This is a genomic window from Paenarthrobacter sp. NPDC091669, assembly GCF_044756725.1.
GTDB lineage: Bacteria > Actinomycetota > Actinomycetes > Actinomycetales > Micrococcaceae > Arthrobacter > Arthrobacter bambusae_C.
This window is the reverse complement of the sequence record NZ_JBIVTK010000006.1, coordinates 57,672-288,357: the sequence shown is the minus strand read 5'-3', so window position 1 is coordinate 288,357 and position 230,686 is coordinate 57,672. Positions and strand designations below refer to the sequence as shown.

The window sequence follows — 230,686 nt, the reverse complement described above, 5'->3', positions numbered from 1 at the left end:
ACGAGCGTGACGAAGCAGGGCATTACCGTCTCCGTGCCGAAGGGCGCCATCACGGTACCCGCGGAGTTCCGTGAGACGCGCAGGGTCACCCGCCAGCCCTGATGCTGCGACGGCGCCAGGTCCGGATCAGCGCTGCACCCGATACCGCACGTGGGTGACGAGTCCGGTCCCGCGCGCTTCGATCGGTTCAAGCGTCACGTCCCCCACGCCGTCGAGCAGCCGTTCGCCACCACCCAGGATCACGGGCGAGATATGAAGCCGCAATTCGTCCATGAGGCCGGCGGACAGATACTGACGGGCGGTTTGTGCTCCCCCGGCAATGGCCACATCCCTGTCCCCGGCGGCTTCCCGGGCCTGGGCCAGGGCCGATTCGATGCCGTCAGTGACGAAATGAAAAGTGGTGCCACCTTCCATCGCCAGCGGCTCGCGCTGGTGATGGGTCAGGACAAAAACAGGTGCATGATACGGCGGTTCCTCACCCCACCAGCCGCGCCATCCCTGATCCCATGGACCCGGTCCAGGCCCGGCGAACATGTTCCGGCCCATAATGTAGGCACCAGCTTCGAGGATGCCCGCGATCTCAGCGGCGCTGGCCTCCCTCTGCTCGAACTGCCAGCGGTGCAGGCTCTCGCCGCGCTCCCCCAGCGGTTCGTCCAGGGACTGGTTGGGTCCGGCAACATATCCGTCAAGGGAAACAGTCAGATCACAGGTGACTCGGCTCATGCGCCCATCCTGCCACTGCACGCCCGGTCCACCCGCATCGTTTAGCGCACCTTAAACCCAAATACTCCACCTCATTTACAGATCCCCTGCCCGGTGGGAACATAAGCCCCATAGTCCGCGGAGGCATCGCCCGGCCACACCCGGCGCCGTCAGCTGCAGCTATGTAGTCAGCTCTCCTCTGAGAGGAACGGCCATGGGTCGTCTGGGGACCGGGAACAGCGGGGATGCGGGGTCTGAGCCCGCTTCTGATCCGCCACGCCACAGTGGCAGTGGCAGTGGCATCGAGAAAGTCGACGCAGTGGTGGTGGGCTCCGGCTTTGGAGGTTCCGTTGCGGCGCTTCGACTGGCCGAAGCCGGACAGTCCGTGGTGCTCATGGAACGCGGCAAACCGTACCCGCCGGGCAGCTTCGCGCGCTCGCCGTCGGAGATGGGCCGGAACTTCTGGGATCCGGACCGCGGCTTGTACGGGCTCTTTGATGCCTGGACGTTCCGCGGCACGGAGGGACTGGTGTCCAGCGGGTTGGGCGGCGGCTCACTCATCTATGCCAATGTCCTTCTGCGCAAGGACGAAAAGTGGTTCGTCAACGAGTCCCCCATCCCCGGCGGTGGTTACGAGAACTGGCCGTTCACCCGGGCTGACCTTGATCCTTACTACGATGCCGCCGAAGCCATGCTGCAGCCTGTCCCGTACCCCTACAAGGACACCGCGAAGACCCTGGCCATGGAGACGACCGCGGCGAATCTGGGACTGTCCATCACCAGGCCTCCCATTGCGGTCACGTTCTCGGCAGCGCCTGGCACGGAGCCGCGGACCAATCACGCCTTGCCGCTGCCCGGCTACGGCAGCATCCATGGTCCCGCCACTGTGCGGACCACCTGCACGCTCAGCGGTGAATGCGACATCGGGTGCAATGCCGGCGCCAAGAACACGCTGGACCACAATTACCTCTCAGCAGCCGCCTTCAAGGGTGCCGATGTCAGAACGTTCCACGATGTCCGCGGTATCCGGCCCTTGGACTCTGGAACGCAGGGCGGGGGCTATGAAGTCCGGTATGTGGTGCATCATCCTGATCGCCAAGGCGAACTTCTCACAGAGCGCATCATCCATTGCCGCCGGCTCATCCTGGGTGCCGGCACGTTCGGCACCAACTTCCTCCTGCTCCGCAACCGTGCGTCCCTCCCTGCGCTCAGCGACGCCCTGGGCACCCGTTTCAGCGGCAACGGCGACCTTTTAACATTCATCATGGGCGCCAAGACTCCCTCGGCCAACGGCTCACGCCCGGGTGTCCGCACGTTGACCGGCAGCCGCGGCCCCGTGATCACCACAGCCATTAGGGTCCCGGATTCGAACGACGACGACGGCGATGGTCGCGGCTACTACGTGGAGGATGCCGGGTATCCGGCCTTCATGAACTGGCTCATGGAAACAGCCCAGCTGCGCACCACCATGAAGCGGACGGTCAAAGTGGCGGGGCAACTGCTCAAGGACAGGCTGTTCGACGCCGGCCGCTCCAACGTATCCGCCGACCTCGCCGCAGCATTGGGCGACGGCCGATTGTCCTCCAGTTCGGTGCCTCTGCTGGGGATGGGCAGGGACATTCCCGACGGTGTCATGACCCTTCGCGACGGGAGGCTGGCCATCGCCTGGACCATGGCAACATCCAAGGAGTACTTCGGCCGCGTCCGCGAAACCATGGAGTCGATTTCCAGGGACCTGGACGGAGACTTCATTGACAACCCCCTGTGGTGGGCCAAGCGCGTCATAACGGTTCACCCCATTGGAGGAGCCCCCTCAGGCCGTCATCCGGGGGAAGCAGTCTGCGATTCGTATGGCGAGGTGTTCGGCTACCCGGGATTATTCGTCGTTGATGGAGCCGCGATGCCCGGTCCGGTGGGCGCCAATCCATCATTGACCATCGCGGCGTTCGCAGAGCGTACCTGCGCCCACATCCTCGGGAACGCGGACAAGGCGCGTCACCGGGGCATCCGTCCGGACGATGCGGAGGACTCCGGCGGGCCCAGCGAAAAGGTGGCCGCTGAGCGGGAGGCAGCGGGCGCCGTCGTCGACGTCGGTGCATCCGCTCCGCGCGCGTTGGCGCCGGACGCTACCAAGGGCAAAGCCGCACCAGAGGAACAGCCTGCGAGCGCAGTGTCTGAGGTGCCTCAGGTGCGCAGCCGTGGACTCGGCAGGCCTGGCGCTCCGGACGCTCCTGATCAGGAGACCACCTCCGTGCGCTTCACCGAGCAGATGCACGGTTGGTTCAGTCCCGGCACCACCGATCCGGAAAAGGGGCGGAGCCTGGGGCGGGACCGCAGCCGGAAGATTATGTTCGAGCTGACCATTACCGCCGAGGACATGGAAGCTTTCGCGACCGATCCGAACCACCCGGCCAAAGCGGTGGGTTACGTGCTGGCGGACTACTTTGGTGGCCGGATGCCGGTAGAGCGGGGTTGGTTCAATCTGTTTGTCCAGGATGCGTCCGACGACGGCGCACCAGCCAGGCGCATGCTCTACCGGTTGTGGCTGCGGGACCCGGGCGGCACGCCGTTTACGTTCACCGGGCACAAACTGATCCATAACGAGGCAGGTTTAGACCTCTGGGCGGACACCACCACCCTGTACGCCACCATCCTCCGTGGCCATGTGCCCCCCGACGCAGGGACGCCGGACGTTGCGCGGCCGGACGCCGAACGCCCTGCTGCAAGCGGCACTGCCCCGGCCGGCGTCGTTGGCGCCGGCATCCTCTACATCCGGCCTCTCGACTTCGCCAGGCAACTCACCACGTTCCGGGCCGAAGGACCGGCGCCGGCCGCAGGCTTGGTGACCTTCGGGAAGCTGTTCGCCGGCGAACTCTGGCAGGTTTACGGGCGGGGCCTCAGACGCGTCCCGTTCCCGTTCACGTCGAAGCAATGAAAAGCCGGGAGCTCGCCAAACACCACGCCGTACTGGGCTTCACACCTCAGGCTGCGGTTCGTTGGCTCTCGCCCATGTCTTTGGCCAGAACTGCGTTGAAGGTCGCTGCGGCCACAGTCTTTGCCGATTTTGGAGATAAGCGCGAGCTTGAGGGCAGCTTTCCCTCAGACCCCCTGCGCTTGGAAAAACTTCCCGTCCCGGGCCAACCGGCGCAACCCGTTGTCAGCAGCCGTGGGCTTCCCTCGCCTGCCGATCTCCAAGATGAGCCCGCAGTGGCTCCGGCGGCGACAGAGATGTGGCTCGACTTCGCGGCCGACCTCGGCGATGGCTTTGATGCCACATACACGGTGGCGTCCTTGCTGGCCCAGGACACGCTGACGGTGGACGGGCATGAGCTTCCCCGCGGCAGGGTGCTGGTCCTGGGCGGGGACGAAGTATACCCGGTGGCGTCGCCGGCGGCATACGAGAACCGGATGGCTGGCCCCTACCGGACGGCCTTCCCACCTGCGGTGAGAGGCCCGCTCAGCGCCCCAAAAAGCGCCGACGACGCGCACAGCGGGCCCCACAATGCGCCTCCGGTCATGCTCGCGCTTCCCGGCAACCACGATTGGTACGACGGCCTCACCTCGTTCATCCGGGTGTTCACCAGGCAGCGGAGCATCGGGGGCTGGCGGACCATCCAGAACCGGAGCTACTTTGCCGTGCGGCTGACCGGAACTCCTCCCGGACCGGGGCGGAACGGCGCCCCCGGCTGGTGGTTGCTGGGCCTGGACAGCCAACTGGGGCAGTACATCGACGAGCCGCAACTGGACTATTTCTACCGGAACGTCACTCTGCAGCTGCAGCCCGGCGATGCGATCATCCTCTGCGTCGCCGCACCGTTCTGGGTTGACGCCACGCAGCCCGGGTGGGGTGAATTCCGGCAGGTGAACTTCTTCGAGCAGGACTATCTGTGCCGCCGCTTCAACCCCGAAACGGGACTGTTCGACGCCACAGGTGCCAGCGTCAGGCTCTGGCTCACCGGAGACCTCCACCACTACTCCCGCTACGAGGACTCCCCTTCCCAAAATCACTCCCGCAACCAGCACCAGACCACGGATCCAGGCAGGACCCAGATGATCACCTGCGGGCTGGGCGGCGCCTACCTCTCGGATACCCACGGACTGCCGGAACAGCTCACCCTGCCTGCCGCGTCGGCCACTCCCGGTGAATCGTCCAGTGCGCGGCACACACGGCAGTCGGGTACACAACAAAGAGGCCCACAACAGACAGGCACCGGCCGCATCTTCACCCGCACGCCCACCACATTCCCCGGCCAAGGAGACTCCCGCCTGCTCGGCCCACAACTGGCCAACCCCTTCTCGCAGTTCTGGCTCCCCATCCGCAACCCCGGCTTCGGGCTATCGCTGGGCATCATGCATGTGGTGGCCGCGCTGACGCTGTGGACGGTCTTCAGCGCCTTCCGCGGGGAGGCTTTCGTGGACAGCCTGCGCAGCCTGACCCGCGGAGACACCCCTGTACTTGTCCTTGTCCTGATCCTTGCAGTGCCGCTTCTCCTGGCGGTGGCCTCGTTGCCCGCGCGTTCGTGGGGCTTGGCCCAGGCAGGCGTCGTCGTTTTCGCCCGTGGTGTGTTGTACCAACTGTCTGCGCTCGCGGTGAGTACCGCCGTCGTGATCCTGGTTCCTTGGCCGGAGAGCTGGCCGGACGTCGTGATCCTGCTCCTGGTGCTTGCCTTGATACATCTGGGCGGGTGGGCGCTGGGCAGCGAGGCCTTCGCCCTGTACATCCTGGCGACGCCCGGCGGCGAGGTGGCCTCGTGGAAGATGTCCGGCCAGGCGATCGAGGACCACAAAGGCTTCCTCCGCATCCACCTCTCGTCCGACGCCAACCTCACCGTCTACCCATTGATGGTGGACACCGTCTGCCGCGATTGGCACCTGGCAACGAACGACGACGGCGCGCGGCTGGTACCGCTGACCGGTTTGCCAGCCGTGCGGCTGCTTGAAGAACCCATCACCATCGCACGGAAGGGAAACACCCCATGATCATCACCCGTGCCGAGCACCGGACCGAGGTCATTCCGATCCGTGCCCGGGACAACACACCTTTGAGCCTGGTCCACGTCACTTCACCCCTCGAAGCGGTCAAAGGGCCGGTGATCCTGGTTCACGGTTCCGGAGTGCGGGCCGAGCTGTTCAGGCCGCCGGTCCGCACCACCATCGTCGATGTCCTCATCGACGACGGCTGGGATGTTTGGATGCTGAACTGGCGGGCATCGATCGACCTTGATCCCCTGTCCTGGACGCTTGCCGACGCCGCAGTGTACGACCATCCGGCCGCCGTCGAGCATGTGCTGAACGCTACCGGTGCGGAGACCATGAAAGCCGTGATCCATTGCCAGGGCTCCACGTCCTTCACGATGTCGGCCGTGGCGGGGCTGCTGCCGCAGGTGGACACCATCGTGTCCAACGCGGTATCCCTGCACCCCGTAGTGCCGGCGTTCTCCCGGCTGAAAATCAACTACCTCACGCCCGTCGTCAAAGCCTTCACGCCGTACCTGTCTCCGGCGTGGGGGTACAAGTCCCAGGGCTACTTCACCCGGGCCATCCGGGGCTTGGTCAAAGCCACCCACCATGAATGCGACAACACCGTCTGCAAGATGGTCAGCTTCACTTACGGCAGCGGCCGCCCCGCCCTCTGGTCCCATGAGAACCTCGACGACGCCACCCACCAATGGCTCATCGGCGAGTTCGCCGAGGTGCCTGTGACGTTCTTCGAGGAAATGGGCCGCAGCATCAAAGCCGGGCATATGGTGGCCGCCGGCGACCATCCGGAATTGCCGGACAACCTGGTGGCCGAAGCCCCGCAGACCGATGCGAGGTTCGCCTTCATCACGGGACTGGACAACCTGTGTTTCCTGCCCGAAAGCCAGCAACGCACCTACGAGTTCTTTCAAAAGCACCGCCCCGGGAAGGATTCACTCCACCTCATCCCCGGCTACGGCCACCTGGACGTCTTCTTCGGCGACCACGCCTGGCAGGACACCTTTCCCATCATCGTCGACGAACTGAACCGAACCCCGGAGTCGAAGCCATGAAAAACCTCACCGAACTGGCCGTACCCTTGCTCAAGCTCCTCCCCTCGCCTGTTCCGCGGAGGCAGGAACGGCTTCGCGGGCAGCATGCGTTCGCGGACGGGATCAAATACGTCATGCCGGTCAATTCCGATGACTCGCCGGTGCTGATGGCCGCCTTCCCCATCAACAAGCGGGCAGCCGCCGCCGCACTCCCCGGCTCGGAAATGCGGCCGTTCACCCTCGGCGGCAAAGGGCTGCTGGTGGTGACCGTGGTCAACTACAAGTCCACGGACATCGGAAAGTACATCGAGTACTCCCTGGCCATCGCCATCACCCACGGCAGCAGGCCTGCCCCGCCCATCCTCCCGTTGCTTTTCCAAAAGACGTTCAAGCTCGGCCAGTTCGTGGTGGACCTGCCCGTCAGTTCCGAAGTCTCCGTCAAAGGGGGAAAAGGAATCTGGGGCATGCCCAAGCACCAAGCCAACCTGGACTTCGTGGTCACGGACTCCACCGTGTCAGCCCAATACGACAAGGACGGCCAGTTGGGCTGCTACATCGAAATCGAACGGCCGGCATCACCGGGCGCCGCCCAGCTTCCCCTCAAACTTGCCGCGTCCAACTACTGCGTCTTCCGGAACATGCTCTGGAAATCGGACATCTACTTCGAAGCCACCGGAGACATCGCCCTCGGCGCCCAAGCCAAGGCGCGGCTCATCCTCGGTGACGCGCCCGGCGTCGAGCCTTTAAAGGACCTGCAGGTAGAGAGCAAACCGGTGTTCACCGCCTGGCTGCCCCAAGCCCATGGGGTCCTGGATGACCACTACGAAGCCTGGTTCCTCACTGCTCCCACCCAGCTGGAGGCCGTGGCCCTTCGCGGCGGGGACATGATGGACAGCGTGATGGAGCTGGGCCAAGGGCAGGAATGGCTGGCACCACCGGACCGGAGCCGGGTCCCGGGCGCTGCCGTACCAAGTGCCGACCCCCGTGGTGGTGCCCAGTGAACTGGCTGCTCCTGCTCAACGCCCTCTACTTCCTCTTCGGAGCCACCATGTATGTAGGCACCATGTGGGTCCTCAAGTTCTTCCTCTACCCCACCTGGGAATCGTTGGCCCGGGACAACGTGGACATGCACTTCGGCATCCCCACCCGGGCTGCCACCAAGTTCTTCACCATCGTGGTGCCCATCATGTTTATCTCCGGCGGCATCCTTGTCTGGTCTGAATGGGGAACCGTCCGGGTCATCCCCGCCGTCATTTGCCTGCTGGGAATCATCGTCCTGACCTGGGTGGGCCAAGGCATCATCATCCCCATCAACGTCCGGATCCGTGGCGGCGACTTCGCGGACGATGCCGAACTCAGGTCGCTGCTCAAACGCTGGATGATGCTCAACGACATCCGCTTCTACGTCTCCACCCTGACCTGGGCCGCCATGGTCTGGCTGTTGGTGGACCGCGGCCGGCTGCTGGAGTCCTACGCGTGACCGCGCACCAGCCGGCACACTCCGGGCGGCACCCCCGAAAAACACACCCGCCCGGCACCGTTGCCTGGGCAGTGGCCGATCCCCTCCGCGCCGTGCTCGCGGTCATCGCCGTCATCACCGTCCTGACCGGGGCCGTGCAGGTCCCGTTCGGCGGGCAAGTCCTGCAACTGATCGGCGCTGACTCCACACCTGAAACCCGCCAACTCTTCGGCACCGTGGGGATGTTCATGGTGGTGGTCGGCGGACTGCTCCTCCACACCCTGCTCAACGCTGTTCCCTCGCCCGAGGTGGTGCTGTGGTCCGGGCTCCAGAAAACCGGCGCGTTCGGGGCCGTGGGCATCGGCGTCCTCAACGGCGTCTTCGCGCCCGTTGCCCTGTTGGTGGCCTTCTTCGACCTCGCAACCGGGATTCTCCTCTTCGTTTATTGGCGCCGTCTCAGCGCCGCACCTGCAACCACCGGGCTGGCAGGATGAAACACACGGCAAAGCGCTCCCTGGTCCTCGCCGGTGGCGGCATGCGGGTGGCTTGGCAGGCCGGAGTGGTGAAGGCGCTCACCGAGGAAGGCCTGGAATTCCAGCACGTCGACGGCACCTCCGGCGGGATCCTCACGGCCGGCATGATTCTCTCCGGCGTCTCGCCGGATGAGATGTGTGCCCGGTGGTCGGGCGTCGACGTCAAGGACTTCGGCTCAGCACTGCCCGCGGGCGACTACCTCAAGGGTCCATGGTCGTTGCCCGCCGTAGGCGACGCCGACGGCATCCTCAGCAAGGTCTTCCCCACCTTGGGCATCAACGACGCCACCATCCGGGCCCGCGCAGCGGAACAGGACGCCGTCGAGGGTTCCTTCAACGTGGTGGAGTTCACCGAAAAGCGCTGCCACGCAATAGACGCCACGGACATCGACGCCGGGCTCATGGCTGCCGGCATGTCGCTTCCCATCTTCCTGACGCCCCTGCGCCGGGACGGAAAAGTCTGGACCGACGCCGTCTGGATCAGGGACGCCAACGTGGCCGAAGCACTGCGGCGTGGGGCCCACGAAGTGTGGCTGGTCTGGTGCATCGGAAATACGCCCTACTGGGGCGACGGGCCGCTGGAACAGTACGTGCACATGATCGAGATGAGTGCCATGGGCGCCCTCCTGGCTGATTTCGATGCTGCCGAGGCTGCCGGACGCGAATTTGTGCTGCACGTAGTCCGTCCCCGGCACCCCCTTCCTCTGGACCCAGAGTTCTACCTGGGCAGGATCGATGCCGATACGCTGATCGGCATGGGCTACAGGGACGCCCGCGCCTACCTCGACTCGATGACTGACACCGGATTGGCCAAGGATGCCAACTGCACGGCGATGACAGAGCCTGCGCCGAGCGTCCGCTTCAACGACACCCTTCGGGGCGACCTGGAGGGATCGCCCGTGACGTTCAAAGCCACGGTGGTTCTTCCCTCGGATCCCGGGGACGAAGCGCCGCAGCTCAGCGGCTATCTGGAACACTCCCGGTTCGGGCGGGCATTTCTGGTGGGCGGGCGCGTAGAGACCCATGGCGACGACGTCACCTACCGTGCCCGCGTAAGGGTGGACGGCGGGTGGCAAAGTCTGGTGGTGACCCGCACGTTGCACGACGACCCGGGGCCGGATGCCTGGGCGGATTCGCGGCGTGCCCGGCTGGAAGTGGGCGGACTGGCTACCGATCTGGCCATGAGCCTGGCCGATGCTGCCGGCCTTCTGGCCTCCGTTGAACCAGTGGGCGCCCACGGATTCGTGGACCGTGCGGGCGCGGTAGCAGGCTTCGCGGGGAACGGATTCCGCGAGTTCTTGCGCCGGTACTGAGGCCGGCGGCAGACCCAGTGTGACGCACGTTATTACCGGCCGGTAAACACCACGCTTCAGATGCGCCACAGATGGCAACAGCGGGGAAACACCCGTGAAAAACCGGCCGCCTACGCTGATGATCAACAGCAGGTCATCTGAGCGAAAGGGCCAAACATGTCCTCCACCCCGTCCGCACCCTCCCTCCACATCGTCATCGCAGGCGCAGGCCCCGCGGCCCAGGCCTTGGTGCGGCGGCTTGCGGGAAGGTCAGACTCCCGGCAACGCGCTTTCGACGGAACCATCACCGTCCTCAGTAACCGCGATGAGTGCCCGGAGGCTTTGCTGGAACTCGCCGGGCTCCCCCAGGTTTCGGTCCGCTTCGGGCAGCCGGCCAGCTTCATCGACTCCGACGCCAAAATGGTCACCACCGTGGACGGCCTGGAATTCTCCTACGACCAGCTGGTCATTGCCACTGGTTCTGCCCCTTCCCTCCCGCCTGTAGCCGGAGCCGAATCCGGCCTCAGCTACTCCACCATCGACGACGCCGCCGCCATCGGTGAAGCCGTCAAGGAGGTCACAAGAATAGTGGGCCGCCGTCCCCTCGGAATCCTGGTGGGCAGTGGGCCCGCCGCGGGCCAGGCAGAGGCCGTCCTCCGTGCCCGTGGAGTCCGTCCCGTCCGGACCACCCTTCGCCCTGCCGCGGTGATTGCCGATCCCACCCCTGTTGCTTCCACTGTTCCCGTTGTTTCCACTGCCGCAGGCACACCGGAGTCCACCCTGCCGGCCACTGGGATCCTGTTCGAGGACGGCAGCAGCATGAAGGGCGACCTCGTGGTCATTGCCGAGGAACGCACGGCCCGTAACGACCTCGCCGAGAGCGCCGGCTTGGCGGTGGCGTCCGACGGCGGCATTTCCGTGGGGCGCGACCTCGCCACTTCCGTCCCCGGCATCTGGGCGATCGGCGATGCCGCTTCGTGCGACGGCCTCCGCCTTGGTTTGCTTCTCTCCGCTGAGTCTTCTGCGATGTTGTGCGCTTCCGGCATGCTGTTGGGCACACGGGGCAGCTCTGACCAGCAGCAGGTCCCCATGGCGGCTTAGCCCGCCCTGGGTGACCGTCTTCCACGGCACCCAAGCCCTCCCTGCAGCAGGCAACCCATGTGGCAAGATGGTCCTTTGACGGGCAGTGACAACCCTGCGGCCACCGGGCCGGCCACGCCCTGCACGGAAGGATCCCATGAGCAACCAAGCCGTCGCCCCGGCGAACATCGCCTCCTACATCGACCACACATTGTTGAAGCCGGAGGCCAGTGAAGCAGACGTCCTCAAGGTCTGTGCCGAGGCCATCGAATACCGGTTCAAGTCCGTCTGCGTGAACCCGGTCTGGGTCAAAACCGTCACCAAGGCCCTCAAGGGTTCCGGCGTGCTGACGTGTTCGGTCATCGGGTTCCCGCTGGGCGCCACGCCCAGCGACGTCAAGTCCTTTGAGGCCCGCGGAGCAGTGCTCGATGGTGCGGACGAGATCGACATGGTGATCAACATGGCCTCTGCCCGGGCCAATGACAAGGGTGCACTGGTGGACGACATCAAGGCTGTAGCCGAGACGGTCCACGCCGGTGAGGCCATCCTGAAGGTCATCATCGAGACGTCCATGTTGACCGACGAGCAGAAAGTCATCGCCTGCGAAGCGGCCGTGGAAGCAGGTGCGGACTTCGTGAAGACCTCCACCGGCTTCAACGGCGGAGGTGCAACTGCTGAGGACGTCGCCTTGATGCGCAAGACCGTTGGACCGGACCTCGGGGTCAAAGCGTCCGGTGGAGTGCGGTCCCTGGCCGATGCACAGGCTATGATTGCTGCTGGTGCAACACGTATCGGAGCAAGTTCCGGAATTGCCATCGTCAAGGGTGAACAAGGTTCATCCGCCTACTGAGGCTTCCGCAACTGCCAGAGAATTTTTGAGCCCCGCGGGGCCGAGGAGGAACGAATGTCCAAGAACGCAACAAGCGCCCCCATTGAACGTGAGAACAACCTGGGCACAAGCATTGTGCTGTTCGTGGTCATGATCGTGCTCTTCCTGGGCTCCATCTACTCGCTGTCCTTCCTGAGCTTGGACAACCCGTGGCCGATGGCCGTTTGCCTGGGCCTGTTCGCGCTGGCTTTCTGGATCCCGCAGACCATTCTTGGCCGTTCTGATTCCGCAGGCGAAAGCTAAACCCCTGAGATACAGCGAAGCGGCCCAGGCTGATGCCTGGGCCGCTTTCTTTTAAGCCACTTGGACGCCTGCTGGTGAGGCAGCCAGGGCGATACAGCCAGGGGCGATCCCGTCAGTCCGTCACGGTAACTTCACCACACCACCCAATGCCGCCAAAACGCCGGGCCAGTGCTGTTGCGCCAATGTCCATGCCGCGGCTCCCATGCCCACCATGGCATAGCCGCTGACCGGAATCAGGACCAGCCACTCACGTCGGGAACCAGCCCGCCCCAGCAGCGGGATGGAGAAGGCACCGTTGGAGCGCCAGATTCCGCTGATCAACGATTTTCGCAGGAATTTAGGCGGCTTGATGACAATGGGCCATAACAGCGGCACGCCCCCAACAGTGATCATGTCCCCCACAATGTGCACCACTACGCCGGTGAGCATGGACAGCGGCAACCAACCCCACTGATCCGGCGCAAACCAGGTCACCAGGCCGGCCATGACCAACGCAAACAGCCAGTTGGTAATCCAGCCTGACTTCGGAAACAGGTTCAACGCCTTGGCCGCCAGGTTGATCATGAACATGCACAGCAGCCCCGCGCCCACAGACAGCTTTCCCATGGGCGTCACCATCTGGAACTGTGCGGCCATTGCTGCCAGCACAACAAAGGCCGAGGCCCCCAACAGGGAATGCGTCCCTTGGCGGTGCCCGCCGCTGGCCTTCTCAATTCCCACCGCAATCATGTTGGACAACGGCGGCAGGGAGTTCGCGATGGTGCTGTGGCGGTGGTCCCAGTCGACCACCAAAGCAGTTCCCGCCGTCGCCATGGCGCCGATCAGGATTCCGGTGGAATCCAACGGGTACCAGCCCAGGGCATACGGGCCGGTTGAGGCAATAGCTATCCACGCCGCGGCTCCCGACGCGGCGTGATGTCCTCCCATCATTCAGTTAGCCAGCCTTCACGGGTACGTCGGCGAAAATCGCTTCAATGACGGTGTTGGCCCACTGCAGGATTTCGGCGTCCTGGAGGTCGCGTCCGCCGATCCTGGCCGTCTTGGGCTTGGGAATCAGCACGGAGTCCAGCGCAGGCTTCACTTGTGAGCCCGGGTACATGCGGTTCAGGCGCATGGTTTTGGATTCGGGCAGTTGCGCCGGCGAGAAGCGGATGAAGTTGCCTTGGAGCGCGACGTCGGACAGGCCGGCTTCGCGGGCTCCCACCCTGAAGCGCGCCACGGCAATGAGGTTCTGCGCAGGCAGCGGTGGCTCCCCGTAGCGGTCCACCAGTTCGGCCAGGACTTCGTCGATCGCGTCGTACGTGATGGCCGCGGCCAGCTTACGGTAGGCCTCCAGGCGCAACCTTTCCCCTGGCACGTAGTCGTGCGGAAGGTGGGCGTTGACGGGCAGTTCGATCTTCATTTCCGCCGCCTTTTCCTCGGCCTCGCCGCGGTACTCGGCCACAGCCTCGCCCACCAGGCGAATGTAGAGGTCAAAGCCGACGCCTTGGATGTGACCCGACTGCTCACCGCCCAAGAGGTTTCCCGCGCCACGGATTTCAAGGTCCTTCATGGCCAGCTGCATCCCGGCACCGAGTTCGTTGTGGGCTGCCACGGCTTTGAGGCGTTCCAGCGCAACCTCGCCCAATGGCTTCTCGGAGGGATACAGGAAGTAGGCGTAAGCACGTTCACGGCCACGGCCAACACGTCCACGGAGCTGGTGGAGTTGCGAAAGGCCGTACTTGTCCGCGCCATCGACAATCAGGGTGTTGGCGTTGGAAATATCCAGGCCCGTCTCAATGATGGTGGTGCAGACCAGGACGTCGAACCGCTTCTCCCAGAAGTCCACGATGATCTTCTCGAGGCGGCTTTCGGACATCTGGCCGTGGGCAACTTCGACGCGGGCTTCCGGAACCAGTTCGCGGATTTGTGCTGCGATGCGCTCGATCGAGGAAACCCGGTTGTGGACGAAGAACACTTGTCCCTCGCGCATGAGTTCGCGGCGGATCGCTGCGGAGGTCTGCTTGTTCGTGTACGGCCCCACGTAGGTCAGTACGGGGTGGCGTTCCTCAGGCGGCGTGGCCAGGGTGGATGTTTCCCGGATACCGGTGAGGGACATTTCAAGGGTTCGGGGAATCGGCGTTGCGCTCATTGCCAGCACATCAACGTTGGTGCGCATCTTCTTGAGCGCTTCCTTGTGCTCCACCCCGAAGCGCTGTTCTTCGTCCACGATCACCAAGCCCAGGTCCTTGAACTCGAAGTCCTTGGACAGCAGCCGGTGCGTACCGATCACGACGTCCACGGCGCCGCTCTTGACGCCCTCGGCCGTTTCCTTGGCTTCCTTGGTGCTCTGGAAACGGGACAGCGGCTTCACGCGCAACGGGAACCCGGAGAAGCGCTCCGTGAAGGTTTCGTAGTGTTGCTGCGCCAACAGTGTGGTGGGCACCAGCACAGCAACTTGCTTGCCGTCCTGGACGGCCTTGAACGCTGCACGGACCGCAATTTCAGTCTTGCCGTAGCCCACGTCACCGGACACCAGCCGGTCCATGGGAATCTCCCGTTCCATGTCCGCTTTGACCTCGTTGATGGTGGTCAATTGGTCCGGCGTCTCCACATAAGGGAAAGCTTCCTCGAGTTCCCGCTGCCATGGGGTATCGGGGGCGAAGGCGTGTCCTCGGGATGCCATGCGGGCGGAGTACAGCCGGATCAGTTCACCGGCGATTTCCTTGACGGCCTTGCGGGCCTTGGACTTGGTGCTGGCCCAGTCGGCGCCACCCATTTTGCTCAACGCGGGGGTGTCTCCGCCGACGTAGCGGGTCACCTGGTCCAGCTGGTCGGTGGGCACAAAGAGGCGGTCCCCCGGGGCGCCGCGTTTGGAGGGCGCATACTCCAGCACGAGGTACTCGCGCAGCCCGGCATCGGACGACGACGTGCCGGCCACTTTGCGCTGGATGAGCTCCACGAACCGGCCGATGCCGTGCTGCTCGTGCACCACAAAATCGCCGGCGTGCAGCTGCAACGGATCCACGGCGTTGCGGCGCTTGGACGGCATACGGCGCATGTCCTTGGTGGAGCTGGCCGTCGCGCGACCCAACAGGTCGGCTTCGGTCAACAGGCCCAGTTTCAGGCCGTCCAGGACAAAACCACGTCCGACGGCGGCGGTGGTCACCTCGATGATGCCTGGCTGCGGTTCCTTCTCCAGCGACTCAACGCGGGAACACGGAATGTCGGCATCGTGGAACAGCTCTGCCAGGCGTTGGGCAGGCCCGGGACCATCGGTCACCACCACCACCCGCCATTGCTCGCGGACGCGGGAGCCGATGAATTCAAGCATTTCCGCCACTTCGCCTTGGTAGCCACGAGGTTCACGGGCACGCATGTTCAGGACGTCGATGTCCAGGACCAGGTCCTCGTCCGTGGCCAGTGAGGTGATGGACCACCAGGATACGTCGTGTGCCAGGGCAGCCGATCGGGTATCGGTGAGGGACTGGAAACTGGCGGCATGCAGGTCCGTGGAGGCCTGGGACGACAGGTCAAGGGGCGCCGCACCGCCGTCGGACGCTGTTGACCAGGCGGCTTCCAGGAATTCCTCGTTGGTGGCCGCGAGATCGTGCGCGCGGGTGCGCACCTTCTCGGGTTCGATGACGACGGACAGCGATCCGGCCGGAAGCTGGTCCACGAACGGGACCATGGCGTCCACCAGCACGGGCGCCAGCGATTCCATGCCTTCAACGGCGATGCCGCCGGCGATCTTTTCCAGCATGTCCGCAGCTGCCGGCATGTCCGCCTTCAGCTTCGACGCACGGGACATCACGGAGGGCGTGATCAGGATTTCGCGGCACGGCGGGGCGTGCAGTTCCGTGGGGTGGTGGATGCCGGGGGCGGACAGCGAGCGCTGGTCGGCCACGGCGAACCAGCGCATCTGGTCCACTTCATCGCCGAAGAACTCCACGCGGATGGGGTGGTCCTCGGTGGGTGGGAAAACGTCAAGGATGCCGCCACGGACGGCGAATTCGCCGCGGTGCGTCACCATGTCCACGCGGGCATACGCGGCATCGGACAGTGCACGGACTACCTCAGTGAAGGAGCGTTCTTGTCCCACCTGCAGGGTCACCGGAGCCAGGTCCCCCAGCCCTGCCACAAGGGGTTGGACCACGGCGCGGACAGGAGCCACCACTACCCGCAAGGGGGCCGCCGTCGAGGTTTCCGGGTGGGTCAGGCGGCGCAGGACGGATAGCCGGCGGCCCACGGTGTCCGAGCGCGGTGACAGCCGCTCGTGCGGGAGGGTTTCCCAGCTGGGAAAGGCTGCCACGGACTCGGCTGGGAGATAGGAGGCCAGAGCGGCAGTGAGGTCTTCGGCCTCGCGGCCGGTAGCCGTGACGGCGAGGACCACGGGAGTGCCGGCGCCATCGGTAGCCTGGTCGGCACCGGCATCAGCAAGCGCGTCGGCCATTTCGGCGAGCAGCACAGCCCGCATGCCCGTGGGCGCGCTGATCTGGTAGTCAGTGTTGCGGTCGCTGAAAGGCCGCTGAGCTTCCGTTCGGACGCGCGCGAAAGTCTTGTCCTCCGCCAATGCGCGGCGCAGACCGTTGAGGCTCATGACAGAAACTCCTAGGGTGGGTCCAAGGGCAGGCAACACAAATGCCCGGAAATTCAGATGAACGCCGGGTCATTCCAGCCTACCTCTACCCCCAGCCCCAGGAGTTCCTTTGCAGCCTTCGGAAGCCACCCATTCCAACACCCCGCAGGACACCAGGACCGTACTGGTGACAGGCGCCACCGGATACATCGGCGGCCGCCTGGTCCCCCGGCTCCTCGAGGCCGGCCATAGGGTCAAGGTCCTGGTCCGCACGCCACAGAAAATCGCCGATGTTCCATGGCATGACCGCGTGGAGATCATCGAGAACAGCCTGTCCGACGCCGACGGCCTCACCGAAGCCCTGGCCGGCGTGGACGTCCTGTATTACCTGGTCCATTCCATGGCGTCCGGCAGCGGATTCGAGGCCAAGGAGGAAGCCATGGCCCGGCTCGTGGCAGAAGCCGCGGCCAAGGCCGGCGTAGACAGGATCGTCTACCTTGGCGGGCTGCACCCGGATAACGAGGAACTTTCCGTCCACATGCGTTCCCGCGAGACCGTGGGGAAGGTGTTCCTCGATTCGCCGGTGGACGCGATCGTGTTCCAGGCCGGTGTGGTGATTGGTTCCGGGTCGGCGTCGTTCGAGATGATCCGGCACCTCGCCGAAACCCTTCCCGTGATGCCCGCGCCAAGTTGGGTCGGCAACCGGGTTGAGGCCATCGCGGTCCGTGACGTCCTGCATTACCTCGTAGCTGCAGCTGCGCTCCCGGAGAAGGTGAACCGGTCTTTCGATATCGGCTCCCGGGACGTCCTGAAGTACAAGGAGATGATGAACGAGTACGCCGTGGAGCGTGGGCTCCCCCGGCGGCTGGTCATTGCGCTGCCCGTGCCTGCACCGAAGCTCGCCGGTTTGTGGGTTGCCCTGGTGACCCCCATTCCTTTGTCCATGTCCCTGCCGTTGGTGCAGTCGCTGCAGCATGACGCGGTCTCGCGGGAGCACGACGTCGACCGTTACTTCCCGCAGCCCGACGGCGGCCTGACACCTTACCGCCGCGCCGTTGCCTTGGCGCTCGGCAAGGAACGGGACGGGCAGGTGGAGACCACCTGGGCCAACGCCGGCATCGACGCCGACCCGCTTCCCAGCGACCCCGACTGGGCCGGTTACAAAGTGTTCCTGGACGAACGGACCTTCCACAGCGAAGCGAAGCCAGAGCACGTCTGGACCATCATTGAGGGCATCGGCGGCAAGAACGGCTGGTACTCGCTCCCTTTGGCCTGGCGGGTCCGTGGGTGGCTGGACAAGCTCCAAGGCGGCGCTGGATTGCTGCGGGGACGCCGGCATCCCAAGACGCTGAACGCCGGCGAGGTAGTGGATTGGTGGCGGGTGGAGGCTATTGACCGCGGACACCTGTTGCGCCTGCGGGCCGAGATGCGGGCACCGGGAGGGGCTTGGCTGGAGCTGGCTGTTGAACCCGAAGGGAGCGGCAGCCTGTACAAACAGCGTGCCATTTTCTTCCCGCGCGGACTGGCCGGGCGGCTCTACTGGCTGGGCGTCTACCCGTTCCACGGCTTGATCTTCCCGTCCATGGCCCGCAACATCTCCGCAGCGGCCATCACCCTCCAGGAAAGCCCGCCCGAGACCGCCGGTTCAGGGGTGGCCAGCGAGACCCCGTAGGATGTTGGGAGCTAAAAAGCTTCATTACCACCATTCACGGAGGACCCATGGCCCTGAGCGCATCCACCACCCTGCCGCACAGCGTTGACCGCGTTGCTGCCGTATTCGTCAACGAAGATTTCCTGCGTCACACGAGCGAACTGGTGGGCGGCTCCCTGGAATCGTTCACGATCGACGGCGACCCGGCCGGTGCCTTCAGCACCACCACCGTCCGCACCCTGCCTACCACCCGCCTGCCGGACATTGCCCGCAAGTTCGTTGGCGAAACCCTGAAGGTCACCCAGACCGAGCAGTGGGAAGCTCCCGCCGCCGATGGTTCGCGCGCCAGCAACATCGCGCTCAAGATCTCGGGTGCTCCCCTGGACGTCACGGCCGTTCAGCGCCTCGTGGCTGATGGCGGCAACACCCGGATCGAGCTCGAAGGCAACGTGTCTTCTTCGGTGCCGTTCCTCGGTGGCAAGATCGCCGACGCCGCTGAGCCGATGGTGGGCAAGGCCCTGAACATCCAGTCGCAGCAGGCCCAGGCCTGGCTCGAAAGCCACTAGCGTGGAGATCCCCGCTGTCCTCGCGGTTGTCCTGATCGTTGCCGGGGTCTGGTCCCTGGTGGTGTGGCCGCAGTTCCTCAAGCGCGTCATGAAGGATCCCCGCGCCCGCGATGCCGCAGGCAAGGCCACCAAGTTCCTCACGGTCCACGTTGTGCTGGTCACCATCTCCATGGTGCTGGGACTTGCGACGGCGGCCATTGGGATTGCGGGCCTCGTCGCCTGAGTTTCACCCAACTGACTGGCAGTAGCGGCTGATCTGAGCCCTCAGAGCAGCCACTACTGCCAGTTACTTGGGTAAGATGGTTATTGGTGTGCCGGGAAGTCTGGTCGGCGGAGTCTTTGTGCTCCCCTTAGACCGATTGATCCCCGCAAGTAAGGAGCCCCCGTGGCCCGGAAGCCCCCTGCAGCCCCTCAGCAACCCGGCAGCTCAAACGCAGTTTTCTCGCGCTCCAGTTATCCCGAGTACCGCAGGATCCTCGCGATCCTTCGCACGGAAACAGTGGGCGGCGCCCTCCTCCTTGCCGCCACCGTAGTTGCCCTCATCTGGGCCAACTCACCCGCTGCGGACGGCTACTTCGCATTCCGCGACGTCAAGATCGGCTTCGAGCCCTGGCATCTTGACTTGAGCCTTGGCCATTGGGCCTCGGACGGCCTCCTGGCGGTGTTCTTCTTCCTCGCAGGCCTTGAGCTCAAACGCGAGTTCGTGGCGGGCGAACTCCGCAAGCCCGCCAAGGCAGTTGTTCCCGTGGCCGCGGCGATCGGCGGCGTCGTAGTTCCGGCCGTCATCTTTGTCCTGTTCAACCTCGGGTCCCCTGAGACGCTCAAGGGCTGGGCCATTCCCACCGCGACGGACATCGCCTTCGCCCTGGCCGTGCTGGCCGTCATCAACACCCACCTGCCCTCCGCGCTCAGGACGTTCCTGCTGACCCTCGCCGTAGTGGACGACCTCATCGCCATCGGCATCATCGCCTTCTTCTATTCCACGGGACTCCAGCCGCTCATGCTGCTGGCCGCCTTGGTGCCGCTGGCCCTCTTCACGTTCCTGGTCCAAAAGCGGATCCGCAGCTGGTACCTGCTCGTCCCCCTTGCCATGGCCACGTGGGGCTTCGTCCATGCTTCCGGGATCCACGCCACAGTGGCCGGAGTGCTGCTGGGCTTTGCCGTGCCCGTCCTGGCCAGCGGCAAGAAGGGAGAGCCGGCCGAAGGACTGGCGGAGCACTTCGAGCACCGGCTGCGCCCGTTCTCGGCAGGCTTCGCGGTGCCCGTCTTCGCGTTCTTCTCCGCCGGCGTGGCCTTGGGCGGATTCGATGGCATGGGGGCAGCGCTCACGGATCCCGTGGCCGTTGGCATTGTGGCAGCGTTGGTAGTGGGCAAGGCAGTGGGCGTTTTCGGCACCACGTACCTGGTCACCAAGACCACCCGCGCAAGCCTCGATTCCAGCATCGCCTGGATCGACCTCTTCGGGCTGGCCCTTCTGGCCGGCATCGGCTTCACGGTCTCGCTGCTCATCGGCGAGCTGAGCTTCGGCACCGGCTCAGCCCACAATGACCACGCCAAGGTGGCCATCCTGGCAGGTTCCCTGATCTCGGCGCTGCTGGCCGCCGTCGTACTCAGGGCCCGTAACCGGCGGTACCGCCAGGTACAGGCGGATGAAGAACGGGACGACGACGGCGATGGCGTGCCTGACATCTTTGCCCGCGCCTGACGCACGGGTACCGGGCTGCTGCGGTATTGGGCTGCTGGAAGGTTAGGCGGTGGCCTGGTTGAGCGCGTCCTCGGCGGCAACCCAGGAGATCATGGCGCATTTCACGCGGGCCGCGTAACGGGCGACGCCCTCGAAAGCGGCAGCATCGCCCAGGATCTCCGGGTCCGCCTGGACTTTCCCACGCGACCGCAGGACCTCACGGAAGTTCTCGATCACAGAGTGCAATTCCTCCACGGACATGCCCTCGCCCAGTTCACTGAGCACCGACGCCGAGGCCATGGAAATGGAGCAGCCTGCACCGTCCCAACTGATCTGCTGGACGGTTCCGTCCGAAACGGCGAGCCGCAGCGTCACTTCATCCCCGCACACCGGGTTCAGCTGGTGTGATTGTCCGGTGGACGCCCCTTCGGGGGCTGCCGTTTCAGCCAGTCCGCTGCCATGCCGCTGCTTGGAGTGGTCCAGGATGATCTGCTGGTACAGCTGGTCAAGACTCATGGTGGTTGTTGCCTGTTCTGCGAAAAATCGTTGGTGTGAGGCTGCCTGGCTTTCAGGGCTGCCGAAGGTCAGGCCTGGAAGTACGCCCGGACCCCGGAAACAGCGTCGAGGAAAGCATCGACGTCGTCCGTGGTGTTGTAAAGGTAGGTACTGGCCCGGGTGGTGGCCGTCAGGCCCAGACGGCGGTGCAAGGGCTGGGCGCAGTGGTGACCGACTCGAACGGCGATGCCGCGATCATCAAGGAACTGCCCGACGTCGTGGGCGTGGACACCGGCGACGTCGAACGCTGCCAGGCCGATCCGCCCGGAACCGGAGGCGGGACCCACCACACGGATGCCCTCGATGCTCTCGAGCCCTTTGACGAGGCGCTGTCCAAGAGTCGTTTCCCATGCGTGGATGCGGTCGATGCCGGTCTCGGTGAGGTAGTTTACGGCGGCAGCAAGCGCCACGGCCTGGGAGATCCGCTGGGTACCGGCCTCGAACCGCTGCGGGGCCGGCAAGTACTCGGCCCGCTCCATGGTGACCGTGGTGATCATGGAACCGCCGGTGAGGAAGGGCGGCAAGACATCAAGGAGTTCCTGCTTGCCGTACAGCACGCCGACACCTGTGGGCGCCAGCATTTTGTGCCCGGAGAATACGGCGAAGTCTACGTCCAACTCTTTGACGTCCACGGCCATGTGCGGCACGGACTGGCAAGCATCCAGGACCACCAAGGCTCCGACCCTGCGGGCGAGCGCCACGAGTTCGGCCACCGGGTTGATGGTACCCAGGACGTTGGAAGCGTGGGTGAAGGCCAGGAGCCTGGTCCGTTCCCCCACGATCCCGGCTGCGGCGTCAAGCATCAACGTTCCGTCATCGGTGACGGGGATGTACTTGAGGGTGGCCCCCGTCCGGAACGCCAGTTCCTGCCACGGGATGAGGTTGGCGTGGTGCTCCATTTCGGTGACCACGATCTCGTCGCCCGGACCAATGGCCAGGTCCTTCAAGCGTGAATCGCCACGGCCCTGCGCCGCCCACAACCCGGCGTTGGACAGTGCGTAGCTGATGAGGTTCAGTCCCTCGGTGGCGTTGGAGGTCCACACCGTTTCCTCGTACTGCGCGCCGATGAAGTCCGCCACGGTCTGGCGCGCGTCCTCAAAAACCTCCGTGGCTTCCACGGCAAGGTGGTGGGCTCCACGGTGGACGGCCGCATTGCGTTGTTCGTAGTACTCCTGCTCGGCCTCGATGACGCTGAGCGGGTTCTGCGACGTGGCGCCGGAATCCAGGTAGATCAAGGGTTTCCCGTTGACCAGCTGGTCCAGCACCGGGAAGTCATTCCGGATCCGCAACACCTCCGCATTGTCCATGGCATGCACGGACCGCAGCAGTGAGGCGGGGGTTGATACGGCAGTCAAGGGGCGCTCCTTGGAAATCCTTCAGGGACTCCCTATTATCCCACGGTGGCCCCTGCCGTGCGGTGCCGCAGGTGTGCCGTACAGCACGTTCAGCCGCCGGCCCTCCCTGGCACCCAGCCCAGCGGCGGAACAGCGCCGCTGTCGAACGCATTGCGCAGCCGTTCAACGAGGACCAATGCGCGCCGGCTTGCTCCACTTCGGGTTCGGGCTTCATAGCCACTGGCCGCACGCGAATAACACACGGAAGCATGGGCAAACAGCCTGTCCGCAGACAAGCTTCTTCCCGCCGATTCCAACGTCCTGGGGTCGTTGTCCAACAGTGCCGAGGCAAACGTTCCCAGGGCGGCTCCTCCGGCTCCGTGAATTTCCGCCGCAAGTCCTGACAGCCGCCGCTGGAGCACAAGGTCGTCGACAGCGGCACTGCTTGCGTTGAGCGTCAGGAGGGAGACTGCCTCGGCTTCCAACAACGCGTTGCCCTGGTGGTGGAGTTGTTCTGCCAGTGCCAACAGATGCTCCGGGTTACCGGCCATCTGGTCCTGCGCCGCCGCCAGATAGAGGGAGCTGAGCTGGGGAAGGAAGCCTGCGGGATCCTCGCTTTCCTGCAAAGCAGCGAGGCTTTGCCCACTACGCTCCATCGCCTGCACGGGGTTTCCGCACAGCGCTTCGGAGTAGGCCAGCAGGGCTGCAGCAAACGCCAGCACCGGCGGAAGGCCGGCGTCGGACAGTTCCGCAAGGACCGGCTCCAAGGTTCCCCGAGCGGCCCGGGGAAGCCCTTGGCTGAGTTCGGCGTACCCCCGGGCAACGTCCAAGCACACGGCAAGGTAGGTGGGGAGGACAAACGCGGCAGGACACTCCAGGAGTGAGTCCACCTGGCCCCAGGCCAGATTGCTGCGAAGGCACACTACATGCCGGAGCAGGGCGCCCGGCCTGAACATCTCCAGGGCGGGGTCCGCGTCAATGGCCGCCATTGCCGCAGTTGACCGTTCCAACGCTTCCGGGGCAGATCCTGCGAGTAAGAGCCGTTCAGCTTCCCGGACGTTCCACACCACATGGCCGGAAACTTCCTGCAGGGTCTGCGGCCCTCCGTCGCCGGGCGCATTCTCCCCTGAACTGGTGTCCTCCGGAACGCCCGGCACGGCCTCACCCGGGACAGCGCCCAGGAGTCCCAATGCCAAGAGGCGGCTGCCGGCGTCGGCCTTCACCTCCGGCGATCCACCACCTGCTGCCAGCTCCCGCAGCTCCGGGGCCGCCTCGCCCAGCAGGCCTTCAGCAACCAGCGCCCGCGCCCGGAGGAGCCTGGCCTCGTCCTTCCGGCCCGGCCCGGCAACTGCTGCGGCGGCCCGCATGACGAGTTCTGCTGTTGACGGCCTGTCAGCGGCCGGGGCGGTGGCCAGGAGAAGTTCATCGGAAAGGGTCAGGCCACAGTCCAGGGTCCATGTCATCCACCGCAGCAGGGTGGGGGCTGATTCGCGCGTGAGCGCGGGTTCCTCAACGCCAAGGCGGAGGGCCAGGCTTCGGGGTCGTGGCACGGCCAGCCGGGTACCCTCGCCCCGCAACCAGGAACTCGTCCTGACCAGCGGCGGCCTCCCCGCCAGCAGCCGGATATGGTGGTTGGCCAGAAGGTGTTCAACGGCGCTCCGGCCAAAATGGTGTTCCACAACGTCCAGGGCCACAGGTTCAGCAAGCGCTATGAGTTCCAGCGCGTGGCGTTCCTCCGGGGGCCGGGCGGCGTTTTCGGCCTGTACTTGTGCCACCACACCTGGCCAGTCACAGTGGGCCCGGACATCAATGGTCCAGAAGCCGTCCTTTTGCACCAGCAGGCCGGCACTTCGTGCATCGTTGATGGCGATCCCCAGCAGCCCCGCATTGAAGCCGCTCATGGCCGCTAAAAGGCTGCTGGCACGGCGTTGGACACTTCCACCCAGGACGGATTCGGACAAGGCGTGTGCCTCGGTGAAGGTAAAGGGCGGAAGAAAGTACTGTTCCAGGAAGCCGTCTTCCCAGAGTTGATAGAGGTCCGGAGGAAGTGGCCGGCGGCTGTCGGCAGTTGCAACCAAGGTTGCCCCGAAACCGGGTATCAGTTGCAGCAGGACAGCCAAGGAAGGCGGATCTACGTAGTGGATGTCGTCCACCAACAGCACCAACGGCGGCCTTGCCGTTTGAGCCCGGCGTTTGTTCCGGCGTCGGCCCATCTGTGGTGTGTACAAATATTCAGCGGCACCCAAGGTGCTGGCCAGGGCCCGGAGGATGTGAAGCCCGGGTGGCAGTGTGTCTTGACCGCCGGATTCAGGTGCCGCACCCAAGGCGCCGTAACTGGTGGTCTTCAGCTCTGGTTTTCCGGCGAAGCTTCTGACGTCCATGGTTTCGGTGAGGCCCTCTTTGACGGAGAGCAACAGGTGGGTCTTTCCGGATCCTCGGTCCCCCACCACCACGATGCCACTGGTGGAGGGCGACGGTACTGCGGAAAGGATGATGTCCAGGAGCCTCGTCCGGTCCGGGAAGGGTGATGGCCTCAGCCCGACTGTGACGGTGTCTTCGTCCAGCCAGGGATCCGGCAGCATGCGCACTCCAATAGCAGCAGTCCCATGGTCCGGGAGGGGTGGTTTCCGCGAAGTGCGGGCTACCTGGCCTAGAAGCCGGCGGCGGCTGGGGGGAGAGTCTCGGTCTCAGAAGACTCTGTCGCCGCCGGCTTCGTCCAGGGCCGGAACACCTTTCGGCGTCCGGTGCATCGGCTCAAAGAGACCACCGATGCGGATGATGCGACATTCGGAATCCCGGTGATGCTTGGGGCTGAACCGTTCTTCCAAGATCAATACTGCCGGGGTGGCGGACGGGGTACACCAGTAGTTGGTACTCGATTAGTCCGGGGCTTTTTCCGGGCCTATACCTTGTTGTACTCAGTCCCTCAGAGGGGCACTACTTGGTTTGGGAACAACACTCCCATGGGTTACTCCACTGATTGGCCAAAATCCGCGCGGTGGCGGGGGCAAGTGGAGTGGTGGGTGGTTGGTGAGTACTCAAGGAGCACTGAGGTCAATGACGGACAGCAGCCCCGAGATCTTCGCGACGGCGGATCCCCAACTTGGCGTAACTGCGGTAGAGGTGGCCCTCTACGGTCCGTACGGACACCATGAGCTTCTCCGCGATCTGGCGGTCGGTCAGTCCTGAGACTGCCAACGCCACGATGTCCTGCTCACGGCGGGTCAACGGCACCGAGCGGTCCGCTTCGGTGCTGGGGTCATGAACCAGGGCATCGCCAAGGCTGGCTTCGCTGACATCGCGCAGCACCGCTGCCTGCCGGGCCTCAGGTCGCTTTCCTTCGGCGTCGAAGGACAATGCTGCTTTGTCGAAGGCAACGGCGGCCGGTCCGGGCATGCCTGCCGCGGCCAGAAGGTTGCCGGCGTTGACGAAGCCTTGGCCGTCAGCGCCCAGATGTGCTTCCGCCAGGGACAGCCATCCGGCGGCCCAGGCGCCGGACATCGATGGTGTGATCCCCTTGATGGACTCCATGGCTTGTACGTCGCCGAGCTCGGCACGGAGCACCAGGTTTTGCAGCAGGACACCAGGCTCCTGATGCAGCCGCACAGATTCCGGTAACTTCCTGAGCTTGTCCAGCCCTGAGCCTTTGGTCATCAACTCCTGGCCGGCCAAGGTAAAAAGTTCCGCGAGGGCCTCCACGTAAGCTCCTCCGGCCTGCCGGCCCGCCTGACCAGCCCGTTCGCCGGCCAGGCGCTCAGCGAGCACGGTGTCGCCGGACCTGGCCGCAGCGTAAAACGCCAGTGCATTGCCCAGGTTCTTCAGCTGTTGGGGGTCCCTGACCCGGAGTGCTTCGACGGCGGGAGTCACCAGCTCCGCGGCCTGCTCCAGACGGCCTTGACGCAGCAGCGACAACCCCTTGAGGGTCTGGATGTCCCCACCAAAGACAATGAGTCCCATGGCCGATCTCGCGGAGTAACGCTCAAGGGCGGTCCCGGCGGCGCCCCAGTCCCCCGCGCCCAGGGCTGCGAGAGTGTAGCGCGCCAGCACAAAGTCGCTGAAGTACAGGAGATCGTCAGCCTGCTCATCCAGCAGCACCAACGCTTCACGGCCGGCGTCGAGCGCCTCCACGCTCTGGCCCTCAACCGTCAGGAGTTCGCACTGCATGGCCAGGAGGAACACCCGGTTCATGACAAAATCCGCTTGGTCCGGGCTGAGCGCTGCCCCGAACCGCTCCAGGCCTTCACGGAGTTCTGCGTAGTGGCCATCGTGGGCGAGCGCCGCCAACTTCAGTGCCCTGGCATGCCGTTCCACAAGCCCCACCATGGGGTCTGATTCCTTAAGGCCGTTGACGAGGGATGCCGCCGCGGTCCGGGCATCGGCCACAATTTCCGCCGATGAGTCACCCGCGGCCGCCCGCGCAGCGGCCCACAACAACCCTGCCCCCAGGGGCCCCGAGGGATCGGCGTCCAAGTACCCCAGGCCCTCCTCCAACAGCCGCACGGCATTGCGGAAGTCGCCGTCGTTGTAGCTGACCATGGCCATGACCGCACGGGCGCGCGGGCGCAACGCCTCGGAGCGGACCTTGCCGGCTGCTGCCATCGCCAGTGGGTTCTGGAGCAGTTTGGCCGCCAGGAAGGCTGCCTCCAGCAGCTGTTCATCATCGACGTCGGCACCACAGTCCAGCGCCCAGCTCACCAAGCGGAGCAGTCCCTCGGCCGTGGGCGGCTCCGCGAGCAGGTGTTGGACCATGCGCTGGCGGATCTGGAGGCTGCGGGCCGGCGAAACTATCTGGCGCAGCGCCTCGCTGTACATGGGGTGCCACATTTTGAGGGGGCTTCCGGGCCCGTTGGTGGACAGCACCAACCTGCTGTCCATCAGCGCCCGCACGGTTTCCCTGCCAACCTGGGTGTCCAGCACGGCGGCCGGGACGGGTTCGGAGAGCGCGATGACATACATTGCTTCCCTCTCGGCCTCGCTGGTCCGCAGTACACGGTTCCGCACTACCTCGGCCAGGCCTTCTCCGCTGCCCGAGAGGGCTCGTGTCAGGAACCAGACACCGTTCCGTCGCACCAGGTTTCCGTCCGCCCTGGAGTCATCCAGGAGACAGCGAAGGAGTAACGGATTCCCCTCGGACACGGAGTGCAGCACGTCGGCGGCACTGGCCATGATGGTTCCGTCCAGAGTCTTCTCCGCCAGCTCAGTGACGCCCTCATGGTCCAGGGGATGGAGCTCCAGCCGTTCGGCAAGGCCGTCGTACCACAGCTGAAGCAGCGCGGCGGGCAGACCCGGGCGAGGCCTGCCGGTGGCCACGAGCCTGGCCCAACCTGCCGTCACCAATTCAGCCAGGATCTGGGTGCTGCCTTCGTCGAGGTCGTGGGCATCGTCCACAACAAGCAAGAGCCGCGCGCCTTGGCCGCCACGGCGTTTCTCGAACTGGGCCCAGAACTCCCGCAGGATCGCCACCGGCGAGGTGGCTTGTTCCACAGGCAGGTCCAGCAAATAGGGCGCCAGGACACCGTAGGGCACAGCAGACAACGCGGGGCTTCCGTGGACCCGCATCACCACCATTTCCCCTGCCAGGCGGGTCGCAATTTCGGCGGCCAAGGCCGTCTTTCCGATGCCGGGGTCCGCTACCAGGAGCACAGCCCCTGCGCCTTCCTGGCGCAAGATCTTCATGGCCAGATCCAGCTCGGCGTCCCGGCCTACAAGGTGCTCAGCCCGCATGGGCGCTCCGCACTTCTACGGCACTGCCTGCCTCATAGGAGCCCATTGAGCTCGCCTCGAGACGAAACACCCAACTTTGTGAACACCTGGTACAAGTGGCCTTCGACAGTTCGCACAGACACCCCAATATCCATCGCGATTTCACGGTTGCTGACACCCTTCCCGGCGAGTTTAGCAATTTGGCGTTCCCGCTCCGTCAATACCGGCGCGTCGCTGCGCGGTTGTATCGGCAACGCGGACACCGAATGCTCCAGCCGTTCCAGCCTCAGCTGTGCCGTGCGGGCAGCGGTTGTCTCACCCGCGTCCCGGGCAAAGTCCAGTGCCATGGCCACGCACCTGGCCTCGACCACCAGCAGGTCCAGCGCTGCTGCGGCGTCAGCTGCCTCCAGCAGGGCCCGGGAACTCCTGTTCAAAGCACCGCGGGCGAGGTTGCCGGAAATCCTGGCCAGTGGCCCCTGCCGGCGCCCCGCAATATCTTCGAGCAGCCGGTACTCTTCGTCCGTGCCTTCAACCGTGGCGCCGAAGAGGCAGATGCCGGCAGTGGTCACCCGCTGTTTTTCGACGTCGTCGTGGACCCGGGCCAGGAGCCGCTGCTTGACGTCGGGATCCCCCATCCATCGCCCTGCCATCTCAGCGCAGAAATCGGCCACTGATTCGGAGAAAAAGGTTCCCTCTCCGCGGCATGTCCTGTACAGGTCCAGGTAACGGCCCGCTTCCACGGAATTGCCCACCTGTGCGTAAGCAAAAGCAGTGGCAGCGTAGGCTACCTTGTTCATATTCATGGCCGGGCGGAGTTCCAGCTGGGCAACCGCGGACCTGAGGGGTTCAATGGCACTGGCAGGTTTGCCGGCGTAGGCGTAGGCCAGGCCGATGCCCAGTTCAGTCAAGGCACCCCGGTACTGAAGCCGTGAGGACCGGGAAGGTGATCGACGCATGAGTTCGATGCATTGCCGCCACTGCCCGGACAGCAACAGGACCAGGAAAGCGTGCTTGGCGAAGGCCTCTTCAAGCTGGGCAGGCCGGTCAGTATCGCCCAAATGCCGTGAAACGGTCCGCGCAAGATCCTGCGCCTCAAGCTCGCGGCCAAGAATGCAGCGGGCCTCAACCAGGAAGAACGCTGACCTCAACCAGTGCTCCCTGTCCACGTCGGGGTCCTTGGCGAGTTCCTCTTCCAAATGATCGATGATGGAGGCGTACTCACCCATGTAGGTGTTGTACTCGTAACTGCACAAGTGGAGGCGGTTATAGGCCTTGGCCACTGTCTCTGCCGGGTAGTTGCCCGCCATGGCCCCGAGAGTTTCAAGTCCATCTGAAATGACCCCCGGCACCATGCCCGCCCGACCATCAATCCACGTCATTGCCTGGCATTTCGCGGCGGTTACTTCCGCGAACTCCACCGGGTCCAGCGCGGCAAGGCGGGATTCGGACACCTCATCCAGGGCCTGGGCGGCGTGCAACGGCAAGTCCAGCATGAGGTACGCCGCAGCTTTCAGCCGTTGTCCGGGGACCCACTCTTCGTCTTTGGGATCCAGGGACAACGTGCACTGGATGGCAAAGTTGGGATCGTAGTTGTCCAGTGCTGCGCGCCCGGCTGCCAATGCGTGGGCCGGCGAGGGCATCGGCTCGTCCTCGCAAGAATGCATCCATGCGGCATAGCTCAGGAGATCCTGCGCGGCGAGGCCCTGCAGTTCAGGCTCTTTGGGGCCATGAAGCATCAGCCGCAGTTCGCGTCTGCGGCGGGTGCTCAGCCAGCTGTGGACCACCTCGCCAACATAAGGATCCCGGAGGGATACCCAGTGGTCATCGCCCCGTTCAACGGTGAGCAGCCCGGAGTCTTCCATCTCCACCAGAACTTCGGTGCCGAAGATGGCTGCCAGGTCCACCAGGGTTGCGCGCTGCGCACAGGCCAGGATTTCAACGACGGTCCTGCTGGCCTGCGTTTCGCGCGCCAGTTTGGAGCGGACGAAGTCCTCCACCACCGTTGCGCCCTCCAGTTTGATCCGGTCACGCAGCGTCCAGACGGAGTCGTTGAGTACCAAGTTGCCGGTTTGGCGCTGTTCTTCCAGGAGGGCATGCAGCAGCATCGGGTTTCCGCCCACTGCCGAGTGCAATGAGCCAACCAGCGTTGATGATACGTAGTGTCCAAGGACCGATCCCAACACCTGCTTGGTCTGTTCTTCGCTCAGGGTGTTGAGATGGACCTCGCCCAGCTCGCCTTCGAGGACCAGCCGGTGGAAGTCGGCAGGGAGGTCGCTGGCACGCTGCACTGTGGCAACTACCTTGGCGGTGCCGGTGGCCATGAGGTTCAGCAGCACACCTGTGCTCATGGGGTCCATGCCGCCGGCGTTATCCACAATGAGAACGGTGTTCCGGCCGGCCGCTTCCTGCCTGATCAGGCTTGTCACTGCATGCAGGATGCCGGTCGGAGAACTAACGGCTTCGGAGGGGAGCCGGGCCAGCAGGAAACCCAGGCATCCGTACGGTGTTTGGCCGTTGGCAACAGTGTTCCGCAGTTGAAGGCTGTGGACCTTGGGGCCCAGCGAGGAGACAACGGCGCGGGCCAGGCCGGATTTGCCGATTCCCCGTTGGCCGGTGAGGACCACCCCATACGAATCGGGTGATTCGAGGAATTTTCCCGCCTTCGACAGATCGTGGCTGCGGGCCAGCAGTGACCACGTTTGCCTGTCGGTTGGTCCGCCCACAAGATCGGGAGCCGCAGCCTTTGCTGCGCCTCCCCCGCCCTTGTTTAGCAACTCCGCCGACATTCGCATCCTTCGCTACACATCCGCGACAGTCCCCCACCGCTTACCTGCGTATCATGCACACTACCGCCGGGCGCCGACAGTTTGTAGACCTTAGGGTCCTCGGGACCGTCAGGCTTTCCTCAGGCTTACCTCAAGATTCGCTCAAGCTTTGGCGGGGTGGTGTTTCTGCTGCGCAGACAACAAGCCCTGGTCCATCAATAACTGCACGGCGTCGGCGGCCTCGTCCAGCAGGAAGGGCAGTTCCTTCTTTTCGGCGGTGGCGAAATCCCGGAGGACGTAATCGGCGGTCTCCATCCGGCCGGGAGGCCGCCCTACTCCTACGCGGACGCGCAAATAGTCCTTGGTGGCGAGGGCTTTGGAAATGTCCCGCAGGCCGTTGTGCCCGCCCTCGCCGCCGCCCAGTTTTAGCTTGACTGTGTTAAAAGGAATGTCGATTTCGTCGTGGACCGCTATGACATGGTCCGGGGCGATGTCGAAAAAGTTGCACAGGCCCGCAACAGGCCCCCCGGACGTGTTCATGTACGTCATGGGCTTGGCCAACACCACACGGGGGCCACCGATGCCCAGCCGGCCCTCAACTACCTGGGCGCGGGCCTTATGGACCTTGAACTTTCCGCCCATCCGGGAAGCAAGTTCATCCAGCACCATCTGGCCCACATTGTGCCGGTTGTTGCTGTACTCACTGCCGGGGTTGCCGAGGCCGACAATCAGCCAAGTGTCACTCATGGTCTCATCCTAGGGAACGTTTCGTTGTATCAGCGGGAACGTGATGTGCCGGCGGGACTGTTCTTAGACAGGGCAAGGACAAAGGAAAGTGGCCGGGACCCGAAGGTACCCGGCCACTCAACGGCTTGCGCCTCAAGCAGTCACAAGACTACTCAGCGGCCGGTGCTTCTTCTTCAGCCTCGGAAGCGGTCTCAGCGATGCGGACCACCAGGGTGTCGCCTTCGGTGAGGAGGGTGGAACCCTTCGGCAGGACGAGGTCCGAAGCGTGGATGCTTTCGCCGGCCTTGAGGCCTTCGATGCTGACCTCGACGGCGGTGGGAACGTGGGTTGCCTCAGCTTCGAGGGAAACCGTGGTGGCTTCGAGGCTGGCAACAGCACCCGGAGCAACTTCACCGGAAACGTGGATCGCGATGTCGACGGTAACCTTCTCGCCGGCCTTCACGGTCTGCAGGTCAACGTGCTCGATGATCTGCTTTACGGGATCGCGCTGGATGTCCTTGACGAGCGTCAGGTGCTGCTCGCCGTCGACGTCGATCGCCAGGAGGGCGTTGGAAACGCGCACTGCCAGCGTGGTGGCGCGGCCCGGCAGGTTGATGTGGATCGGCTCTGCGCCGTGGCCGTAGATGACAGCCGGGATCTGGCCGGCCATGCGTGCACGGCGGGCGAAACCCTTGCCGAATTCGGTGCGCAGTTCTGCGGTGAGCTTCTGCTCAGACATGTGTACTCCTTGATTACTGTGGCGCCCGGAAAAAATCCGGGCTTGTCTATCAGCAAGGGCGGAGGTCTGGAGACCTTCTACGCCCGGCTGAGGTCGGCCGCTGAGCAGCCGTTCCGCCTGTGTTGAAGGAGATGCAGACCCAGTCGATAACGGAGACCCGCAACCCTGGTCCACGCAATGTGGACCGGATGTGCTCTCCCTCGCCAAGGTATCCCCACGAGTTTAGCAGCGGAACGCGTCCAACATGAAAACGGGCAACAAAACGGGCCACCCGCAAGCCCGGAGGCTGCGGATGGCCCGTTCTGGTACGGAGATTCTTATGCCTTGCCGTCGAACAGGCTGGTGACCGAACCGTCGTCGAACACTTCACGGATGGCGCGTGCAATCAGCGGAGCGATCGACAACACAGTCAACGACGGGAAGCGCTTCTCGGCCGGAATGGGCAGGGTGTTGGTGACCACCACTTCGCGGGCACCGGAATCGGCCAGGCGCTGTGCTGCGGGGTCGGAGAAGACCGCGTGGGTGCAGGCGATGATGACGTCCTTGGCACCGGCGTTCTTCAGGACCTGGACGGCACCGGAGATGGTTCCGCCGGTGTCGATCATGTCATCGATCAGGACGCAGGTGCGGCCTTCCACCTGGCCAACAACGGTCTTGGAGACTGCCTGGTTGGGAACAGTGAGGTCGCGGCTCTTGTGCACGAACGCCAGCGGGGCGCCGCCCAGTCGCTCGGCCCACTGCTCGGCAACGCGGACGCGGCCGGTGTCGGGGGAAACAACGGTGATGTTGTCAGCCTCAACCTTGGTGCGGATGTAGTCAGCCAGCAGCGGGATGGCCATGAGGTGGTCAACGGGACCATCGAAGAAGCCCTGGATCTGCGAGGTGTGCAGGTCCACGGACATGATGCGGTCCGCGCCGGCGGTCTTGTACAGGTCGGCGACCAGGCGGGCAGAGATGGGCTCGCGGCCGCGGCCCTTCTTGTCCTGGCGGGAGTACGGGTAGAACGGCGAAACAACCGTGATCCTCTTGGCAGAGGCGCGCTTGAGGGAGTCGATCATGATCAACTGCTCCATCAGCCAGTTGTTCAGGGGCGCCGGGTGGGCCTGGATGACGAAGGCATCGGTGCCTCGCACGCTCTCGGCCGAACGGACGTAGATTTCCCCATTGGCGAAGTCGTAGGCGTCGATGGGCAGGAGCTCAGTCTCCAGCTCCTTCGCGATTTCCTGCGCCAGCTCCGGATGCGCCCTTCCGGCGGCGAGAATTAATTTCTTCTCTCCGTGTGCGGTAATTTCGCTCATGCCTGTTTGCCTTCTTCTATGGTTGCCGGGGATTGTGAGGATGTGGAGGCGGACGCCGGTTCCTGGGCGGCTTCGGCCAAAGTGGCCGAAGCCGTACCGGGACGGTTGGCAATGACCCAACCTTCGGCGTTCCGCTGTGCGGCCAGGCTGAGGGCAAGGGCGCCTGCGGGAACATCCTTGCGGATGACGGCCCCGGCGCCACTGTAGGCACCGTCGCCTACCGTCACGGGAGCCACGAAGACCGTGTTGGAACCGGTGCGGACGCCCGAGCCGATCACCGTGCGGTGCTTCTTCTCGCCGTCGTAGTTGGCCGTGATGTTGCCGCAGCCGATGTTGGTGTCCTCACCGATTTCCGCGTCACCGGCGTAGCCCAGGTGGGACAGCTTCGAACCGCGGCCGATGGTCACGTTCTTGGTTTCGTAGAACGCGCCGATCTTGCCGGTCTCCCCCAGCACCGTGCCCGGGCGGAGGTACGTGAACGGTCCAACGCTCGCTTTGGCACCAATGGTGGAACCGGAGCCATGCGTGCGGATCACCTTCGCGCCCTCGCCCACGTTCACATCGGTCAAGGTGGTGTCAGGACCCACGACGGCGTCGCGCGCCACAGTGGTGGAACCATGCAGTTGGGTGTTGGGCAGCAGACGGACGTCTTCATCGAGTGTCACCGTCGAGTCGATCCAGGTGGTGGTGGGGTCAACCACGGTCACGCCGGCACGCATCCAGGACTCGATGATGCGGCGGTTGTGCTCGGCGCCAAGCGCCGAAAGCTGGATGCGGTCGTTGGCGCCCTCAACCTGCCAGCGGTCTTCGGTCACGACGGCGGCAACCCGGCCACCGGCGTCGCGCGCCAACCCCAGAACGTCAGTCAGGTACATCTCGCCTTGTGCGTTGTCCGTGGTCACCTTCGCCAGCGCGGTGCGCAGCACGGCGGCATCGAAGGCGTAGATACCGGAGTTGACCTCGCGGATGCTGCGCTCGGCCTCGCTGGCATCTTTGTGTTCACGGATGCCGGTGACGGTTCCGTCTTCGGCGCGGAGGATCCGGCCATAGCCAGTGGCGTCGTCCAGGACCGCGGTGAGTACCGTGACAGCGTTACCCTCGGCCTCGTGGGTGGTCACGAGTTCCCCGAGCAGTTCGCCCGTCAGGAGCGGAACATCGCCGTACGTCACTACTACGGTGCCGGTAAGTTCGGCTTCGGCGTCGAGGGCCTTGAGGGCCACCTCCACTGCGCGACCCGTACCGGGGACATCGTCCTGGTCAACAATCAGTGCTTCGGGATCCAGCCCGGTGACGTGCCCGGCCACGCGGTCGCGCTCGTGCCGGACAACAAGCGCCAGCTTCAGCGGAGTGATGGAACGGGCGGCCAGGAGAGCGTGGCCCACCATGGAGCGTCCGCCAATTTCGTGGAGAATCTTGGGGGTCCGGGACTTCATGCGCGTTCCAGCGCCTGCGGCCAAAACTATGACCGCTGCGGGACCGGTGGATTCGGGGCTCACGTACTGGCTCTCCTTGCTCGGTATGTCCCGGGTAACCCGGCTTCGGAATGCTGCCATCCCAATGGACCCAGGCACCGTTCGAGCCGTTCCAGGTACAGAGAGGAGCGCATTTTCCGACCGTTCCGCCCATAGGATTCGAACCTATACTCCACGGCTCCAAAGGCCGGGGTGCTGCCATTACACCAGAGCGGACCGTGCATGATTCACACCATCAAGCAGCAGGGCCTGACGGTTTCCCGGGCTACCGGGATGCACACACAAGAATCTAGTTTGCCATGACCATTGCATGCTTCGCGACTTGACCGCCCGCTGCCCCTGCCCCGGCGCACCCCGGGATGCCTCCCGCACCCCTTTCCGACCCGCCGCGCCGGGCCTGCAGCCGGCCCGTAAGGCATGATGGTCACGTGAGCAAGCGCACTGAACTCCCCCGTCCCGAGGACACCGCTGGGCCCTTGGAGCACGTTTCCACCGGCCCTGCAGTCCGCATCAGGATGACCGGCCAGCAGCGCAAATCCCAGCTCATCGGTATTGGCCGCGCGCTCTTCGCTGTCCGCGGCCTGGACGGCACCACGATCGAGGAAATCGCTGCCAGCGCGGGAGTTTCCAAGCCCGTCATCTACGAGCACTTCGGCTCCAAGGAAGGCTTGTACCGGCAGGTCGTGGAGACCGAATTCAGGATCCTGCTGGACTCCATCACCGAGGCCCTCAGCACCGAAGCCAAACCCCGGGTACTGGTGGAACGCGCGGCCCTGGCCCTTCTCGGTTATATCGAGGACCGCACCGACGGATTCCGGATCCTCATGCGGGACGCCCCGCCATCGCAGCCCGAAGGCGCCTTCTCCACCCTGCTGTCACATGTCACGGCCCGGGTGGAGCACCTGTTGTCCGACGAATTCGCCCGCCGCGGTTTCAGCGCAGCCGACGGCGCGATGTACGCGCAGATGCTGGTGGGGATGGTGGCGATGACCGGCCAGTGGTGGCTCGACAGCCGCACACCGGACAAGCGCGCCGTCGCCGCCCACCTGGTGAACCTGGCATGGAACGGCCTCACCGGGTTGCAAAAGGAGCCCGGACTACGTTCCGAGGCGTAGGTCCCTCCCCTGGTCACCAGGCACCCTCTCTCACCTCCCACGTGCTAAAGCCCAACCCTCTCTCACCTCCCACGGTGGCCAGTTTGTAGGATGTGCTCATGACGGCACCCCAGCTCTATATCAATTTTCCCGGAACAGCCCGCGAGGCACTTGGTTACTACGCGAAGATCTTCGGCGGAGAGCTTTCCTTGCACAGCTTGGAGGAGTTCAACCGCACTGACGGCCCTTCGGATGCCATCGCCCATGGGGTACTGAGTGGTGCGGTCTCTTTGTTCGGATCTGATGCTGTCGGCGGTGAACCGACAGTCAAAATCCAAGGTGCCATGCTCTCGTTGCTGGGAGCTGCCGATCCGGAAGTTCTTCACGAATGGTTCAACAAACTCGCGGACGGCGGCCGGATTTTGGACCCACTGGCGCCGAAGCCGTGGGGTGCATCAGACGGCCAAGTAGTGGACCGCCACGGCCTCCACTGGCTCATTGGCTACGAAGGGACGCAACAGCAACCGCCCCAAACCCTAGGGACGTGAGAGAGCGCTCGTCCCAAACCCTAGGGACGTGAGAGAGCGTCGGTCCCAAACCCTAGGGACGTGAGAGAGCGCTCGTCCCAAACCCTAGGGACGTGAGAGAGCATCGGTCCCAAACCCTAGGGACGTGAGAGAGCGCTCGTCCCAAACCCTAGGGACGTGAGAGAGCATCGGTCCCAAACCCGAAGGATGTGAGAGAGCATCGGTCAGCGGGACGGCGGCAGGCATCCGGAGGCGTGCCGCTGCGCCTCATCGCGAGGAACGAGCCAGCACGCGGAGGATGCGTTGCGGCCGGCTCACCATTTACTCGCCGAGGATTTCAGCAGCCTCCAACCACTCCAGCTCCAGCCCTTCCTTTTCCTCGAGCAACTCCTGCAGCTTGGCATTGAGCTCCCCCAGGGCGTCGAAGTCGCCGGATTCGGACTTCGCTGCCATTTGGGTGTGGAGCTTCTCTTCCTGCTGCGAGATCTTGCCGAGTTGGCGGTCGATCCTGTTGAGGTCCTTGCGGGCCTCCCGTTTTTCGGCTTCGCTGGCACCGGACGGAGCAGCAGCGGAAGAAGAGCTGGCAGAGGTCGGCGCGCCGGAGCCCCCACCAATGGCGCCGGACGCAAGGGCGGCTTCACGCAGCTCGAGGTACTGGTCTACGCCGCCGGGCAGGCCGCGGAGTTTGCCGTCGCCGAGCAACGCCATCTGGTTGTCGGTGACGCGTTCCAGCAGGTAACGGTCGTGGCTGACCACAACCAGTGTCCCGGGCCAGCCGTCCAGGACGTCTTCGACGGCGGCCAGGGTGTCGGTGTCGAGGTCGTTGGTGGGTTCGTCGAGCATGAGGACGTTGGGCTCCCCTACCAGGAGACGCAGGAGTTGGAGCCTGCGGCGCTCACCACCTGAGAGGTCGCTGACGGGTGTCCATTGCTTCTCCTTGGTGAACCCCAGTTGTTCCACCAGCTGGCCGGCGGTGAACTCCTTGCCGCCCACGCTGAAGGACCGCTTTTCGCGTTCGATGACCTCAATGACGCGAAGGTCGGAGACGTCATCGAGCTCTTTGACGTCCTGGGTAAGCACGGCAGTGACCACGGTCTTGCCGCGCTTCACCTTGCCGGAGGTCGGCTGGATCTCTCCGTTGAGCAGTTTCAGCAGGGTGGACTTTCCTGCACCGTTGACACCCACCAGGCCGAGTCGTTCGCCCGGGGCGAGCCGCAGCGTGATGTTGTCAAAGAGCTTCTGACCGCTTTCGCCGCCCAAAAAGTCCAGTGTGACGTTTTCGAGGTCCAGCACGTCTTTACCGAGACGGGCAGTGGCCATTTTGCTGAGGGCCACCGAGTCGCGGGGATCGGGCACGTCGGCAATGAGGTCGTTGGCGGCTTCGATGCGGAATTTCGGCTTGGCGGTCCGGGCGGGGGCGCCGCGCCTCAGCCACGCGAGTTCCTTTTTGACGAGCTGCTGACGTTTACCTTCGACGACGGAGGCCATGCGGTCACGCTCGGCGCGGGCCAGAACGTAGGCGGCGTATCCGCCGTCGAACATGTCCACCATGGCGTCGTGGACTTCCCAGGTGTAGTTGCAGACTTCGTCGAGGAACCAGCGGTCGTGGGTGACCACCAGGAACGCGCCCTGGTTGGCGCGCCAGCGCGTCTTCAGGTGCCTGGCCAGCCAGGCGACGCCTTCGACGTCGAGGTGGTTGGTGGGTTCGTCCAGCATGATGACGTCGTGGTCTTCGATGAGGAGCTTGGCCAGCGCAACGCGGCGCTTTTGGCCACCGGACAGGGCGTGGACGTTGGCGTGCCAGTCGACGTCTCCCACCAGTCCGCCCATGACTTCGCGGATCTTGGCATTGGCGGCCCATTCGTGGTCCGCGCGGTCGCCGACGATCGCGGCGCCTACTGTCAGGTCGCCGTCGAGCACGTCGCCTTGGTCCAGGTAGCCGACGTTGACATCGCCCCGTTTGGTGACCCGACCGGAGTCAGGCGTCGAGCGCAGGGCGAGCAGGCGCATGAGGGTCGATTTGCCGTCGCCGTTACGGCCCACCATGCCGATGCGGTCGCCATCCTCCAAACCGAGGGTGACGCCGTCGAGGACAGTGCGGGTCGCGAACGAAACGGTGAGGTTTTCGCCGCCAAGCAGGTGGGCCAATGGGTACTACTTTCTACTGCTGGAATGCGGAGGTACTAAAGGAGGGTATCGGAGATGATCCGGGCGCCGGGCACCGGGCCGTGGACCGCCAAGGCAGTGTGGCCGCGGTGGGTCAACTCTTCGGCGAGGACACTGGCTGAAACAGAGTCGCGGGCAAGCAGCGCGATAGTGGGGCCGGAGCCAGAGACCATTCCGGCCAGGGCGCCGCGCGCTTCGCCCAGTCCGATGGTGTCGCGAAGTTGCGGCGCCAACGTGATCGAAGCCCTCTGGAGGTCGTTGATCAACACTCGGCTGAGGGTCTCAGGGTCTCCATTGCGGAGCGCTTGGAGGATGGTGGGGTCCACGGCCATTGGTTCTGGAATGTCCATGCCCTCGGAGTCCCGTAGCCCGTCAAGGGTCCGGAACACGTCAGGTGTCGAGAGCCCGTAATCTGCAAAGACCAGCACCCAGTCCATCTGGGCTTTCGCCAAGGCCGGGGAGAGTTTATCGCCCACGCCAAGCCCGACGGCGGTGCCTCCCAGGAGCGAGAACGGTACGTCTGCGCCCAACTCCGCCGCCAGATGTGCGAGTTCCTCGCGGGACAGTCCGCTGTTCCACAGGGCATCGCAGGCCAGCAGGGTTGCCGCGGCATCCGCTGAACCGCCGCCCATGCCACCGGCTACTGGCACCCGCTTGGTGATGTCAAGATGCACGCCGGTGGGTTTCTCGGACATTTCGGCCATGATGGCCGCGGCCTTGTAGGCAAGGTTCCGCTCATCCAGCGGAATGTCTACACCATCGAGGTCAAGCGTGCTGTCGGGGCTGATGCTGACAGTGATTCCCGGGGCCTCGGTGCTGGTTGCCGCCACTTCCTCATAGAGGGAAACGGCAAGGTAGACGCTGGCCACCGAATGGTAGCCATCAGGCCGCAGCGGTCCAACGCTCAGGGAGACGTTGACCTTCCCGGGCGCTTTGACGCGGACTGTCCGGGCATGGAAGCGGTCCCCCGCGAACGGGAGGCTGCTGGGTTTGCGGGTGCCCGGGTTCATGCGTCCACGGGGTGGCGGGCTTCGGCGATCTTGACGTAGGCGGAGATGTCCAGGACTTCGCCGCGCGCGGTGGGGTCCACGCCGGCGGCAACCAGGCAACGTTCGGCTTCAGCGGCGCTGCCGGCCCAGCCGGCCAGCGCCGCGCGGAGGGTCTTGCGGCGTTGGGCGAACGCAGCATCGATGACGGCAAAGACCTGCTCGCGGGTGGCATGCGTTTGGGGTGGATCGTGGCGTGTGAAAGCCACGAGCCCCGAATGGATCTTCGGTGCAGGCCAGAACACGTTCATGCCGATGACACCGGCCTTGCGCATGTGCCCGTACCAAGCGGCCTTCACCGATGGAACACCGTAGATCTTGGACCCGGGAGTCGCTGCAAGCCTGTCAGCTACCTCGTCCTGCACCATGACCAGGCCGTGCTGCAGGCTCGGGAAATGCTGCAGGAGGTGAAGCACCACGGGGACAGCAACGTTGTATGGCAGGTTCGCCACCAGTGCCGTGGGAGGCACGGGCAGTTCGGTGACCTTCATGGCGTCGGAAAGCACCAAGTGGAAGTTATCTTCCGCTCCGGGGCGCCAGGCGCGCACAGTCGCCGGCAGTTTTTCCGCCAACACGGGGTCGATCTCCACCGCCACAACAGTCTTGGCTGCGTCCAGCAAGCCGAGGGTCAGCGAGCCAAGTCCCGGGCCGACTTCCAGCACGGTTTCATCGGAGTCGATGTTGGCGGCGGCCACAATCCTGCGGATGGTGTTGCCGTCAATCACAAAGTTCTGCCCCAGGGTCTTCGTAGGGCGTACACCGATTTCCTCGGCAAGCCGTCGGATGTCTGTGGCGCCCAGCAAAGGCGCGACGGCGGCGGGTTCGGAATTCGGTTCAGTCACCTAGGTATCGTATCGCCTGTGAAGGGTCAGGCTGCGTGCGCGCAGCCCCAGTCGCGGAGGCCGTTCTTGGCGTAGAGGCGGTTGGCGATATCAATCTGCTGTGCCTTGGTGGCCAGGCTGGCGTTGGGAGCATAGGCTCCACCACCATTGGCGAGCCACGTCGGGCTGGAGAACTGAAGGCCACCGTAGTAGCCGTTGCCGGTGTTGATGGACCAGTTTCCACCGGACTCACACTGGGCAATCCGGTCCCACATGCCTTCGTTCGGGGCGCCCGTGGGGCCGCTGGACGTTGCTGCTGCCTTGGCCGGAGTAGCTACGGGGCGTGCTTTGGTGCCGACGCTGACCTTTTCGGTGACCGGCTTGGTGGTGACATCGCTTGAGACGAGGGCGCGTGATGCTTCGCGTCCGTCAACCAGGACCAGCTTGAACTTCTTGACCAGTGAACCGGCTACGCCTTCCTGGGTGACCTTCTCTTCGCCCTTGAACAGCTCAGCGGTTTCGGTCTTCACGCTTTCGAAGGGCACTTCCTCCGTGGCTTCGGCGGTCTTGCTCGTGTCCACGCGGGAGACCTTGATCACCATGTCCTGAACGATGGGCGCGTTGCCAGGCTGGGAGATGCGGTCGTTGGCGCCAACGGTGACGCCGGTGTCCTTGAGTACGGTGGCGACGTCGGCCGCCGTCGTGGTGGTGCTGGTGTCCTTGCCGTCGGCAACAACGCTGATGGTCTTGGGAGTTGAGATCGAGACGAAGGAGCCGGTGACTTCCAGCGACGCTTCCTTCGGCTGGGAGATCTCGGAGGAGCTTGCCACCCCAAGTTCGCTGACCAGTGCGGCGACGTCGGGGGCGTTCGTGTTCACGGTCTTGCGCGCGCCGTCCAATTCAATGGACACGGCCTTCGCGAGGTTGATGTTGACCACGGAGCCGTTCTCCACACGGGCGTCGAGGGCGGGTGAAACCCTGTCAGCGTCCTTCAGCTCGACCTTGGCCGCCTTGACCACCTGGTCAACTGTGCCGCCAAAGGTCTGGATGGAACTCACCTTGCCGTCCACGTTGAGGGTGACGGTCTTGTTGTTGCCCACAAAGGCGACAACTCCGACTACCAGCGCTGCAACCACCAGCAACTGGGCACCGACTTTGAGGAAGCTGAACTTGCCATCCGTTGTGAAGAACTTGATCACGTTTGCCCATAACTCTCAGACCATCCGGGCACGGGGAAAAGCACAGAAATAATGCCAGCGGCAAAACGGAGGGGCCAGGCGCAAAGCCTGGTCCCGCTCTTGCTGCCGGCATCTGCGCCGCCAATTACATTCAACTGATGAAGGCCGGAATCAACCGGCCCAGCTGTCCGAAGGCCTTCCCCGACCCCGGCTACTTGTTTAACACAGTAACCGATCTGTTATAAACCAGCCAAGACTTCTGCATACCGGGTATTCACGCCGGGTACGTCAAGGGCCTCCCGAAAGAGCGCCCTAGGCCCACGAGCCGTAGGCCTGGAGCGTGTTTTCCGCCAAACGCGAACAGAGCTCGGAGAGGTCATCTCCTGTCACTTCCGCCATGGACCGGACCGTGTAGGGAACCATGTAGCTCGCGTTCGGCCGGCCACGGTACGGGTGGGGCGTCAGGAACGGCGAATCGGTTTCCACCAGGATCCGTTGTGGCTCGGCGATGGCCAGCGCTGCGCGAAGGTTTCCCGCATTCTTGAACGTCATGGTGCCCGCAAACGACATGTACCACCCGTTCTGGTTGCAGATCCGCGCCAATTCTTCGTCCCCCGAGAAACAGTGGAACACCACCCGCTCCGGGGCGCCTTCCTCCATCAACACCTGCACCACGTCGTCGTGGGCGTCGCGGTCGTGGATCTGCAAAGTCAGCCCCAGCCGTTTCGCGATGTCGATGTGGCGCCGGAAGGAGTACCGCTGGGCCACCAGCCCTTCCCCGTGGGTCCGGAAAAAATCCAGTCCAGTTTCACCGATAGCGCGGATCCGCGGGTGGGCTGCCAGCTCTTCGATCTCGGCGAGCGCTGACTCCAGTTCCCCGCGCCCGGCATACACCGGGGCATCATTGGGGTGGATCGCAACGGCACCGAGCAGGCGCGGATCCGCGTCCACTGCCTGCACGGTGAAGCGGGACGACTCCAGGTCGCAGCCCACCTGCACAGCGCCGTGTACACCGACGGCCTCAGCCGAGTCCATCGCGTCCCGAACCGAGACCTCGATCAGTCCGTGCCGGAAATCCAGATGCGTGTGGTTGTCCATGACAGGAACGGGGAGGGGTTCCGGTGCCGGCGGGTACTCCTTGCGCGAATCTGTATCCTCGGATGACGCACGGTACGCAGCAGGGGCGAGCGAATTACACATGTTCCCACCTTAATCGGACCACGGTCCCCCTGCGGCAGCGGCCGGGTGGGCAGAGATAAATTCCACTCGGCACATAAATTCCTGAGCACTATGTCAGCGGCGGCCAATGTCTGGGTAGTCTGGAACGGACAGACGGTCAACAACAGCAACACATCATCAAGATTGCTGACGCAGTGGCCACGGCTGAAGGGCAATCCATGGAGTCCAAGCGACAAGTATCCGTTGAACCTACCCCGCTCCAGGGCGAGGCTTACAGTACGCTGCCGCGGGATGGTGCAGCACTCAATGGACACAGGCCGCAGGTCATGGACGCGGAGCGGTTCCACGATGCCAGCGAACGCATCCTGGGATCCATCAACAAGGTCATTGATGGCAAGGCCGACGCCGCGAAGCTCGCGTTGACGGTACTGCTGGCCCAAGGCCACCTCCTGCTGGAAGATGTTCCCGGCGTCGGCAAGACCCTGCTGGCCAAGACACTGGCGCGGACCGTGGACTGTACCGTCTCCCGCATCCAGTTCACGCCGGATCTCCTGCCGTCCGATGTCACCGGCGTCTCCATCTACAACCAGTCGTCCCGGCAATTTGAGTTCCGGCCGGGTGCAGTGTTCGCGAACATTGTGATCGGCGACGAAATCAACCGGGCTTCGGCCAAGACCCAGTCCGCGCTTCTTGAGTGCATGGAAGAGCACCAAGTCACCGTTGATGGGCATTCCTATCAGCTGGGACTGCCTTTCATGGTGGTCGCCACCCAGAACCCCATTGAGATGGAGGGCACCTACCCGTTGCCCGAAGCCCAGCGTGACCGTTTCATGGCGAGGATTTCCATGGGCTATCCGGACAAGGAAGCCGAGATCGAAATGTTGGAGACGCATCAGGCTTCCTCTCCCCTGGCCAAAGTAACCCCCGTGGTCACTGCCGCCGACGTCGCGGCCATGATCGCTGCCGTCCAGCAGGTGTATGTGTCAACTGCCATCAAGGAGTACACGGTGGCCATCGGGCGGGCTACCCGTGACAGCGCACGTCTCCGCCTCGGAGCCAGCCCGCGGTCCTTGTTGCAGCTGTTGCGTGCAGCCAAGGCAACCGCCGCGCTGGACGGGCGGGACTTTGTTCTGCCGGACGACGTCGTGGACGTGGCCGAATCGGTACTCGCCCACCGGATCATCCTGGACCGCAAGGCGGCAAGCTCAGGTGATACGCCGCAGAGCATCCTTCGGGGCATCCTGGCCGCCCTGCCGGTTGCCCAGGAACCGCCCAACGCGTGGCGCAGGGACAGGAACACCGCCTAGGAGGCAGGAATGGCGCTCGTGGATCGGCTCCCCAAGCATTTGTTTACCAACCGCGGCTGGGGATTGCTGGCGGCCGGAGCCGTCGCGCTGGGGTGCGCCTGGGTAATGGGCAGGCGGGATCTCCTGACGCTCGCGGTCTTGTTACTTCTCCTGCCGTTGGTGGCCCTCGCCGGGGTCCGGGTTCTGAAGCCCAAATTCCAGGTGTACCGGGAGTTCAACCCCTCCACCGTGGAAACTGCCAGCACCACCACCGTTCGTTTGGCTGTAGCACGGTCCTCGTATTCCACAGGGCACGTGATCATGGAGGAGCAGTTGCCTCCCCGTTTCGGCGAGCCGCCGGCGTTCCGCTTCCCGGCCCGCTCGGCCTCCGGAGGCACCAGCCGTTACGAGTACCATCTTCGCTCCGGCAAGCGCGGGCAATTCCGCATCGGCCCTGTCACGGCAGAGTTCAGCGACCCGTTCGGCTTGTCGCTGCGGCGGCATGCCATCGACGACGGCGACGTCCTCACCGTGACGCCGGCCGCCGTCGAACTTCCCGTCACCGGACTTGCAGGCGCGCGCGGCAACGATGGCGTAACCGCCACGCGCATCAGGGCCAACCCCAGCGACGACGACATCATGACCCGTGAGTACCGGCACGGCGATCCCATGCGCCGCGTGCATTGGGCGGCTACGGCACGCCACGGGCAACTGATGGTCCGCCAGGAGGAATCGGTCACTACCCCGGAAGCCACCCTCATCCTGGACCAGCGCTTCACTGCTTTTGCCGCGGGAGCAGGATCCATGTTCGGAGCCCATGACGAGGACTCGGACCTGGTTACCAGTCCCGGTTTTGAATGGGTGGTGACTGCAGCGATGTCCGTTGCAGCCCATCTGGCGGAATGGAATTACTCGTTGCGGGTGCTGGATGTTTTCGGGAGCCCGGCTTTCATCCGTTCGCGCTCGGCGCCGGAGCCGGATTCCGAAGAGTTCTCGGGCATCGGAGGGTTGCAGGCCATCGCTGAAGGACTGGCCGCCATAGAACTCAGCGGTCCCCGGCATGTCCGGGCGGAGCACCACAGGGCAGACGCTGCAACGGGCCCGGCCACCGCGGATACCGCCGATGCTGCTTTCGATGACCGGCTCATGGATAAGCTCTCTGCCCACCGTCTTCGCGGCCCTCTTCTTGCGCTGCTGGGCACGCTGACTCCGGCCGAGGCCAAGTCCCTTGCTCCCGCGGCAGCCTACGGAGCCAACGCTTTCGCCTTGATGGTCACTGACGCCACCCGGAACAATGACGACGTCCTGGAGATCCTGCGCCTGGCTGGTTGGCGCGTGGCTGTGGTGACGTCCAGGACCCCGCTGGCGGCCGCTTGGTCCTCCTTTGACGAAGGGGGAATCGTGGCTGCGGCAGGATCAGCCATGGACGTCCGTCGTGGAGCGGCGGTGCCGCGATGACTGCTACCTCCCACCGAGGCTCCCCCGCCCCGGTCCAACCCGGCGGAACGTCCGGCCCGCAGCGGCCCGGGTCCTCGCGGCCGCAAACTCCGGGGCCCGGGCCTTACCCCTGGGCGATGGCGGGGTCGATCGTTGTTGCCGTTCTGGGCGCTGCCTTGTCCTTGAACGGTGTCCTCCGGGGCTGGGCGTGGTTCATGCCCTTGATCACCACGGTGCTGGTTGTCGCGCTGACCCTGGCTCTTCTTCGGGCGCTTCGGGCGCAGCCCTTGTTGGCCACCCTTGGTTCCTTTGCCTCGCTCGCGGGAATTCTCAGCTTCACGTTCTTCCGGCAGGAAAGCCTGGCGGGTTTCATCCCCACGGCCGGGACCTTCACCGCCGTCGGACGCCTGATCAAACGTGCTGCCGAGACGGTGGTCTCCGAAAGCGCCCCCGTGGCGCCCAACGCCGGGATCGTGTTCGTCATGTGCGCGTGCCTGGGGCTCCTGGTCATTCTGATCGACGCGTTGGCAGTTCCCTTGGCGATGCCCGCGGCCAGCGGCATCGGGCTCCTCGCGGTCATGGTGGTGCCAGCCACCATCAAACCCCAGAGCGTGGGGGTTGCAGGCTTCGTCGGCGCTGCCGTGGGATATCTGCTGATTCTCGGGTGCAGCCACTGGTTCGCCCCTGACGCCAGGCTACAGTCCGGTTCCGGGCGGGGCGCCGGCCAGTTCAGGCGTTCACTGGTGACGGGCGGCCTGGCGCTGGCCCTGACCATGGTGGTTCCGCTGGCCATCCCGGGATTCGAGACAGGGACCTTCCCCCAAGGATCCCGGCTGAGCCCGTGGGGCACCTCCAACGGGCTCAATCCCATGATCACCCTGGGCAACAGCCTCAGGAGCCCCACGGGATCGGGCCGCATCACCTACGCCACGAGTGCCAGCGGACCGCTCTACCTGAGGTCCGTCACCGTTGACCACTTCGACGGCGAAACCTGGGCCCCGGACGACCGCGCTGCCCAGCGCCGCGCGGGCGCCGACAGGATTGAAACCGGATACTCCGTCCAGGCCGAAGTGGTCAACACGGTGACGTCCGTGAATGCGGGCCTTTTCACCAGCCCTTACCTCCCTGCCCCGTTTGCACCTGCTTCAGTGAACGGCCTCAACGGACGCTGGACCTGGGATCCTGCCACGTTGAGCATCATGAGCACCGAGACCACCACGCGCGCGCAGCGCTACGTGGTGTTTTCCGGAGCACCCAAGGTCACTGCAGAATCCCTGTCCCAGGCCACAGCAACTCCCCGGGGCATTTCGGAGGACTTCCTCCGGATTCCGGGCAACCTTCCTGACATCGTGAGGCAAACGGCGGATTCCGTCACGGCGTCCGCGGGGAGCAACTACGGCAAGGCTTTGGCTATCCAGAAGTACCTGCGCTCCGGTGAATTTTCGTACTCCCTGCAGGCACCGGTGCAGAACGGCTATGACGGCAACGGGCTTTCTGTCCTGGCCGATTTCCTGGCCGTCAAGAGCGGCTACTGCGTCCATTTCTCCTCGGCGATGGCCGTCATGGCCCGGGCTGAAGGCATTCCGAGCCGCATCGCCGTGGGCTACGCACCAGGCCGGCTCACGGGCGAGTCCGTGGCGTTGGTCGGCCAAGGATCCTTCCCTGAGTACGAGGTAGACGCCCGCGACGCGCATGCGTGGCCCGAGTTGTACTTCGAAGGACTCGGCTGGGTCCCGTTTGAGCCGACTCCTTCGCGCGGCGTTGTTCCGGAATACGCCACGGAAACCTCTGTTCCCAGCAATCTCAGCACCAATGCGGACGAGAAAGAAGTCCTCACCACACCGGCCCCGGCCACACCGGCCCCTGTTCCACTTCCTGGCGTGGAAACCCCGGCGACGGGTTCCCCCAGTGTGAACCCGCTGCCGGTCATCGGCGGGGCCGCCGCAGCCGTGGCGTTGTTGCTTGCCTTCCTGTGGTCTCCGCGGCTGAGCAGGACCATCCTGCGGCGGCGTCGACTGAACCAGAAACCCCCGGATGAGGCCGACGCGTCGCAGCCCGGATACAAGGATCCGGCCCCGGAACTGGCGTGGGCGGAACTGCAGGATCTGGCGACGGACTACGGTTTACCCTCCACGCCCAGCGAGACGCCGAGGCACTTCTCCACCAGGCTTCGTTCCAGTGCCGCCCTCGGAGACGCGGGTGGAATGGACGACGCCGCGCACGTGGCGGTTGCCTCGCTCACCTCGGACTTCGAACGGCAGCGTTATGGCCGCCAGCTTGGGCCCTCGGCGACACCAGCGGCGGCGACGCGGATCGCCGTCGTGCGTGAAACGTTGCGGAACAACGCCCGCTGGCTGGTGCGCTTGCGCGCCGACTGGCTGCCGCCGTCGATGATGCGGCGGTGGGTCCACGCGCTGGGAGCGCCGTTCCGGGCCGTGGGATCGCTCGCTACGGCTGGTGGGCGCGGGCTCGCGCGGTGGTGGCGGACGCTGCGCGGCGTGCTTCCCCAACGGCGCTAGCGCGACAGCAAAGGGCCCGGCTCCTGGAACTTGTGGTTCCAGGAGCCGGGCCCTTGCGTGTCTCAGCCGTTCTTGTTGCGAGAGCGGCGGACGGGATCCAATACGACCTAGTCGGCGTACGGGTCCGCGATACCTACGTACTGGGTGTACAGGTACTCTTCGATGCCTTCAGAACCGCCTTCGCGGCCCAGGCCGGACTGCTTGACGCCACCGAACGGTGCGGCTGCGTTGGAGATGACGCCGGCGTTGAGGCCGAGCATGCCGGTCTCGATCCGTTCGCTGATGCGCAGGCCACGGTTGAGGTCCTTGGTGAAAACGTAGGCAACCAGGCCGTATTCGGTGTTGTTGGCCAGGCGGACGGCGTCATCTTCGGTGGAGAAGGTGATGATCGGCGCTACCGGTCCGAAGATTTCTTCCTGCAGGATGCGGGCGTCGGCTGCGACGTTCTTCAGCACGGTGGGCTGGTAGAAGTAGCCGGGACCGTCGACGGCGGCGCCACCGGTGACGGCTGTGGCACCTCCTGCTACGGCTTCGGACACCAGGGCGTGAACGCCGTCGCGGGCCTTGCCGTCGATGAGCGGGCCCACCTTGGACTCGGGCTCAGTGCCGCGGGCGGTGGTGAGTGAGCCGATCTTGGCGGCGAACTTCTCAGCGAAGGAATCAGCGATGGACTCGTGCACAATGAAGCGGTTCGCTGCGGTGCAGGCCTCACCCATGTTGCGCATCTTGGCTGCGATGGCGCCTTCAACGGCCTTGTCCAGGTCGGCGTCTTCGAAGACCACGAACGGTGCGTTGCCGCCCAGTTCCATGGAGGTGCGCAGGACCTTGTCAGCGGCTTCGCGGATCAGTGCCTGACCCACCGGGGTGGAGCCGGTGAAGGAGATCTTGCGGAGACGGTCATCCTTGATCAGCGGGCCGGTGACAGCACCTGCGGTGGAGGTCTGGATGACGTTCAGGACACCTGCGGGGAGGCCGGCCTCCTGCATGACCTGCGCGAACAGCAAGCTGGTCAGCGGGGTCAGGTTGGCGGGCTTGAGCACCATGGTGCAGCCTGCAGCGACGGCGGGGGCTACCTTGCGGGTGGCCATGGCCAGCGGGAAGTTCCACGGCGTGATCAGCAGGCAGGGGCCTACCGGCTTCTTCTGCACGAGGAGGCGGTTCTTGCCGTCAGGTGCTGCGGAGTAGCGGCCGGAGACGCGGACCGCTTCCTCGGAGAACCAGCGCAGGAACTCTGCGCCGTAGGTGACTTCACCACGGGCTTCGGCCAGGGGCTTGCCCATTTCCAGGGTCATCAGCAGCGCGAAGTCTTCGGCGCGTTCGGTGACCAGTTCAAAGGCCCTGCGCAGGATCTCGCCTCGTTCGCGCGGTGCGGTGCGTGCCCAATCGGCCTGGGCGGCAGCAGCGGCGTCGAGGGCCGCGGCGCCGTCTTCAGCGCCGGCGTCGGAGATGCTGAGCAGCACCTTGCCGGTGGCCGGGTCCTCAACATCAAAGGTCTTTCCGGATCCGGCCGGGCGCCACTGACCGTTGATCAGCAGGCCGGTGGGGACGGAAGCCAGCAGTTCGCTTTCGCGTTCAACCGTGACAGTCATGGCGACTCCTTCGTCTTGGGTGCTTTGGAGAATTGCACCACGGGGGTTCGTTGCCGGAAGTGGCGTGAATTACTGCCACGGTACTGCCCCGCGAGAAGGAGTGTCTACGCCTTCACGCACTGCCATGCGGGCGCCAATTTGTGCAGCTGCACAGCGCTCGTCAGCGGGCCGCGAGTACCGCCGAGTACAGCTCCCGCTTACTGACGCGGGCATCGTCAGCCACTGCTGCCACGGCCTCCTTCAGGCGAATGCCTTGGGACATGAGTTGGTTCACGGCTGCCACGTGGTCCTCGGGTTTGCCGGGCTCCTGTTCAGGCGCACCACCGACCACCACCGCGATTTCGCCGCGGACTTCGTTGTTCTCTGCCCACTCCAGCACTTCGCGCAGCGTTCCGCGAATGACTTCCTCGTAGGTCTTGGTCAACTCACGGCATACAGCTACGCGGCGCTCAGCTCCAAACCGCTCGTGCAGTGCCCGGAGCATCACTTCGAGCCGGTGCGGGGCCTCGAAGAAGACCATGGTGCGGCGCTCGTCTGCGAGGTCGGCGAGGCGTGAGTTCCGCTCCCCCGCTTTACGTGGCAGGAATCCTTCAAAGCAGAAACGGTCGGTGGGAAGCCCGGAGAGTGCCAGGGCTGTCAGCACGGCAGACGGGCCCGGCACGGCAGTGACGGTCAGGCCCGCAGCAACAGCGCCCTCCACCAAACGGAACCCGGGGTCCGAGACGGCGGGCATTCCAGCGTCGCTGACCATGAGGATGGTCTTTCCGGCCCGAACGTGGTCCAGCAGTTCACCGGTCTTGGCAACCTCGTTGTGCTCGTGGTAGCTGATGACCCGCCCGGAGACCTCCACGCCCAGGGCCGTCACCAGCCGGTGCAGGCGCCGGGTGTCCTCTGCGGCAACGATGTCCGCGGTGGCCAGGAGTTCAATCAGCCGGGACGATGCGTCGCCCACGTTTCCAATCGGGGTGGCCGCCAGCACGATCCTGCCTGCGCCCGGAGTTGCGCCGGCGCCGGCAGCAGGAACTGCCTCGTCCAGGTCGTCGCTGAAGGGAGCCTCATCCGGGGTGCTGCGCTGTTCGTCCACCTGTCAAGCCTAATGCCGCGGTGCCTCCAACACCGCACCTCAACGTTGTGGCAAGGATGGAAAGGTAGCATGGGCGGGTGAACCAGTCGCCCGTTCCTGCCACCACCTCCGGAACTCCTGTGGCGTCCCCTGCAACCGGTGGATCCGATGCCCCCGCTCCCGCAGACAGCAACGAGCAGCCATCTGCCCGGCCCACCGGGGACCTGACGCGATCACGGCGGACCGCGGCCTTGGAGAACACCGCGGCTACGCTCCTTCCTGGCCGAGGGCTGGAACGCCACCGGTGGATCGCCCGGCCAACGGAGGCTTACACAGCACAGGCCCTCAGGGAGCGCCTGATCGGCGGTATCCAGAGCTGGCGTGACTACCCGGCGTCGTTGCGTCTGTGGTTCTGGCTGATCCCCACCATCACTGCCGTGCTGGGCGGCATTCTCCGGTTCTTCCGGTTGGATGCCCCGCACAGCCTGGTGTTCGATGAGACGTACTACGTCAAGGACGCATACTCCTATCTGGTGAGCGGCTACGAGCGCAGCTGGCCCGCCAACGCCAATGACTCCTTCAACGCCGGCAACCCGAACGTCCTGCTCAACACCCCGGAGTATGTTGTCCATCCGCCGGTGGGCAAGTGGATGATCACCTTTGGCATGTGGCTGTTCGGCGGGGACAATCCTTTCGGGTGGCGTTTCGGTGCAGCGCTGACGGGGACCCTGACCGTTTTCCTCGTCTCCCTTATCGCCTTGAAGCTCTTCCGTTCGCACACACTAGGTGCCGTTGCCGGGCTCCTGCTCGCCATTGACGGCCACCACTTGGTGCTTTCCCGGACGGCTTTGCTGGACGTCTTCCTGGCATTCTGGATACTCGCCGCCTTCGGCGCCCTGCTGTTGGACCGCGACGACGGCCGCCGTCGTCTGGCTTCCCGCCTCGCCGCGCAAGCGGCTGCTTCGACGCGGGGCCGCCCATCCCCCACTCAACTGGTGGCCGGCCCGTGGCTTGGAATGCGATGGTGGCGCCTGGTTGCAGGGATCTGCCTTGGCTTGGCTGTGGGAACCAAGTGGTCAGCGTTGTTCTTCGTGGCCGCTTTCGGCCTGATGACGGTCCTGTGGGACCTGAGCGCCCGGCGCATTGCCGGCATCCGCAGCTGGTTCAGCGCCGGCATCCTCAAGGACGGCCTCCTGGCCTTCGTCACCATCATTCCGGTGGCCGCCTTGACCTATGCGGCAACGTGGACGGGGTGGTTCCTGTCCAAGGACGCCTACTACCGCCAATGGGCGGCCACCAACCCCGCAGCGGGTTGGGATTGGCTGCCCAACTCCGTTCGGTCCCTGGCGCACTACCACCTTGAGGCGTACAAATTCCATCAAGGCCTCAGCTCGGACCACCCGTATGAGTCCAGCCCGTGGACCTGGCTCCTCATGGGACGGCCTACCTCGTTCTACTACCAGACGCCCAAGCAGGGCACCCCTGGCTGCGTGGTGGAGACCTGCTCCTCGGCCATCCTGCCGGTGGGTAATCCGGTGGTGTGGTGGGGCGGAACCATCGCACTGGTCATCCTGTTGTTCTGGTGGGCCGGCAGGAGGGATTGGCGCGCAGGTGCCATCCTCGCCGGAGTCGCCGCCGGATACCTTCCGTGGTTCATGTATCCGGAACGCACCATGTTCATCTTCTATGCTGTGTCCTTCGAACCGTTTCTGGTGCTTGGACTGACCTATGTCCTGGGCTTGGTGCTTGGCCGAAGCAGTGATCCTCCCTGGCGGCGTCGGTCCGGGCTTTATGTAGTGGGCCTGGTCCTGGTATTGGCGGTCCTGGCAACGGCGTTCTTCTATCCGGTCCTGACCGCGGAGGTCATCAGCTACCAGGAGTGGCGGATGAGAATGTGGATGCCATCGTGGATCTAGGAGGCGAGCAGTGAGGGAAGCCAGCACGGAGCTTCTGGTCGAGGCCCACCCTGACACCAATGTGACGGACCTCCTCCTTGAACGCTGCGCCAAGGATCCGTTCGGCATCCTGTACGCCCACAAGACGGCGAACGGTTGGCTGAATGTTTCCGCGGCCAGATTCCTTGCCGATGTCACTGCCCTCGCCAAGGGCCTGATCGCTGGAGGCCTCAACCCCGGCGACCCCGTAGCGGTCCTCTCCCGGTCCAGTTTCGAGTGGACGTTGGTGGACTTCGCCATTTGGATGGCCGGCGGCGTGACCGTGCCCATTTACGAGACGTCGTCCCCGAGCCAGATCGAGTGGATCCTGGCCGATTCAGGGGCCCGGCGCATCTTCGTGGAAGACACGGCCAAGGCCGACCTGGTCCACGCGTTGGTGAACCGGTCCACGGCGCTCGGGGACGATCCCGTAGTAATCATGCGGATGGAGCACGACGGCGACGCCCCCAACCTGACCAGCGTCTCCGCCGTCGGGGTCGGCATCATGGACGCCGAGCTGGAGCGCCAGCGCAGCGCAGCGAATCTCTCCGACATCGCCTCGATCGTCTACACCTCCGGAACCACCGGCAAGCCCAAGGGCTGCGAGATCACGCACGGCAACTTTGTCCTGGTGGCTCGGAACGTCATCCCGTTCCTCCCCGAGCTGCTGATGCAGCAGGGGGCCCGGACGCTGATGTTCCTGCCGTTGGCACACGTCCTTGCCAGGGCCGTCCAGGTGGTATGCCTCACCGCGGGGATCACGCTCGGTCACAGTTCTGGTGCCAGTGGGCTGATGGCAGACCTCAGTACTTTCAAGCCCACCTTCCTGCTCGCCGTGCCGCGCATTTTTGAGAAGGTCTACGCCGGTGCCGGCCACAAAGCCGCCATGAGCGGAAAGTCGGCGCTCTTCTCCGCAGCGTCCGCAACTGTTGTGGAATATTCGACGGCGGTGGACCTCGCCGCGCGTGGACAGGGATCCGGTCCAGGGTGGCTTTTGGGCATGAAGCACGCCGCGTTCAACAAGCTTCTCTATCCCAAGGTGCGCGAGGTTTTCGGCGGGAACGTAGGCTACACGGTCTCCGGCGCCAGTCCCTTGAGCCTCCGTGACAACCATTTCTTCCATGGTGCCGGCGTTCCCGTGCTGGAGGGGTACGGGCTGACGGAGACCACCGCGCCTTGCACCGTCAACACTCCCAGCATGACCCGAATCGGTACCGTCGGGATCCCCCTTCCCGGCACCACCATCCGTGTGGCCCAGGACGGTGAGGTGCTGGTTAAGGGCATTGGTGTTTTCAAGGGGTACCACGCCAATGAAGAGGCCACCGAGGCTGCGTTTGTTGATGGCTTCTTCCGGACCGGCGACCTCGGCGAACTCGACGCCGATGGCTTCCTCACCATCACGGGCAGGAAGAAGGACCTCCTGGTCACTGCCGGTGGCAAGAACGTGGCGCCCGCACCATTGGAGGAGAAGCTCCGCGAGCATCCTCTGGTGGGCCAGGCCGTGGTGGTGGGCGACGGCCGTCCCTTCGTCGCTGCGCTGGTGAGCCTGGACCCCGAGGGGCTTGCCGACTGGTGCGCCGAGAACAAGGTTGCTGCTTTGTCACCTGCCGAAGCGGCCGGTGATGACCGTGTGAAGGCGGCTGTTCAATCCGCCGTGGATGAGGCCAATAAACTGGTCTCCGCGGCCGAATCGATCCGTAAATTCGCGTTCATCACCGCGGAACTCAGTGTCGAGTCGGGGCATCTGACGCCCTCCCTGAAACTGAAGCGGGCTTCCGTGGTGAACGACTTCCCGGCTGTTGTGGAGAAGCTCTACGAAAAGTAGCGGCACCACTTCGGCCGGCTCGAATCACCACCTAGTTCACGCTTCTCACCACCTAATTTCGCCAGAATCGCCACCTAATTCACTGTTCCCTCATCTGAGGGTCCTTGTTTGGGCCGTAGCGTTGCCCTCACGAACCACACGTTCAGGGGGACCTCATGGCAGCAAGTTCAGCAGGGCCGGCACAGGCGCTTTACTATTCCCGCGCCAGGGCCAGCATGGTTCCACGAATCCTGGGGCTGGCATTCATAGCCTTCGGCACACTTTTCATCATTCTGTCGATAGTCCAACAGCGAATCGATTTCCTGCTGGTACCGCTAATTACTTTCCCGGTGGGATCGCTGGTGGCGTTCATGAGCGTCGCCGTCAAGGTGGACGAACACCGCGTCGTGATCGTCTTCTGCGACGTTTTCAAACGGACACTGTCCAGGGCTGATATTGCCGCGGTCACCACCGACAACACTGCCGGGGCCAGCGGATATGGATATCGCATCATGGGTCCCGGAATGGTCGGGTACCTCGTCGGCGGCCCCGAGATCGATATCGAGATGAAAAGCGGCAAGACCGTCATAGCCAGCACAGACCGCCCTGAGCAGATCGTTCACATTCTGGCGCCCCAGGGCACGCCGCGGAGCCTGCCCTGCTAGCGCCTGGCGTCGGCTGATTCTCTGCTGAGGTTGTCCGCATCGTCTGTGGCCGCGTCATCGTCCAAGACCTCGGCTTGGTCAGCCGTTGTGGCAGCACCCCGGCGCCGCTTGGTGGGCCACGTGAAGATGAACGTCACCGTCGCCACGAGGAACACCAACGCGCCGATGACGATGCCCGCATCTATCCAGAACTGCCCCGGGAAGAGCCGGATGAGGGTGTCTTCCAGCGAGAACGTCCAGGTTCCGTTGGCGAAGAAGATCCGGTGGAACTCGGTAAAGAACTGCTGCCAGCTCAGTGCTGCCAGGACAGCGAGGCCAATGATGATGACCAACGTGACGATGGATCCGGCAAACAGTCCTCGACGGATTCCGCCGTTGCTGCGCTTACGCAAGTACAGGATGGCGATGATGCTCAGGATGATGAGCAGCAACCCTGCTCCGAAGGACGACAGGATGACAAGCTTGACGTCAGCCATGTGCGCCACTTCGCTGTCCGTGAAGAGCTTGGCACCGTCCTGGTGGACCAAGCCACCGAGGTAGCGGGGACCTGCCCAGTTGCTGAGGTAGTCCACGGCGTACGAGCCGTAGGTCATACGGTCATCAGTGCTGAACCCATAGCCGTCGCCCGGGAAACCCGGCCGGTTGTACTCCACCCACAGGAACAGGGGGCTGGTGACCGCCCGGACGGCGAGCACCAGGAGGATCACCGGGTAGAAGATGGCCAACAGAACCTGGAAAACCCGTGGTCCGATTGGCTTCACCTTGGCGGCTTGCTCGCGTTCCGCGTTGCGTCGCGCCACTTCGTCCTCCGGCGGTCGGACCTGAAGGGCCGACGTCGGCAAAGGTTCCGAATAGTGCGACTCCTGCTTCTCAGCGGAGTTGCCCGCAAGAGTGTCAGCGAACAGCGGGGGTTCCGGCTCGACGTCGGCCGCTTCTGCAGCTTTCCGGTGGGCGCGGCTTTCAGGCTGGCCGCCGGCAGGCGTCGCGGCAGTGGGCGCAGCCCCGGCAGTGGGCGCAGAGCCGGTGGTGGGCGCAGCCCCGGTGGCGGAAGGCGCCGTCGCACCTGCGGGCCCCGCTCTACCCTGCGTGGGCGCGGGCGTGGCCGTCGTGGCGGGAGCAGCCGCAGAGGCACCACCGGAGGTCTTCGGCTTCATCCAGTCGAAGGCCGGTTCGTTGGGGTCCTCGTGGACGTCCGTGTCCGGTTCTTGTGGTTTTGGGCTCTTGTCGCTCACAGCGGTTTCACTTCCGTAGGCATCCACCGGCGAATGCGTACTGCCGGCTCTCTTGTCTGCATTCGAGCCTACCGCCCGGCCTTCCGACGACACGCTGTGCCACCCCGGCTGCGCCCAGATCGAAACGTAACTGTAAGGTCTACGCAGCGATGCTGCGATATCCTGCGTCGTTCGCGTCAAGGTCCCCGGTAACACCGGTCCGGGCGGCCCTGCCACCGAGCACCAACGTGTAGACCCAATACCCGGCCAGAACCAGGGCGCCGATGGTGATCTTCGCCCACACGGGCAGCGGACTGGGGGTCACGAATCCCTCCACCATTCCGGAAACGAGCAGGACAAGCACCAACCCCAGCGCAATCGTGATCAGGGAACGCCCCTCGTCAGCCACAGCCTGCAGCCGAGTGCGGGGCCCCGGCCGCACCATGGCCCAAAAGATTTTGAGGCCCGCTGCGCAGGCGATGAACACTGCCGTCAACTCCATCAGTCCGTGCGGAAGGATGTAGCTGAAGAAGACATCCATTTTCCCCGTCGCCAGGAAAAGTCCCGCGGCGATGCCCAGGCCTTGGGCATTCATGAACAGGATGTACGGCACCCAGAATCCAGTGACTCCGAACGCCACGGCCTGGGCAGAAATCCAGGCGTTGTTGGTCCACACGGCGCCGGCAAACGAGGCAGCCGGGTTCTCCGAGTAGTAGTCAATGAAATCTTCGTCCACGTACTGCTGGATCCTGGCATCACTGCCCACCGCCCTCAGCGCCTCCGCCGACGTTCCAATCCACAGGGCGTACGCCCCTGCCACCACCACGAAAGCCAGTCCGCACCACAGGGTCAACCAGCGGATCCGGTAGAACGCCGCGGGCAAGGAGATAACGAAGAACCCGGCCAGGTCCTCCATGAAATTCGAGCGCGCCCCCGTGAACCTGGTCCGGGCCTGTGCGAGCCCTGCGGACAGCGTGGCGGACAACGCTGTCTCCGGAGCCACCGAGCGGATCAGGGACAAATGCCCCGATACCGTCTGATACAGCCGCAACAACTCATCGGCCTCGGCTCCAGTGAGACGGCGCTTATGCGCAAGAAAATGAAGCCTGGACCATTTGTCCCCATGTACGGCCGAGAAGGCGTCGATGTCCACGGCACCACCCTAGCGCCTCAGTCCACGCGCGGGGTGGGTCCCGCCGCTAGACTCGGTGATGCGGGCACGCCAAGCGCCCGCAGCGTTTGCGAGGCATGGGGGCTGGGCATGAGTTCAATCATCACAGGCGAGGCAGTGGTCCTCGAGCTGCGACCGGCATCCTTTGCTGCCCGCGCCTTGGGACTCATCCTCGACATCATCTCCCAGGTAGCCCTCGCGATACTCCTCATCATCCTCATCAGCATTGCATCAGAGGACCTCGACGACGCCGCGATCCGCGCACTGATCCTTAGCAGCGTTGTGTTCTCCATCGTCATTGTTCCCGTCGCCGTGGAAACCCTCACCCGCGGACGATCCCTGGGAAAGCTCGCAACAGGACTTCGCATAGTGCGCGACGACGGCGGTTCCATCCGCTTCCGGCACGCCGTCATCCGGGGGCTGCTTGGCGTCCTTGAGATCTATCTGACCTTCGGCGGCCTGGCGATCGGCGTGGCACTGTTCAACGACAAATCCAAGCGCCTCGGCGACATCGTGGCCGGCACCTACTCGCTCCGCCAACGGGTACCCTCAAAACCGCGCATCATGCCCGTAGCACCGCACTACCTCCAGGCCTGGGCCGCCATGGCGGACATCGGCAGGGTTCCGGACGCCACTGCACGAAGGGCCGGTACCTTCGTGCAGCAGGCCTACCTCATGGCCCCGGCATCCCGGGTCAACATGGCCACGGCCATCGCCTCCGAACTGGCCAAATACGTGGCCCCCCTCCCGCCCTCCGGGACCATCGCCGAGGACTACATCGGGGCCGTCCTCGGGGAACGACGCAACCGCGAACTCGTGCGACTGCGCCACGCGGAGAAGCGGAACGCGACCGTAGGTGAGCGACTACAAAAGCTGCCGTTCACTGACGGTTAGTGCCCGCCACCGGCTGACGCCGGGCGGCCGCCGTCCTCTGCGTGCTCGCTCGTTCCTCGCTTGGACGCACGCTGCCGGACGCCGGCCGCCCGGCTTGTCCCGGTTGCAGGCATTAGTTCCAGTGATCCGGTTTTGTGAGTCTTTGTGGCAGGAGGGTGGCGGGGTCGCCTTCGGCGGCGGTGATTTGGGGTTGGGTCAGATACAGGGCCCTGGAGAGGTCTGCGCCGTGGAGGTGGGCTCCTCGGAGATCGGCTCCCAGGAGGTCTGCTGCCGTGAGGTCGCTGTTCCTGAGGTTTGCTCCTATCAGGTAGGCACTGCGGAAGTTGGATCCGCAGAGGCGTTGATTCGCCAGGTCCGCGCCCATCAGGTCGGCGCCGCTGTGTTCACCGTTCCGGTGAGTACCGTCGTCGTGCGTTTGCGTGTCCTCGGCTCCGTAGGATGCCCGTAGTTCTTCGCTGACCTCCATCAGGAGGGCCCGCACTTCCATATGCAGGGTTTCGACGTCGGTGTCCAGGATCGCTGTTGCGTCGCCTTGGGCGGTGGTTGCTATACGCCCGGACAGGTGGCCGGCCGCTGACGCGAGGTCGGGATCGAAGGTCCGTTGCTGAGCTTCGGCCAGGTACCAGAGCATTTCGTGGAGTTGCTTCACCACCTTGAACACGGCGAACATCGAGGACGTGGACGAGGGATTGTCCCTCCAGCTGGTACCGCCAAAGGTGCGCTGGGAGACCACTTGGCCTGCACCGAAGCAATCGAAAACGGTGCAGCCACGGAATCCGCGCGGCCGGAGGCGTTGATGGATGGCGCAGGAAAAGTCAGCGGACATGTTCGGGCATGGCGTCGCCGCTGGTTTGTCGATGGCAAAGTCAGCCGAGCGGGCAAATCCGAGTGCTGTACAGCAAAGGGCGAAACAGGTGCCGCAGTCCGGGCGAAGGGTTGGTTGAAGAGTCATGTGTGCTCCAGGTGATCAAAAAGGGTCCGGTGGAAAGAGCCGGGGAACCCGTTGACGGGTTCCCCGCAGGGAAACCCGGAATCACCGAGGAGGGCAGCACAAAATGAAGGGCCAACACGTGGTCAGCACAGTAAAGGTGGGTCAAAGAGCGCAGGAAATAATCACTGCCATCATGATAACCGCCGGGCTAGCGCTGGGCGTAGCTCGCCCAAGGGATATTCCAGTCACCGAAGCCCTCCAGGGGCTCTACTGCGGGAGCTCCTGTGTTGAGGATCTGTACGACGTCGCCGGTCTTCATGTTGTTGAAGAACCAGGCAGCATCTGCGGGCAGCAGTCCCACGCACCCGTGCGAAACGTTGGCAACCCCGATGGAGCTCCAGGCCGCTTCAAGGGCCTGATGGACATACACGCCGGACCAGGTCAGCCGGTTGGCGTACTCCACCACCAGCGGCGGGTAGTAGCCCTTGTCACCCGGCTTCAGGCCAATGGTCCCCGCGTTGAAGTTGGAGTGGCGTTCCTGCTCCATGATCACGGCGTAGCCGGTGGGAGACAGCCAGTCTTCGCCGCCGAGCGACACAGGCGCAGTGTGCACCAGCTGCCCGTCCGAGTAAACGTTCATGGTCTTGGTGTTGTCATCCACCACGGCCACACGCTGGGGACCGGTAGTGAACGTGGACACCACGTCCGCGTTGCCGATCATCTTGTTGCCAAAGTCGACGCCCAGGAGCTTCATGTCCACCGTGACAGTGGTTCCTGACGCCCAGAAAGCTTCGGGGCGGATCCGGACCTTCGTGTCCGAATACCAGTGCCAAGCCACCGGCTGGCCGGAGGACACCGTGATGGCCACCCGCTTCTCCATGGCTGCTTTGTCCACCACGGGCTCGCTGAAGTTGATCTCGATGGGCTGGCCTGAACCTGCCGTGGTTCCGTTGCGGGGGTAGATGGAAGCATCGGCCTCGTACGCCGCGGAAACGGTGGTGAAGGTTTGGGTCTTCTTGGTTTCCTTCCCGGCGGTATCAACCACGGTGAAGGAATAGGTGTACTGGGTTTTAAACTTCAGTACTTCCGAGGTAGTCCACGTGCTTCCATCCGGGCTCGTCTTGCCCTGGACAGGTGTGCCCCCGGCTACCGGAGCCAGGACGACGTCTTTGACCTTGCCGTTGACTGCTTTGATCTGTGGGCCCACCACGGGATTCCATTCGATGGCACCGTCCAGCGGGGTGATGCCCAACTCCACGGGCTTTGCGTCCACAGTGGGCGTGGGAGACGCCGCAGCACCGCCGTCCTGCGAAGAGCCAGCCAGCAGTCCGGGCACGGTAGCAACGCCGATTCCGCCCACGGCAATAGCGGCGCAGATCCCTGCGATGGCAAGGATCTTGCCCGTCTTCCGTTTGGCGACTTCCGTCATGTTTTCCGTCTTCCTGTCCCCCGGCAAGCAATACTGAACACCCAATTCTAGCCGAAAGGCCGGCCACGCTGCTCGCGTGTCCGGCCTTTCGCCATCGATTTGGGTAGTGCCAGCCCGCTTTAGTAGCGGTAGTGCTCCGGCTTGTACGGTCCGGCAATGTCCAGGTCCAGGTAATCGGCCTGGTCCTTGCTGAGTTCGGTGAGTTCTACCCCCAAGGCGTCCAGGTGAAGCCTCGCTACCTTCTCGTCCAGGATCTTCGGAAGCACGTAAACCTGCTTCCCGTACTCGCGTTCGCCGGCGGGCTGGTCCTTCTTGGTCCACAGCTCAATCTGCGCGATGGTCTGGTTGGCGAAGGAGTTGCTCATCACGAAGGACGGGTGTCCCGTGGCGTTGCCCAGGTTGAGGAGGCGGCCCTCGGACAGCACGATGATGGACCGCTCGGATTCCGAACCCTCTTCAAACACCCATTCGTGGACCTGGGGCTTGATCTCCACTTTCTTGACACCCGGGATCTTCGCCAGCCCGGCGATGTCGATCTCATTGTCAAAGTGGCCGATGTTGCCAACGATCGCCTTGTTCTTCATGCCCAGCATGTGCTCGGCCATGATGACGTCCTTGTTGCCAGTGGTGGTGATGAAGATGTCACCTTGGGCCAGAACCGTCTCCAGCTTGGCAACCTGGTAGCCGTCCATGGCGGCCTGCAAGGCGCAAATGGGATCGATTTCGGTGACGATGACGCGGGAACCCTGGCCACGCAGGGCCTCTGCAGCGCCCTTGCCGACGTCGCCATAACCACAGACAACGGCCACCTTGCCACCCATGAGGACGTCGGTGGCACGGTTGATGCCATCGGGAAGGGAGTGGCGGATGCCGTACTTGTTGTCGAACTTGCTCTTGGTGACAGAGTCATTGACGTTGATGGCCGGGAACAACAGCTTTCCCTGCTCGGCGAGCTGGTACAGGCGGTGGACGCCGGTGGTGGTTTCTTCCGTGACACCCTCGATGCGGGCAGCCAGGCGGGTCCACTTCTGCGGATCAGCTGCCAGGGTCCTGCGGAGGAGGTCCAGGATGAGGACGTATTCTTCCGGGTCCTCCTCAGTGGCGGTAGGAACGGCGCCGGCAGCCTCGAAGTCCACGCCCTTGTGCAGCAGCAGTGTGGCGTCGCCGCCGTCGTCGAGAATCATGTTGGGGCCCAGTTCCGGGTTGGTGTCGGCACCGGGCCAGGTGAGGATCTGCTCCGCAGTCCACCAGTACTCCTCCAGGGTCTCGCCCTTCCAGGCGAAGACCGGAACACCCTGCGGATCTTCCGGGGTACCCTTACCGACCACGACGGCGGCAGCGGCTTCGTCCTGGGTGGAGAAGATGTTGCAGGAAGCCCACCGAACCTCAGCGCCCAGGGCCGTGAGGGTCTCGATGAGGACCGCCGTCTGGACGGTCATGTGCAGGGAACCGGCAATCCGGGCGCCCTTGAGCGGCTGCGAAGCACCGAATTCGGCGCGGAGGGACATCAGCCCCGGCATCTCGTGCTCGGCAAGGCGGATCTGGTGGCGGCCAGCCTCCGCAAGGGTGATGTCAGCCACTTTGAAGTCGAAAGTCATGGAAGTCCTTAGGGGTACCGTGCGGATTGCGGGAAGAAGTGTGGGTTAGGCCTTGGAATCGTGCTGGCCGGAGGTGGCTGCATGGGCCGCGGCGAGGAGCTCCGGCGGCAAGAGCAGCGGGATGCCGTCCTCGATTGCGTAGCGGAGCTTTTCCCCGGTGGAGTCTCCAGCGGTGGAGACCAGCTCCTCGCCCTCCTGGACCAGCGGTGAACCCGACACGGGGCAGCGCAGGATGGACAACAGTTCAGGACTGACCTTTGGCATGAATGATGCTCCCTGGGTGGCGCCGTCATGGCGCGGGTGGCGGATGTTATCTGCAGATTCCAGACTACCGCGCAGGATCAGCCTGTTTGGAGCAGGGCGACGAATTGCGTCCGAAGCAGAAACAGGACACTACAGCGAACGCGTCAGGACGGTTCGCGGAGGATGCGCAGGTGGCCGCGTCGGGTTACCTCGACCGCTGCAGGCGGCTCCATCTGCCCGTGGCTGTGCCGGGCAGGAGTTTCGGGAGCCGCTGACGCTGCCTCACGGACGGCGTTGGCAAGGGCCAGGAGGTCGTCGGGCCCAGGTTCAGGCGGCGTGGCCGGCATCGCCAGGCGCAGGACTTCCCAGCCACGCGGGACCGTCAGGCTTTCTGCATGCTGTGAGCAAAGATCGTAGGCGTGCGGTTCGGCATACGTGGCCAAGGGACCAAGGACGGCGGTCGACTCGGCGTACACGTACGTCAAAGTGGCCACCGCCGACTGGCGGCAGGCTGATCTTGAACATTGACGAATAGCACCCACAACATCCCAGATTAGCGCCAACTGGCGACAGAGTTGCGCATTGGTGGCCCGTGGCTCCCCTGAACCCGCCGGCACATCAGCAACTCCGGCGCGCTGCAGGCCATGATGTCGCGCTGGCGGTTCCTCGGGACTAAAGTCGATATATGCAGTCACAGCCACATGTTCCCGGATTCACCATCCGGTGGACTGACGCCGATGGCGATCAGGCAGGGCAACACGCCGGTTCGGGTGTGCGCGGTTTCCGGCGGCGCCGGCGCAACCGGCATGGGCGGGGACTGCGCGGAGAGCTGATGCTCCCCAGCCTTCCCGGCTTCCGCACCCGCGCAGAGCGCTTCGATGACATGGTGCTGGACTCCGCAGAGCGGCTCCAGGACATGTGGGGCAAGCAGCTTGACGGCGTCCTTTTTGCCGTCGACGAGATCCCTCCCAACCTGGAACAACTTGTTGCCATGGGAAGCACCGCCCCCCTGGGCTCGTATACACCCGGTGGTCGCGGCGAAGCCCCCATGATCACGGTGTACCGCAGGGTGGTGGAGCAAGGCTGCACCACCCGCGAGGAACTCCAGGACCTGGTGCATGACGTCGTAGTGGAGTACACCGCTGAAATGCTGGGCGTACCCCCGGAGACGCTGGATCCCGTATATCGCCGCCGGTATCAGTAACGCCCCGCTAGTAGCCCACGGAGACCGGGACCTTCTCGAGTCCCGCGGCCGCGTCCTGGATTGCCACTACCGAGATGTCCGGACGGCCCTGCGTGCCAAGGACCAGTGCGCCATAGATGGGGTCGCCGGAGGCTGACACTACATACCCCGCTACCACCGAATCGCCGGACTTTGAGGGAAGTTCAATCAACGATGTGGTGCCGCCGGACATGTCAACGTCTACGGATTTGCCCACTGCGCCGTCTGCGGTGACAGGGGCATAGGTGACTGTGCCCCGCCCCTCGGGGACGCCGAAACTCAGGTACCGCTGCCCGTTGCGGGGAACGGCCACGAGGTGCTGGCTGCCGAGACGGGCCGAGGAGGGAGACCACGCGAAGTCAGTGGCGTCCTCGGCCTTGGCTCCCCGTGTAACCCGGGCCGAGGCCACGAAGGCAACATCTGAGCTGGCCTTGACGGTGTAAGTGCCGGCAGGGATGCCTTCCAGGTTCACGGTAGCCACGGATCCGCCTTTGACAGTGACCACTCCGCCGCTGGGAATCTTGCGTTCGCCATTGGCCCCGTACAGACTGACCTGCACTACGGCATCGGTGGAGCCGGGAACGGCGATCTGCAGGGCAGGTGCTGCGTCGGCGAAACCGGGCTTCGTGGCGAGTGCCTTTGTGGCCGCCGGATCCTGGATATCGACGCCGGACATGACCTGCAGGCTCGAGGCCCCTGAGCCCGGCGAAAGGTATTCGACGCCGCCGGGAGCGAGGCCGCGCAATACGCTTTGCTGAATGGTCGCAACCACCGGGCCACCCGTGCTGCGAACGTGGACAGCCAGTTCGCTTTCGCTGGGGGCCAGGCCGGCGAGGTTCACCGAGCGGGTGGTTCCGGGAGCTACCAGGAGTCCGCGGGCTCCCGGCGCCTGGATCTGGCCCTTCTCCCCAAAGATGTCCAGGTTAACCGTGGCCGGAGTCTCCGAAGCGTTGCTCAGGTTCAGGACTGCCGTACGGCCCACCGCCGTGTTGGCGCCCAACAGCCAGGCGTCGTTTCCCGGCGATTGGCATTGGGCTGACGCCAGGCCGCGGAGGTCTCCATCGGTGGCGGCGTAGCTGAGATTGGCAGCAAGGGAGGCCTGCTCATTCCCCAGGGGATCCGCTCCCACCACGGCCGGAGCCGTGACCGGGGAAATCGAGGCCACACCGGCAGACAACACCGGAGGTCCGGCCGTAGGCGTGGGAGTGCTGGCCGGCGCTTTGGCGATCTCAGCAACTGCGTCACCTTCCAGCGACGTCACCTTGCTTCCAGGAACCGTACCGGCCGGATTACTGAGCACCACTGCGTTGAGGGCGCTGGCGGCGGTAGTGGAGACAGGGCTGAAATCTGCATCCGTTCCCACCACCGTTCCATTGACCAGCCTCGCGGGTTCCGGGCACACACCCAGTGCACGGCCGGCCGGAACATCGGCCTGCCGGAAGTCCATGGTGATCCCGCCGGAGGGTTCGGGCATCATCGACGTCGCCGCAACAGCACCACCACCGGCGGCCAGGATGACCGCTGCGGAGAGGACACCAGTGACGACGCCCCGGTTGGAACTTCGCGAGCCCTTGCTGGAACTGCGCGACGGTTTTTCGTCGACGGGCTGCTTCTGGTCCTCAGACACTGCTGTACTCCTTACGGAGGGAGACTTCATCCCTCGACATACCGGTTCGGGTGCGGCGCGCGGGCATCGGTATGGCCAACAGGAGCGTCAGCCCGATCACCACGGCCTGCATGATGCCGAACCACAATGCCCAGGGGTTGGTGTAACGGATTTCCAGCTCGCCGCCGTTGGCCGGGAGTTCAAAGGCCTGCGACCAGCCGGACGTGGCAGGCTTAAGTTGCTTCCCATCCATCGAGGCCGTCCAGCCGGGATCGGACCGTTCGGCAAGAACAAGCTTGCGGCCCTCGCCACCCGCCGGGACGGTAGCGTCCACGGACACTTCCTCAGCCGGCAGATTGGCCATCGTCTTGCCCTCGGCATCAATGATCCTGACGCGGTGCGCGGTTTCAGCAGCTGTAGCGGCAGGCTGGTTCCGTGGCGAGACACGCCACAGCCATCCGGCGTCGGTCTGCCCAACGGCAACAAGGCCCGGGACGGCGTCGATTCTGCTTGCCGTCAACTGGGCTGCGTTATCCGCAGCTTTCAGGACCACGAAGCCGGCCCCCAGCTGTTCCAGGTCAGCGCGCGGGTCCACTCCACTGCTGGCCACAATGGTGGCCACTGCCCGCCGAAGCGAGGCTGTGGCGACGTCGTCGTCCACAATTTCTTCGCGACCCGGGGCACCGATGATGGTGCGGGCCGACGCGATGGTGGACAAACTGTCCAGGGTGGTGCCGGCGCCGCGCATCAACGAGGACGTAAACGCGCCCTGCTCGCCGCTGGTAATTACCAGCGTGCGGGTACGTTCGGGGCCCTCTCCGCGATCGACGGCGGTGGCCGGCAAAGTGCCGGAGTCCACCGGCCATACTTGGCGTTCAGCCCCAAGGGACGACGGTGGTTGGGCCGCGCCGGGTGAGGTCGGCGCCCCGGACGCGGGCGAAGGCTGGAGGACGTTCTGACCTGCCCAGGCGCCCATGCCCGCAAGGGGCCCAGCCACGAGGAGCGTCAGGACCAGCCCGGAAGCCACGCGCCGCAGGGGCACCTTTGGGCCACTGGAATCGGTCATACGTCGCGGCGCGGAGAAGAGCTTGTCCGCGCCAATGACCGCAGCACCAAGCAGCAACATGCCGGCTGCCGACACGGCGGGACCGGTGAAAGGTCCAACGATGACGTTGTTGTTAACGCCCGTGGCGACATGCCCCACCAACCAGCCACTCGCCAAGGTGGCCAGGGCGGCCACCCAGAACACCCTTGCCAGGGCCGTCCGCTTGCCGGGCAGGAACAGTGCCGTCATTGCCAGAATCAGGATCGGCGCACTGACCAACAGCGCCAGCAGCAAAGCCCAGGGTATGGCGCCCGGACCGAAGAAGGCCAAGCCGGTCAGGCCGCCGTCGAGGTCGAATGCCAACGGCTGCCCGAGCAATTGCTGCCAGAGCGGCGCGGCTTCGAAGGTCAACGGCAGTCCGGGATCAGCCAGCAGGGCACGGGGCCTGTCCAGCACGGAAATTCCGTAAGGCAAGAACAAAGCAACTGTGGGCAGGAGTGACCACCACAGCGTCTTTCCGCGCTGGCCCAGGATGACGGCGGCCAGGATCACCGCAACAACAATCGGCCCCAAAAGCGATGGTGCCGATGCAGTCACAATGGCCATGACCAGCCCTCCGGCCGCGGCAGCGGTCCAGGACGGTGTTCCGTTGATGCCCGGCTTTCCGAGAATCGGAGCGGGCCGCCTGCTCAGTGAAGAGACGGGGTGTGAATGCACGTGGCCAATCGCAGATCCGGAGGCGCGCAACAGTGCCAGCAGCAACAGCGGCATCATCACATGGGCAATCAAGGCGCCCGCGCGGCCCTCATTGATCGCGACCAGCAGAGCGGGGGCGGCAGACCACGCCAAGGCAGCGACAGTCCGGAAACGACGCTTGGTGGTCAAAGCGCCCGCTGCGAACCATGCGCCAACAGCGGACAGCGGCATGGCAAGGATCAGCAGCCAAGCCATGGCCGGGTTGCCGTCTCCCCCGCCAAACAGGGACAGCAGCCACAGCACGTATCCGAAGGGATCCCCGTGCCCCGGCAATCCTGCGCCGAGGGAAATCCACCACGTGGAGGCATTGGCCCAGATGTCTCCCGGCGTTGCAGAGAGCGGGATGAGGCCGCCACCGGCCACGACGCCGGAGCGGAGCAGCCCAAGCAGTCCAACAAACGCAGCGGCAAGGGCCAGCACGGCCGCCGCGACGGCGCCTGTTCCTACCCAACCGCGTTCGTTGGTTGCCAACGATGCGAAGTCATCCGCGGCATCGCCGCTGGGTTCGGGAGCCAGCAGGTCCGAAACTGCGGACGAGTCGTCACTGGGGCGGATTGCCTCCAGTAAGGACCGCCTGTTGGAACGGACTTCACGGGTTGATGTTTGCAGGCCGCGGACCACGGAACGGTGGACACGGCGTGTCTTTGCGGCAACGCGGCGGCCCCGGGCAATGGCGACCGGCCGGACCAAGGCGGCAACGGTTGCTGTGAACTGCGAGAAGCCGTATCCCGGCTCCTTGACCAAAATGCTCAGCATGAGTCGAACGATGGCGCCGAACAGGGCTCCCACAGCCTGGAACGGGACCTTCCACCAGGGAGCGTGCTTGAGCCGCAGATGGATCTGGGCCTTGCGCGCGGCTGAGGAGGTGCCCAACCCATGGGGCCGGTGCTCCACGTGGAACATCCTGGCGCTGGGAACCACCACCACGCGATTGCCGGCCAGCCAGTTCCGCCAGCAGAAGTCCACGTCATCACCGCTGCCGGGCAGCGCAGGATCAAATCCCTGCAGCAGCTCCCAGACATCGCGGCGGATCAACATCCCGGCAGAATTCACGGCGAAGGTGTCCGTGCGGGCGTCGTATTGCCCCTGGTCTACTTCGTCGGCGTCGATCAGGGTCAGGCGCTCGGCCCAGCGGCTCGTGGAGAGTCCTACGTCCACCAAGTGCCGCTCATTGTCCCAACCGAGCTGCTTGCAACCGGCCACTGTTACCGACGGGGCCCGTTCCACGGCGTGCAGAAGTTCCGCCAAGGCGTCGGGTGCCGGAGCGGCGTCGTCGTGAAGGAGCCAGATCCAGTGAACAGAGCCGGCGTGTTTTCCGTGGTCATCACCGGTGGCGTCCTCGTCCTGCGCCAGCTCATGGAGGCCTGCCTGGACTGCTGCACCGAAACCGGATTTCGCTTGCTGGAAAGTGGTGACATTGCCCTGGCCGAAAGCTTCGCGAAGCATGTCCAGCGAATTGTCCGTGGAACCTGTATCAATGCCAATGGCGGCATCTGCCGGACGTGTTTGGTCCGACAGTGCCGCCAGTGTCCTGGGGAGATAGTTGCCGCCGTTGTGGGAGACCACAACGGCGGTAACGTGAACTTCCTTGAGAATTAGACCGCTCGCTTCCTTAGCCGACGACGCTCCCGCTCGGAGAGTCCGCCCCAAATACCGAACCGCTCATCATTGGCGAGGGCATATTCCAAGCACTGCGAACGGACGTTGCACGCCCCGCAGACTTTCTTGGCGTCCCTGGTGGAACCACCCTTTTCCGGGAAGAATGCTTCCGGATCGGTTTGAGCACACAGTGCATCAGTCTGCCAACCAAGTTCACCTTCGTCATCGAAGTCGCCTTGGCCCGGAAGGCCGATCCATACGGGCTGCCCCGGTGTTTCCAGCGGACGACGCACCTCCATGGGAGGGTCGTCCAAGTCTTCTTCGGGCCCTGCAGGCAGATCGCCGATCAGCGCCTCATGTGCAGCCAGGAGGGCAGTTGCCTGATCCTCCAAAGAGTCCTGCACATTCTGGTTGTAGCGGTCTGCCGCTTCCGGATCCGCTGGGTCGACGTACCAATCCCCCGGCACTTCCCGCGAACGGTATTTCACCGACGCATGTTCTGCGACGACTGCATCTTCCTGGATACGCAACGCTTGCCCCATGGCGTCCCTCCTGATTTTGCAGCTGCTGCGTGGATGTGTTTCCGATTCCCGGCGACGTTCCGGATATCTGTGCAGCGGCGTTTGATTACTAATTACACGCGTGTAACTACCCGCCAGTCAAGCTGCGCCGGGATAATAATCAAGAATCCGGAGAAACGTGGGATGCGCCACGCCCAAGATTTTGCCCGCGCCGCCGCGTGTCTCCGCGGAAAACGGGAGGCCCGGATCGATTTACGTGAACTTTCATTGAATTTCCGCGGAAAATTAAGCCTTGCGACGCGAGGCACCCACCGACTGGAGTAAATCACATGTGTCGCAATTCACAATCCCGGCGATAATCCCCCGGTCGGCGCGGGGCCACCGTGGCAAGATTGACGCATGAGCATCCCGGCAGCGAACCTGATGACCGCCCTGCGATCCGGCCATTCAACGTCACCACGGCTCACGTGGTACGGGCCTGACTCCGAACGGGTGGAGCTTTCGGGCCGTGTCCTGGACAACTGGGTGGCCAAAACCAGCAATCTCCTGCAGGACGAGCTGGACGCGGAACCCGGCATGACCATCCGGTTGGACCTCCCCGCGCACTGGAAGTCATTCGTGTGGGCTTTGGCGGCCTGGCAGCTGGGCATGGAGGTGGTCTTTGACCGCACCTCCGCGGATCTGCTGGTCACCGACAGTCCCGACGACGGCAACGGGTCCGGCTTCGACGCGGTGGTGGCCGTACCGCTCGCGGCGCTTGCGATGCGTTGGCCCGGTGAGCTGCCATCCGGCGTCGTGGACTACGCGGCGGAAGTCCGCTCCCATGGCGACGTCTTTATGGCGCACCACGAGCCTGCCGCGGATTTGCCCGCAGTGCGGGGTGCTGCCGAACTCACCCACGGAGCCCTTATCGAGGAATTTGCCGCCGGCCATGAACCCGGCGTCCGTTTGCTGGTTCGCGCAACAGACGGCCTGGAGAAATGCCTGGCATCGTCACTGGGCGCGTGGCATGGCGACGGCTCGGTAGTGCTGGTGCACCCTGACCTTGAGGTGACTGAGCACCTGCTGGAGAACGAGCGGGTCAGCCGTTCTTAACGGACGGCAACTCGCCGGTGCCGGGGTTGGCAGCTCCGGCGTCGCTCTTGGCTTTGTGGTGGAGTTCGATGATCTCGTGGTCATGCGAGAACTCGGGCTCGGCATCCAGTTCTTCGTTGAATACCCAAAAGCGGTAGGCAAAGAAGCGGAAGATGGTGCCCAGGACGAGGCCTACCACGCTGCCTGCGATGAACAGCGAGGGCTTGTCGTTCAGGTCCAGGATGTACTTGGCGAACCACACACAACCGGACGCAATCAGGAGCCCCACCAGGTTCATGACGGCGAACAACATGGCCTCACGGACCACATTCGCCTGTTTGCGGTGGCGGAAGGTCCAAAAACGGTTTGCGACCCACGAGAAAACACTTGCAACGATGGTTGCTATGGCCTTGGCCCACACTTCGCTGCCGTGCATCGGTCCGGAAAACAACCAGATGAAAACGGCCGAGTCAATGACAAAAGCAACACCGCCGACGGCGCCGAACTTCGCTACTTCACGCCAAAAAAGCGAGGCGAGTCCGCGGATGCGATCTGCAAGTGTGGTGATCATGACCCTCCATGGCCGTTGAAAAGGTGGGCCGATGGGCCAAGTCCATTTTAGCGCCCATTTCCCCGCACTGCCTTTGAGGTGACTGTGAGAACGCCAATACTGGCGTCCTCATGCCGCCGGAAGCTGTGGAAAAGCAGCCGCAAGGGCGGCAGAATCAGTGATCCCGCCGCCGGTTCGGTAGGCTGAACCTTGTGACTTTTCCAGTAATTGGCGTTGTTGGCGGCGGCCAGCTCGCACGAATGATGGCTCCGCCCGCTACCGCCCTGGGCTTCGAACTCCGTGTTTTGGCTGAGGGTGAGGACGTTTCGGCTGTTGCCGCGGTGGCCACAGCCCCGATCGGCGACTACAAGGACCTGAACGCTCTCCTTGAGTTCTCCAAGGGCCTGGACGTGCTGACGTTCGACCACGAGCATGTCCCCACTGAGCATTTGCAGGCCCTTCTGGATGCCGGCGTCAATGTCCAGCCGGGTCCCGACGCGCTGGTCAACGCCCAGGACAAGCTGGTGATGCGGGCTGCGATCGACCGGCTCGGCCTCCCCAATCCGGAGTGGTCCGCGGTCAACAGCGTTCCAGAACTGGTGGCTTTTGGGGACCGCATCGGCTGGCCCGTTGTCCTGAAGACGCCACGCGGCGGTTACGACGGCAAGGGTGTCCGGATTGTCCACTCACCAGAGGACGCCGTAGACACCGCGGATTGGTTCCAGGCCATGAGTCCTTTGCTGGCAGAGGCCAAGGTGGACTTCAGCCGCGAGCTCTCTGCACTGGTCGCCCGCACCCCCAGCGGCGAATCGCGGGCCTGGCCCGTGGTCCACACCATTCAGGTGGACGGTGTCTGCGACGAAGTCATCGCACCGGCCCAGAACATCCCCGTTGAGGTGGCCGCTGCCGCCGAGGAAGCTGCGTTGCGCATCGCCAACGAGCTTGGCGTCACCGGCGTCATGGCTGCAGAACTGTTTGAAACGCCGGGTGTCGGAGCAGGCTTCCTCATCAACGAACTTGCCATGCGCCCGCACAACACGGGGCACTGGACGCAGGACGGATCCATCACCAGCCAGTTCGAACAGCACCTTCGGGCTGTGCTGGACCTGCCCCTCGGCGCTACCGACGCGCTGGCGCCCGTAGTGGTCATGAAGAATTTCCTCGGCGGCGAGAACCAGGACCTGTTCAAGGCCTTCCCCATGGCCTTGGCCTACGAACCCGCGGCCAAGGTCCACTCCTATGGCAAGTCCGTTCGGCCCGGCCGCAAGATCGGCCACGTGAACCTCGTAGGCAGTTCGGTCTCCGACGTCGACTCTGTCCGCCAGCGCGCCACGGTCGTGGCCAACATCATCCGCGACGGCCGCAAGCCCGAGCAGACCACCCTTGAGGAGACCGCATGACGTCAGAAGCAACAGCCCCGCTGGTAGGGCTCGTGATGGGCTCGGATTCAGACTGGCCTGTCATGGAAGCTGCAGCGGATGCCCTGGCAGAATTCGGCATTCCCTTTGAGGCGGACGTCGTTTCTGCGCACCGCATGCCCACCGAAATGATCCGCTACGGCCAGACTGCCCACGAGCGTGGACTGCGCGTCATCATCGCCGGTGCAGGCGGTGCCGCCCACCTTCCCGGCATGCTGGCCTCGGTGACACCGCTCCCTGTGATCGGCGTCCCCGTTCCTCTTAAGACCCTGGATGGCATGGACTCCCTGCTGTCCATCGTCCAGATGCCTGCCGGTGTCCCCGTCGCCACGGTTTCCATTGCCGGGGCCCGCAACGCCGGACTCCTTGCTGTCCGGATGCTGGCCTCGGGAACGGACGAACTCGCCGCGAAGCTCCGCTCGGATCTGCTCGATTTTGCCCAGGAGCTCAATGACGTCGCCAGCAAGAAGGGCGAAAACCTGCGCCGCAAAGTAGAGGAAGTCTTCTCCCCTGCCAATGCTTCAGACCGGAGCTCCCGCTAGGAAGGCAGCGGTTGACTACCATGCACAAGACTTCGAATCAGCCCGGTTCCGCCCTGACTGATCCCGTCCGCTATCCGTCCGGGGCCAGCGCCCCGGTGCGGACCAAACGCGCCTTCGTGCTGGTGCTCCTCACGCTCTTCATCCCCGGCAGCGCCCAGATTGTTGCCGGGGACCGAAAACTTGGCCGGCTGGCGCTGCGCGTCACGCTCACCGTGTGGGCTCTTGCCCTGGTTACCCTGTTCATCGCGCTGGTGAACCGCACCGTGTTGCTCAGTATTTTTACCCATCCGGTTGGTTCGCTCTTCATCATCGTGGTCCTCGTGGCCTTGGCTCTGGGATGGGCCTATCTGTTCCTCAACACCTTGCGGATCATCAGGCCTGCCCTGCTGGCTCCGGGGATGCGGCCCATCATTGCCGTAGTCCTGGCAGCCTCCACGGTGCTTGCCAGCGGCTCGCTGGGTTACATCGCCTACGTCCTGAACGTCAGCCGGAACGCCATCGGCAGTATCTTCAACGCCGGCCCGGCGATCGATCCCGTGGACGGGCGTTATAACTTCCTCATGATGGGTGGCGACGCCGGGGATGACAGGACGGGCCGCCGCCCGGACAGCCTCTCCGTCATCAGTGTGGACGCCAAGACCGGCGAGAGCGCCATCATCTCCGTCCCCCGCAACCTTCAGAACGCCCAGTTCAGCGAGGGCTCACCCATGCGTGAGATCTACCCTGAGGGCTACAACTGCGGCGACGAATGCCTCATCAATGCCGTCAATACCGAGGTCACCAACAACTACCAGAACCTCTACCCCGGCGTTGCCGATCCCGGCGCCCAGGCCACCTTGGAGGCGGTTTCCGGCACGCTCGGAATCACTGTCCAGGCCTACGTCCTGGTGGACATGGATGGCTTCGCCAAACTCATCGACGCCATGGGCGGCATCCGCATCAAGGCCGGCGGCTGGGTTCCCATCAGTGGTCCCGTCACCGATGAAGCCAACGGGATCCACGGCATGCCGGACGGCTGGATCCCGGCCGGTGACCAGCACCTGGATGGCTTCCATGCCCTCTGGTACGGCCGCTCCCGCGAATTCGTGGACGACTACGCCCGCATCGCCCGCCAGCAATGCGTCCAGCAGGCCATGCTCAAGCAGTTGGATCCGGCCACCCTCCTGACCAAGTTCGAGGACATCGCCAACGCCGGGACCAAAGTTGTTGATTCCAATATTTCTTCCAACCAGCTGGGCAGCTTCGTGGACCTCGCCCTGAAGTCCAAGAACCAGCCCGTCAAGCGGCTCACCATCGGCCCTCCGGACTTCGACGCGTCCTTCTCCACCGTGCCCGACTTCGACCTCATCCACTCCAAGGTCCAGGAAGTCCTGGCGTCGTCCAACGCCCCTAAGGCCGATGACGCCGTCGTGTCGCACAACGGCGCTGCTGCCGGCACCATCGTGGCGACCGGACCAGTTGCAGGGCGCCTCCCCGCCAGCCAGCTTCCCTCGCCGTCGGCTGATTTCACCCCGGTGACCACCACACCGGACGGTACCCCGATCACCATCGAACTGCTGAACGGCCTCAAGGCCCAGGGCGATGAGCAAGGCATCCGGGATCTCGTCGCCACCAACGGACAGTGCGCACCGCTGTAAGCGTGCAGATCCCCTCCACCCCACGTCCAGCGCAACGATAAGGACTTTCTTTCGTGTACCAGATTGAGAATGTTTTGCGACCCTACGCGTGGGGTTCGACGACGGCGATCGCAGACTTGCTGGGGCGGCCTGCATCAGGTGGCCCCGAAGCCGAACTGTGGATCGGCGCCCACCCGGACTCCCCCTCCACAGCCCTTCACCCCAACGGCGTGACCCAGCCTCTGGACGCACTGATCGCATCGGACCCCCAACGGTTCCTGGGTTCGGAGAGCCTGGCCGAATTCGGACCGCGGCTGCCGTTCCTCACCAAGTTGCTGGCAGCGGAACAGCCGTTGTCCTTGCAGGTGCACCCCAGCCTTGAACAGGCCCGGGAAGGCTTTGCCCGGGAGAACGCAGCCGGGATTCCTGCCGATGCGGCGGATCGCAACTACCGCGACAACAACCACAAACCGGAGATGATCTTTCCCCTCACTCCGTTCAGGGCCTTGTGTGGTTTCCGCGCTCCTGCTGATTCGCAGAGCATCTTTGAGCACCTGGCACAGGTCCTCGATTCAGCGGCGGTGGAGATCCCGTCCGTCATCCAGGACGTCATCGCCGATCTCGCCCAGGCCGAAGAACCCACTGCCCTCAAGGCAGCTTTCAGCCGGCTTATCCAAGGTGGCGGCGACATCTCCGACGCCATCAACGAGGTAGTGGCAGTCCTGTCCGCCGGAGCTCCCTTGGAGCCGCACCGGGAAGCCCTGACGGCAATGCTGGATATCAACGAGGCCTTCCCCGGCGATCCCGGCGTCCTCATCTCGCTTCTCCTCAACCACCTCACCCTGGAGCCCGGCGAGGTGGTTTACCTGCCTGCAGGAAACATTCACGCCTACCTTCATGGGCTGGGCGTGGAAGTCATGGCTTCTTCGGACAACGTGCTTCGCGGCGGGCTCACCCCCAAGCATGTGGACGTTCCGGAATTGCTGAAGACGGTCCGGTTTGAAGCCCTCGGGGTGCCGCGCGTCCAAGCCAGTGGCACCGAATTCGGGCAGGAACTGTACCGCCCGCCTTTCAAGGAATTCCAGCTGCAGCGCATTGAACTTGGCCCTGGGGCCGAACCGGTTCCCCTGGCGCAAACCGGACCGGCCGTCGTCGTGGTGGTTTCCGGTTCGGTGCTGCTTGACTCGCCCAAGAGCGACCTCCGCCTCCAGCGCGGCGCAGCCGCCTTCATTCCGGATCTCGAGGCACCCGTGAACGTCCATCCTGTCCAGGGAGCCACGGAAACCAGCATCGCGTTTGCCGTCACCACAGGGCTGGGGAACTGATCCATGGAGTTTTTCCTGCAAACCCCCGCGTGGGCTGCTGTCCAGCGTTCCCTGGGCCGCCGCGTCCACGAACAGTCCGGCCCGGGCTGGAGCTTCCTCGCCATTGAGGAGAAGAACCCCGCTGGGAAGGTCATCTACGCCCCCTACGGCCCAGTGGCAGAGTCCGTTGAAGCGTTCGACGCCGCCACGGCTGCCTTGGTAACCCTGGCCAAGGACGAGCACGCGGTCTTCGTCCGGATGGAACCTGCAGCGGCCGGTTTTACAGCGTCCGACGCCGGCACCCTCCTCCGCGCGCGTGGCTTGCGTCCCGCTCCGGTCAACCAGCAGCCTGAGCTCAGCTGGATTGTGGACCTCGACGGCGACTTCAAGGACGTCCTGGCCGGCATGAAGCCGACCAACCGGAACCTGTACCGGAACATCCACAAAAAGGGCGTGACCTTCCGCGCGTCCCAGGACCCTGCAGACATTAAGATTCTCCTGCACTTCCTCCACCTGACAGCTGCCCGGAACGGCTTCAAGCCCCAAAGCGACGAGTACCTCACCCAAGTAGCGGCTTCGCTGCTGCCCAACGGCGCCGGAACACTGTTCATTGCGGAGTTGGAGGGCGAACCCATCGCTGCTGCCTTCGCTTACGACTCCGCTGACACCCGCGTCTACGCCCACGCTGCCCTGGACGATACCCACCGCAAGCTCAGCGCCGGCATCCCCCTCCTGGTGACACTCATGGCTGACGCCAAGGAGAAGGGCTTGAAGCACGTGGACCTCTGGGGCGTGGCGCCCGAGGACCAGCCGGACCACAAGTGGGCCGGGTTTACGGCGTTCAAGAAGTCCTTCGGCGGCCGCGAAGTCTCCTACCCCGGCACCTGGGACCTCCCGGTCAACAAACTCCGCTATGGCGCCTACCAACTGGCCAGAAAGCTCCGCGACAAACTCCGCTAAGCCCGGACCTTCCCCCGTCACCGGCGATGACGGTCGCCGTCGATCAGGCGTACCGCCACCACCCACTGTGAGCCCGCCCTGACCCCGACACACCCTGCTTCCCGGCGCGCCCCGAGGACTGCGCAATCAAAGTAGGTGGCGAAGGAACACCCCACCCCAAACCGCGGGCAACCGTAAGCCGCCCGGACACAGAGAAGGACGGCGAGTATCGCGAAAGCGGCATCAAATCGACGAGGTACGAGGAGATAGCCGCCGAGCGATGCTCGCCGTCCTTCTGTTGACTGCGTAGGGAGTTACGGCTTGCGCGCGTACGTCTCCCACTTGGATGCGTGGTGCTCGGCCTCAACAAAGCGGACCGTCCCGGACTTGGAGCGCATCACGATGGACTGCGTCATGACGCGGTCCTTCTGGTAGCGCACGCCGTGGAGGAGGTCGCCGTCGGTGATGCCGGTGGCTGCGAAGTAGCAGTTGTCCGAGGTGACGAGGTCGTTGGTGGACAAGACGCGGTCGAGGTCGTGTCCGGCGTCGATGGCCTTCTGCTTTTCTTCGTCCGACGTCGGCCACAAACGGCCCTGGATGACGCCACCGAGCGACTTGATGGCACACGCTGCAACGATGCCTTCCGGGGTGCCACCGATACCCATGAGGGCGTCAACACCGGTGCCGGAGCGGGCTGCGGCGATGGCCCCGGCGACGTCGCCGTCCATGATGAACTTGGTGCGGGCACCGGCTTCGCGGATTTCTTCCACGAGGGGGCGGTGGCGGTCGCGGTCCAGGATCATGACGTTGAGCTGGTTGACCTTGACGCCCTTGGCCTTGGCGATGAGGTGCAGGTTCTGCTTGACGGGCAGGCGAAGGTCCACCATGTCCGCAGCTTCGGGGCCGGTAACGAGCTTCTCCATGTAGAACACGGCGGAGGGGTCAAACATGGATCCGCGCTCAGCAACTGCCAGCACTGCGAGGGCGTTGTTGATGCCGAGGGCGGTCAGGCGGGTTCCGTCGATGGGGTCGACGGCGACGTCGCACTCGGGGCCGGTGCCGTCACCAACCTGTTCGCCGTTGAACAGCATGGGGGCTTCATCTTTTTCGCCTTCACCGATGACCACAACGCCGTTGAAGTGGACAGTGTGAAGGAACGAACGCATGGCGTCGACGGCGGCGCCGTCTGCCTTATTCTTGTCACCGAATCCCACCCAGTGGCCACCGGCAATTGCCGCGGCCTCGGTGACTCGGACGAGTTCAAGCGCAAGGTTGCGGTCGGGTTCGTCGAGGCCGACGGCGAGCGACGGCGAAATCGTGGAATACTGCTGGGTCATTGGTGCAGGAGACACTTGAACCTCTTCTTCGAGTGACGATTCACGGGACCGGACATGGTTGCGCGGGGCAACCCGGGGTTCCTCTATCAACGATCATAGTCGCCACGTGGTCCCGGAGTCGTTGGATGACCACGGCCCGCAATACCGGTGGTGAGGTTCCCGGATGTGTGTTCCCTGCCGGGATAAGGGATCATGGACACGTGAGTGAAACGCAGGACAAGCCCGCAGCCGAGAACCATTCCGACGCTGCAGCGGCCAGCCAAAACGATGCCCAGGCCATCCCGGATGCCCCCTACAAACCCGTCATTGCGGCGAAAGCTGCCAAGCGGGCCAACGCGTCGGTCATTGGCATGGTCATTGCCCTGCTTGTCTGCGTGCTGGCTTTCCTCCCCATCGTTTTGATGAACCCGGCTCCGAAGGGCGAGGGCTTCCGGCCCGATGTGGACGTGGCAGCCATCGCCCGCAATGCCACAGGTGTGGCAGGATTCACACCGGTGACCCCGGATACGGGCGACACATTCAAACCCAACTACGCCCGGTGGGAATCGGGCACGGGAAGCGGCGTCCCCACTTGGGAGATTGGTTTCCTGACCCCCAAGGAGGCCTTCATCGGCCTCACCCAGACCACCCAGGCCAACCCCACCTGGGTCTTGCAGCAGACGGAGAACCTCCCAGTCACCGGCACGCGCAACGCCGGCGGCCAGGATTGGGAATTGCGGGACTCCGGCAAGGAGAAGCGCAGCATGGTCCTGGAGTACCGGGGTACCACCATCATCTTGAGCGGCACCGCGAGCCTGGATGAGTTCGCAACGCTCGCTGCCGCCGTCGTGAAGTCCGCAGAGCAGGCGCCGTCGGCAAGCGCGCCCGCCTCAGCCCCGGCGTCGACGCAACCGACGCAACCGTCCGCTTAACCCGCGCAACAGTTTCACGGACTGCCCTGTCGGCATCGTAAAGTAAGGCTCGTGCCTACTTACCTGACTCCAGCCCTGGCGTGGCGCCGTCTCCGCGAGGGCAACGAACGTTTTGTTTCCGGCGAATCCCTGCACCCCAACCAGGATGCTTCGCGACGATCCTCACTCATCGAGAACCAGAATCCCTTCGCTGTCATTTTCGGCTGCTCGGATTCACGGCTCGCCGCCGAGATCATCTTTGACCTGGGCCTCGGCGACGCCTTCGTTGTGCGCACCGCCGGCCAGGTCATTGACGACGCGGTGCTTGGCTCCCTGGAGTACAGCATCAGCGAACTCCGGGTTCCGTTGATTGTGATTCTGGGCCATGACAGCTGTGGCGCAGTGAAGGCCACCAAGGCCGCCGTGGAAACGGGCGAGATGCCCCCCGGCTTCATCCGTGACCTCGTTGAGCGCATCACGCCGTCGGTCCTCACGGCCAAGCGCAACAGCCAGGAAGACGTCAACGACATGGTGGTGGAGCACGTCAAGCAGACCGCCGCCCGCCTGGCTGACAGCTCGCGTGTGATTTCCGACGCCATCGACGACGGCCGGGTGGCTGTCATTGGCCTGTCCTACAAGCTCGATGAGGGCCGCGCGGCCCTCGTTTCCGGGATCGGCAAGCTCTAGGAGCACGTGCTCCGGCCCTGGCGCCGGAGCACGTAGCACTCCCCTCCGGGTTTTCTGTGCGGCGACCAATCGCCCTAAGCTAGCCCCATGACTTCCACCACTGAGTTCCGTATTGAACATGACACGATGGGCGAAGTTCGCGTCCCCGTGAACGCCCTGTACCGCGCCCAGACGCAGCGTGCTGTGGAGAACTTCCCGATCTCCGGCAAGACGCTTGAGCGCACCCACATCGAGGCCCTGGCCCGAGTCAAGAAGGCCGCTGCACTGGCGAACGCCGAACTGGGGGTGCTCGATGGTGAGCTCGCCGAGGCTATCGCCGCCGCCGCCGATGAGGTTGCCGCCGGCAAGTACGACGGCGACTTCCCCATCGACGTCTTCCAGACCGGTTCGGGCACTTCCTCCAACATGAACACCAACGAGGTCATCGCCGAGCTCGCATCGCGCGCCCTCGCAGCCGCCGGGAGCGACAAAGTTGTCCACCCGAACGATCATGTGAACGCGTCGCAGTCCTCCAACGACGTCTTCCCGACGTCCGTGCACGTCGCCGCTACGTCGGCCTTGATCAACGACCTGATCCCGGCCCTTGAGTACCTGGCAGCTTCCCTCGACCGCAAGGCCGTGGAGTTCAAGGACGTCGTCAAGTCCGGCCGTACCCACCTCATGGATGCAACGCCCGTCATGCTGGGCCAGGAGTTCGGCGGCTACGCTGCGCAGGTACGCTACGGCATCGAGCGCATCAACGCAGCACTCCCCCGTGTTGCCGAAGTTCCCCTGGGCGGCACGGCCGTGGGCACCGGCATCAACACCCCTGCCGGCTTCCCGGAGCGCGTCATCGAACTGCTCGCAGCCGACACCGGCCTGCCGCTGACCGAGGCCCGCGACCACTTCGAAGCACAGGCCAACCGCGACGGCCTCATCGAGGGCTCCAGCCAGCTCCGCAACATTGCGATCTCCTTCATGAAGATCAACAACGACCTCCGCTGGATGGGCTCTGGCCCCAACACCGGTCTCGGCGAAATCGCCATTCCGGACCTTCAGCCGGGCTCCTCGATCATGCCTGGCAAGGTCAACCCGGTGATCTGCGAAGCGTCCATCATGGTCTGCGCCCAGGTCATCGGCAACGACACCGCCATCGCCTGGTCCGGCACCAACGGCGCCTTCGAGCTCAACGTCGGCATCCCCGTCATGGCCGCCAACCTCCTGGAGTCCATCCGCTTGCTGGCCAACACCAGCCGCGTCATGGCTGACAAGATGATCGACGGCATCACCGCCAACGTGGAGCGTGCACGCTTCCTGGCCGAAGCCTCCCCGTCCATCGTCACCCCGCTGAACAAGTTCATCGGGTACGAAAACGCTGCCAAGATCGCCAAGATCGCCGTCAAGGAGGGCCTGACCATCCGCCAGGCCACCGAGAAGCTCGGCTTCGTCGGCGAGGGCGAAGGCAAGGTCACTGAGGCCGAGCTCGACAAGGCCCTGGACGTCACCACCATGACGGCACCGGCCCACAAGGCCTGACTCCTGGTCTAAAAACTCAACAGCACGACGACGGCCGGTACCTTTTGCGGAAAAGGTACCGGCCGTCGTCGTACCCGGAGTTTTTGTACAGCAGACGCCCCTAAGACCCTCCCTCAAGGGCATCTGCTGTACAAAAACTTCTGACTCTTTTTGCACTTTTTCTTCGAAAGTGCAAAACTTTACTTTGTGAGCAATAGTGCAAATATCGACGGCGGCCTCCGCGAGCGCAAGCGGGCTGCCACGCGGACGGCGATCACCGCTGTCGCGCGTTCCCTGACCGCTGAGCATGGCCTCAGCGGTTTCACTGTTGAGGAAGTCTGCGAAGCGGCGGGGATTTCGCGCCGAACCTTCTTCAACTACTTCCATTCCAAAGAAGACGCCGTGATCGGCTCCTTCTCGGATGAGTTGCCCGCAGACGCCTTGGAATCGTTCAACCAGAACCCTTCGCGCACACCGGACAGCATCTCCGGGACGCTTCTGGCAGCTCTGCATGTGCTCACCGTGACCCTGATGGAGCGTTCATCCATCAGCCGTACCGAGGTCCAGCAGTTCATCGCTGCCATCACGGCCGAACCACAACTGCTGGCACGCCTGACCCTGGAAGGGGAGGCCCGGGAACGACAATTCGCTGCTCTGGTGGCCGCCCGAGAAGGGCTGGATCCTGGGCATCCCGAAGTCATGACTGCGACGGCGTTGTTCGGGGCGGTCTCCAAGAAGACAGCCCAGCAGTTCTTCTCGGAGGAAAACACCCGCCCGTACCGCGGGATCCTCGAACAGAACCTCAACGCCGCACGGAAACTCTTTGCCCAGCCGCTGGCCACTAACCAGCAATTGGGCCCCGACCCCCTTGAAACCTCGAAGGACCCCGCATGAGTACACTCTCGAAGGCAGCAGAACCGCTGTTGCTGACCCAGAAACGCATCTGGATCATCTTCTCGGCGCTGATCGCAGGCATGCTCCTGTCCAGCCTCGACCAGACCATCGTCTCCACCGCCATGCCCACCATCGTGGGCAAGCTCGGCGGGGTGGAGCACCAGGCCTGGATCACCACCGCCTACCTCCTTGCCACCACCATCGTGATGCCCATCTACGGCAAGTTTGGTGACATCCTGGGGCGTCGCAACCTGTTCCTCATTGCCATCGCCCTGTTCACCCTCGCGTCCGTGGGTTGCGCCTTCGCCACCGATTTCTGGGGCTTCGTCATCTTCCGCGCCCTTCAGGGCCTGGGCGGTGGTGGCCTCATGATCCTCTCGCAGGCGATCATCGCTGACATCGTTCCTGCCAAGGAACGCGGCAAGTACATGGGCCCGCTGGGCGCCATCTTCGGTCTCTCCGCTGTGGCCGGACCCCTGCTGGGCGGGTTCTTCGTGGACCACCTCACGTGGGAGTGGGCTTTCTACATCAACATCCCCATCGGCATCGCGGCGTTCATCACCGCCTGGTTCACCCTGACCCTGCCCAACAAGAAGGCCGAAAAGAAGATCGACATCCTGGGTGTCGTCTTCCTCTCCGCAGCCACCACGTGCCTCATCTTCTTCACCGACTTCGGTGGCAAGAAGGACGAAGGCTGGGACTCCCCCCTTACCTGGGCGTTTGGGGCCGGCATGGTCCTGGCCGCCTTCGCGTTCGTCATGGTAGAACGCCGCGCCGAGGATCCCATCATTCCGCTGAGCCTGTTCAAGAACCCCATCTTCATCAATGCAACGGCTATCGGCTTCACCTTGGGCCTTGGCATGTTCGCTGCCATCGCCTTTGTCCCGACGTTCCTGCAGATGTCCTCGGGTACCTCGGCGGCCGAGTCGGGCCTGCTGATGCTCCCCATGATGGTTGGCCTCATGGGGACGTCCATCTACTCGGGTATCCGCATTTCCAAGACCGGCAAGTACAAGATGTACCCCATCCTCGGGGCGGCCCTGACCATCGCGGCCATGCTGTGGCTTACCACTCTCGCAGCGTCGACGCCCATCTGGGTGATCTGTGTCCAGCTCTTCATCTTCGGCGCAGGCCTGGGCCTGATCATGCAGGTCATCGTCCTGGTGGTGCAGAACTCCGTTCCGGCCGACCAGATCGGCACGGCCACCAGCACCAACAACTACTTCCGTGAAGTAGGTGCATCTCTGGGTGTCGCCGTCTTCGGTGCGATCTTCACCAACCGCTTGTCCGAATCGTTGACCGAGGCATTCACCGGCGCCGGCGCTTCGGCCGAGCAGGCTTCGCAGTCCACCAGCACGTTGGATCCGCAGGCGTTGTCACAGCTCCCTGAGCAGCTGCGGGACGCGATCGTCAATGCTTACGCCAATTCTCTGGCGCCGGTGTTCTGGTACTTGGTGCCGTTTATTGCCATCGCCCTGATCCTGGCCATCACACTCAAGCAGATCCCCCTCTCCGACACTGCAGGAATGGTGGCACGCGGTGAGGCTGTGGGTGGTGCGGAAGCTGACCGCCTGGAGGCCGAACGTCTGGAGACGGCGCGACTGGAAGCGGAGTTTGAAGCTTCGGAAGACGTTGACAAGGATCGTCCCACAGCTGATGCGGGACGTCGGTAACGCTAGCCCTCCACTTGGTACGCCACGGGGCCTTCGGGCTCCGTGGCAAGCCTGATGGCTTCAAGGTTTCCGGCGCTCATCTCCGGAAGGTCGTCCAGCTCGAACCATCCCACGGCGAGTGATTCGTCGTCATTGACCTGGGCTTCTCCGGATACGTATCGGCACCGGAAGGTAATGTCCAGAAAGTCGCAGACGTCCCCGTTGGGGAAGGTCACTGGCCCCACAACCCCGACGCCGATGATCCGTTCAGTTTCAGCCACCATCGCTGTTTCTTCGAAGATTTCCCGTACGAGCCCTGGCGCAGGGTGCTCTCCCGGCTCCAACATTCCGGTGATCAGAGACCAGTGACCGTTGTCGGCACGCTGGCCCAGCAACACCCTGCCTTCGTCGTCCAAGACCACTCCCCGCACGGCCGGCAGCCAGAGGGGATCGTTGCCGATCTTTTCCCGCAATTTCAGCACGAACTCCGGTGCACCCATGGCGTCAGCTTTCCTTCAATTCGATGGTGGCATGCGAGTATCCAGCAAGGGCGTCAAGCTGATCCGTCCCACAGCGCCCTCCTGCTGCCTTCAAGCACATCCAAACACTCGCTGGGCTAAGCATGCCGCAGCACGGTGAACGCGAAAATACGGGGACGGTTGCAGTTCGGCCGCACTTGGCACGGTGGGATGCGTCATGCGGGTATCAGCACCATGGCAGCGGCTGCCCCCGCCAGCATGAACGGACCAAAAGGAATGGCCGAACGCAGGGTACCGCGGCGTGACACCAGGATGGCCAGGCTCCACAGACCGCCCAGAATGAAAGCGGCGAACGTCCCCGCAAACACGTGGCTCCACCCCAGATATCCCAAGTAGAGGCCCAGCACACCCGCCAACTTGACGTCACCAAAACCCATGCCTGGCGGGTGGATGAGCCTCAACACGAAGTAGAAGAGCCACAGCACAGCGCCTCCCGCGAGGACCCGGAGTCCGGGCACAGCGAACAGGTCCGCAGAAAGGTGGCGGTCCGGACCGGCATCGGCGAAAAATGTCAGGATCGATGCCGCCAGCAACAACACCCCTGCCACTGCGTACGACGGAAACACAATGCGGTTGGGCAACAGGTGGCTCCGCACATCTATCACCGTGAGCCGAACCGCAATCACCATGAAGTACAGGCACGCGGCCATCACCAGCCAGAAGCCCAGCGGGCTGGCGTCCCAGAGGTCGGAGAGTCGTCGGATCACTCTCGGATGCTATCCCGCTTTGGCCGCAGGGCCCGCTTGAACGCCTAGGTAAACTGTGGATATGGGGAGCTACAGCGCAGGAGGACAGGGTTTCGACCTGTCCTCCACATTCCGGAATCTTTGCCGTTCTTCGCCGTGGAAATGGACGAGCCTCCGCTTCGAATACCTGGAACGGCCCGGCACGGGCGCCACCATGGTCCGCGCATGGCTGAGGCGGCCGGGCGCTCTTCGTCTGGAAACACCGGACGGCCAATTGCTGCACAGCACCACGGGCATCAACGACTCCCGGGATGATCTGTATGTGTCCTCAACACGCCGTTCATGGTTGCTTCCGGCCCATCTGGTGACGCCCGTTTACGACGACGCCGGACTGGTCAGGCGTCGCCCGGAGGCCGCCTACGGTGAGCCCTCCTTCGGCAACGGCCGCCTTGCTGCCGCCCTCGATCCCGTGGAACTGGCAGGGAACGCACCGGTTCCCCTTGAATTCCCGGACACAAACCCCGTCTTCTTGGAGGAACCCCGGGAAGTGGACCATGAGGGCCGCCTCGCGTTGGAAACCATCGTGACCCGCAGCCGGACCTATGTTCCCTCGGATCCTGCCGAGCCTTTGGCCCACACCGGACGAACGTTGATCAGGATCGACGCCGGCACAGGGGTTTGCGTTGCCAGCCAAAGCCTGGATGGGGACTCTTCCGGAAAGGGACATTGGCTGAAGATCCTGGCCGTGGACGAGTACATGCTGGATGACCTGTTCCTGGCTGAGTCCATGAACCTCACGGACGTACGCCGCCACATCCCGTGGGACATCGGCCCGGCCGCCTGAACAGCGCCCGCCGCCGAGGAGTGAGCTCCCGGCAGTATCGGGAGTGCCAAGCTCCGAGATCCAGCCCCTCGGCGAGCTTCCTTCGATGTGACTCGCGCGGCTCCCGCCGCCGGGCTAAGCTACGGCGATGACATCGCTGGCAGACATCTGGCCCCCGTTCGGACTCACCCTCACCACCCCGAGGTTGAGCATCCGTCCAGTTTTCGACGACGACATCCCGGCCGCCGTCGCCGCGGCGCGGTCCGGTGTCCACGAACCCGGCAAGAGCCCGTTCAGCACCCCGTGGACCGACCTTCCGGACCACGAACTCGCTCCCAATATGGCCCAGTGGTACTGGCGCTGCCGTGCCAACTTCACCAAGAAATCCTGGACCCTCCTCCTGGCGGTATGGAATGACAACGAGTTCCTCGGCGTCCAGGACGTCGGCGCCAAGAACTTCAACACTTTGAAAACAGTAGGCACTGGCTCCTGGCTCAAGCAGTCCGCCCAAGGGCAGGGGTTCGGCAAGGAGATGCGTGCCGCCGTCGTCAGCTATGCCTTTGATTACCTGGGTGCCGAAGTAGCCGAGTCAGAGGCCGCCTCATGGAACCAGCAGTCGCTGGGCGTCTCCACCAGCCTCGGTTACGAGCCCAACGGCATCTTCCGCGAGGGCTGGGGAGACACCGTCGAGGAAGTCCAAAAAGTCCGCCTCACCCCAACCACCTTCAAACGCCCGGACTGGACCCTCAAAGTCCAAGGCCACGAAGCCTTCTCCTCCTACCTCGGAATCGGACAACTTCCGGCGGGTGACTGAAAGGCGAAGGCCAGGCATCCGGCAGCGTGCGTCAAAAGCGAGGAACGAGCTAGCACGCAGAGGATGTCTGGCCTTCGCCCTAGGCGGGCACGGCGTCGATGGGGTTAGATTTCAGCCCCTTCGAGCAATTCCGTCACCAGCGCTGCAATCGGCGACCGCTCAGAACGGGTCAGCGTGATGTGCCCGAACAGCGGGTGTCCCTTGAGTGTCTCGACGACGGCCGCAACGCCGTCGTGCCGCCCTACCCGGAGGTTGTCGCGCTGCGCGACGTCGTGGGTGAGGACGATCTTGGAGTTCTGCCCGATACGGCTCATAACGGTCAGGAGGACGTTCTTCTCGAGGGACTGTGCTTCGTCCACGATCACGAAGGCGTCGTGCAGGGAACGTCCACGGATGTGGGTCAGTGGCAGGACTTCGAGCATGCCCCGGTCCATGACTTCCTCAACAACTTCCTGGCTCACCAAGGCGCCCAAGGTGTCGAACACCGCCTGGGCCCAGGGGTTCATTTTTTCGGACTCAGAGCCGGGGAGGTAGCCGAGCTCCTGGCCGCCTACGGCGTACAGGGGGCGGAAGACCACCACTTTACGGTGCTCACGGCGTTCCAGGACGGCTTCCAGGCCCGCACAGAGGGCCAGCGCGGACTTGCCGGTACCCGCACGCCCACCGATGGAGACGATTCCTACGGCGGGGTCCATGAGCATGTCAATGGCAAGCCGTTGCTCGGCCGATCGTCCGTGGAGCCCGAAGACGTCGCGGTCACCCTTGACAAGGCGGACTTGTTTGTCCGCCCCTACCCTGCCCAGCGCGGATCCTCGGTTGGAGAGAAGGACCAGTCCGGTGTTGACGGGGAGTTCAGCGGCAGCGGGGATGAAGACCGGTTCGTGGCCGTATAGGGTGGTGATTTCGTCGTCGTTGGCTTCGACCTCGGCCATCCCGGTCCAGCCGGAGTCCTTGACGAGTTCGTTGCGGTACTCGTCGGCTTGAAGTCCCATGGCGGATGCTTTGACGCGCATGGGGAGGTCTTTGGAGACCACGGTGACGTTGTGGCCTTCGTTGGCCAGGTTCTTGGCTACAGCCAGGATGCGGCTGTCGTTGTCGCCTCCGCGGAATCCTGCCGGCAGCACCTCGGGGGAAATATGGTTCATTTCCACCCGCAGCATTCCGCCGTCCTTCCCGATGGGAATGGACTGGTCGAGGCCGCCGTGTTCGATCCTCAGATCGTCCAGGAGCCGCAGTGCTTTGCGGGCGAAGTATCCGAGTTCGGGATCGTGGCGTTTTCCTTCCAGTTCGCTGATGACCACGATGGGGACGATGACTTCGTGTTCAGCGAATCGCAGCAATGCGTGGGGGTCGGACAGCAGGACGGAGGTGTCGATCACGTAGCTCCGGCCTGTGACGGACTTTTTGGTCCGCGCTGTTTGTGGGACCCGCTTGGCGCGAGAGGTAGCTGCACTTTCCCCGTCGGAAACCATTGCGGGCAGTTGCTCAGAAATAGCCACATCGACTCCAGCCCCGGGCAGTTCGCCCGGCCTAATGGTGAAGCGGCTCGGCCGGAAGGCCGGGCGTGGCCTCCCATGTAACTGGTGCGATGATCCGCTCCATGTACTGGCCTCCCCGATCAGCGGGCGGTTTTGCCTGCTGATGTGATTAACGTAATCCCGGACACATTCATTTCCGCAACCCGAGCCCGGCAAGTCGCATGTCCGGTTCGTTAATTTTTGATGAACCGGACCGCCTAGGCTCCGTAGCGGCGCTGGCGCCCGGCATAATCCCTGAGGGCCCGCAGGAAATCGACCTTACGGAACGCAGGCCAGAGTGCCTCGCAGAAGTAGAACTCGCTGTAAGCGCTTTGCCACATCAGGAAACCGGAGAGCCGTTGCTCGCCTGACGTGCGGATGACCAGGTCAGGATCAGGCTGGCCACGGGTGTAAAGGAACCGGGAGATGTCGTCCACCGAAAGTTCATCTGCGACGTCGGTCATCTTCCGGCCGTTGGCGGCAGCATCGTGCAGGAGTTCCCGGACGGCGTCGACTATTTCGCGGCGGCCGCCGTAGCCCACGGCGACATTGACATGGATCTTTTCGTGGACCGGAGTGCGGGCTGTCAGTTTGTTGAGGCGTTCGGCCAGGTAGTCCGGCAGGAGCTCGGGAGCGCCCATGGCGTGGACGGAGACGTCCTCGTCTTCATCAAGGCGGTCCATGGTGTTGGCGATGATGCCCATGAGGAGGTCCAACTCTTCACCGGAACGGTTCATGTTGTCCGTGGAAAGCATGTAGAGCGTCACTACTTTGACGCCCAGTTCCTGGCACCAGCCGAGGAACTCGTGGATTTTGTCTGCACCGGCCTGATGTCCCTGGCTGGTGGGTGCGTTGAACTGGCGCGCCCACCGACGGTTGCCGTCCACCATGACACCGATATGCCGTGGGATCTGGTCCTGCTTGAGGGAGCGCAGGAGTTTGCGCTCATAGAAGCCATAGAGGAAACCGGGCAGCTCCACCGGACTCTCACCTGACTTCCTTGCTTGTACGACGACGACGCACATCCTAGGCTACCTTCCCCAGCTGGCGAGCCGGTGCAGTCAGGGGTGAAAAATACCTCGGCCCATTGTTACCCTGCGGTAACTTACCGAAACGTAAGTTATGGTTTAACCATGGCTGAGCTCCTCGAAACCAAGCCCGTCTGGCGCGGGTGGATCCATGCTGTAGCGGCCCCCTTTGCTCTCGCTGCGGGGATCCTGCTGGTGACCATTGCCCCGACACCGGACCGCAAAATCACGTCCGCCATTTATGCCCTGACCGGCTTCCTCCTGTTCGGCGTCAGTGCCGTGTACCACCGGGGAAACTGGTCCCCCAAAGTCCGCATGGTCCTCAAGCGGCTGGACCACACGAACATCATGTTGGTCATTGCCGGCAGTTACACCCCGCTGGCCTGGTCGCTGCTGGAGCGTTCCGAGGCCGTCACTTTGCTGTGGCTTGTCTGGTCCGGGGCGATCGTCGGGGTGCTCTTCAGGATTCTATGGACGCACGCACCGCGCTGGCTGTATGTTCCCGTCTACATCGCCCTGGGCTGCGGAGCGTTGTTCTATTTGCCGCAGTTCTTCACGGCCAACGCCCCTGCCGCGATCCTGATCTGCGTGGGCGGCGCCCTGTATATCGCCGGCGCGGTGTTTTACGCCATCAAGAAGCCCAACTTCAGCGTCAAGCACTTCGGCTTCCACGAACTGTTTCACGCCTTCACGGTGCTGGCCTTCGCGGCCCACTTCATCGCCATCATGTTGGCCGTGTTGAGCTAAACCGGTAGGGACCCGCTCAGTCGCCTGATCCCATGGCCGCCAAACGGGCCCGGACAGCAGCGGCCTCCCCCAGAGGCCTTTCGCACACCATGTCCCTGCACAGGTAAACCTGCGGCAAGCCGTCCGGCGTGCCCGACCGGTGAAGAAGCAGCGGCACGTCCGGATCCCCAGCGGGGGCCCCGCCGTCGTCCTTCTGCACAGCGACCACCAGCCCGGGGCTGGGAGACGTCAACAGCGCGTGGTGCAGTTCGCGCTTCAGCGGGGAATCAGGTCCGGCGACGGCGGCCTCCACCGGCCCGGCGAGTGCGGCTTGCGCGGTGGCCAGGAGCCAGCCGGCCACGCGCGGTGCACGGCTGGCGATGGCCGGGAGCAGGCCCAGGATGTTGCCCGCCATGAGCCGGTGCCCGTGGGATCCGGAATAGGCGGCATAGGACAGGAGAGCGCCGGCAAACCCCGCGGCACCGCTGGGCGTGGCGTTGTCGAACGGGTCCAGTCCCACGCGTTGACCTTGGGCGTTGAAGACCTGCGCGGACTCCCCCGTCGAGTCCGCAAGCTGTCCGCTCTCCACGAAACGAGTGCACGCAGCGAGCAGGAGCTCCTCCGCGAGCAGGTACCAGCGCTTGGTTCCCGTCACCGCATAGAGGGCCAGGAAGCCGTCAGCGCAGAACGCATAGTCCTCCAGCAGACCGCCAATTCCACGTGCCCGGGAGTCGTGGGAAACGCGGATCAACGTCTTCGATTCACCGTCCCAGTGGACGGTGGCGAGGTACCCGGCCATGTTCTCCGCCGCCGACACCAGGTCCGGGCGGCCCAGAATGGCACCCGCCTCGGCGAGTCCGGCTACAGCGAGTCCGTTCCAGCCGGCCACCACCTTGTCATCCCTGGCTGGCTGGTTCCTGAGGTTGCGCGTAGTGAGCAACACCGGCGCCACACGCTCCCAAAGCCGCCGATCGGCGTCGGACAGCTTCCGCGCGGGGTGGAGCGGCGAGCCAAACTCCGAGACTGTCCCTTCAGGGCCAATGTTCATCATGCGCGCCACCTGCACGGCGTCATCCGCGCCCAGGGCGTCGGCCAAGGATTCCACAGACCACAGATACGTGGCTCCCTCGTGATGAACGCCGTCAAATACGGTGTCGGCGTCCAGGGAGGAAGCCAAAGCGCCGTCTGGCAGCCTCAGCGACTCCAGCATCCAGTCTGCGCATCGTGACGCCACAGCCGCCGCTTCGTCGGCTGAATAGACCTCGTTGCCCCCCAACCGCACCCAGTGCGCATAGACACGGAGCAGTTGGGCATTGTCGTAAAGCATCTTCTCGAAGTGCGGGACGGACCAGTCCCCCGTCACCGAGTAGCGGGCGAATCCGCCGTCGAGCTGGTCGCGCAGGGCCGAGCGCGCCATGCCCGCCAAGGCTCGTCCAGCCATATCCTTGGCGGCGTCAGCGGTATCGGAAGGCACAGCCGCGTGCCTGATGAGGAATTCCAGAACGGCCGACGGCGGGAACTTGGGCGCGTTGCCGAACCCACCGGCGTCGGGGTCTTCAGAGCGGGCCAGCAGCGCCACGGCGTCCGGAAGGAGGGAAGCATCCAGCAACCAGGGCGGTTCGTCCAGCCGCACCGCCGCGGACAGTTGCCCGTCGGCCATGCTGGCCGCAAGACCCCGGGCGTTCTGCTCCACCCCATCGCGACGCTCCATCCAGGCTTCATGGACGGCTTCAAGAACGTTGCGGAAGGACGGCCTGCCCGGCAGCGGAACGGGCGGGAAATAGGTTCCCGCATGAAAAGCGAGTCCGTCAGGTGTGAGGAAGACGGACATCGGCCAGCCGCCCTCACCGCTGATGGCCTGCGTTGCGGCCATGTAGACGGAATCGACGTCCGGACGCTCCTCCCGGTCCACCTTCACCGGGACGAAGTGGGCATTGAGGTAACCGGCGGTTTCCGGGTCTTCAAAAGACTCGTGGGCCATGACGTGGCACCAATGGCATGCCGCGTAGCCGATGGAAAGGAAGACCGGGACATCACGTTCGGCGGCGAAAGCAAAAGCTTCGTCGCCGAACGGACGCCAGTGAACGGGGTTGTCCGCGTGCTGCCGCAAATAGGCAGAAGGTTCCGAGCCCAGGGCGTTGCTGGCCCAGGGCGAACCGTTACCGGTGGCTTCAGCGGGTCCGGGGACCGGCATCGTCGTTCTCATCCGAGGCGCCGCCTGCGAACGGTGCGTCAGGGGCTCCGGGAGTGCCGCCGGCCTCCGCAGCCTGGCTGTCCGCAGCCTGGCCTTCCTCAGCCGCCAAGCGTGCTTCCTCCACTTGCGCCCGGTACCGGACGCGTCGGATGCGTCGAACCATGTCCACAATGAGGAACGTGGTCAGGATGACGATGAAGGCCGTGAGGACAAAGCCCCACGTACCGGGCGTCACCTGGTCCTCGGACAGGCCGGGCCGCAGCGTGCCCGAGGGGTTGGGCGACGGGGTGACGGTCAGGGCGAGAATCAAGTGGTGCACGTTCAAACCTTCTATGGGAGCTGATGCATGCCGACAGGCAGCGTAGCCGGAAGCTGGTTGGCCTGACGGCAATTTCTACGGGCGATAGAAACTGCCGGAGTTCCTATCTTATCCCCGCGAACAGGTCCTTCTCCGGCAGCTCGGACGGGACAGTGGACTTGATGAGGGTGTAGTCCTCCCACGGCCACGCCGTGCGCTGCAGATCCGGGGATACTGCGAAGAAGAACCCGAGGGGATCGATCTGTGTGCGGTGTGCCCGGAGTGCGTCGTCGCGCGCCTCGAAGAAGTCGCCGCAATCCACCTGGGTGGTTGTCTGGTGTCCCGGGGGAACGGGAGTATGGCCCTCGGCATCGGCTTCCAGCCACGCGGCAAGCCGCTCAGCGTAGGGAGACTGCAATCCCGCCTCTTCCAACGCAAAGTGCAGCGCCCGGAACCGTTCCGGACTGAAAGCACGGTCGTAGTAGAGCTTGCTCGGGGCCCACGGCTCCCCCATGCCCGGGTAACGGTCCGGGTCACCGGCGGCATCAAAGGCTTCCACCGCCACCTTGTGGGCCATGATGTGGTCCGGGTGCGGGTAGCCTCCGTTTTCGTCGTAGCTCAGAATCACGTGCGGCTTGAAACTGCGGACCAGCCGGACCAGGGGCGCCGTGGCGCGTTCCAGGGGCTGGAGGGCAAAGCATGCCGGCGGCAGCGGCGGGAGTGGATCACCTTCCGGAAGGCCCGAATCCACGAAGCCCAGCCACCGCTGCTGGATTCCCAGGACGGCAGCCGCATTCGCCATCTCCAGCCGCCGGGCACCGGCCATATCGCGTTTGGGGTGGGGCGCGTCTTCCATGGCCGGGTTCTGGATGTCACCGCGTGAGCCGTCAGTGCACGTAGCGACCATCACGTCTACTCCCGCGGCGGCGTACATTGCCATGGTGGCCGCGCCCTTGCTGGACTCATCATCCGGGTGGGCGTGGACGGCGAGCAGCCGCAGCTGCTGGTCGGAACTGCTGGACGCTGTCACGTGACGGCTCCTCTTTCATGGATCAAGCTGTGTGGGCGGTGATGGGGCGCCGGGATCGGCACTAAACTGGACGGGTGACTTCAGAGGACCTATCGGCCACCCAAGTACCGGCAAGCACCAGCCTAGCCAATCGCTACGGCGGTCAAAAGCGCGCCATGACCCGCAAAACCAAGCGGAACATCGTCATCGGCGCTTTGGTCATCGGGATTGGGTTCGCTGCTTATGTAGCCACCGGTTCCGCACAGGCCCCTGTCACCTTCAAGGACATCGGGTACAGCACAGTGGACGGCACCCAGGCAGAGGTGGACTACCAGGTCACCAAATATCCCGGAGCCACAGCCAAATGCGCCATCAAGGCGCTGGACTCCAAGTTCGCGGTAGTGGGCTGGAAGGTAGTGGAAGTCGGCCCCAACGATCCCCAGGACGACCCCGACGGCGGCAGCACCACCGTCCAGCGCACGGTCCTGCGTACCGAGTCACCGGCTGTTTCAGGAGTGGTGGACAACTGCTGGATCACGGACAGCGGTAAATAACATTCGTGTGACCCATACCTCAACCGGTTTGGGTTCGTCCAGAGGATTTACTACAATGGATGAAACCTTCACCCCGTTAAGTTGGTTACTGAGTTCCACGAGTGGCCACCTCGGCGGGGTCTTTTGCATTGTCAGATCTAGAGGAGAAATCCGTGTCTACCACCAATAGCGCCACTGCGGCTTGGCTCACCCAGGAAGCTTTCGACCGCTTGCAGGCTGAGCTGGACCACCTTTCCGGCGCTGGCCGGGCGGAAATCGTCCAGAAGATCGAAGCTGCCCGCCAGGAAGGCGACCTGAAGGAAAACGGCGGCTACCACGCAGCCAAGGAAGAGCAGGGCAAGATCGAGGCCCGCATCCGCCAGCTCACCGCGCTGCTTCGCGATGCCCATGTTGGCGAAGCCCCTGCCGACGACGGAATCGTCGAGCCTGGAATGCTGGTTGTTGCCCGCATCGCCGGTGACGAAGAGACGTTCCTGCTGGGCTCCCGCGAAATCGCCGGGGACTCGGACCTGGACGTCTTCAGCGAGAAGTCACCCCTGGGTGCCGCCATCATCGGCCACAAGGAAGGCGACAGCCTGAGCTACGTCGCCCCCAACGGCAAGGAAATTCCGGTGGAGATCGTCTCCGCCAAGCCGTACGTCGCCTAACCAGCGGCTCACCGGCCCGAAATACACGACGCCGGCCCACCCCTTCGCGGGGCGGGCCGGCGTTTTTTGGTGCGAGGCTGGTGGGGGTCAGGCCGCCAGCGTGGACTTGGGACGTAACAGGACGGCCGCGATGATGCCGCCTACGGCTCCGCCGAGATGCGCCTGCCAGGACACGTAGCCCATCACTGTGGGCAGCACACCGAAGAGAATGCTGCCATAGGCCATGAACAGCACCATGGAGAGCAGGATTTGCCACCAGTTCCGGTTGAAGAATCCACGGACCAGCAGGAACGCGAAGAATCCGAACACCAACCCGGATGCTCCCACCGTCACCCCTCCCCCGCCGATGAGCCACACAGCGAGCCCGGAGCCCAGCCAGCTGAAGGCCAGCGCCGTGATAAAAACACGGAGGCCGGACAGGAACACCAGGAAACCGAAGATGATCAGGGGCAGCGTATTGGAGAGCAAGTGGTTGAAGTTCGCGTGCAACAGCGGGAACGTCAGGATGTCCAGCACACCATCCATGGAGCGGGGGCGAAGGCCGAAGGTGAAGTTCAAGCCGTGGCGCATCAGGGTGTTGAGGATCTCAATGACATAAAGCAGGATGACGAAGCCGCCCATGAACAGCAGGCCACCCTTCGCCCGGCCGGCCAGCGACTCCCGGTCCGCTTCTTTGGATCCTTCAGGCATTCCCAGCACCATGGGTGCTCCTCCCGTCAGTGCACCACGATCGGCTGGAAGCCCTCGGCCCGCAGTGCGCCGAGAACCTGTTCCCCGTGTTCGTGGCCCTTGGTTTCCAGGTTGATGGTGATGGAGACGTCGCCCATGCTGATGGAGCCGCCCAAGCGGGTGTGATCCAGTCCCGTGACGTTGGCGTCGTTCTCGGCAATGATCCGCGCAATGGTGGCCAAGGAACCTGGACGGTCATCCAGCATCATGCGGACGGTCATGAACCGGCCTGCGGCCGACAGACCACGCTGGATGACTTTGAGCATGAGCATCGGATCGATGTTGCCGCCCGAAAGCACGACGGCGGTGTTCCCCGGGTTTTCGATCTTGCCGTCCATCAGCGCGGCTACTCCGACGGCACCGGCAGGCTCAACCACCATCTTGGCCCGCTCCAGGAGGAAGATCAGCGCCCGCGCCAAGGAGTCTTCACTGACAGTGACAACATCGTCCACCAGCTCGCGGATGATGCTGAAGGGCAGTTGCCCCGGACGCCCCACGGCGATGCCGTCAGCCATGGTGGTGACCTTCTTCAGCGGCACCAGTGCGTCAGCGGCCAGCGACGGCGGGTAGGCGGCGGCGTTTTCCGCCTGGACGCCGATCACCCGGATCTCACGGCCAAGCTCCTTGGCCCTGGCTTTGATGGCAACAGCCACTCCGGCCAGGAGTCCACCGCCGCCGACGCCCATGAGGATGGTGTCCACGTTGGGGATCTGGTCCAGGATCTCCAGCCCGATGGTTCCTTGGCCTGCAACGACGTCCACGTTGTCAAAGGGGTGTACGAACACAGCGCCGGTCTCGTTGGCGTAGCGCTGCGCTTCGGCCAGGGCTTCGTCCACGTTGTGGCCATGCAGGATAACCTCTGCGCCGTGGCTGCGGGTGGCCGCCAGCTTGGGCAGAGCCACACCAAGGGGCATGTAGATGCGGGCGTTGATGCCCAGGCTCTTTGCGGCCACCGCCACGCCCTGGGCGTGGTTGCCTGCGGAGGCCGCCACCACGCCGCGCTTCTTTTCGTCCTCGGTCAGCCGGGCCATGCGGACATAGGCGCCGCGGACCTTGAAGGAGCCCGCGCGCTGGAGATTCTCACACTTGAAAAAGACGTTGCCGCCCACGAGGCTGCCGAGAGCACGGGACGACTCCACCGGAGTCTTGGTAATAATGCCCTCGAGCAACTCCTGCGCCTTGAGGACATCGTCCAGCGTGACGGGCAGGGTTTCGAGGGTATTCACTGACTATTCTCCTTTAGTGGTGTCGGCAGCAGGGTCCTCCGCAGAGGGGCGTCCTGCAGCCTTGTTCTTGCCGGCGATGCCTTTACCGAGGCGGGATTCGGGCTTGGGGAGGTGAACCTCCTTGAAGTTGGCGTCTCCCTTCGGCCCCGCAGAAGCGGTTGCCGGCTGAAGTTCCATACCGCCCAATCCTTCATCATGTTCCCACGTCCGCCCGGCAATGTACCGAACCGCCGTGTTTACTACGGCGAGCAACGGGACCGCGAACAGTGCTCCCGGTATACCTGCGAGGTAGGAGCCTGCTGCCACGGAAAGGATCACGGCTACCGGGTGCAGCGACACGGCCTTGCCCATCACCAGCGGCTGCAGGATGTGGCTTTCGAGCTGCTGGACCAGCAGGACGATTGCCAGCATGATGAGCGCGTTGATGGGCCCGTTGGCTACGAGCGCAAGAAGCACCGCAATGGCTCCCGTGACCAGGGCGCCCACAACCGGGATGAAGGAACCGATGAACACCAGGACCGCCAAAGGCAGCGCCAGGGGAACCTGGATGATGGCAGCGCCCACTCCGATGCCCACAGCATCCACGAACGCCACGAACATCTGGATACGTACGTAGCTGACCATGGAGGTCCACCCGCGACGCCCTGCGCCGTCGGTAGCCCGACGCGCGGTTTTGGGCAGGAGCCGCACCAGGAAGCCCCAAATGCGGCTGCCTTCGAGCAGGAAGAAGATGAGGATGAAGAGTGCCAGGACAAGACCTGCGGCAAAGTGTCCGGCGGTGCTGCCAAAGGACAGGGCACCGCTGAGGATGCTGCTGCTGTTGTTTTGCAGCGCATTGGCACCATCGGCAATGTATTGGTCGATCTGGTCTGCGGTGAGGTGGAGGGGACCATCGGCCAGCCACGTCTGGATCTGTTGGATTCCGGCCAGGGCTTCCTGCCAGAGTTCGCCGAAGCCGGAGGCAAGTTGCCTTCCCACCAGGGCGAGCGCGCCGGCGATGACGCCGATGAAAGCCACCACAGTGATGGCGACGGCGGCCCCGTTGGGCACGTTGCGGCCGCGGAGCCAAGCCACCACCGGATACAGCAGGCCGGCCAGAAGGGCAGCTACCATGACCGGGATGATGAGGAAACTGACTTTGCCCAGCAGCCAGACCAGGGCACCGACCATCAGCAGGATCAGTCCTGCCCGCCACGACCAGGCAGCAGCAATTCGCACCCCGTAGGGGATGTCTTCGGCAATTTGGCGGTCAGAGCGGGATTTGGCGTCCGGTGTTGGCGTCATGAACCCATAATTCCGTAGGCCACGCCGTATGGGAAACCGGCCCGCGCAGCCGGCCCCAAACGCTGTGGCAGCACGTACAAAAAGCTCAGAGTGAAGCGGTAATGCCCCAGCTCATGGTGAATGCTTCGCCGGGGGCCAGCCATCGCAGGCCGTCACCGCTGTTGAAGGCGTTGGCAGGGCCCGTCATGGGCTCGATGGCCACCGCTTTGGAACGGCCGGGGAAGGTGTCTGTGACAAAAACATGGACGTACGGGGACAGCTCGTCCTGTTCGAGGCTGACACTGCGGCCATCAGGCGCTGTCAGCGTATGGCGGGCCACGCCGCCGTCGTACGCCAGGTCGGTCAAGGCGACATCAATCAACAGGTCATTCACCGCGGTGCCGGCGGAAAGATCGTACTGGCCATCTGCCGCAGCTGTGCTGCGGGGAATCAGCCGCTCATCGGCCACCAGCCGGGTACGGGCGTTGACGGTCAGGACCAAGTCCTCGGTAGCGGCGTCGCCAAGGCGCAGGTAGGGGTGGGCCCCAAGGACGAAAGGCGCCCTGTCCTGGGAATCGTTGACCAAGGTCTGCCGGACGCGGAGGTCCATGGCCTCGTCCAGCTCATAGCGGACCAGGTGCCGAACCAGGAACGGGTAACCGTGCTGCGGGAAAACGGTGGCTTCGAGCGTCACGCTGAACTCTGATTCGTCCACCAGGGTGTACGCGGCGTTCCGCAGCAACCCGTGGCTGGCGTTGTTGCGGGAGACTTCGGTGATGTCGAGTTGCTGCTTCCTGCCGTCGAGGTACCAGACCCCGTCCTCCACGCGGTTGGCCCATGGCGCCAGGGTGATGCCCGTGGCGCCCGGCGGAATCTGGTCGTCATCATAGCTTTCCGTCAGTTGCACACCTCCGCGGGAGTAGAAACGCAACCCGGCGGCAAGTTCCGTGATAACGGCGAGCGCATCGCCCCTGCGAAGCTCGAATTGCAGGCCGGTGGCGAAGCGGCGGGATTCGGACGGGAGCGCGTTATTGGCGGGTGAAGGCGAGGCAGACATGGCAATACCGTACTTCATTTCGAAATCGGAGCCCCACGCCCAATGTTAGCTTTTGTTAGAAACTATGCGTTTTTGGTCACTTGTGGAACAATGGTTCCATGAGTCGCATCACCAGCACCTGCCTCGCGGACAGCCGCGAGCTGATCTACTTCGACGACCCCGGCACTCCGGAGCGAACACCGGAGTCATTGGTGGATCACCGTGAGCTTCCAGCCCGCGGCGAGCCCGGCGAAGTCCGGTACGACGCCCTGTCGGGTGACTGGGTGGCCGTTGCAGCGCACCGCCAGGCCCGCACGCATCTGCCGCCTGCCGACCAGTGCCCCATTTGTCCCACTACCGGGGCAAACCCCTCGGAAATCCCGGCAGCGGACTATGACGTTGTGGTGTTCGAGAACCGCTTCCCCTCCCTGGGTCCTGCCCTGGGTGGGATTCCCCCTCTGCCCGCACCTGGCACCAGCGGCCACGGGACCATCGGCCCGGCATTCGGCCGATGCGAAGTGGTCGCCTTCACCCCGCAGCACACCGGCTCCTTCGCTGAGCTTGGCCAGACCCGCGCACGCACCGTGATTGAGGCGTGGGCGCAGCGGACCGAAGCGCTCAGCGCGTTGCCTGGCATCAAGCAGGTCTTCCCGTTCGAGAACCGCGGCGCGGACATCGGCGTCACCCTGCACCACCCACATGGACAGATCTACGCGTACCCGTACGTCACACCGCGCGCCGCCCAGCTCGGTGCTGTCGCCCGGAAGTACTACGACGACATCGACGGGAAGGAAACGCTGGCGGCGTCGCTCCTCAAAGCTGAACGCGAAGACGGCAGCCGTATGGTGCTTGAGGCCGAACACTTCAGCGCCTACGTTCCGTTCGCCGCGCGTTGGCCCCTGGAAATCCATTTGGTCCCCCACCGGAGCGTCCCCGACCTCGCAGCGCTCACCGGCGCGGAACGCGACGAACTTTCGCACGTCTACCTTGACTTGCTCCAGCGACTCGATTCCCTCTACCCCACCCCCATGCCATATATCTCCGCATGGCACCAGGCTCCGCTGGATCCGTCGCTGCGCCCTGCCGGCCAGCTCCACCTGCAGTTGACGTCGCCCCGCCGCGCGGCCGATAAGCTCAAGTACTTGGCTGGCTCAGAGGCCGCCATGGGAGCGTTCATCAACGACACCACCCCCGAAGCCGTGGCGGAGCGCCTCCGCAGCGTCGCCGCAGCTCCGGTTTCCACCAAGACCATGGAAGGCACCCGAGCATGAGCACCACTACCGATACCAGCGTCCTCGCCGCCCGCTTCCAGGAAACGTTCGGCGCAGCTCCCGACGGCGTGTGGCAGGCACCGGGACGCGTCAACCTGATCGGCGAGCACACCGACTACAACGAGGGCTTCGTGCTGCCCTTCGCCATCGACAAGACGGCCAAAGTAGCGCTGCGCGTCCGCGATGACTCAAGGGTTCGCATGCTGTCCACGTTCGGCGGGCACGGCCTGGTGGAGGCCGATCTTTCAGACCTGGAGCCGGGCTCGGGCGAAGGCTGGTCCCGCTACCCGCTGGGGGTCGCCTGGGCCCTGAAAGAGCGTGACATCGACGTACCCGGCTTCGACCTCCTGCTCGACTCGGACGTCCCCTCGGGCGCCGGCCTCTCCTCCTCCCACGCCATTGAGTGCGCCGTCATCAGCGCCCTGAATGAGCTGACCGGAGCCGGACTCGCCGCCGAGGACCTTGTACTGGCCACCCAGCGGGCCGAAAACGTGTACGTTGGCGCACCCACCGGAATCATGGACCAATCGGCCTCCCTGCGCGGCGCCAAGGGACAGGCTGTCTTCCTGGACTGCCGCGACCAACATGTGGAGCTGGTCCCGTTCGACGCAGAATCTTCCGGCCTGGTCCTTTTGGTCATTGACACCAAGGTCTCGCACTCGCACGCCGACGGCGGTTACGCTTCCCGCCGCGCGTCCTGCGAGTTGGGTGCCGAGATCCTGGGCGTCAAAGCATTGCGCGACGTCGGCGTGGAACGTTTGGAGGAAGCGTCCGGATTGCTGGATGAGACCACCATGAAGCGCGTGCGCCACGTGGTCACCGAGAACGACCGTGTTCTGCAAACCGTGGATGTACTCGGCCGCCAGGGACCCGCCAGCATTGGTCCGCTGTTGGATGCGAGCCACGTTTCCATGCGCGACGACTTTGAGATCTCCTGCCCCGAACTGGACCTCGCCGTGGACACCTCCCGCGCCAACGGCGCCATCGGCGCCCGCATGACCGGCGGCGGGTTCGGCGGTTCGGCCATTGCGTTGACCCCGGTGGGCCAGGAGCAGCAGGTGCGCGACGCCGTCGTGCGTTCCTTCGCCGACGCCGGTTACACCGCACCGGACATCTTCACGGTAACTCCGGCGGCAGGCGCCCGTCGCTTGGCCTGACACTTCGGTGATTTCCAGTAGCTGCCCGGCGCCGGTGCAGGCGCCGGGCGTAAGCTGTGGCCATGACTGAGGCTGTCATTGTTTCCACTGCCAGAAGCCCCATTGGCCGCGCCTTCAAAGGTTCCCTGCGGGACGAACGTCCCGATGATCTCGCCACCGCCATGGTGCAGGCCGCCCTCGCCAAAATTCCGGCGTTTGATCCAGGTGCCGAGGATGGTCGGGGTCTGGACGATCTCCTTCTTGGCTGCGCAGAACCCAGCGGCGAAGCCGGCTCCAACATGGCACGCGTGGTGGCGGTCCTGGCCGGAATGGACCGGGTACCGGCAGCCACCATCAACCGTTTCTGTGCCTCGAGCCTGCAAACCCTGCGGATGGCCTTCCACGCCATCAAAACCGGGGAAGCCAACGCGATCGTTTCCGCCGGAGTGGAGAGCGTGTCCCGGTACCGGAACTGGGCCGGTGCAGGGGAAACGGACACCGCCAACCACAACCCCCTCTTTGGCCCGGCAGCCCAACGCACTGCTGCCAGGGCAGCGTCCAACATTCCGTGGACCGATCCCCGCTTGGGTGGCCGTTTGCCGGACATCTACATCTCCATGGGCCAGACAGCAGAGAACGTTGCCACCACCTACGGCATCAGCAGGGCCGAGCAGGACGAGTGGGGCGTCCTGAGCCAAAACCGGGCCGAAGCTGCCATCGCTTCAGGGTTCTACGCCCGCGACATCACCCCCTACACCCGCAAAGACGGCAGCGTGGTGGACCGGGATGACTCTCCGCGGGCGGGAGTGACCCTTGAAGCAGTGTCCGCCCTGCAGCCCGTTTTCCGTTCCGATGGGACGGTGACCGCCGGTAACGCGTGCCCCCTCAACGATGGCGCCGCGGCCGTGGTGGTCATGAGCGATACCCGGGCCCGGGAGCTGGGCCTTGAACCGCTGGCGAGGGTGGTGTCTACAGGAGTAAGTGCCCTCTCCCCCGAGCTCATGGGCATGGGACCCGTAGAGTCCACCCGGCGGGCCTTGGCATTGGCCGGACTGACCATGGACGACATTGACCTGGTGGAGCTTAACGAAGCCTTCGCCGTGCAGGTGGTGGCAAGCGCACGTGAGCTGGGCATCGACCCTGCCAAGCTCAACGTCCATGGTGGCGCCATCGCCTTGGGACACCCCTTTGGCATGACCGGTGCACGGATGACCAGTACGCTCCTGAACGGGCTCAAGGAGCGGGACGGAACCCTGGGGCTCGCCACCCTGTGTGTTGGCGGCGGGCAGGGCATGGCTGTGGTTTTCGAGCGCCTGAGCTAGTTGGTTGGTGAGGTGGCTGCGGGTAGGCGAGAACTTTCCGCCGCCGAGGGGTTAGCTCTCGCCCCTTTGAGCCCCCACATACTGCCGAGACGTCGCCCCTCGCGGACGAAGAAATACCCCTTGACGCAAAAATGCCCCCGAAGACTCTTCGGGGGCATTTCGCGTTGGCTTACTTTGCAGGTTGGGCCTGCAGCAGTTAGTCGTCGCCTCGCAGGATTGCCAGCAGGCGGATGATTTCAACGTAGAGCCAGACCAGCGTGACCGTCAGGCCGAAGGCCGCGACCCAGGAGTAACGCTCCGGGGCGCCCGCGCGGACGCCTTCTTCGATGCTGGTGAAGTCCATGATCAGCGAGAACGCTGCCAGGCCAATGGCCAGGATGCCGATGAAGACACCCAGCGGGATGCCGAAGATCTCTACTTCAGTGCGGAGGCCGAACGGCGACTGCACAACGCCGGTCCACATCATCACCATGTTGATCAGCGCGAAGACCGCGTAACCAATAGTGGCGATCATGAAGAAACGCACCATCTTGGGGGTGGCGCGGACCTTGCCGCTCTTGAAGAGCACCAGGGTGACGCCGAAGACTGCCAGCGTGCCGATGACAGCCTGGAGGCCGACGCCGGGGTACATGCCGTCGAGGATGCGGGTCAGGCCGCCCAGGAACAAGCCTTCCAGGCCGGCGTAGGCAAGGATCAGTGCCGGTGAAGGCTGCTTCTTGAAGGTGTTGACCAGTGCCAGGACGAAGCCGCCCAGTGCGCCAACGATCATGAGCATGGTGGAGAGGGCGGGAGCAACGAAGAGCGTCACGCCGGCGCCGAGCACCAAGACCACGAGGCAGGCGACAGTCTTCATGATGACGTCGTCATAGGTCATGCGGCCGGTGTCGGCGGGGCCGGCAGCCGGCTGGTTGTACATCTGCTGCAGCTGCTCATTGGTCATGTTCTGCTGCTGGGCAGACCATGCTGCGTGGCCGTCCATGACCTGGCTCGGCGCACGGCCGGGTGCCTGGTTGAACTGCTGGCCGTACGGGTTCTGCGGGACAGGCGGGGCCTGCTTTGCTCCACGGAAATTCTTTCCGTTGAAGACTGGGTTTCCGCCAAGTGCCATTGCGGGTGTCCTCCTGAAAAAGGGCTAGTGATAGTTCACGGTACCAATTACCACGGACGCGCGGCAGGGAAAGTTCCCTTGTTCACCCAGACGAAACGCAACCGTGACACGAAAGCGGCAGGGTGGCAGAGGCACGACACCCGCCAAACGTTTAGAAGCACCCGTACACAACAAAGGTTTACTTAAGTGCAGCTACATCATGAGTTGCCTATAGCTTCACAGTTGTTATCCGATCGCGATGTTTGCACCTTCGAACCGGGCATATATTCAGCCCATCGGGCGGTAACATAGGCCACACATGGGTGACTTAGATCACAATCGAGGCAGCTAGGCAAGAACTGTTCACAAGCCCCATTTACCGTTCGCACCGGCTGCAATGGCGCAGCCGGGACCACCCCCACTGTGGAGGTTTCCATTTTGAGAAGCACACTGCGCGACCCGTCCATCAGACGGTCCAAGGGACTGCAGAGAGTTGTGGGGGCGCTGTTCGCAGCCCTCATCGCCACTCTGTTGATCGCCGCCCCCTCGGCACAGGCAACCACCCCATCGCCTTCGCCATCACCGACCTCATTCCAGAACAACATCAGCGGGTTCCTCCGCGATGATGCCCGGGCACCCATACCCGGCGTCAAAATCAAAGCCTCAGGCAACGGGTTCGAAGGTGAAGCAACCTCCGGAGCCAATGGCGCGTGGACCATCGGCGTCCCTGTCCAAGGCACCTACACCATCGAGCTGGACACCTCCACCTTGCCGGAGGGCATCGCACTGGCCGAGGGCCAGGACAATCCCCGCGATGTCACGTTCAGCCAGACATCCAACCTGTCAGTGATCTTCGCCTTCGGTGAGGGCATCGTGGTCCAACAGCAGGACTTTGGCCAGAACCTCCTCAACCGCCTGGTGGCGGGCTTGAGCTTTGGCCTCCTCCTTGCACTGGCTTCGGTTGGCCTTTCCCTGATCTTCGGAACCACGGGCCTGACCAACTTCGCCCACGGCGAGATGGTGACCCTGGGCGCCGTCCTCGTCTTCATGTTCAACGGCTTCGGACTCCCCTTCTGGCTGGCGATCCTGCTGGCACTGATAGGCGGCGGGCTCTTCGGCTACGTCCAGGACGCCGGACTCTGGCGTCCACTCCGGAAACGCGGTTCCGGCCTCGTTCCCATGATGATCGTCAGCATCGGCCTGGCATTGGCCATCCGCTACGTCATCCAGTTCTTCTTCGGCGGAGCAACCCAACAGCTGCCCGGAGCACAGAGCGCGGAAATCCAGATAGGCCCTGTGTCCATCTCCCCGAACAACCTCTGGTCGCTGGTCATCAGTGCCGTGGTCATCGCCTTGATCGGCATCGTCCTGCTGAAGACCCGTCTGGGCAAGGCGACCCGCGCCGTAGCGGACAACCCGGCACTGGCCGCTGCCTCCGGCATCGACGTCGACTCAGTCATCCGCATTGTCTGGATCGTTGGCGGCGTCCTCGCCTCCCTCGGCGGCATCCTGTGGGCGTACTACCGTCCGGGCGTCACTTTCGACATGGGCTCGCAGATCCTGCTCCTCATCTTCGCCGGCGTGACACTTGGTGGTTTGGGAACCGTCTTCGGCGCCTTGATCGGCTCGATCGTCGTCGGCATCTTCGTGGAACTGACTACTGTGTTCGGCCTCCCCGCCGACCTCAAGTACGTCGGTGCACTGTTCATCATGATCGTTGTTCTTCTGTTCCGACCGCAGGGTATCCTCGGCCGGCGTGAGCGTGTGGGTTAGGAGCGGGCCATGGACTTCGGATTCATTTTCTCCAGCGCCCTTGGCGAATTATTCAGCCCGACGACGGCGGCGTACGCACTTGCCGCTTTGGGCCTTGCGGTTCACTTCGGCTACTCAGGCCTGCTGAACTTCGGTCAGGCAGGCTTCATGGCCGTTGGTGCCTACGGTTTCGCCATCTCCACCCTGAGCTTCGACGCTCCGTTCTTCCTTGCACTGATCATCTCCATTCTCTGCTCGGTGATCTTCGCCTTCATCCTCGGTATTCCCACCCTCCGGCTACGCGCCGACTACCTGGCAATCGTCACCATCGCAGCGGCAGAAATTGTCCGCTATGTAGTCACCACCAACCAACTCACCAGCGTCACGGGCTCCGCCAACGGCCTGGCCGCGTTTGAGAACACGTTCTACGCCATGAACCCCTTCCCCGAGGGGTCCTACATGGGGATGAACAACCGTGACTTCTTCATCCGCGTGGTCGGCTGGGGACTCGTGATCGTGTGCTGTGTGCTGGTCTGGCTCCTCATGCGCAGCCCGTGGGGCCGTGTCCTGAAGGGCATCCGCGAAGACGAGAATGCTGTCCGTTCACTCGGTAAGAACGTCTACGCCTACAAGATGCAGGCACTGATCATCGGTGGTGTGCTGGGAGCCTTGGCGGGCATGATCTTCACGCTCCCCCGCGGCGCTGTCCAGCCGTCCAACTACGGCACGGAACTGACGTTCTTCCTGTGGACCTGCCTCCTCCTCGGCGGCATGGCCACTGTCCTGGGGCCGGTCATCGGAGCCATGATCTTCTGGGTTGTCCTGTCGCTGACCCAGAGCCTGCTCTACGGCCTTATCGAATCAGGGGCAGTCACGTGGCTGACCACCGTCCAGGCCGGCCAGTTGCGCTACATCCTGGTGGGCGTAGCGCTGATGCTCCTGATGATCTTCCGCCCGCAAGGCGTCTTCGGCAATAAGAAGGAGCTTGCTTTCGCATGAGTGAGACCAACGAACGCAACACCGACAACACCGACAACATCGACTACATGACTGATTCGCGGCCCATTGCGGTCGGGGAAAACACCCCAGGCTGCAAGAAGCGCGATCCCATTGTGGTGGCTGAGGATGTCACCCGGTCCTTTGGCGGCATCAACGCCGTGGACGTCGAGTACCTTGAGATCCCGCGCCATAAGATCACTGCTTTGATCGGCCCCAACGGCGCCGGCAAAACCACCCTGTTCAACCTGCTCACAGGCTTTGACACCCCCAATACGGGCAAGTGGCAGTTTGAGGGCAACAGCCTGGCAGGCGTTTCCTCCTACAAGGTGGCACGCATGGGAATGGTGCGCACGTTCCAGCTGACCAAGGTGATGGGCAAGCTGACCGTCATGGAGAACATGCGGCTCGGTGCAGCGGACCAGCCTGGCGAACGGCTCTCCAAGGCCCTGTTCAAGGGCATGTGGGGAGGCCGCGAAAAGGAAATCACCGCCCAGGCCAACATCCTGTTGGAGAAGTTCAAGCTGGATGCCAAGAAGGACGACTACGCTGCGTCCCTCTCGGGTGGCCAGCGCAAGCTGCTGGAAATGGCGCGGTCCCTGATGGTGCGGCCCAAGCTGGTGATGCTCGATGAGCCAATGGCCGGCGTGAACCCCGCGCTGACCCAGTCGTTGCTGGACCACATCAAGAACCTGAAGGCCGAAGGCATGACGGTGCTCTTCGTCGAGCACGACATGAACATGGTCCGGCACATCGCTGACTGGGTAGTGGTCATGGCGGAAGGCAAGGTGGTAGCTGAAGGCCCTCCGGGCGAAGTCATGAAGAACCCTGCTGTCATCGACGCCTACCTTGGCGCCCACCACGACGTCGACCTTGGCGACGCTGAAGGCATCAAGGTGCTCGAAGCCGAACTTGAGGCCGACGAAGAGTCGGTGGTGGGTACTGAAGACGCCGGCATCCTGTCCGACATCGTTGAAACCAAGAAGGAGGACGGGAAATGAGCAGCCCCGCCGCAATGCCCGCCTCAGCAGCTGCTCCGGCAGGCGATTCAGTCGTCAAAGTCACCAACCTCGTAGCCGGGTACATTCCCGGGGTCAACATCCTCAACGGATGCAGCATCGAGGCCCGCAAGGGTGAGTTGATCGGCATCATCGGCCCCAACGGTGCCGGCAAGTCCACCCTGCTGAAGGCCATGTTCGGCCTGGTGAAGGTCCACTCCGGCACCGTGGTGGTCCGGGGCCAGGACCTCACGGGTTTGAAAGCCAACAAGCTGGTGACCCAGGGCGTGGGCTTCGTGCCGCAGACCAACAACGTGTTCGCAGCGCTGACCATCGAAGAGAACCTCCAGATGGGCATGTTCCAGCGTCCCAAGGACTTCTCCGAGCGATTCGACTTTGTCACCAGCCTCTTCCCGGAGCTCGGGAAACGGCGTGCCCAGCGCGCAGGCTCGCTCTCCGGCGGCGAACGCCAGATGGTGGCCATGGGCAGGGCCCTGATGATGGACCCGGCCGTGTTGCTCCTTGATGAGCCCTCAGCGGGCCTCTCCCCCGTCAAACAGGACGAGACCTTCCTCAGGGTCCATGAGATCAACCGTGCGGGCGTCTCGGTGATCATGGTGGAACAGAACGCACGCCGCTGCCTGCAGATCTGCGACCGCGGCTACGTACTGGACCAGGGCAAGGACGCGTACACGGGTACCGGCCGTGAGCTCATGAAGGACCCCAAGGTCATTCAGCTCTATCTGGGCACCCTGGCGGACGAGGTCTAAAACACCGCAACCCCACACCACGGACGGTCCCGGGACAACACCCGGGGCCGTCCGCTGTTTAAGACATACTCCTACCTGGGGAGCGGACTTCGGATAAGGCGTTTGGACCCTCAGTCAACGCGGAATGACACCCAATGGCATGCTGGAGTGATGACGGCCGCCATCACCGAACTGCAGCAAAGCCTCCTCTTGTCCTGGCTGGGTGACTTCACCGTCATGCAGGACCATTCATGGCCCCTCCAGGACACCACCGTGCTTCAGGTCGCTGCCCCGGATGGCCAGGAGTACATTGTCAAAGCCAGCACCACCAGCCACCACATCCGCCGGGAAATTGCGGCTTACTCCCGCGGCCTGCCGGGGCTGCACGGCAGGGTACCCACCCTAAAGCATGCGTCGCCTGAGGCGGGCCTCCTGGTCACAGGGTACTTGTCCGGGACTCTGGTGGCCGGAACCTCGTCCGAGTCCGATCCCAGGACGTACCGTGAGGCCGGCGTGCTGCTCTCAAGGATGCACCTGCCGGCGGGAACCTCCCGCAGCTACTCAAGTGCACTGGCTGCCAGGACGGGCTCCCTCATTCAGCGCGCGCACGGTCTCTTGCCCCGGGAGACCCACAGCAGGCTGCAAGAGGCCCTTGATTCGCTGGAGCCGGGGCCTGCCGCGCTTGTGACAACCCATGGCGATTACCAGCCCCGGAATTGGCTGGACGACGACGGACTGATCAAGGTGATCGATTTTGGCCGGGCTGAGCTTCGCCCATGGGTTCATGACCTGGTCCGGCTCAGCCACCAGCAGCTGCTCGCTCAGCCAATGCTTGCCGCGGCCTTCCATGAGGGCTTGGGCCGGGTTGTCACCACCGAGGAGGAGCACCACCTGTGGACGATGGAAAACCTCAACCAGTCAGTGGGCACGGTGGTCTGGGCACACGACGTGGGTGACGCCGTCTTTGAGCGTCAGGGCGTGGAAATGGTGACCCGGGTCCTTGACGGGTTTCTCCCCCTCGAGGGGTAGCGATCGCAGCCCAGCACAGAACAGGGCCCACCACAGAACAGGCCCCCTTCCACGTGAGGAAGGGGGCCTGTTACCGACTGCGGTTTAGATCAGTTGCGGCTTAGAGCTTGCCGAACTCTTCACGGACCGGCTTGTAGGTGTTGTCATCCTGGTATTCGTAGATACCGATGTACGCCTCGGTGGGGTCACCAGCGTCGGAGAACGTGACCGGACCGGACTGGCCGTCGTAGTCGATGTCCTTGCCGTCGCGGAGCAACGTGACACAGGCTGCGAAGGTGGTGCACTTCTCGCCGCCTTCAGAGACTTCCTTCAGCTTCGCTGCGATTTCCGTGCCCTTGGTGCTCTTGGCGGCCTCAGAGGCCAGGGAGATCAGGTTCACGGCGTCGTAGGACTCGCCTGCGTAGCTGTAGTCCTTCAGGGCGGGATCGATGGCGAGGAGCTTCTTCTTGAAGTCGTCCTTGGCGAACGTACCGGGAATGGTTCCCTGTGCGCCCTTCATGGTGCCGGCCTGGAAGTCCTTGCTGTAATCGGAGGTGTTGCCATCAACCATGAACAACTGCGTGGGCTTGATGCCCTTGCCGGTGATCAGGGGGACGATGCTCTTGGCTTGGTCGAAGGTGATCAGTGCGATCGCATCCGGCTTGGCTGCGAGGACCTTGTCCACCTGGCTGCTGAACTGGGAGTCGCCCTCGTTGAAGAGCTCTTCAGCTACAACCTTGCCGCCGGCTGCCTCGAAGGCTTCCTTGACGTTCTTCTGGAGACCGGTTCCGTAAGCGTCGTTCAGAACGATCATGCCAACGGTCTGTGCTCCACAGGTAGCCATGTAGTTGCCCAGGACCTTGCCCTGCAGGACGTCGGACGGTGCAGTTCGCCAGTAGAGGCCCTTGTCGTCCCACGTGGTGAAGTCAGGCGAGGTGTTGGCGGGCGAGAAGTGGATGACACCGGCGCCCGTGATCTGGTTGATCACTGTCTTGGAAACGCCGGAGGATGCGGCACCGATGACGGCGCTCACGCCCTGGCCCAAGAGGGCGGTGGTGGACTGGGTGGCGATGTCCGTCTTGGTATCACCGGAGTCGCGGTGGACCACGGAGACAGGTGCGCCGAGCACGCCACCGGCGTCGTTGACTTCCTTGATGCCGAGGTTGACGCCGGCAATTTCGGGTGGGCCGAGGAACGCCAGCGACCCCGTCGTCGGCAGGAGCGATCCAAGTTTCAGTGGTGCGTCAGTGGTGGTGGTCGAGGGAGGTACTGGTCCCGTGTTGGTGGCAGCCTGGCTGTTGCCGGCTCCCGCCCCGCCGCTGGGAGCCGGGCAGGAAATGCCTGCGGCCGCGGCGGAAGAAGACCCGGTCTGGGTAGGAGTCGAAGACCCACCACAGGCCGTGGCCAAGAGAGCGACCCCAATGCCAAGCGCTGTTAGCTTGGCGGCTCGGGGCGCCGCTGGGGAAAGATCAAACATGCGTTGTCTCCTCGATCGAAAGGTGCGAACTGCCTTTGATGCGATTACTCAGGTGTTCCTGATTAAGACTCAAACTAATGCAATTGCGCGGCGAACATAAGTGATTCAGGTCACATCCCTATAACACTCGTTGCCTGTGGGGAATCTAGGAGCCGGCTGGGAATTTCCGCGGAAGACTTCACGCGCACAGCGGAAGGGAGAAAGAGCTCTCACCTGCCGTCCGTGCCCCAGGTGGGACTCGAACCCACAACACGCGGATTTTAAGTCCGCTGCCTCTGCCAATTGGGCTACTGGGGCGCCCGCACCATGGTATCCCAGCTAAAGCCCACTGAATGGCCCGGCGTAACGGAAGGTGCCGCGGACGTCGTCGGGCCATGCGGGAAGCGTCAACAACTGGAAGTGATCGCCCCACATCGCCTCCGGCGGTTGCACACCGACGGAGGTTGCCGGCACGTAACCGAAGCGCGGGTAGTACAGGGGGCTGCCGAGCAAGGCAATGCCGGGCTCCCCTGCGGCTGTGGCACGGGCCGCTGTCTCACGCATCAACGCTGAACCGACCCCGCGCTTCTGAAAGGCGGGAAGCACGCCGATCGGGCCCAACCCCAGCAGTTCCACGTCCCCGACCCACCCACGCGTGCTGATGGCATGCCCCACAATCTCCCCACCCATTTCCGCGACGATGCTGAACTCCGGAAGATATTCAGGGCACTCAAAGAGCTCGCGCAGCAGCCCTACTTCAATCGGCACGCCTTCCACGGGCTCGCCGGTCACCGGCGAGACGGAGAAGGCCTGGGCCGTCAGGTCCAGAATCTCGGCGCGGTCCTCGGGACGCTCACTTCGGAGCACCAGGCCTTTGCCCAAAAGCCGGAGCACATCCATGGCCCGCCCGGCGTCGGCGGTAGGCACCAGGAGGTGGTCGTGGTGGAAGCCCGCCAGGACGTTGCAGCTGATTCCGGCGTGGGTCAATGCGGCGCTCACGGCAGCTGTGAGCCCCACCGCTTCGAGTGCCGAGTGGACCTGGAGCGTGATCCACGTGGCCACGAAGTCGTAGCTGAGACCCAGCGAATCAGCCTCGTCCCGGCGGAGGACAACCGTGAGGCCCTCCGCCTCGCGCACAGCCGCCTCGATCCCGCCCTCCAGCGGCCTGCCGTGTGGCCACAGGGCGTAGACGTAGTCGCCATCGCGGGCTACGGGGCGAAGGGATTGCAGGAGTGTCTTCAGATCGGTTTCGCCGGACATGGCAACAGTCTAGGGGCGCAGCAACCCGGCACCGCAGTGGACGCACCTGCTTAAACGCCGACGGCGGCCGCCCCCTCAAAGGGAGCGGCCGCCGTCGTGCGTGGACTGCGTCGTGCGCGGACTACTTGGCGTCAGCAGTGACCGGGGTCTTGACTTCCTCGGCAACCGGCTTGGCTTCCACCGGGGCAGGTGCCGGAGCAGCTGCGGGCTTGGGAGCCGGCGTTGCAGCGGCAACGAACGCGCCGCGCGGGTTGTCAAGGTCGATCAGCTGCGTGGTGTCGCGGCCCGCGAAGAAGGCCAGGATCCAGCCGAAGACCACACGGAACTTGCGCTCCACCGTGGGCATGGCCATGCCGTGGTAACCACGGTGTGCCAGCCAGGCGAGGCCGCCCTTGAGGCCGATACGGCCGAGCAGGTTGATGTTGGCAACACCCTTCCACTCGCCGAAGCCGGCCACAGCACCAAGGTTCTTGTGCTTGTAGTCGTGCAGCGGCTTGTCCCAGCGGGAAGCCCACAGGTTCTTGGCAAGCTTCTTGGCCTGGCGAAGAGCGTGCTGGGCGTTGGGGACGCAGGTGCCGTCCGGCAGGCCCTTGCCCGTGAGGTCCGGAACAGCGGCGATGTCGCCGGCAGCCCAGGCGTTTTCCACGATGCCTTCGTCGCCTGCGATGCGCAGGTCCGGGAGGACGCGGACACGGCCACGGGGTTCCAGCGGGAAGTCGGTGGAGCGGATCATCGGGTTGGCCTGCACGCCGGCAGCCCATACCAGGGTGTCTGCTTCAACTTCCTGGGCCGGGGTCTTGTCCGGGAGGTTGATCAGCTTGAGGTTGCCCTCGGCGCTGTCAAGGGAAGTGTTGAGGAGTACTTCGATGCCACGGCTGCGGAGGTGCTCCACAACCCACTCGGCCTGCGAGGCAGTGACCTCGGGCATGATGCGGCCCATGGCTTCGACCAGGATGAAGCGGACTTCTTCCTGGCGGATGCGCGGGTTGTTGCGGACCGCGGCGCGGGCGAGGTCTTCCATCTCGGTGAGGCACTCGATGCCGGCGAAGCCGCCACCTACCACTACGAAGGTCAGTGCCTTGGCGCGCTCTGCGGGGTCCGTCATGGTGGAAGCGGCTTCAATGCGCTCCAGCACCTTGTTGCGCAGTGCAACGGCTTCCTCGATGGTCTTCAGGCCGATGCCCTTGTCCGCGAGGCCCTTGATGGGGAAGGTACGGGTAATGGCGCCTGCTGCGATGACGACGTCGAAGTACGGGATTTCGAAGTTGTCGCCGCCGTCGGACGGGGCGATGACCGCGGTCCGGTTGGCGTGGTCGATGCTGGTGACGCGGCCCTGGATGAGCTCAGTCTGCTTCAGGTGCTGACGGTGGGAGACGACGGCGTGGCGTGCCTCGATGTTGCCACCGGCTACTTCCGGGAGGAAGGGCTGGTAGGTCATGTACGGCAGTGGATCAACGACGGTGACGATGCCGCCGGCGTTCGCGATCTTCTTCTGCAGTTTGAGGGCTACGTACAGGCCGACGTAGCCGCCGCCGACGACGAGAACCCGGGGACGGTCAATGAGCTCTGGGGTGGTTGCCATGAGTCCAGAGTACAGTACTTTGTGAAAATCTTCACTAACTACGTCCGGGCGGGCGGATCCACTTTCAGAAGCGCGCCCGTTTCGGCCTCTTCGGCCACCGCCGGCGCGTTTTTGGAGACCTTCCGCAACTGAATCGCGGCGCCAGTCACCAAGGCAAGGAACAAAGCTCCAAAACCAAGCACGACGGCGGCCGGCAGGGCGTCGTCGACGGTCGCCGGCGTCTTCGCGGCCGGAACGGTCGGATCGGCGAGCGTGGGTGCTGCGCTGGTGGGGCTCGCCACGGGAGCCTGCGACGGCTCACTGAAATCTCCACGGCGGTGAACCCGGATCCAATCAGCGATGGAACCCAGCGGGTTGCTGCTGGTGGCAGCCACGTCATCCTTCAGGGCCGCCTCGGCATTAAGGATGCCGTAGCCGTAGAGGGGATCCTTGCCCGGAGCTCCCGCGTCCTTGGCCGTGCTCACAATTCTGTTGATGACCTGGTTGGCACTCATCTCCGGCCATTTGGAACGGATGAGGGCGGCCACTCCGGAAACGATGGGGGCTGCACCGGACGTTCCCGCCCACTCGGCGTATCCACCGCCGGGGATGCCGCCTACCAGCTTCTCGGCCGGCGCGGCGACGCCAATGCTGATGCCCTGGGACGAGGAATCGACGCTGGCGCGCCCCTCACCGTCGAGTCCGGCGACGGTCAGGACACCGGGAATGGTTGCCGGCGCTCCGACCTGCACGTTGCCGCCCACGCGGTTACCAGCGGCGGCGACAATCACCACGTCCTTCTGCTCTGCATAAAGGAACGCCGCGTCCCAGCTCTGCGGCCAGTCCGGCGAGGTACTGCCCAAGGAAATGTTGATGACCTTGGCGCCGTTGTCCACGGCCCAGCGCACGGCGTCCGGAATCTGCTCCTGGTCCGTTTTGCCGCCCGGGTTGGGCGATCCGAGCCAGGTGGAGACTGCCAGGATCTGCGCTTCAGGAGCGACACCGGTGATCCCGTCCGGTCCCCCGGCAGGAGGGACGGTGGGTGGCCCTGGAGGGGGCGCGGATCCCGTTGGCGAAGGCGAGGCCGTGGGAGTGGTGTGGCCGCGCCCGGCGAGCATCGTGGCAACCAAGGTTCCGTGCTCGGTCTTGGCACCAATACTCTTCTGCCCGTTGGGTGCTCCCGCACCCGAAACGTCTGTCCCGCCCACCACCACGCCTTTGAGGTCCGGGTGGTTTCCATCAATGCCGCTGTCGATGATCGCAACCTTCACACCGGCACCCTTGGACACCTGCCAGGCGTTGGTGACCCCCGAATCCTTGAGCCAGAACTCTTTGTCGCGCCATGCGTCTGCCGTAGCGGCAGGAGCCGTCAACAACGCACCTGCCAACGCCCCGCCTGCCAAGGCTGTGGCAAGGCCAGCGGAGAGGGTCCTGCGAAAACGCAACGTCATGCGGCGTCCCGGATGCTGAGGGCGATGCCGTCCAGGATGTCATGCTCGCTGGAGACGGCCGTAGCGATCCTGCCACGGCTGACACTGGCCAGGCGGTCCAGAATCCGGCGCCACACCAAGGCGCCGGCACCGATGACGTCCACGCGGCCCGGGTGCATGTACGGAAGCGCTGCGCGCTCGTCCCGCGTCATTTCCAGCAGGTTGGTGCATGCATCGGTGATGGTTTCGAGGTCCAATGACGCACCATGGATCCGGTCCGGCTGGTATTCGTCCAGACCCAGCGCGTGGGCGGTGATGGTGGTGATGGAACCGGCAACGCCCACCACGGCTGTGGCGCGGTCAAGCGGTACCGTCTGCGCGGCAAGATCAAGTGCGGCATCGACGTCGGCCTCTGCTGCCGCGATTTGCGCAGCGGTGGGCGGATCGCTGCGAAGGTGGCGTTCGGTGAGCCGCACGCAGCCGATGTCCACGGATCGTGCCGCGATGACGCCAGTGGAGTCGCCCAGGACGAACTCAGTGCTGCCGCCACCGAGGTCCACCACCAGGATGGGGTCCTCCCCCGTGGCCGGCAGGACACTGCTGGCGCCGGCGAAGGAAAGCGCTGCTTCCTCGTCCCCGGAAATGACTTCGGGCTCAACCCCCAGGAGATCCCGGATGCCGTCCACGAAAACCTGCCGGTTGCGGGCGTCACGGGTGGCGGACGTCGCTGCGAAGCGTACGTGCCCGGCGCCGTGCACCTTGATGAGTTCGGCGTAGTCACGTGTTGCTGCGAACGTGCGTTCCAAGGCCTCGGGTGCAAGCTCGCCGGTGGCATCGACACCCTGGCCGAGCCGAACCACGCGCATTTCACGCACGACGTCGGCCAGGGGGCCCGGGGCGCCGTCAGCCGAAGCATCGGCGATGAGGAGGCGGATGGAGTTGGTTCCGCAGTCGATCGCTGCAACGCGGCTCATGCAGTGCCTTCCTGGTGGCCCGGTGTATCCGTCTTCGGTTTGCGAACCGGCGCCGGGCGCCCCACGATGTCCGGCAGCCCCTGCGGTCCGTGGCGGCTCAGGTCACGGGAGGGCGCCTCGCCGGCAGTGTCCCACGCGCCATCGCAATAACAACGGTCCTTGGTCCACCACTCCGAGATGGCGTCCAGTGCTTCGTCCCCCAGCGGGTTGACGCCCGGCCCTGCGGCCAGGGAATGCCCTACCAGAACGTGGAGGCACTTCACCCTGGTGGGCATGCCACCGGCGGAGATGCCGTCGATTTCAGGGACAGCGCCGGTTCCGGAGCGGCCGGCGATGTCGTTGCGGGCCTGGAGGTAGTCCTCGTGGGCGCTGTGGTAGGCGCCTGCCAGGTCCTGGTCGGCCGTAAGGCGGGTATTCATCTCGTTCATGAGGCCGCCCGCTTCCAACCGCGACACCGCGGAGGTGATGACGGGGTGGGTCAGGTAGAACGTGGTGGGAAACGGTGTTCCGTTGCTGAGCCGCGGCGCAGTAGCCGCCACCAGCGGATTGCCGCAGACGCACCGTGCAGGGATCTCAACGACATCCCGCACCGGCCTGCCGAGCTGGCGGCTGAGGACCTCAAGATCATGTGCTGATGGCTGGCGGGATTCCTGCGGCACGGCTGCCGTGTTCTCTTCCACTTGCGCTGCCACCCTTCCTGCCCTTGTTGCCGTGTCCACTGCGGACACGACGGCGGTGGGCACCGCGTCTAGTCAGTTGCCGATCGTCTGATTGACTCCCAAAGAGCATCCACCCAAGGCAGATTCTCCGGGTTTGCAGACGATCCGGAGCCGGTGCGGCCACCCGGCGTGCCGGCGGCTTCTTCTCCCCCAAACACCCAGTAACCTGTTTCACCCGGCATAACCATGTTAATGCGGTCGCGGGCCTGTTGTTTCACGTAGTTGGGGTCCTGCCACCGGGAAAGCTGCTTGTTGAGCTCGGCCTGCTCTGCTTTCCGTCCTGCAATTTCGGCCTCCAACGCCGAAATTTCGGCGCGCTTCTCCAGGAAAATCTTCACCGTGGGGGCCAACATAATGGTGATCGCAATCATGACTACTGCCAGCGCCAGCATCCTGCCGGAAAACGCTTTGGCCGGTACGGGATTCAGATCATGCTCAGCAGTGGCCTTGGTGCCCTGCTTGCCGGGAGCCTTGCCCGCGGGCTTGGATTGGCCCACGGTGGGCTTCTTCCCGGCGGCAGGTGCTGTGGTGCCGCCTGCCGGCGTCGAGGTTTTGGCAGTTATCCGCGGTCCGCCAAACTCGGCTTTGATGACATCGCCGCTATTGGAACCGGAACCTTGCGTCCCTGCACCCTCAGTGCTTTTGGCGGCAGTTCGCGGACTGGCGCCGGTGGCCCGGGTTTCGCTCGCGGGGCGGCCCGCAGCCGAGGAACGGCCTGCACTGGAGGGGCCCAGCGCGTCGGCCCTGGGTACCTTTGGACGACGGGTGGCCATGACACTCCTGTAATGCCCGGTGCTTGCCTGGCGGTTTGCTGCGCTTGCTGTTGTTGACCTGGCCCGTGTTAAGCAGAACCGGAGTTAAACAGAACCGGTGGCCATGGTCTTTCCACCATAGCCACCGGTTACGTGTTTTCGCTGAAGGCTAGCCCTTGAAACGCGGGAACGCGCTGCGACCGGCGTAGCGTGCGGCGTCGTCGAGTTCTTCTTCGATGCGCAGCAGCTGGTTGTACTTGGCAACGCGCTCGGAGCGGGCCGGGGCACCGGTCTTGATCTGGCCCGCGTTGGTGGCAACGGCGATGTCAGCAATGGTGGTGTCCTCGGTTTCGCCGGAGCGGTGCGAGGTGATGGTGGTGTAACCGGAGCGCTGGGCCAGGGAAACGGCGTCAAGCGTCTCGGTCAGGGAGCCGATCTGGTTGACCTTGACCAGCAGGGAGTTGGCCGTGGCCGTCTCGATGCCCTGCTGCAGGCGGACCGGGTTGGTGACGAAGAGGTCGTCGCCCACCAGCTGGACCTTGTCACCGATGGTGTCGGTGAGGGTCTTCCAGCCTTCCCAGTCGTTCTCGTCCAGCGGGTCTTCAATGGAAACCAGCGGGTAGTCGGCAACGAGCTCAGCGTAGTAGGCGCTCATCTCGGTGGCCGAGAGTGCCTTGCCTTCGAACTGGTAGGCACCGTCCTTGTAGAACTCGGAAGAGGCAACGTCCAGTGCCAGGGCGATGTCAGTACCCGGGGTGTAGCCGGCGTTCTTGATGGCTTCCTGGATCAGGTCCAGTGCAGCGCGGTTGGACGGCAGGTTGGGGGCGAAGCCACCTTCGTCGCCGAGGCCCGTGGAGAGGCCCTTTTCCTGGAGGACGGCCTTGAGGTTGTGGTAGACCTCAACGCCCCAGCGAAGGCCCTCGGAGAAGGTCTCGGCACCGATCGGGGCGATCATGAATTCCTGGATGTCCACATCGGAGTCGGCGTGCGAGCCACCGTTGAGGATGTTCATGAGGGGAACGGGCAGGACGTGGGCGTTCGGGCCACCCAGGTACTTGTACAGCGGCAGGTCAGCGGAAGCTGCGGCAGCGTTGGCAACGGCCAGGGAAACACCCAGGATGGCGTTGGCGCCGAGCTTGCCCTTGTTGGGCGTACCGTCGAGGTCGATCATGGCCTGGTCGATGCTGCGCTGGTCAGTGGCGTCGAAACCAATCAGGGCCGGGGAGATCTCGTCGATGACGGCGTCGACGGCCTTCTGGACACCCTTGCCGAGGTAACGGCCTTTGTCGCCGTCGCGAAGCTCAACGGCCTCGTGCTCGCCGGTGGAAGCACCGGAGGGAACTGCTGCACGGCCGATCTGGCCGTCGGAGAGCAGGACCTCAACTTCTACGGTCGGGTTTCCGCGGGAATCAAGGATCTCGCGTGCGTGGATGGCATCGATAAGCGCCATGGATGTGCTCCTTATGGGCAAATTACAGGAATGAGGAGGGAAATTCTCAACGTCCTCGTCGCTACTAGCGTAGTCCAGAGTGGCTTAGGTTACGGAACAACTTCCAAAGACTCACGTCATGAAGGCTGGGCCTGGCTGTTCTGAAACGATCGAACTGCGGAACGAAGGGCCCTTTCGGCGTCGAGTCCTTGCTCCCGGGCACCGGCCACGACTGCCAGCAGCAACTCACCGAGCGCCTCTTCCGAGGCCGGGATGGCGGGAAGTCCGACGGCGGCCGGCGCACCTTGTGGATCGACCAACCGTGCATCACCATCGAACCCTGAAACGTCCAACCCTGCGCGGGCTGCCCTATCCAGGGACTTCTGTGCTGCTGCCAACGCCGGAAGGTGCGGCGGGATGCCCTCAAAGGGATCCTTCCGTTCCGGCTTCTCGGCTCGTTTGGCGGTATCCCACTTGACGATGATTTCCTCGACGCTGGCCGGAAAGCTGTCCTGCAGGGAACCGTCCGCCTTGAAGACGTGCTGGTTTCGCCGGACCATTTTGGCGTTGATGCCCCGGGCTACGTCAGCAAAATCAAAGCTGCCGCGCTCCTCGGCGAGCCGGGCGTGAAGCACTACCTGAAGCAGTACATCACCCAGCTCGCCGCGAAGCTCGTCGTCCACCGCGCCGGCTTCGATCGAGTCCACCACTTCGTAGGCTTCCTCTATCAGGTACTCCACCAGCGACTCGTGCGTCAGCCCACCCATCCAGGGGCAGTGCTCACGCAGGGCTGCGATCGTCCGGATGAGCTCTTCGAGCTCGTTGGAGTTCTTAGCCGAGGTTGGCGTAGGCATCGTTGATGTACTCAACCAAAGCTTCGCGCTCGTCCAGCGGCAAGAAGGCGGCCTCGGCGGCGTTGAGCGTCAGTTCAAGGAGGTCGTCGAGGTCGTAGTCGAAGGTTTCCACCAGCAGCTCGAACTCGTCCGTCAGGGTGACGCCACTCATGAGGCGGTTGTCCGTGTTGATGGTGACGTTGAAGCCGAGCTGGAAGAGCATGTCCACCGGGTGGCTTTCGATGCCATCTCCAAAGCCGGAAATGGCGCCGGTCTGGAGGTTGGAGGAAGGGCAGATTTCCAGGGCGATGCCGCGGTCGCGGACCCAGGCGGCCACGCTGCCGATGGTCACCATGCCGATGGTGTCCTCGCCGTCGTCGTCGGAATTGTCCTCGAACTCCACCGAGATGTCCTCGGCGATCCGGACGCCGTGGCCCAGGCGCAGGGCGCGGCCATCCACCAGGGCTGACTGGATGCTCTCCAGGCCTGCTGCTTCACCGGCGTGGACGGTGGCCGGGAAGTTGTTTTCGGCAAGGTAGGTGAAGGCGTCCTTGAAACGGGACGGGAGGAAGCCGTCTTCCGCGCCGGCAATGTCAAAGCCCACAGCGCCGTTGGCACGGTGGCGGACAGCGAGCTCTGCGATCTCCTGGCCACGATCAGCGTGGCGCATGGCGGTGATGAGCTGGCCCACCTGGATCTGCTGGCCGCGCTCGTCAGCAGCATCAACGCCGGCTTCAAGGCCGGTCTGGACGGCTTCAACAACCTCGTCCAGGGTGAGGCCCTTCTGCAAGTGCTGTTCCGGTGCCCAGCGGACTTCGCCGTACACCACGCCGTCCTCGGCGAGGTCTTCCACGAATTCCTTGGCGACCCTGAAGAGGCCTTCCTTGGTCTGCATGACAGCAATGGTGTGGTCGAACGTTTCGAGGTAGCGGACCAGAGAGCCGGAGTCGGCTGATTCGCGGAACCATTCACCCAACGCAACGGGATCGGTGGAGGGCAGCGTGTGGCCGACCGCCTCAGCGAGCTCGATGATGGTGGCGGGGCGGAGGCCTCCGTCCAGGTGGTCGTGGAGGGAGACCTTGGGGAGGCTCTTCAGATCGAAGTCAAGGGCAGGGGCGGCGTCAAGTATGGGCTCAGTCACGTACTAAGACTAGTCCCCACCGCCACCATGGCTGGTACAGCCGGCGGACTGGCTGGTCGCCTTAGCTGGCGGGCTTGGAGACGTCGACGCCGGCGATCGCCTTTTCCGCGGGATCGACTGCTGTCATTTCGGTGCTGGCAGCGGCTTCCTTGGCGAGGTCCTTCTTCTCCAGGTACTTGTGCCACCAACGGAGTGCGTGATCCACCACAATGCCAAGGACCACGGCGAAGGCAACCGCGATGCCGACTCCCAGGAGCGGGTTGTGATGGACCCACTGGCCTGCGAGGAGGCCGATACCGATGGAGTAACCTACCCACGTGATGCACGCGAAGGCGTCCAACCAGAAGAAAGTCCGGTGGCGGAAGCCGGTTTGTCCGGCCACATAGTTCACGGCCACGCGGCCCCACGGAATGTAGCGGGCCGTGAAGATGAGGACAGCTCCGCGCTTATCCAGCTCGTACTGCGCCCAGGCGAACATCTTCTGGACCTTGGGCCGCCGCATCCACTTCCAACGGGTGAGGCCGATTTTCCGGCCCAGCATGTAGGCCATGTTGTCGCCTGCCATGGCACCTACCAGTGCGGTGGCTCCCAGTATCCACAGGTTGGGCTCTCCGCTGTGAAGGGACAGCGCCGAGAGGCCAACAATGGCTGTTTCGCTGGGAAGGATGGTGGCAAATCCGTCAATGAAGAAGAAAACCAGCAGGACCGGGTATATCCAGGGCTGCCCGGCTGCATGCTCGAGCATTTGGTTCAAAAACTCCACGCGGCGTTAGCTCCTAGACGAATATGACTTGACGGTGTGACGGAAGTCGCTCTAGTGTCCCACGGCCGGGACGTCGTTCGCTACGTCCCAGCCTTGGGATCACACGCTTAACGCTATAGGTGCTGATAAGGTGCCGTCGTCAACCGCCGGGCTGATCTTCCGGGGCCTGAAGGGTCATACCGTGGGTGGAGTCGGGGCGTCTTCCTCAGGGATGTTCTTGCCGTCCAACGGCACGGATCCACGGACTTTGCTGATGATGCGGTCGATGATGATTCCCAGGATCACGGCAACCACGATCGCTATGACGGCGCCCAGGAGATGGTTGTCCTCGAACCAGACACCAAAGAAGTAGCCCAGGATCACCGAGTACGTAGCCCACAGGACGGCGGACATGGCTGTCAGGGCCACGAAGCGTCGGTGGTGGAAGTGCGTGGCACCAGCCGTCAGGTTGACGGCCACCCTGCCAATGGGGATGAAACGGGCCACCATGATGAGCGAGGCCGACCGGCGTCGGAGTTCCTTGCCTGCCCAACGGAAGGCGCCCTGCATCCGCTGCGTACGCATCCAGCGCCACCGCTGGATCCCGATGCGGCGGCCGATGATGTACGCGATGTTGTCCCCCGAGAACGCCCCCAGGGCTGCCATCACGCCGAGCAGCCATACATTGGGCGAGCCGCTGCTCCCGGACACTGCGCTCAGGCCCACCACCACGGATTCGCTCGGAATGGGCGGGAAGAAGCCATCTATCACGCAGCAGGCCAGCACCAGGAACAACACCCATGGCTGCTCCGCCGCGGCGAGGATGAAATCGTTGATGCCCTGCACGGTTTCCTTACGGTAGCCGGCTCCCCCACAGGCGCCGGATGACTGGTGTTCCGGGCCGTCCTTGGCGAACGGCCCGGAACACTTAAGCCTAGGCGATGCGGTCGATGATGAGCTGATGCGCCGGGCGTGAACCCTCGGGCGCGATCACCACGGCATCCTGGAGCGCTTCCTTGGCCCGCTCGAACTTCCCGGGAGTGTCCGTCAGAAGTGTCATCAGAGGCTCCCCCGCACGGACCAATGCGCCCGGTTTGGCGTGCATGCGGACACCTGCACCGGCCTGGACCTGGTCCTCCTTGCGGGCCCGCCCCGCGCCCAAACGCCAGGCAGCGACACCCACGGAAAGCGCATCCAGTTCCATCAGGACACCGTCCGCGGGAGCGTAGATGACCTCGGATTCCTTGGCCACCGGAAGCGCAGCACGCGGGTCGCCGCCCTGTGCATCGATCATCCGGTTCCAGACATCCATGGCCCGGCCGTCCTTCAAGGCAGCAGCGGGGTCGGCGTCGTGGATGCCGGCGCCGGCCAGCATCTCCTCAGCCAGGCGGACGGTCAGTTCGACGACGTCTTCCGGACCGCCGCCGGCAAGGACTTCTACCGATTCCTCTACTTCGATCGCGTTTCCGGCGGTCAAACCCAACGGTGTGGACATATCCGTGATCAGGGCGACGGTGTGCACGCCGGCATCCTTGCCCAGGGCCACCATGGTCCCGGCAAGCTCGCGGGCCCGGGCCTCGTCCTTCATGAACGCACCGGAACCCACCTTGACGTCCAGGACCAAGGAGCCCGTGCCTTCGGCGATCTTCTTGCTCATGATCGAGGAAGCAATCAACGGGATCGCCTCCACGGTGCCGGTGACATCACGCAGGGCGTAGAGCTTCTTGTCGGCAGGAGCCAGTCCGGAGCCTGCCGCGCAGATGACTGCACCCACGTCCTGGAGCTGCGCCATGATTTCTTCATTGCTCAGGTTGGCCCGCCACCCCGGGATGGCTTCCAGTTTGTCCAACGTTCCGCCCGTGTGGCCCAGCCCGCGGCCTGAGAGCTGTGGAACCGCGACGCCGAACACGGCAACGAGCGGTGCCAGCGGCAGCGTGATCTTGTCCCCGACACCCCCGGTGGAGTGCTTGTCGCTGGTAGCCTTCCTGCCGCCGTCGGGCCTTGTCAGGGACGAAAAGTCCATCCGCTCGCCCGAGGCGATCATGGCGGACGTCCACCGTGAAATCTCGGCGCGGTCCATTCCGTTGAGCAGGATGGCCATGTTCAGCGCGGCCATCTGCTCCTCGGCAATGACACCCCGGGTGTAGGCATCGATCGTCCAGTCGATCTGCTCGGGAGTGAGGGTACCTTTGTCCCGCTTGATGGAAATGATCTGGACGGCGTCGAACGCTTCAGTGCTTGTCACGAGGTTTCCTCCAGATGTTCGGGACCGAAGGCGTCAGGCAGCACCTGGTCCATGGATTTGATTCCTTGAGTTGTCATGAGCTGCATTCCGGGCGCCCGGAATTCGTACAGGAGCTGGCGGCAGCGTCCGCACGGCATGAGGATGTTCCCTTGCCCGTCCACGCAATAGAACGCGGCAAGCCTGCCGCCTCCCGTCATGTGGAGCTGGCCAACAAGTGCGCACTCGGCGCAGAGGGTCAGCCCGTAACTGGCGTTCTCCACGTTGCAGCCGCTGATGATCTTGCCGTCCTCGGTGAGGGCCGCAGCCCCCACCGGGAACTTGGAATATGGCGCGTAAGCCCTCTGCATTGCCTGCTTTGCTGCCGCTTCGAGCGCCTGCCAATCAGTGTCATTTGCCGGCATCGTCAACCCTTCACATAAGGTATGCCGCTGGCCGCTGGTCCCCGCGACTTACCCACCAAACCGGCGACGGCGAAGATGGTCACCAGATACGGCAGCATGGCCATGAACTGGCTGGGCACCGGAGTACCGATGATGCCCAGGATGGACTGCAGGTTGTACGCGAAGCCAAACAGCAGCGATGCCAGGAAGGCACCAATCGGGTTCCACCGGCCAAAGATCAACGCTGCCAAGGCGATGAAGCCCCGGCCACCGGAGATGTCCTTGGTGAAGGAGTCGATGGTCACCAGGGTGAAGACGGCTCCACCGATGCCTGCGATGGCACCGCCCAGGGTGACGTTCCAGAAGCGGGTGGCGTTGACGTTGATGCCCAGGGTGTCGGCAGCCTGCGGGTGCTCGCCGACGGCGCGGACCCGCAGGCCCCAGCGGGTCTTGAACAGGCCGAACCACACCACGGCCACTGCGATGTACATGAGGTAACCGGCAATGGACTGCTCAAACAGGATGGGCCCGATGATCGGGATGTCCGACAACAACGGGATCGGCAGGATGTCCAGGCGCCCCGGAGTGTTGAACTGCTCCTTGTTGGGGACCATCAGCGTGCCGTAAAGGAAGCCCGTGAGGCCGGAGACCAGCACGTTGAGGACAACGCCCACAATGATCTGGTTGACCAGGTATTTGATGCTGAAGACCGCCAGGACCATGGACACAGCGGCACCGGCAGCAGCCGCCGCGATCAGGCCAATGTAGGGGCTGCCCGTCATGGTGGCTACCAGCGCGGCGGTGAAGGCACCGCCCAGAAGCTGGCCTTCAATGGCAATGTTCACGACGCCCACGCGCTCACACAACACGCCTGAGAGCGAGCCAAAGACCAACGGCACTGCCAGGGTCACCGAGCCGGCAACCAGGCCTGCGAGCGAGATGGAGGGCTGGCGGGCGCCTGCCACGATCCACACGAGCAACGCGAACACGAACACCACGGCAAAGGCGATGGGAAGCCACTTGGGTGAGCGCTCCCCCTGCGTCCAGAGGTAGATGGAATAGGCAGCCATGGCAAGGAGCAGAATTCCGAAGACCACCCCGCCCACCTGCCCCGGAATCATGAGTGCAGGAACGGCGACTGCGTCACCGGCGTCGCTGATCTTCATCTCCGCAGTTTGGTCCGGGCCCAGGAAGCCGAAGAAAACCAAAGCTATGAGGGCCAGGATGCCAAGGGTGAGCGGAACTTTCATGGACGGCCGGAAGGCCGGCAGGGCCGTTGAACCCGACGTCGGAGCGGTGGTTGTCGCGCTCATTTGGCACCTCCGGAGGCGTTGACGAGGGCAGCCTTGGGAGCCGCTTTCGGTGTCTTGTTCTTCTTCTTGGGCTCAAGCCGGAAAATCGACCGGATGAGCGGAGGCGCTGCGATGAAGAGCACGATCAAGGACTGCACCACCAGCACGATGTCGATGGGCGTTCCCGTCTGGATCTGCATCTGCACTGCCCCTGCACGGAAAGCTCCAAACAGCAGGCCGGCGAAGAACGTCCCCCACGGCGTGCTGCGTCCAAGCAAGGCAACCGTGATGGCGTCGAAGCCTATCTGGGCAGCGACGCCGCCGGTCAGCACCTTTTCCGTACCGGCCACCTGGGCAATACCGCCGAAGGCGGCGAGCGCACCGGCCATGGCCATCACCAGGATGGTGGCGCGGGATACCTTGACGCCGGCGGTCCGTGCAGCGATGGGGTTGGCGCCGACAGCACGGAACTCGAAGCCGATGGTGGACCGGTTCAACAGCCACCACACGCCGATGGTCAGCGCTATGGCCACCAGGAATCCCACGTGGAGACGGGAGCCGGGGATGAGGACGGGATACGTCGCCGATTCGTCCAGGCGTGGCGAGATGGGGCTGTTGTCCCCCGGACGCCGGAACGCAGCAGTGTTCAGCAGGAAGTCCAGCAGGAACAAGGCCACGTAGTTCAGCATGATGGTGACGATCACCTCGTGTGCACCGGTCCGTGCCTTGAGGATCCCAACGATGGCACCCCAAAGAGCACCACCCAGGACGCCCATGATGATGACCACCAGCAGGTGCAGGCCGAACGGCAGGTGCCAGGCGAACCCTACGTAGGCAGCAAGCGTGGCGCTGATGATGATCTGTCCCTGGGCGCCGATGTTGAACAGGCCGGCGCGGAAAGCCAAGGCAACGCCAAGACCGGCGCAGATCAGCGGGGTTGCCACAGTCATGGTTTCCAGCAGCGGCTGCAGTCCCTGCCGGGGGTTGAAGACTGACCCTTGGAAAAGGGCAACGTAGCTCTCGGTCATGGCAGACCACAACGCGCTCAGGAAGTCCGTGGGCCGTGCAAACAAGTAGCCTGCGGTTTTGGCAACCTGGGCGTCCGTGCTGGCAATCAGCAGGCCACCCAGGAAGAGCGCCACGATGACGGCCAGGACGGACACGAAGCCGTTCCCCATCACGATGCGGCGCATGAGGCTGCCCTGCTGCGATCCTGAATCACCGCTTTGGGATGACACCGGAACGATGGACGGTTCCAGCATGCCTCCCGCGGTATCGAGTGAGACATCTGCCGCACGGAGGTCCGCTGTGGACTGGTCCTCAGCGGGCAGTGCGGGTGTTGGTTCGCTCTTGGACTGATCCTTCTCAGTCATCAGAGCCTCCTTCCGGGCCGACGCCGGCCATCATCAAGCCGAGAGTGTCGCGGGGCGTTCCGGCGGGGACGATGCCCACGAGCTTGCCCTTGTAGAGCACGGCAATCCGGTCGGCGAGTTCGATGACCTCATCAAGTTCAGTGGAAACGATCATGACCGGCGTTCCGACGTCGCGCTCGGCAACGATGCGCTTGTGCAGGAACTCGATGGAGCCGACATCCACGCCACGGGTCGGCTGGCTCGCGATGAACAACCGCAGGGGCCTGGACAATTCCCTGGCCATGACCACTTTTTGCTGGTTGCCGCCGGACAGTGTTCCGGCGGCCGACCCCGCAGAGGGAGTCCGGATATCGAATTCTTCGATCTTGGCCTTGGCATGCTCGGCAACCTTGGCCGGCTTCATGCTGATGCCGCTGGCAAACGGTGCTTGGTCATACAGGTCAAGCACCAGGTTTTCGGCCACCGAGAAGGGACCAACCAGTCCATCCACGGTCCGGTCCTCCGGAACAAAGCCGACGCCCGAACGCAGCACCTCTTTGACCGGAAGGCCCAGCAGTTGCTTGCCGTCCAGGGTCACGGAACCTGTGACGTGCTCCTGCACGCCCAGGATGGCTTCGGTCAGTTCCGTTTGGCCGTTGCCCTGGACACCCGCGACGGCGAGGATCTCGCCTTGGGCGATGTCGAAGCTGATCCCGTCCACCACGTTGGTGCCGTTGGCAGCGCGGACCGTCAGGTTTTCCACCACGAACGTGGTTTCCTTCGGCTGCGCGGGTGCCTTGTTCAGGCTCAGGCTGACGGGGCGGCCCACCATCATGGACGCCAGTTCGGTGGCGGATGCCGTGGGAGGCGCATCCCCCACTACTTTGCCGCGGCGAATGACGGTGATGACGTCGGAGACAGCCTTCACTTCACGCAGCTTGTGCGAGATGAAGACGATGGACGTACCGCCGGCTTTGAGCTGCCGCATAATGTCCAGAAGTTCATCGGTTTCCTGCGGCGTCAGCACTGCAGTGGGCTCGTCCAGGATGAGGACCGTGGCTTCGCGGACCAGTGCCTTGATGATCTCGACACGTTGCTGGACGCCTACGGGCAGGTCCTCCACCAAGGCGTCGGGATCCACGTCAAAGCCGTACTTATCGGAGATTTCCCGGATCTTCTTCCGGGTTTCGTCCATGCTGAGCACACCGCCGAACGAGGTCGGCTCCGCACCGAGGGCCACGTTTTCCGCCACCGTGAAGACGGGGACCAGCATGAAGTGCTGGTGCACCATGCCGATGCCCGCCGCCATGGCATCACCGGGGCCGCGGAAGTTGACCGGTTGGTCATTGACCAGGATCTGGCCGGCTGTGGGCTCGTACAGCCCGTACAGCACGTTCATAAGGGTTGATTTGCCGGCACCGTTTTCGCCGAGAAGGCAATGGATCTGGCCGGATTCGACCACGAGGTCGATGTCTTGGTTGGCGTAGAAGGTCCCGAAGGCTTTCGAGATCCCCTTCAATTCGAGTTTCACAACTCCCACCGTTCTGTGAGTCCGAGGGACGGCTGTACTGCTCCAAAGCCACTGGCTTTGAGGCCCAGCGTAGTCAGGGCAAAAACGCGCCGCCAGTACCGGGGCTCGGTACTGGCGGCGCGTCCAGGAATTGATTTACTTCTTGGGGCTCGCTGCCGATTCGACGACCAGCTTGCCGGAGACGATGTCAGCCTTCAGGGCATCGAGCTCGGACTTGGTTTCAGCGGTGACAGCGGAGTCAAGATCGTGGAACGGAGCGATGGCAACGCCATCGTTCTCCAAGGTGCCAACGTAGGCTGCGTTGTTGAACTTGCCTTCCGTGTCATCCTTCACCACGGCTTCAACAGCTTCGCCCATCTGCTTGACCACGGAGGTCAGCATGAGGTCCTTGTACTCAGGAGCGGTGAGGTAGCCATCGGAGTCAACCCAGATGAGCTTGACGTCCTTGCCGGCAGCCTTGGCTTCCTTCAGCGCAGCGCCTGCACCCTTACCAACAGGTCCTGCGACAGGCATGATGATGTCCGCACCCTGGTCCAGCAGGTTGATGGTGACCTGCTTGCCCGTGTCCTGCTTCTCGAAGTCACCCGTGAACGAACCGTCTTGGGTGGTCTTGTCCCAGCCAACAACCTGGACGGTCTTGTCCTTGGCCTTGTTGTAGGCCTGGACGCCGTCGTAGAAGCCGTCCATGAAGATGGTCACCGTGGGGATCTTAATACCGCCGAAGGTGCCCACCTTGCCGGTCTTGGTGGTAGCCGCAGCCGCGTATCCGGCCAGGTATGCCGCCTGTGCCGTGTCATAGACGATCGGCTTGACGTTGGCGATCGGAGTCTCGTACGTGTAGTCGACGATCGCGAAGTGCTTGTCGGTGTTCTTCTCGGCGGCGGCCTTGGTGGCATCGCCCAGGAGGAAGCCAACGGTCACCGTAAGGTTGCAGCCGGCGGAGATCATGCCGTTGAGGTTGGTTTCGAAGTCGCTGTTAGCCTTCGATTCGGCCGACTTCACCGTGATGCCCAAATCAGTCTCGGCCTTCTTGAGGCCTTCAAACGAGGACTGGTTGAAGGACTGGTCATCGAATCCGCCGGAGTCGGACACGATGCATCCAACAAAGTCGCTCTTGGTAGCGGCGCCGGATCCGGCGTCGGGGGCCTGTCCGCAGCCGGTCAGCAGGAGCGCTGCTGCGCCGACAGTGGCAACACCGGCCATTGAACCGCGCTTCAGGGTGGCACGCAGTGGTTTCTTCAATTTTCCTCCAGGAAGAAAGTGATTGGCGCTACGACGGATGGTCAATGAGTGTCCGTTTCCTATACCTGAGGCAGAAATTCTGTTTTCACTGATGCTCGCAGCTGCGCCGAAGCGCATTGATGAAATCCACACTAGTGGCCTGGAACACACCCAGCTACCACAATTGATCACTCCAGGTCAGATTGTTGACCTTTTGTTACCAAGCAGTAGCTGGGTGCGCAAGTCACACGCGATTCACCCGTGGATTAGAGGCGGACCAGCATCTTTCCGGTGTTGGCGCCATCCAGGAGGTCAATGAAGGCCTGCGGTGCATTCTCCAAGCCGTCGACGATCGTTTCGTCATAGCTGACGCTGCCGTCTGCGAGCCAGCCGGCCATCTTCTGCGCGAATTCAGCGGCGTGCTGTCGCTGTCCGCCCACCAGGAATCCACGGAGGGTGAGCTGCTTGCCGATGGCCACGGCCAGGTTCCTGGGCGCAACCGGGGGCTCGGTGGAGTTGTACTGCGCAATGGCTCCACACATGGCAACCCGGCCACCGACGGTCAGTGTGGCCAAAGCTGCTTCCAGGTGCTCGCCGCCGACGTTGTCGAAGTACACATCGATGCCACGCTCCCCCGCAGCTTCCTTCAGCTGTTCCAGCACCGGGGCGTCGTTGTAGTTGAAGGCGGCGTCAAAACCGAGCTCCAGCAGGCGGGCAACCTTTTCCGGCGATCCTGCACTGCCGATGACCTTTGAGGCGCCCATGGCCTTGGCGATCTGGCCCACCATGGAGCCAACGGCACCTGCCGCGCCGGAGACGAACACTACGTCGCCTTCCTTGAACTCTGCCACCTTGAGCAGTCCGGCATAGGCAGTCAGGCCGGTCATGCCCAGGGCGCCAAGGAACGCGGAGGTGGGGGCCAGACCCGACGGCACCGGAGTGGTTGCCGCTGCGTCCACTACGGCATGCTCACGCCAGCCGAGCTGATGCACGACGACGTCACCCACCTTGTGCGCGTCGGACCGGGACGCGATCACCTCGCCTACCGCGCCGCCGTCGAGCGCTGCATCGAGGCGGAACGGCGCCGAGTAGGACTTGACGTCGTTCATCCGGCCGCGCATGTAGGGATCCACGGACATGAACTGGTTCTTCACCAGGAGCTGTCCCTCGGCGAGCTCGGGGAGCTGCGCCGATGCCAGCCGGAAGTTTTCCTCCGTGGGGCGCCCCACCGGGCGGGAGGCGAGCTGAATTTCGCGGGTTTCGGTGACGACGGCGCTCATGCTGCGAACTCCACGAGCTTGAGGTCAACGGCCATGTTGCCGCGGGTGGCGTTGGAGTACGGGCAGATCTGGTGCGCTTTGGCCATCAGCTCTTCGGCGGTGCTGCGGTCCAGCGCAGGCAGTGCGATCTCGAGTTCGGCAGCAAGGCCGTAGCCTTCGCTGTCAGTCAGGGCACCGAAGTGGATCTTGGCAGCAACCGCGGAGTCGCTGAGGTCAACACGTTCCTTGCGGCCCACCAGGCGCAGCGCGGAGTGGAAGCAGGCTGCGTAGCCGGCGGCGAAAAGCTGCTCCGGGTTGGTGCCTTCACCGTTGCCACCGAGTTCCACGGGGCTGGCGAGTGCTACATCCAGTTTGCCGTCATTGGTGCGGGCGTTGCCGTCGCGGCCTTCGCCCGAGGCCAGTGCCTCGGCAGTGTAGAGAGTCTTCATGGTGTTTCCGTTTCTCTTCGGGAATGGACGTCTCGGGATTTTCCGGGAGTTTGTCAGAGTGAGCTGTTGAGGGCTTGGGTGAGCTTGCCGAGGGTGGCGTGGAGTTGTTCGATTTCACCCGCAGAAAGTCCGGCGGCGTCCGCGAGGCGCTGGGGAACAGCCTGGGCGCGGCCGCTCAAGGCGGTCCCGGCGTCGGTCAGTACCACGTCCACGCGGCGCTCGTCCTCGGCGGAGCGGCGGCGTTCCACCAGCCCCAGGCCCTCAAGGCGCTTCAGGAGTGGTGACAACGTGCCTGAATCAAGGCCCAGTTCCGCACCGAGGTCGCGGACGTTCCGCGGCTCCTGCTCCCACAAGACCAGCATCACCAGGTACTGCGGGTACGTCAGGCCGAGGTCCTCCAGCACGGGGCGGTAGACCGCCGTCGCGGCTTTGGACGCCGAATACAGCGCAAAGCAGACCTGGTGGCGGAGGCGGGGTGCATCACTCATAATTAAAACGATAGTGCACAATTCAATTGTGCACAACTTATCTGCATAGGCCGCACCAAACTGAGTCGCAGTTGAGGTCGTTCCCAGCCCTGGGAACGACCTCTACTGCGACTCAGGTGGGCTTACTGCTCAAGTTGGGTTTACTGCTCGAGATCCCGGATGGTCCGGAGCGCCGCTGCGGTCAGGACGCGGATGGCGTAGCCGAGGGCACGTTCGTCCACGATGAAGTCGCCGCGGTGGAGATCGTATTCTTCGCCGCCGGGCGTGTGCGTGCCCAAACGCATCATGGCGCCGGGGAGGTCTGCCAGGAACCAGGCGAAGTCCTCGCCACCCATGGACTGCGGAGTGAGGACCACTGCGTTTTCACCCAGCTCCGCGCGGGCGGAAGCTTCGATGAGGGCGGTCTCGTGCTCGGAGTTGACCACAGGCGGCACGCCACGGGTATGTTCCAGGTGGACGTCCACGCCGTACGGCGCGGCAACCTGCCGGACGACGTCGTCCAGCAACTCCCCCGCACTGTGCCAGGCATCGCGGTCAAGGCAACGCATGGTGCCGGCCATGTAACCGGAGCCGGGGATGGCGTTGGGTGCAGAGCCTGCGGAGATCTGGCCCCAGACAACGGACACGCCACTGCGGACATCCACGCGGCGGGAAAGGACGGCCGGAACATTGACCGCTATTTGGGCCAGTGCAAACACGAGGTCCTCGGTCAGGTGTGGCCTGGACGTGTGGCCGCCCCGGCCGGAGAGCTCAATCTTGATGGTGTCCGAGGCTGAGGTGATCGCGCCGATGCGGGTGCCGATCTGGCCCACATTGATCCGGGGATCGCAGTGCAGTGCCAGGATGCGCGGCACGCCTTCAAGGACTCCCTGCTCAATGCAGGACAGCGCGCCACCGGGCATGGTTTCCTCGGCCGGCTGGAAGATGATCCGGACGGTGCCGCCCAGCGGATTGTTCTTGTGCATCCGCTGCAGAGTCAAGGCAATGCCAAGCATGGCAGTGGTGTGGACATCGTGCCCGCAAGCATGGGTGACGCCGTGGTTCTTCGAAGCGAACGGCAGGCCGGTTTCCTCGATGATTGGCAGTGCGTCGATGTCGCCACGAAGAGCGGTGGCAATGGGGCCCTCGCCCACGTCAACGGTCAGCCCGGTCTCCTCCAGCCGCCGCGGCTTCAGCCCGGCTGCTTCCAGACGTTCCACCAGTTTGTCCGTGGTGCGGAATTCCTTGAAGGAGAGTTCGGGGTGCGCATGGAGGTCGCGCCGGAATTCAATGAGTCCGGGCAGCAGTTCATCAACCCAAGGACTCACGACGGGAGCGGGCTCGGTTTCAGTGGTGTAATTGCGCACGTCACAACTCTAGCCATGCGCGGCACGCAAAGAACGAAAGCCACCTCTTGGTTACGCTGCGTTCAGACGCAGGACAACCAAAGAGGTGGCTCACGGTATAAGCGGATGCGTTACAGCACGTCTGTGTCGCCGCTGGCTTTGAGGGCGTCAACGGTGCCCTTGACCAGTTGCGCGTGCTCCTTGGTGGTCACCAGGAGTGCGTCCGGGGTGTCCACGATGACCACGTCCTTGATACCGATCAGGGCGATAACGCGCTTGGTATCGGAGACCACCACGCCGCTGGCATTCTCCGCGAACACGCGGGCGCCTTCGCCAAGCACGGTCACTTCGTCCACATCGCCGGCATTGTTGAGGCGGCCGATCGCGGCGAAGTCGCCTACGTCGTCCCAACGGAAGGTGCCAGGCACGACGGCGACATCGCCGGCTGCCGCTGCGGGCTCGGCCACGGCGTAGTCGATCGCGATCTTGGGCAACGTGGGCCATATCCGCGCGGTGACTTCACCGCGCTGTGGAGTGTCCCAGGCCTCTGCAATTTCCTGGAGGCCCTTGAACAACTCGGGCTGGTTCGCTTCAAGGTGCTTGAGCATGAGCGCCACGGGAGCAACGAACATGCCCGCGTTCCAGACGTAGTCCCCTGCTTCTACATACTTGTTGGCGACTTCCTGGCTGGGCTTCTCCACGAACTCAGCCACCGCCAGCGCATTTGGTGCGCCTTCCACGTGGAGGGCAACGCCGGAACGGATGTAGCCAAAGCCGGTGGAGGGGTGCGTGGGCTTGATGCCGATGGTGACGATCTTGCCCGTAGCGGCTGTGTAGATGGCCTCCCGCACCGTTTCCTGGAATAGGTGGTCCGGGCTGATGACCTGGTCCGCGGCGAAGGAGCCCATGATGGTGTCCGGGTCGCGGCGGTACAGGATGGCAGCAGCCAGTCCAATCGCAGCACCGGAGTCCTTGGGCTCGCTTTCGAGCACCAGTTCGTCGTCCCCTATTTCAGGGAGCTGGCGGCAAACAGCGGCACGGTGTGCCTCGCCGGTAACAACGAGCACCCGCTCGCCGGCCAGGGGCTCCAGGCGGTCATAGGTGGCCCTCAACAACGTGCTGCCGGAACCGGTCAGGTCATGGAGGAACTTGGGCGCAGCGGCCCGCGAGAGCGGCCACAACCGGGTCCCCACACCGCCGGCCGGAATAACCGCATGGAAGCGGTTCATGGGCGATTCCGGGTATTTCGCGTCTTCTGTACTCACCGCAACACTTTATCCGACGCAAGCGCGAAGCCCTGCAGTACGCCACGCATGTGGCGTTCGTCTCAGGGGCTGGGCAAAATCGCCTGAATACTGGCAGGAAACATGGAATTAACAAGGAGAGAAGCCCGTCCTAAATTGAATATGCTGTGAGCGAAGCCTAGATTTAGGCGTGAGCTACGAGTGCTCTCGCAGCAGGCGTTCCCCCCGCGTGGATCCCATGCCAGCGCCGCTGTGTTGCAGGAAGGTTTAATCAGTGCCGACAAAACCAGCTGGCACCTTGTACCGCGGCCGTGAAGGCATGTGGTCCTGGGTTGGACATCGTATTACCGGTGTAGTGATCTTTTTCTTCTTGTTGGTCCATGTGTTGGACACCTCATTGGTGCGCGTGTCCCCTGAGGCCTACACGGCCGTCATTGGTGCTTACAAGAACCCCCTCATGGCCCTGGGGGAAACGGGCCTGGTCGCTGCGATCATTTTCCACGCCTTCAACGGCCTGCGCGTGATTGCCATCGACTTCTGGAAGAAGGGCGCCAAGTACCAGCGCCAGATGCTGTGGATCGTGCTTGCGCTGTGGCTGGTCACGTTCGCCGGCTTCGCCATCCGCCACCTTTCCCTCGCGCTGGGAGGCCACTAAGCCATGACAACCATCGAATCCCCCCGCAGCGGAAAAATCGGCTCCGGCAAGATCGCCCCGCAGTACAACCGCACCGGCTCCAGCCGCGGCAACTTCGAGATGATCGCCTGGCTCTTCATGCGTCTCTCCGGCATCGTCCTGGTGGTCCTGATCTTCGGCCACCTCTTCGTGAACCTGCTGGTAGGCGAAGGCATCCACGCGATCGACTTTGGCTTTGTTGCCGGCAAGTGGGCAGATCCGTTCTGGCAGTTCTGGGACCTCGCCATGCTGTGGCTTGCCATGCTGCACGGAACCAACGGCGTCCGCACCATCATCAACGACTACGCCGAGAAGGATTCCACGCGCTTCTGGCTCAAGATGGTTCTCTACGCGGCCACCCTGGTCATCATCATCCTGGGCACGCTGGTGATCTTCACCTTCAACCCGTGCCCTGTTGTTGACGGCGTTCAGCTTCCTGGCGGATTCTGCCCGGCCCCGTAGCAGCGTTCCCGGTGGCTCTGCGGAGTGAACCGGTTCGCCTGACGTAGCGGAGCAGCCTCCGCAGACCATCTGAATTTTGAAAGAGAGAGCATCTGGTATGCAGGTCCATAAGTACGACGTCGTTATTGTCGGTGCAGGTGGCGCCGGCATGCGCGCCGCGATCGAGTCCGGTCAGCGCGCACGCACAGCGGTACTGACCAAGCTCTACCCCACCCGTTCGCACACCGGTGCAGCCCAGGGTGGAATGTGTGCAGCACTGGCCAACGTCGAAGAAGACAACTGGGAATGGCACACCTTTGACACCATCAAGGGTGGCGACTACCTGGTTGACCAGGACGCAGCCGAGGTCATGGCGAAGGAAGCCATTGACGCCGTGCTGGACCTGGAAAAGATGGGCCTGCCGTTCAACCGCACGCCCGAAGGCCGCATTGACCAGCGCCGTTTCGGTGGCCACACCCGTGACCACGGCAAGGCTCCCGTCCGCCGTGCTTGCTATGCAGCCGACCGTACGGGCCACATGATCCTGCAGACGCTGTACCAAAACTGCGTCAAGCACAACGTTGAGTTCTACAACGAGTACTACGTTCTGGACCTGCTGATCGTCGAAGAAGACGCAGTCCGCGAAGACGGCACCCCGTACAAGCAGAAGCGCGTCGCCGGCGTCGTCTCCTACGACCTCGCTTCCGGCGAACTTCACGTCTTCCAGGCCAAGTCCGTAGTGTTCGCTTCCGGCGGCGCCGGCAAGGTCTTCAAGACCACGTCCAACGCCCACACCCTCACGGGTGACGGCATGGGCATCGCGTTCCGCCGTGGCATCCCCCTGGAAGACATGGAGTTCTTCCAGTTCCACCCGACCGGCCTCGCCGGCCTGGGCATCCTCCTCACCGAGGGCGCACGCGGTGAAGGTGCCATCCTGCGTAACTCGGAAGGTGAGCGCTTCATGGAGCGCTACGCCCCCACCATCAAGGACCTCGCACCCCGTGACATCGTGGCCCGCGCCATGGCGAACGAAGTGCGTGAAGGCCGCGGTTGTGGTCCCAACAAGGACTACGTCCTTTTGGACCTGACCCACCTTGAACCGGCTCACATCGAAGCCAAGCTTCCGGACATCACGGAGTTCGCCCGCACCTACCTTGGCGTGGAACCGTTCACCGATCCGGTTCCCGTGTTCCCCACGGCGCACTACGCCATGGGTGGCATCCCCACCAACATCACCACTGAAGTGCTCCAGGACAACGACACGATCGTCCCGGGCCTTTACGCAGCCGGCGAAGTTGCTTGTGTGTCCGTGCACGGCTCCAACCGCCTCGGCACCAACTCGCTCCTGGACATCAACGTGTTCGGCAAGCGTGCGGGCATCGCTGCTGCGGAGTACTCCAAGACGGCCGACTACGTCGAGCTGCCCGAGGACCCCGAGGCAATGACCCGAGGCATCCTGGACGGCCTGCTCACCGGCAACGGCACCGAGCGTGTTGCGCAGATCCGCAAGGAACTGCAGGACACCATGGACGCCAACATGCAGGTGTTCCGTACCAAGGAATCCCTGGAACAAGTCCTTCGCGACATCGCTTCCTTCGAGGAGCGGTACAAGCACGTCACAGTTCAGGACAAGGGCAAGCGCTTCAACCTTGACCTCCTGGAAGCCGTGGAACTGGGCTTCCTCCTGGACATGGCCAAGGTCATGACTGTTGGTGCACTGCACCGTGAAGAATCCCGCGGTGGTCACTACCGCGAAGACTTCCCGGACCGCAATGACGAGAAGTTCATGAAGCACTCCATGGCTTACCTGGACACCTCCGTCACCGTCGACTCCTCGGCGGAATCCGTCGCGGGCATCCGTCTTGAGACGAAGCCCGTCATCTTCACCCGTTACGAGCCGATGGAGCGTAAGTACTAATGACGACCGAAATGGCAGAGCCCGCTTCCAAGATCGAGCTCCCGGCAAGCGTTGCCGGCGACGGTGAAATCCCCACGTTCCACATCACGCTCCGCGTGCGCCGCTACGATCCCGAAATTTCGGACGAAGCACGCTGGGATGACTACAAGCTGACCATGTATGGCACGGACCGCGTGTTGGATGCCCTCCACAAGGTCAAGTGGGAGATCGACGGCAGCGTTTCCTTCCGCCGCTCCTGCGCCCATGGTGTTTGTGGTTCAGATGCCATGCGCATCAACGGCCGCAACCGCCTCGCCTGCAAGACGCTGCTGAAGGACCTGGACACCACCAAGCCCATCACCGTCGAGCCGATCAAGGGCCTCCCTGTGGAGAAGGACCTGATCGTGGACATGGAACCCTTCTTCCAGTCCTTCCGCGAAGTCATGCCGTTCCTCATCAACAAGGGCCACGAGCCCACCAAGGAACGCCTGCAGTCCGTTGAGGACCGTGAGCGCTTTGATGACACCACCAAGTGCATCCTCTGCGCCGCTTGCACCTCCTCCTGCCCGGTCTTCTGGACCGACGGCCAGTACTTTGGTCCGGCAGCGATCGTCAACGCGCACCGCTTCATTTTCGATTCCCGTGATGATGCCGGCGACATGCGCCTTGAAATCCTCAACGACAAAGAAGGCGTGTGGCGCTGCCGCACCACCTTCAACTGCTCGGAAGCCTGCCCCCGTGGCATCCAGGTGACCCAGGCAATCGCAGAGGTCAAGCAGGCCATCCTGTCCCGCAAGATCTAGTTCGCGTTTCGTACAAGAACAACCACGACGACGGCGCCACTCACCACTGCTGGTGAGGGGCGCCGTCGTCGTTAAGCAATTTCCAGAACCGGTGACCACCGCACCCGCCACCGCAACGCAAGGAGATCAGCGTGTCACGCTCTGAAAAGATCAGCTTCACGGGAAGTACCGGCGACGTCCTGGCCGGCATCGTAGACGTCCCGGAAGGGCCCATCCGCGGCTGGGGCTTGTACTCGCACGGACTGACCCTCGGCAAGGACAGCCCCGCCGCATCGCGCATCTGCAAGGGCCTGGCTGAGCAGGGCGTCGGCATGCTGCGTTTCGACAACCTGGGTTTGGGTGGTTCTGCCGGTGAGTGGTCGGCGGGGTCGTTCAGCGTGAAGGTGGCCGACACCATCCTGGCCGCGGAGTTCATGCGGGAGCAGGGCCGGGGGATTTCCTTGCTGGTGGGCCATTCCTTCGGAGGTGCAGCCGTGCTGGCCGCAGCCCGCGATATTCCTGGCCTGAATGCAGTGGTGACCGTCGCCGCACCGTACGAACCGAAGCATGTTGAGCACATGTTCGACACCGAGATGGAGGACATCCTGCGCGACGGCAGCGCCGTGGTTGACCTTGGGGGTCGTCCCATGGAGGTCCGCCGCCACTTTGTGGAGGACGTGGAGCGCGCCGACCTGCGCGACTGCATCCGCACCCTCCACAAGCCGCTGATGGTGATGCACTCCCCCACCGACAACACCGTGGGGATCGACAACGCCAGCGAGATCTTCCGTACGGCCCGGCACCCCCGGAGTTTCATCTCCTTGGAGGGCAGCGAACATCTCCTCACCGGTAAGGGCCAGGCCGCGCGGGTTGCACGCATTATCGGAGCGTGGGCTGACCCCTACCTGGAAGTCCGCGACGCCGGCTGACGGCCCTGCCACCCAACTAGGTAACAGCAAACGTTCCACTGACGCCTCAGTAGAGCATTTGCTGTCACCTGATTGGGTCCTATTTGCCGATGGCCGCTTTGCTCTCGCTCAGCCACTGCTCCGCTGCCTTCTCCGGGCTAAGACGCTTGAAGAGGACTTCAGTGTTGATGCGGGCCGTGATTTCGGAAACGGCCGTGGAACCGGTGGGACCGATGAACGTTGGAGCGAAGTCCATCTTGCCGATCTGGTCGATGTAGGCGGCTTCCACCTTGCCCTGAGGAGTCAGGAGGTCCTGGATGGCCGTGCGCATGCCGGCGTTGCTGGGCACCCCGCGGTCGCTCTGGATGATTTTTGCTGCGGCCTCGTTGTTCACCAGGAAACTGACCAGCTTGGCGGCGGCATCCGTGTGCTTGCTTCGGGCTGAAATGGTGTAGAACTGCGAGGACTGGAGCCAGATCCCGGGCGTGGGCGTCTCACCGGGCAGCTTGAGCAGTTTCAACTCTGCACCGGAGGCTTTGCTGAGGGCAGTCAGTGAGTTGGTCCAGGTCAGCATCATGCCGGCCTGGCCCATGCCCATGAGCGTCTGCTCGGTGCTGACGTTGAGCTTCTCCACGGTCTCCGATGCGCTGGGAGCGGCGCCGGATTCACTGAGTTTTACCGAAAAGTCGAAGTAGTCCTTCACTGTTTCCTTATCCAAACCCAGCTGGCCGTCCTGAGTGTAGAGGGACTTCCCGCGCTGGCGGGCGAAGGCATCCAGAGAATCATGCGTCAGGACGGTAGCGGTGCCGTAGGTCCCCTTGGGACTCTTGGCCGTGATGTCCCCGGCCGTCTTGGCGAAGTCGTCCCAGGTCCACTTGCTGTCATCCGGCAAGGCGACACCCGCGGCCTGGAACACGGTGGGGTTGACGACGATGGCCAGTGCATTGGCACCGGTGGAGACGCCATACTGCTTGCCTTGGACCTGACCGTTTTCCAGCGCTCCCTGGTCCATCTTGGACAGATCCAGCGAACCTTCCACCTTGGACAGATCCAGGAGGGCGCCGCGATTGGCGTATTCGGCCGGATAGGCGCCACCCATGGTGATGACGTCGGGGGCATCGTTCGCTGCTACTTGGGTGGCCAGTTTGTCGAAGTAGCCACCAATGTCGCCGTACTCGGGCTTCACCTTGATGTTGGGGTTGGCAGCCTCAAATTCCTTGATGACCTTGTTGGTGAGGTCGGCCCGGGTGGCGTTGCCCCACCACGAGAACCGGATCTCCACCGGCCCGTCTTCCGGCTGGTTGGAGGATGGGCTGGAGCAGGCCGCAGTGAGGCCCAGCATGCTGACGGCTGCTACGAAAGCGATGGACTTACGGAGATGTCGGAGAGATTTACGCGTCATTGGGTAAGCTTCTTTCAGGCTCAAGAAAACGGTTCCTGAAACGTATCAAGGCGGTGTATATTCGTCAATAGTTTGGGATATGAACTATTTGAATCCGTCAAGGAGGACGCCGTGACCTTACGCTTGGACCAAATCCAGATCCGGGACCCCTACGTGCTGACCCGGCCGTCGTCGGGCGACTACCTCCTCTTCGGCAGCACGGACAAGAACATCTGGTCAGGCCAGGCCACTGGATTTGATTGCTACCGAAGCAGCGACCTCCTCACCTGGGAGGGTCCCCTTGAGGCATTCAGGCCTCAGCGCGGATTTTGGAGCCAGGAGCAGTACTGGGCGCCCGAAGTCCACGAGTACCGTGGGCGCTTCTACATGTTCGCCACCTTCATTGCGCCCGGTCGCCTCCGCGGAACGCAGATACTGGCTGCAGACAAGCCAGCGGGTCCCTACGAACCATGGAGCGATGGTCCGGTCACTCCCGGCAACTGGCAATGCCTGGACGGCACGCTCCACGTCGACGAAGGTGGAACGCCGTGGATTGTCTTCTGCCACGAATGGAAGCAGGTGCACGACGGCGCCATGATGGCACAGCGCCTCAGCCCGGACCTGCGCAGCGCCGTGGGCGTCCCGGTGTTCCTTTTCAGCGCCTCGGAGGCTCCATGGTCCCGTGCCCTTGATGTCCCATCCGTCCGGGACCGTGAGTTTCCTGTGTATGTCACCGATGGTCCGTTTTTGTTTCGGCTCAGCAGCGGAAAGCTCCTCATGCTGTGGTCCAGCTTTGGCGACACCGGCTACGCCATGGGTCTAGCCCGCAGCGAATCAGGAACGGTGCTGGGCCCCTGGACCCAGGAAGCCGAACCACTCTGGGGCACTGATGGCGGCCATGGAATGATCGGCCGGCACCTTGACGGCAGCCTTTTCCTGACGCTCCATCAGCCGAACAAAACTCCCTACGAGCGCGCAACGGTTTTCCCGCTCCTTGAACTTGAGGACACAGTGACACTCGCCGGCGTACTCCCTGCAGAAAGACTGACATGAACCCGCCATCCCCCACCATCGATCGCAAGGTACTGGTCCAGCGACATAATGTCCGCCAAAACCGGCTGGATCCGCGCAGTCCCGTCTCCGTGGGCAACGGCGAATTCGCCTTCACCATGGACCTCACCGGGCTGCAATCATTGCCCGCCGAATACCCCGTGGACGCACGAGATGACCTGCCACCCGGAACACTCCTGGGGACGCAGGCGCAGTGGGGCTGGCACTCCGTTCCACCACCCGAACCGTACGATCTCGCCGGCTCCACTGTCCTCTACGATTCGCCCCGCGGCCCGGTCCCCTACGTGGACATGGTGGGCGACATCGTGAACGATCGGGAAACCGACACCTCCGTGGCGGAAACGTGGCTCCGGGCGAACGCGCACCGACTGGATCTGGGGCGCATCGGCTTCCGATGGAGGGAGGACGGCGTGGACCGTCCCCTCGCGGCAGCGGACATCACTGACACGGAACAAACACTGGACCTCTGGACGGGGGCTGTCACCAGCCTGTTCACCGTGGCAGACCATCGCGTGAAAGTGACGACGGCATGCCACCCGGACCGGGATGAACTCGGCATCCGTGTGGAGTCGGCGGCGCTTGCAGCCGGATTGCTTGTCGGCATCGGTTTCCCCTACGGATCCGAAGCCTGGCATGACGCCGCGGACTGGGAACGACCGGATGCCCACACCACGACGCTCAGAGGGCCGTCACCAGTGGGAGACCACGGATCCGCAGCATGGACCGCGCACCGCGAATTGGACGATTCCCGCTATCAAGTGGTGATCACCGGTCAGAGCCTGAGAGTGGAACAGGCCGGTCAGCATGATCTCCACATCGCCCCAGCGTCGCCTGGAACTCCGGGCACCGATACTGAGCTGGACTTCTCCGTTGGGTTCGTGTCAGCCGGGGATGGCGACTGCATCCCGAGGGGCAACAACAGGCCTGCCAACAGCGCCCAACAGCCGGACGGCCCCGCGGAGGCGGGGACCGGCGTCGAACTTTCACCCGCACGTTCAGTGGTCGCAGCATCCGCTGCCTACTGGCCGGCGTTCTGGTCCTCGGGCGGGGCGATCGAGCTCGATGCCACCGATGATCCGCGGGCCAAGGAATTGGAACGCCGGATTGTGCTGTCCCAATACCTCACGGCGATCAATTGCGCCGGTTCATTGCCGCCGCAGGAAACGGGGCTCGTATGCAACTCGTGGCGTGGCCGCTTCCATCTGGAGATGCACTGGTGGCATGCGGCCCACTTTGCGCATTGGAACCGTGTGGAGCTGCTCCTGCCGTCGTTGCGGTGGTACTCCACGGTGTTGGAGCCTTCACGGCAGACGGCCAAAGCGCAAGGATTCGACGGCGTTCGCTGGCCCAAGCAGGTGGGACCGGACGGGCGGGAGAGCCCCAGTCCGATCGGCACATTCCTCATTTGGCAGCAGCCACATCCCATCCACCTGGCCGAGCTGGTGTACCGGGCCAACCCCGGCCGCGACGTCCTGGAAGAATTCGCGGAGATCGTGTTTGAGTCAGCTGCCTTCATGGCCGGCTTTGCGCATCCCACGTCGCGGGGGTTCGAGCTGGGGCCACCCTTGATTCCGGCGCAGGAAAGCTACGGCTCCATGCGGGCCAAGGTCACCAACCCCACTTTCGAGCTGGCCTACTGGCAGTGGGGCCTGCGGACGGCTTCTAAATGGCGGGAGCGGTTGGGCCTGGACCCCGTTCCGGCCTGGTCCGATGTGGCAGAGGGCATGGTTCCGCCACGGGTTGTCAACGGCGTATATGCCGCGATCGACGTGGAGCCCTTCACCATTCGTACCGACCACCCTTCAATGCTGTGTGCCCTCGGAGTCCTCCCGCTGGCCGACGTCATCGACCCCGACATCATGCGGGCAACCCTCTCGGACGTGCTGGCCGACTGGGACTGGGGCAGCACCTGGGGCTGGGACTACCCGGTGATGGCCATGACGGCCGCCCGGCTGGAGGACCCGGAAGCTGCCGTGGATGCGCTGCTCCTGAACGCCGGCAAGAACACCGTACTGGCCAACGGCCACAACCGGCAGACAGACTCGTTGCCGCTGTACCTTCCGGGCAATGGCGGGCTCCTGGCTGCTGCGGCCCTCATGGCCGCGGGGTGGGACAACGGCCCGGAACGACACGCGCCCGGGTTCCCCGCTGACTGGACTGTGGCGTGGGAAGGGCTGGTGCGGGCACCCTAGTCTCAGCCCAGGGGACCTGCCACTATCCCCGGCGAGGTCCCACTGCAGCCCCGACAAGCGCCCCGAGCCCTACTCCGATGAGGATGCCCAGGAAAGGGGATTTGAAGATCAGTTGCCCCACAATGAGACCAACGGCAGCCCCGAGGAGACAGCCGATCCACAGTTGATTGTTCATGGCGTCTCCCGGGAGAAAGAAATATCAGGTGCGGGGCGCCACACGGCGCGACCCAAGGACCTTCTTGCGCGGGGTCTCCCCCGACTCAGTATCGGCCTCACGAATGGCCGACCACGACGCCGAGACGAGGTACACCTGGCTCACCAGGTTGAACCAGATCAGCAGGCCGATGATGATGGCAAACGACGCCAGGACGGGATTGTTTCCGGACCGGGCCAGAAGTTCGGTGCTGAAGAATTGGAGGACTGTAGTCCCCACGCCTGCCAGCCCTACCCCTTCGAGGAACGCGCGGCGCCCCAACGTCAGGCCACCTGCAATACGGAACAGTACTGCCGCCGTCGCGCAGTTCAGGAGGAGGGGAACCACGATCTTGACGGTGGCGGCGATGGGCGCGGCAACAGCCTCGTCCAACTTCATCAAGTCGATGAGCCACTCGGCGGCCGTGCCAAAAATCAGGGAAGCGCCTGCGCTGATGATCAGGATGACGCCGAGGAGCAACAGGGTGCCGGCGTCGATGAGCTTTTGCAGGAGGCCGTTGCGCAGGAGAGGGTCAGCGTTCATGACGCCGCGGAGACCCTCCCTGACGCTGGCAATCCATCCCAGGGACGTGAAGATGGTGACGGCAGCGGCGATCAGTGCGGTCCACCCGAGGCCGGACGGGTTCAGCAATGTTTGCGGATCCACCAGCCCTTCACCGCCATTGACCTGCAGGAGCCCGGGCGCAGCGGATGCCACACTGCCGATGACGGCGTCTTCCAGCACGGGGTTGCCACCCAGGACGATGCCGGCGATCGCGAATCCCGTGGTCAACAGACCCGTCACGGAGAAGAACATGTTGAAGCCAATGCCCGCACTCAACAGGGGCCCATGCTGGCGCGTGTAGTGCTGGAAGGAACGCAAGGCACGGTTGGTATTCAGCCTGGCCATGAAGAGGGCGAAGAACGCTCCGGCCTTCTTCGGCAGTCCATCACCGGCGCGCTTGGACTGGCCCCAGTCCTGCCTCTTGCGAAGCAGCTCAAGTTTGAGCTTGGCCAGCTCAGTTGGCAGCGGAGGAACGTCCGCCTGCGTGGCGTGAATCCGCTTGCTGTTCTTCGTCAGTATCGCCGCCAAAGTCGAGCTCTTCCCGTAGCTGCCATATTCCATTGGTGTCGTGCTCGTAAAGTCCCATGCTAACCACAGGAAAGGTGGCCCGGTAATCTCTGAGGACCGTTTCGGCCTCATCCAGATTTTCCTGGGACACATCGTGCGCCACGGTGACGTGAGGATGGTACGGGAAGGGCAGCAATCGTTCGAGGGGCCCGGTTTGAAGTTTCTCGTGCAACTGCACGCACTCTTCAAAGCCTTCTTCCACGTTGACGAACACCACCGGCGAGACGGGCCGGAACGAACCCGTGCCGGAAATGGTGATGTGGAAAGGTTCCTGGGTCCGGGCCACTTCCCGCACGTGCTCGCGGGTGGCGGCCCAGTCTTGCGTAGGTGTGGTGGTAATCAGGGTGATGTGGGCAGGAATGACATCGGCCATCGGGTCACCGAAGGAAGCGCGCCATTCCTGGAGTTCGCGGGCGATCTCCGGCGGGAAGCCGAGGATGACGCCAACACACATGGTGTCACCGTCGCCGCAGTCAGTGCCGGCAACACCCGTCTGGCGAGAGTCGTCCGGACCGACACCCTTGCGGGTGTCGGTCTTGACGTTGAGCTGGCCAGCGGAGCACATGGAGTTAGCGGACTCCCAGGTCGCGGTGGGCATCTCCGCGGTAGGGCAGGAAACCGACCTTGGAATAGACGTCCGCGAGAGTGGCTGAAGCAATGTGGCGTGCCTTCTCTGCGCCGAGGGCCAGGAGGCGGTCGAGTTCCGCGGGATCGGCCAAGAGTTCGTTGGCCCGCTCCCGGATAGGTGCCAGATGCCCTGAGACGAGTTCTGCGAGGTCAACCTTGAGGTGCCCGTACATCTTGCCTTGGTAGTCAGCCACGATCTTCTCTACCGGCGTGCCACTGATGGCCGAGTAGATGGTGAGCAGGTTTGAAACACCCGGCTTGTTCTCGCGGTCGTAGCGGATCTCGGTTTCAGTGTCCGTGACGGCCGACTTGATGCGCTTGGCCACGGTCTTGGGATCATCCAGAAGGTTGATCAGACCGGCGGGTGACTCCGCGGACTTGGACATCTTGGCGCTGGGGTTCTGGAGATCGTAGATCTTGGCCGATTCCTTCTGGATGAAGGCCTCCGGCACTTGGAACGTCTCCCCGAACCGGCTGTTGAAGCGGTTGGCGAGGTCCCGGCTGAGCTCCACGTGCTGTCGCTGGTCTTCGCCCACCGGCACACCGTGCGGCTGGTAGAGGAGAATGTCGGCGGCCTGGAGAATCGGGTACGTGAACAGGCCAACGCTGGCGTGGTCCGAACCCTGCTTCTGGGCCTTGTCCTTGAACTGCGTCATGCGGGCAGCTTCGCCCATGCCCGTGATGCAGTTCAGGACCCACGCGAGCTGGGCGTGCTCAGGGACCTGGGACTGGACGAAGAGGGTGCACTTCTCCACGTCCACGCCGCCCGCGATGTACTGCGCGGCGGTGACGCGGGTGCGGCGGGCAAGCTCTGCCGGGTCCTGCGGCACGGTGATGGCGTGCAGGTCCGGGATGAAATACACGGCGTCGTAATCGTCCTGCATCCGGACCCAGTTGACCAAGGCACCGAGGTAGTTGCCAAGGTGCAGGGAGTCCGCGGAGGGCTGCATGCCGGACAGGACACGGTGCTTGGCGCCGACGGCAAGCTTGGTGGATGTGGTGGTCTGCGGTACCGCTGCAGTGCCGGTTTCAGTCGTGGTGGAACTAGTCATGGAGGAATACCTTAGGGAGCTTAGAGCCGGTAGTCGACTACCAGCGGTGCGTGGTCGGAGAAGCGGGTGTCCCACGAAGGCGCACGGTCCACGACAGCCGAGAAAGCGGCTGCTGCGAGGCCCGGTGTGGCCAGGTGGTAGTCGATGCGCCAGCCTGTGTCAGTGTCAAAGGCTTTACCGCGCTGGGACCACCAGGTGTAGGGGCCGGCGACATTTCCTGCCAGGCCCCTGTGGACATCCCTCCATCCGATTTCTTCGCCGAGGAAACGGTCAAAGTACGCGCGCTCCTCCGGGAGGAAGCCGGCACGCTTGACGTTGCCCTTCCAGTTCTTGATGTCCAACTCTGTGTGACCCACGTTGAGGTCGCCCACTACCAAAGCGTGGTCGCTGTGCTTGGCGAGCTCAGGCAGGCGCACCGTCATGGCGTCCAGGAAACGGAACTTGTCATCCTGCTTGGGGGTTCCCACTTCTCCGGAGTGCACATAGGCGCTGACGACCGTGAGCGTGGTGGATTCGCCGGCACCATCCTTGACGGTGTAGTCGGCCTCGACCCAGCGCCCGGACGTGTCAAAGTAGTCATCGCCAATACCGACGCGGGTGGCAGTGGGTTCCTCGCGGGAAGCGATGGCAACACCGGCGCGGCCCTTGGCTTCCGCTTCGGTGTGGAGAATGTGCCAGCCTTCGCCGATCAGCTTCCTGACGATGTCATCAGGTGCGCGGACTTCCTGGAGGCAGAGAATGTCAACCTCGCGCGGCTCCAGCCATTCCGCCATGCCGTTCTTGTAGGCAGCCCTGAGGCCGTTGACGTTAACTGACGCGATGCGAAGGAAGTCCTTCTTCAATGCCGTACTCACCCGGTCCACTCTAGTCGATGATGGTGCCGGCCACGGGCTCGTCCGAGCCGCCGGAGGACTTGATCATGTCGCGCGCATTGGTGGCCGTAATGGCAATGGTTTCCAGGGCGCGGTTGATGGTGTCCTGATCGGCAGCAGCGCCCTTGGCCCGCTCCTCATCCACAACACGGACCTGCACCTGGACGATCTTGAAGGAGTGGTCCAGCTTGAGGTCGCGAACCTCATCTGACTTGCTGCGTTCGGCAACGACGCGCGTGCCGCCACTGTCAGCCGCGGACGACGACGGCGCGCGGCCGGCGGCGGCGTTGAAGGCATTTTGCGCTTCGGTCAGCTTTGCGCCTGCACGCTGCGCGGCCCTGCGGATGCTCAGCACCACGAAGGTGGCCAGAGCCAGCCAGCCGAAGGCCACCACGGCGACGACCCACCCCACAACATCGTTCTGGTTTGCCGCGAAAATGACGGCCACCAGGAACGCGATGATGACGACGGTCATCCCCAGGCCGCCAATGCGGAAGCCCTTGAACATGCCTTTGCCGGCGGGAGACGTGGACGGGTGCGGGTCACCGAGAGATTGCATGGATCCATTCTCTCAAATGCCTACAGGTGCCCGTGCCAGCTTCCACGGACGGCGAACACGGGCCCCCAAGCCCCGGGTTTTTGTACAGCTAATGCCCCCAAGACGCCGCTTTCGGGGCATTAGCTGTACAAAAACTCCATCACTTCAGGAACAGTTGACGCAGCCTACGTGTGGTCAGCATGATCCCGAGAGCGATCATCACCAGGTAGTAACCCACATGGATTGCAGTGGCCGGACTGAACGAGCCCACACTGATCTGCCGCAGCAACTCCACGCCGTGCCACAGGGGCATGGCCTGGATGAACCACTGGATGACCTGCGGGTAGACACTGAGCGGGTAGAACGTGGCACTGAACAGGAACATGGGCAGCAGGAAGAAGTTGATCCAGTCCATCTGCTGGAAGGTTTTCATGAAGCTGGTGATGCCCATTCCGAAGCTCGCGAAACCGAACGCGATCAGCACCGAGGCAGGAATGACCAGAATGGCCCACCAACTGGTCAGCAAACCCATGACGCCCATAACCGCGGTGAATCCCGTGGCGTAGAGCAGGCCCCGAAGGAGGGCCAGGAAGATCTCGCCGATCGCGACATCCAACGGGCCCAGGGACGTGTAGAGCATCCCTTGGTAGAGCTTGGCGAAGTTCATCTTGAAGAAGACGTTCCACGTGGAGTCGTAGATGGCCCCGTTCATCGCCGAAACGGCCAGCAGCGCCGGCGCAATGTAGGCCGCGTAGCTGATCTCCTCGCCGCCCGGGCCTTGGACAGTGCCCACGATGGAGCCCATGCCCACGCCCATGGCCAGCAGGAACAGCACCGGCTCAAAGAACCCGGAGACCATGACCAGCCAGGTGCTGGACTTGGCCGCCATCAATCCCCGGCCCACTACGGCTTTGGCATTGCGTGAATAGAGGGAGCCGAACTTCCGCTCCCGCGCGCGATCCGTGGCGCTGTGGCCACCCGTCAGGACACTCATGAGCCCATCCTTTTCACGAACTGGCGGCGGACGACCATCCAGCCAACGGCAGCGGTCACCAGCAGGAACACCACGTGGATGATGGTCAGCACAGGGCTTTGATCCATCCCGTAGGTGAACACGCGGCTCAGCTCAGTCCCGTGCCACACCGGGGAAATCCAGCCGATCCAACGGACAGCGATCGGCAGGGAATCCAGTGGGAAGAACGTCCCCGAGAACAGGAACAGCGGCATCACAATGAAGCGTTGCACCAGCGCAAACTGCCCCTTGTCCTGTTTGATGCTGGCCGCATAAGCCATCAGCGGCAGGCCAAAGGACAGCGCCGCCGCAGTAGCCACGATGGCCGATACCCAGCCCCACGGACCCGGCGAAGCACCGAAAAGTGCCACCACAACGAAGTAGACCACCGACTGCAGGAGGAACCTCAGCGTGCTGGCCATGATGTGTCCGCTGGCGATTTGCTCGGGAATCAATGGTGAGGCGTGCGGGCCGTAGAATACCCGGCGCCACTTGAAACCGTCCATGACGGGGTAGGAGAACTCCCCCGAAGCTGTCATCACCGCAGCCGAGACCAACAATGCCGGAGCCACGAACTCCAAATAGCTGACACCACCGAACGTGGCTTCGCTGTTGGCGTCCACCAGGCTGGCCAGTCCCACTCCCATGGCAAAGAGATACGCAACCGGCTGACCCACGCTGTACAGGATTACGGACCATCCGTAGTTGCGCATGACGCGAAGCACTTGCTCTGCGTAGAAGAAGGCGCCCCATCGCCGCGCCCTGGCGGCCGACACCTCAGGTGAGTGTGCCCGCAACGGACGCTCCGCCGTCGTGATCGGTTTGTCCGTGCCGTCAGTCAACGAGGCTCCTGCCGGTCAGCCGCAGGAAGACGTCCTCCAGCGACGAGCGGCGCACCAGCGAGGTCATCGGGTGCAGTCCACGGGCAGTGACCTGCTCCAACGCAGCCTCGCCATCGTGTGCATAGATGAGCACGCGGTCCGGCAGCGTTTCGAGCCGCTCACCGATGCCTTGAAGCTCGACGCCGATGGTCGCGTTCCGCTCGGACCCGAACCTGAGCTCCAGTACTTCGCGTGACGAGTGCTCGCGGATCAGGGTGGCCGGTGAGCCCTCGGCCATGATCCTGCCCTTGTCCACCACGATCAGGCGGTCGCAGAGTTGCTCGGCTTCATCCATGTAGTGCGTGGTGAGGATCAGGGTGACCCCATTTTCCTTGAGCCTGAAAAGTCGGTCCCAGAGGATATGGCGCGCTTGGGGGTCCAGACCAGTGGTGGGCTCGTCCAGAAGCAAAATGCGGGGCTCGTTGATGAGAGACCGGGCGATGGTGAGCCGCCGCTTCATGCCGCCGGAGAGTGCATCCACCTTCGAGTTGGCTTTGTCCGTCAGCTGCGCAAATTCCAGCAGTTCGTCGGCTTTGGGACGCAAGTAGCTCAGGGGCAGGCCGAAGTAGCGCCCGTAGACGATCAGGTTCTCGCGGACTTTCAACTCTTCGTCGAGGTTGTCCTGCTGCGGAACGACGCCGAGATGCGCCCTCACCTCAGGGCCGTGCGACTCAGGATCCAAGCCCATGATGGTCAGCGAGCCGGACGTTCGCTGGGAGACGCCGCCGATCATTTTCATGGTGGTGGACTTGCCGGCGCCGTTGGGGCCCAGCAGCCCGAAGGACTCCCCCGCCGGTACGTCGAAGGAGATGTTGTCTACGGCGGTGAGCTCACCATAGGCCTTGGTGAGGTTCCGGGCGCTGATGACGGTGGGTCGGTTCATGTCGAGGCTGGACTGCGAAGATTTTGACGGTATTGGTGTGGATGTTGGTGACGGTATCGGAGAGCGGGTTGCTTCATTGTGCACCCTCAGCAGACTAGTAGCGCCCACCTAGATGTGAAAGGGCTCTTGCAGATATTCCTGCAAGAGCCCTTTCGTTCAGTGCGTTGGAAGCTAGGCGATGCCGGCCTGGCGCTCAGCACTCTCCACGACGTTCGCGAGCAGCATGGCACGGGTCATCGGACCCACGCCGCCCGGGTTCGGGGACAGCCAAGCGGCGACGTCGGCAGCTGCCGGGTCCACATCTCCGGTGACAACAGCCTTGCCGTTGCCGTCGTCCACGCGGCTGACGCCGACGTCGAGCACTATGGCGCCCGGCTTGAGGTCCTCGGCCTTGATCATGTGCGGCACGCCGGCAGCGGCGATCACGACGTCGGCCTGCTTGAGTTCGGCGGGCAGGTCCACCGTTCCGGTGTGGGCCAGGATGACCGTGGCGTTGACTTCCTTGCGGGTCAGCAGCAGGCCGATGGGGCGGCCGATGGTGACGCCGCGGCCAACCACCAGGACGCGCTTGCCCTTGAGTTCAATGTTGTGGCGGCGGAGCAACTCCACACAGCCCTTGGGCGTGCAGGGCAGCGGGGACTTCATTTCGCCGTTGACGTTGGCCACCAGGCGGCCAAGGTTCATGGGGTGCAGGCCGTCGGCGTCCTTGTCAGGGTCCATGGCTTCGAGGATGACGTCCTGGTCGATGTGCTTGGGCAGTGGTAGCTGGACGATGTAGCCGGTGCACTCCGGGTTGTCGTTGAGCTCGCGGACAACTTCCAGGAGGTCGTCCTGGCTGATGTCTTCGGGGAGGTCGCGGCGGATGGACTGGATGCCAACCTCGGCGCAGTCCTTGTGCTTGCCGCCGACGTACCAGGTGCTGCCGGGGTCTGAGCCCACCAGGATGGTGCCCAGGCCCGGGACGATTCCCTTGGCGGCGAGGACGGAAACGCGAGTGGTCAGTTCTGCCTTGATGGCTGCGGCGGTGGCCTTGCCGTCAAGGATCTGTGCGGTGGACTGTGTCATTCCATCTGCTCTTTCTGGTGGGTGACCTGTGTGGGAAAGCCTCATAGGAGGCCCATGCCAACGGGACCCGCCGCCGTAGGTGTGGCGGCGGATCCCGTTAGCTCCGGTTCAATGCCCGGGTGATGCGTTACCTATCCGCGAAAGGCGGGTTACCACTGCTCGTGCTGCGGGTACAGCGGGAAGTCAGCGGCGAGTTTATCCACGCGGGCCTGCAGCGCCTCGACGTTCGTCGCCGAACCGGCCTTCAGCGCGGTGGCGATGATCTCGGCAACCTCGGTGAACTCGGTGGCACCGAATCCGCGGGTAGCCAGGGCAGGCGTACCGATGCGCAGGCCGGAGGTGACCATCGGCGGGCGGGGGTCGAACGGAACAGCGTTGCGGTTCACGGTGATGCCCACCGAGTGCAGGAGGTCCTCGGCCTGTTGGCCGTCAAGCTGGGAGTTGCGGAGGTCAACCAGGACCAGGTGAACGTCGGTGCCGCCAGTGAGGACCGAGACGCCGGCTTCGGCGACGTCGGACTGGTTCAGGCGGTCGGCAATGATCCTGGCACCCTCGAGGACGCGCTCCTGGCGTTCCTTGAACTCTTCGCTGCCGGCGATCTTGAAGGCAACAGCCTTCGCGGCGATCACGTGCATGAGCGGGCCACCCTGCTGGCCCGGGAAGACGCTGGAGTTAAGCTTCTTGGCCCATTCCTGCTTGCCAAGGATTACACCGGAACGCGGACCGGCCAGGGTCTTGTGAACCGTGGAGGTGACGACGTCGGAGTACGGGACCGGGCTCGGGTGCAGGCCGGCTGCAACCAGGCCGGCGAAGTGGGCCATGTCCGTCCAGAGGAGCGCGCCAACTTCGTCCGCGATGGAGCGGAAGGCAGCGAAGTCGAGGTGGCGCGGGTACGCGGACCAACCGGCGATGATGACCTGCGGCTTCTCGGCGATGGCCTGCTCGCGGAGCTTGTCCATGTCGATGCGGAAGTTGTCTTCTTCCACCTGGTAAGCCGCTACGTTGTAGAGCTTGCCGGAGAAGTTGAGCTTCATGCCGTGGGTCAGGTGGCCACCGTGAGCCAGGGAGAGACCAAGGATCTTGTCGCCCGGGGTGATCATGGCGGAGAGTGCTGCAGCGTTTGCCTGGGCACCGGAGTGCGGCTGGACGTTGGCGTACTCGGCGCCGAACAGTTCCTTAACGCGGTCGATGGCCAGCTGCTCGGCGACGTCGACGTATTCACAACCGCCGTAGTAGCGGCGGCCCGGGTAACCCTCGGCGTACTTGTTGGTCAGGACGGAGCCCTGGGCTTCCATGACGGCGCGGGGGGCGAAGTTTTCGGAGGCAATCATTTCCAGGGTGCCGCGCTGGCGGCCAAGTTCCTGGTTGAGGACTGCTGCGATTTCGGGATCGAGATCGGCAAGCGACTGGTTGCTGACAGACGCGGAAGTGGTTGTGGTAGTCACGGAGATCTCCTGGCTAGGCAACGGGTGGTGCTACAGGTCAGGCTACCGGCAGCAGCATTCCCGCGTCCCCTTGGTTACAGCCGTAGATGCGGCAGGGATCGGTCACGTGCGTGCAGCGGTAAGACATGACCCTCGGCCCAGGCGTACGATCCGTGGTCTTCATGATTGCCGCTCCCTGGTGGTAGTCCACCCAACGCCAGTTGCGACCCGTTAACAGTACAACAACGCAGCACAGGTACGCTTGATCGTGTGACTGAATCCACCGCTTTCGTAGTAACGCTTTCCTGCCCCGACCGCCCCGGCATCGTCCACGCGGTAGCCGGAGCCCTGCTTGAGGCCGGCTGCAATATCGCCGACTCCCAGCAGTACGGAAGCCCCAGCACAGGCAACTTTTTCATGCGCGTGGAGGCATCGACGTCGTCCTCCCAGGACGAACTGGCGGCTGCGCTGCGCCCGGTAGCCGAATCGTTCGGAATGACCTGGCAGATCAACCCCGTGGGTGAAAAGGTCCGCACCATCATCCTGTGCTCCAAGGACGCGCACTGCCTCAACGACCTGTTGTTCCAGCAGCGGAGCGGCACGTTGCCCATCGAAGTCCCGGCCATCGTGTCCAACCACCGTGATCTTGAGCCCTTGGCAGAGTTTTACGGCATCCCGTTCCATCACATCCCGGTGACCCCCGAAACCAAGCCACAGGCTGAGGCGGAGCTGCTGAAGCTGATCGCCGAACACGATGTGGAACTCACCGTCCTGGCCCGGTATATGCAGGTCCTCTCCAACGATCTGTGCACGGAGTTGAATGGCAAGGCCATCAACATCCACCACTCCTTCCTGCCCTCCTTCAAGGGCGCCAAGCCGTACCACCAGGCCCACGCGCGCGGAGTGAAAATCATCGGCGCCACCGCCCACTACGTAACGGCCGACCTCGACGAGGGCCCGATCATCGAGCAGGAAGTCATCCGCGTCGACCACGCACGCACGGCTGCACAGTTCGTCCAGATGGGCCGCGACGTCGAAGGCCGCACGCTGGCCCAGGCCGTCCAGTGGCATGCCGAACACCGCGTGCTCCTGGACGGCACCCGGACCGTGGTATTCAACTAACGCCACTCCTATGCTGAGGGTATGCGGGGCATTCCTCACGCTGAGCACGAGGCTGATTTGGCGGTCTACTACGACCGTCAGGCGCCCGTCCGGAACACCCGCGCGCTCACTCCACACCGTGTCGAGTGCAGAGAATGGTTCATCCGACTCCTGAAATCCGAGCACCGTCACTCGTTGTTCGAATTGGGGTGCGGCACGGGCGTTGAGGGCTTGCAGTTTGTCCGCGCCGGATTGCACTACACCGGGGTGGACTTGTCTTCTGAGAGCATCCATCTGGCGCGCTCGGCCGGGCTGGAGGCAACCGTTGCCAGCGGCCGCAGCCTGCCCTTCGCGGACGCTGTGTTCTCAGCTGCGTGGACCATGAGCACGCTTCTGCATGTCCCCAACAGCGGAATTCACGACGTCGTCAGCGAACTTTTGCGGGTCACCGCACCTGGTGCGCCCATCGCCGTCGGACTCTGGTCAGGTGAGGATTGCGAGGTCCTCAACCCGGAGGACCTTGAGGAACCGCGGCGGTTCTTCAGCCGTCGCAGTGATGACACCGTGCTCAGGATTTTCGGCGAGCATGGCTCGGTTGAGCATTTCCGGACGTGGCCTGAGGGGGTGGGCGTGGAGTCCGGGCCTGGCGCGGGCAACTGGGTACAGCACTACCAATTCCTGGTCCTCCGCACCCCTGCACCCAACTGAGCAACAGCAAACGTCCCACTGACGGCCCATAGCGACGTTTGCTGTTACCCAGTTGGGAAATAAGCTGGGCAGCATGGCACCCTCTTACACTTTCGCCGGGGACACCCCGGCCATCCATGAAACCGCGTTCGTGGCACCCACTGCATCCATCATCGGCAAAGCGACGTTGGCCCAGGACTCCAGCGCCTTCTACGGTGTCTCCGTCCGCGCGGACACGGCTGCGATCAGCGTCGGCGCGGGCTCCAACCTCCAGGACAACGTAGTCCTCCACGCCGACCCGGGCTTCCCCTGCACCGTCGGCGAGCGCGTCTCCGTGGGGCACAGCGCCGTAGTCCACGGCTGCACTGTGGAGGACGACTGCCTGATCGGCATGAGCGCCACCATCCTCAACGGCGCGGTGATCGGCACGGGCTCTCTCATTGCCGCCGGCGCCGTGGTGTTGGAGGGCACGGTCATTCCCCCACGCTCCCTGGTGGCTGGCGTACCTGCGAAGGTCCGCCGTGAACTCACCGATGAGGAGTTCGAGGGCGTGAAGCACAACGCCGCGCACTACAGGGACCTGGCGGCGGCGCACCGGGACATGCACGCTTAACGCCGAATGCGAGGTCCGCTCTGCGCCCTAACCTGAAGTTTTGGAATGCAGAGCGGGCCTCTCATCATTTAAGTAGCTTTACAGACCAACTACTTAGAGTGACAATATAGTCATGAGCGATTCCACTCCTGATCCTCCGAGGTCCGAAGGCACCGATTGGCCGAGTGATTGGCTGAGGGCGACACTGGGCTTCCTGGCGCTTCGTGCCCTTGCCGCCGGACCCTCGTACGGCTACGCGATCATCACTGAACTTGAACGCCATGGGTTTGGCACCATCAAAGGCGGCACGCTGTACCCGCTCCTCACCCGCTACGAAGCGGCCGGCTTGGTCACCACCGAGTGGCGTGCGGGCGACGGCGGTCCGGGCCGCAAGTATTTCGCTTTGACTGACCACGGGCGCGCCGAAATGCTCCGGCTCAGCGCGGACTGGCTTCGGTTCACACACCTCAGCAACACCTACCTCGACGACGGTCAGCACACGAAAGAGTCCAGCACATGACACAGGTAACGACGGACAAGAAGTGGTTTGACGAACTCGTTCTGGAACTTCGCCTCCGCCAGGTGCAGGGGAACGCGATTGGCGACGCCGTGGCAAGCGCCCGCGAACTCCTCGCCGACACCGGGCAGCAGGCTGAGGAGGCGTTCGGACCGGCGCGCAGCTACGCCGCCGGGCTGGAACTACCGACCGCACCGAAACATGAATGGGTCAAGAAGGCGCTAGGGCCAGCCTTGCTGGGCCTCTTGGCCTTTTTGCTTTTCAACCAGGCGGTGGTGCCGTGGGTCCGGTCCGAGATGATGCTTGTGTCGCCGGCACAGGCAGCTTTCCTGGCAACACCACTTGTGGTCATTGCTTTCCTGCCCCTGTACCTCACGGCAGCAGTCCGACGCATCTGGGTGCTCGTAGCCCTGGTCGCCGTCTGTGTGATCTCCGGGCTCCTCTCCGGCATTGCAGCCCCGACGCAGCGGGCGGATGCGTGGCTGGAACTGGATCCTCTCCCTTGGCTCGTCGGCAGTGCCGCCACCATGATTGCTTTGTCGATAGTTGGCACCATCCGCTCCAGGGGCACCGATCCGGACGAGATCACCGACCCCAGCGCACCTGCCGCTCACGGCAGTGGCAGGGGCAACAGGATCACGGCACTGGTGGGCACCTGGCTCTTCCCGATCTTCGCGCTGGCTATGCTCGGCCTCGCCGCTGCACTGAGGTAGGTGACGGCAGCAAAGAGTCGCTGAGAGCCGAATGCGGGGCCCGCTCTGCAGACTAAACCCAGGGCTTAGGGTGCAGAGCGGGCCCCGCAACGTAAAAGGCTAGTCCAGGCTGATCGGACCGAGTTCGTCCAGCAGGTCGCCCGGGCCCGGATTTCCGACGGCGGATGAGCCACCCAGGTGGTTCACCACGCCCCACACAGCGTTGAGGCCAGTGGTCACGGCGCCCTCGGCCCAGCCTGCGGTGAAGGACACGTCATCTCCGGCGAGGAAGATGCCGCGTTGGTGCTCCGGCAACCGGTCCTGCTTGAAGTGGGTGAACAGGCGCTGCTGGTACCGGTAGTGTCCGGGCAGGTTGGCTTTGAATGCGCCCATGAAGTTGGGGTCCGCTTCCCAGGACACCGTGATCGGTTGCCCCACGATGTGGCTGGCAATATCCACGCCCGGGTAGATCTGCTGCAGCGAGTGGAGCATCAGCTTCACGCGCTCGTCGGCGCTGAGGGCCAGCCACTTCAGGGCGTCGTCATTCCAGGTGTAGGACAGGAGCATGACGGCGGGCTTATCCGGTCCGTCGTCGAGCAGGTACGTGGCCCGGTTAAGGCGGTCGGTGAGCGTCATGGACAAGACCTCGCGGCCGGTCTCAGGATCGATGTCCTTCCAGAACGGCCGGTCCACCATCACGAAGGTCTTGGAGGACTGCATGTAGTGCGAACGCTCGATCGCTGTCCATAGCCCTGCCGGGAACAACGCTTCCTCCGTGTGGATGCGCGTGGACAGCAGCCAGGACTGGCAGGTGGTTACCACAGCCCGGTAGGTGGCCTCGCGTCCCCAGCTTTCGCGGACCAGCAGGTCGCCGTTCTCTGCGCGGCGGATGTTATCCACGGCTCCGCGCGGGGAACCGCTGTGCAGGGAAGCCAGTGAGGTGCCTTGGGGCCAGTAAGTAAGGTTCGACGGCGCGTGGTTCCACAGTGCCTCGGGGAGCCTTTGCGCTCCTCCCGCAATGGAGCGGTGCTGGTCGTCCGCGTCGGTGTAGACCACGCGGAGGATTTCGAGGATGGAGTTGGGGAAGTCTGTGTCCCAACCGCCGGTACCGAAGCCCACTTGGCCGAACGCCTCGCGGTGCGCGAAGCCGGCTTCCTTGAAGGACTTGCTGGCGGCGATGAAGCCGTAGAAGGTCTGCTCGTCAAGTTCCGGGAGGAGCGCGTTCCAAAGCTCCTTGATGCGCTTGGTGTCACGGGCCTTGATGGCTTCCTGCATCTCGGCGAAGGCGGCTCCGTCGTTGACTGCAGCCTTCCAGGCATCGGCTACTTCGCGGAAGAACTCCGGCAGTTCATCGGCCGTGGTGGCGTAGTGTTTCTTTCCCGCGAGCTCGATCACGGTAGAGGAGGTTGCAGGCGCCATGGGGTTCGGGAAGTCCTGGGTGTCCAGGCCAAGCAGGTCCACGTAGTGGTAGAACGCCTTGCCGGAGACGGGGAATCGCATCCCGCCAAGGTCTGCAACGACGCCGGGCGCTGACGGGAAGCTGGCAGTCCGGAGCCGTCCGCCGATCTGGTCGGCCTCGTAGATGACGGGTTTGAGGCCAAGTTTCATCAGCTCATACGCGGTGACGAGCCCGGACAGGCCGGCGCCGATAATCGCAACTTCCGTGCCATGGAGTTCCTCGGGAACGGAGCCCAGTCCGTCGGGGTGGGCCAGGTAGTGGTCGTAGCTGAACGGGAAGTCCGGGTTCAGCATGGTGATGGGGGCTGCGTCCGAGGAGGGCGCACCTGGTTTCCCGAGGACAGGGAGTTCGGTGGCGATGGTCATGAGTTTGCTGCTTTCACAGATTCCGGGCTCACGGCCCTGGCGGTCAGTTCACGGTAGTCCTGCTCGCTGAGCTCGGCTACCTTGGAGTTCCGGCGTCCATAGCCGAAGTAAATGGCGATGCCCACCAGCATCCAGACACCAAACGTGATCCAGGTATCGGCGCCCAGGTTAAGCATCAGGTAGGCGCACATCAGCGTGCCAAGTATCGGCGTGATGGGGTACAGCGGGACCCGGAAGCTGCGCTCCAGGTCGGGGCGGTTGCGACGCAGGTAGATGACCGCGACGTTGACCAGGGCAAAGGCAAAGAGTGTGCCGATGCTGGTGGCGTCCGCCAGTGCACCGAGCGGAACCAAACCTGCGGTGAGGGCGACGGCGGTCCCGATGATCAGCGTTCCGGCCACCGGTGTGCCGGTGCGGCGGGATACGCGGCCAAAGACTTTGGGCACCATGCCATCGCGGGACATGGAAAGCATGATGCGGGTCTGGCCGTAGAGCACTGTCAGCACGATGCTTGCGATGGCCAGCACAGCACCGATGGAGAAGACCAAGGCAATCCACGGCTGGCCCGTGATCTCGTGCAGGATCTGTACCAGTGCAGCCTCTGTGCCGTCGAACCAACCCCACGGGCGGGCGCCGATGGCTGCAACGGCAACCAGGACGTAGATGGTGGTGACGATGACCATGGAGAGCATGATGGCCCGGGGAAGGTCGCGCTTGGGGTTCCTGGCTTCCTCGCCTGCTGTAGAGGCTGCGTCGAAACCGATGTAAGAGAAAAAGACGCTGGATGCGGCGGCAGAAACACCAGCGGCACCCATCGGCAGCAGCGGCTCGAAGTTGCCAGCGTTGAAGGCGGTGAAGGCCACAGCGCAGAAGAAGATCAGGATGCCCACCTTGACGATGACAATCGCAGTGTTGATCCATGCACTCTCGCGGGCTCCGCGGACCAAGAGGATCATGGCCAGGACCACGATCACCATTGCCGGCACGTTCACCAGGCCGCCATCCCCCGGCGGCTGGCTCATCGCGTCCGGCAGGAACTGGCCAAACGCGGCGAGTGTCTCGTTCACATACTGGCCGGCGCCCACGGCAACGGCCGCCACTGAGACGGCGTACTCCAGCACCAGGCACCAGCCGCAAATCCATGCCATGCCCTCGCCCATGGTGGCGTAGGAGTACGAGTAACTGGAGCCGGCTACCGGAACCAGCCCGGCCATTTCGGCGTACGACACTGCGGAGAGCAGCGCGGCGAGGCCGGCAATGACGAAGGAGATCCAAATGGCCGGACCGGCCAGCGGCACGGATTCGCCGAGGATCACCAGGATGCCGGTGCCGAGCGTGGCTCCGACGCTGATCATGGTGAGTTGGAAGACGCCAAAGCTGCGGACCAACTGGTTTCCGCCCTCGCCCTTCCCGGCCTCGCTGACCATCTGGCCGATGGGCTTGCGGCGCAGGAGTTGCGCGCCGAGGCTCGGCCTGGCGACGCTTGCTGCCGCCGGGTTTTTGGTGTTCACAGGCACAGTCACCCTTGACGTCCCTTCAAAGTAGTTTCGATTTCCCCTCCACAAGACTGGCATGTGAGCCACCTCTCACCGCGGTGCAAAATGACCTATAGTGTTCAACCATGAGACGTAATGCACACTATCAAGGAGCTGCTCCGGCCGCCCTGTCGGGACAGGTCACCGTGGACCTGTCCGCGATTTCAGACAATGTCACAGCCCTGAAAAAGCGCACTGAGGCTCCGCACTTCATGGCCGTGGTGAAGGGAAATGCTTACGGCCACGGCCTGGTGGAAGTGGCCCGAACCGCAGTAGAGGCGGGGGCGGATTGGCTGGGAACCGCCCAGCTCAGCGAAGCAATCACCCTCCGCCAAACAGGCATCACGGTGCCCATCCTCTCGTGGCTTTATCTGGCATCCCAGACAAGTGCCACCATTCTTGAAGCACTGGAGAACGACATTGATGTTTCCCTTGGAAGCGTCACGCAACTCGAGGTTCTGGCCGGTATCGCAGACCGCGTTGGCCGCCCCGCCGTCGTACATCTTGAACTGGACAGCGGACTGAGCCGCGGCGGTGCACGCAAGGAAGATTGGGCGGAACTCGTCGCCGCCGCCCGCAAGGCTGAACTGGACGGCACCCTCCGCGTCCGGGGGCTTTGGACCCACCTGGCCTGGGCCGATGTGCCCGCCCACCCCGGTAATGCCACCGCCGTCGCGGAGTTCGAGGATGCTGTGCGGGAAGCCCGTGAAGCAGGCCTGAACCCGGAGCTCCGGCATGTTTCCAGTTCAGCGAACATCCTGGACCGGCCCGAATTCCACTTCGACATGGTCCGGGCAGGGCTGGCCATCTATGGTCTGGCGCCGGCCGACCACCTCAACCCGGCGGATTTCGGGCTGCGCCCGGCGCTCAGTGTCACGGCACCATTGGTCATGGTCAAAAAGGTCCCGGCCGGCACCGGCGTGAGCTACGAACACCAGGCCATCACGTACGAGCCGCGCTACCTCGGGCTCATTCCGCTCGGTTACGCGGATGGCATCCCCAAGGGCATCAGCGGCCGATCCGTCGTGAACATCGCGGGCCGCAGCGTGCCGGTGATCGGCAAGGTCTGCATGGACCAGTTCATGGTGGACCTCGGCCCGGACGCTACGGGAATCGACGTCGGAGACACCGCGGTGTTGTTCGGCGACCCTGCGTCCGGAGCAGCGAGCGCCGACGACTGGGGCGCTGCGATCGGCAGCCACGGGGACGAGATCATCAACAGGATCGCGCCCCGCCTGCCACGCGCCTACGCCAGCGGTGCCGACCAGGACAGCGCCTACGAGTGCCCCGACTACCAGGAGCCGGCCGCCGCCGGGCAGGGCAATGTCGCCTGAACCCGCCACCGCCCGCCTGAGTTTCGTCACGCTCGAACAATTTGTGGAGCAGCTGCCGCCGGAGTTGAAAATGCTTCACGACGGCGGCAGCGGCACCTCGTTGCTGCGGTGGGTGGAACCGAGTGAGCTTGAGGACCCCACGCCGTACCTCCCCGAGGGCGAGTTCCTCCTCACCGCCGGGCTGCCTTTTCTGGGAGAGGGCGGCTCGGCGGCCAAGGTGGATGCCTACGTCCAGCGGCTGGTGGGCGCGAAAGTGGCGGCGCTGGGATTCGGCATCAGGCCCTACTTCGACGGCGTACCGGACGTGTTGCTTGACGCATGCCGGAAGCACAACCTCACGTTGTTCGAGGTCCCGGAATCCGTGCCGTTCGCAGCGATCGGGCTGGAGTTCTCCCAGCTGCTGGAGACGGACAATGCGCGGGTCTTCCGCCAACTTGCCGAGACCAACCGCCAACTCATGCGGGCAGTCCTCTCCCCCAGGCCCGAACACGAGCTGCTGGCCGCACTGGTGCAGCGGGTGCCGGTATGGGCCGTGCTGGTGGGGGCCGACGGACGGGTCCGGGCGCGCGGGCACAATGCCGGCGGCAGCACCGGCGTCGAGCATTCATTGTTATCGCCCATGCTGGAGCGGCTGCTGTCCGGCAGCGGCCCGCGCGTTGAGATGGACGGTTTCGAACAACCCGGTTCGGCGCTGGTGTTTGGGCATCCGCTGCGGAGCACCAAGGACGCGAACCTCGGGGCCTTGATCCTTGGTTCGGATGCACCGTTGACGCCTGCGCAGAACAACGTGGTGCAGTCGGCGGTGGGATTGTTGGAACTGCTGGTGAGGCAAAGGACCAGTGGGTCGCTCGCCCCGAGCCAACTGGCCACGGCGGTGCTGCTGCACCCGGACTCGTTGACGTCCGGCCCCACCAAACATGTCAACGGCCTGAAGGACCTGCTGGCCCAGAGTTTGTCCTCCACCAGGTCCGGGCAGATGCGCGTGGTGCAAGGCGTCCGGGTGGATGGCGCAGCTGACGACGGGCCAGTCCGTGAGCTGCTGCAATGGCGGAGGCTCCTCGACACCAAGCTTGTGGAGATCACGGAGTATGGCTTCGCGGCGATTACCCGTTTGAAGGTGGACGACGCCTTGCTGGCTGACGTCGAAAAACTGGGGTGGCGCCTGGTGGTAGGCGAGCCGACCGAGCTCACTGGACTCGCCGCCGCCTACCAGCGGGCCACGTCCCTGCGCAGCCGCGTGATCACTACCGGCAAGAGCGCGCGGGTGGATGAAGTGACCTGGTCAGTTGCGGGGCTGCTGGGGCGCGAAGCCGGAACCATGCTGGCGGAGCGGCTCCTCGCGCCTGTGCTTTCACTCGAACCCGACCGGCGCGACCCGCTTCTTGCTGTGCTTCGCGGCTGGCTCAGCGAAAACGGCAGCTGGGACGGCTCGGCCAAACTCCTCGGACTGCACCGGAACAGTGTGCGGCGGCAGATCGGAGTGCTGGGCGAGCTGCTGGACATGGACCTCAACCAAGCACAGGTGCGTGCCGAGCTGTGGTTTGCCTTGCAGTACGTGGAGGAGTTGATCGGGTCCGGGACAGACGGGATGGTCGCCTAGCTGCGCTGCTCCCACTGTTTGTAGAGTTCCGGCCGGCGTTCACGCAGGTACGGGACTTCGTCGCGGGCCGCTTTCACAGTGCCCGTACCGACCTCCGCGAACAACAGCGTGGGTGACTCCCCCGCCGCGGCCAACAACGATCCGTCCGGCCCGGCCACCACGCTGCCACCCAGGAACGTGTACACGTCCTCGTGCCCGCTGTGGTTGGCGTAGGCCACGTTGAGTTGGCTCTCCAGCGCCCGGGCGCGGATCAGGACCTGCGGCACATTATCGAACCCTGCGGACAGGGCGGTTGGCACCAGCAGGAGTTCGGCTCCGCGGGTAGCGGCCGCCCGGACGGCTTCCGGGAACTCGACGTCGTAGCAGATCAGCATGGAGGTGCGGATGCCGTGGAAATCCACGACGGCGGGAGGTTCCTGGGCGGCGACGAACGCCTTGTGTTCCTCCGCACCGAAGAGGTGGACCTTGGCGTAGTTCAGGACCTCGGCGCCTGTGCCGTCCAGCAAAGTAGCCGTAATGTGCCAGCGGTTCGCAGCGGCAGCCGGCTGCGCACCGTCGTCGTGCGCTGCCTGGTGCGGGCTGACGTCCGCGTCGTGACTAACCGCCGGAAGGCTGTACACCAGGCCAATGCTGTGCCGGCGGGCGATGTCGGCCAGGCGTTCCCGGATGCCGGGAAGTGTTGCTGGATCCAATTCGGCGTGCAGGCGCAGGGGCGCGTAGCCAACGGGGAACAGCTCCGGAGTGAGCAGCACGCCTGCTCCCGCCTGGGCGGCACGCTGGGCGGCGTCGTCGATCGTTCGGAGATTGGCGTCGACGTCCATCACGGAAGCGTTCGCCTGAAGGACGGAGAGCAGCATCTTTACCACCTGGGTTTCGCCTGGTTTCGGCGCACGCGGGCGCCCGGACGTTTCTTGGTTCCAGCGTAGGCGTGTGACCCGTCCGCGGGGTGGGGCATTTGGACCCGCACGCCGCCACATCGGGACGCATTGCCCGCAACTCTCCCGTTGTGAGGCTGGCTCTGCAGGCAAATCCCCGTTCATAGCGTGCATAGCGGGCCCCACAAGGGGTACGTATCCCATGTTCTTGCGTTGGAGTATGTCGCCGTGAGTTGACTCCTTGTGTTCACTTCTTGACTACAACCTCGCTTGTGGGGCAATCTTCTTGTCATGCCCGCTACGCAGCGCTCAACGAAGAGCCATCCAAGAAAACCCGGCTCGCAGTCAGCACTGCGCCACCTGAACCAGCAGCGCATCATCGAGTGCCTGCTGAGCGGTCCTTCCACGCAAGCCGAGCTCTCGCGGCAGACCGGGCTGTCCACCGCAACGATCTCCAACATCGTGAAAATCATGCAGGATGCGGGCCTCGTTTCCACCGAGCCGACCACCAGCTCCGGTCGCCGCGCAACCAACGTCAGGCTGAACAGCAACGGCGCCGTGGCCGTCGGCATCGACTTCGGCCGCCGCCACCTGCGCGTTGTGCTCGCTTCACTGGGCTACCACGTCATTGCCGAGGATTACATCGAATTGCCGCTGGGCCACCAGGCGGAAGAAGGCATCGCCGCGGCTGTCCTGCTGCTGGAAAAACTGCTCCGCGAAAACGGCATCGACCGCACCGCCGTGGTGGGCGCGGGTGCGGGCATTCCCGGCCCCATCGACCGCCGTTCCGGCACGGTGGCGCAAGGCGCGATCCTCCCGGAATGGGTGGGCATCGACATCCTCCACCGGCTGGAGGAAGCGCTGAATTGTCCCGTCTTTGTTGATAACGATGCCAACCTCGGCGCGCTGTCCGAAGTGACATGGGGACCCCACAGCGGGGTCTCCAACCTGATGTTCCTCAAGATCGGTTCGGGCATCGGCGCGGGCCTGATTCTCAACGGATTCCCGTACTACGGCAACGTAGGCATCACGGGTGAAATAGGCCATGCAACCATCCATGAGCACGGCCTCGTGTGCCGCTGTGGGAACAGGGGTTGCCTCGAAACCATAGCGTCCACCACCACCATGATCGAACTGTTGGGCCGCGGCCAGGAGACCCTGCTGACACCACAGGACATCGTCCGCAACTGCCTCTCCGGCGACTCCGCAACACAGCGGGTGGTGGACGACGCCGGACTGGCGGTAGGACGCGCTTTGGGCAACGTTTCCAATCTCATCAACCCTGAAGTGATCGTGGTGGGTGGCCCGCTGGCGGGCCTCGGCGACCTCTTGCTGGACCCCATCCGCAGAGGTTTGGTGCGGCATGCCGTGCCAGTAGTGGGCGAGACAACCCACCTCGCGATGTCCTCGTTGGGGGCCCGTGCCGAAGCCCTCGGAGCCGCCGCTTTGGTGTTTCAACACGCGGGCATTACCGGTAGGTAACGAAATCGTTAGCTGGATCATGCGTTCAAGTCTTGACGACAAGACGGGTGATCCAGTTTACTTTTTCATCAGACAGCCTCGCCATTGCGGGGCCGACAACGAAGTCATGCATTGGAGGCGTAAGGGCTGATGACATCCCTCGACACGCAAGGTGATCCCATCCTTTTGGAGATGCGCTCGATCACGAAGGAATTCCCCGGCGTGAAGGCCTTGTCGAACGTGAGCCTGCGTGTGATGGCCGGCGAAATCCACGCAATCTGCGGGGAAAACGGTGCCGGCAAGTCCACGCTCATGAAGGTTCTTTCCGGCGTTTACGGGTACGGAAGCTACACGGGCGACATCGTGTACCAAGCCGAGACCCAGCAGTTCAAGGACATCCGCGCCAGTGAAGCGGCCGGCATCGTGATCATCCACCAGGAACTGGCACTGATCCCGGAACTGTCCATCATGGAGAACATCTTCCTCGGCAACGAACCCACCAAATGGGGCGTGATCGACTGGGCCGAGGCCCGCAAGCGCTCTCTCGAACTCCTGGCCCGCGTTGGCCTCCGGGAGGATCCCGATACCCCCATCAAGGAAATCGGCGTCGGCAAGCAGCAACTGGTGGAAATCGCCAAGGCTCTGAACAAGTCCGTGAAGCTCCTGATCCTGGACGAGCCCACGGCAGCGCTGAATGAATCAGATTCCCAGCACCTCTTGGACCTGATCCTGGGCCTCAAGGGCAAGGGCATCACCTCGATCATCATTTCCCACAAGCTCAACGAGATCGAACAGATTGCGGACGAGATCACCATCATCCGTGACGGCAAATCGATCGAAACCCTGAACGTGAAGCGCGACGGCGTGGATGAGGACCGCATCATCAAGGGCATGGTGGGCCGGACGCTTGAGTCCCGCTTCCCGGATCACGAGCCGAAGATCGGAGAGGTCTTCTTCGAGGTCAAGGACTGGACCGTGGGACACCCCCAGATCCAGGACCGCCTGATCTGCAAGGGCTCCAACTTCTATGTACGCCGCGGCGAAATCGTCGGTTTCGCCGGCCTCATGGGCGCCGGCCGCACCGAACTGGCTCGGTCACTGTTCGGGCACTCCTACGGCCGCTTCATCAAGGGCCAGGTCTACAAGGACGGCAAGCAGGTCAACCTCCGCAGCGTCAAGCAAGCGATCGACGCCGGACTCGGTTACGTCACTGAGGACCGCAAGTCCCTGGGCCTGAACCTGCTGGATGACATCAAGACCACCACGGTATCGGCGGCGCTGAACAAGATCAGCAGCTACTCCGTGGTGGATACCCGCAAGGAATTCTCCGTTGCCGAGGAGTACCGGAAGTCTTTGCGGACCAAGACCCCGTCGGTTGAGGAAGGCGTAGCCAAGCTCTCCGGTGGCAACCAGCAAAAAGTGGTGCTGGCCAAATGGATGTTCACCGATCCGGACCTTCTGATCCTGGACGAACCCACCCGCGGAATCGACGTCGGTGCCAAGTACGAGATCTACGGCATCATCCAGAAGCTCGCGAACCAGGGCAAGGGAGTGATTGTCATTTCCTCGGAGCTCCCGGAGCTTCTGGGCCTCTCCGACCGCATCTACACCATTTTTGAAGGCGCCATCACCGGCGTCCTGGACAAGAACGAAGCAAGCCAGGAAAGCCTCATGAAGCTCATGACTTCCGCCCGCAAAACCGCCTGACCGTTGGCCCAGCCTCGCCCCTTCCTGACACAAGGACCAAAACAATGAACGCGCTCAAGAAGCTATTTGGTGGCAATACCCGCCAGTTTGGCATGATCTTCGCCCTGGTGGCACTTATCGTCTTCTTCCAGATCTTCACCGAGGGCCGCACTCTGACCCCCGGCAACGTGATCAACCTGTTCAACGGCAACTCCTACATCCTGATCCTGGCCATCGGCATGGTCCTGGTCATCATCGCCGGACACATTGACCTCTCCGTTGGGTCCGTGGCCGCCTTCGTGGGCGTTTTCGTAGCCCTGGCAATGCGTGACTGGGGCTTCCCCTGGTGGGCCGGCGTGCTCTTCGGACTGGTCCTGGGAGCCGTGATCGGCGCCTGGCAAGGGTTCTGGGTGGCGTATGTGGGCATACCTGCCTTCATCGTGACCCTGGCAGGCATGCTCCTGTTCCGAGGCTTCAACCAGTTCGTTGGTAAGTCCAACACCATCCCCGTCCCCAAAGAGTTCCAGTTCCTCGGTTCCGGCTACCTGCCGGAGGTCGGACCGGATACGGGCTTCAACAACCTCACGGTGTTGCTCGGCCTGATCGCCGTAGCTTTCGTGGTCATCATGTCCCTGCGCGCCCGCGCTACCGCCAAGGCACTTGGCGCCGACGTTCCCGAGCTCTGGGTCGAGGTCACCAAACTGGTCCTGATCTGCGGCGCCATCCTCTACGCGACATACCTCTTCGCCACCGGCCGTCCCGGCACTTCCTTCCCCATCCCCGGCCTGATCCTCGCCGTCCTGGTACTCATCTACGGTTTCATCGCAGACAAGACCGTCCTGGGCCGCCACGTCTACGCCGTGGGTGGCAACCGCCACGCAGCTGAGCTGTCCGGTGTGCAGTCCAAGAAGGTCAACTTCCTGGTCATGATGAACATGTCCGTCCTTGCCGGCCTGGCAGGCATGATCTTCGTTGGACGTTCCACCGCATCGGGTCCGTTCGACGGCGTCGGGTGGGAACTGGACGCCATTGCGGCAGTCTTCATCGGTGGCGCAGCAGTCACCGGTGGCGTTGGCACCGTGATCGGCTCGATCGTTGGTGGCCTGGTCATGGCTGTCCTCAACAACGGCCTCCAGCTGCTGGGCGTTGGCGCCGACCTCACCCAGATCATCAAGGGCCTGGTCCTCCTGGCGGCAGTCGCCTTCGATGTCTACAACAAGTCGCAGGGCAAGCGCTCCATTACCGGACTGCTGATGAAGAACTTCCAGCGCAACAACGAGATCAAGCCCGACGAAACCACATCCACCAAAGAGGTCATCTCCAAGGACGCGTAATCCGCGTCCTGACAGACTCGCTCCACCCCACCCACACAGAAAGTGAACCAAGATATGCGAATGTTTGGTAAAGCAGGAAAGGCAGCAGCAGTCGCTGCCATCGCGGCACTGGCGCTGACAGCCTGCGGCCGCTCTGACAGCGGCTCAAGCAGCAGCACTGCAGGCGGGGAAGCGTTCCCCAAGGACTCGATGATCGGCGTCGCACTTCCGCAGAAGACCAGTGAAAACTGGGTCCTCGCGGAGAAGCTGTTCAACGACGGCCTCACCAGCGCCGGTTTCAAGCCGGACGTACAGTTCGCCAACGGCGGCGTGTCCGAACAGCAGAACCAGATTAGTGCCATGGTCACCAAGGGTGCCAAGGTCATCATTGTGGGAGCCATCGACGGCGCCCAGCTGGGTACGCAGCTCCAGCAGGCCAAGGAATCCGGCGCGACCATCATCGCCTACGACCGCCTGCTCCTGAACACCGAGAACGTGGACTACTACGTGGCCTACGACAACTTCAAGGTGGGCGAACTGCAGGGCCAGGCCCTGTTGGACGGCATGAAGGCCAAGAAGGCTTCCGGCCCCTACAACATCGAACTGTTCGCAGGCTCCCCGGATGATGCCAACGCAAAGGTCTTCTTCGACGGCGCCATGAGCGTCCTGAAGCCGAAGATCGACGACGGCACCCTCAAGGTAGTCTCCGGCCAGACCTCGTTCGAGCAGGCTGTGACCCAGGGTTGGAAGGCAGAAAACGCCCAGCGTCGCGCTGACACGCTGCTGACCGGCAGCTACGGCACCGCTTCCCTGGACGGCGTCCTGTCCCCGAACGACACCCTGGCCCGCGCAGTGCTGACATCCGTCAAGGCCGCCGGCAAGCCGCTCCCGGTTGTCACCGGCCAGGACTCCGAAGTTGAGTCTGTGAAGTCGATCATCGCCGGCGAGCAGTACTCCACCATCAACAAGGACACCCGCAAGCTCGTTGAGCACGCCATCACCATGGTGAAGGACCTCCAGGCCGGTAAGGAACTGGAAATCAACGACAAGGACTCCTACAAGAACGGCGTCAAGACCGTCCCGGCTTACCTCCTCCCGCCGCAGATCGTTACGGCAGAGAACGTCAAGACGGCTTATGTTGACGATCCGGTACTCGGCCCGATCACCAAGTAACACCGCTTAAAGCACGACAGCAAGCTCCGGTCCGCCAGCAGGCGGACCGGGGCTTTCGCTTTGCCTCCGACACCACAGGCTCGGGTGCTTTCACAGCCCACGCATAGCTTCGGCTGGCTTGCCGCACAGCAGCGCTCAGCAAGGTAGGAGTTGCAGCCCGCGTTCAGCGGGCGGACAAACCTGCAGGTCAAGAGGAGAAACGTGAGCGTCCTTGCCCGAAGCGTAGGCAATGCCTTCCGCAACAAGATCAGAACGGCAGCGGTAGTTGCCGTACTGGCCGTAGCCATCGGCTTGGCGCTGGCCATGCTGGTAGCCAACCAGGCAGTCGGTGCCAAAGTCCAGGAGCTCAACGCATCCGTGGGCACCACCCTGACGGTGAACCCGGCGGGAGGCCAAGGCTTTGAAGGCGGCGGCGAACCACTCACGACGGCGGAGGCCGGGACTGCAGCGTCGGTCGCCAACGTGACCTCCGTGGTGGGCACCAAAGCGCTGCGCCTCCAGACGGCGACCACTGCCACAGGCACCGGCGACGCCACCACCGGAACCACCCAGCAGGCCGGACCCGGGGGTGGCTTCGGCCCCGGCGGGCAGCAGGCGACAGTCAGTACCAACCTGACGGCCGCAGTCGACGCCGGTACGCTGGGCAACCGCAACGGCTCCGCGGGAACAACCGGGGCCACCGGCAGCACCACCCAGCCTGCACGCACGCTCCCGATCACGGCGACGGGCATCGGCGCCGAGGTGGACAGCACCGGCAAGGCCCTGGACATCACCAGCGGCACAGGCCTGGGCGACTACACCACAGCCGATGCCAAGGCCCTGGTGGGCGCGTCACTGGCTGAGAAGAACAGCCTCACGGTGGGCTCCACGTTCATCATTCAGGAAAAGACGTTCACCGTAGCCGGCATCTTCGACGCCGGAACCACCTTCGGCAACAACGCCGTCTACGTCACCCTCCCGGAAGCCCAGACGCTGGCCGAAACCCCTGACGAACTCTCCAGCATGATCGTCACGGTCAACAGCATGGAGAACGTGGACAGTACCAAAACTGCCGTCCAGGACGCACTGGGCACGGACAAGGCCGACGTCACCCAGGGCCAGCGCAACCTCGAAACCGCCGTCAGCTCACTGGACAGCGTCAAGAACATCTCCCTGATCGCCTTCATCGCAGCATTAGCAACCGCCGGAATCATCATCCTGCTCATCATGGTGATGCTGGTCCGCGAGCGCCGCCGTGAGATCGGCGTCCTGAAAGCCATTGGCGCCCGCAACCGTACCATCGGCCTGCAGTTCGTCCTGGAGTCGCAGGTCCTGGTAGCCCTTGGCAGCGTGGTGGGCGCCGTGATTGCTTCGCTGGCCAGCGGCGGTATCGCCTCAGCGCTCATCAGTTCGAATTCAAGCACGACGACGGCCACCACCACCCAGCGCGGTGGCGGACTCGCTGGGGCCATGCCCAACGGCGCGGTCCCGGGTGGCGGAATGCCCGGTGGCGGGATGGGCGGTGGCCAGGGTGGTCCCTTCGGCGGCGCCTCACAGTTGCTGACCTCTGTCACCGCGAGCGTCTCCCCCGGCGTCCTCGCAGTCGGCATCGCAGCAGTGTTCGCGGTGGCTATCATCGGCGCGCTGGTCCCGGCCTTGCTGACTGCCCGTATCCGTCCCATCGAAGTACTCCGAGGAGAATAGCCGTGATCGTAGTCAAGGACCTGGTCCGTCAGTTCAAGTCCGGTGACCGGACCATCAAACCGGTCAACGGCGTGAGTTTCGAGCTCGAAAAGGGTTCGCTGGCATCCATCGTGGGCAAGAGCGGCAGCGGCAAAAGCACCCTGTTGTCCCTCTTGGGTGCGCTGGACATGCCCACCTCAGGTGACGTCGTCGTGGATGGCGTCAGCCTGGCGGGACTCCCGGACGGCAAGCTGACCGAGTACCGTCGCCGGGACATCGGCTTCGTGTTCCAGCAGTTCAACCTGATTCCCAACCTCAGCGCCGTGGACAACGTCATGCTGCCCATGGAGTTCGCCGGGGTCCGGAAGGCGGCCCGACTGCAGCGCGCCAAGGAGTTGCTGGAACAGGTGCAATTGGATCCGGAGAAGCACTCACGCAGGACCAACCGGCTGTCCGGCGGCGAGCAGCAGCGCGTGGCGATCGCCCGTGCGCTGGCCAACGAGCCCAAGTTGATCCTCGCTGATGAGCCCACCGGCAACCTGGACGAGCAAACTGGTGAACATATCATCGAACTGCTCAGCTCACTGAGCCGCGACCACAACACCACCATCCTGGTGGTCACGCATGACCGCAGCCTGGCCCAGAAGACTGAACGCTGTTTCCGGCTTCAGCAGGGCCGGCTGACCGAGGAGGTCAGAACCGGATCGCGTCGATGACCTTGACGCGCACCGCCACGAGCGCAGGGATGGCTCCGGCGAGTGCGCCCACAAGGACCGCCGCGCCGAAACCAAGGAGGGCGGCGTCGATGGGGAATGCCGGGTATTCGGTGAGTCCCGGGGCAACCTTCGACTCGATCCACGGGTGCTTCACCACCGCGACGGCCAGCATGACGCCCGCCAGGCCGGCAACCGCGGTGGCCACCACGGATTCCATCATGACGCCCACAAAGATCCGGCCGGAGGTAGCACCGAAGCTTCGGCGGATGCCGATTTCCCGCACCCGGTAGCGGACGGTGACCATGGAGATGTTGAGCATCCCCACGGCGCCAAGCAGCAGGACCAGCCCGGCTACTCCGCCCACCACCAGTTGCACTGGCGCCAAGGGGTCGCCCCAGGCGGCGTAGTCCATTCGGTTTGCCTGGGCGTAATAGCCAGGAAACTGCCCTTGGAGGTCGGCCGTAATTGCCGCTGTGAGCGCCTCGGCCTGCTCCTCGCCTACCCACATTTTGAACTCGGACATTTGGGACTGCATGCCCGTCATAGCAGCTCCCTCGGACAGGATGAACGCGGCAGGCGGGGTGTCCGGGTAAGTATCAGGCACGACGCCGATGATCACCGCCATGGCCGGCTGGTCACCCGGGATCTTCACCGTGGGATTGGCGGACAGGTTGGGCCGGCCGGCTTGGTTGTAGAAAGCTTCGGAAACCACGACGGCGGGCGCAAGCCGTTGGCCGTCGTCGGATGCGAACCAGCTGCCCTGCTGAAGCGGGACGCGGTGAATGATGCCGTAGCCGGCGTCCACGATGGTGACGTTCACGCTGGTCACACCGCGCGGAAATTGAAAGCCTGCCTGGGTCTGGCCCACATGCGTTGACGTGGTGATGCCGTAACGCTGTTGGATCCCTTGATAGGCCTTTTCGAGCTTTGCTGGATCCGGAGTGGTAGGTCCGCCGACGTTCAAGGACAGCGTCGCCACCCGGCCACCGTTGCGTTCAGATTGATATTTGTAGCCTTCGCGAGCTAGATTTCCGACGCCCACCACAGAGGTCAGCGCGGCCACGGACAAGGCCACTCCCAGGAGAGCCAGGAGAATCCGGACTTTGTTGATCCGAAGCTCCTGCCACGCTTCGACGATGGTGGAGACCAAACCGGTCATGCGCCGACTCCCGCCGCTGCGGGCACTGATAGCGGGCTGAGCACGCCCGAGTCCAACCGGTAGCACGCACGGGCCAGGGCTGCCACGTTGGTGTCATGCGTGATGGTGACTAGGGCCGCTGCGGTTTCCGTGGCGACGGTGTCCAACAGGGCCATGACAGACTGGCCTGTCTCGACGTCAAGTGCTCCGGTTGGTTCATCGGCCAGGATCAGCCTCGGCCTGCGGACCAGGGCCCGGGCGATGGCCACCCGCTGCTGTTCACCGCCGGAGAGCATATTGGGCATGGTGGCGGCGCGGGCGGCGAGGCCAACCCGGTCCAGCATGTCCATGGCGATCTCGCGACGGCGCCAGAACTCCTTGCCCTTGGCATAGAACAGCGGCGTGATCACGTTGTCCAGGGCGCTGCGTCCGGGCAACAAATTGAACTGCTGGAAAACGAAGCCCACAGTGGAACCACGCAGGCGGGCACGGGCATTGTTGCCCAGCCGGTCCGCGGGTTGGCCAAGGAACTCCAGCTCGCCCGTCGTCGGGACATCCAGCAGGCCAAGCAAATTCAGGAGTGTCGACTTGCCGCAACCCGAACGGCCCACGATCGCCGTGTGATCGCCGCTGTACACCGCCAGGTCGATGCCCTTGAGGATGTGCAACTGCTGGTCATCGGGAAGTGTGACGGAACGGGTCACCGAGCGGAGGCTGACCAGCGTTTCCTCGCGTGTTTCCTCGGGTGTTTCCTCGCGTGTTTCCTCGGGTGTTTCCTCGCGTGAGTCTTCCATTGCCCTAGCCTGCCGGTGCGTAGGCGATCTGGCCCGGCCCCATCATGGGGTTCGGGGCGGCCGGCGCACCGGGAACGAACTCCAGGACCTGTTCGCCTTCGGCCAATCCGGAGGTCACTTCAACCACGGAGCCATCGTTGAGTCCCAACTGGACGGTGCGCTGCTCAGGAGCCGCTCCTGCCCCGCCCGGTCCGGCAATCCAGACGATCCCGTCCTTAACGCTTCCCTTCACCGAGGTCAAAGGAACCGTCACCACGTCAGGGGCCACTCCGGCGCTGACCGTCATGGTGGCTCCGAGACCTGCGAAGACCTGCTGGCCTGCAGGAATCGCGCAACTCAGCGTCCCCGTGGGAGTGCCGCCTTCTTCCGGCTGGCCCCCGCCGGCCCCGGGACCCGCGATCGCTGCGCCCACGCCCATCCCGGCACCTCCGCCAGTGGCGGCCAAACCGCCCGAGGCGCTGCCGCCGTCGTCGGACGCGTTGTTCTTAAGCGTCACTTCGGTGCACTGGAAGGGCGCCGGTCCACCCACCAACGCTATCTCCGCGGGGCCGGGCTTGCCGAGCAGGCGGTACTGCTGGGCGGCCGTCACTGAGCCGGCCACCGTGTAGGTTCCGGGATCGATCTTGCCCACGGACTCGCCGACGGTGACCTGCTGGTCGATGAGCGTGGTCAATTGCTGCAGGGTTCCGGCGCTGGGAGCGAGGATGTCGAAGTAGTCGTACACAGGCTTGGGTGTAGGTGGTGTGCCGTCCTTGGAAGTCTGCGTGGTCTGGACTGCCCGCTCGGCTTTGACCTGGAACAGGGCTTGGCCCTCCGCCACGGTTGCGCCTGCTTCAACAAAAACTTTGATGACCTTGCCCGCGGAAGTGCTGCGGACGGTATCGGCGGCGTCGCTCTGGACGGTGCCCTTGATCTCCACGGTGTTGGTAACGGTGGCGCGGGTGGCGGGGACCACCGGGATATCCACCTGGGCCAACGGCGCCGGCTCGGATCCCGTGGCTTCAAGGCCATCGACAAAGGCGATTTTGACCAAAGCCACCGCGATAATCGCGAAGACCAACAACCAGGCAACCGGCAAAATGACGCGCCGAAAAGTACCCATCCCTGCTCCATTTCGGTAACTCCCCACAGAACCTCTGCGAGGGATGATTTGCTAAGCCTAAGCGAGGAATTTCGGTACGCAGGGCATTCGTGTGACTTGACAAATGCTGACGGTATCGGGATATCAGAAATAAGCGTTTGGATCCGCTAGCGCCGAAAGAGCTGCCACCACCACCACGGTCAGCGGGACTGCGCACAATAGGATGAGAGGCCACCAGGATGATAGCCGGCGGGGGCCACTGTGTGCGCTTAGCGATATCATGAGGGACGGTAGGAAGAACGGAAGAAAAAGGACTCCGAACGCCAGCACCGCCATCAGGAGTTCGCCTTCATAACATCCGGATCCCAAGGTGTCCTGGGTGCATTCCATCCGCGAGGGGTAGAATCCCAGCGCAAATCCGAGGAATGCAGCAGCGGGCACGGAAACAATGGCTCCGATCAGTGAGACCACAATTAAGGCAACTCGCGGGCCCGCTGAAGGCCTTTTAATGTTCGTTTCCACATTCCCCCAATAACTGCATTTCCCAGCCGACGCTACCAGCATGTCCGGACCGGCTGCGCACCGTGTGGGCGGTCGCACCCGTACCCGCCCGGCGCACCCCTACCCGCCCGGCGCACCCCTACCCGCCGGGTGCACCCGAGGTTACGGGGGCGAGCGGCGCAAAGGGGTGCGCACCAAGCCCACTCAAAACCCCGCACGCCTCAGGGCCGGCCCCGCCCTGGCTGTGCGGGCGCACCCGTACCCGCCATGCGCACCCCACGTTCACTACCGGCGCACCCGTACCCGCCCGGCGCACCCGAGGTTACGGGAGCGAGCGGCGCAAAGGGGTGCGCACCAAGCCCACTCCAAGCCCCGCACGCCTCAGGGCCGGCCCCGCCCTGGCTGTGCGGGCGCACCCGTACCCGCCGGCGCACCTCACGTTTACTGCGGCCGCACCCGTATCCGCCGGGCGCACCCGAGGTTACGGGGGCGAGCGGCGCAAAGGGGTGCGCACCAAGCCTCACCCAATCATCCGCACCTTACCCGCCACGCGCACCCCGAATGCGCTTCAACAGCACCCGTACCCGCCCGGCGCACCCCACGTTCATTGCGGGTGCACCCTTACCCGCCCGGCGCACCAGAGGTTACGGGGGCGAGCGGCGCAAAGGGGTGCGCACCGCTCGCCACACCGCCACCCAGGTGCCCGAAATGAGAGGATGTCAGTCATGACCCTCCCTATCGCCAAGCCGTGGCTGTCCTCCCAAACCAACCAGGATCCCCGGGCAGCTACCGGCCGTCGCCTGAAGTGGGGCGTCGTGTCTACGGGCAACATTGCCAACAGTGTTTCCAAGGACCTGGCCCTGCTCGAAGACGCAGAGCTGTATGCCGTGAGCTCCCGGACGCAGGCTGCTGCAGATGCGTTCGCGCACGCGCTGGGTTTCGCCAAGGGCTACGGGGACGACGGCGGCATTCCCGGCTACCAGCGCTTGGTGGACGATCCCGCCGTGGACGTGGTCTATGTGGCCACACCCCATGCCCAGCACTTCCTGATCGCCGCCGCCGCTCTAAAGGCCGGCAAGCACGTGCTCTGCGAGAAAGCCCTCACCATCAACGCCCGGGAAGCCACCGAGCTAGTGAAGCTGGCCCGCGCAAACAATGTGTTCTTCATGGAGGCCGTGTGGAGCCGCTTCCTGCCGAGCATGCAGCGGGCGTTCGACATCGCCGCATCCGGTGAGCTTGGACAGATCCAATGGGTCAGCGCGGATCTTGGCTTCCCGGCGCCCTACGATCCCTCGGCCCGCATCTGGGCCCTTAATGACGGTGGTGGCGCACTCTTGGACATCACCGTCTACCCGCTGCTCTGGGCCTTGGGCACGCTGGGTTTCCCGCAATCCGTCACCGCCATCGGCACACTCAACGACGACGGCGTGGACACCCAGAACGCCCTGACGTTGGGCTACTCCAGTGGTGCCCAGGTCCAGCTGACGTCGTCCCTGATGGCGCATGGCCCCCGGACGGCCACCGTCGCCGGCGGGCTCGGATTCCTGCAAACCGTGGGTTCAGTAAACAATCCCCGCGAGCTGATGATCCGGGTTGGTTGGGACGAACCGCGCCACGAGCACTTCGAGGTGGTGGGCATCGGCTACACGTACGAGCTCCGCGAAGTGACCCGCTGCATTCAGCAAGGCCTCACTGAAAGCCCTGTCATGCCGCTGGAAGACTCCATCAACGTCATGCGCCTCTTCGACGGGGTACGCTCCCAGCTGGGGATCAGATACCCGAACGACGCACGCTGAAGCTCGCGGCGGTGAGGCGCCCCGGCGGTGACTCGACCCCGGTGGTGAGTGCCGCCGTCGTGAGTTAACCCAGTCGCGTTAACGCCGAAGGGCTAACGCCGCGAGCCGGCTGATTGCCGGGCCAGCTTGCGATCCAAGGACAAAGCGCCGGGTCCGAGGAAGATGAACGCCACTGAGATGGCTGCGTAGATGATGAGGAGCTCGGCGGTCACCCCTGCCCTGTCCGTGATCAGGGGTTTGCCGGCTTCGGTCACGAACCAGATTCCAGCGAACATGATCGCGGCAAGGAAACCGGCCACCCGGGTCAGGGCGCCGAGGACCAGAAGCAGGCCCAGCCCCAGCTCGCCGGCGATCACCAGCCACGCCACGATCTCCGGCTTCTGCACGCCCATGGCGGCAACCGACGCAGCAAAGGCAGCGTGCCCGGCCATGAGCTTCTGGATGCCGTGGACCATGATGAGCGCGCCGAAGACCACGCGCAGGATGGTGACGCCGCGGGCGGAGGACTTGGGTGACGGGTGAAGGAATTTCACGCGTTCCAATCTTCCATGCCTGGGGCCGGGGGCCAAACGCCGGGCACCGCGAGCCTTACGCCGAGGGTCAGGAGAGCAGCGCCGGAATGTCCTTCACGCCGTCCAGGATGTGGTGGTGCGGGTACGCTGCCAGGTCTTCGCGGCCCAGTTTGCCGGTCAGGACGCCCACGGCGGTGACGCCGGCGTTGTTGGCAGCGGCGAGGTCATTGACGGTGTCGCCCGCGGCCATCACGGCGCGGACGTCCTGGACTCCGGTCAGTTCCATGGCCCGGTGGATCATGTGTGGGGCCGGTCGTCCAGCGGCTACTTCGTCGGAGCAGACGACGGCGTCCAGCAGGGTATCGTCATCGACGCTCCATCCCAGCCGCTCGAGGAGGGGCTCGGCGACGTCGCGGGAAAAGCCCGTTGTCAGGGCCACTTTGATGCCTTGGCGGCGGAGCTCGCGGAACGCGTCTTCCACGCCCTCCAGCGCGACCGGCGGGTTGGCGTCGTAGAACATCACGAGCAGTGCCTTGAAGCGCTTGAAGGCGGCCGCCACCACTTCCGGCGTGGCGGCTCCCCCACCGGCTTCAATGAGCGCTGTGATGGCCTCAACTTTGTCCGCGCCCATCCATTCCTGCACAGTCTCCGGTGTGGTGGCCACCCCGGTTTCCTCAACGCAGCGGGCAAGGGCTACGTACACGTCGCCGTGTTCGTCGATGGTGGTTCCGGCCATATCGCAGGCAACAAGCTTGATCATGGGGTGGCTCCTTCAGTGTGGATGCGGACCAGGGCGGCCCGGCGCTCCACCGTGTTGTCGATGGTGAAGTTGGTCAGTGCCGGCAGGTAGCGGTCCTCGGAATATTCCAGGGGCTGCCCATCGGCGGAACGGGTGATGCGGCGTTCGCGCAGGAGGGGAATACCTTCGGGTTGCTCCAACAGTTCGGCGTCCTCGTCACTGGCAGCAACGGCGTCGATGGTGTGGCGCGCACTGTGCAGGTCTACGCCCTGCTCTTTGAGGAACGCGAAGATGGACCCGGAGTCGGTGTCGAAGTCGAACAGCTTGCGTCCCACGTCCAGGATGAACGTGGTGCGCTCGATCATGGCCGGCGCTTCATCCAGGTAACGGACGCGAAGGACCTCCACCACAGTGGTACCAGGCATCAGGCCGAGCGCCTCAGCGGCTTCCGGACTGGCTTCGCGCCGTGCCACTTCGAGGGTCCGCTGGCCGGGCTTTTTGCCGATTCCACTGGCCCATTCAGTGAACGAGTTGAACGTGGAGAACGACTGCGACGGCACAGACGAGCGAACCATGGGAGGGCGCCCCCGTCCCCCTGTGATGGCGCCTTCGGAACGGAGGAAGGCGAGCGCCTGACGGATCGGGCCACGCGACGTCCCGAACTCGCGGCACAGCTCTGCTTCACTGGGCAGCTGGAAGCCCGGCGGCCAGTCACCGTCGGTGATCCGGCGCATGAATTCTTCGCTCAGCTTGACGTGGAGGGGCGCGTTCGTCTGTGTGGTCACTAGTTGATAATACAAGTCTGAACGCGTGAAAACACTGGTTTTGAGAGGCTCTGGATGAACTCAAAGTGAACTTGAATGAACAGACGTTAAATTCAGGTTAACTTGTATATACAAGTGGCACTATGGCTTGATTCCCCTTCCATCAGCAGCCAGTCTCAATGGTGTGAACAACCCAAGCACTTCCCCCACTGCCGCCAACAGCACCGAAAACCAGCCCACCGACGTCGTCATTGTTGGTGCCGGAATCGTAGGCCTGGCGCACGCCGCCCACGCTGTTGCCAGCGGCCTGACCGTCACCATCATCGAGCGCGACCACCACGCCGCCGGCGCCTCCGTCCGCAACTTCGGCCACTGCTGCATTACCGCACAGTCCGGCGAGCTCTACGAACTCGCACAGACCTCGCGGAAGTACTGGCTGGAGTTCGCCGAACGCGCCGGGTTCTGGGCCGCCGAATCCGGTGCCGTCGTCCTGGCCCGCACCGAGGCAGAGATGGACGTTCTCCGCGAGCTCTCCGCAGTGCGCGAGCCTGGACAAGTGGAGCTGCTCTCCCCCGCCGGGACCCGGGCCCGGTTGGGTGCCACAGTTTCCGCTGCGGAAGAAGCGCACGACGACGGCGCTGCTTCGGGCGCTGAATGGCCCGGCCTCGTGGGCGGCGCCTTCCTTCGGGACGACCTCCGCGTCGACCCCCGCACAACGGTCGCAACGTTGGCCGAGTGGCTCAGCCAGCAGCCCGGCGTCGAACTTCACTGGAACACCGCAGCGCTGGGCTTCAGCGAGTCCTCGGAAGTCGTCAGCGTTCAGACGTCGCGCGGCGGGCTCCGAGCGAAGCAGGTATTTGTCTGTGTTGGCCACGACGTCGACTACCTCTTCCCGGACCTCGCCGAAGAACACCGGATCCAGCGGTGTGCTCTGCAGATGTCGCTGGCGGCCAAGCCGTCCGGTGTCGAATTCGCTCCTGCAGTCCTCACCGCAACGTCCATGCTCCGGTACCCGGCATTCACGGACATGCCCGCTGCCGCTGCACTCCGCTCCGAGGTGTTGGAGAACCAGCCCGAGTTGCTGGAGATCGGCGCCAACGTCATGTTCACCCAGCGCCCGGACGGCACGGTCATTCTGGGCGATTCCCACCACTACCACCGCACCGCCGATCCGTTCCTGGATGAAGGTGTCACCTCCACGCTCAACGCCGAAATCACCGGCCGGATCGGCGAACCACTGGAGATCATCCAGCGCTGGCTAGGCATCTACGCCTCCTCCGACGTAGCGCCCATCCTGGTCCGTGAGGTCCAGCCCGGCGTCACGGTGGTGTCCGTGACCTCCGGTGTGGGCATGACCCTGTCCTTCGGTTTGGCCCACCGCAACGTATCGCGCCTGTACTGAATTTTCCCTCTCGCCCCATCCCCTTCGCATAAGGATTCCCATGAAAACCCCGCTCTTCACCGGTTCCGCGCTTGCCCTCGCCACCGTTCTGGCGCTCACCGCCTGTGGTGGTTCAGCCCAGTCCTCCCCCGAGGCGCCGTCCGCCACCTGCCCCAACGGGGAGATCAAGTTCGGCATCGAGCCCTACGAGGACCCGGCCAAGCTGAAGCCCGCTTACGACGTCCTGGCGGCCGCGCTGTCCAAGAAACTCGAATGCCCCGTCAGCGTCCAGGTGGTGGAGGACTACGCTGCCGAGGTCCTGGCCATGCGCAACGGCAAACTGGACCTGGGCCAGTTCGGCCCGCTGGGCTACGTGTTCGCTGATGCCAAGGCCGGCGCCGAGCCGCTGGTGTCCTTCGGCACTGCCGAGAAGGAACTCAGCACGTACACGGCCGGGATTTGGGTTCCCAAGGACAGCCCCATCCAGGCCATCGGCGATTTGAAGGGTAAGTCCCTGGCCCTGGGCAGCGTCGGATCCACCTCGGGCGACGTCCTGCCCCGCTTCGGCCTCCGTGAAGCCGGAATCGCCGACGCCGACCTCAAGATGGATTACACGGGCGGTCATCCTGAAGCGCTGCTCGCACTGACCAACGGCAAAGTTGATGCAGCGGAGATCAATTCCCAGACACTGGCCACTGCCATTGCCGCAGGCACCTTCAAGAAGGACGACTTCCGCCAGGTGTGGACGTCCAACCCCATCCCCAACGACCCCATCACCGTGCGCGGCGACGCGGACCCCGCGTTCAAGGCAGCCGTCAAGGACGCTTTCCTCAGCCTGGAACCCGCCGACGTGGCCAAGGTAGGCGAGTTCCTGGACGTCACCCCTCCAGGCCCGTTGCTGGAGGTCACCAAGGACAACTACACACCGTTGTTCGAACTCGCCGAAACCATGGGCCTCACTGAGAAGGATCTGTAATGCCTGACCCCCTTCTCGCCGTCCAAGGACTGCGGAAGTCCTTCAGTGGCAGGACTGTCCTTCAAGGCGTGGACTTCTCCGTAGCCGCCGGCGAACTCGTCGCGTTCCTGGGCGCCAACGGCTCTGGAAAGTCCACCACCCTGCGCTGCGTCATGGGTATCACCGCTCCGGATTCCGGCAGCATCAGCATCGACGGGGCTCCGCTGGAAACCCTCCAGGGGCGTGACCTGCAGCAAGCCCGCCACCGCATGGCCATGATTTTCCAGAAGATCCATCTGGTCCCCCGACGCACCGCCTTGGACAACGTCTGCGCCGGCGCCTTGGCCCGTATCTCCACGGTTCGCTCGCTGAGTCCCCTGCTGTTTCCGGCCGACGTCCAGCAGGAAGCCCTCGATTGCCTGGACCGCGTGGGCCTGGCAGATCGCGCGTTCGACCGGGTTGGCCGCCTTTCCGGCGGGCAGCAGCAACGCGTGGCGGTAGCCCGGGCACTCTGCCAGCGGGCCGACGTCGTACTCGCCGACGAGCCTGTCTCCGCACTGGACCCGCACGCCGCAGAGCAGGTGATGGCTCTGCTGCGCGAACTCGCCCACTCCGAAGGGCTTGCCGTGGCCGCGGTCCTGCATCAACCCGATCTCGCGCTGCGATACGCTGACCGGTCCATCGGACTGCTCCAGGGCTCCATGACCTTCGACCTCCCCTCCACAGAGGTCACAGCCGATCACCTCGACACCTTGTACGCCCCGGACCGGGACGTTTCAGACACGACCGTTTCAGGCAGCGCCGTTTCAGACAGGACCCAGGCCGCATGACTCCGCACACTTTGACCCCGGCCGCCGCCTGCCGTGATTCCACGAGCAAAACCCGCGTGGCACTGGTCCGCCCCAAGAAGCCGCTGCGGTGGATCACGACGGCGGCAGTGGCGGCCGCCGTCGTCGGACTCCACGCCGTGGCCATCGAGGGGACGGACTTCAAACCGGAACTCCTGGTTGACGGCTGGAAAGGCATGGCAGCCTTCATTGGCGATGCGTTCCCGCCGGACCTGAGCTGGGAAAAGACCCTCAAGCCCGGCCTGGAAGCGACGCTGGTGACGCTGTGGATTGGTCTGCTGGGCACCACGTTGTCCGTGCCGTTCGCCCTGCTGCTCGCGGCGCTGGCTGCCGAGAACACCAGTCCGCATCGACTCGTGTACCAGGCAGCGCGCGCTATCTTGTCGTTCTTCCGGGCTGTACCGGACATCGTGTTTGCTCTGATCTTCGTCACCGCTGTGGGGCTCGGTCCCTTCGCCGGCGTCCTCGCCCTGATCTGCCACAACACGGGCGTCATGGGCAAACTGTGGGCGGAATCCATGGAGGAAATCGACGCCGGGCCGCAGGAAGCACTCCGCACGGCCGGTGCCAACAGGATCCAGCAGGTCACCAATGCCACGCTGCCCATGGTGGTACCCCAGTTCGTGGGCCTGCTGCTGTACCGCTTCGACGTCAATGTGCGCTCCTCGCTGGTCCTTGGGCTGGTGGGAGCCGGCGGCATCGGGCTGCTGATCAACCAGTCCATCAAGTCGTTCCAGTTCGACTCCATGCTCACCCACATCCTGATCGTGTTGGTGCTGATCATCGTGGTGGACCAGTTCTCCGCGTGGATCCGCAGGCGCCTGGCCGCGTAACACCCCCGCCCTGGCCCAACTGGGTCACGGCAAACGCTCCAATGCGCCCCATTACGACGTTTGCTGCTACCCAGTTGGGTGAGTGGGGGCAGAATGGGAGGTGGCCCTCTTCGGTGGGCGCGATTTTCAAGAGGGCCAACGGTGGATGGAGCAGGCATGCAGGTTGACGTTGTAGTTGTTGGCGGAGGAGCCATGGGATCGGCGGCCGCCTGGCAACTCGCCCGGGCAGGCCGCTCGGTGGTTCTGCTGGAGCAGTTCGAGGCCGGACACCACATTGGCGCTTCCCACGGCGCCACCCGCAACTTCAATACCGCGTACGCCGAGGCCGATTACCTGGATCTCCTGGCCGAATCCAAGACGCTCTGGGACGAACTCGCGGCCGAGCACGGCGCTCCCCTGCTGGACATGGTGGGATTGGCGAACCACGGCAACGTGCCCAAGCTGGAACTGATCCGCGATGCCCACCAGGAACGCGGCATAGAGAGCTACTTCATCCCAGCCGACGAGGCAGCCAACCGCTGGCGGGGAATGAACTTCGCCACCGATGTCCTGTTCGTACCGGGTTCCGGCCGGATCCGTTCGGCTGACGCCTTAGTGGCGCTGCGGCAATCGGCTGAAGCCCATGGCGCAGTCTTCAAGTACTCGACGCCGGTCCGCGACATCCGCATCGATGGCGCCGAAACGGTAGTGGTGGTGACGGAGGAAACCGAATACACGGCAACCCGCGTGGTGGTGACAGCTGGCGCCTGGACGACGAAGGTGCTGAACGGCCTCGCCAAACTCCCCGCGTTGGTGGTGACCCAAGAGCAACCCGCTCACTTCACACCTACGGACAACACCCTGGTGTGGCCGAGCTTCAACCACAACCCGGACCCTGATCCGAACAACGAACTCTACGAATACTGGTTCAGCCCCGTCTACGGCATGCTCACTCCCGGCGAAGGCGTGAAGGCAGGCTGGCACGGTGTCGGTCCCGTGATGGACCCCGACGAGCGCACGTTCGAGCCCATCCCCCAGCAGCTCGAGGCGTTGGTGCGGTACGCAGAAGAGTGGCTTCCCGGCGTCGACCCCGCCACCGCGGTTCCCATCAGCTGCACTTACACCACCACGCCCAACGAGGACTTTGTGCTGGACCGTTTCGGTCCGCTGGTGGTGGGCGCCGGTTTCTCCGGACACGGGTTCAAGTTCACGCCGGCTATTGGCCGGGTGCTGAAGGACATCGTCGACGGCGGAGTGGCACCGGAGCGGTTCCACGCGGACCGCTGAATCATCGATTAAGAGCAACTGGCCCGCAGGCAATGCCTGCGGGCCAGTTTCGCTTTGCGGAGACTACTTCTTCAGATCCGCGAGGACCTTGTTGAACGTAGCGGACGGGCGCATGATCTCAGCGGCCTTGGCGGCGTCCGGACGGTAGTAACCGCCCAGCTCGACGGCGGGGCCCTGGACTGCGGCCAGCTCGCCGACGATTGCCTCTTCGTTGGAGGTCAGGGCGTCAGCGATTGCTGCGAAGTCCTGGGCCAACTCGGCGTCTTCGGTCTGCTTGGCCAGTTCCTGGGCCCAGTAAGTGGCCAGGTAGAAGTGGCTTCCGCGGTTGTCCAGTTCACCGACGCTGCGGCGCGGGGACTTGTTTTCCAGCAGGAACGTTCCCGTTGCGCGGTCCAGAGTGTCGGCCAGGACCTGTGCGCGGGCGTTGCCCGTGGTGGTGGCAAGGTGCTCGAAGCTGACGGCCAGGGCAAGGAATTCGCCCAGGCTGTCCCAGCGAAGGTGGTTTTCCTTGACCAGCTGCTGGACGTGCTTGGGAGCGGAGCCACCGGCGCCGGTCTCGAACAGGCCGCCACCGTTGATCAGCGGAACGATGGAGAGCATCTTGGCGCTGGTGCCGAGCTCGAGGATCGGGAACAGGTCCGTGAGGTAGTCGCGGAGGACGTTACCGGTGACGGAGATGGTGTCCTCGCCCTTGCGGATGCGCTCCAGGGTGAAGGCTGTGGCCTCAACCGGGGAGAGGATCTTGATCTCGAGGCCCTCGGTGTCGTGTTCCTTGAGGTACTCATTGACCTTGGCGATCAGGTTGGCGTCGTGCGCGCGGGTCTCGTCCAGCCAGAACACGGCCGGGGTCTGGGAGGCGCGGGCGCGGGTGACGGCCAGCTTGACCCAATCTCGGACCGGGATGTCCTTGGTCTGGCAGGCGCGCCAGATGTCACCCGGGAAGACCTGGTGCTCGGTCAGGACGGTGCCCTTGCTGTCGACGAGCTGGACGGTGCCGGCTGCCTGGATCTCGAAGGTCTTGTCGTGGCTGCCGTATTCTTCGGCTGCCTGCGCCATGAGGCCCACGTTGGGAACGGTGCCCATGGTGGTGGGATCGAACGCACCGTTGGCGCGGCAGTCGTCCAGGACAACCTGGTAGATGCCGGCGTAGGAGCTGTCCGGGATGACGGCCAGGGTGTCTGCTTCCTTGCCGTCCGGGCCCCACATGTGGCCGGAGGAACGGATCATGGCCGGCATGGAGGCGTCAACAATGATGTCCGACGGAACGTGCAGGCTGGTGATGCCCTTGTCGGAATCGACCATGGCCAGCGCGGGACCCTCTTCGAGGCCCTTCGTGATGGTTGCCTTGACGCCTTCGCGGACGTCCTCGGGCAGGTCTTCCAGGCCGCTGAGGATTGCTGCGAGGCCGTTGTTCGGGCTGATGCCTGCGGCTGCGAGCTGCTTGCCGTAGGTCTCGAACAGCTCGGAGAAGTAGGCCTTGACCACGTGGCCGAAGATGATGGGGTCCGAGACCTTCATCATGGTGGCCTTGAGGTGTGCGGAGAAGAGGACGCCCTCTTCTTTGGCACGGGCAACCTGGGCCTTGAGGAACTCGTCCAGGGCGTCGGCGCGGAGCACGGTGGCGTCCACAACTTCGCCGGCGAGGACGGGGAAGTCCTTCTTGAGGACCTTGGTGGTGCCGTCTTCGCGGACCAGCTGGATGGTCAGGGAATCGTCAGCCGCCAGGACAACGGACTTCTCGTTGGAGCGGAAGTCGTTCTCACCCATGGTGGCAACGTTGGTCTTGGAATCAGCGGACCAGGCACCCATCGAGTGCGGGTTCTGGCGGGCGTAGTTCTTCACCGACAGGGGTGCGCGGCGGTCGGAGTTTCCTTCGCGCAGCACCGGGTTCACAGCGGAGCCCTTGATCTTGTCGTAGCGCGAGCGGATGTCCGTCTCGGTGTCCGAGGAGGGGTTGTCCGGGTAGTCCGGGAGCGTGTAGCCCTGGGCCTGGAGCTCGGCGATGGCAGCCTTGAGCTGCGGCACGGAGGCGCTGATGTTGGGCAGCTTGATGATGTTGGCTTCCGGCTGCTTTGCCAGTTCGCCAAGTTCAGCCAGGGCGTTGCCCGTGCGCTGCTCTTCGGTCAGGAAATCGCCGAAAACGGCGATGATGCGGCCGGCCAGCGAAATATCGCGGGTCTCCACTTCTACACCTGCGGTCGAGGCGTACGCTTCCACAATCGGCAGGAATGAGTACGTTGCCAGCATCGGCGCTTCGTCTGTGTGGGTATAGATAATCTTGGCCATTGGCGGGGTTCTCCCTGAAAGTCTGCAGATTTCAACATCTCCTAACTTACCCGAGTAGACGGATAAGGCGGCCCTTCGTGTCCGGGATCACGTGTTCGTTACCACGCCATGGTGATGAACGCCCGACGGCGGCCTGACCGCCGCTGCTGCCCGCCCCCGTCGGACCCTGGTTGCGGAGAGGTGGTTGCCTGCAGGCTGGTTGCCGGCAAATGTCTGGTCCCCGGGCGCGCCAGCATCTCATTCACCGCGAAACCGAACATAGTGAAGTCATGACCCGCACCGTTCGACCCACCTCCTTTGCTGCCTGGCTGACCGCCTTGGCGGCCGGGATTCTCCTCGCACTGACCGCTTGCGCTGTCCCGGCGCCGACACCCCGGGAGACCATCCCGCACGATGCCGACACCGGCCAGACGATGGCCGAAGCCCGCGAGGCAATCGACGCCGTCCCCGGGATCTCGGTGACTGGCTTTGCCGGAGGAGGTCCCCCCAACGTGAAGGGCAACACGGGATACTCCGTACAGATAGCCATCGACCCTGGTTACACCGTTCTTTACGGCGATTTGCTCGTCGATTACATCGTCCGGAACGTTTGGTCTGTAGGCGAGGGTTACATGCCCAACACTCAGATTCAGATCAGCGCCCGAACCGCTGACGGGGAGCCGTTCTTCGACCTCTCCACTGCAGGCGTGGGATCAGCCTGGATGGGCGGACAGCCCTCGGCTCCTTCGCAGCACAACACCATCATCATCCCGCTCAGCGCCGACGATCCCGAGGGAGCGCGCAATCTATCCCTGCTCTCACAGGACGGTTCATGGCCTGGCGTCACACCCAAGCCCCTCCCTGACAGAGTCACGGTCAAAGACCACTGATGGCCTCTTGCCACGGCCTGTGGCTGGGTTCACCAAAGGGACCTCGCCACTTGACGAGGAAGTGACATCAAATTATCACAAAATATGAAACATCTCTTTACAAACTTGTCATACGTTCGATACCTTCAAATCCGTCAGTCGGCGGTCGCCATCACTGGCCGCCTCACTCCCTCGATAGGTAGGAACAACGTGACAAAAACCAAGACCCTGGCCACAAGCCTGCTGAGTCTGTCCGCTGCCGCAATCCTGGCGCTGGTTGGAACCACCAGCGCCAACGCGGCACCGGCCCAGAACGCAGACTCCAGCGGCGCTGCGGTCAGCAGCCATGTAGTGTCGGACACCGGCGCTGCAGACTACTGGACGCCGGAGCGCATGAAGAATGCCAAATCCGGCGAAATCCTCGCGGCCAAAGCCCTTGACCGCGGCAAACTCCTCAACCTCGGCAAAGCCCAGGTCACCGAAGCCCCGGGCGCCATCAGCAGCATCGCAGGCCAGCAGGCCACCACCGAATCCAAGACCATCGACCGCAAGGTCAACCAGAGCGAAACCCCCGTCAAGCACATCGGCAAGGTCTTCTTCACCCTGGGCGGCTCCAACTACGTCTGCTCCGGCAACTCCGTCACCTCATCCAACAAGAGCACGGTCTCCACTGCAGGCCACTGCCTCAACGAAGGCCCGGGCGCGTACGCCACCAACTTCGTATTTGTCCCGGCCTACCTCAACGGTTCCGCACCTTACGGGAAGTGGACGGCAAAGGCGCTGTACGCCCCCACCCAGTGGGCGTCCAACGGCAACATGCAGTACGACACCGCTTTCGCCGTGGTCAACACCCTCAACGGCCAGAAGCTCGCCGACGTCGTCGGGGCCTCCGGCGTCCAGTTCAACGCCGCCCGCGGTCTGAGCTACAAGGCCTTCGGCTACCCGGCAGGCTCGCCCTTCAACGGCGAATCGCTCAAGAGCTGCTCCGGCACCGCCACCAACGATCCCTACAACCCGCAGTTCAACAGCCAGGGAATCCCCTGCAACATGACCGGTGGTTCCTCGGGCGGTCCGTGGTTCATCGGCAACAGCTCCACGGGCTACCAGAACTCCGTGAACAGCTACGGCTATGGCAGCAACTCCACCACCATGTACGGCCCGTACTGGGGCACCGTGATCCAGTCCACGTACAACACCGCAGCAGCGGCCTCGTAACAGTACTGAATCGCCACGCACGTCCCTGTTAAGTATGTGCGGATAAAGCACGACGGCGGCCGTCCCCTTCCGGGGGCGGCCGCCGTTGCGTTGTGGTGCTTTGTGCCTGGGCCCTGGCGGGCTCTTCTTCTAGTGGAAGAAGTGGCGGGCGCCGGTGAAGTACATCGTGATGCCTGCAGCGTTGGCTGCGGCGATGACTTCCTCGTCGCGGACCGAACCGCCCGGCTGGACGACGGCGCGGACACCGGCGTCGATCAGGATCTGCAGGCCGTCAGCGAACGGGAAGAACGCGTCGGAGGATGCAACGGCACCGCGGGCGCGCTCAGGTGCGTCACTACCGCTGGTGTTGGACGCGCCGCCAGCACCTTCGACGTCGGACTCTACCGTCACGCCCAGCGTGTTGGCGCGCTCGACGGCCAGGCGGCAGGAATCCAGGCGGTTGACCTGGCCCATGCCGATGCCCACGGCAGCACCGTGGTTGGCGATCAGGATGGCGTTGGACTTGGCAGCGCGGCAAGCGGTCCAGGCGAAAGCGAGGTCCGCGAGCGTTGCTTCGTCGGCGGCTTCGCCTGCTGCGAGGGTCCAGTTGGCGGGGTTGTCGCCGTCGGCATCTACCTTGTCGCTCATCTGGACCAGGACGCCGCCGGACACCTGGCGCATCTCGGACGGGTAGCGGCCGTAGCCCTCGGGCAGGGCGAGGAGGCGGATGTTTTTCTTCTTGGAGAGGATCTCCACAGCTTCGGGCTCGAAGTCCGGGGCGATGACAACCTCGGTGAAGATGTCGGCAACCGTGCGGGCCATGCCGGCGGTAACGGTACGGTTCGCAGCGATGACGCCACCGAAAGCGGAGACGGGGTCGCAGGCGTGGGCCTTGGCGTGGGCATCGGCGATCGGGTCTGCAGCGTCGGCGGAACCGACAGCTACACCGCACGGGTTGGCGTGCTTGATGATCGCGACAGCCGGCTCTGCGAAGTCGAAGGCAGCGCGCAGGGCGGCATCGGCGTCGACGAAGTTGTTGTAGCTCATGGCCTTGCCGTGCAGCTGGTCAGCCTGGGCGATGCCGGCCGGGGCAGCCTTGTCCACGTAAAGAGCTGCCTGCTGGTGCGGGTTTTCGCCGTAGCGAAGGACCTCGGAGCGTTCCAGGGAAAGGCCGGCGTAGGCGGGCCAGTCGATGATGCCGTCGCCGTCTTCGTCCAGGAACTGGCTGGCGGTCCAGGAGGCAACAGCGTTGTCGTAGCTGGCCGTGTGCGCGAAGGCCTTGGCAGCCAGGCGGCGGCGGGTGTTCAGGTCGAAGCCGCCTTCCTGTGCTGCAGCAACCACTGCGCCGTAGAAGTTGGGGTCCGTGACAATGGCGACGGCGGCGTGGTTCTTCGCGGCCGAACGCACCATCGCGGGGCCTCCGATGTCGATCTGCTCAACAACGTCGTCCTGCGCTGCGCCGGACTTCACGGTCTCGACGAACGGGTACAGGTTTACCACCACGAGGTCGAAGGTCTCGATCTCCATGCCCGCCAGGGTGTCCATGTGGGACGGGACGCGACGGTCGGCCAGGATGCCGCCGTGCACGCGCGGGTGCAGGGTCTTGACGCGGCCGTCGAGCATTTCCGGGGAGCCGGTGACTTCTTCGACTTCCTTGACCGGGATGCCTGCGGCGGCGATCTTCTTGGCGGTGGAGCCGGTGGAAACAATGGCGACGCCGGCTGCGTGCAGGCCCTTCGCGAGCTCCTCCAGTCCCGTCTTGTCGTAAACCGAGATCAGTGCACGGCGGATGGGAACACGGTCAAGCTGCGTCAAGCTCACAAAAGTCTCCGTCTTAGTTCGCGTAGAAGTCGCGGGTGGTGTCGCGGGTGTGGGATACGGAGAGTTTATCGCGTTTCGCTCGATGGCTCGTTTTGCGTCCCGCAACATAGGGTTGATCCATGGAAGCCACCGAGGTCGTTCTTGTTGCCGATGTAGGGAAAAGCCGCTGCCGCGTGGAGTTGCGCAGCGGTGGCGAGTTGCTGGGCGCAGCGGATCAGCACGGCTTCCCTGGCGTGCACGTGGACAACGGGCCCACGCTGGCGTTCGAGCTCCTCCTCGAGACGGTCAGCTTGTTGCCGCCGGGCCTGCCCGTCAGCACGCTGACAGGAATCGGCGCCGCAGTGGCCGGCGTCGAAGCATCCGCGGAAAAGTCCCAGGAACTCGCCACCATGTTGGCCCGGAGATTCAGTGTCCCCGCCGCCGTCCTTTCCGACGCGACAGCCGCCCAACTCGGGGCTCTCCAGGGAGCTCCGGGCACCACGCTCATCGTGGGCACCGGCGCCGTGGCCTTCCGTTTCGACGAAGCCGGAGTCCTGCACCGGGCCGACGGCTGGGGACCCTATCTTGGCGATCGCGGCAGCGGGCGATGGATCGGCCAGCAAGGTCTTCAGGCAGTTCTGGAAGCGCACGACGGCGGCCCCGCCACGTCGTTGACGGCTGCGGCCGGCGCTCTGGTCGAGTCACCGGAAATGCTCCCGGGCTGGCTCGCTGCCAACGAAAACCCCTACCGGGCGATGGCCCGGTTCGCGCCGCTGGTTCTGCACGCAGCGGAGGCGGGTGACGCCGTCGCACATGACATCATCGGCGAGGCGTGCCGCATTCTGACCCACACGGTGAAGCTCGCGTCCGGTGGCGAGCGCAGCAGTTCGCCGCGCGTGGCGATGCTCGGCGGAGTGGTGGGATCGGAGTTCTTCGCGGCGCTCTTGCGGAAGTCCCTCGCTTCGGCTGGGATTGAGGTGGTGGCACCGCTCGGCGATGGCTTGGACGGTGCTGCCCTCGCTGCGACGCGCCGCGGGCTCATCCAGGAAAGGTACATCCACCGTGACGGAACAAACTGGCCCGACTAGCGCCGACAAACTTGCGGGCCTGCGCACGGAACTCGCCGGGTTGGCGACCGAAGCCACGGCCGAAGGCTTGGACAACCTGGACATCCTGGGCACTGAAGAACTGGTCGCAGCGATGCTTGCCCACAGTGCAGGAGTACACGCTGCCGTTGAGGCTGCGAGCCCCGCGATCGTTCAAACGGTCGACGCCGTTGCGGAGCGGCTCCAGCGCGGCGGGCGCCTTTTGTACGTGGGAGCCGGTACGGCCGGGCGTCTCGGTGTGCTCGACGCAAGCGAGTGCCCGCCAACGTTCGGCACCCCGCCGGGACTCGTCGTCGGACTCATCGCCGGTGGTACCAAAGCGATACAGCACCCCGTGGAGTACGCCGAGGACAACGCGACTGCCGGGGCACGGGACCTGCACGACATCAACGTGACTGAAGCGGACGCCGTCGTGGGTATTACCGCCTCCGGAAGGACGCCGTACGTGATCGGCGCGCTGGAGGAAGCGCGGAAGCGGGGTGCCTTTACGGCATCGCTGGCGTGCAACAAGAGCTCTGCCGTGAGCCATCTGGCGGACGCCGCGATTGAAGTTGTTGTGGGTCCGGAGTTTATTGCGGGCTCCACCAGGCTAAACTCGGGCACCGCCCAGAAACTCGTCCTCAACATGATCAGCACGCTGGTGATGGTGAAGCTCGGCAAGACGTACGGGAACCTCATGGTGGACCTGCGCGCTACGAACGAGAAGCTCTTGGCCCGTTCGCAACGGACGGTCCAGCACGCCACCGGTGTCTCTGCCGGGGAAGCTGCCGCAGCGTTGGACTCTGTGGGTGGTTCGGTGAAGGCGGCCATTTTGGTGCTTCTGACCGGTATCGAGGCCGGTCAGGCCAAGGGTGCCTTGGAAGAGGCCGGTGGTTTCCTGCGGCGGGCCATCGAGAACCAGAAGTAACGCGGACTTCCGCTCCGTGCACAGCGCATAAAGTTGCATGCAGGAGGCCCAATGAATACATACACAGCCGTGCCCAGCGGCGAGCAAGTTGTGCAGGAACTGCCATGGCGGTGGAAGGTCCAGGGACGGATTTTCCTGATCGGCGGGCTCGGGTTCATGTTCGACGCCTGGGATGTCACGCTCAACGGCATCCTGATTCCACTGCTGTCCAAGCACTGGTCGCTGCAACCGACTGACGCTGCGTGGATCGGCACGGCCAACCTGATCGGCATGGCTGTGGGTGCGTTCGCGTGGGGCACCATTGCCGACACCATTGGCCGCAAGAAAGCCTTCACGGCGACACTCCTGATTTTCAGCATCTTCACGGTCCTGGGTGCTTTTGCGCCGGACATCGTGTGGTTCTGCATCTTCCGTTTCATGGCCGGCTTCGGCTTGGGCGGCTGTATTCCCGTGGATTACGCCTTGGTGGGTGAGTTCACGCCGCGCAAGCAACGGGGCAAGGTGCTGACGGCCATGGACGGGTGGTGGCCGATCGGTGCTGCGCTCTGTGGTTTCGTCTCCGCCGGCCTGGTTGCTGCCTTCGGCGATTGGCGGCTCACGATGCTCATCATGGTTCTGCCCGCATTGCTCGTTTTCTGGGTTCGGCGTTCGGTGCCGGAATCTCCGCTGTTCCTGATTCGAGCGGGTAGACGGCAGGAGGCTGCGGCCGTGATTGACGGTTTGGTGGAGGCCACTGGCGCCACGCCGAGGGCCTACAGCTTGCCCGAACCGCAGGCCGCACCGCGCCTCTCCCCCGGCAGCGCGTGGGCGCAGCTGCGTGGGATCTGGCAGTTCAACTGGAAGATCACCACCGCAGCCTGGGCCCTGTTCTTCAGCATCCTCTTGGTCTATTACTTGTCGCTCACGTGGATGCCGCGCATCCTCATCAGCGCCGGATTCGAGGAGTACAAGGCGTTCGTCACGACGGCGAGCATGGCCGCCGTCGGACTTCTGGGTGTGGTGGTGGCAGCGCTGCTGGTGGAGCGGGTGGGGCGCAAGTGGATTCTTGCCATCACTGGTCCTTTGTCCGCGCTGACCCTGGTGATCGTGGCTTTTGTGGTGGATGTGCCATCGGCTGCTGTGTTCTGGCTGCTGGTGTTCGGCTTCGTGGTCCAGGTAGCCATCCCGGTCCTGTACGCCTACGTGTCCGAGCTGTACCCGACCGAGCTTCGCGGCTCGGGCTTCGGCTGGGCATCGACGTTCTCCCGCATCGGCGCCGGCTTCGGCCCGCTGGTGTTTGCCTCGTTTTTCTGGCCCGAATTCGGGTTGGCGCAGTCGTTCGCGATGGCTGGTGGCCTGGTGCTGCTGTCCGTGCTGTGGATGGCGTTCTTCGCCCCGGAAACGAAGCAGCGCGTGCTGGAGTAAGCGGGCCCCTTTACCCAACTGAGTCGCAGTAGAGCGCGTTTTGAGTCGTCAAAACGCGCTCTACTGCCACCTACTTGGGAGCCCAGCCGCGCTGTTCGAGCGCCCTGCGCACCTTGGCGACGGCGGACCTCGCGTCGTTGCTCATGTGCCGCTTTGAGATCCTCACCAAGATCCATCCTGCGCGGCTGAAGTCCTCCTCACGGGCAATGTCCCTCACGATCTGCTCCGGTTCCGAGTGGCCTTCGCCTTCGTATTCGACGGCAACGCGCCGCTCGCGATAGGCCAAATCCGGTTGACGCACGACGCCGGGACTCAGTTCGGTGGGCACGTTGACTTCCGCGGTGGGCAACCCAGCCCTCTTCAGCGCCAGCCTTAACCTCGTTTCAGGTGCCGAGTCGGCACCCAAGCAGGCTTGTTCCAAAGCGAGACGGGCCTTACGAATACCCGGTGTCCCCCAGTGCCGGTCAAGCATCTCTTCGAGCTCATCCATGGTGCAATACGGCGAACTGCGTCCCTCAAATTCCGGCCTCGGCATACGCAGCAAATGGTCAGCCACGACCGTGATCTCGTCGATGTCCATTTTCCGGGCACAGTCCAGCCACGTCCGAGCCCGGCTGGTGATAAGCAGTCCATTGAATGCGGTGATTTCGTCCTCGAAGAACTGTCCCCGATGTCCCACCACACCTCTTCGCCGAGGGATGGCCATAGTGTGGGGCCGTGAGATGTGGATGTGGGATAAGTGACTATCAGGTAGAAACCCAGGGAACTCCCACAGCAGAAATGCAGTGGCATGCGAGGCCGCCGAAAATGGTGTGACGAGAGTGACCGGGCGAACCATGTCCGCAAAGGCATGCTGTGTTTCCAGACGAGGGACTCGAATCGCCCGGCTCGGCGAGTCCAGACCGTGGTGACTCAACCGCCGTCGAGATATGCCGGCGGCAACGGCTTCCTGCCAGGTGAATGGCATCGACGAGAGTGGTTCAGGCATCGGCCCAGGAGTCTTCATGCCCCATGCTGACAAACATCATCATCCCCATGCGGCGTTATCCACAGGCGCAAGTTGCCCTACGGAAACTAGGTAGCAGCACAGCGCGTTCTGAGCGTTCAAAACGCGCTTAAATGCGACTCAGTTGGGTAGGGCGAGCTACTTGGGTGAGGGAGCGGCGGCGAGGTCCTTCAGGGTCTGGACCAGCAGACGGCGCTCCACTACCTTGATGCGCTCGTGCAATGTTTCCTCGGAATCCTCCGGAAGCACGGTGACGGCTTCCTGGGCAATGATGGGCCCGGTGTCCACGCCGGCGTCGGCCCAGTGAACGGTGCAGCCAGTGACCTTCACGCCGTACGCAATGGCATCGCGAACTCCGTGGGCGCCCGGGAAGGACGGGAGCAGCGCGGGGTGTGTGTTGACGTACTTGCCGTCGAAAGCGTTGATGAAGTCTTCGCTGACGATCCTCATGAACCCTGAGGACACCACGACGTCCGGAGCGTAGGACAGCACCTTGTCCCGCAGTGCGGTGTCCCATTCAGCACGGGTTTCGAACGAGTTGAAGTTGACCACGAAGGTCTCAATGCCGGCTTCGTCAGAGCGCTCCACACCGTACGTGTCCGGGCGGTCGGCGCCCACAGCGGCGATCTCGACATCCAGTTCACCCGACTTCACGGCGTCGATGACTGCCTGAAGATTGGAACCAGTACCGGAGACGAGGACAACAATGCGCATTGCACTAGCTTATGGGCGGCTCGCGTAGGCTGGAAAACATGAATCCCGACGTCGGTCCCAAGCCGAGCCAGCAACCCCGCTCCGAGGCCGAAAAGTCCGCCCTCGGCAAGACCCAGATCCTGTTCCGTGCATTCCTTTTGACGGCGTTGGGCGCGTTCTTCGTGTTCTCCCTGAACGTGAACTACGTGTGGTTGAGCGCCATTCTGACGCTCGCAGGTCTGGTGCTGGGGATCGTCGTCTTGGTCCGCACGTTGAAGTACAAGCACCCCCGCCTGATTCTCTTTGGGACAATCTCAGGTCTGGTGGTCACGGCCGTGATGTGCCTGCTCATCCTGACGTCGGTGCTCTTCTTTAGCCAAGTCAGCACCTACCAGGACTGCTCACGCGGGGCGCTGACGGAGTCCGCCAAATCGCAGTGCCTGACGCAGCTCGAGAACTCCATGCCGGGACCGCTTCGCTAAGCCCGTCCGCTGGAGTAGCCCAGCGCTAAAGCGAGCAGGCCCGCTCAGGCGTGTTCGTCGTCGTACGCTGCTTCGTCGAGGTTCGCCTCGCGCTGCTTCTGGCTGCGTTCCAGCCACGGCCCCACTGCGTAGCCAATCACGACGCCGATACCCACTTCCGCGGCCAGCCAGACTGCCGTCCACAGCGGGTGGGGTCCGATTTCCGTGAGCCGCCCAATACCGGCAGAACCGCGGGCGATCCACGCCAAGGCACCGCCAAGGAGCCCCGCAACCGCGCCAATGAACGCACCCAGGAACAGGGTTGAGACGGCAGCTGTGAACCATCGGGCTTTGATCTTGATGGAGAGCCACTCGTCAAAGTGGTTCTCGCCTTCGCGGAGGAACCACCAGCCCGCCAGGATGCCGGCGACCACGGGCAGCGCGAGTGCCATGGCACCGGCGTCGAGCTGTCCTGCGGGGAGGGCGCCGAGAACCGGGACGGCCGGGAGCGGTCCGACCGCCGTGCCCAGCGGACCCGCCGTGGAGCCAACGCCGAGCGAGAATCCCGCGCCGGAGGACCAGGAAAGCGCGAAAATGACGAGGTTCGGCAGGAAGCCCAGCTGCGCGATGGTGAGCACGGCTCCGCCGAGGGCGCCGGCCTGGATGCCTTCGTAAACGGCAATGATGTCCGTCCAGTGCCACACGATGGTGACAGCCAGCAGGACCGCGGCCAAACAGACCGAAGCCATCGCCGCGACGAATCCGGCCTTCAACGCGGAGCCTACGTAGGAGCCTGCCCAGCGCGAATGCTGGCTGGTCTTGGCGAGCCAGGCGACGGCGTCGACGCCGATCAGTCGGCTCCACGAACCGGCCTCTCGGCGAGCGCCCACGATCAGGCCAAGGCCGAAGGAAATCAGGGGGATGGTCATGGCGAACCAGAGATTGATAACCACTTCAGGGGTGCGGCACACGAACCCGGTGGCGGCCCCGAACGCCGCGTACACGACGAAGGCGCCAAGGAACGCTTGCCACAGTTGGTCGGTGTAGGAGGCCCGGGCGAGCCGACGACCCGCGCGCCACGCAAGCAGGAACGGGATCAGCGTCAGCCCCAGCGGAATGAGGGACAGCAGACCCGAACCCGGCTGGGCCGCAGTACCGATATTGACCTGCGCCAGCTCCAGCGGAACACCGTGGATCAGCAGCCAAGCCTGGCCGCCCAACCGGGCCAGGGAGTCGACGTTCCGGTCCTGGAAACCATCGGTTGCCCACACCCCCACCAGCGGTAACACCACAACGATGGCCGAAATGAACGCTGCCTGCGCCGCTTCCAAACCACCCTGCAGCCAAAGGGGCATCGGGAGGCCACGGTTTCCGGTCTGATCAGCGCGCAGTTTCATCGTGATCTATCGTGCCACGGCAGGCCGCTCCCACCCCGCAGGCGCCCCTGAAATACCGCGAATTCCAGCGCTTTTTCCACGAAGCCGCCGTAAAATGGGAGGTGTTCTCACGGGGCACGGAGCCCTCACCGACCACCTCAGCTCCGCCCCCACCTGCACAGACTTTGCAAGGCCCGGAAACAAATCGAAGCCGGGAACTAGGAGCGGCCAATGGATAGGTGTCACAACTCATAACAGAAAGTCGTACTAGCCGCTGGTGCAGCCGCCTCGGGATTCTCTCCTAGGCTGCACCAGCCTTCTTTTTGCTCTTCGCCTTGCCTCCCCGAGGGGCGACATCTCGGCACTTTAGGGCTCGCTTAGTTCCGAGAGCTGACCCCTCACGACGCCGGGTGGCCAGGTTGAGCACGTACCCCACCACCTCCCGCCGAGGGGCGACATCTCGGCACTTTGATGCCTCTCTTTCTGCCGAGATCTAACCCTTCGCGCCAGCCCGCTAGAGCTGGGGCCCGTAGATGAACTCCTTGGCGTGGTTGACGGCCTTCTTGAAGGCATCGTTCCGCAGCGTCACTTGCTCCCCGCTTGCACCTGCGCTTGGTTCCATGAACGCTGTGGGGCCGGGCCGGAGCATCCAGATGTCACCAGCCGGTGGGAGGTAAAAGACGCCGAAAGAGCGATGCTCGGGGTCGTCGGTCCAGATGGGCACCACAGCAACCGCAGCGCCGGTGTCCGGGTTGATCCACTGGGCACGGGGCAAGGGCTGCTCGTGGACTTCGGGGTCCAGGAATGGCGCCGTTCCCCTCCCCCAGCGTTTCTCGAACCGTTCGTAGAACGCGGGAATGATGTGGCCGTCATACGGACGCCAGGCACTCATGAATGGCTCCTTGGTGATTTGAGGGTTCGGGAAGAAGGCTCCCAGCCGGGCGGCCCGAAAGTCAGGGGCGACTGGGGCCGCCCTGGTTCCTTGCTGGCCGCTGGTTCGTGTCGATGGACTCGCACCTTTACCGGCGTTCCGGGCTTTCGTGCGGGCACACCCCTCCGCCGCGCCTGATCGTAAGCCGCCCGCTTTCCTGGGTCCGACAAAACGACGTACGCCTGCATGATGGCGTGCAGTTCCTGGAGGTCGGCCGCGGAGGTGGTGTCGCCGTCGTCGACCTTTTGGCGTGTATCCGGGTGATGGGTCCGGAGCAGCGTGCGGTAGGCGCGGGCGATCTCACGGGTCGTCGCGTCCGGCGACACGTGCAAAGTGGCGTAGTAGTCGGGTTGATCGCTCACGGTTGGTTCCGGTTTCCTGCAGCGGACTTGGGGATGGCCCCCGGCGTGAACCGGGGGCCATCAATCGGGAGACGACGGGCGGGGACCGCTTTCATGTGCGCTAAAAAACGCTGTGACGTGGCACGAAGCCTGCGCCCAACTATTCCGATGCGGCCGCCTCCGTTGTTCCCGGTCGGCGCCCTGCCGGTTGGCCACCCCCGGGGAAGCCTTCCGGAAGGGCACAGGATTAGGCGTTGATCTCTTGCCGTTGTTCGGTGGACGTGATCTCGATGCGCCGCGGCTTGGCCTTCTCGGCGACGGGGATGCGGAGTGTCAGCACGCCCGCGTCGTAGCTGGCCTTGACGCCTTCGGTGTCCAAGGTGTCGCCCAGGATCAGTTGCCGGCTGAAGACACCTTGCGGGCGTTCGGCGGCGATCATCTCTGAGTTCTCGCCAGCCGGCGACTTCCGTTCTGCCTTGACCGTGAGGACGTTGCGCTCGACGTCGAGGTCGACGGAGTCGGGGCTCACACCTGGCAAATCAAAGGCAACGACAAACTCCTCGCCCTCCTGCCAGGCATCCATGGGCATGCCGGCAGGTCGTGCTGTTGTGCCAAAAACCTGTTGGGCGAGCCTGTCGAATTCGCGGAACGGGTCAGTGCGCATCAGCATTTTGTTCTCACTCCTCTGGTCGTGATGCTGATTTGTTGTTGTCCCAGCCTTCCCTGATCTGTGGTGGCTGGTATAGATTTTTTATAGCACCGGTGAGAGAGTGGATGCAAGTAGTTTCTCGGAAGATTTTTGGAGGTCTTTGATGGCAGCTTCGGATGGCGCGACTGCCGCTGAAGAGTACGACGGCGGCCCGGCTGCTTCCGGGGCGGACGGCACCTCTGCCGGTGGCCGGGACGCTCGCGGCGTCTACGCGATCTCAGTGGCGGCGGAACTGGTTGGCACGGGGCAGCAGAACATCAGGCAGTACGAGCGCAAAGGGCTGGTCACCCCGGAAAGGACCGACGGCGGCACCCGGCGTTACAGCGAGGACGACCTTGCGACTCTACGGAGGATCGGCGCACTCCTGGATGAGGGGCTGAACCTGGCCGGAGTGAAGCTGGTGCTCGAGTTGGAGGCCGAGAACCGCGGGCTGACGGAGGACAACCGGGGGCTTGCTGATGACAACCGGGAACTCCGGGCTGATAACCGGGGGCTGCGCAAGGATTTGAAGCGGGCGCGGTCTTCTCCGAGCGGCCAATTCTGACTGAACGAGACACCACTGGAGTCGTCAGGCAGTGGCTGCAGACCAGCGAAAGGCGCGAACGCCCAACCTCAGAGCCGACCATGTAACATAGCGCGGCTTACCGCGCCTCTTTCCATGACTGTCAGAGGTCACGGATATGGTGTGATCTACAACAAAAGGGCGTTGAAGTCGGCAAGGCCCAGGCCGCTTCACGGTCACCCCGCCGCCCCAGACGGCGCTGGTTCACGACCAGGGCAGGGTACGGAGGAAACTCCAATCGCATCACTCAGAGAGGGCAGCAAGTCGCTGTCTGCTCGCTTAAAAAGGGGAACATATGAATAAGGCACTCATTGGCACTGCGGTCCTTGCGACGGCGCTCGCCCTCAGCGCGTGTGGGAGCACGGCCAAGAACACGGCAGCGGAGTCGGCGAAGTCCTCAGACGCTCCAGTCACCGCCCCGACGGCAGAGCCCGTGGCCACTCCCAAGTCGACGCCTTCGCCGACTGGAAATGCAAAGTCGGCGCGGGGTAACTTCATTGCAAAGCTCGGCGACGTAGGAACGTTCAGCAACCAGAACACCAAGAAGGTGACTACCAAGTTCACCGTGGACAGCATCCTGGACACTGTTTGCACAGAGCCCTACTCCCGTCCGGCCGAGAACGGCCGGATTATTTCAGTGGCCCTGACCGTGGAGACCACTCCGGAACTTGCCGAGGATTCCTTTCCAAAGCACATGATCTCTAGCCACGACTTCAAGTTCATCGCGGCCAGCGGCACAACGTTCAACGGTAATCTGGGCACTTCAGCGACGTACTCGTGCATCGACGACGCGCTGGAATTCCCGAGCGGGGGTATGGGGCCCGCAGAGAAGGTATCAGGCAGCGTTGTTCTCGACCTTCCGCCGGGAACGGGAACGCTGGTCTACACGGGCGGCGCATACGCCGGCCCATTCTTCGAGTACCCGATCAGCTAACAAAGGAATCTAGGGGGCCGGTCGCACCTGTCTGGGGCCGGCCTCCTCAACCCCGCCGAGACGTGAAGGAGCGGCACGCCGAAAAGTCGTCCCGCAGGCCGCGGCATTCGCTATCGGTCGCAATCGGCACAGGTCAAAGCAAAAGCCAGAGCGCATCAGGGGCCAAGATTCTGCTTAATTGCCTCGCTATTCCGGCAAAGGCTAAGTCGCTCCTCTAAAAGAGTGAACGATACCTGACGTGGCCGCTCCCCAACTCCGATTATTCAACGCCTCTTGTCGTTTTGCTAAACGCAGTTGAAAATCTACAGAATCGCCGTCATCCCGCCCCACCCCGTACCCACGCGGGAAGCCGTGGGCCATGCAGCTCCCCCACTGCCCGCGTACAACCACAGCTCACCCGCGGCGTTCCGCGCGAGGATGTCTGCACGTCCATCACCGTCGAAGTCACCCGGACCAAGCAGCGAGTTCATGACGTTCCAGCCCTGCCCAATAGCCCGCTGCGGCAGCCATCCACCAGAGCCGTTGCCTGGGTAAAGCCAGAGCACACCGGAGGAGTCCCGGGCGGCAACATCGGGCGTGCCGTCGCTGTTGAAGTCGCCGACGCCGGACATCTCGGACATTCCGTTCCAACCGGTACCCACCTGGATAGCAGACAGCCAACCGCCGGAGCCGTTACCCCGGTACACCCACAGCACGCCGGAGGCGGTCCGGGCAGCGATATCCACGAAGGTGTCGCCGTTGAAATCCCCGACGGACTCGATCGCGGTCATGCCAGCCCAGCCCATGCCCACCTGAACGCGAGGCAGCCATCCGCTCGAGCCATTGCCGGGGTAGAGCCAGAGCAGCCCTCCGCCATCACGGGCAAGGACGTCGGCATTCCCGTCGCCGTTGAAGTCGCCGGGAGTAACCAGAGCCGTCATGATGTTCCAGCCCTGCCCTACTTGAACGCGATTCAGCCACCCGCCCGAGCCATCCCCCGGGTAGAGCCACAGGACGCCGGAAGCTTCCCGAGCCAAAACATCCGTTAACCCGTCCCCGTTGAAATCATTCTTGACAGGCTGCTCCACGGTCCCGTCGATGATTCGCACAGAAGCAGTGCCGTAGCTGACGACGTACGCCTTGTTGGTGAAGGTGTTGACGGCAGCGGAGACCGGCTCGCTGCCTGTGTAAACGGCGTAGCTGCTGTTGCTCTGGCCATCGATGATGACGGTGCCCCCGCCGCTGGTCGGCGCATAGACCTTGTTGCTCGTGGGGTTCACGACGATCTCGCTGACACGCGTGGCGGTGCTGATGGTGGTCACTTCCGTGAAGGTCGCCCCATCAATGATTTTTACAAAGCCGTCCGTTGAAGCACTGTCTGCGGCTACATATATCTTGTTCGTCCCAGGATTAACCGCGAGGGTGCCGACGGTCTGCGAGAACGTGAGGCTCGCTCCACTGGTGTCGGTTGCGCCGTTGATTACGGAGAGCCGTGGCCCGAACCTGCTGATCGTCGTGATGTAAAGCTTGTTCGTTGTCTCGTTCATCGCTGCGCCCAAGATGCCTGCGCCGATGACGATCGTTGAGGAGAGATTGCCGCTGGCGTTGATAACCTTGATGGTGCCACTGGACTGAACATAGACCTTGTCCGTCACGGAATTCACCAGGATGTCCTGCGCACCTCCGTCGAATGGCACAGAGGTGGTCGTGTTCGTAGCCCCATCAATGATGGTGATGCCGGTCTTCACGGCCACGTAGATCTTGTTGGTCGTTTCGTTCACCGCCACAACGCCCGGCTCAGCCCCCACGGGAACCCACGTCACGGCACCGGAAACCCCATTTACGACAGCAACCGAGCCGCCGATCTCGCTGACGTAGATCTTGTTCGTCGCCGAGTTCACGGCAACGTCCACGGGCATGTCTCCCGAGTACAGGAGGCCTCCGTCGGACGTTCCGTTGATGACCGAAACGCCTTCGAATGAGGCAACGTACGCCTTGTTCGTCACAGGGTTCACGGCGATGGCACCAGGTTTGTCGCCCACAGGAACGATGTCCGTCACCGCATCAGCCACAGCCGGCGATCCGGGCGAACTGAAGGCTCCCAACAACAGCGCCAAGCCCAAACCGACAGCGACTGACCGCACCGCCGCCCAGCGCCGCCGTCGTACTCCAAGCGCGCGCGAATTGTCCCCAGCAGCAAACATGGCAAGACCCCCAGAAGTCATGACGCCCCAGCGCGTCGGTGAAGCAGAGTCTACGCGCGCCCTGAGACAAACTGGAGCCCCACCTGTTAACCAACTCTTCCTCCACAGGCCACCCGTTCTAACCCGCGCCGCCAACCGCTCCGACCACCGTGGAAGGCGTGAGGATCGCAATCGTCGCCGAATCATTCCTGCCATTGATGAACGGGGTAACCCACTCCATCCTGCGGGTGCTGGAGCATCTGCAGGAGCGCGGGGATGAGGTGATGGTGATCGCGCCGTCGACGTCGGACACTGATGTTTCGAGCGTCGAGAAGGGTGCGTATGTGCACCGGCTTCCTTCGGTGCCGCTGGCCGGCTATACGAATGTGCGGGTTGCGTTGGGTGGTGTGAATCGGGTCAAGCGAATCCTTGCCGATTTCTCCCCCGATGTTGTTCATCTCGCCTCCCCGTTCGTCCTCGGCTGGCGCGCAGTGCAGGCCGCCCACCAACTCGGCATCCCGACCGTGGCGATCTACCAAACCGAGGTTCCCAGCTACGCCGCCCGCTATGGCGTGCCGTTCCTGGAGAACTGGGCCTGGAACCGCGTGGACAACATCCACCTCCTGGCCACCCGAACCCTTGTGCCCTCCACTTTCGCGCTGAACCAGTTGCGCGGGCGAGGCATCCTGCGCGTGGACATGTGGCGCCGCGGCGTGGATACCGCGCGCTTCAACCCCGCCAAACGTTCGACGGCGTGGCGCAGCTCAGTAGCGTCTGACGGTCACCGGATCATCGGCTACGTCGGCCGGCTCGCCGTGGAGAAGCAGGTTGAGGATCTTGCCGTACTGGCTGATCTGCCCAATACGAAGCTGGTGATTGTGGGTGATGGCCCGCAGCGTGCGGCGCTGGAAGCTCAGCTGCCGGACGCTGTATTCACGGGGTTCCTCGGCGGGGATGCACTGGCTGAGGCGGTAGCGGGTTTTGACCTCTTTGTTCATCCCGGCGAGTTCGAGACCTTCTGCCAGACCATCCAGGAGGCCATGGCATCGGGCGTTCCAGTGGTCGCGACCGGACGCGGCGGGCCCTTGGACCTCGTCGAAAACTCCCGCACCGGCTGGCTGTATGAGCCCGGAAACCTCAGCCAACTCAGGGCATACGTGCAGGACTTGATGGGCGACGACGCCAAGCGCCGCGCGTTTGCAACGGCGGCCACCGCCTCGGTCCAGGGGCGGACGTGGCCTGTGCTCAGCGCCGACCTGGTCCGGCATTACACCGAAGTTATCGCGTCCTTCTCCCGCGAAAACGGGCCCACAGAACTCACCTCAAGCAAAGGACCCACTTCATGAAGATTTCCGTGATCGGCTGCGGCTACCTCGGCGCAGTCCATGCAGCAACGCTCGCTTCGATGGGCCACAGCGTGGTGGGCATCGACGTAGATTCCTCCAAGGTGGAGCAGCTGAACAAAGCTGTGGCGCCGTTCCACGAGCCCGGTTTGGACGAGCTCCTCCAAGACGGCCGAACCACCGGCCGGCTCGTGTTCACCACCGATTTCTCAGCCGCCGCAGATGCGCAGGTGCACTTCCTCTGCGTTGGTACCCCGCAGTCCAAGACCTCTGACACGGCCGATCTCTCATACCTGATGGGCGCAACGAAGAGCCTCCTGCCGCACCTGGCCAAGGGGGCCGCCGTCGTGGGTAAATCGACAGTGCCGGTAGGCACAGTGGAAACGCTCCGCACGATACTGGCCCGACGCTCCGATGTGCTGCTCGGCTGGAACCCCGAGTTCCTGCGCCAGGGCACTGCGGTCAAGGATTCGTTGGTTCCCGATCGTCTGGTTTACGGCGTCCCGGGCGGCAAGGGTGCCGCTGCCGGCGCTCCGGTCACCGCCGTGCTGGATGCCGTGTACGAACCGCTGATCAGCGCCGGCATCCCGCGGCTCGTCTGCAACTTCGCGACCGCGGAACTGATCAAGTCGGCGTCGAACGCGTTCCTGGCCACCAAGGTCAGCTTCATCAACGCGATGGCCGAGCTGTGCGACGCGTCGGGCGCTGACGTGAGCGAGCTCAGCGAGGCGATGGGCCTGGATCCGCGCATCGGCAACCGGTACCTGCACGCCGGGCTCGGTTTCGGCGGCGGCTGCCTGCCCAAGGACATCCGGTCGTTCCGTGCGCAGGCCCGCGAGCTGTCGGTGCCGTCCGTGGATGAGTGGATGGCCCTGGTTGATTCGGTGAACCTGGACCAGCGTTCCCGCGCCGTGGAAGTGGCTCGCGAGATGTGCCGCGGCTTCCTCTCCGGCCGCACGGTGACCATCCTGGGCGCAGCGTTCAAGCCTGACACTGACGACATCCGCGACTCCCCCGCCCTGGACGTCGCCCAACAACTCGCTGCCGCGGGCGCTCACGTCACCGTCACGGACCCCAAAGCCATCAACAACGCCTGGATCCGCTACCCGCAAATCCGCTTCGAGGCCGACACAAAACGCGCCCTCGAAGGCGCCGAACTGGTGCTGCTGCTCACCGAATGGGACGAATACGTCTCGCTGTCGCCTACCGTTGTGGGGTCGCTCGTACGACGCCGGATGGTGCTGGACGCTCGAAACGTCTTGGACGCTGAGGCCTGGCGGAGCGCCGGGTGGACGGTCCGCGGGTTGGGGACGGGGGCGTCGGTTGTTGCTGATGAGCGGGGCCCGGGTGTGGATGCGGGGCGTGCCGGCGGGAAGAAGCACGCGCGGGCGTAGGGCCCGAAGGTCTGGTGTGCCTCCTGTAATCTGCGAAGCACGCTAAGTCATAGATAACTTTCCCTCCCCTTGCCGTTCCGCCGAGTGTTATGGTCACGGGACGCGCCATCGCATCGGCGCATCTACAAGGGGGCAATAAGTGAAAAAGGGTTCTATTCTCGCGGCCAAAATCAGGCATTTGTCAGGCAAGTCTTCGTGGGCTCAACGCAGGAAGACACTGGGGCTGGTGGCGATCACGTCGATGCTGGCTATGACCACAGCCTGCGGTCAAGGGACGACTTCAAGCGCCAGTTCGGTGAACAGCACAACGGCAACACCTTCAGCGACACCATCGCCAACACCCAGCAAGGTCGCTGGGACGGCCTGCAAAAGTGAGAAAGCGACTCAAACTTCTTCCGGCGAGACGTACGTCTGCGCGGTTGACCGTGCCGGCACATTAACGTGGTTGGACTCAGCGACCGCCAAGAAACTGTCCGATGATCGAGCTGCTGAGGCGGCTGCCAAAGCTGCCGCTGAGAAGGCGGCAGCGGACAAAGCCGCTGCGGATAAGGCAGCTGCTGACAAAGCTGCAGCTGACCAGGCAGCGGCAGCTCAAGCTGCGGCCGCAAAGGCAGCAGCGGACAGAGCGGCCGCTGACGCCGCGGCTGCCAAGCTGGTTCCCAAAGCTGCTGTCCCGGCGGCGCCGCAGGCACAAAGTAACTGCGATCCGAACTACTCTGGTTGCGTTCCCGTTGCATCCGACGTCGATTGCGCTGGCGGCAAAGGCAACGGCCCGGCATACGTACGAGGCCCTGTGACTGTCACCGGTTCTGACATCTACGGTCTCGATAGCGACGGAGACGGAGTCGGCTGCGAGAAGTAGTCATCGTGCGGGTGACCGTGGCCGAGAGGCCGCGGTCACCCTCATGTTGCACGCGCGGGCGTAGGGCCCCTTTTGCTTTACTTGGGGCATGGAAGAGTCTGGCAGGAAGGACCGCGCGCTCCGGGTTGATGGTCTGGTCAACGCCCGTGATCTTGGCGGTTTGGAACGTGCAGACGGAACCCTGACGCCGCACGGGGTGTTTTTCCGAAGCGACAACGTGGACCGGATAAGCCCCGACGGGTGGAAACAAGTCTACGAAGCAGGCATCCGCACCGTCGTCGATCTTCGCCAACCGCAGGAACGGGAAAGGGACACCCGGAAACGTCCGGCCTGGCTCACCACGATCAATGTTGATCTGGACGGTCGTGAGAACACGGATTTCTGGGCCGACTACTGGGACAACGGTTTGGTGGGCACGGCACTGTATTTCCTGCCCCACCTGGCCGAGATGCCCGAACGAGCCGGGGCTGCTATCTCAGCCATACTCAACGCACCGCCGGGCGGCGTCCTCTTTCATTGCATGGGTGGCAGGGACAGGACCGGAATTCTTGCCATGATTCTGTTGTCGGCCGTGAACGCCGGCACCGAGGAAATCGTAGATGACTACCTCGAAACCGTCAGGCTCGGCGACGTCTGCGCTGCCAGCAGCAACAGAAACAATGCCGAATCCGTGCTCAACGAACTCTGCGAGCGCCACGGGACAACCACCGAAGGAGCCTTTCGGACGGCTTTGGCCGGGTTCGACCCTCAACAATTCATCGAGGCCGCCGACCTCCCCGAGCGCGACCGCACCGCTCTAGCCACCTGGCGCGGCAGCATCCTTCAGCTCGGTTGATAACCGCCGAGCCAGTTGACGCCAGATCAGCGGCTCCGTACCGCTGATCGAAAGGCGAAGCTCGACGACGGCGGCTTATGGCCTTGTGGTCCCCCACCGTCAGGCGGACAATGTGTCCCACGGCAGACCTCCGAGTCTGTTCTATTCTCACCAAGGGGGCACCATGGGAGAGTTGGGCACGGACATCCCAATGGGCGAGACACGTGATGTGAGCACTGAACTGGCAAGGCTGATGATCGAGCGGGCCGCCCCTGATGAACTGCTCACCTTCGACGAAGTCGCCGACGAGTACTACGCGGATCCCGAATCCACACTGAACCCGGCCAAGAATGATGAGGCCGTTGGTTTCGGCCTGGAGCTGGCTTTACTTGCGCCTTTTGCCCTCGCCGTGGCCCAGTTCATCATCGGTTTCCTCGGTGACCTGCTGCGCGATGTGGCCAAGGACGCGGTGAAGGACGCCGCCAAACCAGCAGTGACGGGAGCCGTTCGCAGGGTGTTGCGGCTGGGCTCCCCACAGGATTCCACCAGTGCAGCAATCGAACTCACTGCGGAGCAGCGCGACCGCGTCTTCGCTGCCGCCAAAGAGCAGTCCAAGCGTCTTGGCCTCGACGAAACCAAGGCCGATCTGCTGGGAAACGCAATCATCGGGGTCCTCAGCAGGTGAATCTTCCGTAGCTCTCCAATCCCTAGGAGCCGGTCAGCATGGACCAGAAGCCGTTGACGCCAGCAGTTGATCCTCGCCGGGTCAACGTACTCGCCCTCCCCGCACCCACCACTGGCCTGTACCTTCTCTTCATTGCTGCACTTCTGGCGGTCGGCTTGTTTGTGGGCTCATGGATGCACAACGTGGTCCTTGGACGGGAATGGGTCCAAGAGTTGGGTAAGTGTCTGGCTCTGGATCTCGCTCAGCAACAGCAATGCACGGCACCTCTGGAGATCAGGCGGGGCCTCTGGTCCCTGGCCGGGGCGGGGGTTATGGCAGTGTTCGCCGTGGCCGTCATGTTTGTTGTGCCATTAATGATTCGACGGCGGCGAGCCCTGCAGGCGCCGTCGCAAAAGCACAGCGCGGTGGTGGAACGCTTCGGCGACTTGGCGTCCGAGGCCGGCCTGCGTCGCGTACCAAAGCTATTCATCGGTCCGGCACGAATGGGAGATGCCTTTTCTTTCGGCAGGCCCGGATCAACGGCAGTTGCCCTGCCGCCAAAGATTGTCGGTCTGCTTGTACGGCCCGGACCGGCCGACGGCGTGATCCTCCATGAGTTCGCGCATATCCGTCACCGCGACGTGGAACTGGCCTGGCTGGCGCGGAGCTCGTGGTACGTGACTTTGGTGGTGCTTCTCGTTCCTGTGGCTGGCGCCATTTGGGAGGGTCCTTCGCTGCTTCCCTACTACCTCTGGCGCGCGGCGCTGCTGGCTGTAGTGGTGGAAATCGTGACGGCTGCCTTGCTTCGCTCGCGTGAACATGATGCCGACCTGCGGGCCGCGCAGGGCTCATACCAGAAGGTCAGCGCCAGCTTGGGACTCCTCGGACCCGGCACTCCCGCCCCGGGGATACGGCGCCTGCGCATGCGCCACCCGACACGCGAGGCAAGAGTCGCCGTCCTCCACGCGCCGAGTAAAGCCGCCACCAGCGACTTCCTCCGTTCGCTGAGCGCCGGTGCCCTCGCCGGGATTGTTGGTCCACTGGTTGTGGGAACCGCCACCGCCCTGTTGACGGGATCCGGCGTCGTACTGGGTGGCATCTGGGCCTCAGCGGCAGTGACGGGATCACTCCTGGGTTTTACCGTCGGTCTTGATCTGTGGCGATCACGGTTAGCGGCTTCGTTAGCGGAAGCTAATCCGGCGGGATCCGCTCATTCGGCCCGTAATCCGCGGGATTCACTGGCGACGCGGGACTTGCCGGGCGTCTTCAGGGTCGCCGTCGGTGTTGCCGTGGGCCTGGCGCTGGGGCAGGTACTGTCGTTCGCGGGGATAGGGCAGGACGTTTCCGCACCGGTGGATCCCCTTACGTTGATCGCTCCCATCATTGCCGGGCTCGGAACAGTGTTCATCTGCGCGGCTTTCGCCAGCATGGGCCTCCCCCTGGCACTCCTGGCCAAGCGTCCCTGGCATTTCTGGCTGCCTGCAGCGTTGATCAGCTCCGCGACTTTTGTGGTCACCACCTGGATGTCCGACAGCCTGGATCTTGCTCTCACCAACTTCGGATGGTTGGGCGCCGCATTGTGGATCCAGTACGGATATGACGAGTGGCCGGGAATCGGCTTTGCCCTGGTGCTTGGCATTGCAGCCATCATCGCGGCTATTTATGCACAGTTCTTCCGTGGACGTGAAGCCCGCGGCTGGATGTACTTTAACGACAACAACGACGACGGCGGCCTTGACTCCCAGCGTCGCCCTAACCTTAAGGCTCCCGGCAGTTTGTTCTGGTCGCCCTTGATCCTCGGCTTGGTGGCAGGCATCGCAGGGAGCATATTCCTCGTGTCGCAGCTCTTGCGGATCAGTCCCATCAGGACCGCGGAAGCCGCTTCCCAAGCCGATTTCCTCTGGGTAAGCACCACGGTGCTGTGCTGGGCATCCGTGTCAGCCGTGCTCTGCCTGGTAAATCCCGCCACTGGTCCTGCCACTACTTTCATCGCGGGACCTTTGACGCTGGCGCTCTGTGCCATGGGTGCTGCTGTCTTTTGGTTGGCCAGCACGGATTCAGTGCCGTGGGATGTGCTGCTGAGCATCTGGGCGCCGGCCATGGCGCGGGGGTTCGCCATCTCCCTCATCGTCGCCAGCCTCACCGTCACTCTTCGCCTCGCGGTGCAGGCGGTGATCGGCTTCGCGGTGAACCGGGCGGCGCGGGTGAGTCGGGCAGCTAAGCCAAGCGGCCGGGCAGCCACCACCTAGACACACCCCGTCACCACCTATTTCTTCCCCACCAGCACCTAATTACTCCGGATACGGCACCTAGTCGCCCAAATTTGCCACCTAGAGCCACGAACCCGCCCGTAGTCTCCTTATGTGCCTCCGAAGCGGGAGTCCCGGTGTCCGGCGGGAGCCCCACCCGCTTTGGCGTAGGAGGCACTACGGCACGGCTCCACCCGTCTACCCCCAGGTGGAGTCGTGCCCAAGCCAGAGACGCCGCGAGTCGTCACAGGAGTAAACGAGAACGATTATTGATAATCTCGAACGTGCCTGCCGCCAAGGAAAGCCGTTCATGAATCCCACCACCAGCTCCACCCAGACCTCCCTACAGACCGGGGGAAGGCCAGCCGGGCCCAACCCAAAGCTCCTGCTCTCCAGCCAGTTGATTTTCAACGTCGGGTTCTACTCCGTGGTGCCGTTCATTGCCCTCACCATGGCTAATGACTTCGCCATGAGCGCGGTGGCCATCGGCGTCGTCCTGGGAGCAAGGACCTTCGCCCAGCAGGGGATGTTCCTGGTGGGCGGCGCCATCTCCGATCGCTGGGGCGCCCGCTACACCATGGTCGCCGGGTGCATCGTCCGGGTCAGTGGCTATTTGCTGTTGGCGGCGGCCGACAATTTCAGTCTCTTCCTCGCGGGTGCGATCGTCACCGGCATCGGTGGTGCGTTGTTCTCGCCGGCCCTCGAAAGCCTGGTCGCCGCAGCAGAAGAACGGCGCGAACCGTCCGGGAAACACCGGCCAACCCTCTTCGCTTCGCTGGTCATCGTGGGCGAATTCGGGGCCGTGGCGGGCCCGCTGCTTGGCAGCCTGCTCCTGGGCTTCGGCTTCGAAGTCTCCCTCTACGTCGCCTCGGCCATCTTCGCGGTCATGGCGTTCGTCTTCTGGCGGTTCCTGCCACGCGCGGGTCGCAGCCTACAGCCAACAGAGGCAGCGGTCCCCAAACACCAGCTCCTGGCTTGCCTGCGGGACAAGCGCTTTGTGGCGTTCGCCTGCTTCTTCAGTGTCAGCCTGCTGGCACACAACCAGCTGTACTTCGGACTCCCGGTGGAGCTTCGACGCAGCGGTCTCGACGCCGGCGCGCTCGGCTTCGTGTTCGCGTACGCCTCGTTGCTGACGGTCACACTGCAGTGGCCCGTCGCCAAGCTCATGCGCCGATTCGGCGAGCGCAACGCCCTCACGTTGGGCCTCAGCTTGAAAGCCGCAGGATTCACCGCCGTCGCAATCCTTGCCACCCAGCCGCCCGTCGCATCATTGCCGGCTTTGCCGGCATTGGCCCTCGTCACCGGCCTGTGCCTGGGCAACATGTGCGCGACTCCCACGGCAATGCGGCTCGTCCTGGACTTCGCCGGCGGCCGACCCACCGGCGCCTACTACGGGCTCCTCGCCAGTTGCGGAGGCGCCATGGTGCTGATCGGAAACACGGCTATGGCGCCGCTGTACGAGTTTGCTGACCAAACATCGACGGCGGCTGCCTCACCGTGGCTGTTCACTGGTGCTATCGCTGTGGTCTCGGCTGTCGCGATCCGCCGATTCTTGCCGGTTCCCGCCCGCTCAGCCGCTTAGCGGTTTACCCGCAGACGGATCACCCTGTAAGCGATACCCACCACGAACATCAGCACACCCAGCCCGGCGGACAACGGCGGCAGCGTCGCGACAAGAACAACGCAGGCAACCGCGCCGGCCACCTGCAGGAACTTCGGGTAGCGACGATCCTCGCCTGGCTGGGTGTAGGCGGCGACGTTCGCCACCAGGTAATAGAGCAACACGCCGAATGATGAGAAGCCGATGGCCCCGCGAAGATCGGCCACGGCAATGATCAGGCAGATCACCACGGCAAGAGTTACCTCGGCCCTATGGGGCACCTTGTATTTCGGGTGCACGGCAGAGAGCCAGTGCGGGAGGTCGTGTTCGCGGGCCATCGCCAGGCTCGTGCGGCCGAGTCCGGCAACGAGTGCCAACAGGGCACCCAGCGAGGCGACGGCGGCCCCGACACGGACAAGAGGCGAGGCCCACGCCAAGGTTCCTGCGCCCACTGCATCAGCCAGCGGTGTGGGCGTAGCAGCCACACCCTCCGGGCCGAGTGCCACGAGCAGGGTCACCGCAATAACGGCGTAGATGAGAATCGTGATGCCCAACGCGATGCCGATCGCCCGGGGAATGGTGCGCTGAGGCTCGCGCACTTCCTCGCCCATGGTCGCGATCCTCGCATACCCAGCGAACGCGAAGAACAGCAGACCGGCGGACTGCAGGATCCCGTACCAGCCCTCCGCCAGCAGCCCCTCCCCCGCAAAGTCGCCAAAGTCGGGGCCGGACCCACCCCACACGGCGGTTACCGCGATCGCCAAGGCAGCCAACACCGCAATCACCAACACCCGGGTCAGTCCTGCTGTCCGGGTCACCCCGTGATAGTTCACCGCGGTCAAGAGTACGACGGCGGCAATCGCCACCGGGCGTTCCCAGCCTTGCGGTGCGGCATAGGCGGCGAAGGTCATGGCCATGGCAGCAGCACTGGCGGTCTTGCCAATGATGAAACCCCAGCCGGCCAGGAACCCGGCCCAAGGTCCCAGCCGTTCCCTTCCGTAGACGTAGGTACCTCCGGATGTCGGGTATCTGGCAGCGAGTTGGGCAGAGGAGGTTGCGTTGCAGAAGGCGACAAAAGCAGCCACTACAAGGCCTATCAGCAGTCCGGACCCCGCGGCAGCAGCGGCCGGAGTGAAGGCTGCGAACACCCCCGCACCGATCATGGAGCCTAGTCCGATAAGCGAGGCATCGAACGTGCCGAGTCGGCGGGCCAAAGCCGGGGAGTTGTTCACTGAAACCCTTCACGCTGAGGGACCGGGCTCAGGGCGTGGCGTCGGAGACCGGCGTTGGGAGAATTGGTTTCAGCTTATCCCGGCTCCTCGCGGCGGAAGTGAATTCCCGACGAGCATGAAGAGTCCGTTGCGGGACGTCGCACCCGTCTTGCGCAGCGCGTTGGAGATGTGGTTTTCCACCGTCCTGGCGCTTATGCCCAGATGTTCCGCAATCTCGACGTTGGTGCGATGGCCCGCCAGGACGGCAACCTCGATCTCCCGTTCGGTCAGTGGCGTGGTCCTGAACGAGTTGAAGGAGAGTTGTTCGTTGGCTGTCGGGAACCTGACGGCGAACATGGACGAGGCCTGAGCCATAGCGTCGGCTGCGGCAGTGTCCCCTTCAATGACGTGTCTCTTGAGTGCGCCCCGGAGAATCATCCCCACCTGATAGGTGTCGATGTCCGATTCGTAGTGCTTCAGCAGCAGTCCAAGGAGCTGGTGGTCCCCTTCAACCACGGCGGTAGCAATGCCAATGAGTTGACCATGAACCGTGACGCCGCTGTCCCGCAGGATCTTCTGCAGCAGGTCCAGAACTGGACGCCCCGGGTTCAGACACGTGCAGAGGAGCGCCGTCATCATGGCTTCCAGAACGTAGCCGCTCTTCAGCTGGCGTCTGATGAGTTTCGCGGCTTTGCGGTCGAACGTCGAAGGTTGCGCGCTGTCATGGGCAATCAGTTCGTAGGCTCCTTTGCCAATGCCGGGCAAGGGTCCGACGTCGGGCACGTCTGTCCGCGCCTGCGCGGCAATTGAAAGGGCCGGCGGCGTGGCAGTGGTTGCGTGGCGGAGCCCCGCAAGCCGCAGCATCGCGTCGTAGAGTGTGTCCACCACGAAGCCTGGCCGCCCCATGGCGAAGACACTGCTCATGAGGTACTCCGCTTCTTCAAAGTGCCCGCGGTACAGCAATCCGTGCGCAGCGATGTAGCTGCTGGTGACCACCCCGAATTGGTCCAGGTTCTTGCGTGCTTCGGCCCGCCAGTCCAGAGCAAAGACGAGGGATTCCTCGATGCGTCCGGAAGCGAACAGCGCGAAACCCCTAATGAAGGGGCGGAGGTGAGGGAAGGCGTCGTCATCGTTCTGACCTTCGACGGTGTCGTAGGCTGCAGCTGGCCTGAAGCGGTAGAGCTCCAGCAGCCCGTGGACCAAGCTGCCCATCCCTGACGGTTTGCCTTCGAGCTCGCTTGTTGACGAGTCCACAGGGACCCTGCCATGGGAAGCGCTCAGGAAAGTGATCGCATGGGCGGCTTCCGAGGCATGGTGCGGGTTATCGTCTGCGAACTTTTGGATGATGTCGACGGCGGCACCTGGGCCTTGCCCGGTGTGTACGGCGAGCATGGCGCGGGTAATGGTGACAAACAGGACGTCCTTGGGGTCGGCGTCGGACGTTGTTGTTTCGCTGCAGACGCGGGCTGCCCGGTGGACGTCCACAGGAGCGCCCCAATAGATCCGCAGCAGGGAGGCAGCGTTGGCGGCAGACTTGTTGGCTTCCCATCGCTCGAAGCGGATACGTTCACGGTCAGCATTGTGGTCGTGGAAGTGGCGGGCGGTGACGGCGTCGCCGTCGCCCTTTTCCAAACGAAGGGTAGCCAGGACCCGAACGAGGCAGTCTGCCGTTGTCTGATTGTCCTGCTCTGCCCGCGGCGCGGCCTCGAGGACCCCGGCGATTTTGCGTCGCAACAGTTTCCGGTCCCTGAGGTTCTTGTTGCCGCGGAAGTAGTCAGCGATGACGGGTGGGCTGATGGCGGCGATGGAGCCGTTGTGGTGATCGTCCATGATGGAGAGGAATCCCCTGCGTTCGAGACCTTCCAGGGCGTCGGGTTCGATGACCTTTTGCAGGACGTCCACGCGGGCTGTGCCGAGGATCGCCATGGTGTGCAGCGCTGTGAACTCTTCGGCACTGAGCTCTGCCAGGAGTGACTCGAGAGTCCCCCGCAAGTGCTCGTTCCAGAGGGTGTTGGTGGCCATGGACCACTGCTTGTCCTTCATGACCAGCAGGTTGCTCAGGGACGCCGTTTCCGCGATCCGCACGACGAGCCGCGGGTTCCCGGCGGACTTGGTGAGTATCCGGGCTGTGGTGTCTGCGTCTGCCGGTGCACCAAGGACTTGTGCGATCAGCATGTGAACCTGCTCGTAGTGGAGCGGGTCCAGTTGCAGGTGCGCCTCGCGGCCGTTGTTGAGGATAGCCAACTGCCCTTTGGAGAAGGCCCAGGTTTCGGGCGCCGTGGCAACCATGGGGCAAGTGGATCGGCGTCGAACCGCCTCCAGGACCGCCAGTGATTCGCTGTCCACCAAGTGGAGGTCATCGACCACCAGCAGGTGCTTCCCGTTGGTGGCCAGTTGGCTGGTCAGCACGTCGGCGATGTCGAAGACGCCGCTCCGGCCAGGCCTCAAGTCCAGCCCGAGTCCTTTGATGGCCGAGTACGGGAGGGTGCGGTGCGTGCGCAGTCCGGTGATGAAGTGAACGGCTACTCCGGTCTTTTCCAGATTGCTCATGACGCTGCGGACCACGGACGTTTTGCCGCTGCCCGGCGCACCGACGACCCGCACGCCGATTCCGCGTGCGACAAAGTCGAGGATTCGCTGAACCTCAGAATCGAACACTCGACCCAACCTTCTGTTTCTGTGGATGCCCGACATGCGGCTCACTTCGCAGGCTAGATCGAGAAAACGGGACTAGGTGGCAAAACGGCCTTGCACAGGCCGATTTGGGTCCATCTAGGTGGTGATTTGGGCAAATCTAGGTGGTGGCGAGACTCGTCTAGGTGGTGGGGCTGCTCGGAAATCAGGTGCTCCATGGGATGCTCCCTCAGCTCTGTGGGTGGATTATCTCCAACGCTACGGAGGGCTGAGCGAGAGTTACATGGGTGTAATTCGCTATGTGGATATGTGTTCGAACTAGAGAATGATCAATAGAAGTTATGTTCTATTCAGCGGCCACGTGAGCCCCTTAGCTGATTAACACAGACTGGCTACTCCGCCTTCCGGACGGAACTGGTAGCTATTGCAAGGCCGGGATCCCCTGCATGAGGGCAAACAAAAGCAGGGCCGGTCAATGACCGGCCCTGCTTCTTTGTTATCCGAAGACTAGATAGCCTGGATGTTTACTGCCTGGGGACCCTTGGGGCCCTGCTCGACGTCGAAGGAAACCTTCTGGTTCTCTTCGAGGGAGCGGTAGCCCGAGGAGTTGATCGCGGAGTAGTGAGCGAAAACGTCCTGGCTGCCATCTTCAGGAGAGATGAAGCCGAAGCCCTTTTCGGAGTTGAACCATTTCACGGTACCTGTAGCCATTTTTTTCAGTCCTTACTGAAGGTGGAGATACTCCCGACTTTCGGGTCTCCGGTGTGGGGTGTTCTCCACCGTTACTTCAGAAGGTCACGATCCAGAGGGACCGTGGGGACTGCCTGAACTACCAAATGCCAAACACAACAACACCGTCAAGTCTACAGAGTTCTGAGCAGATAGCTAGTGCTGGGAAATATTTATCCATTGGATGTTTCCCGCCGAGCGGTCTGGAGGGCGGAATCGGTTCAGTTTGCAGGGCTTCAGACCGCTTGTAGGGCAGAGTGTTCTTACATCCGAGACTTGGAAGCAGGAGACCATGGCCAGCAGCGAATACCGGGCAGGGGAAACAACGTATGGTCCCCTCCAGCTGAAGAGCATCTGGATCAACCATGAGTTGAGGGACTTTGAGCTGATGGTCATCATCCAGGTCTCCGGCTGTGAACTAATCGCGGAACGGCTGCTTCAAGGCGAACCCGTTTCTCCAAGGGACGAACCTAACTTGGACCTCGCCAACTTCTTAGCAAAGCAAAAAGGCTACCTGCCGCTATTCGACTTGGCAGGGCAAGAACCGAGCCTCGTCGGTGGTGCTGCAGCTGGATTGAGAGAGTTCTTCTTGTCCGACGAGTGGAATTCCCGGGACCCCCGTCAGACTCGCCTTATCTGACCGGTCGCGATCTGTCCTTGAGGCAGCCCCATGTCGGGGTCCCTCCCCTGCTGCCCGTCGTCAAGAAGAGCTACGCCCCGCCCCTCATCTTCTCGGCGCCCTGGCGCCGCTCAAGAATCACCCAAGCGACCGTCGTCGGGACCCCAATGAGTACCAGGAGCGCCATACCCCAGAACATGCTGATCACTTGAGTGGACTGCAAAATCACGACGGTCATCAACAGGACTGTGGATGCAATGTTCAATATGCGGAGCTTACGTGCAGTAGTCATTTTCAGAATCGTTCCCCCTACGATGTCGTCCAAGAAGCCTAACGTCTCCGGTCCCAGACTGGCTGTGGGAGGAATGACCAGGCTGACGAAAATCCTCTGAGCTTTCTCTCAGGAACCCTAGGCTTCCTTCAGGTCCAGCTGTGGCGCCGGTTTCCGGAACCCTCGCGTCAGGAATGCCAGGTAGGCCAATCCCACACCTGCCCAAATCAAACCGAAGGTGAAGGACAGCCCACTCAGGCTGGTCCACAGCCAGATCGTGAGCACAAACCCAATGCCGGGAAGCACGAGGTTGTGGATCGCGCCGTGAGCTCCTCGGGCCTTTTGGTCGAAGTAGTAGTGCTTGATCACGGCCAGGTTGACCACGGAGAACGCGACCAGGGCACCGAAGCTGATCAGCGAGGAAATCGTCAGCAGGTCCAACACGAAAGCCAGTAGCGACACGGCGGAGGTCAGCAGGATGGGCAGCACAGGGGTGCTGAAGCGGGCGTGCAGCCGGCCCAAAGCTGCAGGGAACACTCCGCTGCGGCCCATCGAATGAATAATCCGCGAGACCGAGGCCTGGGAGGTCAACGCTGATCCGAGACTGCCGGCAATGTAGGCGGCCGTGAAGAAGGCCACGAGCAGCTCTCCGCCGGCCGCGCCAATAACCTCGATGGCCGCCGAGTCCACGTCGTTGAAGGTGCTGACGGGGAGAACCAGGTGGCTGATGTACGCGAGTCCCAGGAATATCATGCCGGCAAAGATGGTGGTGATCATGATGGCGCGGGGCAGATTCCGCTTCGGGTCCTTTGTTTCCTCCGCAAAGGTTGAGACGGCGTCGAACCCCAAGTAGGAGAGGCAGAGAATGGCGGAGCCGGCGAAGACGGGCGAGAGTCCTTCTGCACCTTCGGCCCCGGTGAAGGGCGCCAGTAGATCAACACTGCCGGTGCCTGTGATGGAGGAAAGCCCCAGTGCCACAAACAACACGATGAAGAGCGCCTGGAGACCCACCACCACAAAGTTGGCCTTCGCAATTGCAGTAATGCCGAGGATGTTCAAAGCGGTCACAGCCACAATCGAGACGATCATGAATACCCAGGCCGGGATAGCCGGGAATGCGGCTTCCATGTAGATGCCGATCAGCAGGTAGTTGATCATCGGCAGCAACAGATAGTCCAGCAGGAGCGACCATCCGGCCATGAAGCCAAGGCCTGGCCCGAAGGATCGGGTTGCATAGGTGTATGCGGATCCCCCGAACGGGAACGCTTGCGACATCCGGCCATACGAGCGGGCCGTGAACAGCATGACCACCAAGGTCACTGCATAGGCAGCCGATAGCCGCCCGCCAGTCAGTTCGACGACGATGCCGTAGGTGCTGAAGATCGTCAGCGGCACCATGTAGACCAAGCCCAGCAAGACCAGGGATGGAACGCCGAGGACTCGGCGCCAACCTTGGGAGGGCGCTTGGGCGGAGGCCAGCCCCACGGGCTTCTCGCCTGCCGGTGTATCAGTTTCAAAGGTGGGGGTCATTGGGAATCCTTGGTGCTGATGCTGGTGTGTGCTTGGAAGCTGCGACGCTGCAGAACTTCGTAGCGGCAACGGGATCTACGGGGTCACCGAGATCCTGAAGTGCTGGGGTGGCTCAGGGCGCGTGGTGGACGCCTCTGGTCTTGGGATAGTGAAATGAATAGCGTTCATTTAGTGTGACGGTGAGGCGCGTCACAGTCAATATGTGACGGGCAGTTCTGGTGGCTGCGGCGAACACAATCACCTCGTGCGCGCTCGTACAACCCGCGGCGACTCCATGACGGGCAGTCCTCACCGTGGGAAAGGCACAAACGGGCGGGCAGATCGCGAAAGAAGTCCAGGCCCGCCTGCTAAATCACCTTTCAGTCTCGGCCATGTCCTAGGCACCCCTCACCTATACCGTGGCCACGACCCCATCTACTGGACGCCTAATACTGGCAAACACAGCCCCAACAACGGCGTCTACGCCTTAGACTCGAGGCGGTGCCCTCTCCCGTCGCTTCGCCCCAAATCCCCTGCTCTCCGGCACCGACGGCGGCACAGCATCTACCTCCGTGAACTCGGCCGCCGAGGCATGCACCTGCACGGTCATCTGGAAACCATCGACGACGGCAACATCACCTTCAGTGGCGATCTCCCCGAACGTCTGGCAATAGTTGGATCTGTCTTCGTCCTGCTCATAGTTACTTCCAGCGACACGACCCGCTTGCGGCGAGGCCTGGCCAGCCCACCCGGACCGATATTCTTGATGCACCATGACTAATGTTTCCGCCTGTCCAGCAGCGCCGTATGAGCGCAATAAAACCGCCACGTCGGTTACAGTTTTGGACCTCTTCGCTGGCGCAGGCGGATTGACCCAGGGTTTCTATGCTGCATCTCGTCGTTTCGTTACTGAGAGAGCCGTCGAGTTCGAACCAGCAGCTGCTGCTTCCTTCGCTGCTACGTTCGGTGAGAAGGTTTACGCTGGCCCCATCCAGGATTGGCTCGTTTCAGAAGAGGTCCCACAAGTTGATGTGGTAGTGGGCGGCCCCCCCTGCCAAGGTTTCTCCCAACTCGGAAAGCAGGATCCCGAGGATGTGCGAAATCAACTGTGGCAGCCCTACGCTCATGCGCTTTCGCGGGCCAATCCCAAGTACTTCGTCGTGGAGAATGTGCCGGCGTTTAGTAAGTCTCAGCAACTTCAAGACTTCAGAGACGCAACGACCAAGGGAGGCCTTATCGAGGACTTCGACTTTCAGTGGCGCGTGCTCAACTCGGCTGACTATGGTGCTCCTCAGTCCAGGAAGAGAGCAATTTTGATCGGCCACAGGAGGGATCTCCCTTTTCCCGGATTTCCAGCTCCTACTCATATTGGCCAGCATCAGACTGTTCGAAAGGCGCTGAAAGGCATTAAGCGCCAAGTGACAGACACGCTCCTGCCTTCTCGTTCAATGCAGTACGCGGGCCGAACCCTCGCTGGACCCTTTCGCACCTCGGAGCTACACCTCAGCCGGGACTACGCAGAGCTCTCCCTGAATAGATTTGTGCATATACCCGCTGGCGGAAACCGATTTGATTTGCCGGAATCTTTGCTTGCTCGTTGCTGGAAAGAACACAAAACTGGTTCAGCAGACGTGATGGGGCGCATGCATTGGGACCGGCCCTCGGTAACCGTGCGGACAGAGTTCTTCAAACCCGAGAAAGGACGGTACCTCCACCCCACTGAGCACCGAGCTATCACTCACCTAGAAGCGGCTAAGTTGCAAGGATTCCCTGACGACAGACTGTGGGTCGGCTCGAAAACTGCCATCGCCAAACAGATCGGGAACGCTGTACCCACTGCACTTGGCGCCGCCATCGGACGACTCCTTCTCGAAAGATTCCTCTAGAAGTGCCGGAGTTTGGACACGTGTCTTGGTTTGGCGGCCCCTAGTGGTAGAACCGTAGAAGCGAATCGAGGATCTACCCTGATACGCCGCCGGGGCAGGGTCGATATGGGGGTACATTTTGGAGAAATTGTCAGCGTGGGAGAGTCCGACAGGCAACTTGGGGACGTGGGTCGCCGAAGATGCCCGGGCTGCCCTGGAGGCTTACAAGATCCGTCCGAATTTGGCGCGCGAGCACGACAACATCGAGCGAAGCACCGTTGAGAGTGGATATGGGCGCAAGCAGCTACATGAGCTCGTCCAGAACGCAGCGGACGCAATGGAAGGCACAAACGGCCGGATATGCCTCATTCTTACGGAAGATACCCTCTATTGCGCTAACGAGGGAACCCCGTTGGATAAGCCCGGCCTGGAGGCGCTGTTCATGTCGCACTCTTCTCAGAAACGTGACGACAAGATAGGCCGATTTGGGTTGGGCTTCAAATCGGTTCTGCAAGTCAGCGACCGACCGGAGATCATCAGCCGTACAGTCTCCGTGCGCTGGGATCGAGAGAAATCCCGGCGTTCTATCTCTGCAGCGCTTCCTGGCCAAAAGTACTTCCCAGTATTGCGGCTGGCAGAAGCCTTTGACCCGGCCGAGCCAGCCAAGGGTGATCATGTGCTGGCAGAGCTGATGGAGTGGGCGACCACAATCGTGCGGTTGCCTCTCCGGGAGGGTTTTGTTTGGCTTGACGATGAGTTTGAAGTTTTTCCGCCTGAATTTATGCTCTTTTCCGAGCAGATAAAGTCGCTTGAGCTTGACAACCGTCGCACAGGATCAAAGTCGTCCTGGACGGCATCTAGGAATGGCCGCGAGGTAAGGCTGCTCGCCGCTGGTGGTGAGGAAGTCATCTGGGATGTCTTCAGCTTCCCGCACCAGCCTACCGCTGAAGCCATGAGGGAGGCCGGGTCTATTGCCGCTCGTTCCAGCCTGCAAGTGAGTTGGGCAGTCCCTCGAAAGAATAGAGGAAAGCGACCGGGTCAGTTTTGGAACTACTTTCCAACTCCTACTTTCACTTCACTCAGCGGTATCGTGAATGCGGCCTTCAAATTAAATGAGGACCGACAAAACATGTTAGCCGGGCGGTACAATGAGGAAATCCTCAAAGTAACATTGCCACGCATTGTTGCCGCAGCACTTCCCGACCTAACTGACATCGATGATCCCGGAAGTATCCTCGATATTCTTCCAGCCCGTTTTCGACCAATCGAGGCACGCTCCTGGGCGGATGAGGTCCTCAACAACCCAGTCATGCAGGCGGTTGGTTCGATGAGTTTCGTGCCAAACCTATCCGGCGAACTTCGGCTGGCAAGTGAGATCCGGATCGCCCCCGACCTTCGAGACGCTGGAAAAATAGAGGCATTGTGGGATGCCGCCGTTCCGCGCGGTCGCCCCTGGGCGCATCGAACCACTTTCGCCACCAGGGATCGCAATGCCACTCTCGAACGTCTCCTCGGCATCGCCAAAGTCGAACGAGCAACTGTCGTGGAATGGCTGGAGGAAGTCGTTTACTCCGGTTCACTCAAGGACTTTGCAAGTGCTCTTGAAATTGCAGTCGCCATAAACAAGTCTCACCCTGAACTCTGGGCTGACATGCGGCAGGCAGAAATCGTCCTGGCTGGTGACGGCAGTCGCCAGAAGCCACTCACAAGTTCGATCTTTATTCCCGTTGATGACGACGACAACGCTGAAAACCTCGTATCCATTGAATTACTCGCAGTCAAGAATGTACGCGAGTATCTGAGGACACTAGGTATAGGGCTTCTTGACGCACAAGGTCAGCTGCGCAAGGTCGTGGCGCTGGTGCTGACAGACAGTTTGGATGATGAGGCGAAGAGCAGCATGTGGCGGTTAGCTCGCTCTGTACCTGCACCCCAAATGGTGATTCAGTTGCAGGATGCCTTTCCTGAGCTCTCTGTTCCTGTTCGCTGCGAAGACGGTATCTGGCGTAGAGCGTCTGATGTATGGCGCCGCGGTGGAATGTTTCCCGCTAACGGCACCGGAGATAGCAACCTCGTTGTAGACGGCACGTTCCATGCGGCCGACGTGGAACTCCTCAGGCAACTTGGAATCAAGACGGACCTCAGCCAGCCTGCTCAGACCACTTCCGGACCCCTATATCGGCAATGGCGAGAGGCACAGGGAAAAGCGATCCAAAATCGGTTCGTTGGCTCGCCCACACCAGTATCTGGAATTCATCTGAAGTTCGCGCCTGCGTTCGCTGTCGCAAAACTTGAACTTCTTACCAACGCTAGCAAGGAGGCCCGGCTACATGCCACGAAGCAAATCCTGCGCAGCCGACACTACCCTGTGGTGGTGGCAGTCAGCAACCAATACGTTGCGGACATCCAGGTTGATGACCCTGATCTTTGGTGGGCCTCACAGTTCGGCGTGGTTGACACGGCTCTAGGGCTCATTGACGCGCTTCATGCCGTCGGGCCGGTTGCCGGCATACCGAGTGGTTTTCTCCCCACGCCAACTGACCCCGAAGCCGCCGCCCTCCTCCGACTCCAATCGGATCCCGCAAGATTCAATTGGTCTCATATATACAGATTGGCCGCAGCAAGGCTGAGTATCCCCCATCTTCACCAGCTTTACGGCGTCGCGGCGGTTAAACATATGCCGAGCCCGAAACTAGTACGTGTAGAAACGAGAGAGGGGCTCACTGAACTTCCGTTCCGCGATGCAACCCTCGCGCTCGACGAAGCTACATACCGGCACTACGCCGAGAACCGCGGCGCTGCCGTCATCTTCACAGACAATAGCGAACTGAATGCTGCCCTGGAAAACGTTTGGAAACTTCCTACTGTCAGCGTCGCATTTACCACACAACTGACTTTCACTGAAGAAGGTCCGCGCCAGAAACTTGGGGAAAGGATTCCTTATATCCACATTCCCTTCAGCGGCGCTTCAAAGGTCGAGCTGGTTCCCTGCTCTCATCTGGCGTTCGTCACTGTCAATGACACTGATGAACATAGGAGTGAACGGTCTCTGGAAACTCACATGGATGACCAGACCTTCTTCTTCCGTTCACACTTGACACCCCAACGATGGCTGCAGGCACTACTGGAGGCCCGGGGCAAGCGGTCCACAGCCACCAATGTTCTCAAGGCCGCCAAGGCTGCTGCGGCCGAAGCGGACAGAGTCCGCAGATTCAAGGAGATAGCCAAGCTGACTGACGACGACGAGAAGCTTGTGGCACTCGTCGGCGAACAGGCCATACGCGACCTTATCCCTCCCCATGTCTTCCAAATGCTGGACCATCGAACGGATGAGAAGCTGACTGGAAAGAAACTTGCCGGGCTCGCGAGCACTTTGCACGGAGCCAGCCTCTTCAAGAAGATCAAGCCCTTTTTGGACGAGCAGGGAATCCAAACTCCGGCCCAATTCAGCGGCAATGCAGCCGCACGGGAGTTCCTAAAGAGTCTCGGCATATCGGAGGACTACTTTCCGACCTCCAGCGGTGGAAAAAAGCCGCCGAGAGAAGAAGTTGTCGGGCCTATACACTTAAGCCCAATGCACGACTATCAAGTCGACGTCGGTATACAGATCCAAGAGGTATTGGCGGGCAAACGAAAGTCACGCGCAATTGTTCAGCTACCCACGGGCGCCGGAAAGACTCGTGTCGCCGTCGACTCGGTCATCGCTCACGCCGCAACCACCACGAAGCCTCAGTTGGTTGTTTGGGTCGCCCATACGAAGGAACTTTGCGATCAAGCGGTTGAGGCGTGGCTCTACGTCTGGCAGGCGGGCGGCATACCCGGAGAACGCTTGGCTGTGAGCAGACTTTGGGACAGTAACGATGCCAAGCCAGAGGAAACGAGGATGCACGTCGTAGTCGCGACCATTCAAACTCTGGGCAGCATCGTAGAAACTCGGGCAGCTGACTACGAATGGCTTTTCGACGCCGACACATTGATCATCGATGAAGCACATGGAGCGATAGCACCCTCTTACACCGAGGTTTTTAGAGCGTTCGGGCGCACTAACGCCGATCGCGGAAAGCCGGTTATTGGCCTTTCCGCTACGCCCTATAGAGGAGTCAACGAGAACGAGACCCAACGTCTCGTGAAGCGGTTCGACGGACAGTTGCTCGTTCCATCGCAGTTTGATACGGAACATGCCCACACCTATCTTCAGGATGCGGGAGTGCTAGCAGGCGTCCGTCATGAATCACTTGAGGGTATTCAACTCAAGCTCACGGCTGGAGCGACGCTTCCAGGACGCTCAACGAGCGCGATGCTTGAAACTCGCATTGACTTCGATGCGGTTGCCCGAAACAAGGACCGCAACGATGCGATCCTTGACCACGTCAAGAGCATCGCCTCGAGCCAGACTGCTCTAGTCTTCGCAGCCTCAGTCGACCATGCTGAGGCTCTCGCAGCGACTCTCGCGGCAGAGGGCATATCTGCAGCCGCAATCTCCTCGAAAACTCATCCGGCGGATAGACGGCGTCAAATCGAAGATTTTCGAAATGGAAAAATCCGGGTCCTCACCAATTTTGACGTTCTTTCTCAGGGCTTCGATGCACCAAAAGTCGGCGCGGTTTATGTTTGTCGGCCAACTTTTGCACCAAACAAGTACCTCCAGATGATCGGCCGAGGTTTACGTGGACCCATGAATGGTGGGAGCGATGAGGTACTCATCGTAAATGTGAATGACAATATAGATCAGTTCGGGGAAAAGCTAGCTTTCAATCATTTTGACTATCTGTGGAACCGTGACTCATGAATGCCTTCGAACTGGATGAAAGTCAGAAATCGGTAGCCTTCGCCCCGTCGAATGATAGACAATATGTAATTGCCGGTGCAGGCCAGGGCAAGACGCAAGTTCTCATATCGCGCATTGAGTATCTAGTCGAGATCGATGGGTTAAACCCCGCGGACCAAATCTTGGTCCTAAGTTTTTCGCGCGCCGCAGTCGAAGCCGCCCGCAACCGGGCCGCAGCAGCGGTTGCGGAACAAGTGTCCATTAGAACCTTCGACTCCCTGGCCTCGGCAGTTCTGTTTGATTTGGACGAAGACGATAATTTTCGCGGACTCAGCTTCGACAAACGAGTTCAAAGGGCTACCAAACTTCTCAGGAAACATGGGTTGCCCGACTTTCTTGCCGAAGTAAAGCATTTATGCGTGGATGAGGCCCAAGATCTCGTGGGTGATAGGGCTCAACTGGTTATTGCAATTCTCGAAGAGGCTGACCCTGAGATAGGATTCACTTTCTTGGGGGATCCACTCCAGGGAATTTACGATTTTCAGCTGAGTGACTCGGACGACAAGACCTCGGCTAGGGAATTGCTGCGTCAACTCCTTGACGATTTCGACGCCAGACGCCGCGAGCTAAGAGTCAACTACCGGGCCCGTAGCCAGAGGGCCCAGGACTTAGTCTTGCTTGGTAATGGACTGCGTGACGTTGAGTTCGAAAGCATGCATCATGCTGAAGCGGCGTTTGCAGCCATCGAGCGCTTCCGTTCTCAAGAGCCGACATCCCGCTCGTTCCTTGAGGTCACTTCGGTTTTGGATCCGGCACCTGACACAGGTGCGATCCTCTGCAGAACGAACTATGAGGCCCTGGTCGCCAGCGAGCAAATGGACGCGGAAGGCTGGCCGCACTCGGTTCGGCGGAGATCCCAAGAAGTGGGCTGCGCCAGCTGGATTTGGAGTGCCCTCCATGATCTTGCGCCCACAAAGTATCCGCAGAACACCATTACAGCTAAGATCTGTGCCGCTGGTCGATGTGAACCTGAAGCTGATTGGTTGGCGCTAAAACAGTGCGAAGGTAATTGGAGAGACCCCGAAACCCTAAATATTGGGCTACTGGCCCGCCGTCTCTTGGGAGGCAGCGTCCCGATGGTCCTTACTGCCGGGGAAGAATCTCTGCTGACAGTGTCGACGGTCCATCGGGCCAAAGGGCTGGAGTACGGTCATGTTCTCTTCATTGAATCCGGAGTCAAGACGGAGACGGAAAGAGACTTTGATGAGATGACGCGCCTCACCTACGTCGCGTTGAGCAGAGCTAGCGACTCGATCCTTTCCGCAAGACTCATTTTGCCCGCGGGAACGTTCCCCAAGAAGCATCGGGCAACCGGCCGATGGACCGAATCACGTTTTTCGAGACCGAATCACTATGTTGCACGCATGGAAATGCTTTCTTCCGACGTCCGAGCCACATCCCCCTATTCCTCGGCAGGGCTAGAAGGACTTTCCGTCCAGCACAACATATTAAGCACGGCGCTAGGGACTCCTGCCCAAGCAGTCCTCACCCGTGAGGCTGACGAGCATCAGCCGGCGTTTTACGAGTTACAGACCGCGGAGGGTGCTCCGTTGGGGATAACCACAGAGCGGTTTGGCCGCGACGTAAAACAAGTGTTTTATCGATGGGGCGAGTTCAAATGGCCATCGAGGCTTACAGGTTTGCGCGTTGCATCCATTGAGTGCGCGGCAGGTGCCCCGGAACAGACGGAAGAGATGGGCCTCGGAAGGTCGGGCTTGTGGCTCGTACCTAGGTTTTCGGGCCTCGCCCGAGCTAGTTGGAAGTGAGCCAAACCAATGACAAGCCTTGATTCAAAGTATGCATTTAGATCAGAAATGATCGATCGACTTGTACGAGATCTATACGGCCCCGACGTAGTCGACGAGGTACTTGACGAGCGACCTTTGGACCGGTACATAACCGGCGTCCTGTGGCCACAATCTGACGACGCCCAAGATGAAGTTCCTGAGGACGATGCTGCAGCTATCGGCGATGATGAGGAACTCCTGGACAGTCCAGTCGCCAGCAGTCGGATGACATACCCAGCCAGCATCGGGATGACGTTCACCGTCAACTTGAGCCTCGCAGAAACGGTGACCATTCGCCCGAGGGCAGCACGCTACGTGCCTACGAGTAGTCTGCTAGAAGAGACTGATGTTGGCGCCCGCAAGGGTCCAGCCTCGAATAGCAATGTCGATCAATGGACTCGGCATCAACTTTCGTTGGCACCCATCTCCGTTAGTCTTCTCTCGCCTCCGTCCGCCCCTGAGCCATTAGTTGCTGGCGCTTTAGAGCTCTTCATTTTCGTTCGGCCTCCAGTCGAAGGCTCCGTGACTGTGACGATCGCGCTGAGGAACCTCCTGAGCAAACCTGCCGAAGGCGACCGGGACGCGAACTGTTGGTTTCAGGTAGGGCTGGAGGTAGAGACGAACACGCACGCGCTCCTTGATCGTCAGGGGCTTCACGACGGTCTCGCTGATGACGACGACGTCGTTACAGCTCAACTCCTGTACCGAAATGCACGAATGTTCGCGGCAGGTCATGGATGTGCCACCACATGGCTCGAACAAGATGTCCACGAAGGACTATGCAGACGTGCCGAGACGACATTCGTCCCGCGGCAGGAAGTGCCCCGCGCCATGACGGGAGACGTCCTGGCCAACTTGTCGTTCGGGTTACTCTCAAGTGCCTCCTCTGATCAAGTAACGGCTCAACTTTCGCTTCTGGTTAGGGAGTACCGCGACTGGATAGCCTCGAAATCCGCCGGGCTCGATATCCAGGCAAGTGCCGATGAGGATGTTCCCGAGCATCTTCGGTCGAAGGCCGAGCGCCACCTGGATGCAGCTTCCGCTGCTGCCGATCGGATACAGGCAGGCATCGATCTACTCCGCGACGATGCAATAGCGTTCAGAGCATTTCAGCTCGCTAACGAAGCCATGCATATACAGAGATCACGACAGGATTGGGTCCGGGCAAAATCGGTTGAGCCATTTGTCCTAGACGGCAATCAGTCTTGGAGGCCGTTCCAGATCGCATTTATCCTGCTGAATCTCCCTTCCCTTACAGATACGAGCCACGGAGAGCGTAAGGTAGCTGATCTCTTGTGGTTCCCAACCGGTGGCGGGAAGACGGAAGCGTATTTGGGCCTTATCGCCTACACGATCATTCTCCGACGCCTTCGCGATCCAGATGCCAAAGGTGTCGCAGTCATTATGCGCTACACCCTCCGGTTGCTGACAATCCAGCAGTTCGAGCGGTCCGCCATGCTTATCTGTTCCCTGGAGCACTTGAGAAATGAGGTCAAGGGCCTCGGTTCTGAGCCCTTTAGCATAGGGCTGTGGGTGGGGGCTGGCGCGACACCTAACAACACTGACGTTGCTCGGCGGAATCTACGTAAGCTCGCACAGGGCCTGGATGTGATCGAAGGAAATCCAGTCCAGCTTAAAGCCTGCCCATGGTGCGGGCGAGTCCTGTCGGAGGCGGACTACGCTGTGCGCAACTTGCCGATTCAGCGAATGCTAATTAGGTGCCCAAATGACTCGTGTGAGTATAGATCTGGTCTCCCTGTCCACCTCGTCGACTCCGACATATACCGTGAACGTCCCGAACTTGTCATTGCTACAGTCGACAAGTTTGCGCAGATGGCTTGGAACGGTGCCATTGCCAGTCTTTTCGGTCGCGGTACAACTACGGACTACGGCCCTGACCTTGTCATCCAGGATGAGCTGCATCTGATTTCTGGACCGCTTGGATCAACAGTTGGTATCTACGAGACCGCATTCGATCTGGCGGCCAGCGATGCCCTGAGAAGTGGGGCAGAGGAATCCACTCGCCGTCCCAAAATTATTGCGTCAACTGCGACAATCCGTCGCGCTGAAAAACAGATCTATGCCGTATTCGATCGTCAATCAGCGTTGTTCCCACCGCCCGGTCTTCGGCCCGATGATTCGTTCTTTGCCGAACGAGCACCGCGTGAGGAATACGGAACCCGAGAATACGTCGGTGTCATGGCCTCAGGAACGAGCCACGCCACATTGATGGTCCGGGTCTATGCCTCCTTGCTAAATTCGGGGCTTCGGATTGATGGTACGGACGAAGACCGAGACCCGTACTGGACCCTTATGGGCTACTTCAATAGCCTGCGTGTGCTCGGAAGCGCTTATCTTCAGGTGAGCGACGACGTCCGCGTCAGACTCGGCCTGTTAGCCTCTCGGGACGGCCAGCCCGATAGGGTGCGCGAAGCTCACCCGAACGAACTTACCAGTCGCGTGCCAAATAACCTGATACCAGCTCAGCTCAAGAACCTTGAAACTC

At 63.4% G+C, this 230,686-nt stretch carries 198 protein-coding genes and 2 tRNA genes (2 of these 200 only partly in view); 96 read left to right on the top strand and 104 right to left on the bottom strand.

From position 1 onward, the window contains the following. Positions 1–102, top strand: the final stretch of a protein-coding gene (locus ACIQLI_RS12470) for a hypothetical protein (protein WP_400388718.1). It extends 330 nt beyond the left edge of the window; 102 of the gene's 432 nt are visible here — the last part of the coding sequence; its start codon lies beyond the left edge, outside the window; the stop codon is at positions 100–102. Between the two features lie 24 nt (positions 103–126). Here ACIQLI_RS12470 and ACIQLI_RS12465 read toward each other — a convergent pair whose 3' ends face one another. Further along, a complete protein-coding gene (locus tag ACIQLI_RS12465) occupies positions 127–723 on the bottom strand; it encodes a dihydrofolate reductase family protein (RefSeq protein ID WP_400388715.1) in 597 nt (198 codons plus the stop codon). Positions 724–916: 193 nt separating this feature from the next. Here ACIQLI_RS12465 and ACIQLI_RS12460 point away from each other — a divergent pair, with 193 nt between their 5' ends. The 10 genes from ACIQLI_RS12460 (at position 917) to ACIQLI_RS12415 (ending at position 12,209) form a co-directional block, all read left to right on the top strand. Next, entirely contained in the window at positions 917–3,637 is a 2,721-nt protein-coding gene (locus ACIQLI_RS12460) for a GMC oxidoreductase (protein WP_400388712.1), read from the top strand. A gap of 74 nt (positions 3,638–3,711) precedes the next feature. Continuing rightward, positions 3,712–5,682, top strand: coding sequence for a hypothetical protein (locus ACIQLI_RS12455; RefSeq protein ID WP_400388709.1), 1,971 nt, complete (start codon positions 3,712–3,714; stop codon positions 5,680–5,682). Next, positions 5,679–6,734, top strand: coding sequence for an esterase (locus ACIQLI_RS12450; protein ID WP_400388706.1), 1,056 nt, complete (start codon positions 5,679–5,681; stop codon positions 6,732–6,734). The genes ACIQLI_RS12455 and ACIQLI_RS12450 overlap by 4 nt, the downstream gene beginning before the upstream one ends. Next, positions 6,731–7,714 carry an acetoacetate decarboxylase family protein gene (locus ACIQLI_RS12445; protein WP_400388703.1) on the top strand — a complete coding sequence of 328 codons (984 nt, stop codon included), beginning with the start codon at positions 6,731–6,733 and terminating at the stop codon, positions 7,712–7,714. The genes ACIQLI_RS12450 and ACIQLI_RS12445 overlap by 4 nt, the downstream gene beginning before the upstream one ends. Continuing rightward, positions 7,711–8,193 (top strand): hypothetical protein, encoded by a 483-nt coding sequence (locus tag ACIQLI_RS12440; RefSeq protein WP_311213212.1) that lies wholly within the window; start codon positions 7,711–7,713, stop codon positions 8,191–8,193. The genes ACIQLI_RS12445 and ACIQLI_RS12440 overlap by 4 nt, the downstream gene beginning before the upstream one ends. After that, positions 8,190–8,666, top strand: coding sequence for a hypothetical protein (locus tag ACIQLI_RS12435; protein ID WP_400388700.1), 477 nt, complete (start codon positions 8,190–8,192; stop codon positions 8,664–8,666). Before ACIQLI_RS12440 ends, ACIQLI_RS12435 begins: the two co-directional genes overlap by 4 nt. Continuing rightward, positions 8,663–10,018 (top strand): patatin-like phospholipase family protein, encoded by a 1,356-nt coding sequence (locus tag ACIQLI_RS12430; protein ID WP_400388697.1) that lies wholly within the window; start codon positions 8,663–8,665, stop codon positions 10,016–10,018. Before ACIQLI_RS12435 ends, ACIQLI_RS12430 begins: the two co-directional genes overlap by 4 nt. Positions 10,019–10,174: 156 nt before the next feature. Further along, positions 10,175–11,098, top strand: coding sequence for an FAD-dependent oxidoreductase (locus ACIQLI_RS12425; RefSeq protein ID WP_400388694.1), 924 nt, complete (start codon positions 10,175–10,177; stop codon positions 11,096–11,098). Positions 11,099–11,234: 136 nt separating this feature from the next. Continuing rightward, on the top strand, positions 11,235–11,927 hold the full coding sequence (gene deoC, locus ACIQLI_RS12420; RefSeq protein WP_400388691.1) for a deoxyribose-phosphate aldolase: 693 nt from the start codon (positions 11,235–11,237) through the stop codon (positions 11,925–11,927). Between the two features lie 54 nt (positions 11,928–11,981). Next, positions 11,982–12,209 (top strand): hypothetical protein, encoded by a 228-nt coding sequence (locus ACIQLI_RS12415; protein WP_089594218.1) that lies wholly within the window; start codon positions 11,982–11,984, stop codon positions 12,207–12,209. A gap of 120 nt (positions 12,210–12,329) precedes the next feature. Here the strand turns inward: ACIQLI_RS12415 and ACIQLI_RS12410 are convergent, their stop codons facing one another. Together ACIQLI_RS12410 and mfd are read right to left on the bottom strand one after the other, a co-directional pair. Then, a complete protein-coding gene (locus ACIQLI_RS12410) occupies positions 12,330–13,139 on the bottom strand; it encodes a metal-dependent hydrolase (protein WP_354229929.1) in 810 nt (269 codons plus the stop codon). 4 nt (positions 13,140–13,143) lie between these two features. Beyond that, a complete protein-coding gene (gene mfd, locus ACIQLI_RS12405) occupies positions 13,144–16,788 on the bottom strand; it encodes a transcription-repair coupling factor (protein ID WP_400388686.1) in 3,645 nt (1,214 codons plus the stop codon). 109 nt (positions 16,789–16,897) lie between these two features. Here mfd and ACIQLI_RS12400 point away from each other — a divergent pair, with 109 nt between their 5' ends. The 4 genes from ACIQLI_RS12400 (at position 16,898) to nhaA (ending at position 20,689) form a co-directional block, all read left to right on the top strand. Beyond that, positions 16,898–18,439, top strand: coding sequence for an SDR family oxidoreductase (locus ACIQLI_RS12400; RefSeq protein WP_354229933.1), 1,542 nt, complete (start codon positions 16,898–16,900; stop codon positions 18,437–18,439). A gap of 47 nt (positions 18,440–18,486) precedes the next feature. Then, positions 18,487–18,984, top strand: a complete 498-nt coding sequence (locus ACIQLI_RS12395; protein ID WP_310201612.1) for a DUF2505 domain-containing protein — start codon at positions 18,487–18,489, stop codon at positions 18,982–18,984. Between the two features lies 1 nt (position 18,985). Further along, on the top strand, positions 18,986–19,207 hold the full coding sequence (locus ACIQLI_RS12390) for an SCO4848 family membrane protein (RefSeq protein WP_354229936.1): 222 nt from the start codon (positions 18,986–18,988) through the stop codon (positions 19,205–19,207). Positions 19,208–19,369: 162 nt separating this feature from the next. After that, positions 19,370–20,689 carry a Na+/H+ antiporter NhaA gene (gene nhaA / locus ACIQLI_RS12385; RefSeq protein ID WP_400388681.1) on the top strand — a complete coding sequence of 440 codons (1,320 nt, stop codon included), beginning with the start codon at positions 19,370–19,372 and terminating at the stop codon, positions 20,687–20,689. A 42-nt stretch (positions 20,690–20,731) separates the two neighbouring features. On the opposite strand, the gene sufU is transcribed toward nhaA, so the two are convergent. The 10 genes from sufU to ACIQLI_RS12335 form a co-directional block, all read right to left on the bottom strand. Further along, entirely contained in the window at positions 20,732–21,184 is a 453-nt protein-coding gene (gene sufU / locus ACIQLI_RS12380; RefSeq protein WP_354229940.1) for a Fe-S cluster assembly sulfur transfer protein SufU, read from the bottom strand. A gap of 68 nt (positions 21,185–21,252) precedes the next feature. Beyond that, a complete protein-coding gene (locus tag ACIQLI_RS12375) occupies positions 21,253–22,578 on the bottom strand; it encodes a cysteine desulfurase (protein WP_400388677.1) in 1,326 nt (441 codons plus the stop codon). An 89-nt stretch (positions 22,579–22,667) separates the two neighbouring features. After that, positions 22,668–25,139 (bottom strand): ATP-binding protein, encoded by a 2,472-nt coding sequence (locus ACIQLI_RS12370; protein WP_400388674.1) that lies wholly within the window; start codon positions 25,137–25,139, stop codon positions 22,668–22,670. Between the two features lie 472 nt (positions 25,140–25,611). Continuing rightward, positions 25,612–28,281: an AAA family ATPase gene (locus tag ACIQLI_RS12365; RefSeq protein ID WP_400388671.1), complete on the bottom strand. Its 2,670-nt coding sequence runs from the start codon at positions 28,279–28,281 to the stop codon at positions 25,612–25,614. A 32-nt stretch (positions 28,282–28,313) separates the two neighbouring features. Beyond that, on the bottom strand, positions 28,314–31,046 hold the full coding sequence (locus ACIQLI_RS12360) for a LuxR C-terminal-related transcriptional regulator (RefSeq protein WP_400388669.1): 2,733 nt from the start codon (positions 31,044–31,046) through the stop codon (positions 28,314–28,316). Positions 31,047–31,187: 141 nt separating this feature from the next. Next, positions 31,188–31,772, bottom strand: coding sequence for an aminoacyl-tRNA hydrolase (gene pth / locus ACIQLI_RS12355; RefSeq protein WP_089594208.1), 585 nt, complete (start codon positions 31,770–31,772; stop codon positions 31,188–31,190). Positions 31,773–31,920: 148 nt separating this feature from the next. Then, positions 31,921–32,490, bottom strand: coding sequence for a 50S ribosomal protein L25/general stress protein Ctc (locus ACIQLI_RS12350; protein WP_026542774.1), 570 nt, complete (start codon positions 32,488–32,490; stop codon positions 31,921–31,923). Between the two features lie 317 nt (positions 32,491–32,807). Continuing rightward, complete coding sequence (locus ACIQLI_RS12345; protein ID WP_011774071.1) at positions 32,808–33,788, bottom strand: ribose-phosphate diphosphokinase; 981 nt, start codon at positions 33,786–33,788, stop codon at positions 32,808–32,810. Next, the gene (gene glmU / locus ACIQLI_RS12340; protein ID WP_354229953.1) at positions 33,785–35,284 is read right to left on the bottom strand and encodes a bifunctional UDP-N-acetylglucosamine diphosphorylase/glucosamine-1-phosphate N-acetyltransferase GlmU; all 1,500 of its coding nucleotides are present in this window, start codon (positions 35,282–35,284) and stop codon (positions 33,785–33,787) included. Before glmU ends, ACIQLI_RS12345 begins: the two co-directional genes overlap by 4 nt. A gap of 120 nt (positions 35,285–35,404) precedes the next feature. Further along, positions 35,405–35,476, bottom strand: a tRNA-Gln gene (locus tag ACIQLI_RS12335). 299 nt (positions 35,477–35,775) lie between these two features. On the opposite strand from ACIQLI_RS12335, the gene ACIQLI_RS12330 reads away from it, so the two are divergent. Continuing rightward, positions 35,776–36,375 carry a TetR/AcrR family transcriptional regulator gene (locus tag ACIQLI_RS12330; protein WP_089597263.1) on the top strand — a complete coding sequence of 200 codons (600 nt, stop codon included), beginning with the start codon at positions 35,776–35,778 and terminating at the stop codon, positions 36,373–36,375. Positions 36,376–36,473: 98 nt separating this feature from the next. After that, on the top strand, positions 36,474–36,902 hold the full coding sequence (locus ACIQLI_RS12325) for a VOC family protein (RefSeq protein WP_400388663.1): 429 nt from the start codon (positions 36,474–36,476) through the stop codon (positions 36,900–36,902). 300 nt (positions 36,903–37,202) lie between these two features. On the opposite strand, the gene ACIQLI_RS12320 is transcribed toward ACIQLI_RS12325, so the two are convergent. The 5 genes from ACIQLI_RS12320 to ACIQLI_RS12300 all read right to left on the bottom strand — a co-directional run bounded on the left by ACIQLI_RS12320 (position 37,203) and on the right by ACIQLI_RS12300 (position 43,292). Then, a complete protein-coding gene (locus tag ACIQLI_RS12320; protein ID WP_400388660.1) occupies positions 37,203–39,029 on the bottom strand; it encodes an ABC-F family ATP-binding cassette domain-containing protein in 1,827 nt (608 codons plus the stop codon). Positions 39,030–39,064: 35 nt separating this feature from the next. Then, positions 39,065–40,057, bottom strand: a complete 993-nt coding sequence (locus ACIQLI_RS12315; RefSeq protein ID WP_400388657.1) for a 4-(cytidine 5'-diphospho)-2-C-methyl-D-erythritol kinase — start codon at positions 40,055–40,057, stop codon at positions 39,065–39,067. Then, positions 40,054–40,935 carry a 16S rRNA (adenine(1518)-N(6)/adenine(1519)-N(6))-dimethyltransferase RsmA gene (gene rsmA / locus ACIQLI_RS12310; RefSeq protein WP_400388654.1) on the bottom strand — a complete coding sequence of 294 codons (882 nt, stop codon included), beginning with the start codon at positions 40,933–40,935 and terminating at the stop codon, positions 40,054–40,056. Before rsmA ends, ACIQLI_RS12315 begins: the two co-directional genes overlap by 4 nt. 26 nt (positions 40,936–40,961) lie before the next feature. Further along, positions 40,962–42,113, bottom strand: a complete 1,152-nt coding sequence (locus ACIQLI_RS12305; protein ID WP_354229963.1) for a transglycosylase family protein — start codon at positions 42,111–42,113, stop codon at positions 40,962–40,964. A gap of 291 nt (positions 42,114–42,404) precedes the next feature. Then, positions 42,405–43,292: a TatD family hydrolase gene (locus tag ACIQLI_RS12300; protein ID WP_354229965.1), complete on the bottom strand. Its 888-nt coding sequence runs from the start codon at positions 43,290–43,292 to the stop codon at positions 42,405–42,407. Positions 43,293–43,489: 197 nt separating this feature from the next. Between ACIQLI_RS12300 and ACIQLI_RS12295 the strand changes: the two genes are divergently transcribed. The 3 genes from ACIQLI_RS12295 to ACIQLI_RS12285 are packed head-to-tail and all read left to right on the top strand — an operon-like array spanning position 43,490 to position 48,513. Next, on the top strand, positions 43,490–44,578 hold the full coding sequence (locus ACIQLI_RS12295) for an AAA family ATPase (protein ID WP_400388651.1): 1,089 nt from the start codon (positions 43,490–43,492) through the stop codon (positions 44,576–44,578). Positions 44,579–44,587: 9 nt separating this feature from the next. Next, complete coding sequence (locus ACIQLI_RS12290) at positions 44,588–46,015, top strand: DUF58 domain-containing protein (RefSeq protein WP_354229968.1); 1,428 nt, start codon at positions 44,588–44,590, stop codon at positions 46,013–46,015. Continuing rightward, positions 46,012–48,513: a DUF3488 and DUF4129 domain-containing transglutaminase family protein gene (locus ACIQLI_RS12285; RefSeq protein ID WP_400388647.1), complete on the top strand. Its 2,502-nt coding sequence runs from the start codon at positions 46,012–46,014 to the stop codon at positions 48,511–48,513. The genes ACIQLI_RS12290 and ACIQLI_RS12285 overlap by 4 nt, the downstream gene beginning before the upstream one ends. Before the next feature lie 107 nt (positions 48,514–48,620). On the opposite strand, the gene ACIQLI_RS12280 is transcribed toward ACIQLI_RS12285, so the two are convergent. Together ACIQLI_RS12280 and rsmI are read right to left on the bottom strand one after the other, a co-directional pair. Continuing rightward, on the bottom strand, positions 48,621–50,102 hold the full coding sequence (locus ACIQLI_RS12280; RefSeq protein WP_026542786.1) for an NAD-dependent succinate-semialdehyde dehydrogenase: 1,482 nt from the start codon (positions 50,100–50,102) through the stop codon (positions 48,621–48,623). 160 nt (positions 50,103–50,262) lie between these two features. After that, positions 50,263–51,138 carry a 16S rRNA (cytidine(1402)-2'-O)-methyltransferase gene (gene rsmI / locus ACIQLI_RS12275; RefSeq protein ID WP_400388813.1) on the bottom strand — a complete coding sequence of 292 codons (876 nt, stop codon included), beginning with the start codon at positions 51,136–51,138 and terminating at the stop codon, positions 50,263–50,265. A gap of 278 nt (positions 51,139–51,416) precedes the next feature. Between rsmI and ACIQLI_RS12270 the strand changes: the two genes are divergently transcribed. From ACIQLI_RS12270 to ACIQLI_RS12260, 3 genes are all read left to right on the top strand, one after another. Then, positions 51,417–53,081, top strand: coding sequence for a dolichyl-phosphate-mannose--protein mannosyltransferase (locus ACIQLI_RS12270; protein WP_400388810.1), 1,665 nt, complete (start codon positions 51,417–51,419; stop codon positions 53,079–53,081). A 10-nt stretch (positions 53,082–53,091) separates the two neighbouring features. Further along, entirely contained in the window at positions 53,092–54,924 is a 1,833-nt protein-coding gene (locus tag ACIQLI_RS12265; RefSeq protein WP_400388645.1) for an AMP-dependent synthetase/ligase, read from the top strand. A gap of 155 nt (positions 54,925–55,079) precedes the next feature. Beyond that, a complete protein-coding gene (locus ACIQLI_RS12260) occupies positions 55,080–55,568 on the top strand; it encodes a hypothetical protein (RefSeq protein ID WP_400388643.1) in 489 nt (162 codons plus the stop codon). Here ACIQLI_RS12260 and ACIQLI_RS12255 read toward each other — a convergent pair. Together ACIQLI_RS12255 and ACIQLI_RS12250 are read right to left on the bottom strand one after the other, a co-directional pair. Continuing rightward, positions 55,565–56,800: a TIGR01906 family membrane protein gene (locus tag ACIQLI_RS12255; protein WP_400388641.1), complete on the bottom strand. Its 1,236-nt coding sequence runs from the start codon at positions 56,798–56,800 to the stop codon at positions 55,565–55,567. The genes ACIQLI_RS12260 and ACIQLI_RS12255 overlap by 4 nt on opposite strands. 139 nt (positions 56,801–56,939) lie before the next feature. Continuing rightward, positions 56,940–57,932, bottom strand: a complete 993-nt coding sequence (locus tag ACIQLI_RS12250) for a stage II sporulation protein M (RefSeq protein ID WP_400388638.1) — start codon at positions 57,930–57,932, stop codon at positions 56,940–56,942. 108 nt (positions 57,933–58,040) lie between these two features. On the opposite strand from ACIQLI_RS12250, the gene ACIQLI_RS12245 reads away from it, so the two are divergent. Further along, the gene (locus tag ACIQLI_RS12245; protein WP_400388636.1) at positions 58,041–58,844 is read left to right on the top strand and encodes an RDD family protein; all 804 of its coding nucleotides are present in this window, start codon (positions 58,041–58,043) and stop codon (positions 58,842–58,844) included. 112 nt (positions 58,845–58,956) lie between these two features. On the opposite strand, the gene ACIQLI_RS12240 is transcribed toward ACIQLI_RS12245, so the two are convergent. The 5 genes from ACIQLI_RS12240 to ACIQLI_RS12220 all read right to left on the bottom strand — a co-directional run bounded on the left by ACIQLI_RS12240 (position 58,957) and on the right by ACIQLI_RS12220 (position 63,587). Further along, a complete protein-coding gene (locus ACIQLI_RS12240) occupies positions 58,957–59,796 on the bottom strand; it encodes a pentapeptide repeat-containing protein (RefSeq protein WP_400388633.1) in 840 nt (279 codons plus the stop codon). Positions 59,797–59,983: 187 nt separating this feature from the next. Continuing rightward, entirely contained in the window at positions 59,984–61,204 is a 1,221-nt protein-coding gene (locus ACIQLI_RS12235) for an Ig-like domain-containing protein (RefSeq protein ID WP_400388630.1), read from the bottom strand. Between the two features lie 119 nt (positions 61,205–61,323). Further along, positions 61,324–62,802 carry an adenosylhomocysteinase gene (gene ahcY, locus ACIQLI_RS12230; protein ID WP_400388627.1) on the bottom strand — a complete coding sequence of 493 codons (1,479 nt, stop codon included), beginning with the start codon at positions 62,800–62,802 and terminating at the stop codon, positions 61,324–61,326. Between the two features lie 45 nt (positions 62,803–62,847). Beyond that, positions 62,848–63,066: a Trm112 family protein gene (locus tag ACIQLI_RS12225; RefSeq protein ID WP_354229995.1), complete on the bottom strand. Its 219-nt coding sequence runs from the start codon at positions 63,064–63,066 to the stop codon at positions 62,848–62,850. A gap of 143 nt (positions 63,067–63,209) precedes the next feature. Continuing rightward, a complete protein-coding gene (locus tag ACIQLI_RS12220) occupies positions 63,210–63,587 on the bottom strand; it encodes a DUF3499 domain-containing protein (RefSeq protein ID WP_400388623.1) in 378 nt (125 codons plus the stop codon). Positions 63,588–63,730: 143 nt separating this feature from the next. Between ACIQLI_RS12220 and ACIQLI_RS12215 the strand changes: the two genes are divergently transcribed. Further along, positions 63,731–64,249, top strand: a complete 519-nt coding sequence (locus tag ACIQLI_RS12215) for a metallopeptidase family protein (RefSeq protein WP_354230000.1) — start codon at positions 63,731–63,733, stop codon at positions 64,247–64,249. Positions 64,250–64,256: 7 nt separating this feature from the next. Here ACIQLI_RS12215 and ACIQLI_RS12210 read toward each other — a convergent pair whose 3' ends face one another. The 3 genes from ACIQLI_RS12210 to ACIQLI_RS12200 are packed head-to-tail and all read right to left on the bottom strand — an operon-like array spanning position 64,257 to position 69,815. Beyond that, positions 64,257–65,894, bottom strand: coding sequence for a DUF5719 family protein (locus tag ACIQLI_RS12210; RefSeq protein WP_400388620.1), 1,638 nt, complete (start codon positions 65,892–65,894; stop codon positions 64,257–64,259). Then, the gene (locus ACIQLI_RS12205) at positions 65,887–69,240 is read right to left on the bottom strand and encodes a glycosyltransferase (RefSeq protein WP_400388618.1); all 3,354 of its coding nucleotides are present in this window, start codon (positions 69,238–69,240) and stop codon (positions 65,887–65,889) included. Before ACIQLI_RS12205 ends, ACIQLI_RS12210 begins: the two co-directional genes overlap by 8 nt. Positions 69,241–69,269: 29 nt before the next feature. Beyond that, positions 69,270–69,815, bottom strand: a complete 546-nt coding sequence (locus tag ACIQLI_RS12200; protein WP_081733423.1) for a WhiB family transcriptional regulator — start codon at positions 69,813–69,815, stop codon at positions 69,270–69,272. Between the two features lie 378 nt (positions 69,816–70,193). Here ACIQLI_RS12200 and ACIQLI_RS12195 point away from each other — a divergent pair, with 378 nt between their 5' ends. Then, positions 70,194–70,889, top strand: coding sequence for a TIGR03089 family protein (locus ACIQLI_RS12195; protein ID WP_400388615.1), 696 nt, complete (start codon positions 70,194–70,196; stop codon positions 70,887–70,889). Here the strand turns inward: ACIQLI_RS12195 and ACIQLI_RS12190 are convergent. Next, complete coding sequence (locus ACIQLI_RS12190; RefSeq protein ID WP_400388612.1) at positions 70,876–71,439, bottom strand: GtrA family protein; 564 nt, start codon at positions 71,437–71,439, stop codon at positions 70,876–70,878. The genes ACIQLI_RS12195 and ACIQLI_RS12190 overlap by 14 nt on opposite strands. A gap of 191 nt (positions 71,440–71,630) precedes the next feature. Here ACIQLI_RS12190 and ACIQLI_RS12185 point away from each other — a divergent pair, with 191 nt between their 5' ends. From ACIQLI_RS12185 to ACIQLI_RS12165, 5 genes are read left to right on the top strand one after another with little or no spacing between them, the layout of a single operon-like run. Further along, positions 71,631–72,818, top strand: a complete 1,188-nt coding sequence (locus ACIQLI_RS12185) for a 5-(carboxyamino)imidazole ribonucleotide synthase (RefSeq protein WP_400388609.1) — start codon at positions 71,631–71,633, stop codon at positions 72,816–72,818. Further along, the gene (gene purE / locus ACIQLI_RS12180; protein WP_400388606.1) at positions 72,815–73,378 is read left to right on the top strand and encodes a 5-(carboxyamino)imidazole ribonucleotide mutase; all 564 of its coding nucleotides are present in this window, start codon (positions 72,815–72,817) and stop codon (positions 73,376–73,378) included. The genes ACIQLI_RS12185 and purE overlap by 4 nt, the downstream gene beginning before the upstream one ends. A gap of 20 nt (positions 73,379–73,398) precedes the next feature. Beyond that, positions 73,399–75,015, top strand: coding sequence for an LCP family protein (locus ACIQLI_RS12175; RefSeq protein WP_400388603.1), 1,617 nt, complete (start codon positions 73,399–73,401; stop codon positions 75,013–75,015). Positions 75,016–75,068: 53 nt separating this feature from the next. Then, the gene (manA, locus tag ACIQLI_RS12170) at positions 75,069–76,319 is read left to right on the top strand and encodes a mannose-6-phosphate isomerase, class I (RefSeq protein ID WP_400388600.1); all 1,251 of its coding nucleotides are present in this window, start codon (positions 75,069–75,071) and stop codon (positions 76,317–76,319) included. A gap of 3 nt (positions 76,320–76,322) precedes the next feature. Then, on the top strand, positions 76,323–77,258 hold the full coding sequence (locus tag ACIQLI_RS12165; protein WP_400388597.1) for a lipid II:glycine glycyltransferase FemX: 936 nt from the start codon (positions 76,323–76,325) through the stop codon (positions 77,256–77,258). A 293-nt stretch (positions 77,259–77,551) separates the two neighbouring features. Here ACIQLI_RS12165 and glpX read toward each other — a convergent pair whose 3' ends face one another. Then, positions 77,552–78,574, bottom strand: coding sequence for a class II fructose-bisphosphatase (gene glpX / locus ACIQLI_RS12160; RefSeq protein ID WP_017198677.1), 1,023 nt, complete (start codon positions 78,572–78,574; stop codon positions 77,552–77,554). A gap of 200 nt (positions 78,575–78,774) precedes the next feature. Here glpX and ACIQLI_RS12155 point away from each other — a divergent pair, with 200 nt between their 5' ends. From ACIQLI_RS12155 to ACIQLI_RS12135, 5 genes are all read left to right on the top strand, one after another. Beyond that, the gene (locus ACIQLI_RS12155; RefSeq protein ID WP_400388593.1) at positions 78,775–79,485 is read left to right on the top strand and encodes a DUF4245 domain-containing protein; all 711 of its coding nucleotides are present in this window, start codon (positions 78,775–78,777) and stop codon (positions 79,483–79,485) included. A gap of 51 nt (positions 79,486–79,536) precedes the next feature. After that, entirely contained in the window at positions 79,537–80,151 is a 615-nt protein-coding gene (locus ACIQLI_RS12150) for a carbonic anhydrase (RefSeq protein ID WP_011774029.1), read from the top strand. Positions 80,152–80,238: 87 nt separating this feature from the next. Then, positions 80,239–81,666 carry a class II fumarate hydratase gene (locus ACIQLI_RS12145; RefSeq protein ID WP_400388591.1) on the top strand — a complete coding sequence of 476 codons (1,428 nt, stop codon included), beginning with the start codon at positions 80,239–80,241 and terminating at the stop codon, positions 81,664–81,666. A gap of 186 nt (positions 81,667–81,852) precedes the next feature. Continuing rightward, positions 81,853–82,539 carry a TetR/AcrR family transcriptional regulator gene (locus tag ACIQLI_RS12140; protein WP_400388588.1) on the top strand — a complete coding sequence of 229 codons (687 nt, stop codon included), beginning with the start codon at positions 81,853–81,855 and terminating at the stop codon, positions 82,537–82,539. Beyond that, complete coding sequence (locus ACIQLI_RS12135) at positions 82,536–84,212, top strand: MDR family MFS transporter (RefSeq protein WP_400388585.1); 1,677 nt, start codon at positions 82,536–82,538, stop codon at positions 84,210–84,212. The genes ACIQLI_RS12140 and ACIQLI_RS12135 overlap by 4 nt, the downstream gene beginning before the upstream one ends. Before the next feature lie 2 nt (positions 84,213–84,214). On the opposite strand, the gene ACIQLI_RS12130 is transcribed toward ACIQLI_RS12135, so the two are convergent. After that, positions 84,215–84,691 (bottom strand): NUDIX hydrolase, encoded by a 477-nt coding sequence (locus ACIQLI_RS12130; protein ID WP_400388582.1) that lies wholly within the window; start codon positions 84,689–84,691, stop codon positions 84,215–84,217. Between the two features lie 194 nt (positions 84,692–84,885). Further along, positions 84,886–85,437: an A24 family peptidase gene (locus tag ACIQLI_RS12125; RefSeq protein ID WP_354230027.1), complete on the bottom strand. Its 552-nt coding sequence runs from the start codon at positions 85,435–85,437 to the stop codon at positions 84,886–84,888. A gap of 61 nt (positions 85,438–85,498) precedes the next feature. On the opposite strand from ACIQLI_RS12125, the gene ACIQLI_RS12120 reads away from it, so the two are divergent. Together ACIQLI_RS12120 and ACIQLI_RS12115 are read left to right on the top strand one after the other, a co-directional pair. Continuing rightward, positions 85,499–86,260, top strand: a complete 762-nt coding sequence (locus ACIQLI_RS12120) for a hypothetical protein (protein ID WP_400388579.1) — start codon at positions 85,499–85,501, stop codon at positions 86,258–86,260. 127 nt (positions 86,261–86,387) lie between these two features. Then, positions 86,388–87,053, top strand: a complete 666-nt coding sequence (locus ACIQLI_RS12115) for a GNAT family N-acetyltransferase (RefSeq protein WP_400388576.1) — start codon at positions 86,388–86,390, stop codon at positions 87,051–87,053. A gap of 104 nt (positions 87,054–87,157) precedes the next feature. Here ACIQLI_RS12115 and ACIQLI_RS12110 read toward each other — a convergent pair whose 3' ends face one another. After that, on the bottom strand, positions 87,158–88,747 hold the full coding sequence (locus ACIQLI_RS12110) for a PhoH family protein (RefSeq protein WP_400388573.1): 1,590 nt from the start codon (positions 88,745–88,747) through the stop codon (positions 87,158–87,160). A 41-nt stretch (positions 88,748–88,788) separates the two neighbouring features. Further along, the gene (locus tag ACIQLI_RS12105; RefSeq protein ID WP_354230035.1) at positions 88,789–89,595 is read right to left on the bottom strand and encodes an isoprenyl transferase; all 807 of its coding nucleotides are present in this window, start codon (positions 89,593–89,595) and stop codon (positions 88,789–88,791) included. A gap of 108 nt (positions 89,596–89,703) precedes the next feature. Here ACIQLI_RS12105 and ACIQLI_RS12100 point away from each other — a divergent pair, with 108 nt between their 5' ends. Beyond that, on the top strand, positions 89,704–90,345 hold the full coding sequence (locus ACIQLI_RS12100) for a hemolysin III family protein (protein ID WP_400388570.1): 642 nt from the start codon (positions 89,704–89,706) through the stop codon (positions 90,343–90,345). 16 nt (positions 90,346–90,361) lie between these two features. Here the strand turns inward: ACIQLI_RS12100 and ACIQLI_RS12095 are convergent, their stop codons facing one another. From ACIQLI_RS12095 to mca, 3 genes are all read right to left on the bottom strand, one after another. After that, positions 90,362–92,518 carry a thioredoxin domain-containing protein gene (locus ACIQLI_RS12095; protein WP_400388567.1) on the bottom strand — a complete coding sequence of 719 codons (2,157 nt, stop codon included), beginning with the start codon at positions 92,516–92,518 and terminating at the stop codon, positions 90,362–90,364. Further along, positions 92,496–92,837, bottom strand: a complete 342-nt coding sequence (locus tag ACIQLI_RS12090; protein ID WP_354230040.1) for a hypothetical protein — start codon at positions 92,835–92,837, stop codon at positions 92,496–92,498. The genes ACIQLI_RS12095 and ACIQLI_RS12090 overlap by 23 nt, the downstream gene beginning before the upstream one ends. Positions 92,838–92,940: 103 nt before the next feature. Continuing rightward, entirely contained in the window at positions 92,941–93,846 is a 906-nt protein-coding gene (gene mca / locus ACIQLI_RS12085; protein WP_354230042.1) for a mycothiol conjugate amidase Mca, read from the bottom strand. A gap of 74 nt (positions 93,847–93,920) precedes the next feature. Between mca and ACIQLI_RS12080 the strand changes: the two genes are divergently transcribed. Together ACIQLI_RS12080 and greA are read left to right on the top strand one after the other, a co-directional pair. Then, positions 93,921–94,379 (top strand): DUF4307 domain-containing protein, encoded by a 459-nt coding sequence (locus ACIQLI_RS12080; protein ID WP_089594166.1) that lies wholly within the window; start codon positions 93,921–93,923, stop codon positions 94,377–94,379. 152 nt (positions 94,380–94,531) lie between these two features. Beyond that, entirely contained in the window at positions 94,532–95,026 is a 495-nt protein-coding gene (gene greA, locus ACIQLI_RS12075) for a transcription elongation factor GreA (RefSeq protein WP_024820099.1), read from the top strand. Between the two features lie 87 nt (positions 95,027–95,113). On the opposite strand, the gene ACIQLI_RS12070 is transcribed toward greA, so the two are convergent. The 4 genes from ACIQLI_RS12070 to ACIQLI_RS12055 all read right to left on the bottom strand — a co-directional run bounded on the left by ACIQLI_RS12070 (position 95,114) and on the right by ACIQLI_RS12055 (position 99,301). Further along, the gene (locus tag ACIQLI_RS12070; protein ID WP_400388562.1) at positions 95,114–95,728 is read right to left on the bottom strand and encodes a rhomboid family intramembrane serine protease; all 615 of its coding nucleotides are present in this window, start codon (positions 95,726–95,728) and stop codon (positions 95,114–95,116) included. A gap of 14 nt (positions 95,729–95,742) precedes the next feature. Further along, a complete protein-coding gene (gene ilvA, locus ACIQLI_RS12065) occupies positions 95,743–96,981 on the bottom strand; it encodes a threonine ammonia-lyase (RefSeq protein ID WP_089594164.1) in 1,239 nt (412 codons plus the stop codon). Between the two features lie 3 nt (positions 96,982–96,984). After that, positions 96,985–98,265, bottom strand: a complete 1,281-nt coding sequence (locus tag ACIQLI_RS12060; protein WP_400388558.1) for an AI-2E family transporter — start codon at positions 98,263–98,265, stop codon at positions 96,985–96,987. 85 nt (positions 98,266–98,350) lie between these two features. Next, the gene (locus tag ACIQLI_RS12055) at positions 98,351–99,301 is read right to left on the bottom strand and encodes an aldose 1-epimerase family protein (protein WP_400388555.1); all 951 of its coding nucleotides are present in this window, start codon (positions 99,299–99,301) and stop codon (positions 98,351–98,353) included. A 98-nt stretch (positions 99,302–99,399) separates the two neighbouring features. Here ACIQLI_RS12055 and galT point away from each other — a divergent pair, with 98 nt between their 5' ends. The 3 genes from galT to ACIQLI_RS12040 all read left to right on the top strand — a co-directional run bounded on the left by galT (position 99,400) and on the right by ACIQLI_RS12040 (position 103,009). Continuing rightward, entirely contained in the window at positions 99,400–100,551 is a 1,152-nt protein-coding gene (gene galT / locus ACIQLI_RS12050) for a galactose-1-phosphate uridylyltransferase (protein ID WP_400388552.1), read from the top strand. Continuing rightward, positions 100,548–101,708, top strand: a complete 1,161-nt coding sequence (galK, locus tag ACIQLI_RS12045; protein WP_400388549.1) for a galactokinase — start codon at positions 100,548–100,550, stop codon at positions 101,706–101,708. The genes galT and galK overlap by 4 nt, the downstream gene beginning before the upstream one ends. 62 nt (positions 101,709–101,770) lie before the next feature. After that, a complete protein-coding gene (locus ACIQLI_RS12040; RefSeq protein ID WP_400388546.1) occupies positions 101,771–103,009 on the top strand; it encodes an acetyl-CoA C-acetyltransferase in 1,239 nt (412 codons plus the stop codon). A 196-nt stretch (positions 103,010–103,205) separates the two neighbouring features. On the opposite strand, the gene ACIQLI_RS12035 is transcribed toward ACIQLI_RS12040, so the two are convergent. Next, entirely contained in the window at positions 103,206–104,117 is a 912-nt protein-coding gene (locus ACIQLI_RS12035; RefSeq protein ID WP_400388543.1) for a Bax inhibitor-1/YccA family protein, read from the bottom strand. 417 nt (positions 104,118–104,534) lie between these two features. Between ACIQLI_RS12035 and ACIQLI_RS12030 the strand changes: the two genes are divergently transcribed. From ACIQLI_RS12030 to ACIQLI_RS12010, 5 genes are all read left to right on the top strand, one after another. Next, positions 104,535–105,869, top strand: a complete 1,335-nt coding sequence (locus tag ACIQLI_RS12030; RefSeq protein ID WP_232481563.1) for a branched-chain amino acid ABC transporter permease — start codon at positions 104,535–104,537, stop codon at positions 105,867–105,869. A 9-nt stretch (positions 105,870–105,878) separates the two neighbouring features. Beyond that, a complete protein-coding gene (locus ACIQLI_RS12025) occupies positions 105,879–106,847 on the top strand; it encodes a branched-chain amino acid ABC transporter permease (RefSeq protein WP_089594158.1) in 969 nt (322 codons plus the stop codon). Further along, complete coding sequence (locus ACIQLI_RS12020; RefSeq protein ID WP_400388539.1) at positions 106,844–107,845, top strand: ABC transporter ATP-binding protein; 1,002 nt, start codon at positions 106,844–106,846, stop codon at positions 107,843–107,845. Before ACIQLI_RS12025 ends, ACIQLI_RS12020 begins: the two co-directional genes overlap by 4 nt. Further along, positions 107,842–108,612 carry an ABC transporter ATP-binding protein gene (locus ACIQLI_RS12015; protein ID WP_354230063.1) on the top strand — a complete coding sequence of 257 codons (771 nt, stop codon included), beginning with the start codon at positions 107,842–107,844 and terminating at the stop codon, positions 108,610–108,612. Before ACIQLI_RS12020 ends, ACIQLI_RS12015 begins: the two co-directional genes overlap by 4 nt. A 150-nt stretch (positions 108,613–108,762) precedes the next feature. Beyond that, positions 108,763–109,620, top strand: a complete 858-nt coding sequence (locus ACIQLI_RS12010) for a phosphotransferase (protein ID WP_400388536.1) — start codon at positions 108,763–108,765, stop codon at positions 109,618–109,620. Positions 109,621–109,720: 100 nt separating this feature from the next. Here ACIQLI_RS12010 and ACIQLI_RS12005 read toward each other — a convergent pair whose 3' ends face one another. The 24 genes from ACIQLI_RS12005 to ACIQLI_RS11890 form a co-directional block, all read right to left on the bottom strand. Continuing rightward, complete coding sequence (locus tag ACIQLI_RS12005) at positions 109,721–111,076, bottom strand: ABC transporter substrate-binding protein (protein ID WP_089594154.1); 1,356 nt, start codon at positions 111,074–111,076, stop codon at positions 109,721–109,723. 223 nt (positions 111,077–111,299) lie between these two features. Continuing rightward, a tRNA-Leu gene (locus tag ACIQLI_RS12000) sits at positions 111,300–111,373 on the bottom strand. 21 nt (positions 111,374–111,394) lie between these two features. Continuing rightward, entirely contained in the window at positions 111,395–112,315 is a 921-nt protein-coding gene (locus ACIQLI_RS11995; protein WP_400388533.1) for an N-acetyltransferase, read from the bottom strand. Positions 112,316–112,436: 121 nt separating this feature from the next. After that, complete coding sequence (locus ACIQLI_RS11990) at positions 112,437–113,897, bottom strand: FAD-dependent oxidoreductase (RefSeq protein ID WP_311213127.1); 1,461 nt, start codon at positions 113,895–113,897, stop codon at positions 112,437–112,439. A 38-nt stretch (positions 113,898–113,935) separates the two neighbouring features. Then, positions 113,936–115,327, bottom strand: coding sequence for a S8 family serine peptidase (locus ACIQLI_RS11985; protein ID WP_354230072.1), 1,392 nt, complete (start codon positions 115,325–115,327; stop codon positions 113,936–113,938). After that, entirely contained in the window at positions 115,324–116,280 is a 957-nt protein-coding gene (locus ACIQLI_RS11980; protein WP_400388529.1) for an exopolyphosphatase, read from the bottom strand. Before ACIQLI_RS11980 ends, ACIQLI_RS11985 begins: the two co-directional genes overlap by 4 nt. Continuing rightward, on the bottom strand, positions 116,277–116,960 hold the full coding sequence (locus ACIQLI_RS11975) for a DUF501 domain-containing protein (RefSeq protein WP_400388807.1): 684 nt from the start codon (positions 116,958–116,960) through the stop codon (positions 116,277–116,279). Before ACIQLI_RS11975 ends, ACIQLI_RS11980 begins: the two co-directional genes overlap by 4 nt. A gap of 68 nt (positions 116,961–117,028) precedes the next feature. After that, positions 117,029–117,772 (bottom strand): septum formation initiator family protein, encoded by a 744-nt coding sequence (locus ACIQLI_RS11970; RefSeq protein ID WP_400388526.1) that lies wholly within the window; start codon positions 117,770–117,772, stop codon positions 117,029–117,031. A gap of 148 nt (positions 117,773–117,920) precedes the next feature. Then, positions 117,921–119,201: a phosphopyruvate hydratase gene (gene eno, locus ACIQLI_RS11965; protein ID WP_026542844.1), complete on the bottom strand. Its 1,281-nt coding sequence runs from the start codon at positions 119,199–119,201 to the stop codon at positions 117,921–117,923. Positions 119,202–119,317: 116 nt separating this feature from the next. Beyond that, positions 119,318–120,034: a MazG nucleotide pyrophosphohydrolase domain-containing protein gene (locus ACIQLI_RS11960; protein ID WP_400388523.1), complete on the bottom strand. Its 717-nt coding sequence runs from the start codon at positions 120,032–120,034 to the stop codon at positions 119,318–119,320. Further along, the gene (locus ACIQLI_RS11955) at positions 120,012–121,154 is read right to left on the bottom strand and encodes an adenosine deaminase (protein ID WP_400388520.1); all 1,143 of its coding nucleotides are present in this window, start codon (positions 121,152–121,154) and stop codon (positions 120,012–120,014) included. The genes ACIQLI_RS11960 and ACIQLI_RS11955 overlap by 23 nt, the downstream gene beginning before the upstream one ends. 61 nt (positions 121,155–121,215) lie before the next feature. After that, a complete protein-coding gene (locus ACIQLI_RS11950) occupies positions 121,216–121,899 on the bottom strand; it encodes a DedA family protein (protein ID WP_354230298.1) in 684 nt (227 codons plus the stop codon). A 192-nt stretch (positions 121,900–122,091) separates the two neighbouring features. Continuing rightward, positions 122,092–122,742, bottom strand: coding sequence for a DedA family protein (locus ACIQLI_RS11945; RefSeq protein WP_261608898.1), 651 nt, complete (start codon positions 122,740–122,742; stop codon positions 122,092–122,094). Positions 122,743–122,830: 88 nt separating this feature from the next. Further along, positions 122,831–124,141 carry a thymidine phosphorylase gene (locus ACIQLI_RS11940; protein WP_400388517.1) on the bottom strand — a complete coding sequence of 437 codons (1,311 nt, stop codon included), beginning with the start codon at positions 124,139–124,141 and terminating at the stop codon, positions 122,831–122,833. After that, positions 124,138–124,542, bottom strand: coding sequence for a cytidine deaminase (locus ACIQLI_RS11935; protein WP_400388514.1), 405 nt, complete (start codon positions 124,540–124,542; stop codon positions 124,138–124,140). Before ACIQLI_RS11935 ends, ACIQLI_RS11940 begins: the two co-directional genes overlap by 4 nt. Before the next feature lie 2 nt (positions 124,543–124,544). Next, entirely contained in the window at positions 124,545–125,834 is a 1,290-nt protein-coding gene (locus ACIQLI_RS11930) for an ABC transporter permease (RefSeq protein ID WP_354230090.1), read from the bottom strand. Next, positions 125,831–127,186 carry an ABC transporter permease gene (locus ACIQLI_RS11925; RefSeq protein ID WP_400388511.1) on the bottom strand — a complete coding sequence of 452 codons (1,356 nt, stop codon included), beginning with the start codon at positions 127,184–127,186 and terminating at the stop codon, positions 125,831–125,833. Before ACIQLI_RS11925 ends, ACIQLI_RS11930 begins: the two co-directional genes overlap by 4 nt. Then, on the bottom strand, positions 127,179–128,696 hold the full coding sequence (locus ACIQLI_RS11920; RefSeq protein ID WP_400388508.1) for an ABC transporter ATP-binding protein: 1,518 nt from the start codon (positions 128,694–128,696) through the stop codon (positions 127,179–127,181). The genes ACIQLI_RS11925 and ACIQLI_RS11920 overlap by 8 nt, the downstream gene beginning before the upstream one ends. Before the next feature lie 135 nt (positions 128,697–128,831). Further along, positions 128,832–130,070, bottom strand: a complete 1,239-nt coding sequence (locus ACIQLI_RS11915; RefSeq protein WP_400388505.1) for a BMP family protein — start codon at positions 130,068–130,070, stop codon at positions 128,832–128,834. A 113-nt stretch (positions 130,071–130,183) separates the two neighbouring features. Next, entirely contained in the window at positions 130,184–131,197 is a 1,014-nt protein-coding gene (locus ACIQLI_RS11910; protein ID WP_400388502.1) for an NADP-dependent oxidoreductase, read from the bottom strand. Next, a complete protein-coding gene (locus tag ACIQLI_RS11905) occupies positions 131,194–131,625 on the bottom strand; it encodes an organic hydroperoxide resistance protein (protein WP_026542856.1) in 432 nt (143 codons plus the stop codon). Before ACIQLI_RS11905 ends, ACIQLI_RS11910 begins: the two co-directional genes overlap by 4 nt. 53 nt (positions 131,626–131,678) lie before the next feature. Next, a complete protein-coding gene (locus ACIQLI_RS11900; protein ID WP_400388499.1) occupies positions 131,679–132,113 on the bottom strand; it encodes a MarR family winged helix-turn-helix transcriptional regulator in 435 nt (144 codons plus the stop codon). 140 nt (positions 132,114–132,253) lie between these two features. Further along, positions 132,254–133,459, bottom strand: coding sequence for an amidohydrolase (locus ACIQLI_RS11895; RefSeq protein ID WP_024820064.1), 1,206 nt, complete (start codon positions 133,457–133,459; stop codon positions 132,254–132,256). Between the two features lie 110 nt (positions 133,460–133,569). Continuing rightward, positions 133,570–134,667, bottom strand: coding sequence for a mannose-1-phosphate guanylyltransferase (locus ACIQLI_RS11890; protein WP_400388804.1), 1,098 nt, complete (start codon positions 134,665–134,667; stop codon positions 133,570–133,572). A gap of 289 nt (positions 134,668–134,956) precedes the next feature. Here ACIQLI_RS11890 and sdhC point away from each other — a divergent pair, with 289 nt between their 5' ends. The 5 genes from sdhC (at position 134,957) to ACIQLI_RS11865 (ending at position 139,404) form a co-directional block, all read left to right on the top strand. Next, positions 134,957–135,337, top strand: a complete 381-nt coding sequence (gene sdhC / locus ACIQLI_RS11885) for a succinate dehydrogenase, cytochrome b556 subunit (protein WP_089594138.1) — start codon at positions 134,957–134,959, stop codon at positions 135,335–135,337. A 3-nt stretch (positions 135,338–135,340) separates the two neighbouring features. Continuing rightward, positions 135,341–135,817, top strand: a complete 477-nt coding sequence (locus ACIQLI_RS11880) for a succinate dehydrogenase hydrophobic membrane anchor subunit (RefSeq protein WP_089594137.1) — start codon at positions 135,341–135,343, stop codon at positions 135,815–135,817. 97 nt (positions 135,818–135,914) lie between these two features. Next, the gene (sdhA, locus tag ACIQLI_RS11875; protein ID WP_089594136.1) at positions 135,915–137,714 is read left to right on the top strand and encodes a succinate dehydrogenase flavoprotein subunit; all 1,800 of its coding nucleotides are present in this window, start codon (positions 135,915–135,917) and stop codon (positions 137,712–137,714) included. Further along, positions 137,714–138,496 (top strand): succinate dehydrogenase iron-sulfur subunit, encoded by a 783-nt coding sequence (locus ACIQLI_RS11870; RefSeq protein ID WP_026542862.1) that lies wholly within the window; start codon positions 137,714–137,716, stop codon positions 138,494–138,496. The genes sdhA and ACIQLI_RS11870 overlap by 1 nt, the downstream gene beginning before the upstream one ends. Before the next feature lie 131 nt (positions 138,497–138,627). Further along, complete coding sequence (locus ACIQLI_RS11865; RefSeq protein ID WP_400388494.1) at positions 138,628–139,404, top strand: alpha/beta hydrolase; 777 nt, start codon at positions 138,628–138,630, stop codon at positions 139,402–139,404. Between the two features lie 79 nt (positions 139,405–139,483). Here the strand turns inward: ACIQLI_RS11865 and ACIQLI_RS11860 are convergent, their stop codons facing one another. Continuing rightward, positions 139,484–140,785 (bottom strand): ABC transporter substrate-binding protein, encoded by a 1,302-nt coding sequence (locus ACIQLI_RS11860; RefSeq protein WP_400388491.1) that lies wholly within the window; start codon positions 140,783–140,785, stop codon positions 139,484–139,486. Positions 140,786–140,896: 111 nt separating this feature from the next. Here ACIQLI_RS11860 and ACIQLI_RS11855 point away from each other — a divergent pair, with 111 nt between their 5' ends. Together ACIQLI_RS11855 and ACIQLI_RS11850 are read left to right on the top strand one after the other, a co-directional pair. Then, on the top strand, positions 140,897–141,817 hold the full coding sequence (locus tag ACIQLI_RS11855; RefSeq protein WP_400388488.1) for a glycoside hydrolase family 43 protein: 921 nt from the start codon (positions 140,897–140,899) through the stop codon (positions 141,815–141,817). Further along, positions 141,814–144,027: a hypothetical protein gene (locus ACIQLI_RS11850; protein WP_400388485.1), complete on the top strand. Its 2,214-nt coding sequence runs from the start codon at positions 141,814–141,816 to the stop codon at positions 144,025–144,027. The genes ACIQLI_RS11855 and ACIQLI_RS11850 overlap by 4 nt, the downstream gene beginning before the upstream one ends. Before the next feature lie 22 nt (positions 144,028–144,049). Here the strand turns inward: ACIQLI_RS11850 and ACIQLI_RS11845 are convergent, their stop codons facing one another. The 11 genes from ACIQLI_RS11845 to glyA form a co-directional block, all read right to left on the bottom strand. Then, positions 144,050–144,202, bottom strand: a complete 153-nt coding sequence (locus ACIQLI_RS11845; protein ID WP_280627428.1) for a glycine zipper domain-containing protein — start codon at positions 144,200–144,202, stop codon at positions 144,050–144,052. 24 nt (positions 144,203–144,226) lie between these two features. Further along, positions 144,227–145,312 (bottom strand): YihY/virulence factor BrkB family protein, encoded by a 1,086-nt coding sequence (locus ACIQLI_RS11840; protein WP_400388482.1) that lies wholly within the window; start codon positions 145,310–145,312, stop codon positions 144,227–144,229. Then, on the bottom strand, positions 145,239–145,916 hold the full coding sequence (locus tag ACIQLI_RS11835) for a 2'-5' RNA ligase family protein (RefSeq protein ID WP_354230113.1): 678 nt from the start codon (positions 145,914–145,916) through the stop codon (positions 145,239–145,241). The genes ACIQLI_RS11840 and ACIQLI_RS11835 overlap by 74 nt, the downstream gene beginning before the upstream one ends. Before the next feature lie 4 nt (positions 145,917–145,920). After that, the gene (gene trpS / locus ACIQLI_RS11830) at positions 145,921–147,030 is read right to left on the bottom strand and encodes a tryptophan--tRNA ligase (protein WP_400388479.1); all 1,110 of its coding nucleotides are present in this window, start codon (positions 147,028–147,030) and stop codon (positions 145,921–145,923) included. A 20-nt stretch (positions 147,031–147,050) separates the two neighbouring features. Further along, positions 147,051–147,884 carry an exodeoxyribonuclease III gene (locus tag ACIQLI_RS11825; RefSeq protein ID WP_400388477.1) on the bottom strand — a complete coding sequence of 278 codons (834 nt, stop codon included), beginning with the start codon at positions 147,882–147,884 and terminating at the stop codon, positions 147,051–147,053. A 10-nt stretch (positions 147,885–147,894) separates the two neighbouring features. Then, entirely contained in the window at positions 147,895–148,461 is a 567-nt protein-coding gene (locus tag ACIQLI_RS11820; protein ID WP_400388474.1) for a hypothetical protein, read from the bottom strand. A gap of 139 nt (positions 148,462–148,600) precedes the next feature. Then, the gene (locus ACIQLI_RS11815) at positions 148,601–149,434 is read right to left on the bottom strand and encodes an ABC transporter permease (RefSeq protein WP_400388471.1); all 834 of its coding nucleotides are present in this window, start codon (positions 149,432–149,434) and stop codon (positions 148,601–148,603) included. Next, positions 149,431–150,228, bottom strand: coding sequence for an ABC transporter permease (locus ACIQLI_RS11810; RefSeq protein WP_400388800.1), 798 nt, complete (start codon positions 150,226–150,228; stop codon positions 149,431–149,433). The genes ACIQLI_RS11815 and ACIQLI_RS11810 overlap by 4 nt, the downstream gene beginning before the upstream one ends. Before the next feature lie 58 nt (positions 150,229–150,286). Then, a complete protein-coding gene (locus ACIQLI_RS11805) occupies positions 150,287–151,216 on the bottom strand; it encodes an ABC transporter ATP-binding protein (protein ID WP_354230122.1) in 930 nt (309 codons plus the stop codon). 171 nt (positions 151,217–151,387) lie between these two features. Then, positions 151,388–152,281 carry a bifunctional methylenetetrahydrofolate dehydrogenase/methenyltetrahydrofolate cyclohydrolase gene (locus ACIQLI_RS11800; protein ID WP_354230124.1) on the bottom strand — a complete coding sequence of 298 codons (894 nt, stop codon included), beginning with the start codon at positions 152,279–152,281 and terminating at the stop codon, positions 151,388–151,390. Between the two features lie 149 nt (positions 152,282–152,430). Further along, a complete protein-coding gene (glyA, locus tag ACIQLI_RS11795) occupies positions 152,431–153,726 on the bottom strand; it encodes a serine hydroxymethyltransferase (RefSeq protein ID WP_354230126.1) in 1,296 nt (431 codons plus the stop codon). A 249-nt stretch (positions 153,727–153,975) separates the two neighbouring features. Between glyA and purU the strand changes: the two genes are divergently transcribed. From purU to ACIQLI_RS11770, 5 genes are all read left to right on the top strand, one after another. After that, a complete protein-coding gene (gene purU / locus ACIQLI_RS11790) occupies positions 153,976–154,827 on the top strand; it encodes a formyltetrahydrofolate deformylase (RefSeq protein WP_400388466.1) in 852 nt (283 codons plus the stop codon). Positions 154,828–154,848: 21 nt separating this feature from the next. Next, positions 154,849–155,514, top strand: coding sequence for a class I SAM-dependent methyltransferase (locus ACIQLI_RS11785; RefSeq protein ID WP_400388463.1), 666 nt, complete (start codon positions 154,849–154,851; stop codon positions 155,512–155,514). A gap of 73 nt (positions 155,515–155,587) precedes the next feature. Beyond that, complete coding sequence (locus ACIQLI_RS11780) at positions 155,588–156,106, top strand: gamma carbonic anhydrase family protein (RefSeq protein WP_400388460.1); 519 nt, start codon at positions 155,588–155,590, stop codon at positions 156,104–156,106. 112 nt (positions 156,107–156,218) lie between these two features. Beyond that, positions 156,219–156,605, top strand: a complete 387-nt coding sequence (locus tag ACIQLI_RS11775; RefSeq protein ID WP_400388458.1) for a PadR family transcriptional regulator — start codon at positions 156,219–156,221, stop codon at positions 156,603–156,605. Next, positions 156,602–157,315: a hypothetical protein gene (locus ACIQLI_RS11770; protein ID WP_400388455.1), complete on the top strand. Its 714-nt coding sequence runs from the start codon at positions 156,602–156,604 to the stop codon at positions 157,313–157,315. Before ACIQLI_RS11775 ends, ACIQLI_RS11770 begins: the two co-directional genes overlap by 4 nt. A gap of 99 nt (positions 157,316–157,414) precedes the next feature. Here the strand turns inward: ACIQLI_RS11770 and ACIQLI_RS11765 are convergent, their stop codons facing one another. Continuing rightward, the gene (locus ACIQLI_RS11765) at positions 157,415–159,118 is read right to left on the bottom strand and encodes an FAD-dependent oxidoreductase (protein WP_354230134.1); all 1,704 of its coding nucleotides are present in this window, start codon (positions 159,116–159,118) and stop codon (positions 157,415–157,417) included. Further along, complete coding sequence (locus ACIQLI_RS11760) at positions 159,115–160,545, bottom strand: amino acid permease (protein ID WP_354230304.1); 1,431 nt, start codon at positions 160,543–160,545, stop codon at positions 159,115–159,117. The genes ACIQLI_RS11765 and ACIQLI_RS11760 overlap by 4 nt, the downstream gene beginning before the upstream one ends. Before the next feature lie 194 nt (positions 160,546–160,739). Between ACIQLI_RS11760 and alr the strand changes: the two genes are divergently transcribed. Further along, complete coding sequence (gene alr / locus ACIQLI_RS11755; RefSeq protein ID WP_400388452.1) at positions 160,740–161,987, top strand: alanine racemase; 1,248 nt, start codon at positions 160,740–160,742, stop codon at positions 161,985–161,987. Further along, a complete protein-coding gene (locus ACIQLI_RS11750) occupies positions 161,977–163,587 on the top strand; it encodes a PucR family transcriptional regulator ligand-binding domain-containing protein (RefSeq protein WP_354230138.1) in 1,611 nt (536 codons plus the stop codon). Before alr ends, ACIQLI_RS11750 begins: the two co-directional genes overlap by 11 nt. Here the strand turns inward: ACIQLI_RS11750 and ACIQLI_RS11745 are convergent. Next, positions 163,584–164,444, bottom strand: coding sequence for a carbon-nitrogen hydrolase family protein (locus tag ACIQLI_RS11745; RefSeq protein ID WP_400388449.1), 861 nt, complete (start codon positions 164,442–164,444; stop codon positions 163,584–163,586). The genes ACIQLI_RS11750 and ACIQLI_RS11745 overlap by 4 nt on opposite strands. Before the next feature lie 309 nt (positions 164,445–164,753). Between ACIQLI_RS11745 and ACIQLI_RS11740 the strand changes: the two genes are divergently transcribed. The 6 genes from ACIQLI_RS11740 to ACIQLI_RS11715 all read left to right on the top strand — a co-directional run bounded on the left by ACIQLI_RS11740 (position 164,754) and on the right by ACIQLI_RS11715 (position 172,473). Beyond that, positions 164,754–165,944 (top strand): ROK family transcriptional regulator, encoded by a 1,191-nt coding sequence (locus ACIQLI_RS11740; RefSeq protein ID WP_089594117.1) that lies wholly within the window; start codon positions 164,754–164,756, stop codon positions 165,942–165,944. Between the two features lie 129 nt (positions 165,945–166,073). Beyond that, entirely contained in the window at positions 166,074–167,630 is a 1,557-nt protein-coding gene (gene mmsA / locus ACIQLI_RS11735; RefSeq protein ID WP_354230141.1) for a multiple monosaccharide ABC transporter ATP-binding protein, read from the top strand. A 44-nt stretch (positions 167,631–167,674) separates the two neighbouring features. Further along, positions 167,675–168,943 carry a multiple monosaccharide ABC transporter permease gene (gene mmsB, locus ACIQLI_RS11730; protein WP_354230143.1) on the top strand — a complete coding sequence of 423 codons (1,269 nt, stop codon included), beginning with the start codon at positions 167,675–167,677 and terminating at the stop codon, positions 168,941–168,943. A 54-nt stretch (positions 168,944–168,997) separates the two neighbouring features. After that, complete coding sequence (locus ACIQLI_RS11725; RefSeq protein WP_354230145.1) at positions 168,998–170,095, top strand: sugar-binding protein; 1,098 nt, start codon at positions 168,998–169,000, stop codon at positions 170,093–170,095. Between the two features lie 201 nt (positions 170,096–170,296). Further along, entirely contained in the window at positions 170,297–171,778 is a 1,482-nt protein-coding gene (locus ACIQLI_RS11720; RefSeq protein ID WP_400388444.1) for an ABC transporter permease, read from the top strand. Between the two features lie 2 nt (positions 171,779–171,780). Then, entirely contained in the window at positions 171,781–172,473 is a 693-nt protein-coding gene (locus ACIQLI_RS11715) for an ABC transporter ATP-binding protein (RefSeq protein WP_400388441.1), read from the top strand. Here ACIQLI_RS11715 and ACIQLI_RS11710 read toward each other — a convergent pair. From ACIQLI_RS11710 to ACIQLI_RS11700, 3 genes are read right to left on the bottom strand one after another with little or no spacing between them, the layout of a single operon-like run. Then, the gene (locus ACIQLI_RS11710; RefSeq protein WP_400388438.1) at positions 172,451–173,632 is read right to left on the bottom strand and encodes an ABC transporter permease; all 1,182 of its coding nucleotides are present in this window, start codon (positions 173,630–173,632) and stop codon (positions 172,451–172,453) included. The two genes, ACIQLI_RS11715 and ACIQLI_RS11710, sit on opposite strands and share 23 nt — an antisense overlap. Then, positions 173,629–174,405, bottom strand: a complete 777-nt coding sequence (locus ACIQLI_RS11705) for an ABC transporter ATP-binding protein (protein WP_400388435.1) — start codon at positions 174,403–174,405, stop codon at positions 173,629–173,631. The genes ACIQLI_RS11710 and ACIQLI_RS11705 overlap by 4 nt, the downstream gene beginning before the upstream one ends. A 4-nt stretch (positions 174,406–174,409) precedes the next feature. Beyond that, on the bottom strand, positions 174,410–175,507 hold the full coding sequence (locus ACIQLI_RS11700) for a hypothetical protein (protein WP_400388432.1): 1,098 nt from the start codon (positions 175,505–175,507) through the stop codon (positions 174,410–174,412). A gap of 1,205 nt (positions 175,508–176,712) precedes the next feature. Here ACIQLI_RS11700 and ACIQLI_RS11695 point away from each other — a divergent pair. Next, positions 176,713–177,783: a Gfo/Idh/MocA family protein gene (locus ACIQLI_RS11695; protein WP_400388429.1), complete on the top strand. Its 1,071-nt coding sequence runs from the start codon at positions 176,713–176,715 to the stop codon at positions 177,781–177,783. Between the two features lie 92 nt (positions 177,784–177,875). Here ACIQLI_RS11695 and ACIQLI_RS11690 read toward each other — a convergent pair whose 3' ends face one another. The 3 genes from ACIQLI_RS11690 to ACIQLI_RS11680 form a co-directional block, all read right to left on the bottom strand. Then, on the bottom strand, positions 177,876–178,316 hold the full coding sequence (locus tag ACIQLI_RS11690; protein WP_400388427.1) for a DoxX family protein: 441 nt from the start codon (positions 178,314–178,316) through the stop codon (positions 177,876–177,878). A gap of 67 nt (positions 178,317–178,383) precedes the next feature. Next, entirely contained in the window at positions 178,384–179,055 is a 672-nt protein-coding gene (locus ACIQLI_RS11685) for a phosphonatase-like hydrolase (protein WP_400388424.1), read from the bottom strand. Then, entirely contained in the window at positions 179,052–179,819 is a 768-nt protein-coding gene (locus tag ACIQLI_RS11680) for a GntR family transcriptional regulator (protein WP_354230161.1), read from the bottom strand. The genes ACIQLI_RS11685 and ACIQLI_RS11680 overlap by 4 nt, the downstream gene beginning before the upstream one ends. A 163-nt stretch (positions 179,820–179,982) precedes the next feature. Between ACIQLI_RS11680 and ACIQLI_RS11675 the strand changes: the two genes are divergently transcribed. The 5 genes from ACIQLI_RS11675 (at position 179,983) to ACIQLI_RS11655 (ending at position 185,081) form a co-directional block, all read left to right on the top strand. Then, complete coding sequence (locus ACIQLI_RS11675; RefSeq protein WP_400388421.1) at positions 179,983–181,200, top strand: TIGR03364 family FAD-dependent oxidoreductase; 1,218 nt, start codon at positions 179,983–179,985, stop codon at positions 181,198–181,200. 40 nt (positions 181,201–181,240) lie between these two features. Continuing rightward, a complete protein-coding gene (locus tag ACIQLI_RS11670; protein WP_400388418.1) occupies positions 181,241–182,155 on the top strand; it encodes a phosphate/phosphite/phosphonate ABC transporter substrate-binding protein in 915 nt (304 codons plus the stop codon). Then, the gene (locus ACIQLI_RS11665) at positions 182,155–182,964 is read left to right on the top strand and encodes a phosphonate ABC transporter ATP-binding protein (RefSeq protein ID WP_400388415.1); all 810 of its coding nucleotides are present in this window, start codon (positions 182,155–182,157) and stop codon (positions 182,962–182,964) included. Before ACIQLI_RS11670 ends, ACIQLI_RS11665 begins: the two co-directional genes overlap by 1 nt. Continuing rightward, positions 182,961–183,815: a phosphonate ABC transporter, permease protein PhnE gene (gene phnE, locus ACIQLI_RS11660; RefSeq protein WP_400388412.1), complete on the top strand. Its 855-nt coding sequence runs from the start codon at positions 182,961–182,963 to the stop codon at positions 183,813–183,815. The genes ACIQLI_RS11665 and phnE overlap by 4 nt, the downstream gene beginning before the upstream one ends. Before the next feature lie 156 nt (positions 183,816–183,971). Continuing rightward, positions 183,972–185,081, top strand: a complete 1,110-nt coding sequence (locus ACIQLI_RS11655; protein WP_400388409.1) for an FAD-dependent oxidoreductase — start codon at positions 183,972–183,974, stop codon at positions 185,079–185,081. Positions 185,082–185,144: 63 nt separating this feature from the next. Here ACIQLI_RS11655 and ACIQLI_RS11650 read toward each other — a convergent pair whose 3' ends face one another. Next, positions 185,145–187,367, bottom strand: coding sequence for an NADP-dependent isocitrate dehydrogenase (locus tag ACIQLI_RS11650; protein ID WP_400388406.1), 2,223 nt, complete (start codon positions 187,365–187,367; stop codon positions 185,145–185,147). 269 nt (positions 187,368–187,636) lie between these two features. Between ACIQLI_RS11650 and ACIQLI_RS11645 the strand changes: the two genes are divergently transcribed. Then, a complete protein-coding gene (locus ACIQLI_RS11645; RefSeq protein WP_400388403.1) occupies positions 187,637–188,236 on the top strand; it encodes a hypothetical protein in 600 nt (199 codons plus the stop codon). 84 nt (positions 188,237–188,320) lie between these two features. Continuing rightward, entirely contained in the window at positions 188,321–189,430 is a 1,110-nt protein-coding gene (locus ACIQLI_RS11640) for a trypsin-like serine peptidase (RefSeq protein ID WP_400388400.1), read from the top strand. Between the two features lie 129 nt (positions 189,431–189,559). Here the strand turns inward: ACIQLI_RS11640 and purH are convergent, their stop codons facing one another. Next, positions 189,560–191,230, bottom strand: a complete 1,671-nt coding sequence (purH, locus tag ACIQLI_RS11635) for a bifunctional phosphoribosylaminoimidazolecarboxamide formyltransferase/IMP cyclohydrolase (RefSeq protein WP_400388397.1) — start codon at positions 191,228–191,230, stop codon at positions 189,560–189,562. Between the two features lie 119 nt (positions 191,231–191,349). Here purH and ACIQLI_RS11630 point away from each other — a divergent pair, with 119 nt between their 5' ends. From ACIQLI_RS11630 to ACIQLI_RS11620, 3 genes are read left to right on the top strand one after another with little or no spacing between them, the layout of a single operon-like run. Further along, positions 191,350–192,297, top strand: coding sequence for an N-acetylglucosamine kinase (locus ACIQLI_RS11630; RefSeq protein ID WP_400388394.1), 948 nt, complete (start codon positions 191,350–191,352; stop codon positions 192,295–192,297). Next, a complete protein-coding gene (gene murQ / locus ACIQLI_RS11625; protein WP_400388391.1) occupies positions 192,272–193,222 on the top strand; it encodes an N-acetylmuramic acid 6-phosphate etherase in 951 nt (316 codons plus the stop codon). Before ACIQLI_RS11630 ends, murQ begins: the two co-directional genes overlap by 26 nt. 51 nt (positions 193,223–193,273) lie before the next feature. Continuing rightward, positions 193,274–194,626, top strand: a complete 1,353-nt coding sequence (locus ACIQLI_RS11620) for an MFS transporter (protein ID WP_400388388.1) — start codon at positions 193,274–193,276, stop codon at positions 194,624–194,626. 70 nt (positions 194,627–194,696) lie between these two features. Here the strand turns inward: ACIQLI_RS11620 and ACIQLI_RS11615 are convergent, their stop codons facing one another. Together ACIQLI_RS11615 and purN are read right to left on the bottom strand one after the other, a co-directional pair. After that, a complete protein-coding gene (locus ACIQLI_RS11615; protein WP_400388385.1) occupies positions 194,697–195,305 on the bottom strand; it encodes an endonuclease domain-containing protein in 609 nt (202 codons plus the stop codon). A 465-nt stretch (positions 195,306–195,770) separates the two neighbouring features. Beyond that, positions 195,771–196,346, bottom strand: a complete 576-nt coding sequence (purN, locus tag ACIQLI_RS11610; protein WP_354230191.1) for a phosphoribosylglycinamide formyltransferase — start codon at positions 196,344–196,346, stop codon at positions 195,771–195,773. Positions 196,347–196,357: 11 nt separating this feature from the next. On the opposite strand from purN, the gene ACIQLI_RS11605 reads away from it, so the two are divergent. Further along, positions 196,358–196,807 (top strand): hypothetical protein, encoded by a 450-nt coding sequence (locus ACIQLI_RS11605; protein ID WP_354512532.1) that lies wholly within the window; start codon positions 196,358–196,360, stop codon positions 196,805–196,807. A gap of 44 nt (positions 196,808–196,851) precedes the next feature. Here ACIQLI_RS11605 and ACIQLI_RS11600 read toward each other — a convergent pair whose 3' ends face one another. The 4 genes from ACIQLI_RS11600 to ACIQLI_RS11585 form a co-directional block, all read right to left on the bottom strand. Next, entirely contained in the window at positions 196,852–198,183 is a 1,332-nt protein-coding gene (locus tag ACIQLI_RS11600) for a DUF6350 family protein (protein WP_400388381.1), read from the bottom strand. A gap of 493 nt (positions 198,184–198,676) precedes the next feature. Beyond that, positions 198,677–199,054 (bottom strand): hypothetical protein, encoded by a 378-nt coding sequence (locus ACIQLI_RS11595; protein WP_354512535.1) that lies wholly within the window; start codon positions 199,052–199,054, stop codon positions 198,677–198,679. Beyond that, complete coding sequence (locus ACIQLI_RS11590) at positions 199,051–199,455, bottom strand: J domain-containing protein (RefSeq protein WP_400388378.1); 405 nt, start codon at positions 199,453–199,455, stop codon at positions 199,051–199,053. The genes ACIQLI_RS11595 and ACIQLI_RS11590 overlap by 4 nt, the downstream gene beginning before the upstream one ends. A 226-nt stretch (positions 199,456–199,681) precedes the next feature. Continuing rightward, positions 199,682–200,104 carry an HSP20 family small heat-shock protein gene (locus ACIQLI_RS11585; RefSeq protein WP_354512539.1) on the bottom strand — a complete coding sequence of 141 codons (423 nt, stop codon included), beginning with the start codon at positions 200,102–200,104 and terminating at the stop codon, positions 199,682–199,684. A gap of 142 nt (positions 200,105–200,246) precedes the next feature. Here ACIQLI_RS11585 and ACIQLI_RS11580 point away from each other — a divergent pair, with 142 nt between their 5' ends. Together ACIQLI_RS11580 and ACIQLI_RS11575 are read left to right on the top strand one after the other, a co-directional pair. Further along, positions 200,247–200,687, top strand: a complete 441-nt coding sequence (locus ACIQLI_RS11580; protein ID WP_400388374.1) for a MerR family transcriptional regulator — start codon at positions 200,247–200,249, stop codon at positions 200,685–200,687. Between the two features lie 313 nt (positions 200,688–201,000). Continuing rightward, positions 201,001–201,639, top strand: a complete 639-nt coding sequence (locus ACIQLI_RS11575) for a hypothetical protein (RefSeq protein ID WP_354512543.1) — start codon at positions 201,001–201,003, stop codon at positions 201,637–201,639. A 302-nt stretch (positions 201,640–201,941) separates the two neighbouring features. Here ACIQLI_RS11575 and ACIQLI_RS11570 read toward each other — a convergent pair whose 3' ends face one another. Next, positions 201,942–203,762 (bottom strand): FG-GAP-like repeat-containing protein, encoded by a 1,821-nt coding sequence (locus tag ACIQLI_RS11570; RefSeq protein ID WP_400388371.1) that lies wholly within the window; start codon positions 203,760–203,762, stop codon positions 201,942–201,944. A 218-nt stretch (positions 203,763–203,980) separates the two neighbouring features. Here ACIQLI_RS11570 and ACIQLI_RS11565 point away from each other — a divergent pair, with 218 nt between their 5' ends. The 8 genes from ACIQLI_RS11565 (at position 203,981) to ACIQLI_RS11530 (ending at position 212,709) form a co-directional block, all read left to right on the top strand. Continuing rightward, a complete protein-coding gene (locus ACIQLI_RS11565) occupies positions 203,981–205,147 on the top strand; it encodes a glycosyltransferase family 4 protein (RefSeq protein WP_400388368.1) in 1,167 nt (388 codons plus the stop codon). Beyond that, positions 205,144–206,538, top strand: coding sequence for a UDP-glucose dehydrogenase family protein (locus tag ACIQLI_RS11560; RefSeq protein ID WP_400388365.1), 1,395 nt, complete (start codon positions 205,144–205,146; stop codon positions 206,536–206,538). The genes ACIQLI_RS11565 and ACIQLI_RS11560 overlap by 4 nt, the downstream gene beginning before the upstream one ends. 195 nt (positions 206,539–206,733) lie before the next feature. Next, positions 206,734–206,913 (top strand): hypothetical protein, encoded by a 180-nt coding sequence (locus ACIQLI_RS11555; protein ID WP_400388362.1) that lies wholly within the window; start codon positions 206,734–206,736, stop codon positions 206,911–206,913. 70 nt (positions 206,914–206,983) lie between these two features. Beyond that, positions 206,984–207,400: a hypothetical protein gene (locus tag ACIQLI_RS11550; protein ID WP_400388359.1), complete on the top strand. Its 417-nt coding sequence runs from the start codon at positions 206,984–206,986 to the stop codon at positions 207,398–207,400. An 88-nt stretch (positions 207,401–207,488) separates the two neighbouring features. Continuing rightward, the gene (locus tag ACIQLI_RS11545; protein ID WP_400388356.1) at positions 207,489–208,235 is read left to right on the top strand and encodes a tyrosine-protein phosphatase; all 747 of its coding nucleotides are present in this window, start codon (positions 207,489–207,491) and stop codon (positions 208,233–208,235) included. A 208-nt stretch (positions 208,236–208,443) separates the two neighbouring features. Then, entirely contained in the window at positions 208,444–208,899 is a 456-nt protein-coding gene (locus ACIQLI_RS11540; protein WP_400388353.1) for a hypothetical protein, read from the top strand. A 38-nt stretch (positions 208,900–208,937) separates the two neighbouring features. Continuing rightward, on the top strand, positions 208,938–211,127 hold the full coding sequence (locus ACIQLI_RS11535) for a M48 family metalloprotease (protein ID WP_400388350.1): 2,190 nt from the start codon (positions 208,938–208,940) through the stop codon (positions 211,125–211,127). Positions 211,128–211,437: 310 nt separating this feature from the next. Then, a complete protein-coding gene (locus ACIQLI_RS11530; RefSeq protein ID WP_400388347.1) occupies positions 211,438–212,709 on the top strand; it encodes an MFS transporter in 1,272 nt (423 codons plus the stop codon). On the opposite strand, the gene ACIQLI_RS11525 is transcribed toward ACIQLI_RS11530, so the two are convergent. The 3 genes from ACIQLI_RS11525 to ACIQLI_RS11515 form a co-directional block, all read right to left on the bottom strand. Beyond that, the gene (locus ACIQLI_RS11525; protein ID WP_400388344.1) at positions 212,706–213,959 is read right to left on the bottom strand and encodes an APC family permease; all 1,254 of its coding nucleotides are present in this window, start codon (positions 213,957–213,959) and stop codon (positions 212,706–212,708) included. The genes ACIQLI_RS11530 and ACIQLI_RS11525 overlap by 4 nt on opposite strands. A 69-nt stretch (positions 213,960–214,028) precedes the next feature. Beyond that, the gene (locus tag ACIQLI_RS11520; protein WP_400388341.1) at positions 214,029–216,596 is read right to left on the bottom strand and encodes a LuxR C-terminal-related transcriptional regulator; all 2,568 of its coding nucleotides are present in this window, start codon (positions 216,594–216,596) and stop codon (positions 214,029–214,031) included. Between the two features lie 483 nt (positions 216,597–217,079). Next, on the bottom strand, positions 217,080–217,283 hold the full coding sequence (locus ACIQLI_RS11515) for a cold-shock protein (protein ID WP_011773907.1): 204 nt from the start codon (positions 217,281–217,283) through the stop codon (positions 217,080–217,082). Positions 217,284–217,593: 310 nt separating this feature from the next. On the opposite strand from ACIQLI_RS11515, the gene ACIQLI_RS11510 reads away from it, so the two are divergent. Continuing rightward, entirely contained in the window at positions 217,594–217,941 is a 348-nt protein-coding gene (locus ACIQLI_RS11510; protein WP_400388338.1) for a hypothetical protein, read from the top strand. Between the two features lie 70 nt (positions 217,942–218,011). Here ACIQLI_RS11510 and ACIQLI_RS11505 read toward each other — a convergent pair whose 3' ends face one another. From ACIQLI_RS11505 to ACIQLI_RS11495, 3 genes are all read right to left on the bottom strand, one after another. Continuing rightward, entirely contained in the window at positions 218,012–218,212 is a 201-nt protein-coding gene (locus tag ACIQLI_RS11505) for a hypothetical protein (protein ID WP_400388335.1), read from the bottom strand. A gap of 117 nt (positions 218,213–218,329) precedes the next feature. Continuing rightward, positions 218,330–219,721 carry an APC family permease gene (locus ACIQLI_RS11500; protein WP_400388332.1) on the bottom strand — a complete coding sequence of 464 codons (1,392 nt, stop codon included), beginning with the start codon at positions 219,719–219,721 and terminating at the stop codon, positions 218,330–218,332. Between the two features lie 466 nt (positions 219,722–220,187). Then, on the bottom strand, positions 220,188–220,475 hold the full coding sequence (locus ACIQLI_RS11495; protein WP_400388329.1) for a hypothetical protein: 288 nt from the start codon (positions 220,473–220,475) through the stop codon (positions 220,188–220,190). Here ACIQLI_RS11495 and ACIQLI_RS11490 point away from each other — a divergent pair. From ACIQLI_RS11490 to ACIQLI_RS11475, 4 genes are all read left to right on the top strand, one after another. Then, positions 220,474–221,586, top strand: a complete 1,113-nt coding sequence (locus ACIQLI_RS11490) for a DNA cytosine methyltransferase (protein ID WP_400388326.1) — start codon at positions 220,474–220,476, stop codon at positions 221,584–221,586. The genes ACIQLI_RS11495 and ACIQLI_RS11490 overlap by 2 nt on opposite strands. A gap of 118 nt (positions 221,587–221,704) precedes the next feature. Continuing rightward, positions 221,705–226,354 carry a sacsin N-terminal ATP-binding-like domain-containing protein gene (locus ACIQLI_RS11485; protein ID WP_400388323.1) on the top strand — a complete coding sequence of 1,550 codons (4,650 nt, stop codon included), beginning with the start codon at positions 221,705–221,707 and terminating at the stop codon, positions 226,352–226,354. Beyond that, a complete protein-coding gene (locus tag ACIQLI_RS11480; protein WP_400388320.1) occupies positions 226,351–228,159 on the top strand; it encodes a UvrD-helicase domain-containing protein in 1,809 nt (602 codons plus the stop codon). The genes ACIQLI_RS11485 and ACIQLI_RS11480 overlap by 4 nt, the downstream gene beginning before the upstream one ends. Positions 228,160–228,702: 543 nt before the next feature. Next, on the top strand, positions 228,703–230,686 hold the 5' portion of the coding sequence (locus tag ACIQLI_RS11475) for a helicase-related protein (RefSeq protein ID WP_400388317.1). It continues 713 nt past the right edge of the window; only the first 1,984 of its 2,697 coding nucleotides appear in the window; the start codon lies at positions 228,703–228,705; the stop codon falls past the right edge of the window.

Excerpts from the sequence above, each read along its gene's own strand:
- ACIQLI_RS11655 (WP_400388409.1), top strand. The coding sequence starts at position 183,972 with ATGCAGGTTGACGTTGTAGTTGTTGGCGGAGGAGCCATGGGATCGGCG.
- ACIQLI_RS12285 (WP_400388647.1), top strand. The coding sequence starts at position 46,012 with ATGACTGCTACCTCCCACCGAGGCTCCCCCGCCCCGGTCCAACCCGGC.
- ACIQLI_RS12455 (WP_400388709.1), top strand. The coding sequence starts at position 3,712 with ATGTCTTTGGCCAGAACTGCGTTGAAGGTCGCTGCGGCCACAGTCTTT.
- ACIQLI_RS12120 (WP_400388579.1), top strand. The coding sequence starts at position 85,499 with ATGGGGAGCTACAGCGCAGGAGGACAGGGTTTCGACCTGTCCTCCACA.
- ACIQLI_RS11710 (WP_400388438.1), bottom strand. The coding sequence starts at position 173,632 with ATGACCGGTTTGGTCTCCACCATCGTCGAAGCGTGGCAGGAGCTTCGG.
- ACIQLI_RS12015 (WP_354230063.1), top strand. The coding sequence starts at position 107,842 with ATGAGCAGCCCCGCCGCAATGCCCGCCTCAGCAGCTGCTCCGGCAGGC.
- ACIQLI_RS11650 (WP_400388406.1), bottom strand. The coding sequence starts at position 187,367 with ATGGCCAAGATTATCTATACCCACACAGACGAAGCGCCGATGCTGGCA.
- ACIQLI_RS11750 (WP_354230138.1), top strand. The coding sequence starts at position 161,977 with ATGTCGCCTGAACCCGCCACCGCCCGCCTGAGTTTCGTCACGCTCGAA.
- ACIQLI_RS12240 (WP_400388633.1), bottom strand. The coding sequence starts at position 59,796 with ATGACTCTTCAACCAACCCTTCGCCCGGACTGCGGCACCTGTTTCGCC.
- ACIQLI_RS11585 (WP_354512539.1), bottom strand. The coding sequence starts at position 200,104 with ATGCTGATGCGCACTGACCCGTTCCGCGAATTCGACAGGCTCGCCCAA.
- ACIQLI_RS12070 (WP_400388562.1), bottom strand. The coding sequence starts at position 95,728 with ATGGTGCTGGGAATGCCTGAAGGATCCAAAGAAGCGGACCGGGAGTCG.
- ACIQLI_RS12235 (WP_400388630.1), bottom strand. The coding sequence starts at position 61,204 with ATGACGGAAGTCGCCAAACGGAAGACGGGCAAGATCCTTGCCATCGCA.
- ACIQLI_RS12260 (WP_400388643.1), top strand. The coding sequence starts at position 55,080 with ATGGCAGCAAGTTCAGCAGGGCCGGCACAGGCGCTTTACTATTCCCGC.
- ACIQLI_RS11985 (WP_354230072.1), bottom strand. The coding sequence starts at position 115,327 with ATGACGTTGCGTTTTCGCAGGACCCTCTCCGCTGGCCTTGCCACAGCC.
- ACIQLI_RS11600 (WP_400388381.1), bottom strand. The coding sequence starts at position 198,183 with ATGAAACTGCGCGCTGATCAGACCGGAAACCGTGGCCTCCCGATGCCC.
- ACIQLI_RS11770 (WP_400388455.1), top strand. The coding sequence starts at position 156,602 with ATGACACAGGTAACGACGGACAAGAAGTGGTTTGACGAACTCGTTCTG.
- ACIQLI_RS12280 (WP_026542786.1), bottom strand. The coding sequence starts at position 50,102 with ATGACTGTCACGGTTGAACGCGAAAGCGAACTGCTGGCTTCCGTCCCC.
- ACIQLI_RS11950 (WP_354230298.1), bottom strand. The coding sequence starts at position 121,899 with ATGCTCGAGCATGCAGCCGGGCAGCCCTGGATATACCCGGTCCTGCTG.
- ACIQLI_RS11760 (WP_354230304.1), bottom strand. The coding sequence starts at position 160,545 with ATGGTCAGCGAGGCCGGGAAGGGCGAGGGCGGAAACCAGTTGGTCCGC.
- ACIQLI_RS12225 (WP_354229995.1), bottom strand. The coding sequence starts at position 63,066 with ATGCCAAAGGTCAGTCCTGAACTGTTGTCCATCCTGCGCTGCCCCGTG.
- ACIQLI_RS11620 (WP_400388388.1), top strand. The coding sequence starts at position 193,274 with ATGAATACATACACAGCCGTGCCCAGCGGCGAGCAAGTTGTGCAGGAA.
- ACIQLI_RS11805 (WP_354230122.1), bottom strand. The coding sequence starts at position 151,216 with ATGAACCGACCCACCGTCATCAGCGCCCGGAACCTCACCAAGGCCTAT.
- ACIQLI_RS11845 (WP_280627428.1), bottom strand. The coding sequence starts at position 144,202 with ATGAACAATCAACTGTGGATCGGCTGTCTCCTCGGGGCTGCCGTTGGT.
- ACIQLI_RS12100 (WP_400388570.1), top strand. The coding sequence starts at position 89,704 with ATGGCTGAGCTCCTCGAAACCAAGCCCGTCTGGCGCGGGTGGATCCAT.
- ACIQLI_RS12195 (WP_400388615.1), top strand. The coding sequence starts at position 70,194 with ATGAGCATCCCGGCAGCGAACCTGATGACCGCCCTGCGATCCGGCCAT.
- ACIQLI_RS12040 (WP_400388546.1), top strand. The coding sequence starts at position 101,771 with ATGACTGAGGCTGTCATTGTTTCCACTGCCAGAAGCCCCATTGGCCGC.
- ACIQLI_RS12430 (WP_400388697.1), top strand. The coding sequence starts at position 8,663 with ATGAAACACACGGCAAAGCGCTCCCTGGTCCTCGCCGGTGGCGGCATG.
- ACIQLI_RS11890 (WP_400388804.1), bottom strand. The coding sequence starts at position 134,667 with ATGAACCGCTTCCATGCGGTTATTCCGGCCGGCGGTGTGGGGACCCGG.
- ACIQLI_RS11880 (WP_089594137.1), top strand. The coding sequence starts at position 135,341 with ATGACAACCATCGAATCCCCCCGCAGCGGAAAAATCGGCTCCGGCAAG.
- ACIQLI_RS12450 (WP_400388706.1), top strand. The coding sequence starts at position 5,679 with ATGATCATCACCCGTGCCGAGCACCGGACCGAGGTCATTCCGATCCGT.
- ACIQLI_RS11630 (WP_400388394.1), top strand. The coding sequence starts at position 191,350 with ATGGAAGCCACCGAGGTCGTTCTTGTTGCCGATGTAGGGAAAAGCCGC.
- deoC (WP_400388691.1), top strand. The coding sequence starts at position 11,235 with ATGAGCAACCAAGCCGTCGCCCCGGCGAACATCGCCTCCTACATCGAC.
- ACIQLI_RS11990 (WP_311213127.1), bottom strand. The coding sequence starts at position 113,897 with ATGGCAACCACCCCAGAGCTCATTGACCGTCCCCGGGTTCTCGTCGTC.
- alr (WP_400388452.1), top strand. The coding sequence starts at position 160,740 with ATGAGACGTAATGCACACTATCAAGGAGCTGCTCCGGCCGCCCTGTCG.
- ACIQLI_RS12415 (WP_089594218.1), top strand. The coding sequence starts at position 11,982 with ATGTCCAAGAACGCAACAAGCGCCCCCATTGAACGTGAGAACAACCTG.
- ACIQLI_RS11725 (WP_354230145.1), top strand. The coding sequence starts at position 168,998 with ATGCGAATGTTTGGTAAAGCAGGAAAGGCAGCAGCAGTCGCTGCCATC.
- ACIQLI_RS11910 (WP_400388502.1), bottom strand. The coding sequence starts at position 131,197 with ATGAGCGCCGTCGTCACCGAAACCCGCGAAATTCAGCTCGCCTCCCGC.
- ACIQLI_RS11930 (WP_354230090.1), bottom strand. The coding sequence starts at position 125,834 with ATGAGCGCGACAACCACCGCTCCGACGTCGGGTTCAACGGCCCTGCCG.
- ACIQLI_RS11500 (WP_400388332.1), bottom strand. The coding sequence starts at position 219,721 with ATGACCCCCACCTTTGAAACTGATACACCGGCAGGCGAGAAGCCCGTG.
- sdhA (WP_089594136.1), top strand. The coding sequence starts at position 135,915 with ATGCAGGTCCATAAGTACGACGTCGTTATTGTCGGTGCAGGTGGCGCC.
- ACIQLI_RS11905 (WP_026542856.1), bottom strand. The coding sequence starts at position 131,625 with ATGAAGACTCTCTACACTGCCGAGGCACTGGCCTCGGGCGAAGGCCGC.
- ACIQLI_RS11935 (WP_400388514.1), bottom strand. The coding sequence starts at position 124,542 with ATGCCGGCAAATGACACTGATTGGCAGGCGCTCGAAGCGGCAGCAAAG.
- ACIQLI_RS12460 (WP_400388712.1), top strand. The coding sequence starts at position 917 with ATGGGTCGTCTGGGGACCGGGAACAGCGGGGATGCGGGGTCTGAGCCC.
- ACIQLI_RS11495 (WP_400388329.1), bottom strand. The coding sequence starts at position 220,475 with ATGGTGCATCAAGAATATCGGTCCGGGTGGGCTGGCCAGGCCTCGCCG.
- ACIQLI_RS12055 (WP_400388555.1), bottom strand. The coding sequence starts at position 99,301 with ATGTCTGCCTCGCCTTCACCCGCCAATAACGCGCTCCCGTCCGAATCC.
- ACIQLI_RS12190 (WP_400388612.1), bottom strand. The coding sequence starts at position 71,439 with ATGATCACCACACTTGCAGATCGCATCCGCGGACTCGCCTCGCTTTTT.
- trpS (WP_400388479.1), bottom strand. The coding sequence starts at position 147,030 with ATGACTAGTTCCACCACGACTGAAACCGGCACTGCAGCGGTACCGCAG.
- ACIQLI_RS11775 (WP_400388458.1), top strand. The coding sequence starts at position 156,219 with ATGAGCGATTCCACTCCTGATCCTCCGAGGTCCGAAGGCACCGATTGG.
- ACIQLI_RS11835 (WP_354230113.1), bottom strand. The coding sequence starts at position 145,916 with ATGTGCTCCGCTGGCCAGCTCAACGTCAAGACCGACACCCGCAAGGGT.
- ACIQLI_RS11685 (WP_400388424.1), bottom strand. The coding sequence starts at position 179,055 with ATGATCAAGCTTGTTGCCTGCGATATGGCCGGAACCACCATCGACGAA.
- ACIQLI_RS12315 (WP_400388657.1), bottom strand. The coding sequence starts at position 40,057 with ATGAACCCGGGCACCCGCAAACCCAGCAGCCTCCCGTTCGCGGGGGAC.
- ACIQLI_RS11640 (WP_400388400.1), top strand. The coding sequence starts at position 188,321 with ATGAAACATCTCTTTACAAACTTGTCATACGTTCGATACCTTCAAATC.
- ACIQLI_RS12175 (WP_400388603.1), top strand. The coding sequence starts at position 73,399 with ATGCACAAGACTTCGAATCAGCCCGGTTCCGCCCTGACTGATCCCGTC.
- ACIQLI_RS11925 (WP_400388511.1), bottom strand. The coding sequence starts at position 127,186 with ATGACTGAGAAGGATCAGTCCAAGAGCGAACCAACACCCGCACTGCCC.
- ACIQLI_RS12130 (WP_400388582.1), bottom strand. The coding sequence starts at position 84,691 with ATGGGTGCACCGGAGTTCGTGCTGAAATTGCGGGAAAAGATCGGCAAC.
- ahcY (WP_400388627.1), bottom strand. The coding sequence starts at position 62,802 with ATGACTTTCGACTTCAAAGTGGCTGACATCACCCTTGCGGAGGCTGGC.
- ACIQLI_RS12010 (WP_400388536.1), top strand. The coding sequence starts at position 108,763 with ATGACGGCCGCCATCACCGAACTGCAGCAAAGCCTCCTCTTGTCCTGG.
- ACIQLI_RS11560 (WP_400388365.1), top strand. The coding sequence starts at position 205,144 with ATGAAGATTTCCGTGATCGGCTGCGGCTACCTCGGCGCAGTCCATGCA.
- ACIQLI_RS11670 (WP_400388418.1), top strand. The coding sequence starts at position 181,241 with ATGAAAACCCCGCTCTTCACCGGTTCCGCGCTTGCCCTCGCCACCGTT.
- ACIQLI_RS11700 (WP_400388432.1), bottom strand. The coding sequence starts at position 175,507 with ATGGGTACTTTTCGGCGCGTCATTTTGCCGGTTGCCTGGTTGTTGGTC.
- ACIQLI_RS12215 (WP_354230000.1), top strand. The coding sequence starts at position 63,731 with ATGCAGTCACAGCCACATGTTCCCGGATTCACCATCCGGTGGACTGAC.
- ACIQLI_RS12060 (WP_400388558.1), bottom strand. The coding sequence starts at position 98,265 with ATGACGCCAACACCGGACGCCAAATCCCGCTCTGACCGCCAAATTGCC.
- ACIQLI_RS12200 (WP_081733423.1), bottom strand. The coding sequence starts at position 69,815 with ATGGGGCAAGCGTTGCGTATCCAGGAAGATGCAGTCGTCGCAGAACAT.
- ACIQLI_RS12360 (WP_400388669.1), bottom strand. The coding sequence starts at position 31,046 with ATGTCGGCGGAGTTGCTAAACAAGGGCGGGGGAGGCGCAGCAAAGGCT.
- glpX (WP_017198677.1), bottom strand. The coding sequence starts at position 78,574 with ATGACCCAGCAGTATTCCACGATTTCGCCGTCGCTCGCCGTCGGCCTC.
- ACIQLI_RS11595 (WP_354512535.1), bottom strand. The coding sequence starts at position 199,054 with ATGAGTGCCTGGCGTCCGTATGACGGCCACATCATTCCCGCGTTCTAC.
- ACIQLI_RS12425 (WP_400388694.1), top strand. The coding sequence starts at position 10,175 with ATGTCCTCCACCCCGTCCGCACCCTCCCTCCACATCGTCATCGCAGGC.
- ACIQLI_RS12035 (WP_400388543.1), bottom strand. The coding sequence starts at position 104,117 with ATGGCACTTGGCGGAAACCCAGTCTTCAACGGAAAGAATTTCCGTGGA.
- eno (WP_026542844.1), bottom strand. The coding sequence starts at position 119,201 with ATGGCGCTTATCGATGCCATCCACGCACGCGAGATCCTTGATTCCCGC.
- ACIQLI_RS11980 (WP_400388529.1), bottom strand. The coding sequence starts at position 116,280 with ATGAGCCGCGTTGCAGCGATCGACTGCGGAACCAACTCCATCCGCCTC.
- ACIQLI_RS12300 (WP_354229965.1), bottom strand. The coding sequence starts at position 43,292 with ATGTGTAATTCGCTCGCCCCTGCTGCGTACCGTGCGTCATCCGAGGAT.
- ACIQLI_RS11605 (WP_354512532.1), top strand. The coding sequence starts at position 196,358 with ATGGGCGGCTCGCGTAGGCTGGAAAACATGAATCCCGACGTCGGTCCC.
- ACIQLI_RS11515 (WP_011773907.1), bottom strand. The coding sequence starts at position 217,283 with ATGGCTACAGGTACCGTGAAATGGTTCAACTCCGAAAAGGGCTTCGGC.
- purE (WP_400388606.1), top strand. The coding sequence starts at position 72,815 with ATGACGTCAGAAGCAACAGCCCCGCTGGTAGGGCTCGTGATGGGCTCG.
- ACIQLI_RS12245 (WP_400388636.1), top strand. The coding sequence starts at position 58,041 with ATGAGTTCAATCATCACAGGCGAGGCAGTGGTCCTCGAGCTGCGACCG.
- ACIQLI_RS12345 (WP_011774071.1), bottom strand. The coding sequence starts at position 33,788 with ATGAGCGAAATTACCGCACACGGAGAGAAGAAATTAATTCTCGCCGCC.
- ACIQLI_RS11765 (WP_354230134.1), bottom strand. The coding sequence starts at position 159,118 with ATGACCATCGCCACCGAACTCCCTGTCCTCGGGAAACCAGGTGCGCCC.
- ACIQLI_RS11505 (WP_400388335.1), bottom strand. The coding sequence starts at position 218,212 with ATGACTACTGCACGTAAGCTCCGCATATTGAACATTGCATCCACAGTC.
- ACIQLI_RS11900 (WP_400388499.1), bottom strand. The coding sequence starts at position 132,113 with ATGAGTGATGCACCCCGCCTCCGCCACCAGGTCTGCTTTGCGCTGTAT.
- ACIQLI_RS11490 (WP_400388326.1), top strand. The coding sequence starts at position 220,474 with ATGACTAATGTTTCCGCCTGTCCAGCAGCGCCGTATGAGCGCAATAAA.
- galT (WP_400388552.1), top strand. The coding sequence starts at position 99,400 with ATGAGTCGCATCACCAGCACCTGCCTCGCGGACAGCCGCGAGCTGATC.
- purN (WP_354230191.1), bottom strand. The coding sequence starts at position 196,346 with ATGCGCATTGTTGTCCTCGTCTCCGGTACTGGTTCCAATCTTCAGGCA.
- ACIQLI_RS12395 (WP_310201612.1), top strand. The coding sequence starts at position 18,487 with ATGGCCCTGAGCGCATCCACCACCCTGCCGCACAGCGTTGACCGCGTT.
- ACIQLI_RS11740 (WP_089594117.1), top strand. The coding sequence starts at position 164,754 with ATGCCCGCTACGCAGCGCTCAACGAAGAGCCATCCAAGAAAACCCGGC.
- ACIQLI_RS11960 (WP_400388523.1), bottom strand. The coding sequence starts at position 120,034 with ATGCCTACGCCAACCTCGGCTAAGAACTCCAACGAGCTCGAAGAGCTC.
- ACIQLI_RS11645 (WP_400388403.1), top strand. The coding sequence starts at position 187,637 with ATGACCCGCACCGTTCGACCCACCTCCTTTGCTGCCTGGCTGACCGCC.
- ACIQLI_RS11860 (WP_400388491.1), bottom strand. The coding sequence starts at position 140,785 with ATGACGCGTAAATCTCTCCGACATCTCCGTAAGTCCATCGCTTTCGTA.
- pth (WP_089594208.1), bottom strand. The coding sequence starts at position 31,772 with ATGAGTGACACTTGGCTGATTGTCGGCCTCGGCAACCCCGGCAGTGAG.
- ACIQLI_RS12105 (WP_354230035.1), bottom strand. The coding sequence starts at position 89,595 with ATGTGCGTCGTCGTCGTACAAGCAAGGAAGTCAGGTGAGAGTCCGGTG.
- ACIQLI_RS12295 (WP_400388651.1), top strand. The coding sequence starts at position 43,490 with ATGGAGTCCAAGCGACAAGTATCCGTTGAACCTACCCCGCTCCAGGGC.
- ACIQLI_RS12135 (WP_400388585.1), top strand. The coding sequence starts at position 82,536 with ATGAGTACACTCTCGAAGGCAGCAGAACCGCTGTTGCTGACCCAGAAA.
- galK (WP_400388549.1), top strand. The coding sequence starts at position 100,548 with ATGAGCACCACTACCGATACCAGCGTCCTCGCCGCCCGCTTCCAGGAA.
- mfd (WP_400388686.1), bottom strand. The coding sequence starts at position 16,788 with ATGAGCCTCAACGGTCTGCGCCGCGCATTGGCGGAGGACAAGACTTTC.
- ACIQLI_RS11705 (WP_400388435.1), bottom strand. The coding sequence starts at position 174,405 with ATGGAAGACTCACGCGAGGAAACACCCGAGGAAACACGCGAGGAAACA.
- ACIQLI_RS12330 (WP_089597263.1), top strand. The coding sequence starts at position 35,776 with ATGACCGGCCAGCAGCGCAAATCCCAGCTCATCGGTATTGGCCGCGCG.
- ACIQLI_RS11530 (WP_400388347.1), top strand. The coding sequence starts at position 211,438 with ATGAATCCCACCACCAGCTCCACCCAGACCTCCCTACAGACCGGGGGA.
- ACIQLI_RS12465 (WP_400388715.1), bottom strand. The coding sequence starts at position 723 with ATGAGCCGAGTCACCTGTGATCTGACTGTTTCCCTTGACGGATATGTT.
- ACIQLI_RS11995 (WP_400388533.1), bottom strand. The coding sequence starts at position 112,315 with ATGTCCGGCGAAACCGATCTGAAGACACTCCTGCAATCCCTTCGCCCC.
- ACIQLI_RS11575 (WP_354512543.1), top strand. The coding sequence starts at position 201,001 with ATGAATAAGGCACTCATTGGCACTGCGGTCCTTGCGACGGCGCTCGCC.
- ACIQLI_RS11785 (WP_400388463.1), top strand. The coding sequence starts at position 154,849 with ATGCGGGGCATTCCTCACGCTGAGCACGAGGCTGATTTGGCGGTCTAC.
- ACIQLI_RS12370 (WP_400388674.1), bottom strand. The coding sequence starts at position 25,139 with ATGCTGCCGGATCCCTGGCTGGACGAAGACACCGTCACAGTCGGGCTG.
- ACIQLI_RS11535 (WP_400388350.1), top strand. The coding sequence starts at position 208,938 with ATGGACCAGAAGCCGTTGACGCCAGCAGTTGATCCTCGCCGGGTCAAC.
- ACIQLI_RS12025 (WP_089594158.1), top strand. The coding sequence starts at position 105,879 with ATGGACTTCGGATTCATTTTCTCCAGCGCCCTTGGCGAATTATTCAGC.
- ACIQLI_RS11510 (WP_400388338.1), top strand. The coding sequence starts at position 217,594 with ATGGCCAGCAGCGAATACCGGGCAGGGGAAACAACGTATGGTCCCCTC.
- ACIQLI_RS11580 (WP_400388374.1), top strand. The coding sequence starts at position 200,247 with ATGGCAGCTTCGGATGGCGCGACTGCCGCTGAAGAGTACGACGGCGGC.
- ACIQLI_RS11870 (WP_026542862.1), top strand. The coding sequence starts at position 137,714 with ATGACGACCGAAATGGCAGAGCCCGCTTCCAAGATCGAGCTCCCGGCA.
- mmsA (WP_354230141.1), top strand. The coding sequence starts at position 166,074 with ATGACATCCCTCGACACGCAAGGTGATCCCATCCTTTTGGAGATGCGC.
- ACIQLI_RS11820 (WP_400388474.1), bottom strand. The coding sequence starts at position 148,461 with ATGCAATCTCTCGGTGACCCGCACCCGTCCACGTCTCCCGCCGGCAAA.
- ACIQLI_RS11480 (WP_400388320.1), top strand. The coding sequence starts at position 226,351 with ATGAATGCCTTCGAACTGGATGAAAGTCAGAAATCGGTAGCCTTCGCC.
- ACIQLI_RS12145 (WP_400388591.1), top strand. The coding sequence starts at position 80,239 with ATGACTTCCACCACTGAGTTCCGTATTGAACATGACACGATGGGCGAA.
- ACIQLI_RS12005 (WP_089594154.1), bottom strand. The coding sequence starts at position 111,076 with ATGTTTGATCTTTCCCCAGCGGCGCCCCGAGCCGCCAAGCTAACAGCG.
- ACIQLI_RS11800 (WP_354230124.1), bottom strand. The coding sequence starts at position 152,281 with ATGACACAGTCCACCGCACAGATCCTTGACGGCAAGGCCACCGCCGCA.
- ACIQLI_RS11815 (WP_400388471.1), bottom strand. The coding sequence starts at position 149,434 with ATGAGTGTCCTGACGGGTGGCCACAGCGCCACGGATCGCGCGCGGGAG.
- ACIQLI_RS12445 (WP_400388703.1), top strand. The coding sequence starts at position 6,731 with ATGAAAAACCTCACCGAACTGGCCGTACCCTTGCTCAAGCTCCTCCCC.
- ACIQLI_RS11745 (WP_400388449.1), bottom strand. The coding sequence starts at position 164,444 with ATGCTGCTCTCCGTCCTTCAGGCGAACGCTTCCGTGATGGACGTCGAC.
- ACIQLI_RS11850 (WP_400388485.1), top strand. The coding sequence starts at position 141,814 with ATGAACCCGCCATCCCCCACCATCGATCGCAAGGTACTGGTCCAGCGA.
- ACIQLI_RS12165 (WP_400388597.1), top strand. The coding sequence starts at position 76,323 with ATGGAGTTTTTCCTGCAAACCCCCGCGTGGGCTGCTGTCCAGCGTTCC.
- ACIQLI_RS12020 (WP_400388539.1), top strand. The coding sequence starts at position 106,844 with ATGAGTGAGACCAACGAACGCAACACCGACAACACCGACAACATCGAC.
- ACIQLI_RS12115 (WP_400388576.1), top strand. The coding sequence starts at position 86,388 with ATGACATCGCTGGCAGACATCTGGCCCCCGTTCGGACTCACCCTCACC.
- mmsB (WP_354230143.1), top strand. The coding sequence starts at position 167,675 with ATGAACGCGCTCAAGAAGCTATTTGGTGGCAATACCCGCCAGTTTGGC.
- ACIQLI_RS11665 (WP_400388415.1), top strand. The coding sequence starts at position 182,155 with ATGCCTGACCCCCTTCTCGCCGTCCAAGGACTGCGGAAGTCCTTCAGT.
- ACIQLI_RS11970 (WP_400388526.1), bottom strand. The coding sequence starts at position 117,772 with ATGGCCACCCGTCGTCCAAAGGTACCCAGGGCCGACGCGCTGGGCCCC.
- phnE (WP_400388412.1), top strand. The coding sequence starts at position 182,961 with ATGACTCCGCACACTTTGACCCCGGCCGCCGCCTGCCGTGATTCCACG.
- ACIQLI_RS11695 (WP_400388429.1), top strand. The coding sequence starts at position 176,713 with ATGACCCTCCCTATCGCCAAGCCGTGGCTGTCCTCCCAAACCAACCAG.
- sufU (WP_354229940.1), bottom strand. The coding sequence starts at position 21,184 with ATGAGTCTTGACCAGCTGTACCAGCAGATCATCCTGGACCACTCCAAG.
- ACIQLI_RS12410 (WP_354229929.1), bottom strand. The coding sequence starts at position 13,139 with ATGATGGGAGGACATCACGCCGCGTCGGGAGCCGCGGCGTGGATAGCT.
- ACIQLI_RS12325 (WP_400388663.1), top strand. The coding sequence starts at position 36,474 with ATGACGGCACCCCAGCTCTATATCAATTTTCCCGGAACAGCCCGCGAG.
- ACIQLI_RS12290 (WP_354229968.1), top strand. The coding sequence starts at position 44,588 with ATGGCGCTCGTGGATCGGCTCCCCAAGCATTTGTTTACCAACCGCGGC.
- ACIQLI_RS12350 (WP_026542774.1), bottom strand. The coding sequence starts at position 32,490 with ATGTCTGAGCAGAAGCTCACCGCAGAACTGCGCACCGAATTCGGCAAG.
- ACIQLI_RS12365 (WP_400388671.1), bottom strand. The coding sequence starts at position 28,281 with ATGCGGGCTGAGCACCTTGTAGGCCGGGACGCCGAGCTGGATCTGGCC.
- ACIQLI_RS11780 (WP_400388460.1), top strand. The coding sequence starts at position 155,588 with ATGGCACCCTCTTACACTTTCGCCGGGGACACCCCGGCCATCCATGAA.
- ACIQLI_RS11545 (WP_400388356.1), top strand. The coding sequence starts at position 207,489 with ATGGAAGAGTCTGGCAGGAAGGACCGCGCGCTCCGGGTTGATGGTCTG.
- ACIQLI_RS12095 (WP_400388567.1), bottom strand. The coding sequence starts at position 92,518 with ATGCCGGTCCCCGGACCCGCTGAAGCCACCGGTAACGGTTCGCCCTGG.